The sequence below is a fragment of the Streptococcus hyointestinalis genome, assembly GCF_011039275.1.
Taxonomy (GTDB): domain Bacteria; phylum Bacillota; class Bacilli; order Lactobacillales; family Streptococcaceae; genus Streptococcus; species Streptococcus hyointestinalis_A.
Genome location: NZ_JAAKGB010000001.1, coordinates 919,312 through 1,149,997, shown reverse-complemented (window position 1 = coordinate 1,149,997; position 230,686 = coordinate 919,312). Strand labels below are relative to the sequence as shown.

Sequence of the window (230,686 nt, the reverse complement as noted above, 5' to 3'; positions counted from 1 at the left end):
TAACTGCAGTTGGATATATTACACTTTTAGAACCAATGATTAGTTATTTTAAAATAAACCAGAGTGCAGTTAATATAGATATTCAAACAAGTATAACAAAAAGTACACTTCCTATACCACCACTATTAGAGGATAAAAATCCAGATCCTAATATTGCGGATTTTACTTTAGAACCTCAAGAAGGAGAAACTTCATTTTTACCAAATACCAAGACACGAACTATGGGTTACAACGGAAGCTTCTTAGGCCCTGTCATCAGAGTAAGTAAAGGTGAGCAAGTAAATGTGCACGTAAATAACAAGCTAAAAGAAGCAACTACAGTTCACTGGCATGGACTAGAGGTAGAAGGAGAAAAGGATGGGGGCCCTCATCAAGGAATTGAACCAGGAACAACTTGGGAGCCTAGTTTTACAGTAAATCAACAGGCTGCAACATTGTGGTATCATCCGCACTTTGGAGGAAATACTGCTACCCAAGTTTATAAAGGTTTAGCAGGACTATTCTATGTGGATGATGAAGTATCAAAAAGCTTAAATATTCCTAAGGAATATGGAGTAAATGATATACCTTTAGTAATTCAAGATAGAAGCTTTGGCAAGGACGGCAGTTTTATTTATAATACAAATATGATGGATGGAGCAACAGGGGATACTATCATAGTTAACGGAGCTATTAAACCTAATTTAGAGGTTAATAGAGTCAAGATGAGATTTAGAATAGTTAATGGTGCTAATGCAAGTAACTTTAATTTGAAGTTAGATAATAGAGATGGATTCTATCAAATAGCATCTGATGGTGGATTTTTAGAAAAACCGGTTAGCCAGAGAAATATTATGTTATCACCTGGGGAAAGAGCAGAGATAATAGTGGACTTTTCAAAGTATGAAAAGGGAACGCAGCTATCACTTATGAGTAATAAGGAAGCCATTATGACCTTTAATGTTAAAGGCGATGGGAAAGATGATACTGAAGTACCTAGCACTTTAACGAATATAGAAAGAATGTCAGAAGCACAGGCTACTAAGATAAGAAGCTTTGAGCTTCAAGGTATGGGTCAAATGGTATCAATAAACGGTAAAAAGTTTGATATGAATAGAATTGATGAAACAGTGAAGCTTGGAGATACAGAGATTTGGGAAATTACAAACCCAGGATCTATGATGCATGAAATGGGGCACCCATTCCATATTCATGGCACACAGGTTCAAATTCTATCAAGAAACGGTAATGCGCCTTCTCCAGAGGAGAGCGGATGGAAAGATACTGTATATATTGAGCCTAACGAAAAAGTAAGACTTATAGTTAAGTTTAATAAGAAGGGTACTTATATGTACCACTGTCACATTCTTGAACATGAAGAAGCAGGTATGATGGGACAAATTAAAGTAGAATAATAAATAATATTGAAGATCATGTCTTAAGCTTCGATGATATAGATCGACTAGAAAAATATTAGAGATAAAAAAATCTTTCGCAGTAGAAGAAGTGGATTGCAATTGTCCAGTAAGACAATGCGAGTATCATTTACATCATCATTAAGAATAAGGAGGAATTTAAAATGAATAATGACAACAGATATTCGTCCCATAATCTTCATGATTATGACGACATGGATAAGTTAAAACACGAGCATGGAATCACAGATGAACATGGATACCATAAGGATCAACATCAAGTACATCATGCTGGGCATGATCACTGCGGGCACAGTGGACATGATCACAGCGGGCACAGTGGGCATGATCACCATCATCACGGAAGCTTTAAGGAACTTTTCTTAAAGTCATTGCCACTAGGAATCATTATTATGCTCTTATCCCCTATACATGGATTTAAACTACCATTCCAGTTTACTTTTCCATATTATGATATTGTAGTAGCTATTTTATCTACTATATTAATTATTTATGGTGGACGTCCATTCTATCAAGGTGCAGTTGACGAATTTAAACAAAAAAAATCTGGAATGATGGCACTCGTTTCTTTAGGTATAAGTGTTTCATATTTATACAGTATTTATGCTGTGATCATTACCTACGTAACGGGTGAACACGTGATGGACTTTTTCTTTGAATTTGCTTCATTACTATTAATCATGCTATTAGGTCACTGGATTGAGATGAAAGCTATTGGAGAAGCAGGAGACGCACAAGCAGCATTGGCTAAGTTAGTGCCGAAAGATGCTCACGTTGTATTAGAAGACGATTCAATTGAAACACGACCAGTTGCTGACTTAAAGGTAGGTGATTTAATTCGTGTTCAAGCCGGAGAAAATGTGCCAGCAGACGGGATTATCGAGCGTGGCGAATCACGTTTAAATGAAGCTCTTCTAACTGGGGAGTCAAAAGCAGTAAAAAAAGGCCCTGGCGATGAAGTAATCGGAGGCTCAACAAATGGAGAAGGGGTACTTTATATTAAAGTGAATGAGACAGGTGATCAATCCTTCATCTCTCAAGTTCAGAATTTAATCAGCCAAGCTCAAAGTCAGCCTTCCAGAGCAGAAAGTATTGCTCAAAAGGTTGCAGGGTGGCTCTTCTATATTGCTGTTATTGTCGCGCTAATTGCTTTTGTAGTGTGGATGGTTATAGAAGATGTACCAACGGCAGTTATATTTACTATTACTACATTAGTTATTGCTTGTCCGCACGCATTGGGTCTGGCTATTCCATTGGTAACCGCCCGTAGCACAAGCTTAGGAGCTAGCCGTGGCTTACTAGTAAAAGACCGCCAAGCCTTAGAAATAGCTCAAGATGCAGATGTGATGATTTTAGATAAAACGGGTACTTTAACAACTGGTGAATTTAAAGTATTAGATGTAAAACTTCTTAATGACAAATATACAAAAGAGGAAATCATTGCCTTATTGGCAGGTATTGAAGGAGGATCTAGCCACCCAATTGCTCAATCAATTATAAGTTTCGCCGAGCAGCAAAATATACGTCCAGCATCTTTTGATTCGATTGATGTGATTTCCGGTGCTGGAGTAGAGGGTAAAGCAGGTGGGCACCGTTACCAATTAATCAGTCAAAAAGCCTATGGACGTAATCTTGATATGGATATTCCAAAAGGAGCAACTCTTAGTGTCTTAGTAGAAAACGATGATGCTATTGGTGCTGTAGCTTTAGGGGACGAATTAAAACCAACGAGTAGAGAGTTAGTTAAAGCTCTTAAAAAGAACAATATTCAACCAATTATGGCAACAGGTGATAATGAAAAAGCGGCTCAAGGCGTGGCAGTAGATTTAGGGATTGAATATAGATCAAATCAATCTCCACAAGACAAATATGAGTTAGTTAAAACACTTAAAGATGAAGGAAAGAAAGTTATCATGGTAGGTGATGGTGTAAATGATGCTCCTTCTCTTGCCTTAGCAGATGTTGGTATAGCTATAGGTGCTGGAACTCAAGTTGCATTGGATTCAGCTGATGTCATATTGACTCAATCCGATCCAGGAGATATTGAATCATTCATTGAATTAGCACACAAAACAACTCGTAAAATGAAACAAAACCTATTTTGGGGAGCTGGTTATAACTTTATAGCTATCCCTCTAGCTGCAGGAATTTTGGCTCCTATTGGTATCACATTAAGCCCTGCATTAGGAGCAATCCTAATGTCCGTGTCAACAGTCATCGTCGCCATTAATGCTATGTTATTAAGTTTAGATCCAAAAAATAACGGTTAACAGATCGAATGATTGAAACTCCTTAAAGTATCAAGATACAATAGTTTTACAGGAGAAAAAGAGATGTAAGTACTGGCTCTTTGTAAAATCGTGTTGGTAGAAGTAGACGATTTTTCTACCAACACGATTTTTAATTTATTATAGAACGGATTTCTTTTAGAATCCTAAAATTATTAATTGGTGGATTTTAAGTTGACATCTACAAAGGTTAATGTTAGAATACATTCAAAAATATATTTGAATGAGGTGTTTTATGATTCAAAATGTTGTTACTTCAATAATACTGTATTCTGGGACAGCCGTAGACTTACTTATTATCCTAATGTTATTTTTTGCCAAAAGAAAAAGCAAAAAAGACATCATTAACATCTATTTAGGGCAATTTCTAGGCTCTGTTAGTCTAATATTGCTAAGTTTGCTTTTTGCATTTGTCTTAGATTATATTCCTAGTAAAGAGATTTTAGGTTTGCTCGGTTTGATTCCAATTCTCCTAGGCCTCAAAGTTTTGCTTTTAGGAGATTCTGATGGAGAAGCTATTGCCAAAGAAGGTTTGCGCAAAGATAATAAAAACCTGGTTTTTCTAGTCGCTATGATTACTTTTGCAAGTTGTGGTGCTGACAATATTGGTGTCTTTGTCCCATATTTTACTACCTTAAATTTAGCGAATTTGATAGTGGCTTTACTTACCTTTCTAGTCATGATTTATCTCTTGGTTTTTTCTGCCCAAAAATTGGCACAAATTCCTTCTGTTGGAGAAACTTTGGAAAAATATAGCAAATGGTTTATTGCCGTTGTTTATTTAGGATTGGGGATATATATCCTGATTGAAAACAACAGTTTTGACATGTTATGGACTGTATTAGGCTAGGAGAAAATATTATGAAAAAAGATAGTATCTGCCAAGTGAATGTTATAAATCAACAAAATGTTACAACCGCAACGAACTACCTTGAAAAGGAAAAAGTCCAAAAATCACTTCGCATTTTATCAAAATTTACCGATAATAAACAGATAAATATCCTCTTTTATCTCCTTGCTGTTGAAGAACTCTGTGTCTGCGATATAGCCTGTTTACTAAATCTCAGTATGGCATCAGCCTCCCACCATCTTCGTAAACTAGCCAATCAAAACATCTTGGACACTAGAAGAGAGGGGAAAATTATATATTATTTTATAAAAGATGAGGAAATCAGAGATTTTTTTAATCAACTAGGATAACAACTATCCATTCAAGCTATAAGGATTTTCTAAAACATTTTGAAGATGTTGATGTATTTGCGAATCTCTCTTATCAGATATTGAAGGGGAGCTATCCCTACCCAGTTAATGAGGTTGCAGCAGATATGCTAAGGTATGTAGCCTATGACGTTAATAGGTTCCATGAACGGGATAAAATTGAGGAACTATTAGCTACAGGGGTAGAACCACTTATTGAGGAGATTTTAGATAGATAGTCAATATTAGGGCTACTGTTCCGTTCCACAGTATTATTCTAAAATCATTTTCACTCCCTTTCGTCTATTAGTATAGAAGAAAGCTCTCAGCACATGTGGAAGTAGTGGGGTTGTTAGTGAGAGCCTAGAAAACCTTGAACGAAATTTTTTTGATTGTTGAGTGGAGGGGTATCAGAGAGACTGCCTCAGTTAAAGCAATTAGTCGTAGTGATGTTAAAGAGTTTGATAAAAACTTTGAAAATGTTTCTTTAGCTATTTAATATAATTTTATATATTTATGACGAGTATGATTACTGGGTAGAAGTTATCCGATATGAACAGGATAATTAAGTATTTGCTGGAGGTTAGATGATTATGTTTAAACTGTATCCTTTTATTCAAGAGATGATTAATTGTGAAACCACTATACAGAAAATGGAAGTTTTCGATAGGTGGAAACTAGATAAGTGTAGAGTTTTTCTATTTGATGAAGAAAAGTCAAATTTTAGCAATATAGGGAAATCAATAAGTTATGGAAAGTTTAATTTGGTTGGTCTAGGAGATTATCAAAAAATTTGGGTTATTGATGAAAATACCTTGAATAATAGGGACAATGTGTTACCTGTTGCTAAAATTGTTAACTATGATCTGAATATGTTTACTTATATAAACGATTTGTATAGGGGAAGGAATGTTCCAGATAGGGAAAATCTGATTAAATTTTTACATGAAATAAAGACAACACGTTTAGCGAATAATATTTCTACCGCATTAATGGAAAGATACACTACTCCGATAGATTCGAAGTTGTTAGCTAAAATGATTGAAAGTTATGTTTATTTTGATAGTATTGATTTTGAAGAATTTCAATCAAATTCAAGTCAGACTTTAGAGCCAGATAAATATATTTGGATGACAGAAATATGGGATAATGCAGAAACTTACCTAAACAATAACAAAGTGATACAACAGTATGAGGTAGTATGTTGCTATGTATTGAAAGCATTTATTTTAAAAAATACAAAAAATCTTTCAACTGAAGAAAAGATAGTTAGGTTTAAACGTTATTGTTTGGAGGATTTATGTGTATTTTTAGAATTAGAGATGTCTTTACTGATATTATTTTTGAAAAATGACAGTTCAGTTCAAAAAATATTTAAAAAGTTGCAGGTTGGAGCTAAGCGTTTAGAAGATAAAATACAAAATACAGTATGGGATATTTTTCATATAAGACTATTAGAGCAAAGTTTTTTGTCTGATTGTATAGAACATAAAGAAGCTGTGTATCTCCATTATTTTGCAACTGCAGATTCTGGATTGGCGGATGTACTACGAGCTAATCCGATTAAAATGCTAGTTTATTATGATAAAAATTATATACCTGTACGTCGATACAGTGAATTAGATTTCTTCACTCAGGATGAATTAGATTTTTATAATACTAAATCAAAAATCAGAAATCGTGAGAAAGTAGTTAAGAGTAAGAATTTTAGTTCTATAAAGGCGACGTTGATCATTGAACTAAAAACTTTACTCGCCAAATAGTTTCGTCCACAGCATTATTCTAATATTACTTTTCCTTCCTTTCGTCTATTAGTATAGAAGGAAGTTTTCAGCGTATGTGGAAGATGGTCAGTTTACTAGTCAAAGAAAAAGGTACAAGGTTAGTTAATAGTTGAAAAAACTCATGTTAGAGCATTTTTTGATAAATTTCTGCTTAGCCAAGGTCATACAATCATAATTCCTAAGCGTCATATTCAAATTGTTTTTGAATTAACAAATCTTGAAATAGAGGAAATAGCTATATCTATCACAGAAATTAGAAAAATGTTAGATGAATTATATGCCCCAGATGGGTATAACATCGGAACAAACTGTGGCGAGGCGGCCGATCAAACTATTAATCGCTGTCATATCCATATCACTTCTAGATTTAAAGGCGATGTTACAGATCCAGTTGGAGGGGGTAGAGGCGTAATACCTGATAAGAGAAGTTATTTATCTTTCAAAGGGAGTGGCGAGACTGTGTTAAATGGTTCAAAGTTTTAAATGAGCAATCGACGGAGGTCAGATGATGGAAGTATGGACAGAAGGTTATCTTTCGAAGTTTAAGTTTATCATAAACTGTGGCGGTGAGAACTTTGGCTATTTGACCTGTAACTTATTGACTTCTGAGCTATCCTATCAGGAGTTCGGAGTCACTGGAGTTATTGTTTTTGAGCATAGTCAGCCGCTTTCTAAAAAGGAAGTATTCAAGTTATTACCTTACATTCGTTTAAGTGATTTTGAAAACTATAGTCATAGATTAAACGCTTTTTTTGATAGTAAAGTAATAGGTTTTAGAAATGCTATTTCGATAACGTTTAAGGGATATACCCATAATAATGCTCATCCACTATTGGTTTATGAAATGAACAAAGTTTATGAAGATTGGTTTAAAAGACCAGTTGATAAACTGTATAACTACATTAGCGACATCTATTTTTCTGATTTTAAAGATGAACGATGCTTTCTAGCTGGTGGGTTGATGGCTAATGTTTCAGAGTATCCAACTAACTCTTAATTTGGCTTTATCATCCTCGTAGCATTGGATTTCTCGATAGTTTAGCTAGCCGAAAAGAGTAAAAATATTAATAAAGATGAAAGCACAGTACTATGTGCTTTCGTTTTTTTTATGGAAAATGTATCATTCAAACATACCGTTTGGGACGGAAAAGCTACCATTTAGGAAATAATGGCAGCTTGAGCTGTTTTTTGTGATATAGTATAAATATATTTAGCTAATCTTACAATGTTGTAAGGTTAAAGGTTTGGTTTGTAAGGGTAGAGGACCGCTTTTTGACGTAAAATAAATGTATCAAGACGAGTAATAGGAGAATGAAAGTGTAGGTATGTGTAAGGGGTTTGAAGTGCATAAACGCTATTTTGACACTATTTGATTACAAAAAAGGAGTAACCAGAAACATTTCGTAAAAAATGAAATAAATTTGTAACTTTTTAAACCATTTTGAAATATCTATGGTATAATAAAGATGTTCGAACAAAGAAAAAGATACAAGGAGTAACTCATGAAAAAAACACTCAAAATCGTTACAGGTCTGATAATAGCCCTGTTGGTTCTCTTGCTTGCCTTTGTGCTTTTAAAAGGCTGTGGCAGCAATAAAGTCGATAAAAGCGGCTTTTACACGAAAGCGTCGCAGACGAGCAAGACGTCAACAAGTAGCACGAAAAAGAGCAAGAGCTCTTCCAAGAAATCAAGTAGCTCTTCTAGTGCTTCGCAAGCAGACTCAAGCACTGAAGCCGCAAGTAGTGTAGCTAGCTCAGCCTCTAGTGCGACAACTACAGCGCCAGCTCAAACACCAACGCAACCAAGTCAAAATGCCAACGCCACTCAAGATAGCACAACAACTTCTGAGTCTGAGGTCCCAGGAGGAGGTTATGCAATAGTCACTTCAGGTACTTTGGAGTTGTTAAAAGACACACCTGTCTATGCTTCACCTGATAAGAGTAGCGGTGTTGCCTATGTTCAGCCTCAAGCAGATATCGAGTGGGACAAGTACATGTACGAAAATGGTGAATGGTGGTACAGTTTCGTTCAAAGAAATCGTGACCAAGAAGTCCGCTTTTACATTGCTTACTCAGATGTCGGTTATTAATGAGAGGAGAGAGATTCTTTAGAATCTCTTTTTTTTTGTTAACATAATCAATAGTTGTATAATAATACCGTTAAAACATCTGTATCTGTGATATAATGACAGTGAGGTAAGTAAGGAGTTACTATACTATGAACAAGAACACCTATTCTATCAGTAATTTATACAAGATAATACAGCTATCATATCGTCATTCGAAAGTGCTATTTATTTTGTCACTTTTTATAGCACTCATCAATGGTATTCTACCGTCTCTTGAGATTCTTATTATGGCTGGACTCATTGATAGCGTGATGCAGTACATTTCGCACACAATGACTTTAAACCATGTCCTAATTGATTTCTTTCTACTCGCATGTACACTAGTTTTAAAGCGCTTACTTCCGTCTGTACAAGATTATGTAAAATGGTCTTTTGAAAATAAAGCGAGAACACATTATAAATTGCCTTTAGTCAAGACTATTTCTCAACTACCACTGAAGTATTTTGAAAATGAGACAAGTCAAAGTTTGTTTTATAGACTGTTGAAGGATGCAGAGAGTCAGGTCACGAATCAGTATTTCAATGTGTTACAGCTTTTCCAGCTTATTCTTCAGGTTGGCGGGGTGCTTCTCATTATTTTAAGACAAGCTTGGTGGGCGGCTTTATTGATCTTGGTGTTAGCTCTTGTATTATTTAAGCTCTCTATTATCAGTGGGCAGGCAAATTATCAAGCAAAAAAAGACACTGCTACAGAGGAGAGAAAGAGCACTTACTTTGAGGATGTGAATTTAAGTCGGGAGTTTGTTTTTGAAAGAAAGATTTTTGGGTATACAGACGAAATTATTTCTAAATTCTTCAAGAGTTATGAAACTGTCAGACGACAACGCAATAAGGTGCAGCTAGACTGGTTTTTTAAAATGAAAATCAGCGGAGTCCTTGTCTTAATCTTATCTGCTTTAATATCTGGCATATTAGCTTTTCCAGTTCTGGATGGAAAAATGAGCATTGGATTATACATCTCACTGGTCAATGCGATTTCTGGCTTGGTTCAAGTTATTTCTTGGCAATTGACAGCAACAATGGACCAATTAGCGCAAGATTTAGAATATATGAAAGAACTTCACACAGTAGAATCTCTAACAAAATGCCAAGAACAAAAAGCAATACCAGCAGTAACCATCCCGCCTTTTGAGAGCTTAGCATTTAAGCAGGTTACTTTTAGATATCCTGATACAGAGACTGATATTCTCAACAATTTAACGTTTACCATCAAAAAAGGAATGCACTATTCATTTGTCGGTAAAAACGGCTCAGGAAAGACCACTATCACAAAATTGTTGACTGGTTTGTATGATGATTACGAGGGAGAGATTTTATATAATGGTATCTCCTATCGACAATTCTCACCGGAACAAAGACAAGCTATCTTCTCTGTTGTGTTTCAAGATTTTGCACGTTACCCAACATCTGTAGAAAATAATGTGTATTTTGGCAAAGCCTATGATAATAATCATTTTCAAGAAATTCTGTCTTTACTGAAACTAAACGATTTTGTAGATTCTTTGCCTCAAGGGTTAAAGACTGAAGTGTCAAAATTGAATGAAGATGGGGTTGATTTATCTGGAGGACAATGGCAAAAATTAGCTATAGCTCGTTCGATAGCATTGAACAGACAAGTGCAGATTTTAGATGAGCCGACCTCTGCCTTGGATCCCTTGATAGAAAATGAGATGTATGAACAGTTTGACAAGCTTAACAAAGGGCATACAACAATCTTTATCAGCCATCGTTTGGGCTCAACTAAGCTGGCTGATATTATCTATGTTATCGATGGTGGAAGGGTGATTGAGGCTGGTAGTCATGATGAGTTGATGGCACTTGATGGTCTATATCATAGAATGTTTACCGAGCAGAGAGGGTGGTACAAATAAATGAAAGTTAGCAATATAAAAAGGATAATAAAGACTTATCGACTGGTCTTGTCTCAAGAGAAGTTACTGTGGTTGACTTACTTCATTTTAGAGGTTTTTCATAGCGCTTCCTTTGTTTTTGTAGTCTTAATGACACAACACTTATTTGATGCTTTAGCGAAGTCTATTCGTGGAGGAGAGCCGACAACTGTTTTTGTATGTGTTTTAGCTGTTTTTGGAAGCGGTTTAATAAGTCAGCTTTTAAATGGTGTTACAAATTACTTGATTCCTTATATTTCAGATAAAGTTGCAGGTAAGCTATCAATAGCCATTCAGCAAAAAGTGAGCCAGTTAGAAGCGATTGACTACGAGTATTCTGAGCGTTTAGATGCTATCCAAAAAGCTAGAGATAGCATTCAAAGTGCCTGTGAGTTGACCCAAGCAACGCTGTCTGTTGTTGGCTTTTACGTTCCTTATTTTATCTTCATGTCCCTTTATTTGTATGCTAATCAATCCAATTTAATTTTAAGTGTCTTGTTCGTTTTTGTACCTGTACTCATTGGGCAATTTGTCAAAGCTAAGTTTTCATATGAGTTAGAAGACGAGATAGCTTTAATGAAACGACGGTCTTTGGCGTATGAAAAGACGTTGACCAATACTCGCTATGTCAAAGAAACGAAAATTATGGGCGCTTGGCACTTTTTCTACAAGCAACTTCGAGATAGTTTAGTTGCTATCAATGCAACGACTTCTCAAAACAATAAAAAGCGCTTTATTCTCTCCTTGTTATTAAGCCTTGTCAGCTTGATAGGATACATCGTTTTACTCATAATGCTGTTTGTTTCCTTAATCAAAAAGGATATTTCTATTGGTGCTTTTGGGGCTATTTTCTCATCTATTGAGGTTATGTTTATCATCATGGATGAAATGGTCACCTACACGTTTGGGAGAATCAGTGAGCATTCAGGTTTAATCATCCATCTAGACCGTTTATTTGATTTAGCTGAACCTACTGATTGTGCAATTGTTAAGGATCAAAATAGTGATGATAGTATTGTTTTAAAAAATGTTAGCTTTCAATACCCACAGTCTTCTAAGGAGGCTTTAAAAGATATCACTATTACCATTAAAAAAGGCGAATGTGTAGCACTAGTAGGAGCTAATGGCTCAGGGAAGTCAACGTTAGTCAAGCTCATTATGGGACTTTATCAACCGACAAAAGGAAGCGTATCCATCAACGGTTATGATACCAAAGAAACAGCACCAGATATGATTTTTGAGCACTTTTCGGTTGTTTTCCAGGAGTTTAATCGCTATAAAATGACATTAAGAGAAAATATTGAACTATCTGATAAAAACAAGCACGGATCTTTTGAGCAAGCTCTTGATAAAGCGAACTTTGTAAAACCAAGTGCATTATCAGATGACACTATTCTTTCTCGTGAGTTTGGTGGGATTGATTTATCCGGAGGGCAATGGCAAAAGGTGGCTATCGCTAGATCTTACTATAGAGATAGGGAGATTGTGGTTTTAGATGAGCCAACATCCGCTATTGATCCTATCGAAGAAGCTAACCTCTATCGTCAGTTTTTCGCTCTCTCTCGTGATAAAACTTCTATTATCGTGACACACAGGTTAGGTTCTGCCACATTAGCAGATAAGATTATCTTGCTAGAAAATGGGCAAGTCATTGCTCAAGGAACACATAATGAGCTCTTAAAACATACTACCTATCATCATATGTGGCAATCACAGGCGAAATGGTATGTGCGTGGGGATTAGGAGTGATAAGTTAAAAGTGAAGTTTTTGTACGAGAAACTTCACTTTTTTCATCTCCCCCTTAAACAACTCATTTTAAGCGTTCACTAGTGAGTGTTAAAGTCCGTATCGCCAAAATAATAAACTAAATATACATAAAACATCATTATAATACACCATTAAAAATGGTGTATTTTTTTTGTATAAAAAAGATAAAACTGTTGAAATGTACTTGTTTAAAATATCCTCTTTTTAAAGAATGCTATGCTATTTTAAGACAAAAATATGGTAAAAGCACAAAAATATAGAATATTAGAAAACGCCTAAAAATGCGTAAAATAAAGGGTTTGTATTGACATTGTACACTTAAAAGGAGTAGAATAAAGCGTAATATCTTTTAATAAAAAGGAGTTTCCATGACTCGTTCTAGTCGGAGTCGTCGCAATAGACGAGAGAATAAAAACTCTAATTATACATTATTGATTATCAATTATGTGCTGTTTGCAATCTACTTAATTTTATATTTATACGACATTTACACCATGTACAGCTACAATTTCTTGGCCTTTCGCTATGTCAACGTCTTGTTGACGGTTGTCTTGTTAGCGGTTTTGGTGGTGAGTTTGATCTTGTTGCTCTTAAGGCGCGCGCCAAAGACGACGACCACACTTCTAGCACTGTTTTCAGTAGTCACCTGTGCGATTCTGTTTGCTTTTCGCTCTGCCATTAACCTCGGAGAGAGCCTAAACAAGTCCACTTTTTACTCGGAAGTGGAGATGAGTGTGGTGGTGCCAAAGGACAGCTCTATCACCTCCATTGACCAAGTGACGACGGTTGACGCACCAACCTCTAGTGATTCAGAAAACATCACAGCGCTTCTCGATAAGGTCAAGTCAGACAAGGGTGTCAGCCTCAAGACGACAGAAGTGGACTCTTATCAAAAAGCTTATACCAACCTTATGGATGGTAGCTCTCAAGCCATGGTCTTAAACAGCGCCTACTCGAGTCTCCTCGAGCTGCAGAACAAGGACTTTAGCTCTAATCTTAAAACCCTCTACACATACAAGATTAAAAAAGCGACTAAGTCTACCACAACGTCTGCCAATAAAGACAGCTTTAACATCTACGTGTCAGGGATTGATACCTACGGTTCTATCAGCACCGTGTCTCGCTCGGATGTCAATATCATCATGACGGTCAATCTCAAGACCCACAAGATTTTACTGACGACGACGCCACGAGACAGCTATGTGCAAATCCCAGACGGCGGTAACAACCAGTACGACAAGCTGACCCACGCTGATATCTACGGCGTTGACACCTCTCGTAAGACTTTGGAAAATCTCTACGGCATTACCATTGACTACTATGTCCGCCTCAATTTCACCTCCTTCCTGAAGTTGATTGACGCTATTGGTGGCATTACGGTCTACAACGACCAAGCCTTTACCTCTTACACCAATAAAAACTACAGTTTTGAAGTGGGCAATGTCACTCTGGACTCTGCTGGAGCACTCGCCTTTGTTCGTGAGCGCTATTCGCTAGAAAATGGGGACAATGACCGTGGTAAGAACCAAGAAAAAGTCATCTCCGCCATTGTCAATAAGTTAGTCTCTCTCAACTCACTAACCAAGCTATCAACCATTGTCTCTAACTTACAAGACTCTATCCAGACCAATATGCCACTGTCTGACATCATGGAAATCGCCAACTCCCAGTTGTCCTCAAATGACAAGTTCACCGTGACTTCACAAGCTGTGACAGGAACAGGCTCAACAGGGGAATTGCCCTCTTATGCCATGCCATCAGCCAGTCTCTACATGATGCAACTCAACCAAGACAGCATTGATAAAGCCAAGGCAGCCATCAATGCCACACTAAATGCCAACTAAAGGAACGGGTATGATTGATATTCATTCACACATTGTTTTTGATGTTGATGATGGTCCAAAGACCCTAGAGGAGAGCTTAGCCCTTATTGGAGTGAGCTACCAACAAGGGGTGCGCACCATCATCTCGACCTCACATCGGCGCAAGGGCATGTTTGAAACGCCTGAGCGCACCATTCATGAGCACTTCCGAGTGGTCAAGGAAGCGGCAGAAGAGCGCTATGAAGACCTCACCATTCTCTATGGCGGTGAGCTCTTTTACACCGAGGACTTGCGCCAAAAGTTGGAAAAAGGAAAAGTGCCCACACTAAACGGTACTCGCTATGCGCTGATTGAGTTTAGTATGCTCACACCATGGCGAGACATCCACTCAGCCCTCACCAAGGTCTTGATGTTAGGCATCACCCCGGTGGTCGCCCACATTGAGCGCTACAATGCTCTTGAGTACAAGGCGGATCGGGTGCGGGAGTTGATTGACATGGGCTGTTACACTCAAATCAACAGTAACCATGTGCTCAAACCTAAGCTCTTTGGTGATAGCGAGAAGCTCTTTAAGAAGCGTGCTCGCTATTTTCTAAAGGAAGACTTAGTCCACTGCGTTGCCAGTGACATGCACAATCTGGATAAGCGCCCGCCTTACATGCAAGCAGCTTATGAAACTATCTTTAAAGATTATGGGCGCCATAAGGCGCATGCCTTATTCAAGGGCAACCTTGAGAAAATCATTAGTAACCAAGTATTATAGGAGACCGTATGAACGCGAAGGAAACTTCAACCATTGAAATTGATGTTATTGTCTTGCTTAAGAGCTTGTGGCAGAAAAAGTTCTTGATTCTTTTTGTGTCCTTGCTTGTCGCTGCACTCGCCTTTTTAGGCTCAACTTTCCTCTTACAAAAGGAATATACTTCAACGACACGGATTTATGTGGTCAATCGTACCGATAACAACATCACCAATCAAGACCTGCAAGCTGGTAGCTACTTGGTCAATGACTACAAGGAAATCATCACCTCAGCGGATGTCATGAACCAAGTCATTGACAAGGAAAACTTGTCCTTGACACCAAGCGAATTGTCTAAGAAAGTAGCGGTCACTATCCCAACGGATACCCGTGTCATTTCCATCTCTGTGGAAGATAGCAACGCCAAAGAAGCCGCTCGTCTAGCCAATGCCGTTCGTGAAGCGGCGACGACAAAGATTAAGGAAGTAACTAAGGTGGAGGATGTGACGACGCTTGAAGTCGCTAAGGTCTCAAATACCCCATCCTCACCAAACACCAAGCGCAATACGCTTCTTGGCTTTTTAGTCGGTGCTTTCCTCTCTATGGCAGCTGTCATCCTAGCAGAAGTGCTCGATGACCGTGTCAAGTCAGCCGAAGATGTGGAAAACAGACTGGAGCTCACCCTCCTAGGCACTGTCCCTGATATGAGTAAACTATAAGGAGATACGATTGATGACACGTTTGATGATTGCTTCTAAAAAGCAAAGCTTATACGAGAAAGCCGAGGAGTATTACAACTCTATCCGTACCAATATCCAGTTTAGCGGTAGCGATATTAAGAGTATCGTGTTGACCTCTGTGCAACCCAACGAAGGCAAGACCACAACAGCAGTCAATCTTGCCATTTCCATGGCTAAGGTGGGCTTTAAGACCCTTTTGATTGATGCGGATACCAGAAACTCTGTGCTGTCAGGAACTTTCCGAGCAGAGGGCAGTGTGGTGGGTTTGACCAGCTATCTGTCTGGCAATGCCGAGTTGGCAGAAGCCATCTGTGAGACCGATATCCCAAACCTCATGGTCATCCCAGCAGGGCAGGTGCCACCAAATCCTACTCACCTCTTACAAAATACCAATTTTACCCACATGATGGAGATGACCAAGCAGTTGTTTGATTATGTGATTATCGATGCGCCACCGATTGGCTTGGTCGTGGATGCGGCTATTATCGCCAAGAGCTGTGATGGTGCCATTATCGTGACCGAGTCTGGCGCCATTAAACGCCGCTTTGTCCTCAAAGCCAAGGAGCAGCTCGAACACAGCGGCACCCAGTTTTTAGGGGTCATTCTCAACAAAGCTGCAAATAGTGTGGGCAGTTATGGTGGTTATGGTAACTATGGGGAGTATGGACAGAAAGAGAAGAAAACTCAGAAGAAATCTCGTAGGAAAAAGTAGTTTTAGGAAGGAAATGCGATGCACAGTGAAACCTCTATCAAAAAGAGCCTTTACCTTATCGTAGATAGTTTAGCAATTGTTTTCACTTTTTTGATACTATCTCGTTTCTTTAGCTATCCTTTCTTGCGCAATCCTAAATTTCTATTTGCCGTCGTTTTTTGTAGCGCCTTATATGCCGTATGGTTTGATCACTACTCGGATGTTTTATCAAGAACTTACAGAGAAGAAATAAAGCCAGTCATTGTTTTTTCGGTAGAGCTACTTGTTATTAGTATTCTTATTATCTATGCCGGTCGTTTTTTAGGAAATTTTGAAATTTTAAATTTAGGTGGACGGTATTTACTGAGTCAACTGATCTGGTCAACAGCTTTACTCCTTTTAGGACGTTATTTGGTTAAAGGCTTGACGAAAGAGCTTTTCATTGAAACGTCAAATGTTATCCTATTAACCAACTTTACGAATGAAGCAGAATTAGTGACCCAGCTTCACCAAAATGGCTATCGTGTCTTAGCTTACTTTAGTCACCAAAATCCAGTGTCGACTTTTCTTGAAGTGCCTGTCTTACACGATTTTGAGCAGATACGTTATCTCTTATCGCACAATGAGGTGCAGGAAGTTTTTGTCACCAGTGACGCTTTTAGTGATTTCAACCGTGAACGTGATTACTTCAATGCTCTCGTTATACCTGTGAGTCTCGCCTTTGATGAGAATGTAGAAGGTAATCTTTCTGCCTTGACTTTTCATAAAGTCGGAACGATTGCAGCACTCACCTCCTCGCTCAATCATATCCACTACCGTAGTCTCTTGTTTAAGCGCTTGTGTGATATTGTTTTTAGCCTGATTGGGCTGGTGCTTACAGGGCTTGTCGCTATCATCATCTATCCTATTGTACAAATGCAGTCTAAGGGTCCGCTTATCTTTAAGCAAAAGCGGGTGGGCAAGAATGGCAAGGTCTTTGAAATCTATAAGTTTCGCAGCATGTACTTGGACGCTGAGGAACGCAAAAAAGAGCTGATGGCGCAAAATGAGCTGACCTCTGATTTGATGTTCAAGATGGACAATGACCCTCGTATCTTTCCCTTTGGGCAGAAAATGCGCAACTGGTCTCTGGATGAGCTGCCGCAGTTTATCAATGTTTTAAAGGGCGACATGTCACTTATCGGCACACGTCCGCCAACCTTGAATGAATACGAAAAGTATGAGTTACATCACTTTAAGCGCTTAGCCATGAAACCAGGTATCACAGGCATGTGGCAGGTCAGTGGGCGCAGTAACATCACGGACTTTGAAGAAGTCGTTGCCCTTGATTTGTCCTACATCAAAAATTGGTCGGTCTGGCTCGACATCAAAATTTTTCTCAAAACCATCAAAGTCGTTTTAGTGAAAGAAGGGAGTAAGTAAATGCCTCAATCGGTTTATATTGTAGGTTCTAAAGGCATACCTGCTAAGTATGGAGGTTTTGAAACCTTTGTGGAAAAGTTGACGGAACACCAAAAAGACACAGCTATCCACTACTATGTGGCTTGCATGCGTGAAAACTCAGCTAAGTCTAATATCACAGCAGATGTCTTTGAGCATAACGGTGCGACTTGTTTCAACGTTGATGTGCCTAAGATTGGTCCAGCAAGAGCCATTGCCTATGATATTAAAGCCTTGAATCGTGCCATTGATATGGCAATTGAGAATCAGGATGAGGCGCCGATTTTTTACGTGCTTGCTTGTCGGATTGGTCCTTTTATCAAAGGCATTAAGAAAAGAATCAAAGCTATTAACGGCACCCTCTTGGTCAATCCAGACGGTCACGAGTGGTTGCGTGACAAGTGGTCAGCGCCTGTGCGTCGCTACTGGAAAATTTCTGAGCAGCTGATGGTTAAGCACGCTGACCTTTTGGTCTGTGATAGTAAGAACATCGAAAAGTACATCCAGACTGACTACAAGAAGTATCGTCCACAGACGACCTATATTGCTTACGGCACGGACTTATCTAAATCCTCTTTGACACAAGAGTCTGACAAGGTGCGTCAGTGGTTCACCGACAAAGAGGTCACTGAAGGCAACTATTATCTTGTCGTTGGGCGTTTTGTACCAGAGAATAACTACGAAGCCATGCTCAAGGGCTTTATGGCGTCAAACTCTCAGAAGGATTTTGTCTTGATTACCAATGTCGAGCACAATGCTTTTTATGACAAGCTGCGTAGAGAAACAGGCTTTGACAAGGACCCACGTGTCAAGTTTGTGGGGACGGTCTACGACCAAGACTTGCTCAAGTACATTCGTGAGCAGGCTTTTGCTTATTTTCATGGGCATGAGGTGGGAGGCACTAACCCCTCACTTTTAGAAGCGCTAGCGTCTACGCCTTTAAACTTACTTTTGGATGTTGGTTTTAACCGTGAGGTGGGTGAAGAGGGCGCCCTCTATTGGGCAAAAGATAAACTCACACAAACCATAGAGCAGGCAGAAGAGCTGTCAGAAGAAACGCTAGCAACGATGAAAGATAAAGCTTATCAACGTGTAGCAGACGCCTACAATTGGGGCACGATCGTTGCGGCCTATGAAGATTTGTTTTTAGAAGGGTAAATCATGACAAAGATTGCAATTATGATGGCAACCTACAATGGGGAAAATTATATCAAAGAGCAGCTCGACTCGATACTTTCGCAGACCAATCGTGACTGGACCTTGTTTATCCACGATGATAAGTCTAGCGATCAAACGCCTGGGATATTAGCCGAGTATGCCGAGAAATACCCTGAAATTGAAGTCATCACAGACAGCAGTGTGGTGGGTGGCAGTTCAGAGAAAAACTTTTCAGCCATTCACAAGTGGGTCAGCACTCACTATGATTTTGATTATTTCATGTTTGCGGATCAGGATGATTTTTGGTATGACACCAAGGTTGAGGACAGTCTCAGAACGCTGATGTCAGCTCCAAATTACCACACCAACCCTGTCCTTGTGCATACGGATTTAGAGATTGTGGATCACAATCTCAGTCAGCTAGGGGAGTCCTTTTTTGATTACCGTGCCTTAGACGCTTCGGTCACAGACCTAGCCCACTTACTGGTGCAGAATAACGTCACAGGCTGTACCATGTTTTGGAACAAAGCCCTGAATGAAAAGCTCAACCTCGATAGTGACGCTGTCGCTATGCACGACTGGTGGATAACGCTCGTTGCAGCTAGTTTCGGCGACATCATCGCTCTAGATAAGCCTACTATAAAATACCGCCAACATGGCAATAACGTTGTCGGAGCGACTAAGGTCAACACACTTGGCTTTATTGTCAAGCGCTTGCTGGGCAATGCCCACGTCAAGCAGACCCTAACCCTGTCCTTTAAACAAGCAGAAGCCTTTTACAAGGTTTATGTCAACCAGCTAGACACCAAGTCCAAGGCGATTTTAGAGCGCTTTATCGCTATTCCGCAGAAAAATAAGCTGTCCAGAATGTACCAAGTCACCAAGTACGGCTATCTCAAGCAAGGCAAGGTGCAGGTCATTGGTGAGCTGCTCTTTATATAGGAGGTCAGTGTGAAGATTAATATTATACTCCCTTTTAAGCGAATGACCGGTGGCATTCGGGTGGTTTATATTTACGCCAATTACCTCGTTGAGCAGGGGCACGACGTTGTCTGTTATGTGCCGATGATTAGCTATAAGGGAAAGGGACAGTCTGCGCTGTATCGTCTCAAGGCGTCTTTAGGCAATACCATTAAAAAAGAGCAGTGGTTTGACCAGAAGTTTTCGCTGAAGTTAGTTCCTTATATCAATGACAAGTTTATACGAAAGGCGGATGTCACCATTGCGACGGCTTGGCAAACAGCCTATGATGTCGCTCGTTTTTCAGCTCAAAAGGGACGAAAATTCTATTTTATCCAAGATTACGAGATTTTTAACGGGGATAAAGAACAGGTGGAAGCGTCCTATGACTTACCCCTGCATTTGATTACGGTCACCAATGGTCTAAAAGAAACACTGGCACAGTTTACCTCAAAGCCCATTGATGTGGTCTACAATGGGCTATCTGATGAGGAGTATATCATAGGCGACAAGCCACAAGAAAAGTCACCAAGTCTTGTGATGATGTACCATGAGAGCGAGCACAAACGCACTCAAGACGGCTTAGCCATTATCAAGCGCTTGAAAGCGAAGTATCCCAATCTAGAGGTCAATATCTTTGGGCGTCGGATTCCAGAAAAATTACCAGAAGCTTATCGTGTTGCGGTCAATCCAGAGCGTTCGGTGATTTTAGACATGTATCGCCAGTCCGATATCTATCTGTTTACCAGTGATATTGAGTCTTGGGGGCTGCCTATTGTCGAGGCAATGGCTAATAAATGTGCCGTCATCGGCAGAAATCGAGGCGCTCTATCTGAGCTGGGAAATCCCAACAACGCTGTTATCGTTGAGAGCTTAGAGGACATCGAAGGGGCAGTGGTTTCTCTGATAGAGGAGCCAGAAAGACTCCAAAACCTCCAAGAAGCAGCCTACCAGACTGTAAAATCACTACACTGGAGGCACTCTTGCCAACAGTTTGAGGGGCTTTTACGAGAAGATTAAAAGAAGTGGAGAGATGCTTTGTTATTCAAAAAGCTGATGACCAATATCATGCTACCGTTTTGGCTCCTTTTAATGGCAGTGTTGTACTTGGGGCAAAATATCAATGCGCTGATTATAGCAACTTTTGTGCTAGCACTAATATATTTCTCGATTTCTCAGCGAAAAGTCATACTGTCTAAGGATGATATTCCCATACTATTGTTTATCTTTTATTATCTGACCATTACTTTATTGAATGGTCAAAATATCATGGGGATTGTCATCCGCTTTATCTGTCTTCCTGTCATTGTGGCTGTTTTGACGCCCAAAGAAAGGCAAGCTAGGATAAATCTTCTCAAGCAGTTTCGCAATTTTATTGGTCTGACGGCGATATATGGTGTTATTGAGTATCTGATTCACTTTAACTACATGGTTTACTTTGTCAAAATCGACGCCGTTGAGTGGATGATCACCATGAATAACGCCTTATTTTACTATACCAGCTCTATCTTTTTGCATTATACCTATTTTTCGTATGTGCTTCTTTTAGGGTTTATTTTGGAGTTGGTGTTGCCTTATAGGCGTAAATGGCTTAGTCTTTTGTATCGTTTTTTGCTGATAATCGCTATATTCTTATGCCAGTCTCGTATTGTCTGGATTGCCCTTCTTTTTGTACTGCTTATCAATTGGCTGGTTTACACACCCAAGGTAAGAATAGAACAGGGAAAACTTATCAAAGGGATGATTGTTTTTGTCTGTTTGCTTGTCTTTTCTGTGGTGTTTAACGTCTTTCAATTTCTCTTGAACTATATCACCCAGCGCTTCACGTCTCTATTTTCCTATGGTTTATCTGACGGATCGCTTGGTCAGCGCTTTGGAACTTTGCAGAATTGGGGGCAATATTTTGATGTCAGCAGTGTGAGGGCTATCTTTGGTTCTGGGTTTGGGGGCATTTCAGATTACTTGAGGACCTATTCTTACTTTTCTGGCTACAGCACAGCGGACTCCACCATTACCATAGTGCTGGTTGAAGCTGGGATAGTAGGGCTGGTCTTGCTTGTTCTTTCACTGATTGGCCTTTTAGTGCAGGTGATAAGGGCTAGGAGTCCGTTTTCTCGCTTAGTGCTACTGTTAGTCATTGGCAGTTTATGGACCAGCTTAACCATCGATTTTACTGCCAATTATGTTGTATTATATCTGTTTTACGTTGTCCTTATAGTGTCTTTGATGCTGATAAGAGGCGATGAGAGATGATATTTGGATAGGTTTAGAGGTATTATGAAACACAATATTATGTATTTTTCCTCGGTTTCCGATTTGTCTTCGGGAGCGAGTCATTCATTGGTCAAGTTAGTCTCCTTGGTGCAAAAAGCAGGTCACAATGTCCTCGTTATTTTGACAGAACATGGTCCTATAGAGGAGAAGCTACGAGAAGAAAACATTTCCTATCATGTCGTTAAACAATGCAGCTGGAATGTCTGGATGAAAAATATAGCAGACAAAAAGGACCTGGAGTATCGACTCAAATACCCGCTCCGAAAAGCAGTCAATAGACTGGCTGTCCAAAAAATCGCACAGCTCGCTCGAGAGTATCAGATTGATATCATTCATATGAACACCTTGACGTCCTTTGTGGGGGCTGAGGTTGCCAAAAAAGAAAACATCAAGCTGGTCTGGCACATGCGTGAATTTATGGAAGAGGACTTGGGAATAGAGTTTTGTTATCCCGATAAAGCAGTAGCTCTTGTCAATCAAGCTGACGCTACCATTGCCATTTCCAAGGCAATTGATGACAAGTTTTCCTCTGCTTTTGCTGTTAATCACCACGAGGTTATCTATAATGGCGTCTCTATTGAGGATTACTTTATCGATAAGACGCCGTTCACAGCTGAGCCCATTCAGCTGTTGTCATCGGGGCGTATCATGCCAGGCAAGGGGCAGAAGGATTTGCTTTTAGCCCTTGCTTCCTTGCCAGAAAAGGTTCGCAACAGATTTGCCTGTGACATGATTGGCACCGTTGAAAGTCAAGAGTATTTTGATGAGCTTATGTCCATCAAAGACAAGTATCATCTCGACAACGTCCATTTTCATGGCTTTCAAAAAGATACGAAAGCTTTTTTTGAAAAGGCAGATGTCCTTTGTGTCTGCTCTAAAAAAGAAGCCTTTGGACGCATTACTGTTGAGGGCATGCTCTCAGGTAGTCTAGTGATTGGAACTAACTCTGGCGGCACAAAAGAAATTATCGATGATGGCAAGACTGGCTATCTCTACACTCCGGGAAATGCAGACGAGCTGAGTGCCATTTTGCTAGCCGTCGTTGAAAATCTAGAGCAAGCGCAGACAATTGCTAAAGCAGGGCAGAAAAAGGCAGGGCAGACTTTTTCAGATACCGCAAATGCCAATGCTGTCCTGTCCCTTTATGAGCGTTTGTAGAGGATGGAGGCGAAAGTGAAAAAAAACTATCTCTATTTATTTAAAAACATCGGCTTACTGACACTCAGTAACTTTGGCTCTAAAATCCTCGTCTTTTTGCTGGTACCGCTCTACACGAGTGTGCTCACTACAGCAGACTATGGGACTTATGACTTATTTTACACCTCGATTGCTCTGTTGATCCCGATTTTGACCTTGAATGTGTCAGAGGGAGTGCTGCGATTTGCGCTGGATAAGGATCAGGACGAGAGCATTATCTATTCTATTGGCTTGAAGGTGACAGGTATTGGCTTTTTAGTCTTAGTAGCAGCTTGTCTGCTGAATGCTATTTTCAACGTCTATCCTTTATTAAATGAATATGCTTTCTATTTTATCTTGCTCTATCTCACCACAGCGCTCTACCAGCTATTGACTTCTTTTATTAGAGGAATTGACAAGGTCGCTGTTTTGTCAGTGGCGTCTGTTTTAAACACAGTAGCCATTCTTGTGTTTAATATTTTATTTTTAGTCGTCATCAAAGGAAGCTTGATTGGCTATTTTTGGGCAAATATCTTGGGAACTTTGCTGCCGAGTGTCTACCTTATCTATAAGATTCATCGCTATCAGATTCGACCGACCAGACGGCAAAATAAAGGCTTAGAGCGAGAGATTATCGCTTATAGCCATCCGCTGATTTTAAATTCCTTAGGTTGGTGGCTCAACAATGCCGCAGACCGCTACATCGTCATTGCTTTTTGTGGCGTGGCAGCCAACGGTGTCTACTCTGTCGGCTACAAGATTCCCTCTATTTTAAATATTTTCGCCAATATCTTTAATCAAGCGTGGGTGCTGTCTTCTGTCAAATCGTTTGATAAAAAAGAGGACACTGTCTTTTTTGAAAAAATCTACAGCAACTACAACATGATGCTTGTGGTCTTGTGTTCTATTTTAATTGCCATCAGCAAACTGCTTGCGACCTTTTTGTATGCCAATGCTTTTTATGAAGCTTGGATTTACGTGCCCTTTTTACTGATTGCTAATGTCTTTGGAGCGATTTCAGGATTTGCGGGCGGTATTTTCTCAGCGGCTAAAGACTCTAAAATCTACAGCGTATCCACCTTGATCGGAGCAGGCGCTAATATCGTGTTTAATCTGATTTTGGTCTACTCTATCGGTGTTATCGGGGCGGCTATCTCTACCATGGTGTCTTACTTTATTGTTTGGGTGATTCGCTTGTACACGATGAAAAAGTACATCTCCTTTGAGATTGCACTCTGGCGTGACTGCCTGGCTTATCTCATCTTAGTCGTCCAATCTGTCGCTCTCATGGTGATAGGAAGAGACAGTATCATGTATCTCTCACAATGCGTGGCAATCGTCTTATTGATTCTCCTCTTTAGAAGGGAATTAACCGACCTCAAAACATCTCTTTTTGCCATGTTTCACCGAAAATCTTCGACTTAATTATACAAGGAGGCAACAATGAAAATCGCAATTGCAGGTACAGGCTATGTTGGCTTATCCCTAGCCACGTTATTATCGCAAAGTCACGAGGTGACTGCCGTTGACATCATCCCAGAAAAGGTAGAGATGATTAACCAGCGTCTCTCACCCATTCAAGATGACAAGATTGAGGAGTATTTTGCGACTAGAGAACTCCATTTGACAGCGACGCTGGATGCGCAGGCTGCTTATCGTGAGGCGGATTTTGTCGTCATTGCAGCGCCAACCAACTACGATAGCCAGAAAAATTTCTTTGACACGTCAGCGGTTGAAGCGGTTATTGAGCAAGTGCTCGCTGTAAATAGCACAGCCATCATGGTCATCAAGTCCACCATCCCTGTTGGCTATACCAGCTACGTCCGTGACAAATACCAGACCAACCGTATCCTCTTTAGCCCAGAGTTCCTCAGAGAATCCAAAGCTCTTGAGGACAATCTGCACCCATCCCGTATCATTGTAGGGACAGACTTAGCAGACCCAGCGCTAACGCAACAAGCGCATGCTTTTGCGGAGCTTCTAAAAGCAGAATCTCTTGACCCAGACACGCCAACACTCATCATGGGCTTTACAGAGGCAGAAGCGGTCAAGCTCTTTGCCAATACTTATCTGGCTCTGCGTGTGTCCTACTTTAATGAGCTGGACACCTATGCAGAAAGCAGAGGGCTTGATACTAAGCAGATTATCGAGGGTGTGGGCTTAGACCCTCGGATTGGTAGCCACTACAATAACCCAAGTTTTGGCTATGGCGGCTATTGCCTGCCGAAGGACACCAAGCAGCTCCTTGCCAATTACTCTGACGTGCCACAGAACATGATGACAGCCATCGTTGAGAGCAACCGCACACGTAAAGATTTCATCGCTGAGCGAGTCTTAGCCTTGGCAGGTTTTGATGAGAAGCAGGCCGAAGACATCGTCGTTGGGGTTTATCGCTTGACCATGAAAAGCAATAGTGACAATTTCCGCCAAAGCTCCATTCAAGGCGTCATGAAGCGCATCAAGGCTAAGGGCGTTAAGGTCATCATCTTTGAGCCGAGCTTGGAAAAAGGCACACGCTTCTTTGGCAGCGAAGTGGTCAATGACTTAGAAACCTTCAAACAGCGTAGCCAAGCCATTATCGCCAACCGATATGACAGCAGTCTAGACGACGTCAAAGACAAGGTTTACACCCGTGATATTTTTAGAAGAGATTAAAAAACTCATACTTAGTATGAGTTTTTTGTCTAGCGTCGTTTTAAAACAGGGACAATCGCCACTGTCAAAATGACGGAAATGATAAGTTCAACCAGAGAGTTGGCAGAGAGGATAACCGCAAGGACATTTTTAAAGTCATTGCCATAAAAACTGCCAAAGAAAATGTAAATCCCAAGTAGGACAAAGATAGTATTGGTCGCAGAACCCACAGCTCCAGCTAGTGCCAAGCCAAATTTACCATGAATCCACTTGGCGATATAGTAAGGAAAGATACCGATGAGTATCCGAGGTAAAAAGGCGATGATAAGCGAAGCCAAGTTTCCATTTTCTACAAAAGGTGAAAAGAGATAGCTCGACGGCATGAGAACTGTAGTATTGACAATCAAGCTAAGAAGCCCCATAAGCCCACCCAAGGTCGCTCCAATGCGAGGACCATAGATGATGGAGGCGATAATAACAGGAATGTGGACGATGGTCGGTCTGATGGGTACTGGCCAGAGGTTAAAGACCAAGCTCGAGAGGAAATGAATAACGAGCATAATGGCAAAAAAGATAGCGATAATAGCAACGTCTGATGATTTTTTTCTTTTCATAAAAACTCCTAAAGTGTGTGTAGTGTGTCCTTGACAGTTTGGATGATGACGTCCAGATTAGCCAGTGCGCCACGTCCAACATCTCCGCAAGCAAGTAGACTCTCACGAGGTTCAATCTCTTGAAAGCCAACTTGTTTGAGGAGAGAGAGATTGGCTTGGGTGATAGGGTTGTCATACATGTTGGTATTCATAGCAGGCGCCATGAGTTTTGGGGTGCCTTTGGGAAGCGCAAGGGCTGTGCTGGTTACGATATTGTCTGCAAAGCCGTGTGCTAGATGAGCGAGGGTATTTGCTGAAGCTGGCGCTAGTAAAAAGAGGTCGCAGGTCTTAGCCAGCTCGATGTGGTTAATCGCCTTGGGGTCACTCTCTTCCATGACGTCCAGATGAACGGTATTTTTCGAGAGGATTTGTAGCGTTAGGGGTGTGATAAACTGACTAGCAGCCTGTGTCATGAGGACATGCACATCGTAGCCAGCTTTTGTCAGTTGATTGGCGAGGTCAGCTGACTTATAGGCGGAGATACTGCCTGAAACAGCTAAAAGAATTTTTTGTTTAGTCATGAGTCACCACTTTCTGATAAATAAGCTGCGCAATCTCCTCCTTGCTGTTTGCTTCAAAGGCATTATCCTCAGTGAGGAGATAAGCATGATGGCCTTTAGAGTCAATCTCAGCGAGGTCATTGGCTAGGATGTAGTCTGCTTGGTTACGCTTGAGACTGGTTCTAGCAACTGAAAACAGCTCATCTTTTGGTGCATCGACCAACAACTTAAAGCCAACAAGGAGAATGTCTGGATTCCAAAGCTTGATATGCGAGATCAGTTTGGGCGTTTTCTTGAGAAACAGCACCTGATAGTCGCTGCTTGAAGCGATTTTAGCTTCTGTGTTTTCTTGATTCAAGAAAAGAGCAAGGTCGCTAGAATTGCGAGCGGTTTCAAAATCTGTCATATAAATAGGGCTGTAGTCAGAAACTGCCATACTATGAATGATGACATCATGCGTCTTGACCAGCGGCTCAAGTGTCTCTTTGAGACTAGCGACATCAGAAACAAGATAAATAGTAAGATTTTCATGATCTGACGGCTTGATTGCCTGCGCTGTTGTGACCAAGGTAACACGGTGTCCTTGGTCTAAGAAGGTCTTAGCCATGATACTACCAAGTCTACCTGTAGCGTGATTGGTAATACCACGCACACGGTCAATTTTTTCGGTTGTTCCGCCAGAAGTAATTAAAACGTTCATAGTCCTATTGTAGCGAAAAAAAAGATATTCGTAAAGGTTAAAATCATTTGGTCACAAAAAGGAAGAGAAGTTACGCCAAATAACGAACATTAAAATAATAAGTGTTAAAAACGTGCGTTTTTTAGAGATGTTTGCTATAATACTATTATAACGTAAAAGAGGGGTGCCAAATGAAATCTGATATCGAAATTGCACAAAGTGTGACTTTAAAGCCGATCACTGAAGTGGTTGAGCAAGTAGGGATTGGCTTTGATGATTTGGAGCTTTACGGCAAGTACAAAGCCAAATTATCATTTGACAAAATCGAAGAAGTTAAGAACAACAAACCAGGTAAGCTTATCCTTGTGACCGCTATCAACCCAACACCAGCAGGCGAAGGAAAGTCTACCATGTCCATCGGACTTGCTGACGCTCTCAATAAAATCGGCAAAAAAACCATGATTGCTCTACGTGAACCGTCTCTTGGTCCTGTTATGGGGATTAAAGGCGGAGCAGCAGGAGGAGGTTACGCTCAAGTCCTTCCTATGGAAGACATCAACCTCCACTTTACAGGGGACATGCACGCCATCACAACGGCAAACAATGCTCTGTCAGCCTTGATTGACAACCATCTCCACCAAGGCAATGAGCTAGGCATTGATCAGCGTCGTATCATCTGGAAACGTGTGGTTGACCTCAACGACCGTGCGCTTCGTCATGTGACCGTTGGTCTTGGTAGCCCTGTCAATGGTATCCCACGTGAGGATGGTTTTGATATTACGGTAGCGTCTGAAATCATGGCAATCTTATGCTTGGCAACTGACCTTGAGGACTTGAAAGAGCGCTTAGCCAACATTGTCATCGGCTATCGCTATGACCGCACACCTGTCTATGTCAAGGATTTGCAAGTAGAAGGCGCTTTGACACTTATCTTAAAAGACGCTATCAAGCCAAACCTTGTCCAAACCATCTATGGTACACCTGCCCTTGTTCACGGTGGTCCATTTGCCAATATCGCTCACGGCTGTAACTCTGTTCTTGCGACAACAACAGCTCTTCGTTTAGCGGACTACACCGTTACAGAGGCAGGATTTGGAGCTGACCTTGGTGCTGAGAAGTTCTTGGATATCAAGACTCCAAATCTACCAACAACACCAGATGCGATTGTCGTTGTGGCAACGCTTCGTGCCCTCAAAATGCACGGTGGTGTGGCTAAGGCAGACCTCACTCAAGAAAATGTCCAAGCTGTCAAAGACGGTTTTGCCAATCTTGAACGCCATGTGCAAAACATGCGCAAATATGGCATTCCAGTAGTTGTAGCTATCAATGAATTTGTTACAGATACAGCCGATGAAATCAATGCTTTGAAAGAACTCTGCCGCTCAATTGATGTCCCTGTAGAGCTTGCTAGCGTCTGGGCTGATGGTGCAGATGGCGGCGTTGACCTTGCCAAAACACTTATCAAGACCATCGAAGAAAATCCAGCGAACTACACACGTCTCTACGACGATAGCGATGATTTGGAAACTAAAATCACTAAAATCGTTACAGAAATCTACGGCGGAAAAGCAGTGACCTTTGGTCCAAAAGCCAAAACACAACTCAAACAATTCGCCCAGTTTGGTTGGGATAAATTGCCGGTTTGTATGGCAAAAACACAGTACAGCTTCTCTGACAATCCAAGTCAGCTTGGAGCACCAACAGACTTTGACATCACCATACGTGAGTTTGTGCCAAAAACAGGTGCTGGATTCATCGTTGCTTTGACAGGAGATGTCATGACCATGCCTGGTCTACCTAAAAAACCAGCTGCGCTCAATATGGATGTCGCTCCTGACGGCACAGCTATCGGACTTTTCTAATGTATGAGAAAGTCAAGCCTAGCTTGGCTTTTTCAGTTATCATGACTTTCTCTCTTTCTGTAAATTTTTGGTCAATTTTACTCACAAGGTTAGCTATTTATGCTATAATGGAACAAATGTCATTTTTATGGAAAGGTAGGATAAAGCAATCGCAACCCAAAGTCAATCCCAATCAAAACCCGTTTACCTGCTGAAAAAAGGACAGCGTGGACTAAAACGGATGTTGTTTAGTCGATCGATACTGATTATTTTGCTCCTGTTATTACAGATTATTTTTTTAGCAGAAGCTTATATTTGGCTAGACCAGTACCGCACATGGTTCTTTGTCATTGAACGTCTCTTGTCACTTGTCGCCATTTTTTACCTTATCAATGGGGAGATGGACGCCCTATCACGAGTGACATGGCTCATTTTGATTATGATAGCGCCGCTTTTAGGGTCGGCTCTCCTTCTCTATACACGCCTTGACCTTGGTTATCGAGGACTCCAGAGGCGAATTGATGTTGTGACTGAGGAGTCGGCACAGTTTTTACAGACAAAGCCTGAGATTTTAGCTGCTCTAAAGAGCAATGCTTCGACCACTTACCATTTGGTGCGTTATTTTGAAAAATGCCGTGGCGATTTTCCAGCCTATCAAAATACGCAGGTCACTTATTTCCCGTTGGGAGAAAACTTCTTTGAGGACTTTAAAAAAGAGCTCTTAAAAGCTGAAAAATACATTTTCCTAGAGTTTTTCATCATTGATGAGGGACTGATGTGGGGGGAGATTTTAAATATCCTTGAGCAAAAGGTTGCTGAGGGTGTTGAGGTGCGTGTCATGTATGACGGCTTGATCGAGATTACCAAGCTCTCAACCGACTACGCTAAGAGACTAGAGGCAGTAGGCATTAAAGCCAAGGCTTTCTCACCAGTAACACCTTTTTTATCCACTTACTATAACTACCGTGATCACCGCAAAATTGCTGTTATTGATGGTGAAGTTGCCTATACGGGTGGTGTCAATCTTGCAGACGAATATATCAATGTTATTGACCGCTTTGGACACTGGAAAGACACAGCTATCAAGCTAAAAGGGGATGCGGTGGATAGTTTCCTTGTTATCTTTTTACAGCTATGGTCTACTACCGAGCGTGAGTTGATTGTTGAGCCTTATCTGGTTGAGCATGAGACTTTGCCTGACACTAGTGGTTATGTCATTCCTTATGCGGACTCACCACTTGACCGAGACAAGGTCGGCGAAAATGTCTATATCGATATTTTGAACCATGCCAGACAATATGTCTACATCATGACACCTTACCTTATCCTTGATAGCGAGCTTGAGCATGCTATTCGCTTTGCGGCTGAGCGGGGTGTAGATGTCCGTATCATCATGCCGGGTATCCCAGATAAGCCCATGGCTTACAACTTAGCAAAGACTTACTACCGTCAGCTCATGAACTCTGGGGTCAAAATTTATCAGTACACACCAGGATTTGTCCATGCCAAGGTCTTTGTCAGTGACCATACCAAGGCTGTGGTGGGAACGATTAACCTTGATTATCGCAGTCTCTACCATCACTTTGAGTGTGCGACTTATCTCTACAAAGTGGACGCCATCAAGGACATCTATGCGGACTTCCTTGCTACCCAAGAAAAGTCTGAATTGGTGACTGTCGAGATGTTGAAAAAGCGTCCCTTGCACCAGAAAATCGCTGGTTCTCTTGTCAAGACTATCGCTCCACTTTTATAGTAGCCAAGAAGGCAAAAATCTGCTATACTAGTTTTATGCGATGAGTCGATAAGTGGCATTGCCACTTTCGTTTAGGGAGGTCATTAACGCAGGAGCGGACTTTGGTTAGTTGTGTGAACCTGCTAACCACACTTGAAAAAGTGCCCTTGTGCCGAGAAGTTTTCTCGGCTTTTTTTGTTAGCAATTTCACCATTTTCAGTCTTTTCAAGCGCTCTAAAAAGTAGTATAATGGTGTTATTATAATTTTAGAAAATTTTGAACGTGAAAAGGATTTTGGAGGTACGTTTTATGGCTTATACCGTTGCAGTTGTAGGTGCTACTGGTGCTGTTGGGACACAGATGATTAAGCAGCTAGAGGATTCTACACTTCCTATCGAAAAACTTCGTTTACTCTCATCAAGTCGCTCTGCAGGAAAGACTTTACAATTTAAGGGACAAGACATCGTTGTCGAAGAAACGACAGAAGAGTCATTTGCGGGTGTTGACATTGCCCTCTTTTCTGCTGGCGGCTCAACCTCTGCCAAATATGCACCTTATGCTGTCAAAGCAGGTGCTGTCGTTGTAGACAACACGTCTTATTTCCGCCAAAATCCAGATGTGCCACTGGTTGTTCCTGAGGTCAATGCGCATGCGCTAGACGCTCACAATGGTATCATTGCCTGCCCTAACTGCTCAACTATCCAAATGATGGTCGCTCTTGAGCCAGTGCGCCAAAAATGGGGACTTGAGCGTATCATCGTATCCACTTACCAAGCCGTCTCTGGTGCGGGAGCTCGTGCTATCGAGGAAACCAAGCGTGAACTGAAAGAAGTTGTCGTTGATGGTGTTGACCCTAAAGACTTGAAAGCAGATATCCTGCCAGCAGGTGGCGACAAAAAACACTATCCAATTGCCTTTAACGCTCTTGCTCAGATTGACGTCTTTACAGACAATGACTACACCTACGAAGAGATGAAAATGACCAATGAAACCAAGAAAATCATGGAAGATGATGAGATCAAGGTTTCAGCGACATGTGTGCGTATTCCAGTCTTGTCAGCACACTCTGAGTCTGTCTACATCGAGACAAAAGAGGTCGCACCAATTGATGAGATCAAAAAAGCTATCGCAAACTTCCCAGGTGCTGTGCTAGAAGACGACCCATCACAGCAAATTTACCCACAAGCAGTCAACGCAGTCGGTAAACGTGAGACCTTTGTCGGACGTATCCGAAAAGACTTGGATGCACCAAAGGGTATTCACATGTGGGTAGTTTCTGATAACTTGCTTAAAGGTGCTGCTTGGAACTCTGTCCAAATTGCAGAGACTCTTCACGAGCGCAACCTTGTTCGCCCAACAAAAGACCTTAAATTTCCATTGAAATAACGTTGTGTCAAAAGGTATTTGGAACAATAGAAAAGAGAAGCCTATGTCAATTATGGATTTAAAAGATGTGAAGTTGATTACAGCCTTGGTAACGCCGTTTAACGAAGACGGCTCCATCAATTTTGATGCGCTTCCAAAGTTGATTGAACACTTGCTAGACCACCACACAGAAGCTCTGCTATTAGCTGGAACGACAGCGGAAAGCCCAACGCTCACGCACGATGAGGAGCTAGAGCTTTTTGCTGCGGTGCAAAAGATTGTGGCTGGGCGAGTGCCTTTGATTGCTGGTGTCGGCACAAACGACACGCGTGACTCGGTGGATTTTGCAAAGGAAGTGGCAGAGTTTGGTGGCTTTGCTGCGGGGCTTGCTATCGTTCCTTACTATAATAAACCAACGCAAGAAGGGCTTTATCATCACTTCAAGGCAATTGCAGATGCGAGCAGTCTTCCGATTATCATCTACAATATCCCAGGACGTGTGGTTGTCGAGCTAGCGCCAGACACCATGCTCCGACTCGCCGAACACCCAAATATCATCGGTGTTAAAGAATGCACGACCTTGGACAATATGGCTTATTTGATTGAAAACAGACCAGATGACTTCTTGGTTTATACCGGTGAGGATGGCGAAGCTTTTCATGCTATGAATCTGGGAGCTGATGGTGTTATCAGCGTTGCTTCGCATACCAATGGTGATGAGATGTATGAGATGCTTCAAGCCATCGAGGCTGGCGATATTAAAAAAGCTGCTAAGATTCAGCGTCAGTTCTTGCCAAAAGTCAACGCTCTCTTTTCTGTGGCGAGTCCTGCACCAGTCAAGGCTGTGCTCAATTACCTTGGCTTTGATGTAGGACCACTCCGCCTTCCTTTGGTATCGTGTACAGAAGAGGAAGCGGACAAGATTATCCGAGTTGTTTTAGGAAAGACCAAGCGCCCTCACTATGTGACAGGTGTCCTTCGTCCAGACTACTAAGCGCTTGTACTCAAGTTTTCACGCTTTTTCAGTCCTAAAACTTGACAAATGATGAAAACATTTGCATAATAAAGTTATAGATAAAAAGCAGGATTGGAGGATAGTCTATGCAAGTAACAAAACGTAATGGTCAAGTCGTCGACTTTGATGCAGACAAGATTTATCAAGCCATACTAAAAGCTGCACAGACTGTTTATGCGCTAGATGATAAGCTACGCAAGGACTTAGCGCAAGTGACTAAAAAGGTTGTCATTGATTTGCAAGAAGCGCAAGTGGAGCGCCCGACTATTAGCATGGTGCAGTCTTTGGTTGAGAATCGCTTGCTAGATGCAGGCTACATCACCATAGCAGAGCATTACATCGCTTATCGTTTGCAACGTGATTTGGAGCGCAGTGGCTATTCAGACCATTTAGCTGTTCATTTGCATTTTGAAAAGTTGAAATAAGCACTTGTCTGTTTTGGAGATTGTGTTAGTATTGATAAAAAAACAAGGCGCTAAAAGTAAACAGAGGCTAGGACTGGTTCCTCGCCTCGTTTTTTACGGAAATAATGATAATGAGGAAATTATGAGTATTTTAGAAGTGAAAAATCTAAGTCACGGTTTTGGCGACCGTGCTATTTTTGAGAATGTCTCTTTTCGCCTTTTAAAAGGTGAGCATATCGGACTCGTCGGGGCAAATGGTGAGGGAAAATCAACTTTCATGTCCATTGTCACAGGGCAATTGCAGCCTGATGAGGGAAAAGTCGAGTGGTCTAAGTATGTGACAGCAGGCTATCTTGACCAGCACACAGTGCTTAACGCTGGGCAGACCATCCGTGATGTCTTGCGGGCAGCTTTTGATGACCTCTTTAAGACTGAAGAGCGTATCAACGACATTTACATGGCGATGGCTGAAGAGGGCGCTGATGTCGATAGTCTCATGGAAGAGGTCGGCGAGCTGCAAGACCGCTTAGAAAGCCGTGATTTTTATACTTTGGATGCTAAGATTGATGAGGTGGCTCGTGCGCTTGGCGTTATGGACTTTGGTATGGATACAGATGTCACAGAGCTTTCTGGTGGACAGCGAACCAAGGTTTTACTGGCTAAGCTTTTGCTTGAAAAGCCAGACATCCTCTTGCTGGATGAGCCAACCAACTATCTGGATGCGGAGCACATCGAGTGGTTGAAGCGCTACCTGCAAGATTATGAAAATGCCTTTGTGCTTATCTCGCACGACATTCCTTTCTTGAATGATGTTATCAATATCGTCTATCACGTTGAAAATCTTGACTTGGTGCGCTATACGGGGGATTACCATCAGTTTGAGGACGTTTATGCGATGAAAAAAGCACAGCTCGAGGCAGCTTATGAGCGTCAGCAAAAGGAAATCGCAGATCTGCAGGACTTTGTCAATCGCAATAAAGCTAGAGTAGCCACTCGCAATATGGCAATGTCGCGTCAGAAGAAGTTGGACAAGATGGAAAAAATCGAGCTGAAAGTTGAAAAGCCTAAGCCAAGTTTTTCTTTCAAAGAAGCGAGAACACCAAGCCGATTTATCTTTCAGACGCAGGGCTTGCAGATTGGCTACGACCGTCCGCTGACCGCTCCGCTTGATTTGACTTTTGAGCGCAATCAAAAGATTGCCATTGTCGGAGCAAACGGGATTGGTAAGACGACGCTTCTAAAGAGTCTGCTTGGCATTATCCCGCCACTTGCTGGGCAAGTTGAGCGTGGGGACTACTTGGAGCTAGGATATTTTGAGCAGGAAGTGGCTCACGCTAATCGTCAAACACCGCTAGAAGCGGTTTGGGACGCCTTTCCAGCGATGAATCAAGCAGAAGTGCGTGCAGCACTAGCTAGATGTGGACTGACCAGCAAGCACATCGAAAGCCAAATTCAAGTGCTCTCTGGTGGTGAGCAAGCCAAGGTGCGCTTTTGCCTTTTGATGAATCGTGAAAATAATGTCCTCGTCCTAGATGAGCCGACCAATCACCTCGATGTGGACGCCAAGGACGAGTTGAAACGAGCACTGCAAGCTTACAAAGGCTCTATTCTCATGGTTTGCCACGAGCCTGACTTTTACCAAGGCTGGGTGGATGACGTCTGGGATTTTAACGATCTAGCTTAGAAGAGGTGTGTCATGCGTTTTGTTTTTGATTTAGATGGGACGATTTGCTTTGATGGCTTTACCATTGACACTTCTATCAAAGAAGCGCTAGGGCAGGCGCCTGACTTTGGGCATGAGCTTCTCTTTGCTTCGGCACGTTCTTATCGGGACTGCATTGACGTTTTAGGGGAGTCGCTGAGTCAGAACATGGTCATTGGGCTTAACGGCGGTGTGGTCTATGACAAGGGCAAGCTCTTTACCTATCACCGTCTGGACAAGTCCGTTTTTCAGACGACTGTTGACTTTTGCAACCATTATCACATTCCCTATTTTGTGGATGATGACTTTAACTATGCCAGTCATAAGGCGTACAAGATGCCTTTTATCAAGAGTGTTGACCCTTTGTCCCTAGCGACTGCACTGGACATTACGCAGCTTCATCATCCCATCAAAATGGTGCTCTACATGGGTGAGCATGAGGAGTTGTTACCGCTCCTTACGGATGAATTGAAAAAGGCAGGGCTCGCCAATATCAGCTATCATGAAAATGAAAAATGCCTCTATCTCAATCCAGATGGTATCACCAAAGCCAGTACTCTCTCGCAAATCATCGGCAATCAATTTGTCGCCTTTGGCAATGATAAAAACGATATCGACATGTTTAAGCTTGCTCGGTACAGCGTGCAAATCGGTACCTATCATTTGCTCAAAGACTACGCAGACGAGCAAGTCGAGGACACCGCAACCATCCCAGAGAAAATCCTCACGCTCTTTGAGACTTATCAAAACTTCTAGGCAAAATAATCGTCAAAAGCCAGCAAAAGGGCTATAATGAGAGTATCTACTAGGAAGAAGGTACTTTTATGACGACATTTTTAGGAAAACCAGTTACCTTAGCAGGTCAAGCGGTTGCTGTTGGCAGCACAGCGCCAGACTTTACCCTTACAACGACTGACCTCACAAAGAAATCTCTCTCAGACTTTGCTGATAAAGTCAAGGTTATCAGTATCATCCCATCTATTGATACGGGTATTTGCTCAACGCAAACACGCACTTTTAACCAGACCTTGTCTGACTTAGATGATACAGTCGTGATTACAGTGTCTAAAGACCTACCTTTTGCACAAGCCCGTTGGTGCGGTGCACAGGGGCTTGAAAATGCTGTGATGTTGTCTGATTATGTCGACTCTTCATTTGGCAAGGCTTATGGCGTATTGATGGAGGAGTGGCAGCTGTTGGCACGTGCCGTTCTTGTTCTTGATAAGGATAACAAAGTGGTCTATACAGAGTATCTTGACAATGTCAACTCTGAGCCAAACTATGACAAAGCCATTGAAGCCGTTAAGGCGCTTCATTGAGATAGAAAAATCCATTCCGACTGGAATGGATTTTTTAATACAAGCGAAGTGCTTGGAGGATGATGTGCGTGACCTCTTTTGGGCTTTCCTTACCACCATTTGCCACCCAGTGCGAGATGATACTCTCAATGATAGCTAAATGCACCTCCATAGCATAATCGGCAGGAATGTGATAATGCTCGGTGATGGGCTCTCTATCATAGTTGTTTATCTGCAAGAGATAGTGGTGCGAGAAATCCTTGATGGTCTGCGGGAAATTGACATAGCTGGACTTTGAGACGGCATAGATAAAGTCGAAGTGCTCTTTGAGATACTCTAACCCTTGCTCAAGGACCTGTCTCGTCTCTAGCTCATTGTCAAAATTACACTTGAGTAGGGCAAACATATCGTCTAAAATATCACATTTGAACTGCTCCATCATGTCGTATTTATCGGTAAAATGCAGATAAAAAGTGCCACGATTGATACCTGCCGTCTGGGTGAGGTCAGAGACGGTGATGTCCTCAAAGCGCTTCTCAAGGAGCAGGCGAGCCAGAGCGTCCTTGAGATAAGTTTTGGTTTCAGTGTGTCGTTTTGCAGCCATAAGTCCCTTTTTTAAATCAACACTTTGTTGATTTTTGTTCTTGTTCTGTTCACTTTTTCATTATATAATAATGTTAAACTTAAATCAACACAGTGTTAAAATTAGAGAGAAGGAGTTCTAATGGCTTATATCGAAATGAAACATTCCTACAAGCGTTATCAGGTGGGAGAATCGGAGATTGTCGCCAATAACGACATCAATTTTGCGATTGAAAAGGGAGAGCTTGTGATTATTCTTGGCTCGTCTGGGGCTGGAAAGTCAACGGTGCTAAACATTCTAGGTGGTATGGACACCAACGACGAAGGACAGGTCATCATTGACGGTAAGGACATTTCTGGCTATTCTGCAAAAGAGCTGACCACCTACAGACGCAATGACGTCGGCTTTGTTTTTCAGTTTTACAATCTGGTGCCCAACTTGACCGCCAAAGAAAACGTGGAGTTGGCTTCTGAGATTGTAGCGGATGCTAGAGATGCTGCAGAGACACTAGCCGATGTCGGCTTGGAAAAGCGTATCAATAATTTCCCAGCGCAGCTATCTGGTGGTGAGCAGCAGCGGGTGTCTATCGCAAGGGCTGTCGCTAAAAATCCAAAGCTTCTCCTCTGTGATGAGCCGACAGGAGCGCTTGACTATCAGACAGGAAAGCAGGTGCTGAAAATCTTGCAAAACATGTCTCGCAAAGAGGGTGCGACTGTTATTATCGTCACGCACAATTCAGCTCTTGCTCCGATTGCAGACCGTGTCATTCACATGCACGACGCTCGTGTGAGCAGCATTGAGCTCAACAGTCATCCGCAGGATATTGACACCTTAGAATATTAGGAGAGCTTATGAAACAGACTTATTGGAAAGATATTAGACGTGCTTTTGGCAAGTCTAAGGGACGTTTTTTGTCCATTATGTTACTGATGATGTTAGGTTCTTTTGCTCTTGTCGGGCTAAAGGTGACAGGACCAGACATGCAGTCCACAGCGAGCAGCTATCTCAAAAAGCACAACACCATGGACCTAGCGGTCATGTCAGACTATGGTTTATCGAGCGATGATCAAAAAGAGCTGAGCAGTATCAAAGGTGCCACCGTCGAGTATGGTTACTTGACGGATGTGACCATCAAAGGCACAGATGACGCTGTGCGGGTCTTTTCAAAGACCAAGGACATCTCGACCTTTGAGCTGGTGTCAGGGCGTTTTGCCAAGACATCAAGCGAGATTGTCTTCTCGGCACCGCTAAAAGGCACTTACAAAATTGGAGATACCATTACCTTTTCACAAGGGCAAACAAAGTCGCTGAAAAAGAGCACTTTCACAGTCGTTGGTTTTGCCAATTCTTCTGAGATTCTCTCAACGACCAGTCTTGGCTCCTCAACTGCTGGAGATGGCTTGCTATCAAGTTATGCCATTGTAGCACCGTCAGCATTTTCTAGCGACGTTTATACCATTGCCCGCATACGCTACAAGGATTTAAAGGCACTCAATCCTTTTACTGACACTTACAGCAAAAAATTAGCCAAACACCAAAAAGCACTAGATAAGCTGTTAGCAGACAATGGTGAGAAGCGTCTGTCTAGCCTAAAATCAAGCGCCCAAAGCCAAATTGATGCCAGTCAGAAACAGCTAGACGCAGCAAAAGCACAAGTTGCTCAGCAGGAAGCACTTCTATCAAGCTTGCCAGAAGAACAAGCAGCTGCGCTTCAAACACAACTCACCCAAGCAAAAGCCACCATCACTAGCAATGAAAAAGCACTAGCTAGCGCTAAAGCGGATATGCAGGCACTCACCAAGCCTAGCTACACCAGCTATACCCGCTCGACGCTACCTGGTGGTGAAGGCTATGAAACCTACGGCTCTAGTACAGACAGTATCAGCAGTATCGGCAATCTCTTTCCTGTTGTGCTCTATCTGGTGGCTGCGCTTGTGACCTTTACGACCATGACCCGCTTTGTCGATGAAGAGCGGACCAACTCAGGGATTTTAAAGGCGCTTGGTTATGACAATAAAGCCGTGATATTAAAATTTGTCATCTATGGTTTTGTGGCGTCCATGATTGGAACGCTGATTGGGATTGTCGCTGGGCATTATCTTCTGTCTCGTATCATCGCTGAAATCATCACTAGCAGTATGACCATAGGCAGTACCCATTATGCTTTTTACTGGTCTTATACGCTCCTTGCTGTTTTCCTTGGGCTCATCAGTGCGGTTCTGCCTGCCTATCTCATTGCTAGGCGTGAGCTTAGCGAAAAGCCCTCTCAGCTCTTACTTCCAAAACCTCCTGTTAAGGGGGCTAAAGTGTGGCTGGAGCACCTGCCATTTATCTGGAACCGCCTCAGCTTTACGCATAAGGTGACCGTGCGCAATATCTTCCGTTATAAAACACGGATGTTGATGACCGTTTTTGGAGTTGCAGGTTCAGTCTCCCTCCTCTTTGCAGGGCTTGGTATCCAGTCCTCTCTAGGGAAGGTCGTGGACAATCAATTCAAAACCTTGATGCCTTATGACATGATGGTTGTTACAAACGGTCAAACCTCAGCGTCTCTAGATAAATTTCTAGACTCTAAAGACGTCTCTAAGGAAAAAGGTATCACCTACACGAGCTTGACTGAGACCATCTCGGGCGTCACAGACAAGCAAACCGTCTCTGTCATGGCGACAAGTAGCAAAGACTTTGGCTCATTTGTCAATCTTAAAGACGCCAAAACGAAAAAAGCGTTGCACTTGTCAGACAAAGGCGCTATCATCTCAGAGAAACTTGCTAAACTCTATAAGGTAAAAGCAGGAGACAGCATTAGCATAAGGGATGATAGCGGCAAAAAAAGAAAGGTCAAGATAGCAGCTATCGCCGAGATGAATGTCGGACATTATCTCTTTATGACAGATAGCTACTATCAAAAGCTGTTTGGCGAAAAAGCAAGCACAAACGCCTACTTTATCAAGCTTAAAAATGCTTCGTCAAGCAACATCGCTGACCAAGCCACAAAACTCTTAAAAGAGGATAATGTCACAGCCGTTCTGCAAAATACTTCCTTGATTAAGACCGTGCAGTCTGTTGTCAAGTTCTTAAACGGCGCTATGACCATCCTTGTGATTGTCTCTGTCATGCTGGCTGTTGTTATCCTCTACAATCTGACTAACATCAACGTTGCCGAGCGCATTCGTGAACTTTCAACGATTAAGGTACTTGGTTTTTACAATAATGAAGTGACCATGTACATTTACCGTGAGACCATCAGCCTTTCTCTTATCGGTATCCTGCTTGGTCTTGTGGCAGGAAAAATCCTCCATCAAGTCATCATGGGCATGATTGGCTCAAGTAGTATCCTGTTTGGAACAGAAGTTGGACTCAGCATTTATGCAACGCCTATTATCACGATTATCCTTATCCTTCTTATTTTAGGCTTTATGGTTAATAGACGCTTGCGTCGTGTGGATATGCTAGAAGCGTTGAAATCCGTGGATTAGTCCCCTTTACAATCGTCTCAAATTGCGGTAAAATGAAAATCACTTAGCAAAAAGGAGACATAAATTAGGATGAACAAAGAACGCCTTGTAGCTTTTACAGATGCTGTTTTAGCCATTATCATGACCATCTTGGTCTTAGAGCTTGAAAAGCCAGAGCACATTTCTTGGCAAGGATTTTGGGACTTGCGGATGAATTTTCTTGCCTACACCATTTCCTTTTTCTGGCTAGGCACTATGTGGGTTAATATGCACCACTCTTGGGATGGTGTCAAGCGAATCAACAATAAGCTGGTTTGGATTTCCATACTCTTATTGTTCTTTGCCTCTTTCTTTCCTTATGTGACGAGTATCGTCGCTTCTGACTTTTACAATCCTGTTGGACAAGCGGTCTATGGTATCGTTGTTCTGCTAGTGACTTTCACAAACGTCTGGATGTATGACGAGCTGGCTAAAGTACCTATCCACCACGATAAGGATCAAAAAGTCATCGTCAGTCATAATGACAAGGTTATGGCGTTAGATATTATTATCAAAGTGATTGGCTTATTGCTGACCTTAACTTTATTACCATCTGCTATGATGTGGTCTGTTTTCATCACAGCGCTGGTTCTCATTATTCCAAGATCCATTAAAGACTAGATAGACTCTAGTCTTTTTTGTCGAAAGAGATGACCAAATCTTAAAATAATGTTATAATACTAAAAGAGTTATTGAGGAGGAGTTATTTGAGATGCCAAAGGATTATTCTCTTTTGTCTGAGCTTGCCGATATTTTTAAGGGAAAAGCAGTGCCAGCCAAGGCTGAACCGGGCGAAGTGGCTATTATCAATTTGGTTGATATGACCCCGCTAGGCATTGCCTATGAAGCTCTGCGGACTTTTGCAGCAGATACAAAGACGCTCTCGCACTATTTACTAGAAGCAGGGGATGTCCTTGTCGCTTCAAAGGGAACACAGCACAAGGTAGCCGTTTTTGAGGGGCAGGAGTTTCCTGTTGTTGCTAGTGCCAACATCACTGTTTTGCGCCCCAAAGAAGGGACTAACGGTTACTATCTAAAGTTCTTTCTGGACTCCGAAGAGGGCAGACGTCAGCTAAAAGCAGCAGACCACGGACGTGCTGTGATGAATATCAATACCAAAGAATTATCTAGTATTAAAATACCAAATACCCAACCTGTCAAGCAAAGCTATATGGCGCAACGCTATGTGCAGGGGTTAGCAGACTATAAGCGTAAACTAGCCCGTGCCAATCAAGAGTGGGAGAAAATCCAAGCAGATATTGAGCGCCAGCTCTTTTTATAGAGGGTGCTTGCCCTGTTTAGAGACTTATGGTAGAATAAAGCATATTTTGACAGTAATTATAAAGTATAGATTAGTGTTTAGAAAGTAGGTTGTTATGGACTTAGAAAAGGCAGAGCAGGCAGTTTATCAACTTCTTGAAGCCTTGGGGGAAAATCCAGAGCGTGAGGGGCTAAAAGAGACCCCGGCTCGTGTGGTTCGCATGTACCAAGAAATGTGGCAGGGCTTGCATAAAGACCCAAAAGATGAGTTTACAGCTGTTTTCAATGAAGGCAATGGTGAGGCGGTCATCGTGCGTGATATTCCCTTTTACTCCATGTGTGAGCACCACTTGGTGCCTTTCTACGGAAAAGCCCATATCGCTTACCTGCCAAACACAGATGGACAAGTGACTGGTCTTAGCAAGTTAGCCCGCTGTGTCGAGACGGCAAGCAAGCGTCCGCAGGTGCAGGAGAGATTGACTGCAGAGATTGCAGATGGTATTGAGCAGGCGCTAAAGCCACAAGGGGTGTATGTCTTTGTGGAAGCTGAGCATATGTGCATGACCATGCGCGGTATTAAAAAGCCAGGTAGCAAAACCATAACAACCGCTAGCCGAGGGTGTTACCAAAAAGACGCCCTCTTGCGTCAAGAATTATTGACCTTATTGAAATTAGGGTAGGGAAAAGCAAGCGAGGTCATCTCGCTTCTTTTTCTACATCAAAAAGGAGAAGCCTATGAACACGATTAAATGCCCACATTGTGGCACCGTTTTTACTATCAATGAATCCGAATACAGCCAGCTTTTAGCACAGGTGCGTAGCGATGCTTTTGAAAAGGAAGTGCATGAGCGCCTAGAGCGTGAGACAGCCCTTTTAGAAGAAAAAGCCAAAAATCAATTGCAAGAAAAACTCAGTCAAAAAGATAAGGCGATTGAGGAGCTTGAGCATAATCTTACCCTGCTAGCAGAGCAGCAAGAGCTGAAACTCACTCAAGCTGTATCTGAAAAAGACCAAGAAATCAAGGACTTGAGCTTTAAGATCAGTCAGTTTGACGCTGAAAAGACGCTACTTATCAAAGATAATGAGCGTAGCTTAGCTGAACAGTTGGCAAAAAAAGATATTCAGCTAAAGGAAATGCAAGCTCAGCTTGACAAATGGCAACTAGAGCAAGAAAATAAACTGCAAAGCTCTGTTAGTGCTATCGAGAAAGAGCGAGATGCACTGCAAAATCAGCTCCAACTCCAAGAAAAAGAACAGGCGCTGTCGCTCTCTGAGGTCAAAAACCAGTACGAAGCTCAGTTAAAAGCCGCCAATGAACAAGTCGAGTTCTATAAAAACTTCAAAGCTCAGCAATCCACCAAGGCTATCGGAGAGAGCCTAGAGATTTATGCGGAAACGGAGTTTAACAAGGTGCGCCAGATTGCCTTTCCAAATGCTTACTTTGAAAAAGACAATCAAGTGTCCAGCCGTGGCTCAAAAGGAGACTTCATCTATCGGGAAACAGATGACAATGGTATTGAAATACTATCCATCATGTTTGAGATGAAAAACGAAGCGGATAACACGCAGAAAAAGCATAAAAACGAGGATTTCTTCAAGGAGCTAGATAAGGACCGCCGTGAAAAAAATTGTGAGTATGCGGTGCTTGTGACCATGCTTGAGGCGGACAATGACTACTACAATACAGGGATTGTCGATGTCAGTCACAAGTATGACAAGATGTATGTGGTTCGTCCGCAGTTTTTCATTCAGCTTATCGGCATCTTGAGAAATGCCGCCCTAAACGCCCTACAATACAAGCAAGAACTAGCTTTGATGCGTGAGCAAAATATTGACATCACCCACTTTGAGGAAGATTTGGATGTTTTCAAGACTGCTTTTGCCAAGAATTACAATTCGGCAAGTAAAAATTTCCAAAAAGCTATTGATGAGATTGACAAAGCCATCAAGCGCATGGAAGCGGTCAAGGCAGCACTGACGACCTCTGAAAACCAACTGCGTCTCGCTAATAACAAGCTCGAAGACGTTTCCGTGAAAAAACTGACCCGCAAAAACCCAACCATGCGAGCTAAATTTGAAGAACTAAAGGATAAGTGAGAAAGCAATGATAAGACCAGCTAGACTGTCAGATTGCACACAGTTAGTGCCTTTGTATGCGGATTTGGGCTATCCTATGGAGGCTGCAGAGATTCGAGAGATTTTGCGAAACTTGCTGGCTCAGCCTGACTACGCCTTTTTAGTCATGGAAGAGGAGAATCAACTTTTAGGATTTATCGTGCATACAAAACTGTACTTTGTCGAGCGTAGAGGCAGTTATCATCGTATCTTGGCGCTGGTTGTTGCAAAAGAGCATAGACACAAGGGAGTTGCCACGGATTTAGTGAATGCTGTCAAAGAAAGCGCTCAAAGAGATGGCAGTAAGGCGCTAGCCTTAAACAGCGGTATCAGTGAACAAAGAACTGGCGCCCACGCTTTTTATGAGCAATACGGCTTTGAAAAAGGCACTTTTGGCTTTGCTTATCCACTTGATTGAGTAAAAATAGCTTCTGCTATGGATGATTGGCTAAAATTTCGCTATAATAAAGGCAGTAAAAAGTGAGGTATCATCATGAACACTATAGATTTATCAAAACCCGTCGCACAAACAATAAAGGAACACCCTGAGGTCAAGGACATCTTGGTGGATTTGGGCTTCAAACCTCTAGCCAACCCAGCCATGCTCAATACCGTTGGCAAGGTCACCAGTTTAAAAGCAGGCTCAAAACTAGCTAAAATCCCACTCGAGACCATCATCAAAACGCTTGAGTTTAACGGCTATGAAGTGATTGGAGGCGAATAATGACTGATAATCGTATTACAATACTAAGAGACATTCTACTGGATTTACATCACGGTGCCAGCCCAGAATCTGTCCAAGAAGCTTTTGACCAGCACTTTACAGGTGTATCGGCTATGGAGATTTCCATGATGGAGCATGAGCTGATGACGTCTGATACAGGGGTTACTTTTGAGGATGTCATGAAGCTCTGCAATGTCCATGCCAACCTCTTTAAGGGGGCTGTTCAAGGTGTGGAGGTCGCTGATACGGACAATCCTGGACACCCTGTCTATGTTTTCAAAGAGGAAAACCTGGCTCTTCGTGCGGCTTTGCTTCGCATTCGTCGTATTTTGGACAATTATGCCAAGCCAGAAAATGCTGACTTTCGTAGTGATTTGCTCAAAGGACTCAAGCACCAGTTTGACTTGCTAGGGCAGTTTGACCTGCATTACACGAGAAAAGAAAAACTTTTTTTCCCAGTCATGGAGCGCTATGGGCATGATGCACCGCCTAAGGTCATGTGGGGCGTGGATGACGACATTCGTTCGCTCTTTAAAACAGCACAGCAAAAGGTAGGCAGCCTGCCAGACATTTCTATCGAGGAAGTTTCATCAGCTTTTGAAGCCTTTGCTAAAGAGTTTGAGGAGATGATTTTCAAGGAAGAGTCTATTCTTTTGATGATTTTGCTGGAGACCTTTACGCAGGATGATTGGCTTCAAATCGCCAAAGAAAGCGATGCTTACGGCTACGCTATCATCAAGCCAACCGAAAAATGGGTGCCCCATCGTGAAACTTTTGTGGAGGAGGAAACTGTTGAGAAGACAGGCGACTCTCATCAGCAAGACAGCAATGTCAGAACTATTGACACGCCTGAAGGGCAGTTCACCATCACCTACACACCAAAGCAAAGGGAAAGCCCGATCTCAAGAGATAGTCAGCAGCCTATGGGCAATGGCTACCTGTCCTTAGAGCAGGCAAACTTGATTTTAAATCACTTGCCGCTAGAGATTACCTTTGTCAATAAAGACGACATTTTTCAATATTACAATGACAGCATTCCAGCTCAAGAGATGATTTTTAAGCGCACGCCGAGCCAGATTGGGCGTCATGTAGAGCTTTGCCATCCGCCAAAGGTTTTAGACAAGGTCAAGAAAGTCTTTGCGCTATTGCGTAGCGGTGAGCGTGATAAGGTCGAGATGTGGTTTAAGTCTGAGCGCTCTGGAAAGTTTGTCTATGTCACCTACGCTGCGGTCAGAGATGAAGCAGGTGACTTTCGAGGTGTTCTAGAGTATGTCCAAGACATCAAGCCTTTTCGTGATATTGATAGCGACTTCAATCGTGATCTATAAGGCTTAGATAAGATTTATCTATCAGCGTGATATAGAATATATATTAGTCAGCACCTCTTTTCTGTGTTATGATGATTAGCATAACAAAAGAAAAGAGGTTTTAGTATGTCAGAGTTTATTATCCATACCAAGGAGTCCGCTCCAGAAGAAGTTAAAGAAGTTTTAGAGACCGTTGAGCGTGATAACGGTGGCTATATCCCAAATCTCATCGGTTTACTTGCCAATGCGCCAACAGCGCTTGAAACTTATCGTACGGTGGGAGCGATTAACCGCCGAAATAGCCTAACACCAACAGAGCGTGAGGTGGTTCAGATTACTGCTGCGGTGACTAATGGCTGTGCTTTCTGTGTGGCAGGGCACACAGCATTTTCCATCAAGCAAATCCAAATGTCTGATGACCTGCTAGAAGCACTTAGAAACCGCACGCCAATCGATGACGATCCTAAGCTTGATACCTTGGCGAAATTTACCATCGCTGTTATCAATACCAAGGGGCGTGTCGGTGACGAAGCGTTAGCTGATTTTCTGGAAGTTGGTTACACGCATGAAAATGCGCTTGACGTTATCTTGGGCGTCAGTCTAGCGACCCTATGTAACTACGCTAACAATCTAGCAAATACCCCAATCAACCCAGAGTTGCAACCTTACGCACTCGACTAGGATAATAGACAAAGGAGATTATGATATGGCTTATTTATCAGAAGAGTTTACCCAGTGGTTAGAAGCAAACGCAGCAACTATCGACCAAGAGTCTGGCGGTCCAGCAGATGAGTTGTTAGAGAAAATAGCAGCAGAAGGTGTTTTTGGTCTAGGTGTCGATGAGGCTTTAGGCGGACGAGGCGGAGATGCCAAGGATGTGATTGGTTTCTTGTCAGAGCTAGCAGGCTACTCGCTAACAGCTTCCTTTATTTCTTGGGGGCAGCGCACTTTTATTGAAAATATCCTAAGCAGCAGCAACCCTTATGCTAGAGAGACTTGGCTAGAGGATTTGTTGACTGGAAAGCTGACGGCAGGCACTGCTCTGTCAAATGCCACCAAGTTTTTATCAGACATCGAGGACTTGAATGTCACCGTTATCGAGGAAGACGGACAGTATTACCTCAAGGGGCGTCTGCCTTGGGTGACCAATCTGCGTTCGGACAATTTCATCGCTGTCTTTGCCACTAAGTTTGAAGATGACAGGAAAAAGCCTTTGATTGTCACGGTGCCATCAACAGCACAGAACCTTTCTCGTTCAGAAGATTTAGAGTTTATTGCCCTTCAAGGGTCAAACACGGCTGCGCTGACTTTTGACAAGGTGCCTCTTGATGAGCGCTGGATTTTATCCGATGATGCGCAAGCTTTTCTAGCAGAAACACGCCCAGAGTTTCTAGGCTATCAGTTTGGCTTGGCATTTGGTTTAGCGGAGCGCTCACTCAGCGAGGTTGAGAAAACCTTGAGTCGCAATCGTAGCATTTTAAGTACCAGCTACCAAGAAACACTAGATAGTTTAAACAGCATTAAAGAGCGTGTCTTTGATGGTTTGGAAAATCGCAAGCAATTTTTAGACAATCCACGTGCTCTCTTTCAATTACGTATTGACATCGTAGATGTTGTAGCAGCCAGCTTGCTTTTAGAATTGCAGGCAAGCGGTGGACGTGGTTATTTTAAACACTCAACCTCTAGCTTTAGTCGACGTTGGAATGAAGGTGCCTTTCTTCCTGTTGTCTCACCAAGTGCCTTTCAACTGCGTTTGATTTTAGAAGAAGAGGCAGTGTAATATAAAAAATCCTTAGCTCAGCTAAGGATTTTTGTGTTACTGGATATTCAATTTTGTTTGAATAATGTAGTTTGTTAAGAAATAAGCGATGATAGCTACGATGATGTCATACCCCATACCAAAGAGGAGGTAGTGATTATTGACAACTCCGCCACTATTGAGGAATAAGTCCGTAGAATCTAGGTGCACCCATGCTTCAAGGATACTATTGATGAGAGAGATGAGTGCATAGGCGATGATTGCCATGACAATACGGTGATTTTGGAAGAGTTGTCCAATTGCCATCGCTAAGTAGTAAAAGATAATCGAAGTCACAAAGGAAACAAAGAAATAGCAAATCGTTAAAATACCAGTTGAGGTAGCTGCTACTTTGCCAATAGATGGTAAAATGGCTAGAAGATTACCAACGCCAGCGATAGGCGTAAACACACATAAAAGTGCGATGACAATCACAATGAAGCTGATAAACTCAATAATCATAGCAGAAAACCATTTGCTAAGGATAATCTGATGACTAGAGACGGGAAGTGTCAGTGTGAGATAACCTTCACGTCCAAAGATATTGGTATAAAAACGTCTGATGATAATTACAAGTGTCCCGATAACAGATGCCGCAATCAAGAAACCAAAGCTGAGAATCAAGACTCCACCGATGATACCACTAACAGTGGAAGAATCATTGGCAAAAGAGATTTCCCCACTGCTTGAGATGCTACCTGCTGACTGTCCTAGCAAAATCCCAATGATAAGTGCGACAGCAATAAGCGCCAAGTTAATGGCAAGGTACCATTTTCCAATGGACTTAAATTCATATTTGACTAATTTTCCAAACATACTTGCCTCCTAAGCCTTAAAGGTATCACGAAAGATACGGTCAATAGACTTGCCATACTCTTCACGCAAATCATCTGCATTGCCATTTAAGACGATGTGACCATTTTTCAAAAAGACAACCTCATCTAGTATCGGCTCAACATCTGCAATGAGGTGCGTTGAGATGATAACAGACGCATCTTCAGAGTAGTTATTGATGATAGTCTGTAGGATGTAGTCACGTGTCGCAGGATCGACCCCACCGATCGGCTCGTCTAGAACGTACAGTCTAGCGTTGCGACTCATCACAACGATGAGCTGTACTTTTTCCTTATTACCTTTAGAGAGGTTTCTTAGGCGATCGTTCAAATCTAGGTCAAGATCTTTGCATAGATGTTCTGCACGTTCTTGATCAAAATCATCATAGAAAGCCTTGAAGTAGGCAAAGATATCTCTGATCTTCATGTTGTCGTCTAGATAAGTGGTATCAGGCAGGTAAGAGACAATCTTTTTTGTTGCAACAGATGGCTTATAGCCATCAACAACCAACTCACCGCTGGTTGGCTTTAGTAGCCCATTGATGAGCTTGATAAGCGTTGTCTTACCGCTACCATTTGGTCCTAGCAGACCAATGATTTTCCCGCTTGGTAGGTTTAGCGTAACATCCTCTAAAGCAGTGTGTTTCCCATATTTTTTAGTGATGCGATGCACTTGTAAAATATCCGTCATCTCATTATTCTCCTTTGATGTAATCATCCAAAATTGGGACAATGTCGTTTTGTTCAAAACCAATGCTGGTCATTTTTTTGACGAACTGAGCCAACTCTGTCTCTGCAACTTCCTTACGCACTTTTGCAATCAATGCTTCATCCTCAGTCACAAAACGCCCCGATGTTCTTTTTGAGTAGACCATCCCCTCACGCTCTAACTCGGTAAAAGCTCGTTGCATGGTGTTAGGATTGACACCAGCTTCTTGGGCATAATCACGGACAGTCGGTAATTTTTCGCCTGTCTTGATTTCTTGACTAATAATTTTAAGCTTGATATGTTGAGCAATTTGTGCATAGATCGGTAACTTTTCATCAAAAGTCCAGGCCATACAAGGACACTCCTTTCGAGATGTTTTAATATTAGCTAAAAAGCTTTGCAAACTATGTTACATTTTTATAATACAATAGCCTAACCAAAAAGTCAAGACTTGGCCTTTATTAACGAGGTGTTACACCTAGTTAGTGTTTCCCCTTAATACAAATTTTTAGTATAATAGTAAGAAAAAAGAAGCACTAGTTTTGGAGGCAGTCATGTTTGCGCAGCTAAATACAAAAACCGTTTATTCCTTTATGGACAGTTTGGTTGACATTGACCATTATATTTCACAAGCAAAAGAGCTTGGCTACCAAACGATTGGTATCATGGATAACAACATGTACGCTGCCTATCATTTTGCTCAAAAGGCACAAAAAGCAGGTTTAAAGCCTGTGATTGGTGCTGAGTTCCAGCTTGCTTTGGATGAGAAAGACGTACCTATCCAGCTGATAGCACGCAGTAGCACAGGCTATCGTCATCTGATGAAGCTAGCGACAAAGGCGATGACAACAGGTTTAGAGCATAAAGACTTGATTGATTACCAAGAAGACTTGGCTGTGGTTGTGCCTTACCAAGAAGACTTAGAGTGGTTAGATTTAGGGCTTGCCTTTTTTTGGGGCGTATCTCCAAAGTCTCCTATAAAAGACTACGATAGACCGACTCTTGCTATGTTAAGTGTCCGCTACTTTGATAGTAGCGATATTGAGAGTTTGCAGGTGCTTCGTGCTATCAGAGACAATGTCACCCTAAGAGAAGTCCCTACCATTAGGCAGGAGGAGTCTTTTTTGCCTCATCATGTTGTTGAGGACATGTTTCAGCAGTTGCACCCACAGGCGCTAACGAATCTCGAAAAGCTTGTGGAGCCTATCAGCTATAGCTTTGATAGTCAATTAAAATTACCAAGATTTAACCGTCAAATGCCTGCTCATGAGGAGTTGCGCAAGCGAACAGAGGATGGACTCAAGCAGAAAAATCTTTGGACAGAAGCCTATCAAGAAAGGCTTGAGCATGAGTTGGCGATTATTCATCGTATGGGCTTTGATGATTATTTTTTAATTGTCTGGGATTTGTTGCGCTTTGGGCGCAGTCGTGGCTATTATATGGGAATGGGGCGTGGCTCTGCGGCAGGTAGTCTAGTCGCTTACGCCCTTGATATTACAGGCATTGACCCTGTGCGCAATAAACTGCTTTTTGAGCGTTTTTTAAATGAAGAGCGTTTCAGCATGCCTGATATTGATATTGATTTGCCAGATATTTACCGTAGCGAGTTTCTTCATTATGTCCGTGACCGCTATGGAAGTACGCATACAGCGCAGATTGTTACCTTCTCGACATTTGGTGCCAAGCAGGCTATACGTGACGTGTTTAAGCGCTTTGGCACACCAGAGTACGAACTGACGAACATCACCCGAAAAATAGGTTTTCGAGATACTTTGACTACAGTCTATGAGAGAAATCTTGCCTTTCGTCAGCTGATGAACAGCCGCCCAGAATACCAACGGGCTTTTGCGATTGCAAAGCGTATAGAGGGCAATCCTCGCCAGACCTCCATTCACGCAGCTGGTGTGGTGATGAGCGATGATGAACTGACTGACCATATTCCGCTCAAGAGCGGTGAGGATATGATGATTACGCAGTACGACGCTGGTGCTGTTGAGGCAAATGGTCTGCTCAAGATGGACTTTTTGGGACTGCGTAACCTCACCTTTGTCCAAAAAATGAAAGAAAAAGTCTTAGCGGACTACGGCGTTGCCATTGATATTGCTAGCATTGACTTGGAGGACAAGGAGACATTAGCCCTATTTGCTAGCGGTCGGACAAAAGGTATCTTCCAGTTTGAGCAGGCAGGCGCCATCAATCTTTTAAAACGTGTCAAGCCTACCTGCTTTGAGGATGTCGTTGCCACGACCAGTCTGAACCGCCCAGGCGCTAGTGATTATATTGATAATTTCATCAATCGGCGCTTTGGACGGGAAAAAGTGGACCTGCTTGACCCTGCTATTGCTTCTATCCTAGAGCCGACCTATGGCATTATGCTCTATCAAGAGCAGGTCATGCAAATTGCTCAGGTCTATGCTGGCTTTACTTTGGGAAAAGCCGATTTATTGCGCAGGGCGATGTCCAAGAAAAAAGCCGATGAGATGCAGGAGATGAGTGCTGATTTCATCAAAGGGGCGTTAGCTTTGGGGCATGAGCGTGACATGGCAGAACAGATTTTTGAGCGTATGGCTAAGTTTGCTGGCTACGGTTTTAACCGCAGTCATGCCTATGCTTACTGTGCACTGGCTTTTCAGATTGCTTACTTTAAAGCCCACTATCCCGATGTTTTTTACGATATTATGCTCAACTACTCAAGTGCTGACTACATTACAGACGCTCTTGAAGCTGGCTACCAACTGGCAAAATTATCGCTAAACACGATTCCTTATAAGGATAAGGTTAAGGACAAGAAGATTCACTTAGGACTGAATAACATCAAGGGTTTTCCAAGAGAACTTGCCTATTGGATTATTGAAAATCGTCCTTTTGAGAGTATCGAGGACTTCCTCACTCGTCTGCCAGTTCATTTTCGTAAAAAGGATATTATCGAACCTTTAGTAGCTATTGGTTTATTTGACAGTTTTGAGCCCAATCGCAGAAAAGTTCAGGATAATTTAGACAATCTCTTTGTTTTTGTCAATGAGCTGGGCAGTCTCTTTGCTGAGTCTTCTTATAACTGGCAAGAAGCTGAAGATTATAGCGCTGCTGAAAAATATAAACTTGAGCAAGACATCTTAGGAATAGGCGTCAGCCCACATCCGCTAAAGGTCTTAGCCAAGCAGGCTACACGTCCTTATACTAGTCTATCCAGTCTGGAGATATCATCAAGAGCAACGATTCTCATCCAAATTGAGCGTATCAAGATTATCCGCACCAAGTCAACAGGGCAACAAATGGCATTTTTAAGCGTGACAGACACCAATAAAAAGTTGGATGTCACTATTTTCCCTGAAGTTTACGCTAAGTATAAAGCAAGCTTACACGAGGGAGGTTACTATTATCTCACTGGCAAAATCAACGAACGGGACAATCACTTACAAATGGTGTTAGAAACAGTAGAAGAAGTGACCAGTGAGCGCTTGTGGCTTTTACTGGAAAATCACGAGCATGACCAAGCCATTTCGGAGATTCTCAAAAAATACCCAGGCAATATTCCAGTCATTCTTCACTATCAAGATAGTAAAGAAACGCTCCAAAGCCAACATCACATGGTAGAAAAAAGTGCTTTTTTAGAAGAAGAACTGCATAAATTTGTGCTGAAAACGGTTTTTCGATAAAAAAACGACATAAACTTCCCCATTTTGTGTCGCATGTGCTATAATAGTAACGTTAAAATATTTAAAGGAGTATCAAGCAAAATGAAACGTATTGCTGTATTAACCAGTGGTGGCGACGCCCCTGGGATGAACGCTGCCATTCGTGCAGTTGTTCGTAAAGCAATTTCTGAGGGAATGGAAGTTTATGGTATCAACCGAGGTTACGCTGGTATGGTTGATGGCGACATCTTTCCTTTAGATGCTCGCAGTGTGTCAAACACGCTTTCACACGGCGGAACTTTCTTGCGTTCAGCACGTTATCCAGAGTTTGCTCAATTAGAAGGGCAATTGGCTGGTATCGAGCAGTTGAAAAAACATGGCATTGAAGGTGTCGTTGTTATCGGTGGAGATGGTTCTTACCATGGAGCTATGCGCTTGACTGAGCATGGATTCCCAGCAGTAGGTCTTCCAGGAACTATTGATAACGATATCGTAGGTACAGACTACACTATCGGTTTTGACACAGCTGTTCAAACTGCTACAGAAGCCTTGGATAAAATCCGTGACACTTCTGCAAGTCACCACCGTACTTTTGTTGTTGAGGTTATGGGACGTAATGCAGGAGATATCGCTTTGTGGTCTGGTATCGCTGCTGGTGCTGACCAAATCATCATCCCAGAAGAAGAATTTGACATTAACACTGTTGTTGCTAATGTGCGTGATGGCTATGAAAACAAAGGCAAATCACATCACCTCATTGTTCTTGCTGAAGGGGTTATGAGTGGTGAAGAGTTCGCCGCTAAAATGAAAGAAGCTGGCGATACAAGCGACCTTCGTGTGACAAACCTTGGTCACATCCTTCGTGGTGGAACACCTACAGCTCGTGACCGTGTGTTAGCATCTTGGATGGGTGCGCATGCAGTCGAATTGCTTAAAGAAGGACGTGGTGGGGTAGCCGTTGGTATCCACAACGAAGAGTTGGTTGAGAGTCCTATTTTAGGAACTAAAGAAGAAGGTGCCTTGTTTAGTCTTACAGACGATGGCAAAATCAAAGTTAATACTCCGCACAAAGCACGTCTTGACTTTGCGGCACTTAACCGTGATTTAGCACACTAAATCATCACTATTCTTAATACGTTATTAAAATAACACAAATAGAGGGAGTTCATATTTATCATGAATAAACGTGTAAAAATTGTTGCAACACTTGGTCCTGCGGTAGAACTTCGCGGCGGTAAAAAATTTGGTGAAGATGGTTACTGGGGTGAAAAACTTGATGTTGAAGCTTCAGCACAAAACATTGCTAAATTGATCGAAGCTGGAGCAAACACTTTCCGTTTCAACTTCTCACATGGTGACCACGCTGAGCAAGGTGAACGTATGGCTACTGTACGTCGTGCCGAAGAAATCGCTGGACAACGTGTTGGTTACTTGCTTGACACTAAAGGTCCTGAAATGCGTACAGAGTTGTTCGAAGGCGACGCTAAAGAATACTCTTACAAAACAGGTGACAAACTTCGTGTTGCGACAAAACAAGGTATCAAATCAACTAAAGACCTTATTGCATTGAACGTTGCTGGTGGTCTTGATATCTTTGATGATGTAGCAGAAGGTCAAACTATCCTTATCGACGATGGTAAACTTGGTCTTACAGTTCTTGCAAAAGACGCTGCTACTCGTGAATTTGAAGTAGAAGTACAAAACGACGGTATCATCGCTAAACAAAAAGGTGTTAACATCCCTAACACTAAAATCCCATTCCCAGCACTTGCTGACCGTGATAACGCAGATATCCGCTTTGGTTTGGAGCAAGGTATCAACTTCATCGCGATTTCATTCGTTCGTACTGCAAAAGACGTTAACGAAGTACGTGCTATCTGTGAAGAAACTGGAAATGGTCACGTTAAACTCTTTGCTAAAATCGAAAACCAACAAGGTATTGATAACCTTGATGAAATCATCGAAGCAGCTGATGGTATCATGATCGCTCGTGGTGACATGGGTATCGAAGTACCATTTGAAATGGTTCCAGTTTACCAAAAAATCATCATTGACAAAGTAAACGCTGCTGGTAAAGTTGTTATCACAGCAACAAACATGCTTGAAACAATGACTGACAAACCACGTGCAACTCGTTCAGAAGTATCTGACGTCTTCAACGCTGTTATCGACGGTACTGACGCTACAATGCTTTCAGGTGAGTCTGCAAACGGTAAATACCCACTTGAGTCAGTAACTACAATGGCAACTATCGATAAGAACGCTCAAACACTTCTTAACGAATACGGTCGTCTTGACTCAACTAAATTCAGCCGTACAACTAAGACTGAAGTTGTGGCTTCAGCTGTAAAAGATGCTACTAACTCAATGGACATCAAATTGGTTGTTGCACTTACAGAATCAGGTAACACAGCTCGCTTGATTTCTAAATACCGTCCAGATACAGATATCTTGGCTGTTACATTTGATGAATTGACACAACGTTCATTGATGCTTAACTGGGGTGTTATTCCAGTTGTGACTGACAAACCAGCTTCAACTGACGATATGTTCGAAGTTGCTGAACGTGTTGCTCTTCAATCTGGATTGGTACAATCCGGCGATAACATCGTTATCGTTGCTGGTGTTCCAGTTGGTTCAGGTGGTACTAACACAATGCGTATCCGCACTGTTAAATAATAACAATGAAAGGCTAGAGTTTTCTAGTCTTTTATTTTTGTAAAAATAGCTTATAAAAAGTGAAAATATACTTGAAAATTGAATTGTGTTTTTAACTTGACTTCTCTTTTTTTATTTTTTATTTCATGGTATAATAGATAAAAAGTAGGGAGTGTCATGGTTAAAAGAGATTTTATTCGTAATATTATACTAGTCATCATAGCTATTTTAGCGATATTTTTGCTACATCGTTTCGTCTTTTCAACCTTTAAAGTACACGATGATGCAGCAAATACCTATCTATCTTCTGGTGATATTGTACTGGTCAACAAAAATAAAGAGCCACAGTATAAGGATTTTGTTGTTTATGAGGAAAAGGGTATTTACTATATTAGTCGTGTGATTGGAACGCCTGGGGAGCAAGTTACAGTCATGGACGATATCCTCTATGTCAATAACCTTCACCAAGAAGAGCCTTATATCGAGCGTATAAAAGCCAAGTTCCAATCGACTAATGATAGTCAGGTAGCGTTTACATCGGATTTATCTGTCAGCAGCTTGACAGATAGCAAGTATGAGACCATTCCAAAAGGAAAATATCTCGTGCTAAATGATAACCGTCAAAACACTAATGACAGTCGTCGATTTGGCTTGATTTCAAAGAGCCAAATTAGAGGTGTGATTAGCTTCAAACTCTATCCATTTAGCGAGTTTGGTTTTGTTAAAACAGAGTAGAGATTAGATTTTCTAATCTCTTTTTTTGTCCAAATGAGACTATACCAATTTTTAAGTTGACAAGGATAGAAAAACGTTATATACTTATTTTACCGTCAAATAAGACGTTGAAATTGAACTATACCAATTTCAAAATAATAAGAAGGAGAGATGAGGAACTCCTCATCAATGAGAATTATGTGTGGTATTGTTGGTGTTGTTGGAAATTCCAACGCAACAGATATTTTACTTCAAGGACTTGAAAAATTAGAATACCGTGGTTATGACTCAGCTGGTATTTTTGTTGCGGATAAGGACAAGGCGCAGCTTGTGAAGTCTGTCGGATGTATCGCTGAGTTGGAAGCAAAAGTGGTCGGAAAAGTATCAGGAACGGCTGGAATCGGGCATACACGCTGGGCAACTCATGGTAAACCAAGTGAGGACAATGCACATCCGCATACCTCAAAGACAGGACGCTTTGTTTTGGTGCACAACGGTGTGATTGAAAACTATCTCTACATCAAAGAGACTTATTTGGTTGGTCATGACTTGAAAGGGCAAACAGATACTGAAATTGCGGTTCACCTTATCGGTAAATTTGTCGAAGAAGATGATCTATCTGTTTTGGAAGCCTTCAAAAAAGCTTTGCACATTATCGAAGGTTCTTACGCCTTTGCACTTATGGATGCTACTGACAGCGAGGTTATCTACGTCGCTAAAAACAAATCACCACTTCTTATCGGACTAGGTGATGGCTACAACATGGTCTGCTCTGATGCTATGGCGATGATTCGTGAAACAAGTGAATTCATGGAAATCCATGACAAAGAGCTTGTTGTTGTTACCAAGGATACAGTAACTGTTCAAGATTATGATGGCAACGTCATTGAACGTGACAGTTACCAAGCTGAGCTTGACTTGTCTGATATTGGTAAAGGTACCTATCCATTTTACATGCTAAAAGAAATCGATGAGCAACCAACTGTTATGCGTAAACTCATCTCAACTTATGCTGATGAAAATGGCAATGTTACTGTAGATGATGCGATTATCAAGGCAGTGCAAGAGGCTGATCGTCTCTATATCATCGCAGCCGGGACATCTTATCACGCTGGTTTTGCGGCAAAGAATTTCTTAGAAGCTCTTACAGATACGCCAGTTGAGCTGGGTATCGCCTCTGAATGGGGATACTACACACCGATTTTGAGTAAGAAACCGCTCTTTATCTTTATCAGCCAGTCGGGTGAGACAGCTGATAGCCGTCAAGTTTTGGTTAAGGCAAACCAAATGGGAATTCCTAGCTTGACCGTTACAAACGTCCCAGGCTCTACCCTTTCTCGTGAAGCAACGCACACCATGTTACTTCACGCTGGTCCTGAAATTGCCGTTGCTTCTACAAAAGCCTACACAGCTCAAGTAGCTACACTTGCCTTTTTAGCAAAAGCAGTGGGTGAAGCCAATAACAGCCCAGTTGCTAAGTCCTTTGACTTGGTACATGAGCTTTCTATCGTTGCACAAGCTATCGAAGCGACGCTATCGGAGAAGGACCTTATCGCTGACAAGGTTGAAAAACTGTTGGCGACAACACGCAACGCTTTCTACATTGGACGTGGTTCAGATTACTATGTGACCATGGAAGCTGCATTGAAATTAAAAGAAATTTCTTACATCCAATGCGAAGGCTTTGCGGCAGGTGAGCTTAAGCACGGTACCATTTCATTGATTGAGGACGGAACACCCGGCATTGCTTTATTATCGTCTAATGAAGCTGTAGCAGCGCATACACGTGGTAATATCCAAGAAGTTGTCGCTCGTGGAGCTAACGCTTTGACTATTGTTGAAGAAGGTTTGGAACGTGAGGGTGATGATATCATCGTCAACAAGGTACATCCGTTCTTGAGTGCTATTTCAATGGTTATTCCAACGCAATTGATTGCTTACTATGCGTCCTTGCAGCGTGGGCTTGATGTTGATAAACCACGTAACCTCGCTAAAGCTGTAACAGTTGAATAAAAGGCTCACACCTATTGCAAATAGCGCCAACTTTAGGTACAATAGATTGTATACTCTCAAAAATTGACACTATTTAATACATAAGGAGAAACTATGTCTTTACCGAATTGTCCAAAATGCAACTCTGAATATGTCTACGAAGATGGCGTCCTTTTGGTTTGCCCAGAGTGTGCCTATGAGTGGAATCCAGAAGAAGTAGTCGAAGAAGAAGGACTTGTTGTTTTAGATAGCAACGGTACACGCCTAGCAGATGGGGATACTGTGACGGTCATCAAAGATTTGAAAGTCAAGGGTGCACCAAAAGACATCAAGCAAGGCACTCGTGTAAAAAACATTCGTTTGGTTGAGGGTGACCACAACATCGACTGTAAAGTGGACGGATTTGGGGCGATGAAACTCAAATCAGAATTCGTCAAAAAATTATCATAAAAAAGCTGGTCTTGGACCAGTTTTTTTATTGTCTTATCAAATAGTCTTAAGATTTTTTAAAATAAACATACACAAATACCTAAATTTTTGGTACAATAGATACAATTATTGTAATTTAAAGGAAGGGTTATGTCTTATATTTCACAGGTTTTACCTAGTCTTTTAGATGGTGCTAGTGTCTCTCTGCAAGTTTTTTTCATCGTACTTATATTGTCTATCCCTCTAGGTGCGATACTTGCCTTTTTGATGCAAATTCCGTTTCGATTATTGCGCTATTTGCTGACGGTCTATATTTGGATTATGCGGGGAACGCCGCTGCTTTTGCAGTTGATTTTTATTTACTATGTGTTGCCAAGTGTAGGGATTAGCATTGACCGTATGCCAGCAGCCATTATTGCCTTTACGCTCAATTATGCGGCTTATTTTGCAGAAATTTTCCGTGGAGGGATTGCTTCTATCCCTAGAGGACAATACGAAGCAGCTAAGGTGCTAAAGTTTACGCCTGTACAAACCGTTCGCTACATCATCTTACCGCAAGTGATTAAGATTGTATTGCCTAGCGTATTCAACGAAGTCATCACCTTGGTGAAAGACACCTCACTTGTTTACGTGATTGGGGTTGGTGACCTTCTTTTGGCAAGTCGAACAGCGGCTAACCGTGACGCCAGCCTTGCGCCTATGTTTATCGCAGGAGCCATCTATTTGATTATGATTGGGATTGTTACCCTTATCTCAAAACAAGTCGAAAAGAAATATGATTATTACAAATAAGGAGGCTAAATGTTAGAATTAAAAAATATCTCCAAGCGTTTTGGACAAAAAGTGATTTTTACAGACTTTAGCCTACAAGTTGAGGATGGAAAGATTTTATCATTGGTTGGTCCATCAGGTGGTGGTAAAACGACCTTACTGCGCATGTTGGCAGGTCTAGAGACAGTAGATTCTGGCGAGGTGATCTATAACGGTCAGACCATTCCTGTTGGAGAATTGGAAAAATTAAACTTGCTTGGTTTTGTTTTCCAAGATTTTCAGCTCTTTCCACATCTCTCTGTCATGGACAATCTCATTCTATCTCCAGTGAAAACTGCTGGTATGCGTAAAGAAGACGCCATTCAAAAAGCGACCGGACTGCTTGAACGCTTAGGGCTTGGTGAGCATGCCACTGCCTATCCTTATTCACTGTCTGGTGGGCAAAAGCAGCGTGTTGCGCTTGCTCGTGCTATGATGATTGACCCGCAGATTATCGGCTACGATGAGCCAACCAGTGCCCTCGACCCTGAGTTGCGTCAGGAAGTAGAGCATTTGATTTTGCAAAACCGTGAGGCTGGAATGACGCAGATTGTTGTGACCCACGACTTGCAATTTGCTGAGAATATTTCTGATGTTATGATAAAAATTAACCCTAAATAGGGAAGTGGAGGTTTGTGATGACGCTAAAAAAATGGATAGTGGGTGCAGTAGTCGCCCTTGGTTTGGTGTCGCTAACAGCTTGTTCATCAAGTAGTAACACCAAAAAAGATAACTGGGACACTTACCAATCAAAAAAAACGATTACCATTGGTTTTGACAATACTTTTGTTCCTATGGGATATGAGAACGAAAAAGGGAAAAATGTTGGTTTTGACATTGACCTAGCCAATGCTGTTTTCAAACAATATGGTATCACTGTTAAATGGCAACCCATCAACTGGGATCTTAAGGAAACAGAGCTGACCAATGGGAAAATTGACATGATTTGGAATGGTTACTCTGTCACAGATGAGCGCCTTAAAAAAGTGAGCTTTACCATTCCTTACATGAAAAACGACCAAGTACTGGTCACTAAAAAATCGTCAGGCACTACAAGTTTTGAAGGCATGAAGGGCAAAACACTTGGTGCGCAAGCAGGCTCATCTGGTTATGCAGCCTTTAATGACCAGCCTAAAGTGCTTAAAAATCTTGTCAAAGGCAATGATGCCACACAGTACGAGACCTTTACTCAAGCACTTATTGACCTAAAAAACGACCGTATTGATGGGCTCTTGATTGACCGTGTTTATGCCAATTACTACCTCAAACAAGAAGGTGAGTTGGACAATTACAATATCATCACAGGGTCATTTGAGAGTGAGGACTTTGCAGCAGGTGCACGTAAGGCAGACAAGACTTTAATCAAGAAAGTCAATGCAGCCCTACGTAAGCTTTACCAATCAGGTGATTTCCAAAAGATTTCTAATAAATGGTTCGGTGAAGACGTCGCAACCAGTGAAGTTAAGAATTAAAAAAGCGAGTGTACACTCGCTTTTTTGTGTGATGTGATTTTTTAGAGTAAAACAAATAACCACCCATTTAACGGGTGGTTATCATTACTGTTTAGGGGTAATTTGGTGAAAGATTAAGAACCATTTTTCATGACGCCGCCAAAGGCTGGTGTGATGGGCGCCGTCTAGAGCGTAAGTGATGAGCTTTGTTTTTTGGCTGATAGATTGGATGGTGAAATCTGTGAAGTTGCAAGGATGAAAGACCTCTCTTTCAAAAAACTCATCTCTCGTGTAATAGTCCCCTTTTTCATCGATCATGATAAAATCTTTTGCGATGTACTCTTCATAACCTGGGATTTTGGAGAGGATGATTTTTTCATTGCGAAAGAGCTTGCGTGTCACATTGCCAAAGACCTCATCCTCGGGGATAGCAGCAGGCTCGACATGGATGTCAATATCGTAAATGGCAAAGCGCTGGCTGAGCATGGTTTCGACTTGTTCGGTAATGGCATGACTTTCGTAAACGGAAAGGTCAGGATTCATCTCAAGGACGATGTCAAGATAGATATTGCTACCGTAGTTTCGACCACGTTGTGACTTGACAGCAGAAATTTTAGGAATTTCAAGGATGGCTTCTTCGTAGGCTTTGAGTTGCTTATCGTCAAATCCATCCGACAGACTAAAGGCGCTTTCGATAAAAATATCGTAGGCGGTCTTTAAGATAAAGCAGGTGATGACAATGGCAGCCAAGCGGTCAATGATTGTCAGATGTAAGGACGCTGCTGTGATAGCTAGAGAAGTCCCTAGAGAGGTCACTGCGTCTGAGAGATTATCCTTTGAGGCAGCGACGAGTGCACTTGATTTGACCTTGTGAGACAGGTGTCTATTGTAGGCGTAGACGCCGAGCATGACAACGGCAGATAGGACACCGACCCAAGCCCCAAGGGGATCCACTTGAGTCTCTGTATGGTGGATAATCTTTTGCAAGGTTTGAAAGAGTAGCTGAAAACCTACGACAAACATGATAAAGGATGTGATAAGGCTGGCTAAATCTTCAAATTTCCAGTGCCCAAAGCGATGGTCATTATCAGCAGGCTGGCTGGCGAGATAGAGTCCAACAAGCAGAGCAACATTGCCTAAAATATCCGACAGGTTGTTAAAGCCGTCCGCTACCAGCGACTCTGCATTCATGGTATAGCCAGCGACGAGTTTTGCGATGGTCAAGGTCAGATAAGCAATGATACTGACGATGGGGCCACGCATAGCGATTTTTAAGTTTTTAACAGGATTTGTTGCCATAAAACCTCCTAAGCATTATGTTATTATACCATAAAGAGCCCTTGTTCGTTAAGTCGTTTAAGAAGATATTGGCACTAAAAAACAAAGTCGACTGACTTTGTTTTATTGTTTATCAAAATATTTTTTCGTTTCTCTGAAGATAACAGGTGATAGGGCGAGGAGTGCGATAAGGTTAGGCAGAGCCATGAGACCATTGACGATATCTGCGATAATCCAGATGAGGTCAAGCTTGAGAAATCCTCCAGCAGCGACCATAAGGATGAAAATAGAGCGGTAGAGCCAGATACCTTTTGTCCCAAAGAGAAACTCAAAACAGCGCTCTCCGTAGTAGCTCCAGCCAAGGATAGTCGTAAAGGCAAAGAGCACAAGACAGAGCGTCAATGCGATACTTCCAACGCTACCAAATACAGTTGAAAAGGCAGCTTGTGTCAGCGGAGCGCCTTCTAAACCTTTGACTGTCCATTGACCTGTGACGATGATAGAGAGTCCTGTCAGAGTACAGATGATAAGGGTATCGATGAAGGTTCCTGTCATCGAGATGAGTCCTTGCTCAACAGGTTCATTAGTCTTAGCAGCGGCAGCAGCGATTGGTGCAGAGCCGAGACCTGATTCATTTGAAAAGACGCCACGTGCGATCCCTTTTTGGATGGCTTCTTTGACAGCAGCGCCAGCAAATCCACCAACAGCAGCTGTCCCTGTGAAAGCACCTTTGAAAACTTGTGAGAGGGCAGGGATGATATTGTCATAATGCGCAAAAATAACCGTTAGTGTCGCAAGGATGTAGAGGATAGCCATGAAAGGCACGACGCTCTCTGACACTTTAGAGATAGACTGGATACCACCAAAGATGATAACAGCAACGATAATGGCAATGATAATGCTGACAAGCTCAGGTGAGAAGCCAAAGCTGTTTTGCAAGGACGATGTGATGGAGTTGACCTGAGAGAAAGTCCCGATACCTAAAAAGGCAACCAAGATACCAGCGATGGCAAAGAAGATAGCCAGCGGTTTCCATTTTTTCCCCATACCGTTGACGATGTAGTACATCGGACCACCAGAGATATTCCCATTGTCATCCTGCGTGCGGTATTTAATAGCAAGAAGCCCTTCGGCGTATTTTGTCGCCATACCAAAGAAAGCAGCGACCCACATCCAAAAGAGTGCGCCAGGTCCACCAGTCTTGATAGCCGTTGCGACACCTACGATATTTCCCGTTCCGATAGTAGCAGCAAGAGCTGTTGCCAAAGCCGCAAAACTGGAAATATCACCCTCACCGGCACTTTTAGTGAAAATCAGCTTAAAAGCCTTTGGCAGACGGATAATCTGCAGAAAACCAAGACGAGTGGAGAGATAAATCCCTGTCCCGACCAACAAAATCAAAAGCGGCGGTCCCCAGACGAAGTTATCCAAAGCGTTAAAAAAATCAAGCACAGTTTTAAGTCCTTTCAACTTTTTCTTGTCTCAAAGAGACAAAGAGGATGACGCAAAAAAAGAGAAGCTCCAACGGAACTTCTGCACCACAAAAGATAAGCCAAAAAAGCCTTACTGGCATGTACTTATCTTCTGTCCTTTTGCCTGAGAGATTGAGCATATGCTTTGCCCCTTCGGCGCCTGTCTCTAATGGACAAGTCTCTCCAGAAGCCCGTCGATCAATCAGTCCTGTCTAGCGACACCTGAGAGTGTGATTCCTTCGGCGAAAGCAGAGCTTTCTTCTCCTGATTGACGTCATTCGGTTTATGTTATGTAATTGCTTATAAGTTTAAAGGAAAAGTGGACAATTGTCAATAACCTTTTTGAAAAAATTTAAGTTTCAAATAAGACTAGCTTTTAGAGTATCTTTGTGGTAGAATAATAAGGACGTAGGTTTTTAAACTCATCCAGAGAGGTGAGAAAGACGGAATATCTTTGGGAGCCTATGAGATTTTTGAGGGCTTTTTTTGTGCCCGGAAGGAGTTTTACATGACTGCAATGTCTCAATCTAAAGAACCGGAGTTGCTTGATTCAGAGTTAAAGACGGTCGATTTGCTGCTAGATGTTGACCAAAAGCCTGCCCCGCTAAAAGGGCTTTTGCTTAGTTTCCAGCACGTTTTTGCCATGTTTGGAGCGACTATCCTCGTTCCTCTAACACTTGGTATGCCTGTATCGGTGGCGCTCTTTGCCTCTGGCGTCGGAACACTCATCTATCAAGTGGCGACGAATTTTAAAGTGCCAGTTTACTTGGGCTCATCTTTTGCTTATATCACGGCAATGTCGCTTGCTATTAAGCAAATGGATGGCAATATCTCAGCTGCACAGACTGGGATCTTGTTTGTTGGATTGATTTATGTCGTGATTGCCGCTTTGGTGAAGCTGATTGGAACCAAGTGGATTGATACCTTGTTGCCACCGATTGTCATTGGTCCTATGATTATTGTTATCGGGCTTGGGCTTGCCAATTCGGCAGTGACCAATGCTGGTTTTGTGTCCGGTGGTAACTGGAAAAACATGCTGGTTGCCAGTGTCACCTTTTTGATTGCTGCCTTTATCAACACAAAAGGTAAAGGGTTTGTCAAAATCATTCCTTTCCTCTTTGCTATTATCGGAGGCTACGTGGTGGCTTTGTGCCTTGGTATGGTAGACCTGTCTCCAGTCGCTAAGGCAGCGTGGTTTGAATTGCCAGGCTTTATCTTGCCGTTTAAAACAGGAGTCTTTAAGCACTACGACCTCTACTTTGGACCTGAGATGTTTGCGATTTTGCCGATTTCAATCGTGACAGTGGCTGAGCACATCGGAGACCACACCGTGCTTAGTCAGATTTGCGGACGTCAGTTCTTGAAGGACCCAGGACTCAATCGTACTTTGATTGGTGATGGGGTTGCGACAACTGTTTCTGCCTTTCTCGGTGGACCTGCCAACACCACTTACGGTGAAAATACCGGGGTTATCGGGATGACACGCATTGCCTCTGTCTCTGTTATTCGTAACGCTGCCTTGATTGCGATCGCCTTTTCTTTCCTTGGTAAGTTTACAGCGCTTATCTCAACCATTCCAAGTGCTGTTTTGGGTGGTATGTCTATCTTGCTTTATGGCGTTATCGCAAGCAACGGGCTTAAGGTGTTGATTGAAAATCGTGTGGACTTTGGTCACATCAGAAATCTCATCATCGCAAGCTCTATGCTTGTGCTTGGACTTGGTGGTGCTGTGCTTGATTTGCATGCTTTGACACTATCTGGAACAGCGCTCAGTGCGATTGTCGGTGTCATTTTGAATTTGATTTTACCAAAAGAAAGTCAAGACTAAACCAAAAGACCTTCGGGTCTTTTTTTGATAACGCAAGCAATTTTCACAAAAAAATGGTATAATTTTAAGGTTAGATATAAAGTAGAATGGAAGTTACAGATGAATCCTTTACTGAATGGAATGAACGATAAACAAGCAGAAGCTGTGCAAGCAACAGAAGGACCACTGCTCATCATGGCAGGTGCTGGCTCTGGGAAAACACGTGTGCTGACCCACCGCATTGCTTATCTGATTGATGAGAAAATGGTCAATCCTTGGAATATCCTTGCTATTACCTTTACCAACAAGGCGGCTAGAGAAATGCGTGAGCGGGCGATGAAGCTCAATCCTGCTACGCAAGACACGCTGATTGCGACTTTCCACTCCATGTGTGTGCGCATTTTGCGCCGTGACGCTGACCACATCGGCTACAATCGCAATTTTACCATCGTTGACCCAGGTGAGCAAAGAACGCTGATGAAGCGTATTTTGAAAAATCTCAACATTGACTCGAAAAAGTGGAATGAGCGTGCCATTCTAGGAACCATTTCAAATGCTAAAAATGATTTGCTGGATGAGGTGGCTTATGAGAGGCAGGCTGGTGATATTTACACGCAGACTGTTGCCCGCTGTTACAAGGCTTATCAAGCAGAGCTTCGTCAGTCAGAGTCTATGGATTTTGATGACCTTATCATGCTGACACTCAAACTCTTTGATAATAATCCTGATGTGCTGGCTTACTACCAACAACGCTACCAGTACATCCATGTGGATGAGTATCAAGATACTAACCACGCTCAGTACCAGTTGGTGAAATTATTGGCGTCTCGCTTTAAAAATATATGTGTCGTTGGGGACGCAGACCAGTCTATTTACGGCTGGCGTGGAGCGGATATGCAAAATATCCTTGACTTTGAAAAAGATTATCCAGAAGCCAAGGTGGTGCTCCTTGAGGAGAACTACCGCTCAACCAAAACCATCCTACAGGCGGCTAATGACGTCATCAAAAACAATAAAAAGCGCCGTCCCAAAAAACTCTGGACACAAAATGCAGATGGGGAGCAAATCGTCTACTACCGTGCTGGTAATGAGCAAGAAGAGGCTGTCTTTGTCGCTTCAACCATTGACAATATCGTCCGTGAGACAGGCAAAAACTTTAAAGATTTTGCAGTGCTTTATCGTACCAATGCTCAGTCTCGTACCATTGAAGAAGCGCTTTTGAAATCGAATATCCCTTACACGATGGTCGGTGGCACCAAATTCTACAGCCGTAAGGAAATCCGTGATGTCATTGCTTACCTCAACGTCATCGCCAACCCAGCGGACAACATTTCCTTTGAGCGTATCGTCAATGAACCAAAGCGTGGCGTGGGACCTGGTACCGTTGAGAAATTACGTGATTTTGCAAGCAGCAACGGTCAATCGCTCCTTGCGGCAGCAGGCGATATGCTGCTCCCAATCCGTGGCAAAGCAGCAGCTGCACTAAACGAGCTATCTGCAACGCTCTTTCAATTGCGAAATCAACTGGATGATATGACACTGACTGAGCTTGTCGAGGCTGTCTTAGACAGGACAGGCTACCTGCAAGCCCTCCAAATGCAAAATACGCTAGAGAGTCAGTCACGCATTGAAAATATCGAGGAGTTTCTCTCTGTCACCAAATCATCAGACGAAGCAAATGCTGAAAATAGCTATGAGACAGGCCTAGAGCGTTTGGGGCGCTTCTTGAATGACTTGGCTCTGATTGCGGATACAGACGATGGTGAGCGTGAGACAGCAGAAGTCACGCTTATGACTCTGCACGCTGCCAAGGGGCTTGAATTTCCAGTTGTTTTTCTCATCGGGATGGAAGAGGGTGTCTTTCCACTGTCACGAGCTAGTGAGGATCCTGATGAGCTGGAAGAAGAGCGTCGCCTTGCCTATGTGGGGATCACACGAGCTGAGGAGTTGCTTTTCCTAACCAATGCCAGCTCAAGAACCCTGTACGGGCGTAGCTCACACAACCGCCCAACCCGCTTTATTCGTGAGATTGATGAGAAGCTCTTGCAATTCCAAGGATACGCTCGTCCTGTCGAGTCGTCGTTTGGTGTGCGTTATTCTGGTGAGAAAACGAGTCAATTTGGACAAGGGATGAGTCTGCAACAAGCCTTACAAGCAAGAAAAGCCAGCAACCGGCCTCAACCAACGGCTTCTGCCTTACCATTTGGGTGCAATGCTAGCGCTAGCCATTCTAGTGTGGACTGGAAAGGCGGAGACACCGTTCATCACCGCAAATGGGGTGATGGTGTCGTCCTAGAAGTCTCTGGTAGCGGTCAAACGCAAGAACTCAAAATTAATTTCCCAGACATCGGGCTCAAAAAAGTGCTCGCCAGTGTCGCTCCTATCGAGAAAAAATAAGGTTAAAAATAGAGGTATAGTTTAAAACTATACCTTTTTGCTTTGAATAAGGATTAGTCAAGATTGGTCTAAAGGAGTACAATAGAGACAACATTGACAAAAGGAGAAGTGACATGACAAAAGAAAAAGAACTTCATTTTGAAACCTTACAATTACACGCTGGACAGAGCGTTGATGAATCGAGCAAATCACGTGCAGTGCCTATTTATCAAACGACATCTTACGTCTTTGATAGCGCACAGGACGCTGAGGATATCTTTGCCTTGAGAAAGCCAGCTAACATCTATACACGTATTACCAATCCGACTGTTGCTGTTTTTGAGGACAGAATGGCAGCGCTGGAAAAGGGTGTTGGTGCTCTTGCGACGTCTTCAGGTATGGCAGCTATTACCAACACCATCCTAGCCTTAGCGCATGCTGGAGACCATGTGGTCGCAGCAACAACGCTGTATGGCGGTACCTTTAATTTGCTAAAAGAGACCTTGCCACGATACGGAATCACAGCGACTTTTGTAGACGTTGACGACCTAGTGGCTATTGAAGAAGCTATCAAGGATAATACCAAGCTCGTCTATATCGAGACGCTCGGCAATCCTCTCATCAACATTCCAGACATTGAAAAAATCGCAGCTATCGCCCATAAACACAGCATTCCGCTTGTTGCGGACAATACCTTTGCCACACCTTATCTCATCAATGTCTTTTCATACGGTGTTGATATTGTCGTGCACTCAGCTACCAAGTTTATCGGTGGTCATGGCACGACAATCGGTGGTGTCATTGTCGATAGTGGACAGTTTGACTGGGAAGCTAGCGGTAAATTCCCTCAATTTGTCGACGAAGATCCGTCCTATCACAACCTCAGCTACACTCGTGACATCGGAAAAGCTGCCTTTATCACGGCTGTGAGAACCCAATTGCTCCGTGATATGGGCGCAGCCCTCTCACCATTTAACGCTTTCTTGCTGTTGCAGGGGCTAGAAACCCTCTCGCTACGCTTAGAGCGCCATATCGAAAACACGCAAAAAATCGTGGCTTTCCTAGAAAATCATGACAAGGTAGAGAGTGTCAACTACCCGAGTCTGCCGTCCAGCCCTTACTATGACTTGGCGCAAAAGTATTTTCCAAAAGGCGTAGGCTCTATCTTTACTTTCCATGTCAAAGGCGGAGCGGACGAGGCGAGACGAGTCATTGACCACTTGAGTCTCTTTTCAAATCTAGCTAACGTCGCAGACGCCAAGTCACTCGTCGTACACCCAGCAACAACCACGCACGGGCAATTGTCGCCAAGCGATCTTGCAGCCTGTGGCATTGCGGACAATCAAATCCGACTCTCTATCGGACTTGAAAACGCTGCAGACTTGATTGCCGACTTAGAAGAAGCTTTAGATAGCATTTAGGAGGTTTTATGGTTACACTAAGAGAAGCTTTTGAGCGTTTTAAAGAAGCAAGAGTGGTGGATCTTACCCACCAAATCAATGAAAACAGTCCGCATTTTCCAGCACTGCCTGCTCTTGAGAAAAAGGACATTTTCACCTTAAAAGACGGTTTTCACGTGCAACAGTTCAGCGTCGTTGGGCAATACGGCACGCACATTGACGCTCCCATTCACTTTGTCGCTGGTGGCAAGTGGCTGGATGAGCTGCCACTTGAGAATCTCTTTTTGCCACTTTACGTCATTGATTTGTCTGAAGAAGTCGCACAAAATCCTAATTACGAATTGGGCGTGGCTGACATCTTAGCTTTTGAAGAAAAGCATGGTCAAATTGAGCCTGGTGCCTTTGTTGCTTTTCGCAGTGATTGGTCCAAGCGTTGGCCAAGCCAAGACGCTTTTAGAAACCTAAATGCCAAAGGCGAGCAGGAAACACCTGGCTGGAGTTTTGAAGCTTTAGAATTTCTCATCAAAGAAAGACAAGTCGCAGCCCTTGGGCACGAGACGCTAGACACTGACAGCGGTCAGACAGCAGCCAAAAATAATGGCGTTCTCCGTAATGAATATTATCTGCTTGAGCAGGGGATTTATCAGATAGAGGTCTTGGCTCATCTGGATAAGCTGCCAGCGACAGGTAGTTTCATTCATATCAGTTATCCGCATTTTGAAAAAGCGACAGGCTCACCCGCTCGTGTGCTCGCTTATGTGGACTAGACAGCAAAAACCGTAGGATTCTCCTATGGTTTTGTTATTTATTTTTCGTAGAGAAAACAAGAAAACCACCAGTGTAGCTGGTGGCTGATAAAGATGTAGGATTATTGTCTGCTGTTAAAGAGTCTTAGAGCACGTTGGAGATAGCTGGTATCAGCTTTCATGTCTTGGCTGGCTTCTTTAAAAATGCCGAGCTCGTCTGTGATGATACCATTTGCAGGACCGATGAGCATTTTATCCATCAAGGTTTCATCGTTAATCGTCCAGACGTAGACGTCTTTTTTCTGCTGTTCAGCGGTGAGGGCAAAGAGGGTGTTGTATGAGAACTCCTCGACAGCGTAAAAATCAACAGCATAGTTTGGTAGAGGTCCCATGTGGATTGGGATGACGTAGCCTGTACTTATCTCGGGAGCTAGTTTTTCGACTTTCTGGATAACATCCAAATCAAGCGACATGACCTTGTTGTCTTTTGTGGCATTTTGCTCTTTGAGGACCTTTAAAAAGCGCTCTACATAGTCTTTTGGCTCATGTCCGTATGGCTTGAGCTCGATAAGGATGGGCTGTTTGATAGCCTTGGCAGCAGCTAGAAATTCCTCGAGACTAGCGATATGGCTGGTAAACTTGCCTTGGTGAAGGGTCAGCTTTTGTAGTTCTTTTAAGGTCATGTTAGAGACGGTATTGTCAACGCCAGCTAGTCGTTTGAGGTTATTGTCATGGATAACGACAAAACGTTTGTCCTTTGTCATAACCACATCCATCTCAGAATAAGCAGCGCCAGCTTTTTTTGCTGCCTGCATGGCTTCGATAGAGTTTTCAACGCCAGCCTTGACATTTCCCCTGTGAGCAATCACAATCTCGTCAGGATTTTTCTTGACAAGATAAATGTCAAGGGCATTAGAAGCGACCCATAGCACTCCAAAGAAAAGGATAAAGCTAACAAGTGCGAAGCGTCCTTTTGTGGACATTTTAGCGTGCGTGCGAGTTTGCAGCTCTTTAGGCAAGTCTAGCTGACGAGTGGCTTCTATGATGAAGAAGAACTTGGTTGACAGTAAGAAAAGCGTGTAGAGAAAGGCGATGAGTGAGTAGAAGAGCGTCGCCAAGGGCAGATTATCATTTTTACTATCGAGATTGGCAAAAATGATAGTGATTCCAATAACTAAAATGATGGTAATCACAAAACTCAAGGTCGTAAGGAGCACAAGTCTTGCTGTTCGCTTCAAGAGTTTTTTGAAGGTTGACTCTCTCCAGCTGATTTGAAATGCCTTTAAAGGCGAGCTGTCTGTTAGCCCAAGGATTGGCAAGAAAGTGATGAGACGTATGTTGAGATAAGCGATAACGACCATCAAGCCACCGTAAAGGAGACTACCTGTCTGCGTTTTCGCTAGCTCCTCTCCGATAAAGTCTGGAATTTTCAAGTGGCTAAGCAGTAGCGAGTTAAAGCCGAGATTGCCTAGCGGTATCATGAGACACAGATAGAAAAAGACGATGATAAATTGCCAACTCAACAACTGCTTGACTTTTTGTGGGAATTTTTTGAGCAGGATTTTCAGCGAGTCACGGTGCCACTGGTCGGTGACTGCTAAGGTCAAGACAGCAAATTCACCGATTAAAAAGAAGGCGACAAGAACCAAAAAGAGAACCAAAAAGAAGAGGGCAATCGGGTCTTTGATAACAGTGAGAATGGTCTCTTTTGACAGCCCTGTCACCCCTGCAAAGATGAGAATACGGTTGAAGATAAACTGTAAAATCCCTTTAACGATAAAAGAATAGATGGTATAGAGAAAAAGACTGGCGATTAAAAACCGGCTTAGCGCAGGAAAGGAAGCGCTTAACTTGGATAATTTTGCTTTCATAGCACTATTTTAACACACAATAGCCTAACTTGCTAGGTCAATCATAATAAAAAAGACTGGATGTCCAGTCTTTTGCAGTCTTTATGCGTCTATAATCGTTGCGTAGTGATAGTGGGATTTGCTAAGCGCTAAGGAAGTGAAACTTTTCAGTTGGTAAATCGGATTGACCACCAAAGGATCTTGTTTGAGTAGCTTTGCGTTTTGTGATGTTGTCTTAACCATAGTAAAGTCCTCCTTTGTCAATCAAATCTTGTCATTATTTTAGACAAAGAGGCTTAACAAGAGCTGAAAAAAGCCTTAAGGAAAGCTTATAGACAGACTAGGAAGGGTTGATTAGGGACTGGCTGTCCTTTTCTTGCTTAAATTGCTTACGGTATTGGCTAGGGGTTAGTTGGTGATAGCGCTTGAATTGCCGATTGAAGTTGGATAAATTATTAAAACCGACAGATGTGGCGATGTCGATGACAGCCTTATCGGTATTGATCAGCTCTTCGCAGGCTTTGCTGAGGCGCACTTGGATGATAAACTCTGTGCAGGACGTGCCTGTATGTTGCTTAAAAAGCGTCATGAAATGGGTCTTGCTGTAGCCCATAAAGTCTGCTAAATAGTCAATAGTCAGCGGTTTATCGTAGTTGCGGTTGATATGGTCAATGACTCGTCTAATCTGGTCATTTTTGCGATAAGCGTCATCTGATAGCTTACGAATGACGTAGCGATGGTAATACAGCAGATAAGTGAGTTCATTGAGATAAGCCTTTAACAACAGCTCAAAGTGACGATCTTCAGCCTCTATGAGACGAAAAATGCGAAAAAGGCAGTCCTTAATATCCTCATAGCCCGCATCCTGTGGCTTAATGACAGGCACAAACTTAAAAGTGCTCGCTTGAAGGGGCTGCAGGTACCTAAGACTGACTTGGTCAATAATCGAGTAGCCAATCATATCAAGGTGAAACTGAAAGGTATCTGTGATGTGACGTTCATTGTGAATAGGATGGATAGAGTGCATGCCGTTAGGGCGAATGAGGATAATGTCACCCGCCTCGCTATTGAAAAAATCATAGTCGATGTGATACCTAGCTGTCCCTTCTCTGACGTAGTTAATCTCTAGCTCTGGATGCCAATGAAACAAGGTATCTGGGCGTCCATTTTCAACGGTCGTTTGATAGTATCGGTAGGGAAGTAAGTGATTATTCCCTTTATGATTGCTATGGCCGGTAATAGTCATAAAAATCATCTCTTTTCAAAATCATATGATAGTATCATTTTATCATAAAATTGCCAAACTGTCAGCTTTTGAGGGTTAAAAAGAAAAGCTCGTAAAAAGGAGCTTTTCTTGCTATCATTCTTTTACGGTGTGACGTTTTCCTCTAGCGATTGCTTCTTGTTCAGTCATTGAGACGACACGGCCAAAGTTGGTATTGCGAGGCATGTTGCTAGGAGAGTACCAGTAGACATCAGCTGTTCCGTCACGAGCGACATATACTGTCCTTGCAGTAGCCTGTGCTTGTTGTGCAGTAGCTTCTTGCTGCTGGCTAGCAGCGGCGGCTTCTTGTTGTGCTGCCTGCTGTTGCGCCGCTTGTTCAGCGGCTTTTTTAGCTTCTTCCTCTTTTTGTGTGATGGCGGTTTGAACAGCGGTGACTCTAGCCTGCAGGCTCTCTTTGACTTGCTTATCAGTGACTTTATCAACCGCTGCTTGAGCAGAGGTGATATTTTCCTTGGTTTGATTGGCTTCGAGGTTTTTGACGGATGACTCGGCTTCGGTTTGCAGTGCTTTTTCCTTTTCCTCTTTAGCCTTTTCACTTTCTTGGTTAGCTAATTGTTTTTGGAGTTTCTTTTTATCTTTTTTAAGGCTATCCAGTTGCTTTTCTAGCTTCTTTTCGTCTTTTTCAAGACTAGCTATTTTCTTTTCGTAGGACGAGGTGGTTTTTTGTTGCGTGCGTTTAAACTGCTGTTGTGTCTGTTTAAGCTCTTTTTGTAGCTGTTTGATGTCAGAGTTTTTAGAGTTCGCAAATCCTAGAGAAACAATAGTCGTTGCGATAAGCACCCACATCAAAATGTTGCTTTTAGCAGGATTATTTCCTATCCAGCTGGTAAAAGAGGTGTTCTTTTGGTTAATGTTTTTAAAGAGTTTTTTCATACCATTTTCCTTTTGCTCCTAAGTGCCATAGCACAGCGTTAAGCGTTTTCATCTATTTCTATTGTAAAATGAATCGTGCGATAATGCAAGCCCTTATTTTTTCTTTTTGACAAGAAAAAAGCCAGTAAAACTGGCTTACTCAAAGATGTAGTTGTAGAGTTGAACGACTTGGGCAAAGGCGTAATTGTCTAGTGTTGTGATTTTTTGGACGTTGCGAGATTGGTAGTCAAAAGTGTGGAGCTGAAAGGGATTGACAAAGCCGTCTATTTTATCTGAGATGACTTGAACGAGGAGTCCCTTGTCTCTCAAGCGCTCTTGTCCGTGCGTAATGGGGCAGACGGCAATCATGCCGGTTTGCTTGTTGTAATTGTCACTTGAGACGACAACAGCAGGGCGACGTTTCTTGATTTCCTTGGCACGAGAGGGGTCAAAATCAATCCAGACGATGTCTTGTTTTTTAGGAATGTAATTACCATTCATCGTTTAACAATTGAACTCCTTCAAAGTCATCGTCCATGCGTAAATCAGTGACCCCATCAAATGGATTAGAGATTTTAGGGACGAGCATGATGACGTTGTTGCGCCCTTTAGACACCACAAACTCTGTCCCCTCCTCGACATGTAAACGCTTAGGAATCGTGACCGCTAGAGAATTACCAACCTTACGTGTTTTAACTGTGTTCATAAGGCACCTCCTTTGTATACACTAGTATATACTTTTTAGGCTGAAAAATCAAGTCTTTGCTCTTTGTCACTAGCTACTCATCTATGGTATAATAGGACAAGTGGCTATTTTAGCACTTATTATAGAGCAATAGAAAGATTTGAGCCAGTTTATCTGGCAAAGAGGTAGAGTTTCATGTCTCAATCTGTATCTAAAGATTATATCAATGTTATCGGTGCAGGGCTTGCAGGCTCTGAAGCCGCTTATCAGATCGCAAAGCGTGGCATTCCAGTGCGTCTCTATGAAATGCGTGGGGTCAAGTCCACACCGCAGCACAAGACAGACAAGTTTGCCGAATTGGTCTGCTCCAACTCTCTGCGTGGGGATAGCCTGACCAACGCTGTCGGACTCCTCAAAGAAGAAATGAGAAGACTGGACTCTGTCATCATGAAAGCAGCAGAAAGCACTCGTGTGCCAGCAGGTGGAGCGCTTGCGGTTGACCGTGAGGGCTTTTCACAGACGGTGACAGATGAGGTGACCAATCACCCGCTCATCACCGTCATGCGGGAGGAAATCACCGAGATTCCAACAGACGCCATCACTGTCATTGCGACGGGACCTTTGACCAGCGACACTTTGGCGGAGAAGATTCACGCCCTAAACGGTGGCGACGGCTTTTATTTCTACGACGCCGCAGCACCTATCGTGGATGTCAATACCATCGACATGGACAAGGTCTATCTCAAGTCCCGCTATGACAAGGGCGAGGCTGCTTATCTGAATGCCCCTATGACCAAGGAAGAGTTCATGAACTTTCATGACGCTCTGGTCAATGCCGAAGAAACACCGCTCAACAGCTTTGAAAAGGAAAAATACTTCGAGGGCTGTATGCCAATCGAGGTCATGGCAAAGCGTGGTATCAAGACCATGCTCTACGGTCCTATGAAGCCTGTGGGGCTAGAGTATCCAGACGACTACAAAGGCAAGCGTGACGGCGACTTTAAGACACCTTATGCCGTGGTTCAGCTCCGTCAGGACAATGCAGCAGGTTCTCTTTACAATATCGTGGGCTTCCAGACCCACCTCAAATGGGGTGAGCAAAAGCGTGTCTTTCAGATGATACCAGGGCTTGAGAAGGCTGAGTTTGTCCGCTATGGCGTCATGCACCGCAATTCCTACATGGACTCGCCAAATCTCCTCAAGCAGACCTTCCAGTCCAAACAGCAGGACAATCTTTTCTTTGCAGGACAGATGACAGGCGTTGAGGGCTATGGCGAGTCTGCCGCCAGCGGTTTGGTCGCTGGTATCAACGCAGCACGTCTCTTCAAAGGTGAGAGCGAGCTGATCTTCCCAGAAACGACAGCTATCGGCAGCCTCCCGCACTATATCACTCACGCTGACAGCAAGCACTTCCAGCCTATGAATGTCAACTTCGGCATTATCAAAGAGCTAGATGGTCCACGTATCCGTGACAAAAAAGCCAGATATGAAAAAATCGCTGAGCGTGCTTTGACTGACTTAGAGACTTATTTGTCCTATTAAAATCATACTAAACTTACAAAATTGTAAGTTTTGAGCGTCCAAGTGTAAGGTTTGGGCGCCTTTTTTTGCGGTAAAATGGTATCAGAAAGTCAAGGAGGAAAACCCATGATGAAAAGGACCATCGGTTATGGAAGAGGTGTTTTATTTCTTCTTTTGGCTGCGGTGTTTCTACTAACTGCTTGTCAAACAAAGGAGAAGCAGCAGGTATCACTTGATATCAACAGCCAAACGCTAAAAATAAAAGGAGTATCCTACAACATCTCTAACAAAGAAGTCTCAGAAGATGCCATTCAAAAGCTGGCGTATCGCTTTAAAGCCTATCTCGTCCTAGATAGTGACAACAAACTTCGCCAAGCCAAGTCTATACGAGCTTTGATGGATTATGCTAAAGAGCAGCTAGATGATAAAAAAACCACGTCTAGTACGCCACTACTTTTTATCGGAAATGTCTATCAGACGGCAGACGGACTTGCTGTTTCGATAACAGACAGCTACTATAAGCTTGAAAAGACAAGCACAAAGAGTAGCGACAAACGCGACCTGACAGCACTGATCAAGCAGGGCGACAGTGAGTCTAGAGATGGCCAGCTCTCATCAACCGACGCTCGCAAGCTCACAATAGGCAACCAAGCCTACCACATTTCTGATATACTAGTGAGTGAGGGCAATCTCGGCTCTTATGTCTCAACCTTATCAGAGAGTGTAACTTTTGAGACCAAGACTGGCAAGATTCTGGATAAGAGTGACCTTACCAAGTCGACCGACGCTAGCGCTGCTGATAGGACGAGCTGGGAGTATGGCGACATCTACCATACCAAGGAAAACGCTGACGACTTAGTCGTTGCTATCAACAATGACTATCATTTACTACAAAAGGAAAATTAAAGGAGTTACTATGTTTTTAGAAATCAATCACTTAGAGAAAGTTTACCACACTCGCTTTTCAAAGGAGCAAACCCGTGCGCTTCAAGACGTCGACTTCAAAGTCGAGGACGGCGAGTTCATCGCTATCATGGGGGAGTCCGGCTCTGGTAAGACCACACTGCTCAATATCCTAGCCACACTGGAAAAGCCAACCAAAGGCTCTGTCATCCTAGGCGGACAAGACATCACAAAGATTAAGGAAAACAAACTAGCAAGCTTTCGTCTGCACAATCTCGGCTTTGTCTTTCAAGACTTCAACCTTTTAGACACCCTGTCTATCAGAGATAATATTTTCTTGCCTTTGGTGCTTGAGCGCAAGAGCTACAAGGAAATGGCACAGCGTTTAGATGAGCTTGCACCGCAGTTGCGTATCGAGGACTTGCTAGACAAGCGTCCGTTTGAGCTATCTGGTGGGCAAAAGCAGAGGGTGGCGATTGCTCGTAGTTTGATGACAAAACCACAGTTGCTACTAGCAGATGAGCCGACAGCAGCTCTTGATTATCGCAACTCTGAAGACCTCCTAGAGCTTTTTGAGGACATCAATCTGGACGGGCAAACCATTTTGATGGTTACCCACTCAGCCAACGCCGCAAGCCATGCTCGACGTGTCCTTTTCATCAAGGACGGACGTATCTTCCACCAAGTCTATCGTGGCAATAAATCCACCAAAGAGTTCGGCAAGGACATCTCGCTTGCCATGTCTGCTCTTTTAGGAGGTGAGTAGCATGTTTTACTTCAAAATGGCTTGGAATAACCTCAAAAACAGCCTATCAAGCTATGTTCCCTTTATGCTCGCCAGCTTTTTCCTCTACTCGGTGACCTGCTCGACCTTTCTCATCCTGCTGAGTCCCGTCGGAAAATCAATGGGAACAGGGGCGACATCTGTCGGTCTAGGTGCTATTGTGCTTAGTATCTTCTCGCTGGTCATGGAGCGCTATAGCTACCGAGTCCTTCTCAAACAGCGTAGCCGTGAGTTTGGTTTGTACAATATCCTAGGGATGAACAAGCGTCAAGTAGGCGTAGTGGCTACCTTTGAGCTGATGATTATCTTTGTGATACTCGTTATCTTTGGGACGATTTTCAGCGGTATTTTTGCCAAATTCATCTACGTCATTTTTGTCAATTTGACAGGCTACACCAAGCTCAATCTCACGCTAAGCGTGTTCCCGTTTATCCTAAACGCTGTGATGTTCGCAGGTATCTTCTTTATCCTGTGGCTCAGCGCCTTAGCGCATATCAGACTGGCTTCACCACTCAGCCTCTTTCACAACCAAGAGCAAGGAGAAAAAGAACCACGAGGCAATGTCTTTCTGGCTGCGCTCAGTGTCATCGCTATCGGCTATGCCTACTATATGGCGGTCACTTCGGCTAAATTGACTTCCCTTGAGGTCGTTTACAAGTTCTTCTTTGCTGTGCTCCTTGTCATTGCTGGGACTTACCTTTTCTACATCAGCTTTATGACCTGGTATTTAAAGCGTCGTCGGAAAAATAAGAACTATTATTACAAGCCAGAGCACTTTGTCTCTACGTCGCAGATGATTTTCCGCATGAAGCAAAATGCCACGGGGCTAGCTAGTATTACCCTACTAGCAGTTATGGCGCTAGTCACTATCGGCACAACCGTCTCCCTCTACAGCAATACGCAAAATTTGGTTGGCTCTCTCTTTCTCAAGAACGCACATATCAACTACGATGTACTAAGAGATGGCAGCATTACACAAGCTGAAGAGAACTTCAAAAAAGACGTCCTTGATAAGCTTGGTCGCTCAAGTAAAGATGTCATTGCTTATCGGACAGGTATGGTTTCACTCAACTACAAGGATACAAAAGATGTCACTGTCAACGACAATAACATTTCTGCAGTCTCTCCAGTAACAGGCTTTGTCTATCTCATCTCACAAGACGATTTCAAACGCATTGGAAATAGTATCAAAACACTAAAAAGTGATGAAGTTCTCTTTTTAACCCAAAAAGGCAACAGTGCTGTCCATTCCTTTGACCTTTTTGGCAAGAAGTACAAGGTAACCAATCTCAAAAGTGCTATTTTCCCGGACTTGCAAAATACGATAAACAGTGCTGTTCTGGTTTTGCCAAGCAAGGCTGATTGCGAGGAGATTTTCAAACATTATCGCGCTTATACCGATAAAGGCATGGGCATCTCAGAAGCCTATGGCGCCCACCTCGACTTATCAAAAGCAGAAATAGCTAAAATCGTAAATGGTCAAGTTGCAACAGGACAAGGTACAGTCGGAGATGGTGAATTGGTTGGTATCCTTCAGACCAAAGCAGACACCTTATCTGAGATGTACAATTTCTTTGGCGGTCTCCTCTTTACAGGCTTCCTTCTTGGAATTAGCTTCCTTCTCGGTGTAGCGCTTATCGTCTACTACAAGCAGTACTCTGAAGGGCACGAGGACAAGAAGTCCTATCGTATCCTGCAAGAAGTTGGGATGACACAGGGGCAAAGCAAGAAAACCATCAACGCACAGATTGTTCTCTTCTTCTTTATGCCGATTGGTATTGCAACACTACACTACCTTGTTGCCATTCCGATGTTGAGACAAATGCTCCTAGCCTTTGGAGTGACCGATGCTAAGCTGGTCTACATCGTAAGTAGCATTACCATCGCCATTATCGCAGCGCTCTACTTTGTCATCTATCGTCTCACCAGCAGAACCTACTACAAGATTATCGAGCGCTAAGAATAAAAGTTGGGACAAGGCTTCCCAACTTTTATTTGTTTTATAGACTGGTGTAGAAAACACATTTCTATGAATGGGTGATTTTTGTTTCATTCTCTTTTTGTGAAAGCCAGACACTTATGATAAAATAGAGAAAAAGGAGGGCTTATGACGGATAGGCGGATTTTTATTATCGAGGATGACCAGACCATTGTACATCTCTTGAAAAACAGTTTGCAGACGACTTATACGGTGGGAAGTGTTCAGAATTTTCGTGACGTGAAGCGAGAGACCGAGGCCTTTCAGCCAGACTTGATTTTGATGGATATTACCCTTCCTTATTACAACGGTTTTTACTGGACGACAGAAATTCGGAAAAGTTTATCTGTGCCGATTATTTTTATCTCATCAAGTAGCGATGAGATGGATATGGTGATGGCGCTCAATATGGGCGGAGATGATTTTATCTCAAAACCTTTTTCACTGACTGTCTTGGAGGCTAAGATTGCAGCGTTTTTACGCCGTGCTCGCCAAACGGCAACGTCAGAACACCATTTGGATGGCTATCAGCTCAATCAAGATGGTATCTTTACTAGCCCAACTCACCAGCAGGTGACACTCACGCCAAACGAGTACAAAATACTGCGCTTTCTCTTTGAGCATGTCAATCAAGTCGTGACCAAGGAGGAGTTGCTGGAGAGTCTCTGGGAGGACGAGAGCTTTATCGACCAAAATACGCTCAATGTCAACATGACACGCCTGCGTAAAAAGCTGACGCCACTTGACTTTAATCGCATTCATACCGTGAGAGGAGTTGGCTATTTGCTCAAATGATCAAACCATTTTTAAAAGAAAACGCCGTCTGGTATGCGACTTATCTCAGCGTGGTGTTCTTATTTTTCCTCAACTTTTGGCTTTATCATTTGCCACTAGTCTATTTTGCGAACGCTCTAGCGCTTAACCTTGTCGTTCTCGTCGTTGTCAGCTTGTGGCGCTATTTGCTCTTTCGTAAAAAAATGCTGGCGCTTGCGCATTTTGTCTATGATAGTGAGCTTGAGGACTTTACCAGCCCAAGCGACCTTGCTTACCGCACAGCTATCGCAAAACTGCGTCACGTTGCTAATCGTAAAGAGCTTGACGCCATCAGTCAAAAGCATAACCTAGAGAGTCTCATCAAGATGTGGGCGCACCAGATGAAAGTTCCCTTATCCGCCATCTCTCTCATGGCACAGACCAACCAGCTTACCCCAGAAGAAACTAAACGGCAAGTCCTGCGCCTAGAAAACTATCTGGATACACTGCTCAACTATGTCAAGTTCAACCAACATCAGGATGACTTTCGCTTTGAGAAGGTTTCAGCCAGAAAAGTAGTAGCAGAAGTGGTCAAAAAATACCGCACAGCCTGTCTAGCTAAGAACTTATCCGTTACCATCACAGGCGATACCACCTTCAAAACTGATAGAAAATGGCTGAGCTTTGCCCTTTCACAAATCTTTGACAATGCTGTCAAATACTCGCACAACAACGCTCAGATAAGAATCACAGGCACAGAAACACAAGTGACTATCAGCGATGATGGTATTGGCATACTAGAAGAGGATTTGCCTCGTTTGTTTGACGAAGGGTTCACAGGCTTCAACGGTCATGAACATCAAAAGGCGACTGGCTTAGGGCTTTATATGACCAAGCAAGTGCTTGATAAACTTGACTTTTCCATCAAGGTGACGAGTAGGATTGCTAAAGGTACTGATGTCACTATTTCCTCCAAACAAAGACCCTAACTTCAAGAATTTTCTTGAAGTTTTTTTCATTTGCCTATTGACAAAAGCTTAAAACTTGCTAAAATTAAACTTAACCAGTTAATTAATCGGTTAATCAAAAGGAGGACTAATGAAATCAAAATGGTATTTTCTTGTTCTAGTAAGTTTGCTACTGTGTTTGGCGGGATGTCATGCCAACACAAGCGCTACTAAAGGAACAAGGCAACTCAAGATTGTCACAAGCTTTTATCCCATCTATGCGCTGACAAAGACTATCTCTGGTGACTTAAACGATGTCAAAATGATACAGGCCAGTCAAGGCATTCACGACTTTGAACCGTCAACGGCTGATGTGGAGGCTATTTATCGTGCCGATGTCTTTATTTATCACTCTCACACTTTAGAGTCATGGGCAGGAAGTTTAGACCCGAGCTTGCAAGGTTCAAAGGTTAAGGTCATCGAAGCTGCTAAAGGGCTCAAACTTAGTAGAGGCCAGGGCTTAGAGGATGTGCCTGTGACCGACAATATCGACCCAGCAAGGCTCTACGACCCTCATAGCTGGAACGACCCTATCTTGCTTGCTGATGAAGCACAAAATATCGCAAAGCAGCTGAAAAAACTGGATCCTAAAAATGCCAAGACCTACCAAAAAAATGCAGACGACTTCAGCAAGTCTGCCAAGGACTTGACCGCAAAATACCAGAAGATTTTTGCCAAGGCAAAGTCTAAATATTTTGTCACCCAGCACACGGCTTTTTACTATCTGGCAAAACGCTTTGGTCTCAAGCAGTTGGGCATATCAAGTGTGACCAACCAAGAACCTAGCGCAAGACAACTGGCAGAAATAGAAGAATTTGTCAAAACCTACAAGGTCAAAACAATCTTTGTCGAAAATGCTATTTCGACAAAGGCAGCTAAAACCATTGCCCATAGCACTGGAGCTAGTATTCAAGTACTAAGTCCGCTTGAGGCTGATCCGCAAAATAATCTTAGTCTGCTTGAAAACATCGAGCAAAACCTCAAAGGACTGAGTCAACATTTATAAAAAAGGAGTTCTCATGAAGAAAAAATACATTGTCCCTACTATCACGACACTTTCTGTCGTTGCTATTGGTGTCTGTGCCTACCAGCTTGGGCGCTATCAAGCACAAGAAAGTCACGTCGAAAACAATCGCATTTCCTATGTCAATAGCGGCAAAGCAAAGAAACATAAAATCGTATCTGACACCAAGGGTAAGACACCTGATGAGGTCAGCAAGGAAGAAGGCATTTCTGCAGAGCAGATTGTCATCAAAATCACTGATGACGGCTATGTGACCTCGCACGGCGACCATTATCACTACTACAATGGTAAGGTGCCCTATGACGCTATTATCAGCGAGGAGTTGATTATGAACGATCCGTCTTATGTCTTTAAGCAGGAAGATGTGGTCAATGAAGTGAGAGACGGCTATATTATCAAGGTGAATGGTAAATACTACCTCTATCTCAAAGAAGGTAGCAAGCGAGTCAATGTCCGCACCAAGGCGCAAATCGAAGAGCAGCAAGAAGAAGCAAAAGCAGAAGTGGCTGGTAAAGGGCACCACAAACACGGCAGTAAATCGACACAACAAGTGAGCAAAGCTGTTAAGCAAGCTAGAGCGCAAGGGCGCTATACGACCGATGACGGTTACGTCTTTAGTCCGACAGACGTCATTGATGACTTGGGAGACGCTTTCCTAGTGCCACATGGCAATCATTTCCACTATATTCCAAAGTCAGACCTGTCTGCTAGCGAGTTGTCTGCTGCTCAAGCTTACTGGAATGGGCTTTCTGGACGGGCTAAGCAAACGCACCAAGCACAAACTATTTTTAGAAAAACAGATAGTACGTCAAAAGCAACGCCGCAATTGCCATCCTCAACGACACACTTTGCACCAACTATTCCGCAGAATCACGCTTGGCATACAAGCCAAACTACGCAGACGACACATCATTCGCAAACAAGTGCACCGTCTACAACCCACACAAGTACCCAAGCGCAGAGTCAAAAAGAGCAGCCACAAACCAACAACTCAACGTCTCTAACTGCTCTCCTCAATCAACTCTACGCTCAGCCATTGACATCCCGTCACGTTGAAGCGGATGGTCGCGTCTACGATCCGCAAAAGGTTATCCGCTTTACCGCAACAGGGGCGGTCATTCCGCACGGCGACCACTATCACTTTATCCCTTACAGCCAAATGTCAGACCTAGAAGCGCAAATCACACGCCTTCTCGCCTCTGGAGCAAAAGTAGATAGCAAGACAAGCGACAATCAGACGCAAAACACCAAGTCTGAAAGCCAAACCAACAACTCTACAAATACCGGCAAAGCAACAAGCACTCTCATCCCAGCTAACAGCAAAAAGTCTGCTCAAGGTAGCGACGGCAAGCCTTACACAACCTCTGATGGCTATACCTTTAGCATTGACTCTGTGACGGATGTGGTTGACCAAGCCATAATCGCTAAGCACGGTGACCACCTGCACTATATCCGCTGGGAAGATTTAGAAGACAGCGAGTTGGATGCTATTCGTGAAAAATTTAAAGACCAAAAGACGACCAAGACAGCCCTTTATCCGGCTAATATCGAGGCTATCAAACCTGAGTTGAAGATGCCTTTGAAGGACTTGCCATCTGACCTTTACTATGTCATCGCAGCCACTCCGCAAGGCTTTGTACAGCCGCACTATGACCATTACCATGTTATTTCTTATGATTGGTTGGATAAGGATGTGATTGCTACTATCAAGTATATGCTGGCGCACCCAGAGTTGAAGCCAACGCCTACACGTGAAGTTCTTCGTAAGCAAGCTGAGATTTACAAGATGGACTTTAAGACCTTGGAAGACAAGATTAACGACATTTCTGAGCGCTACGATGTCAGCCCAGCTCATATGACCTTCCTCAAGGACAAACGCCAAGTGCGTCTGACGGATAAAAATGGTAAAGAGCAAACAGTTGATATTGAGACAGGAGCACTGCTCAGCTATTTACAAGACGACACTAGCGCTCTTTCTGGCAAGAGCAGTCAAGACATGACCAATATCCTAGACCGTTTTGCTAAGGACTACGGCATGAGCGCTGATACGCTCAATGAAAAACTCACCAATATCGCCCTTGAATACAAGGTTTCCTACGCTAGCATGAGCCTGCATGCGGACGGTCACGTCACTTTCCAAGCAAACGGCAAGGACGTCAGTCTCGACCTTAAAGCAAACACGGAAAATACCACACCAAAAACAGCAGACACACAAACAGACAAAATCACGCAGTTAGCACAACAATGCGGCTACAGCCGTGATGTCATGTCAACTAAGATTGATCAGCTCACAAGCAAATACCAAGTCACCCTTGACGCTATTCACTTTGAAGCTAATAAACAAGCCACTATCACACAAACCAACGGCAATAAGGTGACGGTTAATCTTGATACCCTAGCAGAAATTACGACGACTAAACCTGCTGACACTAAGACAAGCACGCAAGCAAGCACAGATAGCTCTTCTAGCAGCAAAGTCGATTTCCCAATGGCAAAACAAAAACCATTTGGAGAGACAGACGATAGCGACACAGACAGTAGCAGTCAAACAACAAGCAGCAGTGAAGCAGAAGCGACAAGCGAAGAATAGTTTACATAACTAAAAATATGTAATAGAACACAACTACCAAAAAAGACTTCTAAGTTTTATCTTAGAAGGCTTTTTACAGTTTATCAAGAGCATTTTTCTGCTCGTCGTTGACGATGTGGGTGTAGAGGTCAGTGACCTGCGTCGAAGCATGCCCAAGCTGATGACTGACTAGGACTTGTGATTTGGTGCTGTCATAGAGCCTTGGCGCTAGAGTGTGTCTGAGCTTGTGCGGTGTGACCCGAACCTTGAAACCTTGCGAATATTTGGCAACCAGTTTTTCGATAGAAGAAGCGTCGATACGATTGGGCTTGCCACGGTATTCTGATAAAAAGAGGGCGGTATCCGTCTTTTCAGCCTTGTAACGTGCCTTGCGAATAGCGAGATATTGCTCCAAATAAGGCTTTGCAAAGCTAGCAACGTTAACAGCGTCCCTTTTTCCCCCTTTTCGGGTGACCTCAATGACCATCATATTGAGATTGAGGTCTTTGACATCGAGATTAACTGCTTCAGACAGACGAATGCCAGACGCCAAAAGCAGTGCGATAATGGCTAAATCACGTTCTTTATTTTTGCTGAAGAAGGAGAGAGCACGTTTTGATAATTTGGTCGCATAATCCTGCTCAATATAGTCTAAAAACGCCTGCGTCTCATCGCCCAAAAAGAGCTTTTGCTTGATATTTTCAGCCCGAGCCGCCAAGGTTTCTTTCTTTTTCTTGGTGGACACTTTCTTCATGACATTACGGTAAAAATAGGGCTCACCCTCATCATTTTCCACCTCCTCGGTCAAGTACTTAAAAAGGCTCGAGAGTGCGGATAATGTCCTGTTTATCGTTGTTTGAGAGACACCTTGTTTAGTCGTGTTGCTGTTCAGCAAGGGACGCTCACGCAGATACAAAATGAAAGCCTCCATGTCTTTTTTGGAAAGATGTTCCAGAGTTTCAAGCTCAATATCAGCAATTTTTTGACAACGTGCAATGTCTGAGTCAATCAACCATGCAAAAAAACGACGATATTCCTTGAGGTATTCGTAAAGCGTCGTAAAACTATAAGGAACGGTCAATTTAGACTGATAATAATCCAGCACGTACCAAGGCATAACCGCCTTGAGCTCGTCAATTTTTTCTAGTAATAATTCACGTCGCATAATATGTCCTCTAAAAATCATGATGTTTGTCTTTAAGAGAAGTATACCACACCCCTATCTTATTTTCAAGAAAATTACAGTTTTTCGGAAAGATGAAAAGTAAAAAAACTAAAGAAGCCCCAAAATACTAGACCTCCCTAGTTTGATAACCTTTTTCTAAAAAAGATTATTTACGTTTTTTCTTAGCCTTCTTCATCTTCTTAGCCATGCGTTTCATGGCTTGTTTGGTTGCAAACGCGCCGACTTTACCTTTAAGTCCGCCACCAAACATTTGGCTCATGTCCATGTTGCCACCAAGCGCTGACATGTCTGGCATGCCTTGCCCCATCATGCCATCTAAGGCTGACATATCCATGTTATTTGGCATGTTTTTAGGGAGATTGTTTGGATTGATACCCATTTGTTTCATCATCTTATCCATATCACCAGACATGACCCCTTGCATCATCTGCTTAGCTTGGTTAAAATCTTTGATAAATTTATTGACCTCAACAAAGCTATTTCCAGAACCTGCTGCGATACGACGGCGACGGCTTGGGTTTAAAAGGTCAGGATTTTCACGTTCTTCAGGCGTCATAGAGGACACAATCGCACGTTTTCTGGCAATATCGCGCTCATCCACCTTGACGTTTTTCAGTGCAGGATTGTTTGCCATGCCAGGAATCATCTTGAGCAAAGCTTCCATAGGTCCCATATTTTGCACTTGGTCGAGCTGTTCGATGAAATCATTGAAATCAAAGGTGTTTTCACGCATTTTTTCAGCCAATTCCAATGATTTTTGTTCATCGTATTCAGCGGAAGCCTTTTCAATGAGGGTCAACAAGTCCCCCATGCCAAGGATACGACTAGACATGCGGTCAGGGTGGAAAGTCTCAATATCTGTGATTTTTTCACCAGTCCCTGTAAATTTAATCGGCTTACCAGTAATTTCACGGACAGATAGAGCCGCACCACCACGGGTATCCCCGTCAATCTTGGTGAGGACAACCCCTGTAATATCTAGTTGCTTGTTAAATTCATCGGCGACATTTGCTGCCTCTTGACCAATCATACTGTCAATGACCAGCAAAATCTCATTTGGCTGAGCTAGAGCCTTGACATCACGCAGTTCCTGCATGAGTTTTTCATCGATTTGCAGACGACCAGCCGTATCGATGATGACATAGTCATTACGATTTTCACGAGCCTTCTCTAGACCTTGACGGACAATCTCGACAGCAGGCTGCTCTGTTCCCATGTCAAAGACAGGCACGTTGATTTGCTGACCAAGTGTTTTCAATTGGTCAATGGCTGCTGGACGGTAAATATCCGCAGCAATCATAAGTGGACGTGCTTTTTCTTCTTTGATGAGCTTGTTGGCTAATTTACCTGCAAAGGTGGTTTTACCAGCACCTTGCAGACCTACCATCATGATAATGGTTGGAATTTTAGGTGATTTTTCAAGCTCAGCTGTCTCAGAACCAAGGATTTCCGTCAATTCTTCATTGACGATTTTGACGATTTGTTGGGTCGGATCAAGTGTGTCAATGATTTCGTGACCAACCGCACGTTCACGAACACGCTTGATAAAGGTTTTTACAACAGGTAGGGCAACGTCGGCTTCAAGAAGGGCGAGACGGATTTCTTTGGTGACTTCTTGGACTTCTTTTTCCGATAGTTTCTTTTTGCCACGGATATTTTTAAAGACGCCTTGTAAGCGCTCGGTTAAACTTTCAAATGCCATGATGTTCTCCTCTAATCTCTATTATCAATACTGCTTAGTAGCTGGATTTGCTCTTGTAGATAGCTGTCTTTGGGATATTTCTCTAAAATCTCGTCAAATATCTGACTGCGCACGATATAATCCGAATACATGTGCAGTTTCATCTCATAAGTTTCTAAAATCTTCTCGGTGCGTTTGATATTGTCATAAACAGCCTGACGGCTCACATCAAACTCCTCAGCAATCTCAGCCAAACTATAATCATCCGCATAGTAAAGCTCGATGTAGTTCATCTGTTTGTCGGTCAATAGCGCTGCGTAAAACTCAAAAAGCGCATTCATACGATTGGTTTTTTCAATTTCCATAGCCTCTATTATACCAAAAAATGCTGGGCTTTTATAGTTTTTTTACAAACATAGTTTACATAATTTTATAATTGTAAACTAACCTTGGTTTTCCAAATAAAACTCAAAGCGCTCACCGACATATTGGCTGTGCACATACTCAAAAGGCGTGCCATCCTTAAAGTAAGAGACCTGCACCAGGGTCAAGAGAGCGCTGCCTCGCTTGGTCTGCAAAATCTCTGCGATACGCTCTGAAGCATTGCGAGCTGATATGGTCTGGCTGCTTTTGCCGATCTCATAGCCATGACTGGTCAGCGCTTTGAAAAATTGCTCGGTGATGTCCTTGCGTGCGATATGTTTAATCAACTCTTCAGGGATGGAAGCAACCTCATAAACCAAGGGTACACCGTCGGCATAGCGCACCCGCTCCATTTGGATGACATAGGCAGACTCATCTGTCAACTGCAGTTTCTCACGTTCAGTCTTGTCCGCTAGTTTTCGCTTGTAAGATAGCAGTCTGCTGGAGGGTGTTTTTCCCTGTCCTTTGATAATATCAGAAAAGCTGGTCGTGCCAGACATTTTTTCCTGCACCCGCTTGCTAGCGACAAAAGTGCCACTTCCCACACGGCGCTCCAAGATACCCTCGTCCACCAAGAGTGAGATGGCTTGACGTAGCGTCATCCGGCTGACAGTAAATCTATCCGCCAAATCCCGCTCACTTGGCAGACGCTCACCGATTTTCCAGTTTTCCTCCTCAATCTCCTTTTTGATAACATCATGTATCCTAATATAAGCTGGTACCATATCTGCTCCTTTATGTCTTGCTTAGTTTTCCTCTATTTTACCATTTTTTTAGGCAGAAAAAAATACGATTGACTACTGCTATTTCTGGCAAAATATGCTAAAATGAAGATAAACTGTTAGGCTTCTAACGTAAAAGAAAGGAAACACATGATTGATAATGCGAAACAATTGAATGATGTGCAAAAAATCATCGTTCTGGACTACGGTAGCCAGTACAATCAGCTGAGCGCTCGCCGTATTCGTGAGTTTGGAGTATTCTCAGAACTAAAGAGCCACAAGATTTCTGCTCAAGAAGGCAAAGACATCAACCCAATTGGGATTGTCCTATCTGGAGGACCAAACTCTGTTTATGCGGACAATGCCTTTGGGATTGACCAAGAGATTTTTGAGCTTGGGATTCCGATTCTTGGGATTTGCTACGGCATGCAGCTATTGACCAGCAAATTAGGCGGAAAAGTTGTCCCTGCCTCTGAAGCGGGTAATAGTGAGTACGGTCAGTCTACTTTGCGTGTCAAAACGGACTCTAAGCTCTTCAAGGGAACGCCTAAAGAGCAAACCGTTTTGATGAGCCACGGAGACGCTGTTACAGAGATTCCTGAGTCATTCCACCTCGTTGGGGACTCTGTTGATTGCCCGTATGCTGCCATCGAAGATAGCGAAAAGCGTATCTACGGTATTCAGTTCCACCCAGAAGTGCGTCATTCAGAGTTTGGTAATGATATCTTGCATAACTTTGCCTTTGACATCTGTGGGGCAAAAGGTGACTGGTCAATGGAGAACTTCATTGATATGCAAAGCGCTGCTATTCGCCAAAAAGTAGGTGACCGTAAGGGCCTTCTAGGCTTGTCTGGTGGGGTTGACTCATCTGTTGTTGGTGTACTCTTGCAGCGTGCTATCGGTGACCAATTGACCTGTATCTTTGTTGACCACGGGCTCCTTCGTAAGGGCGAAGGCGACCAAGTCATGAACATGCTTGGTGGAAAATTTGGACTAAACATCATCCGTGTGGACGCTTCAAAACGTTTCCTAGATTTGCTAGCTGGTGTTGATGACCCAGAAAAGAAACGTAAAATTATCGGAAATGAGTTTGTCTATGTCTTTGACGACGAGGCAAGCAAGCTAAAAGGCGTTGATTTCCTAGCACAAGGAACGCTCTACACTGACGTTATCGAGTCTGGGACAGAAACAGCGCAAACCATCAAGTCTCACCACAACGTTGGCGGACTGCCAGAGGACATGCAATTTGAGCTTATTGAGCCGCTTAATACCCTCTTTAAAGACGAAGTACGTGCTCTAGGAACAGCGCTTGGCATGCCTGATGAGGGCGTTTGGCGTCAGCCATTCCCAGGGCCAGGACTTGCTATCCGTGTCATGGGTGACATCACTCCTGAAAAGCTCGAGACTGTCCGTGAGTCAGACGCTATCTTGCGTGAAGAAATCGCAAAAGCTGGGCTTGAACGTGACATTTGGCAATATTTCACTGTCAATACTGGCGTGCGTTCTGTCGGTGTTATGGGAGATGGGCGTACTTATGATTACACCATCGCCGTTCGTGCCATCACTTCTATCGACGGTATGACCGCTGACTTTGCTCGTATCCCTTGGGACGTTCTTCAAAAGATTTCCGTTCGTATCGTCAATGAAGTTGACCACGTCAACCGCGGCGTCTACGACATCACCAGCAAACCACCAGCAACCGTTGAGTGGGAATAGACTACCAACTTAATTTGAAGTGAAATGATTGATTTAACGGCGTTTTCAGCAGTTATAAAAAGCATAAAACCACTTAAAATTGTTTGATTCCCCACCAAACACCCCACCAAAAATTGTATGCGGTTGGGGTGTTTTTTGCTTTATCGCAGAATATTCGTGAAATATAAAGTAATTATAATCTTTGAGATAGGGATTGCGCATCAGGCTGAGGAGGTTGTTCTGAACGAAATTATCTATTGGTAATGGACAAAGATAACAGCATAGAGAAACAACGCAATGAAGACACCTCGTTTGGGCGGGGTGTCTTCATTGCGTTGTTTTCTATTTCTGCTATAATAAACATGACATATAGTTGTCGTGTTTTGCGTGATATAATTATTTTGATGAAAGCGAATTGATAGATATGAAGATAGACCGACTAATTGGAATATTATCCGTGTTATTGCAAAAAGGCTCTGTGACTGCACCGTATCTCGCAGAAAGATTTGAAGTGTCACGTAGGACCATCAATAGGGACATTGAAGATTTATGCAAAGCGGGGATTCCGATTGGTACAAGGCAGGGCTCAGGCGGCGGGATTTCCATAATGGATGGGTATGCTATCAGCCGTACACTGCTCTCCACGTCAGAAATGCAAGACATATTGGCGGGGCTGCGAAGCCTTGATAGCGTAAACGGAACAAACCAGTACAAACTTTTGATGGAAAAACTGTCCGCAGGTTCTTCTGATTTCATGGTCGGAAATCAAACTATTTTAATTGACCTTTCATCATGGCATAAGGATACCCTCCAACAAAAAATTGAAAGCATCAGAGGCGCAATAGATAACAGCCGAAAAATTGCGTTTATCTATTATTCTGCAAATGGTGAATCCCACAGAGTAGTTGAGCCATATTACTTGATTTTCCACTGGTCAAGCTGGTATGTGTGGGGCTGGTGTGATGTGCGTAAGGATTTCAGATTATTTAAGCTAAACCGTATGGAGAACCTCAGGGTCAGCGAGGATGGGTTTGTAAAAAAACAGGTTCCATTGCCAGAACTTGACAATGAAAAAATCTTTCCGGGAGGAATATCTATAAAAGCTGTATTTCAGCCCGAGTGCAAATGGAGACTGATAGAGGAATTCGGCACTGGCTGCTATAAAGAACAGGAAGATGGTAAACTGCTATTTTGCTGGGATTTTACAGACAGGGAAAATCTGATTACCTGGTTGCTGACATTTCAAGACAAGGGCGTTCTGTTGGAGCCTGAGGAATTGCGTGGAGAATTGATAGATGCCTTGCAAAGAATATTAAATCAATATAAGGAGAATTAACAAATGGCATTTGACTACAAAAAGGAATACAAAGAATTTTATATGCCGAAAAACAAGCCGTCTATTGTTACGATTCCAAGCATGAATTATATAGCTATTCGTGGAAAAGGCGATCCGAACAGCGAGGATGGTGAGTACAAAACATCTATCGGTCTTTTGTATGGAATTGCCTATACAATAAAGATGAGCTATAAGGGCGAACACAAGATTGATGGCTTTTTCGAGTTTGTTGTACCTCCACTTGAGGGCTTTTGGTGGCAGGACAGCCTAAGCGACATCGACTATGCTCATAAGGAGAATTTTCAATTTATCTCCGTTATCCGCCTTCCCGACTTTGTGACTAAGGCAGATTTTGATTGGGCGGTTGAAGAAGCAACGAAAAAGAAAAAGCAGGACTTTTCAAAAGTTGAGTTTTTCACTTATGACGAGGGAGAATGCGTGCAATGCATGCATCTTGGTTCTTATGATGATGAGCCTAAAACTGTTGCTGCTATGCACGAATACGCGGGTCAGAACGGTTATATGGTTGATATTACAGATACTCGTTATCACCATGAGATTTACCTTTCTGACCCACGTAAGGTAGCACCCGAAAAATTAAAAACAGTTGTAAGACACCCGGTAAAAAGAATTTGAGAAATTTCAGTTGGTTGGGCTGAGACAATATCAAAATGATACGGTTTTGCATGGAAATATCCCATTCTACATCAGGGAAACGAGTCCAAGAATTGAGTGGGAATAATACATAAGGGTAATTTAGTCTAAAAGTTCTTGATTTAACATCATTTTGCCTATTATGAATAGTGTTGAATTGAGATAAAACACTTTGGATTGTCTCCAAAGTGTCTCTAAAAAGAGATAGCTTAATCAAAAGAAGCTGTCTCTTTTTTGTTTTAAGTTGCTATTTAGCCCCAAAATGGTATAATAAAAATAGAAAAAAAGGTTAAGCGACAACTTAACCCTTTGTAGAACCGTTTAAAAGACGGTGGCTCATAATTACTATTAAAGAATAGCCGTTACTCCCCAAAGGATTGACGGCTATTTCTTTTTGTTATCGTCTTTGAAGATTTTATAGCACAAACCAATCACAGCTACGGTAAAACTACCAAAACTCAAAATGGTCTGCACAACTTCAAACGCTGTCAAAAGTGCTCCTCCTTCCTGTCAGATTTTGATGAATTGCACATAGGCGTCACCTCTCTTTCAGAAAACAAGAGCCACCGTCTTCACTTTTCTACAGTAAGGATTATATCATTTCATTCCTAGAAATAGCAAAAAACTCTTCTTACATTAAGTGAGAAGAGTTTTGTTTGTAATATTTAGATTTCATTCCATCAGCAAAAGTAATCAAGCTAATGTCCATCCGCCAATCATGAACGTCATAACGAATAAACATACTGTTGTTGTAAAATGATTTTTCATATATAATACCTTCTTATGTTACTTCACAACCTCTTCCTTATAGTCACACTTTTCGTTTGAGCAGATGACTTGTTTGCCACCGCCACGGACTTTTTTCTCGACGAGGAAGGCGCCGGATTTTGGACAGTCACGTCCGACAGGTTTGTCCCAAGAGGTGAACTCGCACTCTGGGTAGCGATCACAGCCATAGAAGATACGATTGCGCTTGGTTTTGCGCTCGATGACCTGTCCTTTGTGACATAGCGGACAAGTCACGCCGATTTCTTTGGTGATGGCTTTGGTGTTGTGGCATTCTGGGAAGTTGCTACATGCGTAGAATTTACCGTAGCGTCCTAGCTTAATAACCATAGGTGAGCCACAGACATCACAGTCAAATCCCGCAGGCTCATCCTTGATTTGGATTTGCTCCATCTCACTTTCTGCTTTTTCAAGTTCTTTTTCAAAGGGTTTGTAAAAGCGGTCAATGACCTTTTGCCACTGCTCCTTGCCAAGCTCGACCTCATCCAGCTTAGGCTCCATCTCCGCCGTAAATGCCACATCAACAATGTCTGGGAAGAACTCGACAATCAAACTATTAACAATCTCACCGAGCTCTGTCGGCTCAAAGCGCTTCGCAGACAAGGTGACATAATAGCGCTTTTGGATGGGCTCAAGAGTCGGTGCATAGGTGGACGGACGACCCACACCATTTTCCTCCAGCGTCTTAATCAGCGGCGCTTCTGAGTATCTAGCTGGTGGCTGGGTGAAATGCTGCTCTGGCTGTGTGGTGACTTTCTTGACAGTGTCTCCCTCTTTCATGTCAGGAAGCATTTTGTTTTTGTCAGAGTCGTTGTAAACAGCAAGATAGCCATCAAACTTGACCTGACTGCCGTTGGCTGTGAAGATAACGCCGTTTTGAGACAAGGTCACTTTCATGGTGTCAAAGACAGCAGCTGCCATTTGACTAGCGACAAAGCGGTTCCAAATCAAGGTGTAGAGTTTGAGCTGGTCTTTGTCTAGATACTTAGCAATAGACTCAGGTGTCTGCTGGACATTTGATGGGCGGATAGCTTCGTGCGCATCTTGGGCGCTAGCGCGATTTTTCACACGACTACCATGCTTAGAGTATTTCTCCCCAAAGCGCTCTGTGATAAAGTTTGCAGCGTCATTTTGCGCTACAGGACTGATACGAGTCGAGTCGGTACGCATATAGGTGATAAGACCTTGTGTGCCGCTCTTGCCGAGGCTAATGCCCTCATAGAGCTGCTGGGCGACCATCATGGTTTTTCGGGTTCTAAAGTTGATTTTATTGGCCGCATCCTGCTGGAGCGATGAGGTGGTATAAGGCAGCGGTGCGTTTCTACGACGCTCCTTTTTCTCCACTTTATCGACGTTGAAATCATCACCTTTGATACGAGCGAGGACTTCTTTGACATCATTGTTGGTCTGAAGCTTGTGCTTTTTGCCGTCTAAACCGTAGAAGCTAGCGTTAAACTTGCGTGTGCCTTTTTTAAAGGCGCCGTCAATCGTCCAATACTCCTCTGGCTTAAAGGCTTTAATCTCGTTTTCACGGTCAATAATGAGCTTGAGTGCGACGGATTGCACACGTCCAGCAGAGAGTCCTTTTTTGACCTTTTTCCATAGGATAGGCGAGATAGAATAGCCCACAATACGGTCCAGCACACGTCTTGCCTGCTGGGCATCCACCAAGTTCATGTCAATCTCACGTGGCTCGACAAAGGCATTTTTGACAGCGTCTTTTGTAATCTCGTTAAAGACCACACGGTTTTTTGCCTTAGGGTCAAGGTCTAGGATGTGTGCCAAATGCCATGAAAGCGCTTCTCCTTCACGGTCCGGGTCACTTGCGAGAAAGACATTTTTCGCTTTTTTGGCTTCCTTTTTCAAGTCGTTAATCAAGGGACCCTTACCACGGATGTTGATATACTGCGGTTCATAGTTATTGTCAAAGTCAATAGACATGCTAGACTTTTTCAAGTCACGGATATGCCCAACAGAGGCGACCACTCGGTAGTTGCGCCCGAGGTACTTTTCAATCGTCTTTGCCTTTGCAGGAGACTCAACGATGACCAGATTTTTTTTCGTTGTTGTTTTCTTCTTACGTTTCGTTGTTGTCTTTGTTTTTGTCGTTTTCGTTTTGGTTGCTGTTGCCATACAGATTACACTTTCTCATTTGTTTAAACTGTATGTATCATATCCCACTTTTTCTAAGCTGTCAATAAAAAACTTTTTCTTATAGGAAAAACACTAAGCAAATGGATACTCTAAAAGCACGTCAGAGCCTGATGTAATGCACTTTGCACCCTCTTGGATAAGGTGATGACAACCATCAGAGACACCATCTAAGATATTACCAGGAATGGCAAAAACGTCCCGCCCCTCTTCTAACGCTCGCTCACAGGTGATGAGACTGCCTGAGCGAATGCGGGCTTCACAGACGATCAGCCCTTGGCAGAGTCCAGCGATGATACGGTTGCGCTCTGGAAAATGGTACTTGAGCGGTTGACTACCTGCTTCATACTCTGACAGGACAAGGTGGTTTTTCCCGAGATAATCTTGGAGTTTTTGGTTTTCCCTTGGATAGTAGACGTCTAAGCCACAGCCGATAATAGCAATGGTCGCTCCGCCATTTTTGATACTCGCCATGTGAGCGCTGGTGTCAATCCCACGTGCCAAACCGCTGACAATGACAAAGCGATTATTGAGTTCTTGGATGATTTTCTGCACAGACTTGACACCGATTGGACTTGCCTTTCGAGCGCCAACCACAGCGATTTTAGGCTTTTCGAGCAAGTCCAGATTGCCCTGATAAAAGAGCAAAACGGGTGGGTTATAGATTTCTTTTAAGGCTAAGGGATATTCCTTGTCCAAAATAGAGATGGACGGAAAGCGACTAAACTGCTCACGCAATGTTTTGCTGTCAAGCGATCGGGATTTTTCGATGAAAGCCACAGGATTTTTACACTTTGAGACAACCGCCATATCTCGCAGGCTCAGCGACTTGCCGACCCGCTCTTGATAATCAAGGATGTTGATGATATTGAGATTGGTCAGTCCCGCTTTTTTCAGTTTAAACAGTTCAAAATTATTCATGTGATTACCTCCACCTGTTTATTCGTATTTTGGTGTGAAAGTGAAAAAGTGCAAGCTATTAGCTCACACTTTTGGTAAATCCAACTGTTTGATGATACGGGCAGGATTTCCTGCTAGGACGACATTGGCGCCGAAGGATTTGGTGACGACACTGCCAGCGCCGACAACGACGTTATCGCCTAGCGTCACACCAGGAAGAATAGTCACGCCACTTGCCAGCCAGACGTTGTCTCCGATAGTGATAGGCTTGCCGTATTCTAATCCTGCAATGCGTTCCTTGGCGTCCAGTGGGTGAAGCGGAGTGAGTAATTGGCAGTTAGGTCCAATCATAGCGTTATCGCCAATCCTAATCTCACAGACATCCAAGAATGTCTGGTTAAAATTGGCATAAAAATTCTCTCCGACATGGATGTTATTGCCATAATCGCAGACAAAGCCAGGCTCCATAAAGATGTGCTCGCCAGTTGTGCCAAACCAATCCTTTAGCATGCTTGAGCGCTTCTTCTCGTCCTGCTCGGCGTTAAATGCCATGAGTTTTCTTCTTGCTTCGAGGCGTTGATTTTTGAGTTCTTTGTCGCTAGCGTCATAGAGTTTTCCTGCTAGCATTTTGTTACGTTCGGTTTGTGTCATAAGATTCTCCTTTAGTGGCTTACTAGCCTTTCGATGATGAAAAGGCTGATATAGAGGATAGTGTAGAGGCTGATAAGGATGATGTGGCGCTTCTTAGTCATCACCATATAGCCGATAAACTCTCGAATAAAAGCGTTTAGGCTGAAATAAAACTTGGTTTTAGCGCCGTAGCCGATACATTTGATACCTTGACCTTTGGCTAATAGCAGAGCTCGAAAGACATGGTAATAATTGGTCACAAGAGCAAAGCTGCTATTTTCTCGCATCAGTTCATGGGAAAAAGCGATATTTTCATAGGGATTTCTAGAGCGGTTTTCTAGGATGATGGATTCTTGAGGGACACCTTGGCTCATAGCATAGTTTGCCATGGCTTGCGCTTCAGAGACGACCTCATCTGCACCTTGCCCGCCTGAGACGATGAGCTGACTATTAGGATGTTTTTTTAAAAGAGCAATCCCCTTGTTTAGACGACTGGCAAGAAGCGGTGTGACTTCTTCTCCCATCAAACCGGCACCCAGCACCACGATGTAGTCGAGCTTGCGTTTACCAAGATTGATGGCATTTAGAAAACTTGCCAAGGTATAGAGTGCGATGATGAGAAAGAGATAGGTCAGTATCCCACCGATGTAGACATAGAGGATGTAAAAGAGCGTCGGTGTTCTAAAGCTTGCGATAACGACAGGCAGGATAAAGAGATAAGTCAAAATACCAAGCCCTAAGCCAAATGATAGAAAGTTGGTCAGCTTGGTGCCCTCACGCTGAAGAAGGCGACTGCCATTGTAGAGACAAACCACGATAAAAATCAACGGTCCCACAGAGAGAAGGACAAAGGCTACAAGAAAGAGAAAACCGATAATCATGTACAGTATCGGGTAATCTTGGAAGGAAAAGGACGACCAGACAAGAGCCAACAGCCCAAATAAGAGTCCGATAAAAGCCACACCTATCCAGAGATTGCGCCGTTCTATGCGGTAGCTGATTAAAAAGATAAGCAGCGTGATAGCAAAGATAATCACATGTTCTCCTCTCTCAGCATGGATTTGATAGGCTCAAAGGTTTTGCGATGAATGGGCGTGATACCTTGCTGTTTTAAGCCTATCAAGTGCTGTTTGGTGCCGTAGCCAGCATTGTGAGCAAAGTCGTAGCCTGGATAGCGCTCGTCAAAGTCAGTCATCATCTTGTCCCGTGTTACCTTGGCAACAACAGACGCTGCTGCAATGGACATAGAATTGGCGTCTCCTTTGATGATAGAGGTTTGCTCTAGTCCGTTATCTAAGGTCATAGCATCAATCAAGAGATGATCAGGCACTAGCTCCAGCTGCTCAATTGCCTCCTGCATCGCCAGTTTCGTCGCCTCGTAGATATTGACCCTATCAATGACAGTATTGTCCTTGATACCAATACCGATAGCAAGAGCCTTGTCACAGATGGCTTGGTAAATGGCTTGGTGCTTATGCTTTGGGATTTTTTTGGAGTCATTGAGCTCAGCTATCTTGCAATTCTCGGGCAATACCACTGCTGCTGCAACAACGGGCCCCGCAAGCGGCCCCCTTCCTACCTCGTCAATGCCTGCTATCAAGGATTTGCCCTCTTTATAGAGAGCTTTTTCGTAGCGCAACATCTGCTCTAGGCGCTCTTCCTCCAAGAGCATTTTTTGAATGGCTTTTTGCCGTTGCTTGATAGCGGTCTGCACACCTGCTCGGCTATCTTCCAGATACTCTCTCCACCTAGGGTCATCAAGACTCGTGATAGCAAGCAACTGCTCCTTTATCTCCTTAATGGTCGCCATCTGTATCTCCTAGCGTGTCAAGAGTGTAGCGTCCTAGCTTGCCGTCACGCACTTCCTTGACAAAAAGCGCATAAAAGCGGTCGTAATCCTCACGAAAACCAAGTTTCTGGGTAAGTTCCATAATCATCTCAGGCGCAGGCTCAGAGAGGTCAATCCCCTTAAAACGCTCCACAAGCCTTTCTGGATAATGCTGCTTGAAATAATCTAGCCCAAAAATCGTCACCTCATCCATAGGCAGCAAATTATCCTTGATGGCGCCTGTCAGTGCCAGCTTGAGCCCTACCATTTGATCCTCAAACTTGGGCCAAAGAATCCCAGGTGTGTCCAAGATTTCTAAGTCTTTGTTGGACTTGAGCCACTGCTGTCCCTTGGTAACGCCTGGTTTATTGCCGACAACAGCAATTTTCTTGCCCGCTAGGCGGTTCATGAGAGTGGATTTTCCAGCATTTGGAATGCCGATAATCATAGTGCGCAGCGTTTCTTTTTGAATGCCACGCTCTCTGAGCTTTTCAATCTTTTCGCTCATGAGCTGCTTCGCCGCCTCGGTCACCTTTTTGACAGTGGACTGTTCCTTAGCATTGAGAGCAAGCGTTTTAATGCCCTGCTTTTCAAAATGCTGCTGCCACTCTTTGGTCAACTGGGGATCAGCAAGGGCGGCTTTATTTAAAATCAAAAGCTTAGGCTTGTCACCTACAATCTTTGTCAGCATGGGATTTTGACTGGATAAAGGCAACCTCGCATCCACCAAAATCGTCACAAAATCTACAAACTTAATATTTTCCTGCACCTGCCTACGAGCCTTGGACATGTGCCCTGGAAACCATTGAATAGTCGCCATATTTTCTAAATCCTTTCATATCAAGGGGGTTCAGCCCTTATTTTTAAATTCTTTACTTTTTGCCAAAATACTCATTGTCTCTATTGCATTATATCATATTTTCATCTAAAAAAAGTGCCTTAGTAGCGAAATAAAAGAGCGAGAAGCGGTTTTCTCACTCTTTTTTTTAATCTCATTGTATGGTGACGCTGGTGCCTTCTGGGATGTTTTGGTAAAACCATTTGGCGTCTGTTCTTGACATGCGCACACAGCCGTGCGAGCTTGGGGTGCCGAGTTTTGCAGCTTCTTCGGGGATTTCATTGCCATACTGGTCGGTAGGGACACTGTGAAAGAGGTAAATGCCGTGATCTTTGAAAGAAACCCAGTAATAAGCGCCCTCGCCAGACGAGGCGTTATAGAAAAAATCACCACGCTCTGCTTCAATGACAAAGTTGCCCGTTGGTGTCGGACTATCAGCTGCGCCAGTCGATACAGTCGTTGTAAAAATCGGCTGATTATCCGATAAAATGCTCATCTGCTGCTTTTTGAGAGACACGTGGACAGATAAGTTTTGGTACTGAGATAAGTCGGGATAGTGCTTGCTTGGCTCAGTAGAAGTGCTAGAGCTTGCTGTACTGCTAGTGCTGGTGGCACTTTTCTTGTGACTGCTTTTGACTGTAACTGCTTGACTCATCGTTTGCTTCGTCGAGCTATGATACACGACGTAAATAAGTACTCCTGCAAACAGGAAACAAAACAAAGCTATAAGAGAATTGGGTAGTTTCTTTCTCATCGTATGAACATACTCCTTTACACAAGTCCGTTGACATGGCTATTATACCATATATTTGTAGCCGAGAGGGCAAATAGTAAAAAGAGCTTACTGCTTTTTCACTGCTACTATCTGCGTCACCCTGTACTGGTCACTAGTCGCTTCGACACTTAGCTGAGGATACTTGTCCTTGAAGCGTTTAATCGTCACTAGACCAATACCGTGCTCTCCAGATTTCTTGCTGGTATAGCCATTACCGCTGAGGTAGGCTATGGGTGTCCTCTCCTCCTTGGTACTATTGCTAATGACAATAGTATAGTCATCTTTGTCCTCATGAATATTCAGCATTATCTGAGGGTGCTCTGCCCTGAGAGCTGCTTCAACGGCATTGTCTATCAATATTGAAATGAGCCTGATAACATCAAGTAAAGCCATGTTGTCAGGCTTATCTACTTTATCGGGGATATCAAGCTGAACGTCTATGCCTCGTTTCTTAGCGTCAAAGATTTTTGTGGCAATTAAACTTTTCAGAGCGTCATCTGTGATGTAAGCCAACCCTTCAAAGTCATACTTAGAGGACTCTAGTATGTCACTAGATTCTTTTAACACACTTTGATAGACCTTTTTGATAATGTCCATATCATTGTGGATGATTCCTTCATTTATGGTCGTTAGAACGTTGGCATAATCGTGACGAAATGCTCTGATGTCCGCATAGAGTTCCTCGATTTGCTTGGTGTAAGTCACCAGAGTGTCCAATTCAGACAAACGAACCTTGACCAATTCCTCCTCAAGGTGTTTTTTGTAGGCAGAATTCAGATAAAGCAGAGATCCGATAAAGACAATAAAGTAAACAATCGTAAGTAGCTGACGAATGAGAAGCGTATCTACATGACCGTAATATTCAGCTCCAGAAAAGAACTCCATAGCAATAAAATAAACGAGCATCCCAATATCAATAGCAAATAGTCTTATACGCAAAGTCTGAGTACTGACTAGATCAACTAAAACATTGAAGTCAAATCGTAATCGATAAGTCGATACAAAATAAATTAGGTACACAAATAACTCTGTGATAAAAGGAACTAAGCCATTTTCAACAAATAATCTAGAATCAGTAGCATGGAATATTGGGAAAATATAGAAAAAAACAAATCTTCTTAGTAGCCCCTCAATGACCCAAGGATAAAGACCATAAAATAAATGCAAAGCCGTTGGTTTTGACTTATCTTTTATGTAAGAAAAAAGAATCAGTACAGCAAATTCTAAAAAGATAAAGTAAAATCCTAGCACATCTGTCAAAATGAAAGCACTCACGATAACAAGATACTCATACCATTTAAGTGAGATATTGCTAACTTGATGATAGACTAACAGTATGAAAGGAAAGATAAAGAGAATTTGTATCCAGTAGTTAAATAACACGCAACTCTCCTCCCTCTATCAACTGGGTAAGAGGTTTGATGTTACGTCGTGAGATAGGGCAACTTAGCCCATCCCTAAAATAGATTAGTTTTTCACGTCGATTGATTAGAGTGACGTTTTTAGGGTTGATGAGAAAGGAGCGATGACATTTAAAGAAGCGTGGCTCGCTTTTTAGCACCTCTGACAAGGGCGCACGAAACTCAATACGAGAATGAAGCGAATAAAGAATCAGCTTATGAGAGTGCCGAGGGTCGGTCTCAACAAAGAAAATCTCATCAAACTTCAAAAAGATATCTGAACCTTCACTATTTCTAAAGAGAAAGGTTTCTTTCTCAACGTCTTGCTTATCCAACTCTGAAACATAGTCTAGGCAACTAGCGACACGGTCGTTATACTCCTCCTCAGACTCGTCCTTGATGATAAAGTCCATTGCCCGAACCATCGACTTATAGGTATAGGGCATATACTCTGAGTGTGTCGAGACAAAAACGATAAGAGAGAAAGGCGAGGTCTTATAGATAACCTTGGCGACCTCTAGCCCTAGTCGCTTAACACCTTTAATCTCCAAATCTAGGAAGAAAAGTGCTTTTTCATCATTTTTCTCAAAGGATGTCAAAAGCTCCTGACCATCGTCAAATACCTCACACTGATAATCTCCCCACTGCTGGTTGACAGCATAGCGGTTAATCGCTTCTTTGAGACGATTTTGTTGGATGACATCATCTTCTAAAATATAAATTGGATACATAAAATCTCCTTTTCATCCTTTTTCGTGCTTTTCTCGATAGCTTTCTCGTAGGGTAAAATACCATTTAAAGAGGCTGATAACTAGTATATACGTACAGCCTACAAAGAGGCAAATCAATGCCAACAGATAGTAAGTCAAAAAACTAAGCACAATCATGGCAGTAAGCGTCACTGCTGTTATGTCTCCCATCTTTCTATCGTCAGCTAAGGACGTGATGACTAGAAACAGCTTGTCTAGTCTTTCTGACTTGAGATTAAAAAAATAGCTTAAAATCGTGTCTATCATAGCACACCTCATTTTCCTATTCCTAGTAAGGATAAAGCAAGCATTTGCAGTGTCTGGAGCACTCCCTGCCACTTGTGTGGCGCTCCTGCTAACTGGTAGCCAAAGGCAATGACACTTTGGGGTGCTTGGTACTGGTGCGTCATGAGATAGTATGCGAGACGCTCACTTAACTCTGCTTGCGCCATCACTAGGTCGCTCTTTTTCTGTGTTGCTGCTAGGTTTTGCCGTCCTGTAAAAAGAAGCTGATAAAGCTCGGAGTCAGCTTCTACACTGACCTCTAACAACAGCTTATCTAAATCGTGTACTACCTTTTCTTTTTCCATCATCTCACTTCTCCTACTCCTCGATAACGTGCTTTTCCATAAAAAAGACAGGTGTCAAGATAGCTACTACAATCAAGAAAGGATAGCTGTAGCGGTTTAAAAAGACGAGCGACATGGCTACAATCCATAGAACCTTGAGTAGCGTTTTGATGTTTCTTTTTGTGATGACTTGGTAGAGCATATAAAGTAGCGCCGCTAGGACGAAAATAGTTGTTATAATCATCATTATCATGCGTCACTCTCCTTTTTCATATCTCCATTTTGCTTGCTGTAAAAGAATAAAGAATAAACGACGACAAATATGAGAAACCCTCCGATATGAAATACAAAATACGCGAAAGACACAACAATCACAAACCAAGCGTATCGGTTTGACTGTCTTTTTCGTATCATGTCATAAATCATAAACAGCATATTGGCAGTCAAAACAGTCGCTAATATAGGATTCATAAGCAATCTCCTTTATCTATGAGCTTGTAATCTTTGTGAAAGGTCTTAGCTGATATGACTCTGTGATTGGTGACATCGAGGTAATCTCCTGGATAGCCTAGGACATACATGCCATAACCTGCAAAGCCTCCGCCTGCTGTTCCTGTGGCTCCTATCTTGAGATTTGTCGTGGCAGATGGGCGTAGCCCTGCCATTAGGATACGGACATGCTCATCCATCCAGCAGATAAGATGTTGCTGAAAGGCTTTCTTCACCCAGTCGGGCTGAGGTGTGGTTCTCCCAATCTCCCAAAGCTCCGCCACTTTTCCTTTGTAAATGGCTTTCATCGTCTTTCCTTGATGTGTGCTTTTATAGCCACATGCCTATACTTGCTAGACCGATACCTAGCCCTTTGTCTTTGAACTCATGGCTGGTTATCAGTTTGTAAAGCGGTTTCACGTCATTTGATAGCTCTTGCTTAATGGCTAATGGGCGAAGCGTTTCTTCTAAATCGGCTACCACACGAGGTAGATAAGCGTTTGGTTTGGTCAATTCTGTCTTTGCCTGCTGTAGGATTACCTTTTCTTTTTCAGACAAGCTTGAAGACAAGCAAGTGTCGATAAGGTTCAGTAATTGTTCTTCTTTCTTTTGGTTAGCGCTCATGTTCATTCTCCTTTTTCATTAGTGCATTTGTAAACACCTATAGTATAGCACAAGACAAGGTGAATGGATATACTATTTCCTAAAAGGTAGCAAATACGTCCTAAAAGGTCACAAAACTAAAAACGACCTCTTGAAAAGAGGTCATAGGATGTTAGCCTTGGCTTTTTTTGATGATATAACAGCCCCAAAGGAGCCCAGCTGTCAGCAAAAAGCAAATCACTGCGCAGATAAAAGCGATGACTTGCTGATAGGTTTGAGAGGCGAGCAAAGCACGTGCGACACAAGCGCTACCTAAAAGCGCTAGGGCAACGCGATAGCTCACCTGCGTCAGCATGAGGTTGGGCGTTGTTTGCTCTTGCTCTTTCTCCTGCTTAATCTCCCGTGCAAAGTACCAGTTGCAAAAAGCTGCGCTTACCGCCAGAAGAACAACGAGCGCCTGCACAGCAAGCGTGCTACCAGCTAAGCCTCCGCACAACAGCAGGACAAATAAAGCAAGAACAGGCAACTGCCCTGTCACAAAGCGCAACAATCTCAAAGTGTGTAGTCGTTTCATTGTCACCACCTCCAAAAACGCTTTCATTGAGACGACTCATTAGAAAAACATAAAAATAAGATTAACGATGTAGAGAACAGTTGTGATTGAGTACGTTTGCCGAAGTTTTTCTTTATCTTTTGTAAACATTTTCAAACCTAGCATAAGGACGAGATAAAGTACTGTCATTAAAATGATTTTTAGTATTAGCTTGTTCATGAGTTACTCCTAAATATTTTTTCCTCTCAAGTTACCTATAGTATAGCATAAAAGCGATTACATGTGTAGGTCTTGTCCTGAATGGTAGCAAAAGCGTCCTGAAAAGTCAAAAAACTTGCCATTGCTGACAAGTTTTTGTTTTTAGTGCTTGCGAGATTTACCAAAGCCTAGGAGACTTGTAGCAAGAGCAAGCAAGCTAGCACCTAGGAGGGTGAGGATGCTGCTAGACTTGCTGCCTGTATTTGGTAGGCTGGCTTTCTGTGCTTGTGCATTGCTGGTTGTCATCTGCTTGTTTTCTAGGGCGACTGTCTCTTTATCTTCTGCTTGTTGGACTTGCGCTGAGTTGCTTGGCGCAAGTAGGGTATGGCTTGGCTTGCTAGTTAGCGTGGCTAGATTGCTAGAAGCTTCATTGTTGTCCTTTTCCTCAGTGCTGTCTGATTTTTCCTTTGGTACTTTTAGGATGATAGCGGTTAAGCCATCAATAGTGAGACTGTCCTCGCCAAAGGTGATACCTTGAGGCTGTGCGATAGGACTTGTACCTGCTGTCCTGCTATCCGCAAGGACTTGAGCGTCAAGCAAGTGACGATAAGCCTGTGGCAGGTGTATGGTGCGTTGGTTTTGGTCGGCATTGACAAAGACTGCGTAGATGGCGCCGTTTGAAGCGATACTTTGGTAGCCAATGAGCAGGTCATCCGCCGCCACATCACCAAGCGCTGGGTCTGTAATCAAGCTGACATCACGCTCAACCTCTGCCTTGCTGGCTTTGGTGAAAGCGTCCGTTGAGCGACGAAGAGCAATCAAGCCCTTGGTGTAAGCCTGCGTTGTGGTATTTATCGGGTGCGTGGTTGAGTCTGGCGCACTCTCCCAGTCAAAGTGATTCACTGCGTCAGATGAATCGTAGGAGTCGTGGATAAAGTAAGGATAGTCCTTGACCGCATCGATGAGCGTAGCTTTGTTTGGCACCTTGTCATCGGCTACTTTTGTGATGTAGTTTGGATTGAGCAGTTGCTTTGTCCGTCCGTACTCTTGACCAGCGTGGATGAAAGGTGTCCCCTGTGAGGTCAGGATGAGGGCATTTCCAAGACGAATGCGCTGATGAATCTCTGCTTCTGCTACTTTAGGGTCTTTATTGATAGACTTAGCGATAACATCGTGAAGAGTGAGATTGTCATGGGCTGCGATGTACTGGATGACATCCCCTGGGTCATCTGCTGTAAAGTTGTTTGGCTGTGCTTTTATGGTGCTAAAGAGCTCTTTGATGGATTTCTTACCACCTGTGATAAAGGCTGGTGTGCCTTCGTTTGGATAGCCAGACTTGAGGGTGTTTCTGATGTCATCTGAAAAGACAGCGACCGTATCAGTAGCACTCATCCAGTCTTGGTCGGCAGCTTGAACCTTTTTCCCCTCATCGCCTTGATACGTGCGCCAGCCTTCTCCTAGCATGAGGATATTTGGATTGATGGCTTTTGATTCTGTAAAGGCTTGCTCAATGACGGCTGCGTCATGGTCTCCCATCATGTCAAAGCGGAAGCCATCCACCTTGAACTCGCTAGTCAGATATTTGATAGAGTCCAGCAGGAGACGACGGCTCATGTAGTGGGTTGTCCCCAGACGCCCACCACCAAAGCTCTCACGAGCAGTTCCGTCCGCATTCATAAAGTGATAGTAGTTTGGCTCAATGTCCTCAAAAAGATAAGTCTTTGCCGTGTGATTGTAGACAACGTCTAAAATAACGCCCATACCACGTTTGTGGATTTCATTGACCAAGTTCTTAAACTCGCTGATACGAAGTTCTGGGTCATTTGGATTTTCAGAATACATGCCAGACAGTGAGAAATAGTGCTGTGGGTCATAGCCCCAGTTGTAGTTATTGTCAGCTGATGTGTGGTTTTCTGAGCGGGTTTTATCCAGTTCATTGACAAAGAAATAACTCAAAACAGGGAGCAGCTGGATGTGAGTGACGCCCAGCTCTTTGAGATAATCCAGCTTTTCAATAAAGGCTGAAAATGTCCCAAAGCTATGATTGAGCGTGCCGTCAAGCGCAGGGTCTGACGTGAAATCACGCACGTGTGTCTCGTAGATAACTGCCTGCTCACGCCGAGTGAAATGGTCAATGTGGGCAAAGTCGAGGTCGCTAGGTCCTAGCTTGTCTGGATTGACAAAGGCAGCTTTAGCGGTTTTGATGGTGTCGTTAGCCCTGCTACTATCCCAAGCAGCAAGTGACTTAGCATAAGGGTCTAGCACCAGCACCTTTTCATTGTTACGTGTGATTTCGTAGAGGTAATAATAGCCTGTGTAGTTAGCAATTCCAAGCGGCGTTTTTCCATCTAGCTGAGCTGTCCAGACGCCTTTAGCGCCCTTAGTCAGAGCAGCTTCTCCGACAAGCTTACTCTGGTCGTTTTTATCATAGACGAGAACCTTGACCTGCTCGGCACTTGGCGCCCAAAGGGCTAGTCTGACTTGTGAGCCATCCTCGCTAAGTCTTGCCCCCAGCTCGCCATCATAAGCATAGAGTTTGTCCTTTAATTCCCACGAATTGCGCACTTGCTGGCTAGAGTCGTTGTAAGTAAGCGTGTAGCTGGTCTTATCAGGATGAAAAGCGCCCTTGATGAGTAAAATTGGACTGTCCTTTGTGAACGTGATGTCTGTGATTGTAACTTCTTTGCCGTCTTTATCCGTCAAATGAAGCGCTTTCAAAATGTCGTCTTTAGTCATGCCATCAAGCGTTGTGAAGGTCGCTTGAATGCTATCAAGGTCTGACTGCTCGGCACCTGTCAAGCGCACTTGGTCAATGTAATAAGGATTGTTATAAACTTTTGGGTCTGTATCACGCACAAAAATCTGTGTGTGATTGGCAAGGTCTTTAAAGACATAGTCATTTGGCTGAATCTTGACATCATCACCACTCTTACTCTTATCAAGAATTAAAAAGCCCAGCTCCTTTGCATTCTCGCTAAGAGGGATGTCGATGTAGACGCCGTAAGCCCCTTTTTTGATAAAGTCTTGTCCGTTTGGCCAATCTGTAGACGGTGTTTTCACGTCCTTAAAGAGCCAAGCCGCTAAGTTATCGTAATTGCCCGTTGAACTATAGGAATTAAGACGAATGCTGCCTTTTTCAAGTGGCTGATAGGTGTGAATGTGATAGCTATCATCAGCCCAAACTTCATTCATCTCAGGCGTTAAAAGCGAGATGTGCTGGTCACCTGTGAGGTTGTCACCAGCTTTATTGTTAATCAGATAAGACACTTGCTTTTTCTGATTTTGTGACAGTTTAAAATCAATATAGTAGCCATAGTCATCTTTCTTGGCTTGTGCGAGAGGCATGGCGCCATCAGGCCAATTGGCAGATGGGCTGTCCACGTCATCCCAAAGCCAGAGTCCGAGACTCTCTAGCGATTGCTGACTTGGTAAGCTCTTAAAGTGAAGTCTGAAATAGCCCTCCTCGATTTTGGGTGTTTCTACAGGCGTTTCTTGAACGGGAGTCGCTGTTTCTATCGTGTTTGTTTGACTGACTACTTCTTGATTGACTTCTTCTGTGGTTTCTGTAGCTTCTTTATCTTCTGTTTTCGTCTCTACAGTGGAGTTAGAAGGAACAGTCTGTGTAGATACTTCTTCTGTCGTAGACGGCGTGGTTGTCTGATCAAGGCTAGCTTGTGGCGTCTCTGTTTCAGTCATCTCTGTGCCAACGGTTGCATTGTCCGTTGTCTTTTCTGAAACGGTTTCTGTGCCTTGCGTTTCTGGCGTTGTGCTTGATTGAGAGCTCGCTAGAGTCTCGTTAGCTTGGTTTTTTGAAGCAGTCTCACTGGTCGTAAGCTCAGTGGTTTGGTCTTGATTTGCTTCTTCTGCCAAGACTTGCGGGCTGTAGAGCAAGATACTAGCACCTGTCGCGACAGATACCACTCCGATAGTCAGCTTTTTAATAGCATAGCGCTGACATTTGTCTGTCGGTTGACGTTTCATTTCAAAATCCTCCAAAATAGATTAGAAAAACAATTTCTGTTTTTATTCTAGCACTTGGTGCAAGCGTTTGCAACATGTAAATGATTTTCTTGTTTTCAGAGAGATTTTTCAAAACTGCCTACTATCCTAGTTTAAGATTATACGCTTGAAAGCTTAAAAAGACAATATCATTAGTTTACAGTGTTAAAAAAACTGTGGAAAATCTCATTTATTTTTTATTTTTACGTTGACTTTGCCTCTTTTTAGGGCTATGATGGAGTCAGAAAGGAAGGAAAGAACTATGAAAAAACATCTTATATTACTTGGATTAGGCTTAGGTGTAAGCCTTGGTATCGCGTGTATTGCACACAAAGCAGGCTTCTTTGAAAATGACAAACAAGCCTACGATGAATTCGATTCTACATTACAAGACGACTAAGCCTTGTGGAGGATAGCCTTATGCAAAAGAAAAAAGCAATCATGATAGGGGCAGGGATTGCCAATATGGCGGCAGCTGTGTACCTTATCCAGGAAGGTGGTTGGAATGGTGATCAGATTACCTTTTACTCCTTGGACGACCACGGTTCAAATGATGGCTCCACTACTGAAGCTGCTAAGGATGATTATTGGAATAAAAATCACCCTATGGAAAATCAAAAAGGCTATATTGCACGTGGTGGACGCATGCTTAACTACCGCACTTACGTCGATTTGATGGATTTGCTTGACCGTATTCCATCGGCTACTGAGCAAGGAATGACTGCTGCACAAGACACACGTGAATTTGACGCAGCGCACCCAACTTATGACAAAGCAAGATTGTTAGAAGGTGGCAAGGGCATTGTCAACGGTAGTCATTTAGGGCTCAACAACACTAGCCGTAAGCTTCTCACTAAGCTCATCATGATGCCCGACTCAAGAGAGGAAGAACTTGACAATGTTACCATTGCTGAGTACTTCAAGGACGACCCTGAGTTTTTTGAAACCAATTTTTGGTTCATGTGGGAGACAACCTTTGCCTTTCGCACACAAAGCTCAGCGCAAGAATTGCGTCGCGACATGCACCAAATGATTTATGAGTTCACGCAAATCGAGCACTTGGTCGGTGTCAATCGCACACGCTACAATCAATTTGAAAGTATCATGTTGCCTTTGATTAATTATCTGACTGAGCAAGGTTGCAAGATCGTCCTTAACCGTCTGGTGACAGACTGGGAATTTAAAGAAACACCTATGCAAGATGAGATTACAGTAACAGGTCTGCGTATGCTAAACACTGATACTAATCAAGAAGAGTTTGTCGAAGTCGATGAAGATACAGCAGTTATCTTTACCAATGGCTCTATCACAGACTCTGCTAGTCTCGGTGACTTTGATACACCTGCTCCTGAAAATCCTGACTATGGTGCTGCTTCTAGTCTCTGGAAAAAAGCAACCCAACGTTTCTACAACTTGGGAAATCCAGACAAATTCTTTGCGGATCGTGATGCCAGTGAATGGGTTAGCTTCACACTAACCACAAAAGACCATCTTCTCCTCGAAGAAATCACTCGTATCACCACACAAGAACCCGGAAATGCGCTTAATTCGTTCATTTCAACAGTTCCTGTGACTCCGCTCCATCAAAAGGACGTCACCATGTCTATCGTGGTGCACCACCAACCACACTTCACCACTCAAAAACCAAATGAAACCGTGCTTTGGGGATACTTCCTCGATCCACGCAGAAAAGGTGAATTTGTGGACAAACCTTACATCGAAATGACTGGTCGTGAAATGGTCAAAGAGTTGATTGGACAATTAGCCAAAGTCGATCCTGGTCCTATCAATATCGAAACCAAAGAAAAAGCCATTATGAAGAGTGTGGTCAACTGTATCCCAGTTTACATGCCTTATGCTTCTGCACTCTTTAATAACCGTGCTAAGAGCGACCGTCCAAAGGTTATTCCAAAACATTCTACCAACCTTGCCTTTACCGGTGAGTTTGTCGAACAACCTTATCAAATGATTTTCACTGAACAAAGTGCTGTACGCTCTGGTGAGATTGCAGCTTTCCACTTTGCAGGTGTGCCAATGTCACGACTGGTGCCTACACCTCGTTATGACAAGGACATCAAGACCCTGCTTAAAGCAGCTAAGAAAATGTTTGATTAAACAAAAATCACAGTGCTTTTGGTGCTGTGATTTTTTTGTGTTTCTTAGCATACCGTTTTGAGCTGATTTATGCTAAACTGAGAGTGGGACAAAAAGCGGTCATTTCGTAGAAATGCGATTTTGTAGTCCAACCTCCGCACGGTTGAGTAGGGCTTTAAAAGTTGATTTATCAACGTATTAGAGCCCACTCAACTACTGCGTCTCCTACATCAATCTATAAAAAATGAGAAGCTGGGAACTTTCATTCTAGCTTCATGAGGTGACTTATGAAAAAGCTAGTAAAATGGCTGCTTGTCTTACTGTCTGTTGTTGTCTTGATTATCGGGAGCTATGTGGCTTATGTGCTTGTGGATTATCATCGTATCCCAGATAAGCAGACGCTCACAGTCACACAAAAAGCGACCAAAGAGAAACTTTCGACCAATCACAACTACCGTATCGCAACGTATAATATCGGCTTTGGCGCTTATCTGCCTGATTTTTCTTTTTTCATGGACGACGGTAAGTCCTCTTGGGCAAAGAGTAAAAAGAGTGTCCAGTACGCTGTTAGTTCTGCTGGCAAGACCGTCAAAAAAGAAAAGGTCGACTTTGCTCTTTTTCAAGAGGTGGATCTAAACGGCACACGCTCCTATCATGTCAATGAGGAGAACTTGCTGACTAAGCAATTAGCAAACTACAGCCATACCTTTGCCATCAACTACCACTCTAGCTTTCTTTTTTACCCACTGACACAGCCACATGGCAAGAACACATCTGGGCTTGCAACCTATAGCCGCGATCCTATCACAAGTGCTCTGCGGCGCTCTCTGCCTATCGCAACTAGCTTTTCCAAATATCTAGACCTCGATCGTGCCTACGCGATCCACCACATCCCTGTCACTAACGGCAAAGACCTCGTGCTCTTTAACGTCCATCTGTCAGCTTATGGCAATAGCGATAGCATTCGTAAAGCGCAGCTTGCTATGCTGAAAGCAGACATGGAAAAAGAGCTGGCTAAGGGCAATTACATCCTTGTCGGTGGCGACTTTAACCACAATCTAAAGGCAAAAGAAGGCGAGAAAAGCCCCGTCACTTGGGCATATCCCTTCCCACGCTCAAGTCTAGGGGACGACTTTACACTCGCTATGGACAGTCTCAGCCAAGCAGAGCTTAAAAGTCTCGCAAATAGCGCTAGAAACACTGACACCGCCTACGTCAAGGGCAAGACCTACACGGTCATGCTAGATGGCTTTATCATCTCAAGCAACATCAAGGTCAACCACTTGACCACCAAAGAAACCGGCTTTGCTTACTCCGACCACGAGCCTGTTCTCATGGATTTTCAATTATTAGACTAAAGAAAAAACCGCAGTTGCGGTTTTTTCTTTAGTCTAAGTGGCTTGCGCCATCTGCATGCTGTAGTACATGCCTTTTTGATCCATGAGGTCTTGGTGATTGCCATACTCGACGATGTCACCGTCCACCATGACTAGGATAATGTCGGCGGTCTCAATGGTCGACAGGCGGTGTGCAATGATAAAGCTTGTCCGCCCTTGCATAAGCTTTTCAAAGGCTGCTTGAATGAGCGCTTCTGTCCTAGTATCAATCGAAGACGTCGCCTCATCCAAAATCAAAATCTTCGGTAACTTGATAAAAATCCTTGCGATGGTCAATAGCTGGCGTTGCCCTTGCGACAGTGACGCACCAGCGTCTGCCAGATAGGTATCGTAGCCTTGTGGCAACTGTCTGATGAAAAAGTCTGCATTAGCAGCTTTTGCAGCGGCGATGACCTCGTCTCGACTAGCGTCTGGCTTGCCATAGGCGATATTATCATGGATGGTAGCTGTTTTGAGCCATGTTTCTTGCAAGACCATCCCAATCTGGCTACGCAAATCTTCGACGTCGTAGTCAGAAATGGACACACCGTCTAGCTTGATGCTGCCCTTATCCACTTCGTAAAAGCGCATGAGCAGATTGATGAGGGTGGATTTGCCAGCGCCGGTAGGTCCGACAACAGCGACTTTTGAGGCGGCAGGAATATCCAGATTGACATCTTTGATTAAGGGCTTGGTCTTGTCATAGCCAAACTGGACATGCTCAAAACTCATCTGTCCGTAGAGGGTCTGGCTATCAAGCAAACGCTTGACAGGCAAGTGATTCTCCTCCTCGTCTAGAACGAGATAGAGCCTTTCGGCACAGGCAATAGCGCTCTGCATTTCAGAGAGAACTGCCGAGATGGCGTTAAAGGGCTTGGTGTACTGGTTGACATAGTTTAAAAAGGTGGTCAACTGCCCCACGCTAAAGGCGCCAGCCATGATACGAAGCGCTCCCACACCAGCTAGAAGCGCATAGATGAGACTATTGATAAAGCGTGTCGTTGGATTGACCGTCGAGGAGTAAAAAAGCGCACTCTTGGAGTAGTTAGCATAGTTTTCATTGAGCTCAGAAAAAGCCTCAATGCTTTTGTCTTGGGCATTGTAGGTTTGCAGTAGCGTCTCTTGGGTAATCATCTCCTCGATGTACTGCGTCACCTGCCCACGAGACTGGGTCTGCTTTTGATAGAGCGTGTAGCTTTTACTAGCAATAAAGCGAGCCGCAAAGAGCGACAGCGGCGTGAGCAGCAAAACCATTGCCAACATCAAAAGGTCAATATCCGCCATGCTAAAAATCGTCACAAGGATAGTCAAAACACCGATGAAAAACTGATTAAAGACCATCAGAAGTCCATTTGCCAGCTGCTCGGTGTCGGTCGTAACACGACTAACTAAGTCCCCAACGGACTTTTTATCCAGATAAGCAAGTGGCAGATGGTCCAGCTTTTCCATGACACGCTGGCGTAGACTTGCGATGTAGCGATAAGTCAGGCGGTTGTAGATGATGGGATTGAGCCACTGAACGATGGTATTGAGTCCAACGACGACTGCCATACGATAGAGGATAGGAAGTATGTTGTGGAGGGCGTTGGGTCTTATGACCACATCGACCGCATTTCCGATAAGAACTGGCAGATAGACCGTCAAGCCTACCTGCACACAGGTCAAAAGCGTTGCTATCAGCACCCATTTGCGCTCAGAAAGGATGTCAAGAGAAAGCCGTTTTAGAGTTGATTGCTGATGTCTAGCGCGCATCTTGGTCTCCTTTCTGATGTTGTGAAAAGTGGATAGCTTGATAGAGGTCATTGGTCGCAAGCAATGCCTCGTGACTGGCAAAACCTGCCTGACGTCCCTTATCCAGCACCAAAACCTTATCAGCAGTCCTTAGACTATTTGTCCGCTGGGAAATCATAATCAAAGTCGTCTCAAGCTCATTAGGAATCGCCTTTAGAAGCTTGGACTCTGTCAGATAGTCAAGCGCTGATGTCGAGTCGTCTAAGACCAGAAAAGGCGACGCCTTAACGATGGCACGTGCGATGGTCAAACGCTGGCGCTGTCCACCAGAGAAATTGCGCCCAAAAGCGGTGACCTCAGCATCCAGTTGCCCCTCTTTTTGAGCGACAAAGTCGCGTGCCTGCGCAATATCAAGCGCTCGCCAAAGCTGTTCATCACTGACCTCTTCTGAAATTCCAAGAAGAAGATTAGAGCGGATAGTGCCTTGAAAGAGCTCAGCCTTTTGCGGGACAACATGTACCAAATCTCGCCATTCTCGGATAGTCTTTGGCGATTGCTTGTCTGTAAAAATCTGCAAGTCACCTTTTTGCGGACGGTACAGGCGAGCCAGCAACTGCACAAGCGTTGACTTACCAGCACCTGTCCCTCCGATGACGCCTAAAAAGGCGCCTTTTTGCAGAGAAAAGTCAAGTCCACTCAAAGACGGCTCAGCTGCTAAAGGATAAGTGAACTGAAGATTAGTCACTTTGAGCGCTGTTTGGTCTGTGACCTTTTCTTGCTTTAAGGGAGCGTCGAGTGCTTCTTAAGGTTTTGCAAAGACTTGACTAATTCGTCCAGCACTGATAAAGCTTTGATTGAGCGAAGTGACCAGCATGGTCATCTTGAGCAATTCTGTCAAAATCTGCAGGAGATAATTGATAAGCGCAACCAAAAGCCCTTGCGAGAGACGATTATCTGCAATCAAGTGATTGCCCTGCCAAATGACCAAAACCAAAGTGGCGTTGACCACAAAGTAGGTCATAGGCGTCACTAAACTCGACCAATAACCCGCCCGTATCTGCAGGTGCGTGTAGTGGCTGTTGAGTGCTTTAAACTCCGCTTCCTCACGCTTCATCTGCCCAAAGGCTCTGATAACCCGCATGCCCTGCATCTGCTCACGTGTCTTTGTCACGATACTGTCTGTCGCGAGGCGAATCTTGGCATACAAGGGATTGAGCAGGCGTGACATAGTAAAGACAACCACAAAGAGGATGACCACCATGCCTAAGAAATACAGCGTCATTTGCCTACTAATGGTAAATGCCATGAGAATCGCCCCAAAAACGATAAGCGGCGCCCGCAAAAAGAGCCGCAAGAACTGATTGATACCCGTCTGTATCTGATAAGTGTCACTGGTCAAGCGTGTCACTAGACTAGACGTGGTCAACTCATCTCTGTCTTCCTTACTCAAGCGCATGACCTTGGCGTAAAGGTCGGCTGTTAACTGCTTGGTGTAGCCCACAGCTGCTTTTGATGAAAAATACTGCGCACTGATGGACACGATGACACCAACTACCGCCAGCAAAAAGAGCAAGCCCATGAGCATATACAGCTGCGACTTGTCCTTGTGCGGGATAGCTATGTCCACAATTTTTGCAATAATCAAGGGCACCATCAATTCAAACGATGCCTCTAACAATTTGAAAAGGGGTCCAAAGATGGTCTCTTTTAGATACCCCTTAAAATAATAACCTAGTTCTTTCATGCCTGTCTTTCTAATTCCAACTCACCAATTGAACAACTGCATCAACCACAGGTTAAAATGCACTTCCCTAGCATAGTAGATATTGCCACCATTCTTATAAAGGCGGCCACCAGAAATCAAAGCCAGAGGATGGTGGTAAAAGTAAGTCTCACCCGTCGTGTTACCAAGACTGGGTGCCACAACATCTCGTGAATAGGTCTTAGCCAGCTCAATAGTGTGCTTCTTGCCATGCTGTGCCACATAATCAATGTAGCCTGTCCCAAAATTATAAGCCTGCACAGCACTCCAAGCGTCTGTCCCTTTTTCATTTGCCAAGACAAGATGGTCCGTCAAGAGCTTGACGCCTTGTTTGATACTGGTTTCAGAGTCTGTGATAGAATTGGCTTGCCCGTCAACACTCTCGCTAGACTGCATAACATCAAGCTCCGCTCCCTTAGTCTCTGTATAGATAATAGCTAATATCAAGTCAATATTGGTATTGGTGCCGTTTTCAGCTAAACTGGTCGCTACCATGCTTCTGTAGGCTTCAACTTTTTTGACGCTCTCATGCACCAGATAAGCACGATAAGCCACGAAAGCCACAAGTAAAAGGATAACGAGACGTCTCAACCATTTAAACATACTATTTACTTCTTATATCTTCGATATTTTTGATGAGAATAGAGTAGGTGCCGTTGGCATTTTGGATAAACTCAACGGACTCCGCATCCTCATAGACATTATTGGGCACAATGAGCTCAATACCATTGGACAGGGACAACTTTTGATTTTCCAGCTTTTTCGCCTGCCGTGAGTAGTCAATATCTGAGACAGGAATACTCTCTGGAATGTCCTCTTTTAGCTCATCGACAAAGGTCAAGCGAGCCGTCAGATGGTCCTCAAAGAGTTGATTGGCAAGCTTTTCAGGTGAGAGTTCTTGCTCTTCTTATAAGTGTGTATACAGAGCAGACTTCATCTTACTTTGAAAATTAAAGTCGTCTTGATTGAAATTTTCAGCGATTTTCTGCGCTGTTTTTTCCACCTGCTGGATAGCTTTTTTGACAGACTGTCTAGGTTCTACTTGTAGCAGATTTTCTGAAAAATAATGCGTAAAACTGCCATTATGCTTCATCCGCTTCTCGATGAGATAATAGTCTCTGGTCACACGATTGACAACCAGCGCCTCATCAGGCGTTTGCGCCGCTGAGGGCAGGTTGTTTTGGGTGGTCTTGATAGGTGTGTCGCGATCCATGTCGATATGGGCTAAGTGCTCACGCAAAGCTACTCGCAAGAAAGCAAAATGCTCAACGCCGTCCTTATCAAACTGGATGAAAATCAAATCATTAGTCTTTTGATCCTCTGAGCTGACAAACTCCTCACGCCACAGCTCTGCAATCTTTTTTGAAGACGCCATCAAATCATCATTGAGATAGCCAAAGAAAACGTTGTCCTCCTCAAAACGCCCACGCTTAGCGTCTTCGGTAAACACTTTAGCTAATTTTTTACGGAAATACTCATCTAGCTTGGGTGTGATACTGATAGGCTTGTCTGAAAAGTAGAGATCTGTGTCGTTTGGCGAGAACTGATGGATGATGATTTGCTTGATGTAGATGTCTATCATTGCCCAAGTCCTTCGTAAAGTGGAAAGGCGTCTGTCAACTCGGCAACCTCGCTACGCACCTCATCAAGCACCGCTTCATTGTCATGATTTTCAAGGGCTTTGACCATGAGGTTGGCAATTTGGCGTGCTTCAGCAACGCCCATACCACGGCTTGTAAGCGCAGGTGAGCCGATACGAATACCTGACGTCTTGAACGGTGACAAGGTCTCAAATGGAATAGAATTTTTATTGAGCGTGATGTTGACATCTTCTAGGATATTCTGTGCGACTTTACCATTTTCAACGACCTTGGTCACATCCACTAAAAAGACGTGATTGTCTGTACCGCCAGAGATGACACGGAAATTGTCATGCTGGTTAAAGACCTCAGCCATAGCAGCAGCATTATCCAAAACAGCTTGACCGTAGTCTTTGAAGGACGGATCGAGCGCCTCTTTAAAGGCAACAGCTTTTGCAGCAACGACATGCTCAAGCGGTCCACCTTGAAGTCCTGGAAAGACAGCAGAGTTGATTTTTTTAGCAAGGGCTTCATCATTTGTCAAAATCAAGCCACCACGAGGCCCACGGAGGGTTTTATGGGTCGTTGTTGTTGTGATGTGAGCGTAAGGTACAGGGCTTGGGTGAGGTCCTGACGCAACTAAACCTGCAAGATGCGCCATATCCACCATGAGGTAAGCGCCAACGCGATCAGAGATTTCACGGAATTTAGCAAAGTCAATAATGCGTGAGTAAGCTGACGCTCCAGCAACGATGAGTTTTGGCTTCACTTCCTTGGCAAGAGCGAGGATAGCATCGTAATCAAGGCGTTCGGTGTCCTTGTCGACATTGTAAGGGACAAAGTGATAGGTTTGCCCAGAGAAGCTGACAGGTGCACCGTGTGTCAAGTGTCCACCAGCTGCCAAGTCCATTCCCAGCACAGTATCACCTGGTTTGATGAGCGCCATGTAGGCTGCGGCATTGGCTTGACTTCCAGAGTGGGCTTGAACATTGACAAACTCTGCGCCAAACAACTCTTTAGCACGCTCGATAGCGAGGTTTTCAATCACGTCAACACAGTCTGTCCCACCGTAGTAGCGTTTACATGGGTAACCTTCAGCGTACTTATTGGTCAAGACAGTGCCTTGTGCTGCCATAACTGCTTTTGAGACAACATTTTCAGAAGCGATAAGCTCGATGTTGTTTTGCTGGCGACGCTCCTCAGCCGCTACTGCTTCCCATACCTCTGGGTCAAATGCACGATAGTTTTCTTTGTCAAAAATCATTTTCATACCTCCATGGTTTCATCAACAGAACAAAGTGTTCTTAATCAAAAGTGAGTTCAGGAACAGCCGCTAGCAACTGTTCTTTGGTAATCATACCTTGCCGTAAAATCCTTGCTTTCTTTTGCGAGATATCTAGAATGGTCGAGTCTTTACCAGTGATTGCTGATTCGTCCTCATAGCCTAAGACTTGATGGTCAAACTCCGCCATGAGGTCCTCAAAGACCGTACCACTTTTCTTGCCAGAAATGTTGGCAGATGGACCTATTAAGGGACCTTCTTTTTGGATAAGTTCAAGCGTTTTTGGATGACTAGGGACTCTAAAACCAACTGTATCATAGCCCGAGTTTATCCAGGCTGGCACTCTTTCATTGGCTTGCAAGATAAGCGTTAAAGGCCCCGGCAAAAAAGCATCATAGAGCTTTTTGAGAAAGGTCGGTTGCTTGTCTGAATAAGCCACAATTTCATCAAAAGAGCTGACATTTAGGTTCATCGCCTTGTCCCGTGGGCGTTTTTTGAGCTGATAGACATAGTCTACAGCCTCTTCATCCAGCGCCTTGGCAAAAAGACCATAGACCGTCTCTGTCGGCAGAACAACCGCTCGCTTTTCTTCTAGCTCAATCCTCAATTGAGATATCATCTATTGCCACCATCCTATCCTTGCCAAACATATCTTGAATCACACGCACCCTTGCCTTTGGCAAGTGCTTTCGCACCATCTCTGCAAGACCCTTCCCCTGCTTATAGCCAATCTCAAAATAGAGCTTGCCCTTAGCTGCGAGGTAGCTACTTGCTTGTTAGATGATTTGCCGGTAAATGGCGTAGCCATCTTCTTGTGCAAAGAGAGCACTATGCGGCTCTGAAGTGAGAACATTGACCCCCACCTCATCCTTGTCGCTCTCAGCGATATAGGGTGGATTTGACACGATAATATCAAATGTCCCTTGAATAGCGCTAAAAACGTCTGAGTGGACAAAGTTCACATCAAGCGCCAAATCCTTGGCATTTTGCTGTGCTACACCAAGAGCAGCCTGCGAGAGGTCGCTGGCTGTGACCTGCCAGTTTGGGCGCTCTTTTTTCAGTGCCAAAGCAATGGCTCCGCTACCTGTACCAATGTCCAAGACCTTACAAGCTGTGTCTGGATTTTCAGCCAGTATCAGCTCAACCAGCTCCTCAGTCTCAGGTCGGGGAATGAGAACACGCTCATCCACACGAAGCGTCATATCACAAAAGGACGCATAACCCAAGATATACTGAGCAGGCTTGTGGCTAGCCAGCTGACTATAGATAGCCTCAAGAAGAGTAAGGTCACTCTCAGAAATGGCTTGATTTTGCGCTAAGAGATAGTCAAGCATTGTCCAGCCTTTTTGCTCCTTAAAGACAAAGGCTAGCGCTTCATTCTCCTCGCCGATAGCCGCTAGTTTTTGTTGATAGTCCTCAAAAGCTTGTGCATAATTCATCATTGATTGAGTTTTTCTAATTTTTGCGTTTGATCGTAAAGAACAAGCGCATCGATGACCTCATCGAGCTTACCAGACAAGATACTGTCCAGTTTTTGCAGTGTCAAGCCAATGCGGTGATCCGTCACACGGTTTTGCGGGAAATTGTAAGTACGGATACGTTCCGAGCGGTCGCCCGTACCGACTGTCGACTTACGTTCAGCGTCTTGCTCGTCTTGAGCGATTTGAGCAAAGTGATCTGCCACACGTGCACGGATAATCTTCATCGCCTTGTCACGGTTTTTCTGCTGCGTACGTTCTTCCTGCATTTCCACCTTGATATTGGTTGGCAAGTGAACGATACGCACGGCTGTCGCCACCTTATTGACGTTTTGTCCACCAGCACCAGAAGCGTGGTAGATGTCAATACGAAGGTCTTTTGGATCAATGTCGTACTCGACTTCTTAGATTTCAGGCATGACAAGAACAGTCGCTGTAGAGGTGTGGACACGCCCTTGACTCTCGGTCACAGGCACACGCTGCACACGGTGCGCACCGCTCTCATACTTGAGTTTCGAGTAGACCGATTGTCCTGAAACCATAGCGACCACTTCTTTGATACCGCCGACACCGTTGACAGATGTCTCCATGACCTCAAAGCGCCAGCCTTGACTTTCAGCGTATTTTTGGTACATGTTGAGAAGATCTCCTGCAAAAAGGGCTGCTTCATCCCCACCTGCTGCGCCACGGATTTCAAGGATGATGTTCTTGTCGTCATTTGGATCTTTTGGCAATAGCAAAATCTTGAGTTTTTCTTCGTACTCTTCTTTTGCAGCCTTGGCTTCTTTGAGCTCTTCTTTTGCCATTTCTTCTAGTTCGCGATCACCAGAGGCGTCCTTAATCATCTCCTCGGCGTCTGTGATGTTTTGCAGAACCTTTTTGTAGTCACGGTAAACCGCAACGGTTTCACGAGTGCTTGCTTCTTATTTTGACAAAGCCATAAAACGCTTGGTATCTGAGACGACCTCAGGGTCACTGAGCAATTCGCCAAGCTCCTCATAGCGATCTTCAACGGCTTGCAGTTGATCGTAGATATTCATTGGTTTTGTAGTCTCCTTAGCTGTTAGTTGTGTTGAGCGGCTGGTCTAAGTCAGGGTGAAAATAATGCCTGCGACAGACAGGGATATAGGTCTCATTGCCACCGATTTGGATTTGCTCGCCGTGGTAAACAGGCTTGCCATTTTCCGTACGCAAGACCATGGTTGCCTTTTTGGAGCAAAACTGACAGATGGTTTTAATCTCTTCAATCTTGTCTGCCAAAAGCAAGAGGTATTTTGACCCTTCAAAAAGCTCATTTTGAAAATCATTTTTAAGCCCAAATGCCATGACAGGAATGTCATACTCGTCCACCAAGCGTGCCAAGTCATAGACATTTTGCTTGCTCAAAAACTGACATTCGTCAATCAAAACACAATAGGGCTTTTTAGGTAATCTTGTCACTAAGCCGATAAGGTCAGTCTCATTTGAGATGGGAATCGCCTCACGGCGCATGCCGATACGACTCGAGACAATCCCAACGCCGTCCCGTGTATCAAGAGCACTCGTCATGATAACGACAGGCTTTCCCTGCTCCTCATAGTTGTGCGCTACTTTGAAAATTTCAAGGGTCTTACCAGAATTCATGGTACCATACTTATAGTAGAGTTGTGCCAAAACGCTCATTCTCACCTTCTAATATGATCTCGTCTATTATATCAAAAAAGACGCTGTCGTGCTACTCTATACAGATAAAAACCTCTCAACAAGAGTTGAGAGGCTCGGCTTATTTTGACTCTTTGCCGTTAAAGAGTAGGTTTAGTGTAATAGAACACAGCGTTGCGATGACAATACCGTTTGTCAAGAACATTTGGGCATTGGTTGGTAGGCTATTAAAGAGGTTTGTGCCGTTAAAGCCAACGCCTGCAGCGATCGAAACGGCTGCGATGATGAGATTGTGCTCGTTGTTTTTGAAATCAACACTGTTGAGGATTTGAATTCCTTGGACAGAGACCATCCCAAACATGACCAGCATACCGCCACCAAGTACTGGACTTGGAATCATCTGCGCTAATGCTCCGAATTTTGGCAACAATCCTAAGATAACGAGGAATAGCGCTGTGTAGCAGATTGGGCGGCGTGTGCGGATACCAGAGAGTTGCACCAAGCCGACATTTTGTGAGAAACCTGTGTATGGGAAGGTATTGAAAATACTGCCAAGTAAAACGGCAAATCCTTCGGCACGGTAGCCGTTTCTCAGACGCTTGCTATCCAGCGTCTCTCCTGTGATGTCAGCAAGAGCGAGGTAAACACCCGTTGACTCGACCAAGGACACCACTGCAATGATACACATCATGACAATAGATGACAGCTCAAACTTTGGCATACCGAAGTAAAACGGTGTTGGTACATGGACGATAGGCGCTTCTGCTACCGCTGAAAAATCAACTAGTCCCATAAAGGCAGCCACCACAGTCCCCACAATCAAACCAATTAAAATCGAAATGGACTTGATAAAACCAGTGGTAAACTTATGCAGCAGCAAAATAATAGCAATCGTTAGAAGAGAGAGAACCAAGCTCGTAGCACTTGGTGACTTGGCATTGTCTCCCATATTGCCAACAGCGACTGAGATAAGCGTGAGACCAATAGTTGTGATGACAGAGCCTGTCACAATCGGCGGGAAAAATTGAGCGATTTTTGAAAAGACACCAGCGATAGCGATGACAAAGATACCAGACGCTATAAGAGCACCAAACATGGTTCCACTACCGTGCTTAGCTCCGATGATAGATAGAGGCGCTACCGACTGAAAGGCAACCCCTAAAACGACTGGTAGCCCCACGCCAAAGTGCTTACGCAACTGCACCTGGAGGAATGTCGCGATCCCGCACATGAAAATATCCGTCGAGATGAGATAAGTCAACTGCTCAGACGAGTAGTTGAGCGCTGAGGCAATCATGATAGGCACTAGAATAGAGCCAGAGTACATGGCAAGCAAATGTTGAAGCCCTAAAATAGCAGCTTGGGAATGTTTTTGTTCGTTGAGTTCCATCTTACGCATCTGCCTCCATGAAGGTGATTTGACCGTTTTCAAGCGACTGCAAACGGGCTAGCGAAGTCACTCGAACGCCCTCTTTTTCTAAGAACTGACGTCCATCTTGGAAGGATTTCTCAATGACAATGCCGACACCCGCTACCTTGGCGCCAGCCTGCTCGATGATACTAATCAAGCCTTTAGCTGCCTGACCATTTGCCAAAATATCATCCACAATCAAGACCACATCATCTTCACTTAAAAATTTGCTGGCAATAGAGACTTGGCTAGTGGTTTGCTTAGTAAATGAATAAACATCAGCGCTTAAAATGCCCTCCGTCATGGTGATGTTTTTGGCTTTTTTGGCAAAAATCATCGGTACCTGCATAGTCTCTGCAGTATAGAGCGCTGGGGCAATCCCTGAAGCTTCAATAGTGACAATCTTTGTGATACCAGCGTCTTTGTAAGCTTCTGAAAAGACTTTCCCGATTTCTTTCATCAAGCCAGTATCCACTTGGTGGGTCAAAAAGCTGTCCACTTTGAAAACAGTGTCACTTAAAACGCTACCGTCTTTGACAATACGGTCTTCTAATAATTTCATTTTTCCTCCAAAAAAGTAAAAAAGGCTAAGGAATCCTTAACCTCATTGTGCATTCTACCAGTAGACTAAGCTACCTCATTGTTAGGCATTTACGGTGCCTTGTAGAAACGTTGAGCCCATTCATAACATAAATAAGGTTTTTATAGGGTCACTAACTTATGACCTTCTCATTGTATCATTTCAACACTTATATTGCAAGAGGACAAAAAAGTGTTATTGATAGCGCTTCATGATAGCACACAGTTTCTCTAGATAAGCCTCACGCAAAAAAGCAGGCTCCATCACCGTCACATGCTCGCCAAAAGTGACGAGATAAGGTACCAAATAGTCTAGCTCTTCACGATTAAAACGCCCAACAATGTAGCTTTTATCGCTTTCTTCTTGGAGCTTCATATCACGATAAGCTCCCTTTAGAAAATGCTCTTTACATGCAGCGTCTACCCCACATTTAAACGGCGTGTCCAGATAATCTTGATAAAAAGCGGTAAAAGACTGAGCGAGCACCTTGCGACTTTGTCGTTTTTCTTGATTGTCTGCTTTCTTACAGGCTAGGAGACAGTCCACACGATAGGTCCTCCACCTCGCCTCATCCACCACATAGGCTTCAAAAAACCAGATACCACTGCGGTAAAAGACCGTGTAGATTTGGATGACTTGTTGCAAACGCTCCTTTTGCTGGTAATCAATCCATAACAGTTGCTCATTTATCGTCGCTTCCAGTAATTGTCTCAAAAATGTACTGGATGAAATCACTGGGATGTCGTAAAATTCTAGGACATCTAAAATCTTGAAAACATAGTCCTTCTGCCTTTTGGACAAAGAAGCCAGCAGTTTTTCAAAAATCTGCGGATAGCTTTTATCAAACGGTGTCACAGACAGTCTCCTCAAGGACTGGAGAGCGTAAAAAATCATAGTCAAATCATCCTGTGTAAAATAAACAGGTGCCAGCAGACTCTTTTGCACCAGATGATAGCCACCGTTTTTGCCAATTTCGGTGTAAAAAGCCAAGCCCATCTCCTCTAATGCCATCATGTCTCGCAGAGCCGTTCGCTTTGAAATCTGAAACTCCACCATAAGGTCTTTGAGCTGGAAAAAGGGGCGTTCTGATAGGAATATAAGTTCTTGGTTGAGGCGTTCTGATTTTTTCATCTTTTTTCCTTATTGGTGTCATACTTTGACAACTTTTTATGTTATGATTAGTATATCAAAAGAAAAAGGAGAACACAAAATGAAAACCTTACTTATCAATGCCCACCCAGATTTTAACAATAAAACGAGCTATAGTGCCTACTTGCAAGAAAAATTTCTCGATAAGTACGCTGAGCAATTTTCAGAGGAAGACCTGACTATTTTAAATCTCTATGAGGAAACGATTCCACGTATCGAGCAGGATGAGTTGCTCGGCATTTGGCAAAAACAAGCGGATAATCTTCCTTTGACAGACAAAGAAGCCAGCCTAGCCCAGCAATCACAATCCCTGTTAGAGCAATTTAAAGCACACCACCGTATCGTCATTATCTCTCCTCTGCATAATTTCAACGTGACCTCACGCATGAAAGACTATATCGACAACATTTTGATTGCTAGAGAGACCTTTAAGTACACCGAAAATGGCTCTGTTGGGCTTATGAGTGATGATTATCAAGTGCTGTTGCTGCTTGCTAGTGGCTCTGTCTACACCAATCAAGACCGCTACACCTCTCTTGATTTTGCTCCCAACTATATCCGTGGCATTTTTCAAGAAATCATGGGCTTTGACGCCTTTCACCTTGTGAGAGCGCAAGGCACTTCTGTTCGCTCTAGGGAGGAAGTTCTAGCTGAGGCGGATGCTGACTTGGAAAAAGACTTTCCTGCCTTTTATTAAGAAAACAAAGCTGGGAATTGCCCAGCTTGTTTTTAAATGGAGTCGCCATTCCAAATGGAATTTTTGACGATAACGTAGTCGACATGGCGTAGACTCTCAAGGTCTCGTCCTCCAGCGTAGGAGATGGAGCTTTGAAGGTCTTGCTGCATTTCCGTCAGGGTATCAGAGAGAGGTCCTTTGACTGGTAGCAGGATTTTCTTGCCCTCGACATTTTTATGTTCACCATTTTGATACTCAGATGCTGAACCGTAGTATTCCTTGTACTGCTCGCCATCCACTTCGACCAACTTTCCAGGGCTTTCTAGGTGCCCTGCAAAAAGTGAGCCAATCATGACCATGGTCGCTCCAAAGCGGATAGACTTGGCAAGATCACCGTGTGTGCGGATACCACCGTCAGCGATGATCGGCTTTCTAGCAGCCTTGGCACACCAACGTAGAGCCGCCAGCTGCCAACCACCGGTACCAAAGCCAGTCTTAACCTTGGTGATACAGACTTTCCCCGGTCCAATGCCTAGTTTTGTAGCATCAGCGCCAGCATTTTCCAAATCACGCACCGCCTGCGGTGTGCCGACATTACCAGCGATGACAAAAGTATCAGGCAACTCTTTTTTGATATGCTTTATCATCTCAATCACGCTGTCTGCATGCCCATGCGCAAGATCAATAGTGATAAACTCGGGCACATCGTCCTTGAGCGAGCTAACAAAGTCATACTCGTAGTCCTTGACACCGACGGAGATGGAGGCGATAAGTCCCTTGTCGTGCATGCGCTTGATAAAAGGTTTACGTGCCTCCTCGTCAAAGCGGTGCATGATGTAAAAGTAGCCCTCTTTTGCCAAATCCTCCGCAATCGCTTCATCGATGAGGGTCTGCATATTGGCAGGAACGATGGGCATTTTGAAGCGGTAGTTGCCAAGTGTGACACTGGTGTCCGCTTCAGAGCGGCTCTTGATGATACACTTATTTGGCACTAACTGGATATCTTCGTAATCAAAAACAGGGATGTCATTTAACATATGATACTCCTAAATTCATAAAATTACATTCCTATGTGACAAATCACATCGCTAGGTAATTTCTTACCATTCCGTTATCAATTGTAGACTATTCTTTGTCTTTTGTCAACAAATAGAGATTATATCGTGTGAAATATTCAGAAAACACGAACATTATTTTTCGCTACTGCTTCTACTAGATTTATGATACAATAAATCTGAGCAGTTATCTGTATCCTAGAGAAAGTTGGTTCTACCATGCCATTTGTAAAAATTGATTTATTTGAAGGGCGCACACAAGAGCAAAAAAATAAGTTGGCTCGTGAAGTGACTGAGGTTGTCTCACGCATTGCTAAAGCGCCAAAAGAAGCTATCCATGTCTTTATCAACGACATGCCAGAAGGCACTTACTACCCACATGGTGAGATGAAAAAGAAAAACTAAGCTGCTTGATTAAAGCAGTTTTTCTTTTGACCTGAAAACAGCTGTAACAGTCTTAGAAAAATTCAGAAAAGGCTTGCATTTTTGAAAAGATAGCGCTATCATATAGTATATAAGGAGGTGTTTTCGTGTATGCTAACCACCGTCTCAAAATGATGGGAACGGTCATTGATATTGCTATTTGCTCTCATCAAGCAGATAAGCAGATAGATGAGGTGGTCGAGCAGCTGACTGTCCTGAAAAATCGCTTTAGCGCTAATGACGATGACTCTGAACTCATGGCTATCAATCACAGCGCAGGGAATGCAAGTGTCTCAGTGACCCCTGATTTGTATCACTTGATTGCCATTGGCAAGGAGCATAGTCTAGCGAGCCCCAGCAATCTCAATATCGCACTGGGTCCTGTCGTGCAGACCTGGCGGATTGGCTTTAGCGACGCTAGAGTCCCTAGCGAGGATGAGATTACTCAGGCGCTAGCGCTGACTGACCCTAGAGACATCATCCTAGATGAGAAAGAGCACAGCGTTTTTCTCGCCAAAAAAGGCATGAAAATTGACCTCGGTGCTCTTGCCAAAGGCTATATAGCCGACACTATCATGGCTACTCTTGCTAAACAAAACATCAGCTCTGCTATGATTAACCTCGGTGGCAATGTGCTAGTCTACGGCAGCAATCCCAAGCGCCCAAGCGGTGAGTGGTTCATCGGTATCCAAGCGCCTAATCAAAAAAGAGGGGTGCACCTAGGTGTCCTCCCTATTACCTCGGGGTCTGTGGTGACTTCTGGTATCTACGAGCGACATTTTAGCGTAAATGGCAAGGACTACCACCACATCTTTGACAAAAGGACAGGCTATCCTATCGAGAGTCCTCTCTCAAGTCTCACCATTGTATCTGCTTTGTCGTTTGATTGTGAGATTTGGACGACGAGACTTTTTGGACTAGCGCTTGATGAGGTGCTCCTAACCATCGAACAAACACCCCACATTGAGGGTATCTTAGTGACCAAAGAGGGGCGTGCTATTGTCTCAAGTGGTATTGAGAAGCGCTTCATCCCTTATCACTTTTAGGATTATAGAATTGAGGAAATGATATGAAACTTATCGGAATTGTCGGAACAAACTCGGCTAAGTCAACCAACCGCCAACTCTTAGAATACATGCAAAATCACTTTGCAGATAAGGCTGAGATTGAGCTGGTTGAGATTAAGGACTTGCCTGTTTTTAACAAACCTGCTGATAAACAAGTCCCTGACATCGTACTTGAAATTGCAGGAAAAATCGAGCAAGCAGACGGTGTCATCATCGGCACACCCGAGTATGACCACTCCATTCCTGCCGTTTTGATGAATGCCCTCGCTTGGCTGTCTTACGGTATCTACCCACTGCTCAATAAACCAGTCATGATTACTGGAGCGTCCTTTGGAACACTTGGCTCATCTCGTGCCCAGCTGCAGCTGCGCCAGATTCTCAACGCTCCTGAACTCAAGGCAAATGTTCTGCCAGAGGAGTTCTTGCTCTCTCATTCTCTGCAAGCTTTTGATAAGGACGGTAACCTTCAAGACTTGGAAACCGTGCAAAAATTGGACGCCATCTTTGATGACTTCCGCCTCTTTGTCAAAATCGCAGGAAAACTCTCCAATGCGCAAGCGCTTTTGCGCCAAGAAGCTGAAAACTTTGATTGGGAAACATTATAAAAAAGGAGAAGATCATGAAATTTGTAGGTATCGTTGGGTCAAATGCAGAGCAGTCATACAACCGCATGCTCTTAGAGTTTATTCGCAAACAGTTCAAGCACAAATTTGAGCTTGAAGTTTTGGAAATCGCTGATGTTCCTATGTTTAACCAAGACCAAAACTGGAAGGACAGCTTTCAGTTGCGCCTATTGAACAATAAAATTACTCGTGCAGACGGTGTCATCATTGCTACACCTGAGCACAACCAAACCATCACCGCTGCGCTCAAGAGCGTCCTTGAGTGGCTGTCTTACGAGACCCATCCTTTTGAAAATAAACCCGTTATGATTGTGGGAGCTTCTTATTATGACCAAGGAACGTCTCGTGCACAAGTCCACCTGCGCAAAATCCTTGACGCTCCTGGTGTCAACGCCTATACCATTCCTGGCAATGAATTTCTCCTTGGAAAAGCCAAAGAAGCCTTTGACAATGACGGCAATATTATTAGCGAAGGCACGGTCGCTTTTCTTGAAACTTGCCTAGATAACTTTGTCAAGTATGTCGAGGTGGTCTCTAAACTGCAAAAGCCAAAACCGATTGCTCCAGAGGACTTGGACTGTAACCATCCGATTGCAACCACTGTGACGGAGGTTGACCCTGAAGACCCAGAGTGGGTGGAAAAGGTGGCAGAACTAACTGGCGCTGTCTCTGGTGACACTTATGTCAAACTGGATCATGGTATCCTCACGGTTGACCAGATTAACATGTTCCTCAACTCAATGCCCTTTGAATTGACCTATGCCGATGATAACAACCAGTTCTTATACTACAATAACGCTCATCAAGACCCAGAAACCATGTTAGCCAAGCGTGTGCCATCTCAATCAGGTAGCCGCCTCTCAACCGTTCACAATAGCCTGCCTGCTAACCGCATGAAAAATGTCGAGTGGGTTATCGGAACCCTGCGTAATGGTAATCAAGAATACGTGCGCACCATTGTCCCTGGCTCACCAGCTGGTGTCATCAATACGCACAATTACCAAGCCATGTACTATCCAGACGGCTCTTACGCTGGTATCAACGAAATTGTCTTTAATTTCCAACCGTGGCTAGACTGGTACTTAGAAACGACAGGACAACGCTTGGTCGGTGGCTCAGGTCCATTTGCCCCTACTGCTGCAACAAGTGACGCTACTTCTGGTGCCTCAGATAGCGGACACAGCGCAAGCGACACACAAGCAGACGCAACATCTGGCGCCTCATCACACTAAGAAAAAGGTAACACAATGTGTTAACTTTTTTAATCGTCTAATAATCCTAATTGCTCAAAAGCCTTGTAAAGCCCATCATGCTCAACATCGTCTGTAATCACATCTGCCATGGCTAGAATCTCAGGACCACCATTTCCCATAGCCACTCCTACAGCGCAAGAGTCCAGCATAGGAATGTCGACCTTGGCGTCGCCAAAGGCAATAGTGTCTTTCTGGCTAGCGCCAAGGTGGTCAAGGATACGGCGAATTGCTTGAGCTTTGTCAATGTCCTTGACGCCCAAGTCACCAAAGAGTGCGCTCTCACCTCGTCCACCCCAAGTACCTGCCTTGAGATTTGGAAATGCTGCTTTAGAGTCCAGAGGGTCTTGATAAGAGGAGAGGACAAAGCTGACCTTGTTGAGGTCGTCTCGGTAAAGCTCGCCTCCATAGACGAGACCGTGCATGACGTCATCGGTCTTAAGAGGTACCACTTCTTCTGCACTCTTGCCCTTACCTAGCATGTACTCTCTCAGCGCTGGCTGTGCTTTTTCTTTAAAGTTTTCACTAGCAAATAGCCCGTTATTACTCTCTAGATAAAAAGCCAAATCACGCTCTTTGAGCCAGTCAACGATGGCTCTCGCTTCATCTTTTGGGATGACCTGATGGTAGAGGACATCATCCTTGTACTCGATGTAAGAGCCGTTGCCGCCAATCATACCGTCAATGCCCATCTCCCAGAGGTCTGTTTGCATTTCAGCCTTGCTGCGCCCTGTACAGACAAAGACCAAGTGCCCTTTTTGTCTTGCCTCTTTTACGGCAGTAATAGCTGACGCTGGCAGTTGATTATGATAATCCACCAGCGTGCCATCCACATCTAAAAAAATCACCTTGCGCTCCATAGCGTACCTCCTTGTCTTGTTCTTATTCTATTGTAACAGGTCGTGCCATAAAAGATAGTGCTATCCTGCGCTAAACTGATACTATCCTAGCAACAAACAGCTTTCTTGCTTAATAGCCTAAAAATCGCTATCATAGCACTATGAAAGCAAAAAACATTTTAGCGCTGGCAAAAAGCACAGCAGAGCGTATTTACTTTGAAAAGCTGATAGATGCCTTTTCTGAACTTTTTACCATCAGTATTGCAGACAACTATCAAGACAAGCATGTCTATGATGGACTATTCTGCTTTGAAAGACAAGAGCTTGATATACCACAACTGCTTTTTAGCTTTGAAGAAAAGAAAGACTGCGTGCTTGCTGAGCCGCACCATTTTTCTGAAACTCAAAAAACCATCGCCCTCACCCAGCAATTGACTTCCTTTTATCATCACATGGAGACACATTTTCTTGATTATTTGCCTTATCGAGTGGCTTTTTACGACGCTTCTGGTGCGGTTGCTTATGACAATCACAAACCCAGCAATCCTTTTGAGCTGGCAGACAACGCCACAGCGCTTGATGGCTGGCTTAAAGACCAGCTAGACAGCACAGAAAAAGGGCAGCTGCACCTGCCCTTAGCTCAATCTGCCTTTTCTGCCATTCTCATGGACTCTTACTACAAGGTCATAAGTCCTAATGAAGACAAGGGTTACGTGGAAATCGTCCAAGACATCAAGCCACTACTTGAAGCTTATCTAGCAGATTCTGCGCAAGCCTTGGTTGGCTGGTCAGATGTGACCTCTGGCGCATCCATAGCGTCAGACGACTTAGACCTGTAAGGACGCTCCTCCTCGATAGCATAACCACCCGCATCCTCAATCAAAATCGGGACATGCTCGATAGAGACATCGGTAAACTGCAGTGAAAACCACTTGATAGGACTGGCTGTATAGTGCTTGATAGCAGCTTTTAGCTGGAGAATGAAGCTGGCACCCGCTGACAGACTGCTGGTGTCCTCCACACGCTCATCTAAAACGACAAAGCGAAAATCACCAACCTCACGTCCCTCATCAATCGTGTACTTCTGCTTTTGCTTAGGCAGTCTGTGGCTTGCCATCAGCTCCTGCACAATCGTGCGTAGGTATTTGGGCACTGCTTGGCGCACCCTAAAGCCGAGATTAAGCTCGACCTTGACGATAAAGTCCGTTCCCATCATGTCCACCTTGTAGTTGGAAGTGTAAGGCTCGTCTGTGACATTGACCTTGACAAACCAATAAACGCAAGCACGTTTGGGGTGCTTGTCTAAGATAGAATAGAGAATGGAGCGGTCAATCTTATCGCCCTCAAGTCTGTTGGTCAGATAGACAATGTTGGTTTGATAAAGTGGGTACTGGCTGTCGTTTTTAAGCTCACAGAGCTGCTCTTTATAGTCATTGAGGTCTAGAAGTTTGACATGTCTAGAGAGGATTTTAGCGCCGAGATACCAGACTAACATCAAGCTCAAAATGGCTAAGGTCAGAACGATAACGACATAACCACCCTCTAAAAACTTGACCGCAGACGCCGCAAAAAAGACAAACTCAATGGCAGCAAATACTGCCATACCACACCTTGCAAAAAGCGGACGCACACCATTTTGCATGAGATAATAGGTCAGTAAAACCGTCGTCATCAGCATGGTGATGGTAATAGCAAGCCCATAAGCCGCCTCCATATTTGAGGAAGATTTGAAAAAGAGTACGGCACAGCTGGTCAAGGTGAATAATATCCAGTTGATAGCTGGAATATAAGATTGCCCACGACTGTCCCCTGGATAAGTCGTTTTAAAGAGCGGAAAGAGCTTTAGCCCCATGGCTTCAGAAACCAAGGTGAATGAACCCGAAATCAGCGCCTGCGACGCAATGATAGCAGCTAGTGTCGCAAGCAGAACGAGAACAATCCGAAATTGCTCGGGGATACTAGCAAAAAATGGGTTGAGTGCTATGTCTTCCCCCTTGTGGCTCAAAAGCCAAGCGCCTTGACCGCAATAGGAGAGAATGATAGCAATCTTGACAAAAGGCCAAGACACGTAGATATTGCCACGTCCGACATGCCCCATATCCGAGTAAAGCGCCTCCGCCCCTGTCGTCGCTAGGAAAATAGACCCTAGTATGAAAATACCACGAGGATTTTCAGGGCTCATCAAAAAATGAAGAGCATAGTAGGGGTTAATGGCTTTAAAAACAGCCAGATAAGAAAAACTGTTCAACAGCCCACTCAGTCCCAAAACAAAGAACCAAGTCATCATGACTGGACCAAAAACCCGTCCAATAAAGCGTGTCCCAAAGCGCTGAATGCTAAAAAGAAGCAACAAAATGCACAACGTTGTCAACACCACATGCCACTGGTCGCTATAAAAATGACTAAAGAAAGGCACCGCCCGCAAGCCCTCGATAGCCGTTGTCACCGTAACAGCTGGCGTCATGGCACCGTCTGACAAGAGAGTCGCACCGCCTATCATGGCTGGAATAATCAGCCACGGGCTCATCTTGCGCACCAAGGTGTAAAGCGAGAAAATCCCACCTTCGTGATGATTATCCGCCCTTAGCGCAATCAAAACATACTTGATGGTCGTCACCAAAGTCAAGGTCCAAATAATCAAGGAAATGGACCCTAGGATAAAATCCTCGCTGATGTGACTAGCGCCCCCTTGATTGGTCACCAAGGACTGCATGGTGTAGAGTGGGCTTGTCCCAATGTCACCGTAGACAATCCCTAGAGCCACCAAAAAACCCGAGCGTGTCGCTTTATCAAATGCTGATACTTGTGTTTGTCCCATTTTTCATGTTTAGCCTCCGTTTTTTATGACCCAACCATTATAGCACAGACGCTCAAAAAGAAAAGCCCTAATAGAGGGCTTGCTATTTTAAATATTCCAATTATTACAAAAGACAGCTAGATAACTAGGCATTTTAGCTGTCACTATCCCTTTTCTCTTCTCATCATAACAAAAATGTTACGAGAGTGACATGGTTTTGTAATCGAATGTTTCCGTTATTTTTCAGAAACTGTTTTTTTACAGGTCACGAGAAACTGGCTGCGCTCCAAAGGGTTGCGAGGTGGGCATGATTTCGATACGGTTGATATTGACATGCTCAGGCTGGCTGGCTATCCAAGAGACAGTCTCTGCGATGTCTTTTGGTTGAATGGCGTGCGCTCCCTCGTAGAGCTTTTCAGCACGCTCATCATCACCCTTAAAGCGGACATTGGAAAACTCTGTCCCCTCACAAAGCCCAGGCTCGATATTAGACACACGGATACGTGTCCCAGCAAGGTCAGCTCGCAGATTGAGCGAGAACTGCTTGACAAAAGCCTTGGTGCTGCCGTAGACATTAGCACCAGGGTAAGGCACGGTGCCCGCTGTTGAGCCAAGATTGACAATCAAACCGTGATTGCGCTCGACCATATCAGGCAGGAGCTTTCTTGTCACGTAGGCTAAGCCAATCACATTGGTCTCAATCATGGTTAGCCAATCCTCAAAATCCGCTTCGTAAGCTTTATCAAGCCCCAGCGCCAAGCCAGCATTATTGACCAAAAGGGAAATGGGCTCAAAAGACGTTGGCAAAGACGCTAACGCTCTATCAACAGAGCTTCTATCGGTCACATCCATCTCCAGCGGGTAAAAATCCTCACCGAGTCTTTTTGCCAGTTCTTGCAATTTATCAAAGCGCCTTGCGGCACCGATGACCTTGTAGCCATCCGCTATTAAGCGCTCAACAATAGCAATGCCAAAGCCTGCCGAAGCGCCTGTCACTAAAGCAATATCTGTCATGTTTTACCTCATTTCTAAAAAGAAAGAGCGAGTTTATTTCCTCGCTTCTTTTATCTCCATCAGTGTCTATCAAGCGCTTGCGCTGCTGTGATAATAGACAGTTTGTAAATGTCCTCAGCACTAGAGCCTCGTGACAAATCATTCACAGGTGCGTTGAGTCCTTGAAGGACAGGTCCAATCGCCTCAAACATCCCTAGGCGCTGTGCAATTTTGTAGCCGATATTACCAGACTGCAAATCTGGGAAAACAAAGACATTAGCTTGTCCAGCAACAGGGCTGTCTGGCGCCTTGATGGCTGCTGTTTCTGCGACAAAGGCAGCGTCAAACTGCAACTCACCGTCAATGGCAACATCAGGTGCCATTTCCTTAGCCAATCTAACCGCTTCTTGCACCTTGTCAACTTGCGGTGCTTTAGCACTTCCTTTGGGTGAAAAGCTCAAGAGAGCCACCTTAGGGTCAATGCCAAAAATAGCTGCTGTTTCCGCAGTATTGACCGCAATTTCAGCCAATTCTTGAGCATTTGGGTCGATGTTAATCGCACAGTCCGCAAAGAGAAAACGCTGCTCAGTGGACTCACGGTTCATCAAGAACACACCAGATGTCCTTGAAATCCCTGGTTTGGTCTTGATGATTTGAAGCGCTGGGCGCACGGTGTCCGCTGTCGAGTGAATGGCTCCTGAAACCATCCCATCAGCCAAGCCCATCTTGACTAACATGACCCCAAAATAATTGACATCACGCAAAAGACGAGCCGCATCCTCTAGGGTTGCTTTGCCTTTTCGGATTTCAACAAAGGCTTCTTTCATATTCTCAAAGTCAGCGTAGTCATTGGGATTGATAATGGTATAGTCTTGGTCTACAAAGCCCAGACGAGCTAGTGAGTCGTGCACCTCGTCATATTCACCGAGGATAACTGGGTCAATCAAGCCTTCAAACTTGAGGCGAGCTGCAGCTCGCAAGACACGGTCGTCATTTCCCTCTGGAAAGACAATCTTGACATAGTTACTAGCTACTTTTTCACGTAAAGTTCCAAATAAAGAGCGCATAGTCAACTCCTTCTATTATTTTCTTTCAGTTCTATGATAACGCTATCAAAATCATCTGTCAAGCCAATTTCATGACAGCGCTGCTTTTTTGTGAAAGGGTCTGTAAATCTAAGAGAGTGACAATGCAAAGCTTGGCGAGTGATACCCAGAGCCATCCTCCCACCGTACAAATCATCGCCCAAAAGAGGAAAACCAATATGAGAAAAATGCACACGTATCTGATGAGTGCGCCCTGTGTGTAGCAACACATCCACCAAAGCCACATCACCAAATCGCTCCACCACTTGGTAGCTAGTATGCGCATACTTTCCAGACTTGTGGACACGTCTCGTGATGATACTATCGACATCCCTTGCAATCGGTGCGATAATCTCACCAGAATCTGGCAAGTCTCCCTCACCAGAAACCAAGGCATAGTAGCGCTTTTCAATGGACTTTGTCTGCAACTGCTTATCTAGTCTCGCATGGGCGTAGCCGTGCTTGGCAAAGAGCATAAGCCCACTGGTATCCTTATCCAGCCGCGTCACGAGATGCACCTGCTGGTTTGGGTAGCCCTTTTCTTGATAATAGTGCTTGATGAAATTCGCCATGGTGTTGGTGTGGTTCTTACTTGGGATACTTGCCACACCGTAGGGTTTATTGAGGACGAGAAAGTGGTCGTCTTCTGCGACGATATTCAGCTCTTTTTGGACTGGGATAAGCGTCTCATGAGGGGCTTCATCAGGGATGTCAATGGCTACTTTATCGCCGACATCAAGGAGATAAATGGCATTTTGCTCCACACCGTTGACCCAGATATTGCCACCCTTGAACTTAACCTTAGCCAACAAGCCTTTTGAAATATCGTGGCTTTTGAGAAGCGTTTTGACCTTGACTTGTCTGTCTGCTACAAACTCAAATCTCATGAATCGCACTCTCCGATAAAGGCATCCATGACACGCTCCCAAAAGCTGGTGTGACTTGGTGTTGCCACAAAGTGAATTTTCTTGCTATCAATGCTGTACTCAATCTTTTTGACATTGCGGTACTGCATGGGTTTATTGTCAATGGAAATAGTATAGAGCCCCAAGCGCTTTGGCACCACCTCAATAGCATCCTTTTTAGGGATGATGAGCGACGAGCCAATGGTGCGATAAACACGGTTGTTAAGACTTGAGATTTCAGTCAATTGCAGCGCTTCAATGGTTGGGTGTAAAATGGCTCCGCCCAGTGATTTGTTGTAGGCGGTGCTGCCTGTCGGCGTTGAGACAGACAGACCATCGCCACGAAAACGCTCAAACTTGACCTTGTTGATGACGACATCAGCCACCATAGTTTTTTCGATACGTTTAATGGTTGACTCATTGAGTGCACGCCCTTTGATAACACGCCCATCTGCTAGGGTAATCTTAACCTTAACGATAGGATAAGAAATGCTCTCTCCCTTATCCTGTCTGAGATTTTCAATCAGCTTATCCACCTCAAAGTCACGAGAGTCCGTGTAAAAACCCAAGTGCCCCGTGTGAATGCCAACAAAACGCACATGGTCTAGAGCCTTCTCGTACATATGAAAAGCAGACAGCAACATGCCGTCACCACCAATACTAATCACCACATCTGGATCTCTTTTGGTCAGGTAAAAATCATCAGCGTCCTTAAAAATCGCAAAGAGCTTGCCTGCAATGCGCTTACTCTGGTACTTGCCGTTACTAATAATCGCCACACGAGTGGGCTTTTTCTTATCGGTATAATTCATCTGTGTCATCGCTATTTCCTAAACCATCACTTAACTTTCTATTTTCAGGGTCAAATAAAAGCTGCGCTTCACGAATATCCTCACGGATTTTACGCATTTCCTCATCCAGCTCAAAAGCAATCTTAGCCGTCACTTCCAAACGTTTTTTGATTTCTTCAGGAAAATCACCTTGGTATTTGTAGTTGAGCGAGTGCTCAATAGTCGCCCAAAAATTCATGGCTAAGGTCCTAATCTGTATCTCAGCTAAAATCTTCTTTTGCCCATGAATGGTATCAACAGGGTACTCTACAATCACGTGATAAGAGCGGTAGCCGCTAGCTTTCATATGATGGATATAATCACGCTCCTGTACAATAGTCATGTCCTGACGTTTGCGTAAAAGCTCCAGCACATCATCAACGTCATCAACAAACTGCACCATAATACGAAGCCCAGCAATATCCTGCAAATCCGTCGCTAAATTTTCAAAACGAATATCACGCAAGACCATCTTTTCCTTAATACTCTCAATAGACTTGACACGTCCTGTCACAAACTCGATGGGCGAGTGTTTATTTTGCTTACGAAATTGCTTGCGAATACTTCTCAGCTTGATTTTCAACTCACCAACTGTCTGGATATAAGGGTCCAAAAAGGGTTCCCAGTCCATGCCCATACACTCTCTCCTCTAAGCCCATGACAAAACCTTGTCAAATGAGCCAATTTCTTATAAAATAAACTTAACGTTTATTATACCATAAAATTTCCAAAGGACGTGAACTATGAACCATCTTGAGATAGAATTTAAAACGATGCTGACAAAAGACGAGTTTAATCGTCTCAAGGCGCAATTTTCACACGTAGCACCTGTCACACAAACCAACTACTACTTTGATACTGAAAACTTCGATATGAAAGCCCACCGCATGTCACTGCGTATCCGCACCATCTCAAACGCAGCCGAGCTGACCCTAAAAATCCCAAAGGACGTCGGCAACTGGGAATACAATATCGCTCTGCCTATTGATGAAGCTAAAGAGATGATTAAAACAGGACAATTGCCTGAAAATGACATCACAAAGCGTATCAAAGACCAAGGGGTTGACCCAAGTGCGCTAGCAGTTTTTGGCTATCTCACAACCACTAGACGAGAATGCCAAACGGCGATTGGGCTCATGGCTTTAGATGACAATCAGTACGCTGGCATTCGTGATTATGAGCTTGAGCTAGAAGTGCTTGACGCTAAAAAAGGTAAGGATGATTTTGACAACTTCTTAGCCGAGCAAAGTATCAATTTCAAATACGCTAAAAGCAAGGTTGCCAGATTCAGTGCCACACTGAGAAACCAAAAGACAGATAAAAACAGCTAGAATTAGCTGTTTTTATCTGTCTTTTCTCGCTCTTAGCGCTGATAAAATGGATATGGTATCAATAACCTCCTGTAAGATAGCACCTAATAAAGCTGGGATAACACCAGTACTTGCTATCAACATCAATAAGAAACAAATACCAAGACCAATCCATACAGACTGTTTTGCAACAAGGAGCGTATCTTTTGAGATACCAACCAAGTCAGCCACTTTACTGAGGTCATCTTGGAGGATGACAACGTCCGCATTTTCACTAGCAGTTGTCGCACCGTGCGCTCCCATGGCAATGCCGACATCAGCTGCGACAAGCGCTGGAGCGTCATTGACCCCATCTCCTACCATGACTGTTGGGTGTTGGTCGCTTGGGGCGTCCTGCAGACGTTTGATTTTATCTTGGGGCAGACATTCTGCCTGCACTTGTGTGATACCAACTTCCTTGGCGACTTTTTCAGCGACAGCTTTTTTATCCCCTGTCAGCATAAGCACATTTTGAATGCCATAATTTTTAAGACGCTCTATGGTTTCCTTAGACTCTGGGCGAATGGTATCCTTAAAGCCGATGTACCCTAGATAGTGGTCGTCTTTTGAGACATAGATAGCAGTCTCATGCGCCTGCAAGTCACTAGACAAGTCAGCCATCAAGCTCGCCTTTCCTGCTCGGACGAGGTGCCCATCAATCTGACTTTCCACTCCCATGGCCGTTAGTTCCTTGCTAGAGGTCAGTGGCAACAAGTCTATGCCTTCTTGTTTAGCGTAATCAACCAAAGAACGAGCCAAAATGTGTGTAGATTCTTGCTCGCTACTAGCTGCAATCTGCAAGAGTTCTTCTTTTGAGACACCAGTATTTGGGACAATTTTATCCACCATGAGCTGACCATTGGTGATTGTGCCTGTCTTGTCAAAGGCGATTAATTTTGCTTTTTCGAGCATTTCAAAGCTGGTTGCTGACTTGATGACAATACCAGAGCGGCTTGAGCGACTCATCCCTGCCACAAAGGCAATGGGCGCTGCTAAAATCAAGGGACAAGGTGAAGCAACTACCAAGACCTGCGCAAAACGCATGACGTCACCACTGATGTACCAAGCAAGCCCACCAATGACAAAGGCAGCAACGGTAAATGGCACTGCATAGCGGTCTGCCAGACGCACAAAGCGGGCAGGCTTTTGCTCTGGTTCCTTGATGAGATTGACCAAGACTTGATACTGACTGTCCTTAGCCAGACGACTTGCTTTTATCCTGATGGCATTGTCGCCATTTATCGAACCAGACAGCACTTCGTCGTTAATCGTTTTATCTACTAGGAGTGACTCGCCTGTCAGAGAGGATTCATTGACGCTGGTCTCTCCTTGCACCACCACACCGTCAATAGGGATGACCTCGTTTGGGTTTACTAAAATAATATCGCCAATCGCTACGTCATCAACAGGGACATCAACCCAGTCTTCTCCTTTTTTCAGGTGCGCTTCTTGAGGTGAATTGTCCAAAAGCTCTCGCAGTTCTCGACCAGCCTGACGGCTTGCGTACTCTTCCAAGCTCTCACCGCCTGTCAGCATGATTAAAATCATCAGACTCGCCCAGTAGTCACCGACTAAAAGCGTCGTCACAATAGCAACAATAGCTAAGAGGTCAACACCATACTGACCATGACGAAGCGTCTTAATCATATCAACCAACATGACAAATGCCATACACCAACCAGCAATAGCAACCAAAAGGTAAGCGATGTGAGGCTGGTCAAAGCCAAACTCCATAACAAGCGCAAAGACACCAATCAGTGCTGTGATGATAAATTTTCTAAATCGCATTTTAATTCCTCGTTTATGTTTTCTTATTTAGAATGGTACCAAATAAGAAAACATAAAGCAAGTAATTTGACGCTAGAGGGTGAATTTTCTCCTCTTTTTTGATAAAATGAAAGTATTACTTTTATAAGGTTTATAATTAAAGGAGGTTCCAAGAAATGGTCGAACAATATGCCGACAAACCTATCAAGTTATTTTCACTCACTTCCAACCTTCCAATTGCTGAGAAGATTTCTGAAGTCTCAGGAATCCCGCTTGGAAAGGGTTCTTGCCGTCAGTTCTCAGATGGCGAGATTATGATTAACATTGAGGAAACCGTTCGTGGGGATGATATTTACATCATCCAGTCGACTAGTTTTCCAGTCAATGACAATCTTTGGGAATTATTGATTATGATTGATGCGTGTAAGCGTGCTAGTGCCAACTCTGTCAATGTTGTCATCCCATACTTTGGCTATGCTAGACAGGATCGTATCGCTGCGTCTCGTGAGCCAATCACAGCAAAACTTGTTGCTAATATGCTAGTCAAAGCTGGTGTTGACCGCTTATTGACACTTGATCTGCACGCTGTTCAAGTACAAGGATTTTTCGACATCCCAGTTGATAATCTCTTTACTGTACCGCTTTTTGCTGAACACTACTCACGTCTTGGCTTTACTGGTGAGGATGTTGTCGTTGTTAGCCCTAAAAACTCAGGTATCAAGCGTGCCCGCAGTCTCGCTGAAGTTTTAGACGCACCGATTGCTATCATTGACTACGCTCAAGACGACGCTTCTCGTGAAGAGGGCTACATCATCGGTGAGGTCGAAGGTAAAAAAGCTATCATCATTGACGACATCTTAAATACTGGAAAAACATTTGCTGAAGCAGCGAAAATTTTAGAGCGTGGTGGCGCTACTGACATCTACGCTGTTGCTAGCCATGGTCTCTTTGCCGGCGGTGCTGCTGATGTCTTGGAAGCTTCTCCAATCAAAGACATCGTCGTTACAGACTCTGTTCTGACAAAAGAGCGTGTCCCAGAAAATGTGACCTACCTCTCTGCGGCTGACCTCATTGCAAAAGCAATCGTGCGCATCCACGAGCGCCGTCCGCTCAGCCCATTGTTTGCATACCAAAAAGACTGATTTAGGTCTTTAAGAAAGGATTTGACCACTATCACACACACACCAATCTACTTAGACAATGCTGCTACTACTGCTATGACACCCTCAGTCATTGAAGCGATGACTGAGTTGATGACGACAGACTTTGGCAACCCCTCTAGTATCCACAGTTTTGGACGACAGGCAAACCAAAGGCTACGCACTTATCGTCAAACCTTGGCGCAGACGCTTGATGTCCCAAGCCATGAAATCATCTTTACCTCTGGAGCTACAGAAAGTAATAACCACGCCATTAAAGGCTATGCTCTTGCTAACCAGGAGAAGGGAAAACACCTCATCACAACAGAGATTGAGCACCACTCTGTCCTACATACTATGGCGTATCTGGAGGAGCGCTTTGGATTTGAAGTGACCTATCTCAAGCCACAAAACGGTCAGATTACAGCTGATATGCTCAAAGAAGCGCTACGAGATGACACTATCCTAGTCAGTGTCATGTACGCTAACAATGAAACAGGGGACTTGCTTCCTATCGCTGAAATGGCAGAGGTGCTTCAAGACCATCAAGCTGTTTTTCACGTGGACGCTGTGCAGGCTTTTGGTAAGCTAGCGCTAAGACCGCATGAGTTGGGGATTGATTTTCTTTCTGCTTCTGCGCATAAATTTCATGGACCAAAAGGTGTCGGTATTTTATTTGCTAAGGCACATCACATGGATAGCCTTCTTCACGGTGGTGAGCAAGAGGAAAAGCGCCGAGCTAGCACTGAAAATATGGTAGGCATTGCCGGTATGGCACAGGCAACGGCTGACGCTATGCTTCATTTGGATGAAAACTACCGCAAGGTAGAACAACTCAAAGAAACTTTCCTAGCAGATCTAGACGGTGTGGACTACTACATCAACGGTAGCGACACAAGAATGCCGCATGTCTTAAATATTGGGTTCCCCAGTCAATCAAACAGTGTGCTCTTGACACTGCTTGATTTGAAAGGCTTTGCTGTCTCCACTGGCTCTGCTTGTACAGCTGGGACGGTTGAGCCTAGTCATGTCCTAACCAGCTATTATGGTAGCAACTCTAAGCGTTTGGCGGAGTCTATTCGTATAAGCTTTTCAGACCTCAACACCCTAGAGGAGGTCACACTTCTTGCCCAAGCTTTAAAAGAAATCATAGGGAGATAACCATGGCTTTTGAAACTGAAATTCATCTGGCTGATTGCCCGTTTATCTACACTATCAGCCCAAACATCAAAAAATATACACTACGTGATACGACCTTTGTGCAAAATAAAGTCGGCAATTTTGAATTAACACGACTGCTTGAGGAAGTGCCCAATTCTGGTGACGGCTTTCCTCTTAAAATCACGATTAACAAAGATTTAACAGCTTTTAAACTTGTCATTACAGACAAGTCGGGGCTTCGCTTGGTCAATATTTTCAAAAATAAAGACCTCAAAATTTTGCAAGACAAGTTCTACTTTTTAATGGATAGCCTGGTAGAGCGTGATGTCTTTACCAAAAGAGAGGCTTAATAACACGAAAAAATCTTATGCCAACATAAGATTTTTTTAGATAAAAGGCTCCATTTGTTGCTATTTTCACAAACTTTTTGATACAATAAAAGAGATGACACTTATCAACTATAGTAAATTCCTTACATCTAGGAGGTGTTGTTTCATGACTATTGATAAGTCTATTCCTAAGGCAACGGCAAAACGCCTGCCACTTTATTACAGGATTTTTAAACGGTTTAACACCAACAATTTTGAAAAAGCCAGCTCAAAACAGATTGCAGACGCTATTGGGATCGACTCAGCGACGGTGCGTCGTGACTTTTCCTATTTTGGTGAGCTGGGGCGTCGTGGATTTGGCTATGATGTGAAAAAACTCATGAATTTTTTTGCCGATATTCTAAACGACCACTCAACGACCAATGTTATGCTGGTGGGGTGTGGTAATATCGGACGAGCGCTTCTACACTACCGCTTTCATGACCGCAATAAAATGCAAATCACGCTCGCTTTTGACCGTGATGATAATAGCCTAGTCGGCACTAAAACCGAAGATGGCATTCCTATCTATGGGATTTCAACCATAAAAGAGCACTTAAAAGACCAGTAGATCGAAACAGCGATTTTGACCGTTCCTAGCTTGCAGGCTCAGGAAGTTGCTGATATTCTCGTTGACGCTGGTATCAAAGGCATTTTGAGCTTTTCACCTGTTCACCTCAATGTGCCAAAAGATGTGATTGTCCAGTATGTAGATTTGACGAGTGAGTTGCAGACCTTACTGTACTTTATGAGTCAAGCCCATGATCAGACAAGCTAGCAAAAACAACTTAGAGAAAGGAGAGAACATGGTAAAACCAATTATTGGGATTATGGGAAACCAACGCATTAAAAAAGACATCAACCTCCCGTGGTCATATGCCCCAACGGGCTTTGTCAAGGGGGTACAACGAGCTGGAGGGCTACCACTTATCCTGCCAATCAGTAGCGAAGAAGACGCTAAAACCTACGTCTCTATGGTGGACAAGGTCTTGTTGATTGGTGGGCAAAATGTCGAGCCTAAATTTTATCAAGAAGAACGTCACGCTAGTGAAAACGATTTCTTTCTTGAACGTGATGTCTTTGAGCTAGCTGTCATCAAGGAAGCTATCAAGCAGAAAAAGCCCATATTTGGTGTTTGCCGTGGACTGCAGCTGATGAATGTGGCACTTGGTGGTACGCTGAACCAAGACATCAAGGGGCATTGGCAAAGTGAAGAAGGCAATGTCAGAACGCACCCTGTCGTCATCAAAAACGATTGCATTCTCTCAAAAATCTACGGTGCACATGCACAGATCAACTCTTTTCACCGTCAAAGTATCAAAACAATGGCAGAGTCTCTAAAACCTATCGCCTTTGACCCCGATACAGGGATTGTTGAGGCGGCGGTTTCGGTGGATAAAACCATCACCTTTTTAGGCGTTCAATGGCACCCAGAATTGCTCATTGATGATAGTGCCAAGGATATGGCGCTCTTTGACTACTTTGTCAATGAACTCTAATCGCAAAGCACCTCTCCTTCTTCTCGAAAACTGTAATACTCTTTTTGTCCGACAATGATATGATCCAAGCAGACAATGCCAATCATCTGGCAGGCTGCTTGGATTTTTTCAGTGAACTTTTTATCATTTTGACTTGGTGTGGCACTGCCTGAGGGATGATTGTGCACGATGATGAGACTCGTTGCCATATTTTTACAGGCATAATAGAGAATCTCACGAGGTTCAGCGACCGAACGTCGCACCGTTCCGATGAAAATCGTCTTTTGCTCGATGATACGATTTTGCGTGTCCAAATAGAGAGCAATCAAGTGCTCTTGCTTGCTATCAGAGAGCTCTAGCATCATACGGCGTGCCAACTGCTGGCTGCTTAAAATCTGGTCTGCACGCTTATACTCAGAATCTTGGATACGCCTTGCCAGCTCAATCATGGCTTTTAGCTCGAGAGACTTGACCTTGCCGATTCCTTTGATTTGCTGCAATTCTTGTAAAGACAAGTGTTTAAAATCAGCTAGAGAGGTCATCTGGTTGATGATTTGCATTGAAATGTCAAGGACAGGCATTTCCTTGGTACCAGTTCTTAAAAGGATTGCTAATAACTCGTGATTGCTTAATTTGTCAGCTCCTAGAGCCTGCAGGCGTTCTCTTGGGCGTAATTGCTCAGCTTGATTCTGGATTTCATACATATTAAAAATACCTCCACTCATCCTATCCGTAAAAGGACAGGTAAGTGAAGGTATTTCTTATTCGTCAATAATTTCAGATGGTATCTTTTGGTCAGGGTTGTCTAAATCCACTGACTGGCGCTTTGCCACTTGGTCTTTGATGATTTGATAGATACTAGCTGCAATAGGAACAGCCATAAGCATTCCCAGAAAACCATAGAGGCTTCCACCGATGGTAATAGCCACCAAGACCCACATTCCAGGAAGTCCAATCGAGCCACCAACGACACGAGGGTAGATGAGATTACCCTCAAACTGCTGCAGGATAATCATAAAGATAACAAAGGCAACCGCCTGAGGGACAGACTGGGTAACGATAAGGAAAAAGCCAATCGTCACACCTATGTATGCCCCAATCACAGGGATAAGGGCTGTAAAAGCGACCAAAACGCCAATCGTGCTAGCATAAGGAAAACTTAGTATCATCATACCAATAGCAGTCAAGGTCCCTAAAATCATGGCTTCTAGCGTTTGACCCACGATGAAACCGTGAAAACGTTTGTGCAAAATCCCAATGACATAGTGCATTTTTTTGGCATACTTACCTGCAAAGGTATCAATCAAGAGATTAAACTGACGTCCAAGTTTTTCCTTGTTGCCCAGAACGTAAAAAGAAAAAATCACGCTCATAAAGACATTGATAAAGGTCTGTGCGATAGAGGTCACAGAGGTCATGAGTGACATCAAGGCTGTCAGCACTTGTTTTAAAATCTGTTGCCCAAAGTTTGTGACTTGTGAGACAATTTCCTTGTCTGAGCCGACATAGTTAATCACTCTTGCAATATGCGGATTTTGATTGATTTCTTTGATGAGCTTTGTGATGATGGAGGGATCGATATTCATCAGCGAGCTGATACTTGCGATAAGGTCTGGCAGGATAATCGAAAAGAGCCAGATAATGACAACCACAAAGGTCGTATAGGCAAAAATCATCGACAGCGGACGCTTGAGCCCTTTCATAAAGGCAACGTTCTTAAACAGCCAGTCATAGCCTATCTCGTAAAGAGACATGACGATATTGACCACATAAGCCACTGCTGCTCCAATTAAGAATGGCTGCGCTGCTTTAAAAACAGTGCTTACAATAGAGGCTGCTGCATCCCAATAATTTAAAACAGCCAAAAAGAGTATAAACAAAGCAAGTAAATAGTAAACTTGTTTTTTTCCAAAACGCATAATTTTTTCAATACCTCAATTATAATGTTGTAGACAAATGTCTCACATGGTGATAATAGTGCTTATACAAAGCAGCATAGCGCCCTCTGTAGCTGTCCTTCCACGGCTTATCACGACCACAAAAATGCAAAAAAACAGTGTGCTCAATCACCCAGTTTAAGTCCCATTCCCCAAAACTCCTAGCATAGTAGAGTGTGTTGTAGCGTGCGTCATAGTTGTAGATACTATCTGGGACAAGCTCCACCAAGTGCCCATACAGCGCATTTAAAATATCCTGATCAGGCAGCAACAAGAGCGCTCCTTTTTTCTGGATATAATCTAAAATGGCAGAGCGTTTGACCGTTTTTCGGATTTCAGTGAGATTCATCAGCAAAACGCCAGTGTTGTAATAGCAGTCTGTCTCAAAATTTTGCAAGCGCAGCTTATTGACAAGCTCTGGGATGTTGCTATCTGCGGTATGGCTACTAGCAGCGTAGCATTTGCCGGACAAATCCATCTCGTAAAATGGCACAATGTCGTTAAGACACAAGATATCAGCATCCACATACAGGATACGCTCTAGATCTGCTGGCAAAAACTCGTGTGCGAGCAGACGGTAGTAAATCGTCTCTGGATAGCGGTCTGTCGTTGGCGCATCCTTAAAAGCATCATCTCCCATGACAACAGGGTGATAAGACACACCCAACTGCTCACAAAAAAGGGCAATCGTCTCATTTTGCGCTAGGGGTTGCTTTTGCATGACATAGACATCAAACGACGCCTTAGAACTATTGGTCACAATGGAATACAACGTCACCATAAACTGCTCAACGTAGTGGTCATCAATAGCAAATAACAAATGAATCGAAGAGTTCACAGGCTCAATCCTCTCTAAAAGTACATCTGTTACAATTATACACGATTTTACACAAAAATGCCCCCTTTATCAGCAAATAGGCAAAGAAATCTGTAGTTTTAGAAAAAGACGCAACTAAGTCATTATAAAAAGGCAAACAATACTTAGATTTGTTTACCTTTACTTTAAGTATCTTTGATACTAATGCTTATTTTTAAATCTCTCCAGCTGCTGACCGAGGTAAGACAGACTTAGTTTGACCTGACGTTCCTGAGTCTGACGGTCGACAGCAATGAGACCAAAGGTCATGGAGTAGCCCTTTTGCCACTCAAAGTTATCCAACAAAGACCAGTAAAGATAGCCTAAAATCGGAAGACCGTCCTCTCTACACCGAGCGAGTCCAGTCAAAGCTTGATCGATGAAGGAAATGCGCTGTTCATCATCTGCTGTTGCTATCCCATTTTCTGTCACCAAAAGGGGAATTGAGAGTTGACTTGCGACACGACGTAGGACATGCTCTAGTGCTTGGGGATAGACCTCGTAGCCCATCTGAGTCAAGGGAAGGTCTCCTGATGGTGACATAGTGCCCTGACTATTCACGACCTTACGAGTATAGTTTTGCACACCTAGAAAATCGTCCTCTTCTAGAACAGGCAGGTAGTGGGAAAATTCCTTGTCCCAAGCCTGCTCAGCAAGTGTTTCACCACCTAGTGAGGCTTGAAAATCATGCAGAGAGAGGGTCAAGCCTACTTGCATGTCAGGTCTCAAGGACTTGATAGCTCTTCTAGCCTTGATATGAGCCTGCATGATGATAGTATCTCCCTTCTCTGTCCTTGGCGAGAGGAAAAAAGCCGGTGTCTCTGCTCCAAAAGCAGCCTGGTAGTCCTTTCGCAGCAAGAGCATTTGTTCAGAAAAACGGGAGACCGTGTTGATCCCTACTTGGACACTGCTCGCTGTTCCTTTCAGTCGCTCCGCAATCATGTCTGCCAGTTGTAGGCCCATATTGGCCTCATTGATAGTGCAGATGTAGCTCAGCTGGTCACCCAGTTCAGTCACAATCAGGCTAGCATAGGCCGCAAACCAATCTGCTACCGCTGGATTTTCCCAACCGCCCTGCTCAATCACCCATTTGGGAGAGGAAAAATGGTGAAGGGTCACGATCGGCGTCAGACCTAGCTCATGACAGTAGGTTAATTTTTCACGGTAATGCGCCAACTCGCCCTGATCAATCTGCCCCTGAGCCGGCTCGAGCCTCGCCCACTCGATGGTAAAGCGATAAGCATTAAGCCCAGCCTGCTTGAGGAGCTTCAAGTCCTCTTTGTAGAGATGATAATGGTCAAGCGCCTGTCCTGACGGTTCCGCAAAGGTCGTGTGGGGCAGGTGCTCCGCCGCCCAAGTGTCGCTACGGTCATTATTTCCCTCTACCTGATGAGCAGAAGTTGCCGCTCCTAGTAAAAATTTGGTCATGTATGAGCCTCCTCTAAGCTCTTGCCATTGCTAGCAATCACAGCCTGATACCAGGCAAACGACTTCTTTTTCAGACGTTTTTGGCTACCTTGACCGTAATCGTCCTGATCCACATAGACCAGACCGTAGCGTTTAGACATCTCGCTCGTGCTGGCACTGATCAGGTCAATCCACCCCCATAAGGTATAGCCCAGTACAGGAACCCTTTCATCCAAGGCCTTGCCAAGCTCTCTCAAATGAGCTGATAGGTAGGCGATCCGATAGGTGTCCTCAATCTCTCCATCAGCACTCACGGTGTCACGCGCACCCAGACCATTTTCAAGGACAAAAAGCGGAATTCCGTAGCGATCATAGAGCTTATGAAGGGTCACTCGCAAGCCAACCGGATCAATCTGCCAGCCCCATTCACTGGTTTTTAGATAAGGATTTTTCTTGGTGTAACCTAGATTGCCTGCAGTTTTTTCAGTTGTCTTATCTGTGCCAGATAAGCCTGACATATAATAGCTAAAGCCTAAAAAATCAACGCATCCCTCTTTCAAAATGGCTACGTCTTCTGGAGCTAGGACAGGAGTTAAGCCTGTCTCAGCCCAAGTCTGCAAGAGGTAGTTGGGATAGCTCCCCTTGACCATGACATCCGCATAAGCGAAGTTCTTTTGGTCATTCTGGATAGTCAAAAGACTATCCTCTGGTGCACAAGTCTCTGGGTAGGACTCAAAGCGTGCAATCATGCCGCCGATCTTGGCATCTGGAATGATCCGATGACAAGCCGCAACAGCTAGGCTACTTGCCAGCAATTGATGGTGGGCTGCTTGGTGCTTAGCCGCCTCCAAATCAGCCACCTGATCGGCCAGCATACCGCCGCTAATAAAGGGCGTCAGGGAAATGATATTGAACTCGTTAAAGGTCACCCAGTATTTAACCTTGTCCTTGTAACGTTCAAAGAGCAGGCTGGCATAGCGAACAAAATCATCTACCGTTTTACGAGACAGCCAGCCATTTTGCTTGAGCGTCAAAGCCAGCGGAAAGTCATAATGAGAAAGAGTAATCAAAGGAGCAATACCGTAGCTAAGACAAGTATCAATCACTTGGTCATAAAAGGCCAAGCCTGCCTCGTTGGGGATGGGATCATCTCCATTCGGAAAGATCCGACTCCAAGAGATGGACATACGATAGACAGTAAAGCCCAATTCTGCCATCAGGGCGATGTCTTCCTCATAATGGTGGTAAAAATCAATGCCTATTCGTTTGGGATAAAAGCCTGTTTGATCTTCCATAGCCGCTTTCACCTCAGCTCGTGTCATAGCCTTGAGCATGGATTGGCGTGGGTCTGTGATCTTTTCATGATAGGGGAAAACATCTGCTGTACTCATGCCGCGACCGTCTCGGTCAAAGGCACCTTCAATCTGGCTGGCAGAAGTCGCTCCGCCCCATAGAAATGTATCTGGAAATGGCATTTTTCTCCTCCTTCTACTGAGTCTAAGCTGCCTCACGAGCAGCTTCTAGTTTGAGTTCGTCCTTGTCCAAACTCTTCAAAAATGGATAATAGATGGCGATAGACAAGGCTGCAAAGACTAACTGAAAGAGTGCTACTCGCCAGCCACCTTGCAAGAACCCTTGCACAGCAATAGGCATGCCAGATGGCAGACCGACCCCAATCAAACGTGGCAAGACCCCAATAACCGTTAGAAAATATGCTGTTATTAGAGAAATAATCGGTGCAAAAACATGCGGAATCAAGAGTTTCAAGTTCATAATGATAGGTGTTCCGAAAATCAGAGGCTCGGTAATCCCAAAGATACTCGGTACAACCGCCAATTTTCCTAAGGTCTTGTAACGCTGGCTGTGCGCCAAAAGCATAGCAATAGCCAGCCCTAAGCCCCAACCAGAAAAAGAGTAAGTCGTATAGAAAGCAAGACCTGTAATATTTGGTAGCTGACTAACTCCTTCATTAAAAGCCGTCAGATTAGCTAAATCAGCAGGACGCCAAGCAATCGCCGCTAGAGGAATAACTACCATAGGACCGTGGATACCAAGAACCCAAAGGATTTGAGCAATAAAGGTCATCAGCAAGATAGCCCAGATGTTAGAGCCCACGCTTTGTAAAGGCAGCTGCAAAAGAGAATAAATGGTTTGATGAAAAGAACCAAAAGGCGTCAAACTGAATAAATAAGACAAAACTGCAAAACCACTAACAATAATCAAGCCTGGGATAATACTAGCAAAACTAGATGAAATCACAGGGGGCACTGAATCTGGCAACTTGATGGTCCAACCTCTTTCCTTGATAAAGACAAAAGCCATCCCAACTACAAAACCAACTATCATAGCACTAAAGAGTCCTTGTGCTCCCAGACAGTTTGTTGGCAAAAAATGACTGGTCATTCCGTAGCTATTGGTCTCTGTCTTGAAAGGCGTAATGGCTAAAAATGAAGCTATAGCCACCAGCCCTGCCATGGCACCGCTCTGTTTTTTCTGAATAGCATAGTGATACGCCATCCCAAATACGGTATAGAGTGCAAAAAAGTTGATAGTCACCAAAATAATGGTATCTAAAATCGCTTTAATTCCGATCGTAGCTAAAAAGTCCTGAAATCCCCCGATCTGAATACTGAGCAAAATAGTTGCAAAAGATCCTGCCATAATCGCTGGCATAGATACCATCAGCCCTGCTGTGATTGTCTTGACAAAAGTACTATTTTGCACCTTGCTTGCCCAAGGATCAATCTTTTGTTTCCATACTTCAAACTTATTCATGCTATTTTGCCTCCTCAATGAGTGCTAGTCCATCTTTTAAAATTTTTTCTCCATTTAACATGCCATAGTCCATCAGATCGATGACAGCAATTGGAAAACCTGCGTCACGATAGCGTTCTTGTAAAGGTGCTAACAAATGACCAATCTGTGGTCCTAGGAGGAGCAAATCAACTGTCTCTCCCTGTTCCTCAAAAGCAGTCTCTGATTGTGCTGCAATATCAGCTTTCAAACCTAGCTGGTCTGCTGCTTCCCTCATTTTTTGTACTACCATAGAAGTTGACATGCCCATGGCACAAATCAAGCGAATTTTAATCATTTTTTATTCCTCCTTGTTTTACAATGTCAATCAGTTCTACCGCCAAATCACGCACCGTCATTGCGTTCATCAGATGATCCTGTGCGTGCACCATCAACAGACTCACCTTACTACTCTCTTCCTCTAGGATTTCTTGCTGAATCAAATCCGTCTGTATCCGATGAGCTTGAAGCAGTGCTTGGTTACACTCAGCTATGAGGGTATCCGCCTGTTCAAAATCATGACTTTTTGCACTGCGAATCGCCTGAATAGCTTTACTTCTAGCATCGCCACCATGAACAATCAGTGCCATGATTGCTTGTTCTTGTTGCTTGTCTTTTTTCATTTTGTAAGCGCCTCCTTTACACTCTTTATTGTAGGATAAGACTCAAAAAGTCTCCAACCAAAAAAATACCGTAATCAAAACGGTAGTCTTGAAAACGGTATCTTTTATGATTTAATTTGAGATTAAAGTGATAAAATTTGAAAACGTAGGCTGACGCTTGAGAGCTGTAATCTTGTCTTTATTAAAGAGAAAGCTACTCGTCTTACGGTAAAATAATTCTAAATCAGGTTGATTACCTTTTTTTAAATGGACCAGAATGACCAAGCTAACTTTATAATCATGCCAAAGAATCGGCTTATCCAATAAACCCACTTCTACAAAATTGCGTTCAAAAAGTGGCTGCTCAGGATGGGGTGTTGCAGCTAAACCCGAAATATCAGTAGCTACACGCTCTTCCCGACGCAAAACAGATTGATAAAAATCCGATTTTTCACTATCTGTCAAATCCAGTTTATCAATTAACATTTTGATAGCTGTTTCTTTATCCTTAACAGTCAAATGTGGAAAGAAATAATCTTCTTGGTAAAAAGCAGTTAACGCAGCTTGGTTGTTATTAAAAAACAATTGTTTGTATTTTGCTAGCTCTTCGTCTGTCATAACCAGAGGCGTCTCAATAACCTCGACAGGCACCTGTTCGGTCAAGGGAACAGGTGAAAAAATGACATCAATTTGTTGAACGTCAAACGGAAAATCCGCTAAATTCTCAGTCGTCGTTTCGTAAATATGGTTTAGTTGAGTTCCAAAATAATGTTCAAACTGCATGCGATAAAATTGACGGCTTGAACTAGCCTGTGGGCTAATGAGCAGGATATTTTTACTTATTGTTTGACCATAGTCCACTGCTGATGAAAAAATCATAGCAAGAAAGCCTATTTCATCATCTGGAATTTGTTTTTCAAAGTAAGCTTCCAGCACCTCGGCTGCCGTTTTGGCTATCATATAAGAAAACGAATAGTTCTGCTTCAGTTGATAAACCATCGGGTGCTGACTATAAATATCATATTTGATACGAAGCGTCATGGCAAAGAGGTGAAGAAAAAGTTGTTTTTGAAGAGTAGCATTATGAGATAAATCTAGCGAGAATTCTTGCCTAATCTTGTCAAAAATACGTTCAATTTGCAAATTGAGACCATCTACGATAATGGGATGTAAGTGCGCATGTTCTAAGGCATAAGAGGATAACTTTGTCATCAAACTTATCGCTAAAATGCGACCATCAGCCTCCGTTAAAAGTGACTCAAATTGACCATTGATTCGCTGAACTATCACTTGTCCTAACTGAGCAAACTCTGGAGTTAAAACAAAGTCAATAGCCTTCCTGTCTAAGGTCACCTGTTTTTCTTTTTTACACCTCAAAAGAGCGATTTCTAATTACTGTAAAATAGGTAGCAGACTGCTATGAGACATATTTAGTTGTGCCTGAGCTAGTTGTTCTGACACGATTTTTTCTAAATTTTCTCTTTCACTCTGACTGAGTTGATCAGGAAGTAAAGTTGATAGCGTTTGCCAGCTAGTCTGCAAACAAACACGTTTCTTATACTCAGATCCAGCCACTATCAGACCTCGACTCGGTAAACGCTCTAAACTTAACTGAAAATGAGATAAATAAATGTCAACAGCCTTTAAATCTTCAGTTAAGGTGTTTAAGGAAACATAAACCAAATCCATCAACGTTTCCTTAGTGGTAACGTCCAATATAATAAGATACTGGATAATTTTAGCAACTCGTTCTTGAGCAGAGTAGTGAGCAGTTTCGTTACACTCTCTCCCTGACTGCGTTAAAAATGTTTGATAAGCCGCACTAAAAGATGAAGACCTTTGCCTTGTTTAGAAATAATCTGAGTCCCCAAAGGTTCTAAATCATCATTAAGTTCAGCTACATATTTGCGCACAGTTTTTTCGCTCTTCCCAACCAACTGTGCAATGACTTTTGTAGGAATAAAACGCTCTCCTAATAATTGAAGAATCGTTAATTTTACCTTATTCATATGAACCTCCAATAATAACTCTATTGTTATTTTACCACATTCTGTAGCAGCTCTAAAATGTCGGGACAAAAGTAATCTGTTTTGAATGGAACTGAATTAAACTTTGAATAATGTTGTGTACTCCCACTTCAATCCATTTTTGTCAATATTTGATTATCAAAGTCAATGGTGCTCTCTTCTGGATGCTTCTCAAAGAGAAGGTAGGCGTTTATCATCAAGAGGGGGATGAGGACGGTATAGAGCGCATACTCGCCGATGATTTGCGTAAGCAGTGCTGCTGCAAAGGCGCCTAGGCAAAAGGTCAAGAGGACCCAAGCAATGTGTAAGCCTTTTGAGATGGCTTTGCGGTCCTTTTGGAGAAAGCCTGTTGTGAGCTGCTGGGAGATACGCTTGATGTTTCCAATCATCATGATATTGGCGTAAGCCTGCCCCCGCACACGCTTAAAGGTATCTAGCTGCATGGCTGCACAAAAGGACAGACCTGAGATGGTCGCATTGTGCCCTACAAATGGCGAATAAACAGCTACAATAGCAACACCAATCGTTATCAAGCAACTACTGACAAAGTGCCAATGGTAGCCTTTTTGCCGAACCAAGGGCTCTAAAAAGACATTAACCGACTGCCCCAGAGCAAAAAAGAGCACCGGCACAAGATAAGTCAGCGATAAAAAGACATGCCCATCTGCCAAATGCACCATCATGTTGATGAGATTTCCCGTCTGGAGACCTGCAAAGCGCTGATTTTGCGTGGTGAAGGTGTAAGCGTCTAAAAAGCCACTGACAAAGGTTAAGAGCGCCGCAAACCGCAGACGCTCAAAGATACGAAATGTTTGTTTTTCCAAGAAATCTGACTCCTCTAAAAAATCACTACCTTTTTATTGTACCGATTATCTAGTAAAATTTCAAGACCTGTTTTATTTGGTTAGTGTGACCACAAGGACGATAAAAACGAGAAGCGCTAAAGCAAAGCAGAGCCACATAACTCCAGCCAACTGTGCTGAAAAGGACAGCAGAGCTCCTGTCAGCATAAAGGTCAAAAAGAGCAGAGCTAGTACAAAGCGATTAGCGACATTTTTTAGGGTCTTGATACGATTAGAGTAATCATAGAAATCATGATTGACGAGGATACGTCCATTTAGGATTTGCTCTAGGAGCTGATTGAGGCGTCTTGGGACATTTTTGCCGTTTTTAAGCAGGTAAAAGAGCTCAATCAGCAGCGTTTCTTTATTAAGCGACTGCTTGAGCATGTCTGGACCCATATTTTGCAAAAAGTAGTTTTTAGCAAGGGTCATAAGATCCACATCTGGCGCCAAGGTCTGAAAAATCCCCTCGACCTGCAGCGCAGCTTTTTCCAAAATGGTAATCTGAGCCGACGCTTTCAAGCGATTGCGGACAAAAATGGACACCAAATCCTCCAGCAAATCCGTAATAGACAGCTTGCCCAGGTCGAGATTGCCATACTTTGCCAACATCCGCTCGATGTCATGGCTGAGCTCTACTTTGTTGAGGGAGGTGTCAAAGTCCGTCATAGCCAGCACAGCCCGTGTCATGCCGTCCACATCTTGCGCTGTAAAACCATAGAGAATATCGTTTAGCGCCGAGCGCATGCCCTCCTCAAGCTGCCCCATAATCCCAAAGTCAATAAAGTAAATCTTGTTGTTACTGATGATGAGATTGCCAGGGTGCGGGTCGCCATGAAAATAACCATCCTTAAAGACCTGCTTGATAAAACTCAGCATGAGCTTACGCCCAATATCCTCCAAATCATAGCCAGCAAGCAAAAGCTGGTCATAGTGATTGATAGGAATGCCCTCGATATACTCCTCGACAATCAAGCGCTCCGTCGTGTAGCTATTATAAACCTTAGGCACGCCAACACAGCGAACCGAACGATTAGTCTCTTTAAAGCGTATCATAGCTTGCGCTTCGTGACGAAAATCAATCTCATACAAGAGCGACGCTTTTAGTTGCAAGAGCACTTCGGTCAAGTCCACCATAGGAATGAAATGCTTTGGAATACGGCGTGACAGCTTGATGAGGAGATTGAGATCCTCTTGGACGATTTCTGCTAAGTGTGGGCGCTGGATTTTGAGGACAACCTGCTGACCAGATTTTAAAGTAGCAAGATGTGTCTGGGCAACGGAACCGCTCGCCAAAGGCTCGCTCTTAATCTCCTCAAAAACGTCCGCTATGGGCTGAGTAAGCTCTGCTTGAATAGCAGACATGACCACATCTGTCTCTAGCGGCAGGACATTATTTTGCAGTTTGCTAAGTTCAGTGATGTAGGCTTCTGGCAAAAGGTCATCACGTGTAGAGAGGATTTGCCCAATCTTGACAAAGCTAGGTCCCAGCTGTTCAAAGGCAAGACGCAGTTTTTGCGGAGCTTCTTTATCCTCATCTGCTTTTCGTCTGTCCTTTAAGCTGGTTAGCCCGACAGAGGAGAAGGCTCCGACAATTTCTCTAAGGCGCTTGGTTGACATAGGCGCTCTTAGTCTTTAGTGTCGTCTTTTGAGAGAAGACGGTCTAACTTCGCTTCAAGGCGTGCGAGGTCTTCTTTTGTGGCGTATTGGTAAGGCTCTGCCTTTGCCTTGACCTCGTCGATGACAGCCTGCGCTTCCACTTCACCTTTACGCTTTAACTCTTGTTGCAGTTCTTTGCCCTCGTCCATGCTGATACGCCCTTTGTCGACCAGTTCTTTGACAAAAGCATCCGCTTTTTCAAGTGTCATTGAGGTTAAGCCAATACCAGCTAACAATACTTTTTTGAGTTCTTCCATACTATTGCCTCTTTTCTAATGTTTCTTTTACTCTTATTGTAACACTTTTCTAACGAATAGCAAGATTTTTGAGATTGCCAAAAACAGCTAGTAAGACTAGCTGTTTTCTCAGTCATAAAGCTTAACTTCTTGATGGATAGGGTCAATAGAGCGCTTCAAATGAAATTGTCCTTCTTCAAAAATAAGCTCTTGAATGGCACAATTGCTAAAAAATGGGCGATCAGCCGTTGAAAAATCACGAAAGGTTTGCAAAAAGCGAAAGCAAGCGCCACCGTGACTGACCGCAAGAGCCGTCTCATTTTCTGCCAAGTCTGTCATGACGTCCGTCAAGGTCGCAAGCATACGACAGCTAACCTCATCCGCACTCTCACCACTATAAGCAACAAACTCTGTGCTGTAGGGAACCTTGGGATTGAGCCGCTCACTCTCTCCCTCGAACAAACCAAAATTCCACTCCTTGAGTCCCTTCAATCGCTGATAGTCTTGTGACGTCACGATTTCTAGCGTGTCACAAGCCCGCTCTTGCGTTGAAGCTTAGGCTTTGTCAAAGCAAATGCCTTCCCTTTCAAAAAAGTCACGTGCTCGCTTTGCTTCGCTCTTTCCTGCTTCTGTCAAAGGGGAATCACACCAGCCTTGAATCTTGCCAAGAGAGTTGAAGAGCGTCTGACCGTGTCGCATAAGATAAAGTGTTTTCATGCTTATGCCTCATACAGAGCTTCGCCATTGCTTGCGATGACTTTCTTGTACCAATCAAAGGATTTTTTCTTGTAGCGTGCTAGGCTACCTGTGCCGTCATCATTGCGGTCAACATAGATAAAGCCGTAGCGCTTGCTGAGTTCTGCTGTTGACGCAGACACAAGGTCAATTGGTCCCCAAGTGGTGTAACCTAGAAGTTCGACGCCGTCTTTAAGCGCTTCATTAACCTGCACCAGATGTTTTTGCAGGTAATCAATACGGTAGTCATCCTCAACCGTTGGACCGTTCGGTCCTTCGACCAAGACGTCCTTAGCACCCAAGCCATTTTCAACGATAAAGAGCGGCAATTGATAGCGGTCATAAAAAGCATTTAGGACAAGACGCAGACCAATCGAGTCAATCTGCCAGCCCCACTCAGAGCTTTCTAGATAAGGATTGCTGATACCGCCCATGATATTGCCACGACCTGTGCTGTAGTCCTCTGGATTGTGCGCTTGCGCCACGCTCATGTAGTAAGAAAAGGAGATAAAGTCAACAGTGTTCTTCAAAAGCTCCTCATCCTCTGGCGCAAAGTCAATGGTAATGCCATTTTCCTTAAAGTAGCGCTTGATGTAGTTTGGATACTTGCCCCGCACGTGGATGTCTGAGAAGAGATAATTTTGATTTTCAAAATCACGCACTGCTAGCTGGTCAAGTGGATTTGCCGTCATGGCATAAGCTGGCATAGCAAGCACCATACAGCCAATCTTAAAGTCAGGATTGATACTGTGCCCAATCTTGGTAGCGAGTGCTGATGCGACCAGCTCATGGTGCACTGCTTGGTAGAGGTCTTGCTTGCTGAGTTTCTCTGGATCTGTCACGATACCACCTGACATGAAAGGTGCATGCAATACAGAGTTGATTTCATTGAACGTCAGCCAGTACTTAACCTTGTCCTTATAGCGAGTGAAAACAGTACGCACATAGCGCTCATAAAAGCCAATCAAGTCACGATTTGCCCAGCCGTTGTAAGCACGTGCTAGGTGCAGTGGCGTTTCGTAGTGAGACAGTGTCACGAGTGGCTCGATACCATATTTTGCCAACTCATCAAAGACCTTATCATAAAAGGCTAGCCCTGCTTCATTAGGCTGTTCATCGTCTCCGTTTGGGAAAATGCGTGACCAGGCAATCGACATGCGAAAGACCTTGAAGCCCATTTCTGCAAAGAGAGCGATGTCCTCCTTGTAACGGTGGTAAAAGTCAATACCCTCTAGTTTGAGATTATCTGGCGTTGGCTGGTCTGTGATGACTGGGCTAGAACTTCCTGGCATGGCAACGCCTCCTTTTGGCGTCACATCCTGCACGCTTAGCCCTTTGCCGTCACTGTTATAAGCCCCTTCAAATTGATTGGCAGCTGTTGCACCACCCCATAAAAAATCTTTTGGAAATGCTGATTGTGTCATGATTGTCTCCCTCTTGTTTTAGTATTTAAATACTTTTAGTCTAAATCTCTTCCGTTAGACGCAATGACTTTCTTGTACCAATAGAATGAATCTTTCGGTGTACGTTTAAGGCTACCCTGTCCCTTGTCATCCACATCAACGTAGATAAAACCGTAGCGCTTTCTGATTTCACCAGTCCCAGCGGATACAAGGTCAATACAACCCCAAGTCGTGTAACCACGCAAGTCTACACCGTTTTCAATGGCTGCTGCCATAGCTTCAATATGCGGACGATAATAGTCAATGCGGTACTGGTCGTGAATGCTGCCGTCTTCCTCAACCGTGTCAAAAGCTCCTAAGCCATTTTCAACAACCATCAGCGGAAGCTCATAGCGGTCGTACATTTTTTCAAGATAGTATTGTAATCCTATCGGATCTAGCCCCCAGCCCCAGTCTGAATAGGTCAGATAAGGATTCTTAGCACCTGTTGAGAAATTACCTGACACCTGCTCTACACCTGTATGCGTTGTGACATTATTTGACATGTAGTAAGAAAAGGTGTACATATCAACAGTGCCTTCAGCTAAGTCTTTCTCATCCTGCTCAGTGATGTCTAGGCGCACATCGTGCTCTTTCCACAAACGCTTAGCAAAGGTTGGGTACTTGCCCTTGACCTGCACATCCCCACAGTAGTAAATGCCCTGCTCCCACTTGTGGCGATCTGCTAGAACGTCATGAGGGTCACAGGTCGCTGGGTAAAAGGTAATCCCACAAATCATATTACCGATTTGGAAGTTCGGATTAATCTCATGCCCAAGCTTAACAGCTCTTGCGCTAGCGACAAACTGATAATGTAGCTGCTGATAGCCTTCTTGGAAAGCCTTGTCATCTCCTTGTCCGCCAAACATATCCAAAAACATGACGGTGTTGTTGATTTCATTGAAGGTCAACCAATAGGTCACCAAGTCCTTATATTCCTTAAAAATCGTCTCAGCATAGTGCACATAAAAATCAATCAGCTTGCGATTGTTCCAACCACCATAGTGCTCTTCTAAGTAGAGCGGCGTGTCAAAGTGCCAGATAGACACCAAAGGCTCAATGCCATGCTTGTGACATTCTTCAAAGACACGACGGTAAAAGTCTAGCCCTTTTTGATTAGGCTCTTTCTCATCCCCATTTGGGAAAATGCGTGACCAAGAGATGGAGAGACGAAAGACTTTAAAACCCATCTCAGCTAAAAGAGCTATATCTTCCTTATAGTGATGGTAAAAGTCCACACCGAGGTGATTTGGATAGTATTCATCCTCCAAAACCGCATAGTGTGCACCCTCTGGGATGACACCGTTATGCCCCATGGCTGGTGCTTTTCCAGGATTGCCATCTTTGTCAATATAGGTCACATAGCGTGGACTGTCAACGCTACCGCCTGTTGTGACATCGGTCTTTGCCATGCCACGTCCGTCCTCGTTCCATGCGCCTTCGGCTTGATTGGCAGCAATTGCTCCGCCCCATAAAAAGTTTTTTGGAAATTGTCTTGTCATAATGTTTACCGCTTTCATTTTGTTGTCTTTATTATAGCGGTTTCAAACCTTACGGGCTTACACTATGATTAGAAAAACTGATACTATTCTACGATAAGCAAAAAAGCCAGTTCGATAAACTGACTTTTATTTGCTAAACAGATCCTGTTATCATGGCATAAAGGAAGAACAAGGCAAAGCCAAAGAGATAGATAAGCCCCACGATGGAGAGGACATTCAGCCATTTAGCGATACGGTGCTCTTTGTTATTCACCAAAATGTAGTTGAGGTAAGCAAAAAATGGTGTTGTGAGGAAAGAAGCAATCATGGCAAAGCGTAGCATAATAGCGACATTTCCTGAGAAGAAAAAGACAATGACAAGAGCTATCGCTGAAGTGAGCGTCATCCAGATGTTGAGATTTTTTTGCTTGGCTTCTTTTTCGCCTAGAAGCAAACGCAAGGTCTCGTTATTAGCTCGTGAATAGCAGTCGATAACCGTGATGACCGTACCAAAGATACATAAGAAAGCGATAAAGGCAATCAAGAGACGAGACCAATTGCCAAGGGCTTTAGCGTACATGCCAATAAACTGCTGGATGTAAGCAGCACTCGCCCCCTGCACCTTCTCACCAGATCCAAACTGGATGAGCGCTCCAAGCGCTAGGAAAATAAAGGCAAGAATAGCTGTGCCGATATAACCAACGTTAAAGTCAAACAAGCCGTCGTTATAAGACACCTTGACACTCTTTTGCTTTTCAACACTCCACATGGAGTTAATAGCTGAAATCTCGATAGGCGCAGGCATCCAGCCCATTAAAGAAACGATAAAAGGCAGAGCAGACAGTTGCCAAGGGCTAGGAGCGACAAAGTTTGGAGCATACTCTCTGTGTTGGAAAAGAGCGATGATAACCGCTAAACTTGTCGCCAGAGTCAAAGCTGTCATGACCCACTTAGACAGTCCGTCTATAAAGCGATAACCACCAATGAGCAACATCGCCCAAGTCACCACGATAATCATGGTCGTCAACTGCGAAATAGACAAGCCAAAACCATTTGGAAAGATATTATAGAGAATAGCTGCCGCTAGGATACTAACCGCTGCAGTATTGACCAGAGCAGAGAAGATATTCATCACAAAAAAGAGAACCAGATAGCCCTTTCCCTTTTCGCTGTAGCCCTCTATCAAGCTTTTTCCTGTCGTCAGCGTGTACTGCGTCCCAAATCGAAAGAAAGGATACTTAAACAAATTGATAAGTAAGATGATAATAGCCAACTGCCAGCCGTAAATAGCACCAGCTTGCGTTGAGGAGACGATGTGTGAGCCACCGACTGCTGCGGACGCCATGAGAATACCAGGTCCCATTGCCCGAAGACGGCTTTTCCACTTTGATTGACTATCTGTACTGTCCATAAATAAACCTCTTTTCCAAATTATCGTCAGATAATTCTGAATTTAATAGAATTGTATCAACTTATAGAATACTTGTCAATGCTTTCTGAAAATTGTATGTGGTAGAATTTTTTAGAATACACATCTCTGTATTCGGAAGGAGAACTTGTTACCGAGTTGTAATCAAAAAGACTGAACATTTTTTCTTGCTCAGTCTTGACAGTTTTGTCATTATCCCTTATCATTAAAGGTGACTGAGTAAGAAGGGCTGTTTCTTACTCGGTGGTGATACGGTGTAGGAGCTGTATCACCTTTTTTTATTCGTTTAAGTTGGTTTTATTATAACACACCAAAACACACGAATCAAGTGTTTTTTGTAGAAAAACAGCACAAAAAGACCTTATCTGAAAAGGCTTTCGTTATATAACTTTATATCTATCTTTTTATCTATAAATTAAGATTTCTTCCATATCTAAGTCGACCCACAGAACGAACTTCATGACTCTTTTCAATCTTATTCTGTTGTTGCTTAATCTTACCTGCGCTAAAGGCATCAAGGTCTACATATTGCTGATAATCCTCACGCCAAGAACCAAAGAAAAGCTCTTTGAGCTGTCCTTCATAGGCAAGAATGATCATTTTACTCATGGTTTCTGCACCTAATAATGTCCAGTACATGCCACGCTTTTTCATACGATAGGTGATTTTGCGATGTTGCGACTCCATCACGCCAATTCCTGCATGTGAAAAACCTCTGAGTTCTGCTGGTTTAGTGTAATGGAAGTTATTTAAGAGTTTCTGTTTGAACTGCTTGAAGCTCTCTTCTTCCTCTTCTGTTAAAATCAGTGATTCTGTCGTATCAAATACCGTGCGTAATTTGCCTTTATCATGCTGCTGAATCGCCTGAAAAGCCTTATCTAAGAGCTCTTCTGAATATGGTTTAAAGAAGTCTTTTAACCTCTTGTTAACATGATACTCATCCCAAAAGTGCTCATGGCGTTTTACTTTGAGAGCTTTAGCTATCTCCTTAAAGATATAGGGTGTGTAACCATGACCACCGTCTGAATTGGTAATAAGCATGGTATTATCGTCAATCTCAAAGTGATTGTAGAGATAGTCCAACACTTGCTCACGCGTCAGACGATTATCGAGAGAAACAAATTCTTTTTTCTCCTGCAGCTCAAAACGATTGCTCCCAATTTTTTGACTCCCCGTATGAATAACAAAATGGGATAAGTCAACATTGTGATTATCCAGTTCCTCCCCTCTCGCTTTAACCATCACGCCGTCTCCTTCAATGTAAATCACATCAACGTGCTTTTTCTCTATCTTGTGCTCCTCTTCGAAAAAACGATAGGCTTCTCGTTCTTCTAGTAAATCACGACAGAGTTTAACCGCTTTTACCACTGTAGGCTTTGTAATCACAATATGATAAACCATCTGAATCGTTTTAACGACTTTATCATAAGGCATCAGCGTTGATAACAAAGCAATTTGATACATAAATTCCCAAGAAAAACGGACATTTTTCTTTAGTCCCAACTTATCATCAACTGGCACCACCCATTTATCACCTTTTTTCCATCGCCGTCGCCTGAAAGTAAACTCCCCAAAAGTAAAGGCTACTGTCCGTTCCATAGAGTGAACACAAGTATAGCCTCTGGCTTTCATCACTGGAATCATCTGCTCGTCATATTTTGCCACAAACTCATGGAAATTCTCTGCATTTTGAGCCAATAGTTGCTCTTTCAACTCGTACTCATCCAAAATAGACATTCTCTTCCCCTTCCATATGAACTCACGTCATATTTTATAAAAGTTGAGCAGTCTTTTTCAAATTTCTTTTTATTTGGACATCAAAAAAGGTATTATCTCTAAAGATAACACCTTTTAGTTTACTATTTTCCTTGCTTCTTTCGCTCAGTATTAGTCTGCCTGTTTTCCACCAAGGCAAAAACAAACGGTAAGGAAACAAGTCCCCAAAAGCCCCAGACAATCATATCTGCGATAAAGGAAAAACCGCCAGTAAAATGAACACCTATTGCAACGAGTAAGATAGGGAGCACAAGAGCTGGTGCAAACCTCAGTCCCAACAAACCTATCACGAGTAAAAAGGACATCATTAAACCGATGGACTGATAAAAAACATACAGCGCTACTGCTGCAATCAGCCACCAAAATGTCTGAACGAGCTTTTTGATGGAAACAAAAATAATCATGGCTGTACTCCTTTAATATATGGAACCAATTTATCCGTCAAATATATACGATTTGGCTGATGACTTCCCATCTGAACTTCTTCTATTAAGCCGTATTGTTGTAACTTTTTCTTTAATGAAATAATGGTTCCTTTACTCTGATTAAGCAGTTCACATAAATCTTTGATTTTAAAGTGAACATACGTATTTCCATTGTCATCTTGACCTTTTTGGATAAAATCTGAAGGTTCTCTCAATCGATCTAACAAAAAAGAATAGACTAAGATTGCTTTATAATTGAGTTCCTTAAAGTCATCATTTTCAAAAAGAACTCTAGGAATATAGATTTGTTCGGAATCTGAAACAGACAGTGCAGGGTCTAAATCAGACAGTTTTGATAAGTACTTCATTTCACTCTCCTTTACTGTTATCTAGCTTCTAAGTTTGCGCTGCATCTTCTCCCATTCCTTGATAATCAAGTTCTCTAGGTAATCTGATGCGGATTTAGCTTTATGATAGTCCACTAAAGCCTCTAACTTATCATAGCGCACATCACGGTGGAGTGAGAAGGGGAAACGCCCTTTTTTATGGTAACTATCTGGAGATTTTTGGGCAGCTTCTTTCTTACGTCTCACCTGCGCCTGTCGTTTAGGTGGTTCTTTCTCAAAATGTTCTTTTACCTGGGCAAAGCGATTATCAGCCATTAAGCAGCCCCTCCTTCTAATACGGTCAAAATGTTGTTGTACACATACTCTATATTACCATAAAATTTCTGATGGTCTAGTTTTTGCTTCTCTGTCATGTTTTCTCTTTGTTCAAAAACACTTTGATTGATAACAAGACTTTTAGCCATCAACTCCTTCTTCTGAACAGAACCAAGGTACGCTTCGTCCTCCTGGATAACATCCAAAAACTGCTTGCAAGTATCTGTGACGTTGTTTCCGTAATATTCCATCTTATTGCCGATAATATAAGCTTCTGCAGTGACATAACTTTTCTTCGTAATTACTTCAATAGCTTCACGCTTAATCGCTTCGACAAACTGTTTAAGAGCTAACCAGGCACGAAAGCCATTCGTTGACGCATCTGTCACCCCAAGGACAATATCAGAAACAGCAATAAAATTAGCGGTTACTAGACTTTTATCATTGTGGGTATCAATCAAGATAATATCAAACTGTTTGTCTAACTCCTCGTAATGTTCGCTAAACCACATAAAGAGCTGAAGATATTTATTGTTTCGGCTGGCAAGATCTAATTGCTCATCCGTCAAACGTTCATCGCCACGGATTAAACTGAGGTTATCAGTGATATGGCAAATCTCATACTCACCAGTCGTAAAAATATCATAGATGGTTTTCCTACTAGTGATATCAAAAGCATGGGTTAAATTACATTCTCTGGCACCATCAATCAATAATACTCGCTTGTTTTTAACCCGTGATAGCCAATCCCCTGCGTTAAAAGTATGGGTACTTTTTCCACCACCACCCTTATCAATGTTTGTTGTTTGAATCTTCATAAAACAGATCCTTCTCCGCGCAATAGTTAGATATGAAGTTGTATAACTTTTTTGTATCTTTATTGTAACTGATACAAGACATTTTGTCAATAAAAAATACACAAATTGTTGTGTAACTTATTGTGTATTTCTTTTTTCTTATGGACTAGCCAAACGTGCTACCGATATTGCCACCAACACAGTTTTTCAGCTGAATTTGATTAACGGTAGTGTTGAAATTACCGACAAAATAACAATTATCCTCTCCTGCCTTTGTTAAGACAATCAGAAACTGAACAACATCCTCATTATCTGACTTCATCACCTCTAACTGAGAGGGCTGATAGCTGTACTGGTTCACAAGAAATGCCATTGCCAACGTTTGAATCATGCTCGACTGGCTCATGGATAAGTGGTTATCCAAGGTTCCTTTAACCTCTGTTAAGTGACCAGCTTGACGAATGGCTGTCATTGCTTCATCAAAGGATTGGGCGACTTGTTGCTTCTGCTCCTCACCACTTTCTGTATAGGGATGCTCTAGCTTCAGTTTAGCAGTCCGATAGTTCTTCTCATCAGTCGTCTCTGGCTCAGCTTGAGACGAGCTTGACTTTGAGGAACTGGTTTGTGGCGTCTGAGTCTTTTGTGGTTTATGGCTATCAACAATATTTCTATAAATAAGTACCCCTGAAAAGAGGAGGAGCAATCCGACTACAATCACATAAATCATATTTTCTTTTATCCATTCTTTCATTTTATCGTCCTTCTTTAGCTACCAAGCTTAGGCTCTTTACCATCTGGATACGCAAATGTCGTGACTTCTGCCTTTTGTTGCGCTGGTGTCCAGATACGATAATTCCATGTATTAGGTCTATGGAAATAATTAGCTCCAGATAGCGGTGTATTCTGTTCGACAATCAAGATAGAACCATCTTCAAAGACATGACAGACGATGCCTGTGTGACCATAACCGCCACCTCCGTTCTGTGTCGAGAAGATAGCACCCTTTTTAGGGGTTGTTTTGACGCTATTGCCAAATATACTTGCCCAAGCGGCTGCCTGGGCTTTACCGTCACCAACGACTGAACATGAGTGCCCCCAGAGGTGATTCCCTAAACTAATGGTTAAGTCAACACATTGACCTGTGTTTTCAACCCAGCCACTACCACCATAAACCAGTCCATTTTTAGAGGGGTCTATAATGTATTGCTTCAGACTGTCTGGTAAATCCTCAGGCTTATATCCCCAAGCTGTCGCATCGGCTGGAACCATTCCTGTCCCATCTGTTGCACCACCTGAAGAAGAATCGCTACAATTCTTGATATCGTTGCTGGTAAAGGTATCTGAGGTAGCATTTTCTCCAGATGAAGCTGAGCTTGCCGTGTAAGGTTTCTCACCGTGGGCGCTAATCGCTTCTTTATCTAGCCACTCATACTTTTTCCCAAGCGTGTTATACATATTGATCAGCTTGGTTTTATAGCTGCCATCCGTTGCCCAACCACCATCTGCAATCGCAGATAGGGTAGCGACACCGTCTGTATTGTTAATTGCTTTAGTATAGAGCGTTTGGTGAGCCATAAATTCAGCCTTACCGACAATCCCAGCATCATAACTAGAGAACCAGGTATAAGCTCCTCCAGTCCCATCACCAACGCTAGCACCAGGTTTTGTGCCCGACAAATCAACACTATCTTCACCATAAGTCGCAAGCGTGACAGGGAAGTTACTCTTACTAGACGTTTTAACCCCTCCCATATTGTGCGCCTGCCAAAATGAGGTACCGTTAGGATTGGAGAAGTTAAAACCATTTTCAATCAGCGTCTGTGTGATTGAAGCAGACGGTAGAAAGCCTCCTGCTTTCCAGGAGAGAATATAGGCGTCCTTATGTTCTTTGACAAAGGAATCAATAGAGCCATCACCTGAAGAGACCGAACCTTCTGTCGACGTCGATGTAGTGACGTTTGTCGAGCAGTTGCTCTGTGAACCATTAACAGCCCCCAAAACACCTGCTAGAATAGTGAATCCTACACTAATCACAAACATTAAAAGAACAAGCGGTGTGATGACCTTGAGAAAAACAACTTTCTTCACCATGCACCTCTTTCTACCAGAGACCAAGAATGGTTTTGATAATGCCGTAAATCACTAAGAAGATAATAAAGCCTATTCCTAGTTTTTTTAAGCCCTTTAAAAACTCTTGATCACGTGCTTTTTGAGCTGCTAGTCGTTCAGGGTCTGATTCCCCTTCCGAAGCAAAATAATCACGTTGCTCTTTCATCCTCAATTTACGAACAGCAACATATTCATCCAATGCCTGCTTATGTCTTGCAATTATTCCAAGTTTTTGTGGATTCTTTTTTGACATATCCCTCTCCCTTCTACTGGATACCACCATATCGCTGTATTTCTGGGGCTAAAAGTTGTTGGTTGAAGACAAGGTTACCAACCCCTGCAATATTCATAAACAGCTGTCCTTTCGTTAACCGTGGCAGCGTCTCAAGCTCGGATTGATTCATAGAACCTGCTAGCGCATTAGCAAGCAATGGAATACTGGTCTCATCTGTCTGAGCAAAAACACGGTACTGCATCAAACCGAAAATCCGTTGAACGGCTGTGACGTATGGGTCTTTATGACTACCTGCACCTGATTCAAAGAGAATCCCACGAAGGGAATTAACCGATAGAACAACACCTGAGAAGTTCTCACCCATCGAGTCAATCATATCCGCTAGCAACTCGACACTGCTTTCATACTTAGGGTTAATTAAGGTCTGCGCTTCACTGATGTTCACAATATAGTGTTCCATGTCCATCTCCGTGAGACTGGAGTCAGCCTTCAGTAATTGCTTGCAGCGCTTCCCGTTGTTGACAATATCAGCTGAGACCAAAGAGAGTACCGAAAAGATTTGAGCATTCAATAAATGTGGCGTCCCTTTTAGACCTGAGAAGTCGAAAGTAACCACTTGCTCAGAAGAAATATCTTGAAACTCTGTTGTTCCCTCAAACATTTCAGCATTGGTTGTTAGCAGTTCATTGAAGGTATTATGGATACGATTGACGGACTTAATCTCAATCTCATCAGGTTTACTTTTTGCCATTAAACTGCGCTTGTAATCATCCGCAAAGAGAATAAAGTCTGAAAGGATAGGGTATTCCTCATTGACCAACTCCGTAGCTTTTAGCTTCTCTGGATTCAGTTTAGGATTACGTGCCCACAAACCTTCTTCGATGTAAAACTCATTGAGCATCTTACCGAAAGGCGTTAAATCGTCTCCTGTCACTTCGCTATTGAGTAGCTTAAAGATACTTTTCAGCTTTTGAATATGGAGATTGTAGGACTTCTTCTTATCAATTTCTGTTCCATCTTCATTGGTAACGGTTGGAAAGACTTGGAAGATATTGATACGATTAGCTTCCCCTGAGAGATCTAAAATCAGTCCGTACTGTTCCTTAGTTTGTTCTCGGAACGTTCCGTTAGCATCAAAGTTACGGATATAGTTTCCTTTAGCATAAAGCCCATCGGTATGCTTCAAGAGAAAGCTTCGTTGCCCCATTTTGGGGTTTCCTGAGATAATCATAAAGGAACGTGTTCGCCGTTCATCTCGTTCTAGAAAGTTAAAATTAACAGATCCTTTAGTCGGTGTCCAGCCCATGTAAACACCTCGTTGATCCTCTAACTTAGTGTGATTAAAGAAATAACCACCTGCTAAATCATGTGCTCTAATGGGCACTCCACGTCTGTGGTTTGGTAAGTCAACCTGGTATTCTGCTGGGATAAAAGGCGCATGGTATTCAAAATCCAGTTCTCCTGAGAGAATCGTTGACTTAAAGTTTGATGTTTTATCCTTGATGTCATCCACTTTCTTAAACAGCGCTTCTTTCGTCGATGCAGAGGAATAGTTGCGAACATACATCTTGAGCATAGCGATATTTTTCTTTCGGATGTCTCTATCCAGCTGAGTCAGGTCTTGAATTTCATCTAATTCCTGTTGGTTGGCAACAATTTTACTATTGCCTGTAATCCGAGTAGATTTTTCCTCAATCGCATCTTTAATATCATTCTTCAGCTCTTTGTTGTTGGCATGATGGTACGACAAGAACGAACGTGTTCCTGGAATCAACATAAGCTCCGATAACCAAAAACGATCCATGTCTTCGGAAGGATACTCATAGAAATGAAGTGCTGTATGATAACCGTCGCCACTCATCCAGCAGCGGTCATCCTTTTTAAAATCAATATTGCCTTGAGGTTGAATACGACTGAGAAAAGCAAGGTCATAACCTTGCGCTTTTAACTGCCGTTGTCTTCGTTTTGATAATTCTGGCATGTGTTTCTCCTTATACTTTTTCGTTCATGTTGTTAAACTGCTTAATGATTTGTTCTTTCTTGAGTTTAGTAATCTCTTGAGGGACAAAGTCATTATTGCCATAACTCTTTGCTTTACGAACCAATTCGTCTAACTCTGTAGTCGTTGGTGCAAAGAGCCAGAGAATAAACTCCGTGTTGTAAATTTCTTGCTGGATACTTTCTTCCACCTGAATCTCTTGCATTAACAATTGTTCACGATCAAGCAACTGCAAATAGCGACGAGAATCCGATAACAGTTTTGCCTTCTCTTGACGAACCAAACTCAAGTGGTGACGAAGATCAGCAATCTGTGTGTCTGTATTCGTTGGCAAAGTTGTTGTCTCAATTTGAACATTCGTGTTAAAGTGCGTTATCCACGTTTCAAAATTATCAAGGGTTCGCCTAATTTCATTGTAAGAGAGTGAACCTAAATCTTTTCCTGGAATCTCCATCAGCTGAAGATAACCATAATCCACTAACTTAATGTAGCCTTGACGATTATCAATGATGGCTTTCACATCCAGTAGTTCTATGCAAGAATGAAGGTCAAAATAGGCTTGACTCTCTTTCTTCTTTTCCTTTTTTCGCCCCAACGGTCGTTTTTCAATGGACTGTGGCTGCGTTTGTTTAATCGCCATTAACGTTTAACCCCTCTCTGATAATTTAAGCTGATATAGCGTTTGCGTCGTCTCCTAAAAAAGAGGAACATGCTCTGCCAGTTTTTCTTCCCACCATTAGTTGGTAAAACGAGATACAGGCACATGAGCGGTGTCAACAGAATAAAAGCAAGCATCTGTGCCCACTGACTTGTTGGAAAAAGTCTAGTTCCTACCGAGACGGCTACGACTGCTGAACATCCTACAAAGACAATATCAGCCATAAAAAGACCAATAATTTTTACTTTGGCATAGATGTCACGAGGGACACCATATTTTTCATCATCCATCTATCATCCTCTTCCTTTCTGCTTGATAATTCTATGATAAGCGATAATCACGTTCTGTGCTGTAAGGGGACAAGTTAGTTCTTACTCATCTCAAAAAGTTCTTTTGATATATAAAAAGTTATGTATCTTTATAGATAAAAAAAGAGGTCTCAATCATGAGACTTCTTATTTGACTACTCTTAATATCGGACCTTTTGGTATTGGTCGCTTATCATCACTAATTGAAATATCTAAGGATTTTTCTAACTCATCTTTGGGTAAAGATAAATAGGATATTAACTCATTTTTTTGTAGAATATCATTGTTAACAATTAAATCAAACACTTTGCGATACAGGCTTGGTTTTTCAAGAACTAAATCACCATCCAAAGGTTCATGTTTTTTCCACTTATTGTGAGCAATTTTTTTGAACAAATATAACTTTTGATCAGCGTTAATCAGCTCTAACTGGTAAGTCCTCATAATCATAGCTTGAATAGAGACTTTCCAATGTTTTTTTAGTTCAATGTAAAACTCAAGATTTGTAGATAATAATGATTTTAAGAAACCATTTTCAGGTAACAGTAAACACGATGCAAAGTAGTTTGCTTGTTTTTCAATAATATTTTTTAATTCTTGTGATGTATATTCGTGAATACTTTCAATATCTCCATGAAGTAAAATATGACCGATTTCATGTGCAACATTAAATCGTCTTCTTACTGCTGACTCAGCATTATCTGTTAACATGATGAACGGTCTGTCTTCAATCCATTCTGAAACTGCATCTAACTTATCATCTGACATGTTAGACTCAACAACAATAATACCATTGACCTCAGCGCTTTCAATCAGATTAGAAACCGGTAAATCTTTACCCAGACCCCATAGTTCTCTTAACTCTTGTGCTTTATTCTCTATATCCTTGTTTGTAATCTCACGAATATTTTTCATCAGAACATCAGGCAGAGTTAATTTAGGAAAATTCACATATTGGGATAAAAAGTCATAGATTTCTTTTTGAAATTCTAGCCTTACAGCTTGCATATCTCTTGCTCTTTTAGTAGCTGCAGACTGACTACGAAAAAAGGTAGCCCCTTCATAAAACCTTTTTGGTTCGGAGGTGAAATAATTATATGGAAAATCTAATTCAGCAACAATAGCCATTAATTTATTAGCTCCAGGCTGTGTTTTTCCTAACTCATAATTAGAAATCATTTGTCTAGATATTCCAGTGCGCTCTGCTAATTCTTTTTTAGTTAACCCTCTGGCTACTCTGGCTTTTGTTAGTTTAGAGGGATTAAATGCTCTTTGTTCCATCTGTTCCTCTCTTAAGAAGCTCTTCTGATAGCTCTGTCAAAGTCAAATCTAATTTTTTTTGAGTTGCTTGTTCTTGTTCCTTCGAGGTAATGATACGCTGGGCATTAAAAATATCCACTTTCTCAATCCACTTTTCTGTATCAACATTGGGCAAGCCTAACTGAATATAATGGAGATGATGATTTATTCCACCATAAGTCAATAGCATAAATGGAGGAGTTGTGGCATCATAACGCTCATTGATATCTTCCTGAGTAGTAAATAAATCAAATTGTTTATTTTTGATACTAGCAACACTTCTATGTAAAGCCTTTTTGGGCATTGCTTTAATATTTCTAGTCTTAGCTGGAGAAATAATCGCTCCCTTAGTTTCAATCATAGTGTAAGTGTAACCATTATTGCGATTATTCTTAGCAGATATCATTTGAACATCTGCTCTCATTGCCGAATCTTCTAAAACTAGGCGTAGTGCCACATCCACTAACGCTTGTCTAATGTGTCCATAAGTTTTATGCATTTCTGGATTTTTTAAAACAGGAGTTGCATCAATAAGTTCCCACAAAAAACGATAGGCTTCTTTTATACTGTAAGCTAACTCGCCTGATAAACGTGGATCACACTCTGTTTCCAAATGCGTTCTTAAAATCCCCATAATAACTCCTAACTATTAACTAGATACATACTATGTTAACAGTTTACCTTTTTTTATAAAAAATGTCAACACCAAAACACACTTAGACACACAGAAAGAAGCCTCAATCATGAGACTTCTTAACCATAGCAAAGAAAGTTTCTTCTGACACAATGATAATTGCTTGTCCTTGTGCCATGCGAGAGAGTGCTGCTTCATACTTTTTAGAACGCCTGTCAGGTTCAAAGAGATCGAGTTGTTTGTGTCCCGCCACAAGAATATCTGTTTGACTAGAGACATAGTTCTGAACTATCGATCCTTCTTCCTCCAAAAATTCCGTAGCCTCTTGCCTTGTCATAGGACGCAGACTACCTGTAATCACAACAACTTTACCTGTTACATCAATCATAGCCATTACTCATCACTTTCTTCAATCTCTGCCCCTTTGATGTGAGATTGTCCCTGCATCCGTTGACTAGCCTGTTTCATTTGTTGATTCATCTGGTTCATTTGATGCATGGATTGTTGAAAATGACGTTTAGGTGAAGAACTTTCTCTTGACTTTTTAGGAGCACTAGGACTAACATTTGGAAGAGGGGCTTGTCCCTTTGATTGCGCTGCTACTCCTTTTGGAGAAGCTGGTCTTGGGTCGCTAACACCACCACTTGATTGTCGAGGAGCTTCCTGACTAACATTTGACATTGGACTATCTCCCATAGGTTGAGATGGAGCTTCTGCTGAAAGTGTTGGTTCACTGATACCGCCAAAATCTTCTCCAGAGGAATCATTTGGTGATATCGTTGGGTCTGTAATACCGCCACCACTCGGTCCACTATCCATACCATAATCATCTTGGAAGAGAGGTTCTCCACCATAATTACCTGATGGATTTAGGGTATAGTCAGCATCGGTTTTCCACGTCGAATTAAAGCCAGGTTGATCAGGTATCGCATCATTTTTAAGCCCGTTGTAAACCGCATCGTGCCCAGCTTGTTCCTTTTGGCTGATGTGATCACTGACTCCCCCAGCAAAGTCTTTGACTTTACCAACGGCTTCTCGTCCTGCGAGGTCGGCTGCACTGTACATATTGCTTAGTCCTCCTTTGGCAGTATTTGCTAAACCTTGGTCTTTCACAGAGTTAAAAGCTCCTCGAATACCGCCGCCCGTTGTTGCGAGACTATTCCCAAGAATTTTACTTCCTGAAGCAACCACACCAGGCGTTTTCTTAGCCACATTTAAGCCTAAACCACCCATAGACAGTGCACCACTACCAACAGCGCCTGCGCCAGTCGCAAAGGCTTGTCCTGCCATCATAGCGCCAATCAATTGTTGAGCAGTATCACTATGCCCCGTTGAGACACCAAGCCAACGCTCAATCATAGAAACACCTTGTATGGCTGCGAGGAAGACACCAATATAGACAAGAGAAGCCGCCAAACATTGTTCCCACATACTCAATCCATCAAAGAATCCACCTGATAATTTAGTAATTGTAGAAACAGATAAGGTTGGTAAATCACGACAAATCTCAAGGGTCACACGCATGATAACCACTTCAAAGAAGATACCCGCAAAAGCACCACATATCGTCCGTAATAGTTCTTTGTACTTCTTGGAATTGGACAAAGAACTGTAGCCTTGAAGCGGTGAAATCAGGGCCTCAATGATAATATCAAAGACAGACTTAACCAGCTTAACAGACATAGCAAGTAACAAGACAATCAAGATGATGTACTGCATGAACATGCCTATCCAATTGACCTTATAACGTGAGTAAACCGGCTCAAAGGAATTTAATTCTCCCATGATACGATGTTCCTTAATTGATTCCACGCCATCTTGATTAGTGTTTAATTTGTGCAAGAAAAGCCCTTTTATTCCTTTAACACCAAATTTCTTTTCATATTCACCTTGCATTGTATCAAGAAGACCTGAATTAGAAGCTCCATAGGTCGCTCCGAAATCAACCCGTGTCGCAAAATCAGACGTATCCCGTTTGTCTGTACTATCTGTGATATTATTAACAGGTGTCGAGCCTTTTTTGGGTGGCTTAATGTAGCAGTAATCATCCAGTGGAAACAGTTCCGTCGAAAAATCATTATCAATCAACACTTTAAGATCCACGACATTATTCTTCAGCGGTTGAACAGCTAAAGACGAATACTGTTTACTACCATCTGGTGCTTCACTGGACACCCTTTGAACGTTCATAGCATCTTGAGCAACTACTGATGAAATAGAGGTCAAAGCTAGAGGCAAAACCGACGTTACCATCGTGACAAGCAAGAAGTTTGTAATAACTCCCTTATACTTGACAGGTTTGGTAAAGACACCAGTAATAGCTGAAACCACTAAAATCAAACTAAACAATATTGTTCCTATGATTTGAAACCAATAAAAGAATTGCCCAATAACCGTGTGGGTATCCCCTAAGTAGCCAAAGAGCCCAAAAAGCTTGAACATGTTATTAAAAACGTGTTCAAGACTAGATGTGATGGAATATAGCGCTTTGGCAATACCACCTGGAATATAAGACAAAAAGGAGAGAAAAGCTGGAGTAGGGTCTAGATAGTTGCTCCAATACTTGTAAAAGGAAGCCATCTTCTCCGCATTTTCCCCTGTGATGTTTCCGTTGGTCTTACCGTTAATATCTAGAAAACCTTTTTCTAAGGCATTGACCAAATCGGAATAAGTATCATATCTCACAATAAAGGTACCTACTTTCTATTAAGATACCTTCATCATAAGGGATAATGAAAATCTGTGCAGTAAGGGGACAAAGTTCAGAAAAAGCATCAAAAAAGCCTCAAAATTGAGACTTTTTCAACTATTTAGCTTTACCTGAAAAATCATAGTAACTACCATCAGCTGCATAATCTTGAAACAACTCAATAATGCGAATTGTTTTTCCTCCATCCGATAAAGCAATTTGATAACCACCCTCGGAATCTTTTATTGTCGGATTCTTTTTGTTACTTGTTATGATTGTAAAATTATCAGTTCCTTTTAGTTGAGGTTCCAGATTAGTGATGACCCCCTTAGTCTTAGACGGAATATCATCTTCGGAGATTACTGAAAAATATATCTTTTCACCATTAGAATTGGTAATGCTATTATCTTTTTTATTAAAGGTAAGTGTATCACCACATCCTATAAACATCAGTCCGTCATATCCTGAAACCTTAGAATATCCCGTATAGCTATCTTTTAATTCATTTTTAATAATACTTTCTGGTGTCTTTTGCCCACACGCTGCTAATAGGATAAGCGCTAACCCAATCGTCAAAAGACCACATACTTTCTTCAATGTCATAACACAACCTACTCTCTAATTTTTGTTTTCCTTTATCTTTATCGGCTTTAGTATAGCAGAAATAGCAGGGATAATCAATTGTTATTCCTATTTTTGAGTAACTTATTAAATAACATCATCCACAAATAACCCTGTCTCATCATCTTCCTCATCAAAAACATCCGCAATCACTGCAGTTGTTAGTTCCTCTGGAGAAGTGAACTGCGCTTGAGCAAGAGATTTTATTTCTTGTCGTCTTGTAGCCAGTTTCGGTTCTTCTCCATTTGTTCCTATACGATCTGTTAAGTCCCTACGCCAAGCAATAATCTTGTCAAAGGTACTCTGTGCGCCTACGGCAATAGCTTGCAGCTCAAGCTCTCTGTGGGCACTATCTACTGGAATATCAGCTAAAGTCATGCTATGATCAAACTCATCTTGAAGAAACATATAGCGATAGGGAAAACTTGTTTTCTCATGTAAGAAGATAGGGTCTGTTGTCACCTTACGCCCTGCATTATCACGGCCCTTAACCCCACGTAGAATGACCGCTTATCCTTCTTGAAGTTTGGCTAACTGTGTTGGTGTTAAGAGCTCTTGCTTAGGGTTCTCAATAGCAACATTCGGATTAGCCTCATCTAGGATATTGCTGGAGCGTCTGCGACGTGTAATCGTACGAGACCCCAGAGCTTTACTGAAGGCTGTATTTGTCGCATCTGACGTCGATTTCACATAAATTTGGATCGAACAGTTGTCTCTGATGGTCTTAGCTGTATTCTCTCCGTATTTATCCGTAAGCTGTTCCAAGTTTTGAATCCAGAGATAGTACAAGATATTTTGACCAAGACCAATGGAAATCTTTGTATCCATGTGAGGAATAGCTGGAATATTAGTGAACTCATCGAGGATATGGAGAATCCTATTGACACACTTCCGACCATTTGAGAGGGCTAATTCATAGTTTGCGTTAAATAACTGATCCAGAAAGAGAGAAACAAGACTATTGTATTCGGTTCTATTGGGAGGAGTTACCAGATAAATGACTTTAGGATTATCAGAATAGACTAAATCAATATCAGACTCTTGAAGCAAGTTACCTTCTGGTTTATTTAGAATGGATACCTTGATATGGTCTAGGACAGGCTTTCTCGTGTACTCATCAAGCTTGATGATCTTACCACGTTTCTGATAAACTTTTTCAGCTGAGAATTGGAAGGTTTTGTTACGAATAGTTGAATCACCATTGTTTTCGTGATTAAAGTCAATCGTTACTAAGAATTGATCAGGCAACTTAGGTTCAATAACGTAGGTAAGATAGCCTTCTCCATCAATCAAAGCGGTTGCACCTTTCACGTGAGTCACTTGTCTTGTCGTTTTTCCCCATGCTGCTTGACTGGTAATGGTAATCTTAGCGGTCTTGTGAGCGTACTCATTTCGCATCGCTACAGTTGAGCTAGAGTGGAACTTGATGGATAAGCGACGTGGAAAACCAACAGACTCTAAATCAATAGAGTTTTTAGAAGTCAGTTTAGCAATATTGTCTTGTAAGAAGAGGTTAATCCATGACATCATGCTAGAGAAGACATTCCCTTTTGTTTCTTCAGAGGCAAAATCAGATGACCTAAAGTTAAGGTCTGCCATATCTCTGAACTTAGAGAACTGTTTTTGGTTAATCTTACGCAGATTATCAAAGTAAACGGTAATTTTGGACTTCTTCTTCACTTGTTGGTTCTTATCAGGATTTTCAACAATTTCCCCAAAATCATTGACAAAGACCTCTTCTGACCCTAAATCTGTCAAGAATTTAGCAATGTTACGAACCGTTACGGTGTCCCAAGCATCTTCCTCTCCATTCTTAAACGTTTCGTTAGCTCGATCAATCAAAGCCATTGCAATCGCATTGAACAGCGAAATAGAGGTATCTTCCCAATATTTAGCATTCCCATCGCCTATCCATGGCTTTGTTTTACGATAGATAGCTTCTGCGACTGCATTGACACGGGTTTGTGTCTTTTCGTAGTAGCCTTTTTGAGCAGCATCTATAGACAGTGCTAATGGATTGTAAGACATGGACCAGTCCATATTTTGAAAAGAGAGGACATTCACATCATAGCCACGACGGCGCATGGTCTTATAAGAAGACTGATAATGCTCTCCTTTAGGGTCTGCAATAATTAGAGAGGGTTGAATCTCTGCACGACCGTTAATATCAATAGTCGTCGTAATATGCCCTTCACCTTTACCAGAGCGAGTCATCCCAACACCAAGCATATTCGTTGTGCTATCATCAATGAAATAGTCTCCTGAAGCCTTAGCATAGATCCCTAAAATTCTTTCTGCATTTGTCATATAGCGGCTAAAAGCACGATTTTGCCAAATCATTTGAGATCCAAGGGTTAAGCCTGTGAGGTTTTTCCTTGTTTCATGGAGGACTGGCACACATCCTTCTCCTGGATAGGTTTCGGTTTTATTTGGGATTTTCTTATATTGCTGGTGAATTTCTTTAACAGTCGCAAAGCGGTCATCCCCTTCTTCATTATGGTTGTAGTCACGATATTGCTCGAAATTGACCCAAGCAGAACGCCAAGCAATAATTAACCCAATGATAAAAATAGGTATCGCTAAAATAGGCGCTAGGACAAATACCTTGATATTAAACAAGTTATGAAGCAACAAACTATCGACATTGAAGTTTACCACCTGACTGTTATCACTTAACGTTACAACTGAGAAATAAATAAAGCGAATGGCAGCTCGTAAAGCAGTCACCAAGTAGTTTGTTAGGATAAAAGCAATCAAGCTAAATACTAGTCCCATATAAACAAAACTGCGATAATTTTTGAAGTAAAGCAAAGGCTTCATTTCTTTGTCAAAACGTTTTCTGTCTTGCTTGACAAAAGGAAGCTGATAAATGAGACGAAAGAGAAGATTCCCAAAGATAAGCAGCAACAAAGAAGGAATAACAACCACTAAGCGTTTAATGAAATGCCACGTCTTCTCACCTACTGCCTTGCTCTTTGATCTCCAATCAATATCTTTGCGATGTTTCCAAGAATACAGAAAAGTATCTTTTTTAGCCTTGATATTTTCCCAAACACTGTCCCTATTAGTGATGAGCTGCTTTATCTTCTGGAAAAGTGTCAACAAAGGCTATTTGAAAAACTTGAACCCCTGATAACAAAGATACAGAACGAAACTCATCAAAAGAAATGTATTGAAAATACTCACTTTAGACAGTTGAATGAGAGTGTAATAAATCGCTTCTAGCCAACTAAACATAGCGCTCACCCCTGCTTTCTTCTAGAAAACGCCTTATCTTCTCTCCATAGAAATTCGAAAAGAGAAAAATTTTAAATTGTAGCTGAGGTGAAGCGAGTTTGTACCGTTCCCAATAAGAACTGATACCTTGCTCAATTCCCAGATGAACAGTATATAAATGACAGTTGCGTCCTTGCTTCAAATAGTTTTCTATCTGAAGCGAATCCGCCATCAACTCGTCTGAATGTTGATCCACTTGTTGTTTAACCATAAGCACTCCTTTCTTTATTGATCAAATATGGATACATCTCCAGTATAAAAGATAATGACAATTCTTGCGTTAAGGGGACAGAGTGTTATAGTGTGTAAAAAGTTATATGCTTTTATTACCAGTTATTTAAAAATCATTGATAAGCAGCCCTATAGGATTGCCTTCTCATCAGCCATTATGATATACTAATAGGCACTTATGCTATAACTAAAACCAGCACATGAACTATCATGTGCTGGTTTTTTTGAATATCTTAATTCTTAATTGACAATAAACCTAAATCATATTTCCAAGATAAAACCCTTTTGACTGAAGCATTGATACGCTTCTCGGTCAGTTCACCTGAAGAGACTTTAGCTAACAGATAGGGAATCTGTGTTGAATAAGAAGACCCCAAGATAAGATCGTTACCAGCTGTAATCGCCTGATAAGCAGCCTCATTTTGGCTCACAAAATCCGCTAGTCCATCCATATCCAAATCATCTGTCATAATAACTCCTTTGAAATGAAGTTCTTTTCTCAGAATTTGGTGTACTTTTGGGGATATTGAAGCAGGAACTGTATCAATCTGAGTTAAAATGTTATGGGCGACAAGGACACTATCTGCACCTGCTTGTATTCCCGCTTTAAAGGGAAGAAAGTCGTTTTGCCGTAATGTTTCTAAGGAGCGATTATCTGAAATAATTGAGGTATGACTATCTCCGTTATTGCCGTAACCAGGAAAATGCTTCAGAGTTGAGCCTATCTGCTCCTCTTTTAGAGTTTTGACAACCCGTTTTACATAGTTAGCAGTTGTTTTAGCATCTTGACCAACGGTGCGATCATAAATAAATGCGGATGAATCAGTTGCTACATCTGCTACTGGAAAGAGACCAGCGTTGATACCAACTGACTTTAAGGTTTGAGATTTGCTTTTAGTATCACTGACAATAGCCTTGATGCCTCCTGTTTGGTACAAGCTCATCGGTGACTGAAATGGTGTTTGTAAAATACTACTAATCCGAGTCACTGTTCCACCTTCTTCATCAGAGCCAATCAAAAGAGGGATCTTAGCAGCTGATTGATAACTAGCTATTAGCGACTTAACACTTGATAAGTTTTGTCCCTCAAAGTCTTTTCCAAAGAGTATATAGCCACCTAAATGATAGGTTTTAATATCTTCTGTTTGGTTAGTATAGGGTACTCTTGCCCAAAATAATTGACCTATTTTCTCTTTTAAAGTCATCTTGCGTAAGAGAGTATCTATCATTTTTTCTTTTTGACTGCGCTGAGTAACAGTTGTTTTTATCTCTTTGAGTTGCTTTTCTGATGCTACTTTATTATAGTGGTCTGCCAAAACAAGACCAACCATTACTGATAGAAAGAACAGATAAACAACTATAGGCTTCAGTTTTCTTCTCATAACATTATTTATTATATCATTTTTGTAAACATAATCAGCCCCTTTTCCAAAAATAAAGCATGCAAATGATTGCATGCTCTATATTTAACTAAAAGGGTTCGTCTGCATCCATAGGCTCTGGATAATTTTGTTGAGCTTGTGTGGATGGCTGAGGTGCTGCTTGTTTTTGTTTTCGTTTAAGAGCGGCTTCTTTGGTTTCTAGGAAAGTGATGCCACCATGCAGAGCCGGAGCAATATATTGATATGTGCGTTGTTTCCATGAATCATCCGTATAATAACGCTGGATAATCTCTCCTTTAATCAGAATTGGAGAGCCTTTAGACAAACTCTGTGCCATCAGTTCTGCCTGCTTACCGTACACATGAATATGGAAAAAGCTAGGGCTAGATTTTCCTTTATCATCTAGTAAACTAGAATCACAAACAAAATCAAATTTAAAACTCACATGTCCATTACTGGTTCTACCTACAGCATTCTTTGAAATATTAGACACACGACCATAAGCGATAAACTCTTGCATAGTATTGTCCTCCTTTTTAAAATAGATTAGTTTTTCAATAAACCAAAACCCTCAAAAGAGGGTTCGGTGAATTAAAATTTGGTAATTTTGTTTTTTACGACGAATACCAATTAAGCCTGCTCCGCTGAGGAAAATACCTGCTAAGGTGATTAGGAAAGTTCCTTTTTCTCCAGTCGTTGGAAGTGCTGCTTGTTTAGCAACTGGTGCTTGTGGTTTGGCTGGTGTTGGAGTATCTGGAGTCGGTGTTTTCGGTTTTTCAGGCGTATGGGTAATTACTTTAGCTTCCATTTCCTGACCGTTAACAGTGTTATAGAAGGTGTTTGTCACATCACCTGCTGCAATACGTTCAACTTCAAGATAGAAGTCAGCGTCAAATGTTCCTTCAATACCTAAAGAATTTAAGAACTCTTTATCAATACTGTAAGCCCATTTGCCTTTTGAAGCATCCCAGGTCACTTTGACAATCTTATTGATAAACTCATCGTTGGTGTCTTGGTCAAATTCAAAAGTAAAGGCATATTTTGAGCCAGCTTTGATGGTATCACCTGCTTTAACAACTGTACCATCTTCTAAAGTTACATCGTAAGCTAATTTCAAGTCTTCTTTAGCTGTATATTCTGTTCCTTTGATGATACCTTTCCAGTTACCGGTATAGCGATCGTGTACAGTGTCTAATTGGTCTACACCATCATATTGCCATAAAGTATCGTGCTTCACTGGAACAGTCACGCCATCTAAAAGATAGCGGATATAGTCACCAACTTCCACTGTTTGATTGTCTAGAACAACGCTATCATCTGTCTTGTCCAATGCGTGCTTTTCAGGTTGGATGTCTGGACGTTCAACAACGACCTCCTTAGACTGATAGCTATTACCAAAATCAATCTGGAAGAAGTCATTGATAACTGGTACGCCCGAGTCTACTAGGAGACGTGCTGGCAAATCAATCGTGATATTCTTAGCTTGCTTGACATAGTTTGTGTAGAATGAGCTTGGGTCTTTAGCTACCCAGAGATAGAACTCACCGACTGGAGATAAACCAGATGTATCCAGAATGGCTTGAATAGCCTCTGTACGTGCTTCATCTGATAGGACATGGTACATATCAAAGAGTTCCTTAACATCTGTACCGTCGGTTGCTGTCAGCTTGATATTGTCTTTAGCAACGCTAAAGGCGCCATCTTGCACATCGTCCAGAATGGCAAAACCTTTAGCAAGCGCTGCACGAGAAGCAGCCATCTTGGTATAAGGGCTGTAATCTGTTGCCAAATGGAAGTTGACATTACGGTCAAAAACACTAGCCCCATCAATATCTTTTCCACTGTTATCTGTAATAGTCTTAACAGGTGTTGGTGGCTCTGGTGTACGGTTATCAACCGTATTTGAAAAGACCTCATAGACATTTTTACCTGCTGATACTTTGTAAGTATTGTCATAGTAGGCATTATCGTACTCACCAACCCATGTGATAACAGGAGCTTCTAGCTTCTTCCCTTGATAAGTCGCACTAAATGTATAAGTGTTTGTCTTTTTGTCGTAAGCAACTGTCCAACCTTTAGTCTCTGCATCTTTAGCAGTTACGTCTTGGTTAGGGATAACACCTGCTTCAAGAGGGTCAGTAATGGTAATAGGGTCACCAACCTTGATATTAGCGTAGATGTTATCATGGGTCAACACATAACGATGCTCATCGTTTTTAGCAATGGTCTGACCGTTAACCGACTGATTCTCCATATCAGTCACAGCTTTAGAGACCGTTGGCTTGTAGTTGAGCTTGTAGTCATGATAAGCGACACTAAGTTGTTGGTTCTTGGTATTGGCTAGTTTCACCAATTCAAGTGTCGGTTTTTCAGGATTAGTTGCTTTGACAAGTTCAACTAAAACAGGCTCAGTCGGCACAGGAGTCACACTAGTTTTTGGTAGGGTTGCACTAGCAGGCACTTGAACAACTGGCGAAACAACCTTAGTGTTAATGGCAAACCAATAGGTTTGACCACATGAATCAGCTGGTCCATCCCATTGGGCAAACTCCATCTGGAATTGAGAACCGTTGGTAAAGTAACCAATGATAGCACCCTTGTACTGATAAGGGGAAGTTGTTGTATCCCATTCTACACCTACATCTTGTGGGCTGTTATAGCAGTTAGCATATCCCATATTGTCATCATGGACGCTAACAGTAGAGACGTTAATTTCAATCATTTTACCATTGGTTGCACGTGCACCTTCACGTCCAATAGCATTGTTATTTAGAGAAGAGAAAGTGATCGCTACTGGTGTTTTATCTGACGCCGTAAAAGCAACTTCTTGACCATCTACGGTGTAGTAATAAGTATCCGTAATGGCAAAGTTCATGTAGTCAGAATAGCTATCTGTACCGTTGTTACGAGATACAACGAAACCTTCAGTTGGATCGTTGAGGACATAGACATCATCCAATCCTGTTGCACCGTTGTTTAAAAGTTGGAAGCTACGGTGTATACGAGTGATGTCACGTTTAACCCCATCAGCTGTTGTCACCGTGATACCAGAAAGATTAGTGTAATCCAGTTCCGTTGTCCAGACTGCTCCAAAGTTAGCATATTTAAGGACACTTGTCGAGTCTAGGATACGTCCATAGCCTGAAGCTCCACGGGACGACGCAATGTAGGGGGTTGTGGTAGCTTCTGCACCTTGGGCTGAAGAGGTCACAGTTGCATTTGGATTAGCATTTGAGAAATCCAAAGCTTGTAGTACAACCTGTTTTGTGTAGCCTTCTTTTGTTGTATTAGCTTGTAACTCATCATAAGTCTTTTGCCATTCTGCTTGTTTTTGCTTAGCAGTGTCGTAAGCTTGTTGGTTTTGTGTCGCAATAGCTTGCGCTTCTTCCGCTGAAGAGACGGTTTTGGTGATAGTGGTTAGGTTTACACCAAGTTGTGTCAACTCATCCGCTTTTTGACTAGCATCATTGTTGGTCTTATCACTTTCAGCCTTGGTTGCGTTGTAAGCTTCTTGCTTAGCGTTATTTTACTTGATTTTAGCCTGTGCTTCAGCAATCTTTTGATTGTTTGATGCTGTCAAACGATTCACTTCATCTACTGTATGCACGACTTGACTAGAAGTTGTGACGGTAGCCCCAGATTTCTTCAATTCTGTGCTAGCTGCTTCAATAGCGTCGTTTAGCGTTTTAGAGTTAGCCACTGTAGCGTCATAGACTTTCTTGGTAGCAACATAAGTCTCTACGGCTTTTTTGTTGCTATCAAGCGTGCTGTCGGCTACTTTTTTCTCTTCAGTGTTAGCTTTAGCGGTACCGTCAGTAGCGGTCGCTGTGTTAGTTGTGACTGAAACAGTTGTGTTCGCCTCATACGTCTTTTGTGCATCCGCAACATAGTCATTGTTAGCTGTGATTGCTGCTTGAGCACTTTCATAAGCGGTGTTGTTTTGAGCTTGTTGAGCTGTTGTCGCTTTGATGGCTTCTACTTGCTTGTCTTGGTCAGCCTTGATAGCTTCTTTAGCAGTGTCTAGTTCAGCGCTTGTGGTTGGTGCACCTTGCTCTTGCGTAGCGTCTTGAGAGACTGCTACACCAGTGTCTTGAGCTTCTTTCACCGCAGACTCAACGGCGCTGTTATCAACTGCCACAGTTTCAGTACCAGTTGACGTATTGGCTTGTTTAGCGTAAGCATCATTATCATTGGTACTAGTCGGCTGTGTTGCGACTGCAGGTGCTCCTTGTGTTGAAGCGACAAGCTCTGTAGCAGACGCCGTATCTGTAGGCGTTGTGACTTCATCAGCGCTAGCGTGCCCTGCAAAGACAAGTGTTCCTAAAACAATCCCACAAACTAATCCATACGTTTTTGATTTACGAAAGAAACCGTGACCTTTTGTTGTTTTTGTTTGAAAATTCATGAATACGTTCTCCTAAATTATTTTATTTTTGTTTTGAATGTTGACTAGTTCTTTTCTGCTTTTCGAGACCACATTTTTTGAGCCAAGAAAGCAGCTGCTACAAGCAGTCCTGCTCCCAAAATAGAGAGTAAGCTACGTGCTTTGTCTCCTGTTTCTGGAAGAGTTGTTTTTGTTCCGTCAGCTTTAGTCACGGTGATTGTTTTATCACTGTTAGTTGTTGCCCCAACAGTTTCTGGAGTAACTGTTGAGCCATCTGTGAGAACCAGTTGACCGTCCTTTGTGCTCACGATAGTAGCGCCAGTATTAGTCACTACTGGAGCTTGTGCTGTCACGTTTTGGACGACTTGACCAGTCACCGTTGAGGTCGTTCCCACATGAGAAGCACCCGCCTTAGTAGCTGTGTCGGCTGAGATACTTGGGTTATTTGTTGGCACTGTTTTGTCAGGGGTCACTTGTGCTGTACCGCCATCCGTGGTTGGAACAGTAGTACTACCTGTGTTAGGATCAACATTTTCTCCTGCATTATCCTTACCTTGATTGTCTGGGGCTGGTTGGGGATCAACCTGTTCACCTGCGTTATCTTTTCCTTGGCTTTCAGAGCCTGGGACGGTGACATTCTCACCAGCATTATCTTTGCCTTGATCTGTAGACGGTGTGGTTGGATCTACTGGAACCGTTGGAGTCGTTGTTGAGCCACTGTCGCTAGGTGTTGTTGCTGGTGTTTCTGTAGAGGGCGTTGTAACGTCTGTTGATGCTTCTGTTCCTGTTGATGGTACCACCACTTCTGTAGAGGGTGACGTTGGGTCTACTGGTGTTACCTCATCAGCTAGAGCAACGCCAGTAGAAGATAGAAGAAGAGTTGATGTTGCAAGAGTTGCAAGTAATTGTTTTTTTGTCATGATGTGTCCTTTCTTTTATTTGATGTAGTTGGAGGCTTTAGGCTCTGTGGTTACTACATAACCATATTTGGAGCTCTTAGAAGCCTTAACAGCAAAACTTAAGCGAATATTGGAGGCTGTATCGCCTTCTTTAACGGAAAGCACATAGCTCACGTTATATTGCTTCGTTTTGGAATCATAGGTCAGTTTTTCAAGGATAACTGATTGTAAAGTACCTTCTTTAGGAACGGTGTACTTGGCATCTCCATCTGAGAGAAAATCAACCAAATTCTCTTTTTTACCAGAATAATAATTCGGTAAAAAGTAGCGACTGAAAACATCTATTTGATGTTCTGCCTTCATCACCATTTGGGTATTTTTCTCTTCTTGATAGAGATAGGTTAGTTGTTCGGACTGCTTAGACAACTGAGTTGCTGTGCTAATAGTCCCAATAACGCCACCTAAAGCGATAACACTGGTCATTCCTAACAGGAGATACACTTTCTTCAAAGACGTTTGGGAAATAGGTGCTTTGGGTGCAACCGCTGCAGTAGTATTATTATCTGCAGTTGTTTTTTGTGGGAGGGGAGTATTTATTACGGGAATAGCCTCACCTTCTTCTGGAAAAAGAGGGAGAGCGGATTCTGGGATATTTAAACTATTCTTATAGGCTGGGTAAATCTGATTGACAAAATACTCACGCTTTTCTTGGTAAGTATAATATTGAAAATCAGAGCCTGTCATAATAGCTTGAATGAGAGGCAATAACAGATTGTGATACGTTCTATCAATGACAAAGGGACTGGCAAAGACTTCTCCTTCTGAGACAGCCTCTTTTCCTTCGAGATGACAGATGGCAACTTGTTTCAGTTGAAGTTGACCGTAAGCATCTCGTAAGGTTTGAAAAAGGTGCTCCGCCTGAAAGAAAGTCAAGTACGGTAAAGATTCCTCAATTGAATGTGGAAAAGTATCCAAATACTGCTGATCAATCCCCTCGATAATACCGAGAAGCTCACTATCATCATCTGGAGATTTGCCATCTTCCCAAGTGATTTCAAGAAATAAATCATCTGTTATCACGCATTTATTACTCTTTTTAAATTAAAAGGGTTAAATGCCATGATAGCCACCTTAACCTTTCACGAAGTTAAAGCCCCATTCGACAATGCTTGGGCCAGCAGAAACGGCAATAATGGCTACTGCAATGGCCACCCAGTGCTTTTTGATAGCAGCTTTGATTTCACGTCCACCAAAACCGTAAATCAGACCTGTTACAACGACGGCAAATCCTAAAGTGACAATTCCAATACCTTGAACTTTAGAAATACCTTGTTGCGATAACGCTTCTGTTTTCGCAAACGGATCGTCTGCATAGACGGAGTTTGTCAGGATACCTGATAGAAAAAGGGACAAGCTAAGCAAGTAACCTTTACTTTTGGCTCTTACTTTACTTACATAATGTGTCAATGTGTTCATAGAAACCTCCTTATTTTTTATTGACATTATTAGTGTAAGGGATAATGAAAATCTGTGCAGTAAGGGGACAAGTCACAGGAAAAACTTTTTTCAACTGAAAAGGGCATCTATTTCTCCCTCGATTTTCAGCTGAACTTGCCTTAAATCTTTGCGGTGTTGGCTGTCTGGAACGTCTCCCTCAACCCACAAATGAACATGATATGTCTGTTTACTCTTGTCTAAAGCTAAGCTTTTGGCAGAGATAGGTGCTAACACTTTTCGCTTAATTAAACGCTCCAAGGGACGTGCCCCATTTTTTACATCTGTTCCAACATCCGATAGATACTGGATTAGACTAGAATCGTAAGAAAGGGTTAAATTTTGGCGCTTCATTCTCTCTGCAATTTCAGATAAGTTTTTCTCTGCAATGGTCTCAATAACATCTCGCTCTAAGAGATTGAAGATAATTTTATTTTCAATCCGATTAAGGAACTCTGGACGAAATTCATTTTGAAGTTCACTATCCATTGATTTTTCAAATTGTTGGCGTTCTCGGTCAGTTAAGCTATGAAAATTGCCTTTTAGCTCCCATTTGTTAATGATTTTTTTAGCCCCAATATTCGTGGTCATGATCACAATAGTATTTTTAAAACTGATTAAACGCCCTGAACTATCCGTTAAGCGTCCATCATCTAACACCTGCAGAAAGAGATCCATAACCTCGTTATGCGCTTTTTCAATTTCATCTAGCAATAAAACACTGTAAGGCTTCTGTTTAACCCCTTCTGTTAATTGCCCTTTTGTTCGTGTCGCACGGTCACCAATCAGTTTTGTCACATCTTCTTTTTGCTTGTATTCTGACATATCAAAACGAATCATGGCATCTTCAGCGTCAAAAAGAGCTTCTGCGACAGCCTTTGACAGCTCTGTCTTACCAACACCAGTCGGTCCGAGAAAGAGAAAAGATGAGATAGGCTTATTTTCATCTTGTAAGCCTGCCTGAGCAAGCGTCACTGCATCTACAACCGCTTCAATCGCTTCTTCTTGCCCTTTAACACGCTTCATCAGTTTGTCTTTGAAGCCCTCTAAACGCTCTTGCTCCCCCTTTAAAATTGTGGTCACTGGAATACCAGTACGGTCTTTCAAGACTTGGGCAATATCTTCCTCTGTGACAGTTCTTTTTTCATCAGCTGAAGCAATGGTTGCAGCCTCATCAATTAAATCAAACGCCTTGTCTGGAAGAAAACGGTCAGTAATGTAGCGAACAGATAGACGAACCGCCTGAGCAACGGCTTCTGAACTAATCAGAACATTATGAAAGTCCTCATAAATACCTTTTGCTTGCTCTATAATCGTTATAGCTTGTGGAATTGTCGGTTCTTCTACCATGATAGGCTGCATACGACGTTCTAACGCCCTATCTGTTTCAATATAATCGTGAAACTCATCTAAAGTAGTGGCTCCAATCAGTTGAATATCACCACGAGCTAATACAGGCTTGATGACATTTCCTGCGTCAAGCGCTTGACCGTTTTCACTACCAGCGCCAACAACGGTATGAAACTCGTCTACAAAGAGGAGATTTTGACCACGAGTAGCGACCATCTCCTCAATGATTTTCTTGAACGTAGCAATAAAACCACCATCTTCTTCACTCATCAAGCTGGAAAGCTCCAAAGAGCGAACCGTTAAACCTTTTAAGGCGTCAGGAACTTCTTCTCGTAGAATGGCAAGTGTTAGTCCTTCGACAATAGCTGTCTTTCCAACACCTGCTTCACCTACTAATATTGGGTTATTTTTGGTTCGGATGAGAAGGGAGATAATCACTGCCTGAACTTCCTTATCACGTCCATAAACCTGGTAGTCATCTGCTTTTTTAGCAACTTTAGACGTTAGATTATCTGTGTACTTATCAAGAAATGGGGCTTTAAGCTCATCTAGCACGTTAATCACTCCTTTCTTTTGCCGTTTCAATTTGAGTGGCTAGTTTCTCTTTAATCGCATCCACAAATTCTCGGGGGTTAATCTCTCCATCTCCAATTTGAGAGAGGAACAGTTCCCAGACGCCTGTCGTTTCAGGGCTAGCAAACTCATTATCATAGAGATAATGAATCAAGAGATAAGCTTTATTTGTTGGAAAAAGCTGTCCTGTTTTTTTATCTTTAGTGATATAGCCTCGGTCTTGAATCGTTTTAAGCATTGCAGCTCTGGTAGCTTGTGTCCCTAGACCATATTTAGGTAAGAGGACACTGATAAATTGACTTTCTGTTATTCGCTTAGGTGGTTTTGTCACCCCTTCAATAATAAGTGTCTTTGTTTCCAGTTGATCACCTACACGATAGTCAGGAAGCTCAACATTTCCCTTTAACTTTTGTTGGCTGAAACCTGCCCAGACTAAATCAATCATGTGTCGCCCTCTTGCCTTAAAAATCAATCCTTGATTTTCTATCGCAACTGTTGTCGTATTGTAGCGACAATCAGCCGCAAACATTAAGAGGGTTCGACGGACAACCGCTTCATAAATAAGACGTTCATCTGGTTTTAGAGTCACTAAATTAGGAATATTTTCTGTCGGAATAAGAGCGTAGTGACTTGTTTTAGCTACTTTTTCAGGATCTACATAATTTTCCCTTGGTTCTAAATAAACAGGCTCAAATGCGCAATTCACAACATCTTGGTAACTCTTTAGATAAGTTTTAAGATAACCAAATTCTTCCTCCGTAATAAATCGAGTGTCAGTTCTAGGATAAGATAAGTATTTTTTGAGATGGAGACTCTCTACTATACTTTCTGTCTTAGCAGGAGAAAATCCCCATTGTTTAGAAGCTAAGCCTTGAAGGTCAGACAAGTTGAATAAGGCAGGAGCTGCTTCTTGATGTTCCTTAATTTCAACTGAAGAAACGGTAGAAAGTGGCTCTAGTTGTCGTGAAGTCGCTAAAATCATATCACTGTCTAAATACTTATCCTTATGAGAAAATGTCGTCTCTGTCGCTTTATCTTCTAACTGCAATTTCCAGTATGTTTGAGGTCTGAAATTCTGGATAGCGAGGTCATTCTCACAAATCAAGCGCACCCCAGGCGTTTGAACACGACCTACTGATAAACTATTGCCTTTTCCCTTCGCCAGTCGCCCCTTCTTTTGAAGCTCTAGGGTGACCAGTGGAGATAAGTTCATCCCAACAAGCCAGTCTGACTGTGCACGTGCCTCTGCCTCCAAATAATAGTTGTAGGTCTCTATTGGTTCTCTCAAGTTTTGAAAAGCTTTTTGAAGAGCATGTGTCGTCATAGAATTAACCCATAGACGCTTATACACTTTGTCTTTTCCTTCTGGAATATGAGATAGAATGGAGTAGGCAATACGCTCCCCTTCTCTGTCTGAGTCTGTACCGATAATAACTTGAGAGGCTGCCACCACCTCTTGATAAATCTGTTTAAAGGTTTCTTTAGAGGTTTTGTCTTGTTTTAGAGTCTGTTTAAATGAGACATCAACTAGAGGTAGTTTTTCTAAATCCCAATTATCTTTTGGTAAACCATACTCAAATAAATGACCATCCGCAGCAATCACATGAACTTCATCTGGAAAGTAAGGTGTTTGCTTCACAATATGTACCTTTCCCTTTTTACTAGCTGAACCTAGACAATCTGCGTAAGCGACAGCTTGTGTTTCTTTTTCAGCTAGAATAACTGTTACCATATAATCTTTCTCCTTTCATTAGTTAACTTTAGTCTAAGAGATATTGACAATTCTTGCTGTAAGGGGACAAGCTAGCACTGATGAAGCAGCAAACGTAGAAAAGCTCTTCTAATAAAAGTGGAATTTACGAGGTCGTATCAGTAGAGCCATTAGTAGATGTCATTTCTGAAATCAGTAGCTACCAGGTCTAGTATTTTATATTAAAAATTGTTATATAACTTTTTGTACTATTTTGTGTACAATTAAAAGCACTCTCACACAAGAGTGCCTTTAATCTTAACGACTTATCCCCTTGTTAGGGGTTCTAGGAAAATTTTGCGCATGCCCTCTACTTTTGCCTTGATACGGCTTGGTATGGCTTTCCACTTGCTTTAACATTTTGGAAACAGTCTTATGTACACGTCCCAAAGAGTTAGCGAGTTGCTTATCGTCTAGCGCTTTTAGATTATCTGTCCAAGCTGCCATGTACTTGATCGCTTTTTCAGAAGTATCTAGACCAAAGTGTTTTGATAGTAAATGACTTGTCATTTCCGCTTCAAACTCCCTTTGCCCTCTAGGCAATTCTTTGTATTGCTCTACCATTTTTGGGTTATGAAGTGTCGCATGCGCTAACTAATGAATAGTAGTCGCAATTTTTTCTCCAGGCGGGTTGTGTGGATTGATAAGAATAAGCTGTTCTTCTGGATAAAAGGCACCTTTTCTATTGTCGAGAACATGGGCTTTATCTTTCATTATAGTCACACCAATACTGTCAGCATAATCACAAAGTCCCTCTAACACTTCTTTTGTCTTAACCTTATCCATATTAAAGTTATAATGACGGTTTGGCATTGCTTTAGGGTAGCTTTCTGGTTTTAGAGTGGTTTGTGATAGTTCAAAGACCTTATACGTTGTATATCGTGGTTGACCTGTTTTGAAATCTCTTTCCTGAAATTGGCGAACAGGCAATTTGCCTTCTTTTACCCACTGCTTTTCTTGCGGCGTTGCCTCTGAAAGCTTTTTAAATTTAGGATTGCCTTTATCATTTTTGAGTTGATTACCATTTTCGTCCAGTACGGGAATCATTTTAACCAATACTGGTCTAAAGAGGGTAATCTTTGACTTTTCTCCTGTTTTGACAGAAAGGTTTTGATGAACAACTTCTTTGGTTTCACCTGTTCGCTTGTTGGTATAGATTGCCTTTGTCGAAATGACATCCTCTGGCTTAATGTCTAGAACTTCTCCCATAGCCTGCCATTGATTATAAGTAGCAACAGCATTAGCACCACGCCATGGTTCTTGGATAAGAGCTACATTTCTTGGCGAAAGCCTTAGAAACTTACTCATAAAGTCCATGTACGCCTTCAAGTCTTCAGGTGATTGTGTGTACTCACGGATTTTTTGAAAAGCTCGTTCACTAATCTCATAAGCTGACGCTGTGTTATAGTCAAAAGGTTCAGCTGATACTGTAGTTTCTTGAGGCTTTCCTTGCCCTGTGCTGTTAGCTAAAAAAGCATCCACTTCTTCCTGCTTATACAATTCTTTAGGCAATTTATTAGCCTTGATGGCTTCAACAAGCTTCTCTAGCTCTTCTTCAATCTGAAAACCATTGCCCCAATCGCTGCCGTAAGCTAGATAGCCTAGGTTTTCTTCTCCTCTGAGTAGTGCTATAGTCCAAGGCGCTGTCGTCTCAGATAAATTATCAACCTTTTCTGGACTATAAACCGTTAGCTCTATCTGATACCCTTGACCAAACTCCTCACGATTAGTATAAATAACAGAACCATCAGCTTGAGGAGTTCCAACCAAATCACCTTCCATCGATAAGGATTCTTGAACGCGAGGAGCAGCTACTTCTAATTGCTTTTTAGCATCCTCTGCCATAATCTCCTCTACTCGTTGGGCTAGCCCCATTTTGATGTCCTGTTTAGGCGAAGTGAAGGTTTCCCTTGGACGGCTATCTTCTTGAGGTATTTCTTGTGAATTTAAAAGATGTTCATTAGCTTCAGCAGCAATTTCTTGATTTAGCTCTTGATTTTCCAGATGAGAAAGGACACTGTCATCTATCGCAGCTAAATCTTGATAGCCTGATAACCTACGATAGCCTAACCCCATAAGTTGAGAAACAGGTCTTGTTTCATCACCAATAGCGTAGTGGACATTATCTTTGATGAGCTGTCCGCCAGGAGCATAAATGTCAAACTCTGTTTTAGTGTAAGGCAGCTGATTCTCTTGCCTACGTTGATAATGGGCTTGATTAGCTTCATAAAGTCCTGTGACAAATGTTTTGTAATCAATCAGTTGTTCTGTATGGAAAGGCAGTTCAACGCCATTATCCCAATTCTCAGCAAACTGTAAGCGAACATGATAGTCATTTTTATAGATCATGTCCTCTTGCCACTCTTTATAGAAGGCAGAATCTTTGACTAAGAGACGGTTTTTATCTGCATAGTCAACCATTTGTTCTAAGCCCCATTGATTTTCTTCTGATACCTCAAGGTATTTCTGCCAAGCAGCTAAGACTTCTTCTGGAACACGTGCTAAATCATCTGGAATACCAACGTTGTAGACAGCATCCAAAACTTTTGTGAAATCTTCAGCTGAAACCTCTAATTCTACATTTGAGTCCATTACAGATGGTTCTGACTCCTTGACTTGTTTTTCAGGCAATGACTGAGTCCACTGTGTTTCGTTACTGCGTTGACTATTTAGAAATTCTACCATCTCTGCACCATTATCCCTGATATAGTTAGCATTGATACGATGAACTCTAATATCACCATCTTTTTCAATTAAAACACCCAAAATCGTTTTTTCTTGAGATAGTGTGTCCATTTGGATATTTAAATCTAATCCTGGTTTTAGTAGGGAAGCGGGGAACATCTCATCTTGACTATCTGTCTGAAAGGCAAGGACGATACTCTTATCCTCAGACCGAATTGCTGACTCAGCATCTAGACGACCAAATTTTTCGATAGAAGATAAGTCATCAAACACAAATGAATCCGTTTCTAGAACTTCTGATAGCATCGGTAATATTTGAATTTTATCTAAGTAACCTGGACCGACCGTAACATTTTGAAAACTGGTATGCCCTGAAGAAATTTCATCAATAAACGTTTCTGATACAGAATCTAATTTCTCACTGTATACTGGTGCAATACCAGTTAAGTGCATCCAAGGACGTTTTTCAAATTTAACTTGTAAAGCTTGTTGCTTTAATCCATCTTTATAGAAATAGGTAACAGTTGTATCCGCTAGCTCATTTAAATACCAAGTAGCAGATTTTTGAATATCCTCTGCGTACGCACTTATATTTCGAACATCTTTATTTTTAGGATAATGATAGCCTTTACGCAACCTAAAATTTGACTTTATATCCTTATCAATGTTAAAATATAAGGGAACATTGGTAGGAAAATCAGGTTGAGCAGCTGGCTCAACGGGCTGCGGTGCTGTCCCTGGAGAGTTCTCTCCTAAAAAACTGGAACTGCGATTGAATAATTCGCCCCCAGTGTTAGTCTCTTGATTATTGTCAAGGGACTTTTCTTGTGTCTGATTAACATCAGGCGCTTTTTCTTTAGCTTCACTTTCTTCTACTAGCTGTTCAACGTCAGGCTTTTGTTCTGAAACGTCTACTTTCACAACTGTACCAGATATCTCCTTGGAAGGATCACTCTTATTCCAAGTCCTGTCGTCTATAATAATTCTTGATACTGTCGTAAAACCGTCAAAATCAGACTCTTGTTCAGCTGTCTTTGAGGACATTAGCTCTTCTGATAAATTATCAAATGATGTTAATGTTTCTTCCTTTGGCGGTGGTTCTTTTGACTTCTTCATTTCTTTGAGGTAATCATTCCAGTCCGTTTTAACTTGCCCTGGTTGTAAATCGGGTAACGCCTCGTTCACTACAGCTCCTTTTTCCCTCAGAGAACTGATAAAGTTTTGACCACCTTCGTCATTATCTACCGCAAGAGTGATCCAGTCTGAGTGTTTTCCATCTACGAAAAAGTTTTTATCAATCGCTATCTGTAACCCTTCAGCGAGTTGATCATAGTTCCAGTTTAATGGACGCCCAGATAGTTCTGACTGGAGTTGGGCTAAGTGTCGTCCGATAACACCTTCTTTTAGACCATCCATTGATACCAAGCGGACATCCTGCAAACTATCTTTATGCAACTCATAATAAGACATCAAATCAATAGCACTTTCCGCAAAGATGAGGCGGTTAGGTTGCCCAATATCCACATGCAAACCTGTGAGACCATCTGAGTTTGGCATGATTTTTTTAGCATAACCACGTTCGGTCCACTTCTCCCTGTTTTCTTCAATCCCCTGTAGAGTCGCACCGAGAATCTCACCTGAGAGATCAAATGATTTAAAGACAATGACAGGTTCAATACTGCCCTTTACTTTAGCATTTGCCTGAGCAAGTACCCCTTTCTCCAGAAAGAAGTCAATGGTTTCAGCGGAAAGTCCACGTTGATTTTGTAGATAATCTCTAGCAGCTTCAAAAGGCTGCTCATAGGGTGCAAGGTAATAAGAGAAAGGTTCTGGTACTCTTTCCATAACTGTACGTTCCTTAAAACGACCATCGTTTAAGAAATTTATCGCTTGGTTGAAATCAACTTCTTTCATCACTTCAACTAAAGAAATCACATCGCCACCTTGATGCCTAGAAAACCAATTCCAAACATTTTTATCTGGTGTAATAACTAAACTATCATGCTCTTTCCAACGATAATCTCTGCCTTCTCGAAATAACTCCATGTTGAGTTCATTAGCCACATCTAAAATATCACGAGAACGAGCATATTCAACCCGCTCACGTCGACTTTTGCCTCGTGACTGCCACGGTTGTGTGTATTCATCTGCCATAAAAAAACTCCTTTCATTCACTAAAAGCACTCATATTGAGACGTATAAGACTCTGTTTCAGGAACAATAAAGACTTCTTTAGGCAGTGAGACCAGCTCTCCCACTGAAAAGCGTTCAAATGGTTCTTGGTCTTGGTAGGTCAATACCAACTCCAAATCACCATTCTTGCCTTGCCCAACAAAAAGCACTTGTTTTTGCGTCTCATCAATGGACTTGACTAACCAATCGGCTTCAAAGTCAAATGCTTCTTCAGAAACACTTGGAAAATGTAACATATCACTTGCACCTCCTTTTTTACAGTTACTTTTAAGTGTAAGAGATAATGGAATTTCTTGCGTTAAGGGGACAAATGAGAGGGATTTTTAGCAAAAAAAGTCATTGATTACCCAATGACTTCTAACGTTGGTTTTGTCGACGTTCTTCTTGCTCCTCACGTTCATCGCTACGTGCCCGTTCCAGCAACGCCTTTTGATTAGCCCGTTGAGAACGATTAAGAGAGCTAGCTAATTGATTCATAAACTGCGTTGGCAATTTTACACTGCCTTTGGATTGTTGTAGATGTGCTTTCTTGACGATTTTTCGCTCTCGAAGTTGCTTCGACACCGCCTGAACAATCTGCCCCTGATTATCTTCAGTAGGCTGCAGCTTGGCATACAAGCGTTTTAACTCCACAAAACCTTTAGCATTCTCCATTTTCATGTCTTTGATAACCGCTTCATCTGATAATTGATTTAGCTGCTGGTTGCGATTATGAATTTGATATTTCAACTGAAAAATAGAGACATGCGTTTGTAACTCTTCTAGATAGCCTTGTTTGCTTGTTGGTGCGCCTTTTAGGAGCGTTAAGATACTCTCATCCTGCAATTGATGTACAAGACTCATTTCCGCCCGCAATAGTCTGATAGGAAGCTGTATCGCAACAGCTGGTGCTTTGTCTATTGGAAGGGCAACACTGTCCTCAAATGGACGTTTAAGACGTTGTTTTAGACGCCTATCCGCTTCTGACAACTTGTAGTTTGGTGTTAGTTGCAATGTGATAGACTTCAATTCTTGAGCCAAAGATTCCTTCTTAAAGTCTACAAAAGGCTGATCAGAAGCCAGAGGGCGCACTTGCTCTAAAAGCTTCTGACGAACCTGGATTGTCTTTTGAGCTGTTGCTAGCATGCTTAACTTTAAAGCGTAGCGATAAGTTCCTAACTCACGCCGCTCTTTTTCAGTTAGCTCTGGTTTTGCCTTAGCAGCATCCACCAACTCTTTTAGCTCACTAGAGGATAACAGTGATAAATCTTTTAGTGTCAGTGTTTTCAGCTGAATGTTTTCAGTCATTTGGCTAATATCGTATACAGTATTTGACACAAAGGTGGGCTGACCTATACCTGTACCGTGCTTATCATATTTTTCATAAACTGGTGTGATAATTTCAAGTGGTTTCACTCCAGGCTTGGTCTCATAGCCTAATTTTTTCCAAGACTCTAGACTTTTAACGACTTGTGCTTTAGGTAGCTGTTCTAAAATCTTCCTCTGGTTCAAACTTGAAAACTTGTCCAAATTTTTTTCCAGACGAACGTCTTGTAACTGAGGTGCAGCTTCTCTAAAAGAGCGTAAGACATTATTAGCGAGTCGTTCTCTTAAATCCATAACACGACGTGCCAGGTGATGTTCCAAATCATATCCCTTCGATGTCGCTAATGTCCGAATGACCTCACCATCCATCTTGCGAATTTTTTCGTAGGTGTGATTTTTTTCAGCCGAATAGACGCCTTGATAAGTTTCGAGAAAGTCTCTTGTTTCTTGCAAAAACTCTTGATAAGCAACCTGTCCTTCATTTTTTAAATAGGAGTCCAAGTATCTATCTAGAAAGAACTTACTAACCGCAAAGTCTCTCGCATTGGAACCATAACGCCACCTTTTATTGAGTGGTAGGTGATTGTAAGCCTGCTCCAAAAAATTTTTTTCAGCAGAAGATACCACCTTGTTGTTCTGATAAACGGAAGCGATCAAATTTGTTTTGAGATTAGCAAGTATCTGTTCTTTTCTAATTAGGTTTGATCGTGTCTCTTCTTTCAAGAGCCCATGATAAATCCCACTTTTAAAACGGTTAATGGTTTTCTGTGAGAAGTTTCCTTTGTACTCAATACGCATTCTAGGCTGGTAAAAGATTTTTTCTCTGTTAGATTGAATCTCGGAAAGTCCGAAATGAATATGGATATTATCAGTATTGAGATGGATGTTACCCCACCAAAAAGCAGAATCCGAAAGTTTCTCTTTTTGGATAAGGGTTGGCATCATATCACGCATAACTGCCTTAATTGCTTTTTGGTCAACGCGACCAGTTGCTGTATCGTATAACCCTTGCTCAGCCAAAAAATCATTATCAAATGAAATAACACCTTGCCAGAGAAGAGAACCATTTTGATAAGCCGTTTCTAGCTTATTTTTGAGTTCTTCCAAGCGGCGTTTTTGAAGATAATCAGCCTCTTGTGTAAAGACTGCTGTCAATTCTTCAGATTGTTTTTCTGTCGCATAGGAACGGTTCATGTAGTCAAGGTACTCTCGAAAGTTCAACTGCGTCTCAGGAACAGCTTCTTGAATTTGGGTCATGGCATCTTCAGTCAACCCTTCAATCATTTGGCGATTGGTTTCTAGGGATAGTTCTTCGTCCATTTTAACAGCTTCGCTACGATTGGTGTAGTTAACATATTGGCTATTAGCTTCAGTGTATTGAAGCATAAACGTGATGTTGGGACGCGTCATCTACTCCTCCTCTCGTAATGCAGCATACTCTTTTAATAAGGGCTGTAATTCTTCTCCTTCAACTTTTAAGTTCTGAAACCAAGGACCAGATGGAGAGACATGTAACTCTTTTTTATCTTCAATAAACTGCATAGGGATTAACAAAATATAGGGATTAGTCAATTCTAAACCACTTTCACGTTCAAGAAAGGCAACAATAAAATCTTGATTGCCATTTGTTCTAAATTGCCAGTGATGAGAATTTCCATTTTTCTTTTTATGCAAGGAGCTGTACTTAACAGCAATCGTTAACCCCTCAAACCAAAAATCATAGACAGGGTTATTTTTCTTAAAATACCTATTGGCATCCGTTGCCTCTGGAACATATTTTTGAAAAAGTTCTTCTGCCAGTCCTCCTAATTTAGACGTCCTAGAACCATACTGAATTTTATCTTGGATCTTCAAGCAGCCACTCTTAATCAATTTTAAATGAGCAACATGCGTTGGTAGTCCTGATTGTTTCACTGCTTCATAAAAATCACCAGTCTCTAAATAGAGATCAACAATATCAGCCATTTTGCTTATCCTCAATGTGAATGTTTTAGCGTTTGACCACGACTCACATCCTCCTTGATAAGGTCTTCAATACGAGCCATAAGTTCGGGCTGTGTCGGATCAAAACGAGAGTGAATAGATTCTAAAACCTATCATTCTACTATTTCATTTTGATGGTCTCAATTGGATTTGAAAACTCAAATGTTCCGTCCTTGATAGCTGCCTCTTTTTTCTTTAAAGCTTCAATTTTAACTTGAACTTTTTCGATATTTTGAGTAGCTGTTGCGATAGATCGATTCTTCGTTTCAATGTTGCTCTCAAGCGTTGCAATATCTTTTTGATTGGACTCTAAATCATCACCTGAGAGATATTCTGCCTCTTTGTTAAGCCCCACCTTACGAGACTCATCATCTTCAATAGAGGCCTTCAACTGCTTGATAGACTTATTCAATTTTTTGATTTGACCTTCTTGGAAAGTTCTCTCTTCGGATATTTCTGACAAGGCAAACTCTTCACGAGAAACACTCTTGATGTGCTTTTCTTTTAGCTTGCTATTTTGAGTTGTCACATAAAATGGAACAAGGTTATCATTAGCGTTATCTGTTGTTTTAGAAGTCTTCTCCTGCTCATCTGAGGAACTAGAAACAGCAACATCGATGGAGCTAGTCACAACTGTTTTATTCCTAATATCAATGGCATAAGCTCCGAAATTTTTAGGTACGTTTCGGATAATGACTGAGATTTTATTATCAACAATTGGTACAATTTCCATCGTCGTATCTGCCGTTTTATTCTGCGCATATAGGTTCCATTTTAAGCGCTTAGTATCTATACCACGGTCAACTGGGGGCGTCGCATCTTGCGTCTCAAATGGAAGGACAATAACCCCAGTTTTTGGAGAATACATCTGACGCGTCAGTACGATTTCACCTGTGCCGTTCTCAAATATTTGTTTAGTTTTGAGTTGCTCATCGCTATAAGTTTGGCGTTGTGGGGAGTAAATAGCGCCTAATAATAAACTCAGCCAAGCAACAAACAACGTCATAAAAATGACTAACTTTCGTTTAATCACATTTTCCTGAAACCATTTATTGATGGCTACAAAGGGTCTAGCAATGGAGCTAGATTTTGTCTTTTCAATCCAGTTTTTAATAGTATCAATCATCTTCACCTCCAACGCTTTTTTCTACAAAGCGATAATTCTAAAATCTAATAACTCTTGGTAAGTAAATTCAATAATTTTGTACGCACTAACATCTGATTGTAGTGGATCTTCTGTTTGCTTTTTAGCTTCCTCATAGGATGAAAACTACACCTATCAAGCTGGATAGAACAATTGAAACCTTTGCCATGAAAATATCTCGACTATAGCCTATTTCACGATCTTCTTTAGGATTTCCTGTTATACTAGGAACCCAATATTTCCCATTGAAATATTTATCTCTTTGCTCTCTGATTTTCTTCAATCTCAGAAAAGATATCCTACTTATTCCAAATAGAACTACTATTTCAAATACTTGGTACATAAACTTCTCCTATTTTTTACTTTGACCTTTCAAAATTGTTCTCCTAACAGCTCCTCTGGTAATAATTTCACTTCACCAGCGTGACTGCAGCCTTGTAAGTACGCTATCGGATCAAAAGTGTTAATGTTAATACCTGGATTAACCATTCTATCTTTGAGAATACCCATTCTTAACTCTTGTTCCTCGACTACTTCAGCTGGTACTTGCACAACCAAGGCAAACTCCTCTGAAGATTGTGCTTGTTCCCTGAAACGTGCGTCAAGACCCGCTAAAAAACCGTATAGATATGATTTTTTATAATCTTTTCTCTTTATCTCAATTGAAGGAGGAGTAAGGCGCTTTAGACGATATTTCAGATATAAGATAGCTCCCTCATACACTTTTGTGCAGAGTTCAGCATCTTCATAATACCCAAAGAAAATGATTCGTGTAATTCCTTCTTTATGTAGTCTCGTTCTGTATGTCTGACATCTAAAGTTACTTCCTAGAATTGATGCTAGGTGTTCTTGCCACCAAGGCAAACGTCTACCTTGAGTTCCAATTATTTCTCCAATATCAGTCCTGCATTTAGAACTACGCTCTATATCACTAATGGATAACTGATGCTTTACCATCAGTTTTTGAGCCATTAAAAGAGCTGTCTGACCCTCTTCATCACTTGGGCTATCATAAGCTAATTCTAATAGGTTTTGTATTTTAGATATAATCTTACTATCCATATCATTTCTACTCCTGATTTAGTTAATTTTCATACTTTGAGGAAGAAACGAACCTGGGGAACAATAACCATTTTGTAAATCCTTCTTCAGATAGAACTCAGTATTTACTGTCATGACATAGTCACTCCTTTTCCAGTTGCGACGAAGTCGAGTATTAAAAAGAGCAACTTTAGACTCAATCTCTCTGAATCTAAATCCTAATTCCAAATAGGTTGTGATAATTTCATGAACATGTTCCCTAGCCTCCTTATTTCTAAGTCTTTTGTGAATACGCTGTTCTTGATCTTCTAGTTTTAATAACTTCTGATACTGAATATACAATACCCTCATTTCTTCAATTTTCTTCTGCCAGTTGAGGTTATAAGGTTGACCAGAGTATTTATTCTTCAACATACTAACGGGTTCTTGAAACTTCATCTGAACAGAATCAAATTTCCCCAAATCCTCGAAGGGATCAATAAAACCTAACGGATCACGGTTAACTAACTGTTGATATAAACTTTCTCTATCCATAACTTTACCTTTTGTTTTTATGATGTATTATCGTTATCAAGAAAATCAAATAATGTCTGTTGAATACAACGACAAGGTGTCAAGGTCATTTTTCCCTTGTAAGAAGGTAGGCCATCTTCATCTATCATCTCTTCTTCAGCATCGTGGTCAATAACTTCATAAATTTCTAACGTATCTATGTCCATGACAAGTTCTAAGCCTTCCATGAGGAAATTCCTCTCTTTATAGAATTTTAAGCAAACAAAAAAGAGAACAGATTTCTCTGTTCTCCTTCACTAATACTAGATTATTTGTTATTCTAAAAACTCTTACCACTTACTGAAAATTTTTTGAAACAAAAAAACAGCGAAAACTTGTCTAGCTGTCTATATTTTATGAAAATAAATTGGTAAAGAAGTTCACGATTTGTTGCCACAAGTTAGCAAAGAAGCCTTTTCCAGACGCGATAGCGCTGTTGGCGTCAAAGTTGAGATTGATACCGCTAAAGGTTGACTTAGACTTTGAAACAATGCTGTTTTTAAGAGAAGTCAGAGTTGACTTGAAGTTACTGTTTTTGATGACAGAACTTTTTGACAAATTAACAGCAAAGTTGACGATGACCGTGATTTGGTTGCTGGTCATAGAGTCCTTGAGTCCGTAGTTGGACAGTGTGTCCTCGACAATCTTTCGGATGTCAGACGCAGATAGGTTAGAACCACCATCTGCTACAGCAGACTTGATGTCTGTCATGGCAACGTTCAGTTTATCTGCGTCGTAGCTTTCTTTATTTTGGTTTTCAGCGTTAATATCAGAGAGAGCATTGAGCTCTTCTTGCGCTAGCTCTTTACTTTCGGTAGAGACGCTGGCTCCATTTTGCTCGAGCGAGTAGTAAATCCCTGCAAGCGCACTCTCTCCCGTTACTTGGATAGGGGAGGCAACCGTGATTTCAGCATGCTCAATCCCCAGTGTAACAGCGGCGTTGCGGTACATGTCCTCAGTGACCTTGGTGATATTTTCTGGCGTCACGATAGAAACACTCAAACCTTTAGACGAGCCTAGCTTTTTGATTTTCACGGATGAATAGAGCTGCAAACTGCTGTCATCTGCCACATCCATAATCGAAGCGTAGGCACTTGTCGTTAACGTCTTGACACTTGTGTCTTTTGACGAATCATAGCCTAAAAGAGAAAGCGTCTCGCTACGCTGGCTGTCTGAGAGTGAGTAGCCCAGCACATAGTCTGGCTGCACATAAGACGCATCGAGGACCTCTTGCACGCTACTAGTCGCTGCTTGAGCTTTGGTCGCAAAAGAAAATGCCATCAGGGCTAAGCCAACACCCATAATCAGTTTTTTCAAACGCATATAATATCCTCGTTTTTCTTTTTTTCCTAACTTTTTTCCAAAATCTTATGATTTATTATAACATCTTTTGCTTAAAGTAGTGCTAGAAAACAGTTTTCTCTCATTCGTGCAGTTCTAAGGGCAAACCGTCTGGGTCAAAGAAAAAAGTCATCTTCTCACCGGTAAACGTATCTCTACGAATAGGCTCCACAAAAATCCCTAAAGCCTCCAATTCTTTTTTGCGGGTCTCGAGGTCATCGACATAAAAGGCTAAATGGCGCAGCCCGCAAGCTTCAGGGTAGCTAAGCCGTTTCGGCGGCTCGGTGTAGCTCTTCTCTGTTCTCTTTTGCCCAAAAATCTCTAACTCAACACTCCCACAACTCAAGTCTAGCTTGTAGTCTCCTCTGTCTGGGCGGTGATTTTCACGAATAATCTCAAAACCCAGCTTGTCCACGTAAAAGGCACGTGAAGCCTCATAATCCGAAACGATAATCGCCACATGAGGAACAGCATTCCACTGCATATTAGTCTCCTTTCTCATAGAGAAAATCAGAAACCGAAGTTTCTGATTTACGTTGTCATTTGATTGTAAGATTTGCTAAAGGCGTCTAGGATTTCTTGACTAGCCTTGCTGTAGTCAACTGTAGCAGTCAGCTCACCATGTACAATAGTACGCTCGGTAGCTTCTGCGTCGGTACAAGTCACCAAGGTCACTTGACTCTTGCCAGACTCGTCATCAATCACCTCGACATGATCAGGTGTTACCACCGTCACATCTGTAATGACGTATGTGTAGACCTTTTCCTTGTCTGTCAGGTAGATTTTCATGCCCTTTTTAGCTCTATCAAGAGGGGAAAAGAGCATGTCCGTTGAGCCTGTCATGCCAAAGACATGGTGACTGGCTAGAGCATAGTTGTTCTCTCCACCCATGACTTGATTTTCCTTCATGGTACCAGCTCCGTAGGAAAGCTCAGTGTTGCCGACACCTTTAAATATCGGCAGATTGAGTCCCACAGCAGGAATAGCGATACCACCGATAACAGGCAGCGGCTGCGCATCCATCTGCGCTTTTAGGATAGACTCCGCACTGATAGACTGCACCGAGTCAAAATCATAGGTCGTCTTTGCCTTCTTATTTTTTTCAATCGTTTTCTTGCTGACTTTGGTAATCTGGTATTTGTTGGTATTCATCCCAATCAGATAATTTCTAATCGGTTTATTAAAAACCAAGACCAAGCCGACAAGCAATAGAACGACAAAGAGTACCGTTCGTAAGACACTAAAGAGTTTTTTTCCTTTTTTCGTTTTCTGCTTTGCCATAAATTGTCTCTAATTATTCCTCATTCTCCTGCTGCACATACTCTTCACTAGCGACCAAGGCAAAAGTGACAATCTTAGACTCATCTGCTAAGCGCATCAATTTGACACCTTGAGCACTACGTCCCGTCTCAGAAATAGCAGCAACGCTAGTGCGGATAACCACGCCCGTGTCGGTAATGACCATCAAATCCTCATCGCCAGTCACCGTGGCGAGACCTGCTAGGCTACCGTTTCGCTCAGTGATATTAGCTGTCTTGATACCTTTACCACCACGGTTTTTAGTTGGGTAGGCACTTGCTGGCGTTCGCTTACCGAAACCTTTTTCAGTCACGACAAGAACATCTTGATTATCTTTAATGGTTGAAACGCCGATAACGCTATCGTCTTCTCTTAGAGTAATCCCTTTGACACCTGCTGCGCTACGTCCCATCACTCGGATACCATCTTCATTGAAGCGTACAGAGTAAGCTTGACGAGTTCCGATGATGATGTCCTCACTACCAGTAGTTGCCACAACGCTCATCAGCTCATCTCCTTCTTTAAGAGTCAGAGCCTTGAGACCATTTTGACGGATGTTATGAAACTCTGAGACACGTGAGCGTTTGACAAGCCCATGTCGTGTCGTAAAGAAGAAATACGACTCCTCGCTCGTGTCACTATCAAGGTTAATCATAGTCTGAACCGTCTCACCCTCATCTAGGCGCAAGAGATTGACAATCGGGAGCCCTTTGGCTGTGCGACCGTATTCCGGAATTTCATAGGCTTTCAGGCGGTAAACACGCCCAAGATTGGTGAAAAAGAGCAGCGGATTGCGGGTGTTTGTAGACACCAAATCCTTAACAAAATCGTCTTCGTTGACACCAGTTCCTTGAACGCCACGACCACCACGCTTTTGCGCACGAAACTCATCCTGCGCTAGACGCTTGATGTAGCCTTTATTAGACAAGGTAATTAGCACATCCTCTTCCTCGAGGAGATCTTCATCTTCAAGGGTCAAGACCTCACCCACCATGAGCTCTGTGCAACGTTCATCAGCGTATTTACGCTTAATCTCGTCCATCTCGTCCTTGATAATCGTGATAACACGCTCTGGTTTTGCCAAAATATCCGCCAAATCCGCAATCAGAGCTAGTAAATCATTGTACTCAGACTGAATCTTGTCACGTTCCAATCCTGTCAAACGACGCAGACGCATGTCTAGGATAGCTTGACTTTGACGCTCAGACAGGTCAAAACGACGCATCAGCTCTGCTTGGGCAATGCTGTCTGTCTCACTAGAGCGGATAATGTTAATCACTTCATCCAGGTGATCAAGCGCAATCAGCAAACCCTCTAAGATATGAGCACGAGCCTCCGCACGAGCCTTATCAAACTCCGTACGACGTACAATCACTTCTTTTTGGTGCTCGATGTAGTTGTCGATAATCTGACGAAGCGTCAAGATTTTAGGGACACCCTTTTCAATCGCTAACATATGAAAACTAAAGTTTGTCTGAAGCTGTGTTTGTTTAAAGAGATTGTTGAGGATGACATTGGCAGAAGCGTCACGCTTAATCTCAATCACAAAGCGAACACCCTCACGGCTGGACTCATCACGCACCGCTGTGATCCCCTCTATTCGTTTCTCCTGCACCAAACGCACAATATGCTCATGTACCTTGGTTTTATTGACCCCATAAGGGAACTCTGTCACAACGATACGCTCTCTACCTGTTCGAGTGGTTTCAATCTCAGTACGTGAGCGCAGAACGATTGAACCTTTTCCTGTATCATAAGCCTTATAAATGCCAGAACGCCCCATCACAAGAGCACCTGTTGGAAAGTCTGGACCTGGCAGCACTTCCATAAGGTCACGCGTTGTCGCTTCTGGATTGTCCATAACCAGCTTCACCGCATCAATAGACTCCCCTAAATTGTGCGGTGGAATGTTAGTCGCCATCCCGACAGCGATACCAGTCGCACCATTGACCAAAAGGTTTGGAAAACGAGCTGGCAATACCAAGGGTTCACGCTCACTGCCATCATAGTTGTCTTGGAAATCAACCGTGTTTTTGTTGATGTCACGCAACATTTCAAGCGCAATCTTACTCATACGAGCCTCGGTATAACGCTGAGCAGCGGCACCATCGCAATCCATAGAACCAAAGTTTCCGTGCCCATCAACGAGCATATGGCGATATGACCACCACTGCGCAATACGCACCATAGCGTCATAGATAGAGGAGTCACCATGCGGGTGGTATTTACCCATGACGTCCCCTGTGATACGAGCGGACTTCTTATGTGGCTTGTCAGGTGTTACCCCAAGTTCGTTCATCCCGTAGAGGATACGACGATGTACGGGCTTTAGACCATCTCTCACATCTGGAAGCGCCCGTGCGACAATAACACTAATGGCATAGTCAATGAAACTCGTTTTCATTTCACTTGTTAAATGGACATTTACTAAATTTTTATCTTTCATGAACAGTTGTCCTTCATTTTATTACTATATATTATACCATATTTTCTACTAATTTTCCCTTATTTTTATCGACCTATTCCGAACATTCAAACGACTGTGGCAGGTCATCAGCTATACTTTTCTGAAAGCTATTTGTGAAATTTTTACCATTTTCCAATTTTTTCACCGTTTCCTCGTGACAGAACGGTATGAAAATGCTAAAATAAGGATGTACGGGAATTTTCCCCATAATAAATTTAAGGAGATGTTTAGATAATGACTGCAACTAAACAACACAAAAAAGTCATCCTTGTTGGTGATGGTGCCGTAGGTTCATCTTACGCATTTGCACTGGTTAACCAAGGAATCGCACAAGAAGTGGGTATCGTTGAAATCCCAGCATTGTTTGATAAAGCTGTTGGTGATGCTGAAGACCTTTCACACGCCCTTGCTTTCACTTCACCTAAAAAAATCTACGCTGCAACTTACGCTGACTGTGCAGACGCAGACCTTGTAGTTATCACTGCTGGTGCTCCTCAAAAACCAGGTGAAACTCGTCTTGACCTTGTTGGTAAAAACCTTGCTAGCAACAAATCAATCGTTACTGAAATCGTTAAATCTGGTTTCAACGGTATCTTCCTTGTTGCTGCAAACCCAGTTGACATCTTGACTTACTCAACTTGGAAATTCTCAGGTTTCCCTAAAGAACGTGTTATCGGTGCAGGTACTTCACTTGACTCAGCTCGTTTCCGTCAAGCACTTGCTGAAAAACTTGGTGTAGACGCTCGTTCTGTCCACGCTTACATCATGGGTGAACACGGTGACTCTGAGTTCGCGGTTTGGTCACACGCTAACGTTGCGGGTGTTAACCTTGAAAGCTACCTTCAAGACGTTCAAAACTTCAACGCTGAAGAACTTGTTGAACTCTTTGTTGGTGTTCGTGACGCTGCTTACTCAATCAGCAACAAAAAAGGTGCTACTTTCTACGGTATCGCTGTAGCCCTTGCTCGTATCACTAAAGCTATCCTTGATGATGAAAAAGCTGTTCTTCCAGTTTCTGTATTCCAAGATGGTCAATACGAAGGTGTAACTGACTGCTACATCGGTCAACCAGCTATCGTTGGCGCACACGGTATCGTACGTCCAGTTAACATCCCACCTAACGATAAAGAATTGCAACAAATGCAATCATCTGCTAAAGAATTGAAAGCTATCATCGACGAAGCATGGGAAAACCCAGAATTCCAAGCAGCTTCTAAAAACTAATCTCTAGTTTCTAGATACAAAAACAGCTGAAAATATCAGCTGTTTTTTGTCTACTTCTATTTTACGGAGTTTTTTATGAAAATAGTTATTATTGGTTATTCTGGCGCTGGAAAATCAACACTAGCAAAGAAGCTCGCCGACTTCTACAAATTACCACTTCTACACTTAGACAAGCTACGTTTTTCGAATGGCTGGCAAGCTCGTAAAAAAGAGAATATAAGCGCTGATATACAAGCTTTTTTAGACAGACATGACAGTTGGGTCATTGAGGGAAATCTATCCTCATGTCTCTTTAAAAAAAGACTAAATGCTGCCGATAAGATTATTATCTTACAACTACCACGTCTCATCTGTCTCAAGCGTGCTTACAAACGCTATAGGCAACACCGTGGACAAACACGTGATAGAATGGCAGAGGGATGTCCTGAGCGTTTTGATCTTGACTTTATCAAATGGATTTTAATAGATGGCAGGCGCACTCAAATACAAAAACAATTTCAGTCTGTTTTGGAAAACTATTCTGACAAAACCTTTCATTTGACTAGTCAAAAGGATATTGATACTTTCTTACAGGACATGAAAAAATGAGTCGATTTTCGACTCATTTTTGTGTTATTCTGCTGATAGGGCAGCCATTGTAATGTAGTTGTAAGGTTGGTTGAAATGCGGCAAGAAGAAGAGATCTGTCAATGCCAATTTGTCGATGGTTACCTTTTCTTGGATAGCCAGTGAGAAGAGATGGATTGCTAATGCAATATCATCGTAAGACGCCATTTGACAACCTAAAATCACACGGCTATCTTTATCATAAACAATCTTAATGGTTACTTCGTAGTTATCGTGCTTGATAAAGCCTGGTTTTTGCAGGTCTGTAAAGGTTGTTTCAACGGCATTGTGTCCTGCTGGTTTGGCTTTTTCAAGGGTCAAACCTGTTGATACCATGTGGAGTCCGTAAATGGAGATACCGTTTGATCCTTGAACACCAATACCTTCAAGCTCATGACCGCAAGCGTTGTGAGCAGCAACAATACCTGTACGTACAGCATTTGACGCAAGGGCGATGTAGTTGATGTCGTCTAATGAGTTATCATAAACTGTCGCACAGTCACCGATAGCATAAACATCTTTCATGCTGGTTTCTTGTTTTTTATTGACAACCCATGAACCGTTACGGAAAGTTTCAAGGCGACCTTTACCAAGTTCTGTATTTGGTCGGAAGCCGACTGCCATAACGACCATGTCAACATCAAAGGTTTCTTTATCTGTCACAAGACGCTCAACCTTGCCATCACCTTCGACTGCTGGAACAGCTTGACCGTAAGCGAGACGAATGCCGTGGTCTTCCAAGTTCTTACTCATCATATCTGTAAGGTCACGGTCGTAGTAGCCGACCATGCAGGTTTCTGCAATATCAACTAAAGTCACTTCTTTTCCGATACGTTGGAAAGCTTCTGCCAATTCCACAACAATGTAGCCAGCCCCAACGACAGCCACACGGTCAATACCTGGCTTAGACAATTTTTCAATGACTTCTGCTGAGTTTTGGTAGAGTTTTACAAATGGAAGGTTTTCAAGCGTCGCTTTGAACTCACGAGACCCTTCTTCGATTTCCACTCCCTTAATCGGTGGGATAACAGGTTGTGAGCCTGTCGCCAAAATCAATTTATCATAAGACGCGATGTGTTCTTGACCATCAACGAGCGCTTTGACTTCTTTTTTATCAAAATCAATATCTAAGACAGGAGACTCCATGTAAACCTTCGCTCCCATACTTTCTAGCTGCTCCTTATCAGAGTAGAACAAACCTTCTGGTCCGTCAATTTGCTCACCAACCCAAAGAGCCATCCCGCATCCTAGGAAAGAAATGTTTGAGTTTTGGTCAAAAGTCACCACTTCATTTTCATCTCCGTAGTTGCTAAGCATGGTTTTTATAGCGGCTGTGCCGGCGTGGTTTGTTCCAACAACAACGATTTTACTCATAATTAAATTCCTCTTTTCTATATCTTACAATAGCATTATATCATATTTGTAAACCGCTTACAATTGTTTTGCATATCTTTTTAGAATTGCTCTAAAAAAACTTCTCTCATACGAGAGAAGCTCTTTATTTTGATTTGATATAGTTGACACCGTCTGCCTTTGGTGCCACTGATTTTCCTAGGAAAGCAGCTAGCACAATGATGGTCAAAACATACGGCGGGATTTGCAAGTAAACCGCTGGAATATCTTTCAAGAAAGCGAGATTGCCACCGATAACCGCTAGACTTTGTGATAAACCAAAGAAGAGACTAGCCAACATAGCGCCGATTGGATTCCATTTCCCAAAAATCATAGCGGCAAGAGCGATGAAACCTGGACCGGTAATTGTTGTCACAGAAAAGTTTCCTGAGATAGACTGTGCATAGATAGCACCGCCCATACCGCAAAGAAAACCGGAAATGAGAACACCCATATAACGCATAAAGTAAACGTTAATACCAAGTGTATCAGCCGCTTGCGGGTGTTCACCTACTGAGCGCAAACGCAAACCAAAGCGTGTCTTGTAAAGGACAAACCAAGCCAGGAAAGTAAAGGCAATCGCTACATAACCAATAGCGCTGGTACCCGCAAAGAAAATATCACCAACAATCGGGATTTTAGCAAGCACTGGGAAGTCAAACTTCCCAAACGATTGTGTGATGCTATCTGTCTGTCCTTTGTTGTAGATAACACGGCAGAGGAAAACAGCAAGGGCAGGCGCAAAAAGGTTGAGCACAGTACCACTGACAATATGGTCAGCACGGAAATTTACTGTCGCAGCTGCATGGATGATGGAGAACAAAAGTCCAACGACACCTCCGACCAAGACACCTAGCCAAGGGGTTGCTTTACCAAACGTATCCGCAAATGCGAGGTTGAAAACAACTCCAGAAAAAGCTCCCATAACCATGATACCTTCTAAGCCGACGTTGACAACACCACTACGTTCTGAGAAGGTACCACCAATACTGGTCAAAATCAAAGGCGTTGCATAGATTAAAGTCGTTGAGACTAAAAGTGCTAATGTTGTAATCGACATTATTTACCACCTTTCATTTGTTTTTTAGGCTTGATATAGCGCTCAATGATATAATGTGCACCAACAAAGAAAATAATCAAAGCTGTCACGATACTAATCAATTCTTTTGGAATACCCGCAATCGTCATTCCTGATGACCCTACACTGAGGAATGAGAAAAGAAAGGCTGAAAAGAGAATACCGATTGGATTATTTTGAGCAAGTAGGGCTACTGCCATACCGTCAAAACCGATGGATACCGAGCTTGCCTGCACAAAGACATTTTCAAAGGTTCCAAGACCGTAGACAACACCACCAAGACCAGCAAAAGCACCTGAGATAATCATTGATAGAATAATGGTGCGTTTAGCTGACATCCCTGCGTATTCACTGGCATTTGGGTTTAGTCCAACTGAGCGAATTGCAAAACCAAGGGTTGTTTTATTGAGCAAGAACCAAATGATGATGATACCGATAATAGCAATGAAAATACCGATATTCATCCGTGAGTGATTGGTCAGCGTGTCTAGCCAAGCTGTCTGATAGGAAACATTTTCAGAGACCTTGATACTAGAGTCTGCATTACGCATGATATCTTTAGAAAAGAGACCACGAATAATGGCATTTCCTGAATAAAGAACGATATAGTTCATCATGATGGTTACGATAACCTCGCTGGTACCGAGATAAGCTCGTAAAATCCCAGGAATAGCACCGATAATACCACCAGCAATCATCCCGATAAGAACGGTTGAGATGATACTCAATGGACGACTCATGTCAGGGTTTGAGAGACCAAACCAACCTGCAGCAATCCAACCTGCATAGGCTTGTCCTGGTAGCCCAACGTTAAAGAAACCTGCTCGGCTTGCTACCGCAAAACCAAGTGCCACCAAAATCAGTGGACCCATGTTTGTAAAAATTTCACCGATATCTTTGGCACTACCAAAAGCTTTGTTAAAGAGCTCTTCATAACCCCAAATAGGGTCATAACCAAAGATAAACATAATAACAGCGCCAAGAACGATTCCCAGTAATACTGAAATCAGAGGAACCGCAATTTGTTGAGTTCGCTTAGACATTACTCGCCTCCTTTTCCAATATTGCCACCAGCCATCAAAATACCTAACTCTTGCTGGTTGGTTTCAGTAGGAGTCACGATACCTTGAATGCTACCATCATGGATAACGGCAATGCGATCTGAGAGGTTGAGAATCTCATCCAACTCAAAGCTGACCACTAACACCGCTTTTCCTTTATCTCGTTCTTCAATTAGACGTTTATGGATATACTCAATCGCTCCAACGTCCAAACCACGAGTTGGCTGACTAACAATGAAAAGGTCTGGGTCACGATCAATCTCACGTGCGATAATCGCTTTTTGCGGATTTCCTCCAGAAAAGCCCTTTGCCGGCACCAATTCATTGGCTCCACGGACGTCAAACTCCTTCATCAGCTTACGAGCATGTTCATTGATATTATGAAAATTAAGGATACCGTTTTTACTCATTGGCTCCTTGTAGTAGGTCTGTAGCGCCATATTTTCAGACAATGTCATCTCAAGCACGAGACCATCACGGTGACGGTCTTCAGGGACATGTCCAACACTTAGCTCTGTAATTTTACGAGTCGTTAGATGTGTCACATCTTGCCCTTTGATGGTAATACTTCCTGACTTGACCTTTCTGAGTCCTGTAATAGCCTGTACCAGCTCGCTCTGCCCATTACCATCAATCCCTGCGATACCAACAATCTCACCACCACGAACATCAAGATTGAGCTGTTTTACTGCAGGAACACCACGGTTTTCATTGACCACGAGGTCTTTAATAGACAAGATAACATCTTTTGGTTTTGCAGGCTCTTTTTCTGTCGTAAAGGAAACAGAATGCCCCACCATCATCTCTGCCAAATCAGCAGAAGTTGCACCTGCCACCTCAACCGTCTCAATACTCTTACCACGACGAATAACCGTTACACGGTCGGCTACCGCACGAATCTCATCAAGCTTATGCGTGATGAGGATGATAGACTTACCTTCTTTGACAAGATTTTTCATGATATCCATCAGCTCTGCGATTTCTGATGGCGTCAAAACAGCTGTCGGCTCATCAAAGATAAGAATATCCGCACCACGGTAGAGCGTTTTTAAGATTTCCACACGCTGTTGCATCCCAACAGAAATATCTGATACCCTAGCACTAGGGTCAACTGTCAAACCGTACTTTTCAGACAGTTCTTCAATATCTTTTGTTGCCTGCTTTAAATCAAGCACCCCATTTTTGACGGTCTCTGTTCCTAGGAGGATATTTTCAGAAACAGTGAAAGCTTCCACCAACATGAAGTGCTGGTGCACCATCCCGATACCGAGCTGAGAGGACTTTGACGGCGAGTCAATGGTAACACTCTCACCATTGACCACAATCTCACCACTGGTTGGTTGCAACAAGCCAGCCAGCATATTCATCAGAGTTGATTTTCCTGAACCGTTTTCCCCTAATAGTGCATGGATTTCACCCTTTTGAATAGACAAGTTGATATGGTCATTTGCGACGAAATCACCAAATTGTTTGGTAATTTCTTTCATTTCAATGACATGCTTAGACATATCTTCTCCCTTTCAAGAAATAACAATTATAGTTCAGTAAAACACACCTACAGGCGTGCTTTACTGAGATATAATCCTATATCTCAGCTTTGAAAAAAAGCGGACCTCTTAGACCGCTTTTCTTCTAAGATTGATTATTTTTCAGGGACTTTGATATCACCGTCAATAATTGTTTGTTTTGCTTCTTTGATAGATGTGTTGGTATCAGCAGTTGTGTTTGTAAGTGCAATATCTACACCACCTGCTTTAAGACCATAGCGAGTAGTTTTTCCGCCAGGGAATTGACCATCAAGCGTATCGTTAGAAATCAATTGAAGCGATTTACCAACTTCTTTGATAGTAGAAGCAAGAACGAAGTTTGATGTTTGTCCATCTTTAGATGTGTAATTACCGTCTTCTTTTTGGTCACGGTCAACACCGATTACCCAAACTTTATCGGCTTCATTACGGCTTTCGTTGATAGATTTAGCTTCGCTAAAGACACCAGTTCCAGAACCACCTGCTGCATGGTAAATAACGTCAGCACCGTCTGCATATTGTGCAGCAGCGATTGTTTTACCTTTAGCGGCGTCACTAAATGAACCAACGTAGTTAACTTTGACTTTGATTGTGTCAGCAACTGATTTGACACCAGCTTTGAAACCAGCTTCAAAACGGTCAATAACAGTGCTTTCTTGTCCTCCTACAAAGCCAACTGTTTTTGTCTTAGTGGTTTTAGCAGCTGCAATACCTGCAAGATAAGCGGCTTCATTATCAGCAAAAAGAACGCTCGCTACATTGTCTTTATCTTTGACTTCGTCAGCGATAATAACAAAGTTTGTGTCGGTATTGTTATCAGCAGCATCTTCAATAGCATCGTGAAGCGCAAATCCGATACCAAAAATCAATTGGTAACCACCTGAGACAGCAGTATCAAGGTTGTTGGTGTATTCTGATTCATTTGTTGATTGGAAGTAATCATACCCTTGTCCCTTTTTAAGGTTGTGCTTTTTACCCCACGCTTGCAAACCTTCCCAAGCAGACTGGTTGAATGATTTATCATCAATACCACCAACATCAGTAACCATAGCGACTTTCAAGCTATCACTTGATGAGCTGCTTGATTTTGAGCTACGACTACCACACGCAGTTAAACCAAGAGCAGCAACTGCCGCTAAACCTAGACCGATAACCTTCTTGTTCATCAAAATGAACCCTCCTAAAAAAACTAAAATACTTTAAGTCTTACGACTTTAAACCCTAACAGATTTACGTTAAATCTGTAAACGAATATGGAAGTAATTGCCCGACCGTCATCTCGACCGTCGTTACACCATCTTCTGCAATCAAGATGACCCTAGCAGATGGTTCAAAAAATTCAGCCATGACTTGGCGACAAGCGCCACATGGTGAAATTGGCTCTGCTGAATGCCCATAAACAGCAATTTCAGACAATCTAACATGTCCCTCAGAAACAGCTTTAAAAATAGCTGTTCGCTCGCCGCAATTTGTCAAACCAAAGCTGGCATTTGCGATATTACACCCCGTGAAAATAGCACCGCTTTCTGTTTTGACAGCAGCTCCTATTGGAAAATGTGAATAAGGAACATAGGCTTCCTCGCTAGCCTTAATAGCTAGCGCAATCAACTCCTTGCTACTAGTATCCGCCATTAGCGGTATCTCCAGAAACAATCGCAAAACCTGCAGAGGTTCAAATACGTGTTGCCCCTGCGGCGATAAAGGCTTCTGCGTCTGCCAAACTGCGAGCACCGCCCGCTGCCTTGACACCGATATTAGGTCCTACGGTTTGACGCATCAATGCTACATCCTCTACTGTCGCCCCATGAAGAGAAAAGCCTGTTGACGTCTTGACGTAGTCAGCGCCCGCTGCTACAGATAACTGACATGCCTTAACCTTTTCATCATCAGTTAACAAGCAAGCTTCAATGATGACCCTAACGAGCTTGTCACCACTTGCTTCAACAACGGCACGAATGTCGTCTTCAACCTCATCGTATTGTTTTGATTTGAGCTTTCCGATGTTGATGACCATATCCACCTCATCAGCACCGTTTGCAATCGCATCTTGTGTCTCAAAAGCTTTTGTTTGACTAGTTGTTGCCCCTAGAGGAAAACCAATTACCGTGCAGACCTTCACATCACTGTCTTTTAGTTGTTCCTTAGCGTAAGCCACCCAAGTTGGATTGACACAGACACTCGCAAAATGATAGGTTTTTGCCTCGTCTGTTAATTGTTTGATTTGTTCCTGCGTGCTCTCTGGTTTTAAGAGCGTATGATCAATGTAGGTATTGATAGAAGTCATAATGTCTCCAATTTTATAAATATATTAGCTTATGATGAGATAATTGCGATAATTTCTTGTGGAACAGATTTCTCTCTATTTATTTTAACATTTTTTTTGAATTCTGTAACCTCTTTTTCGTCTAATATTTTATCTGAGTAGATAGTTGCTAGGCAATCGCCTGTTCTAACGCTGTCTCCGACCTTTTTATGAAAGACAATTCCTGTTTCATAATTGAGTTGATCTGTCTGGACAGAGCGCCCAGCACCAAGTCTCATAGCAAAAAGACCAAATGCCAAGGCTGATAACGCCTCAATATAGCCATCTTCTTCTGCGATAATGTCAGTGGTGTATTTGGCACGAGAAGGTCGATACAAGTCATCTAAGTCCCCACCCTGTGCTAATACCATCTCATGAAACCTATTGAGCGCAGCGCCATTGACAAGGTGGTCGTAAATCACCTCATCACTTGCCTCAACTCCTGCCAAATCCAGCATTATCTTAGCTAAATCACAGATAAACTGCGTGACTTCAGAGCGTCCTTTTCCTTGCATAATATCAAGTGCTTCTGAGACCTCAAGACGATTGCCAATAGCGCAGCCAAGAGGCTGAGACATGTCTGTGATAACCGCCACAGTTTGACGTCCCACTTCATTACCTAAAGCCACCATTGTTTTAGCCAGTTCTCGAGCTTCTTCGACCGTTTTCATGAAAGCACCATCACCAACAGTAACATCTAGCAAAATCTTATCTGAACCTGCGGCGATTTTCTTACTCAGGACAGAGCTTGCAATCAAAGGAATGATGTCTACAGTAGATGTCACATCTCGAAGCGCATAAAGCAGTTTATCTGCCTTGACCAGCTTATCAGATTGCCCAATGACAGAGAGGTTAATAGCCTTGACTGGGTTGATGAACTCTTCTTCTGTGCGCTCAATTTGAAAGCCCTTGATAGACTCAAGCTTATCTAGTGTCCCACCAGTATGCCCAAGACCACGACCACTCATCTTGGCACCAGGGACATCAAAGCTAGCAACGAGCGGAGCAAGGATAAGTGTCACCTTGTCTCCAACACCACCTGTCGAGTGCTTATCCGTTTTGATACCGGGGATGGACGACAAATCAATCTCAGCGCCAGATTTTACCATACACATGGTCAAATCCCTAACTTCACGCATAGACATGCCTTTAAAGTAGACAGCCATAGCAAAGGCGGACATTTGATAAGCAGGTACACTGCCATCGACATAACCTGAAATAAGCCACTCAATCTCTGAAGTAGATAGCTCACCACCGTCACGTTTTTTCTGGATTAAATCAACAGCTCTCATCTTTCACACTCCTTAAAATGTAATAGCCTTTATCTTTTTTGACAATCTCACAATTTCCAAATATGTCTTCCATTTTAGCTTTGGCACTCGGTGCTCCCTGCTTTTTCTGAATGACAATGGTCAAGTCACCGCCATCATCTAGATAATGGATACTCTCCTCAATGACTGTATGAACCACTTTTTTACCTGCTCTGAGTGGAGGATTACTGATGATATGCTGGAAAGTGCCTGTGACAGTGTCGTAGAGATTAGACTGAAAAATCTGCGCTCTTACCCCATTTTTCTCAGCATTTTTTGGCGCTAGAGAAACAGCACGCTGATTGATGTCAATCATGGTAACATCCAACCCCTGTGCCTTGGCGAGCGCTATGCCTAGTGGACCATAACCACAACCCACATCCAAAAGACGCTCTCCTTTTTGAAAATCAAGCGTGTTCAGCAACACTTGACTCCCATAATCCACCATTTTCTTGGAAAACACACCAGAGTCTGTCAGTAAACGTAGAGTCTGCCCCAAAAGCTCAACTGTAATCTCAGGAATGTCATGAGCCACATCCGGGTGTTCTTCATAATACATGTTAGCCATCGCTACTCCTTTATACTGAATGGCTGTTTAAGCCATTTGTTTCTAATCAAATGGTATCATAACTTGAAATGGTTTTCAATTTCCCACCAAGATGATATAATAAAAAAGATTAGGAGAAGTACTATGACTGACGAATTTATCAATTTTGAACAGCTGTCACGCTCTGAGTGGCAAGAACTCCATCAACAAAGCAATCCTTTATGAACCGAAAAAGAGCTTGAAGCCATCAAAAGTCTGAATGACCGTATCGACACAACTGATGTGCAGGAAGTTTACCTTCCGCTCATTAGCTTGATTGAGATTTACAAGCGGACAAGAGACAACTTGGCATTTTCAAAAAGTATCTCTCTCAAGAAAGAGGAGGTCAAGCGTCCCTTTATCATTGGTATATCGGGGTCCGTCGCCGTTGGCAAGTCTACAACAAGCCGTCTTTTGCAATTACTGCTCGATAGAACTTTCCCAAATAATCGTGTGGAGTTAGTCACAACAGACGGCTTTTTGTACCCTAATGCTGTTTTAGAGAGAAAGGAAATCCTCAATCGTAAAGGCTTTCCAGAGTCCTATGATATGGAGCGACTGCTTAATTTCCTTGATGCTATCAAAAATACCAAAGAAGCACAGGCGCCCATCTACTCTCATGAAATCTATGACATCGTGCCAAATCAAATGCAGACTATCTCTGAACCCGATTCTCTCATCATTGAGGGGATAAACGTCTTTCAAAATCAGCAAAATAATCGTCTCTATATCAGTGATTACTTTGATTTTTCGATCTATATCGATGCGGATAGTCGTCAGATTGAAGCTTGGTATTTGGAGCGCTTTGAGAGCCTTTTAGAGCTGGCTAAAAAAGATAAGACAAACTACTACCATCGCTTTACCAGCATGCCAAAAGACGACGTTTTAGTTATGGCTCGTGATATTTGGAAAACCATCAATCTTGTTAATCTTGAAAATTATATCGAGCCGACACGAAATCGTGCCGAGGTGATTTTACACAAGGCAAATAACCACAAAATCGATAAAATTTTCCTCAAAAAATGATAAGGGCTTGTCAAATACGAATTATTGCGATATAATGGGATAGTTAAATCAATATGGAGGTAAAGACATTGGCAAACATCAAATCAGCTATTAAACGTGCTGAACTTAACGTTAAACAAAACGCAAAGAACTCAGCTCAAAAATCAGCTATGCGTTCTGCAATCAAAGCTTTTGAAGCGAACCCAAGTGAAGAACTTTTCCGTGCTGCTTCTTCTAGCATTGACAAAGCAAAATCAAAAGGTTTGATTCATAAAAACAAAGCAAGCCGTGATAAAGCTCGTCTTGCAGCAAAATTAGCAAACTAATTTTTGAAAGCTGGTCTACCAGCTTTTTTAGTACCCTAAAAAGGAACATCCTAGAAGATGTTCCTTTTGTTTATCTATTGATTGGCAACTTCACTTCAAAGATGGTACCTTGCGGGGTATTGTCTCTGACAGTGATAGAGCCCTTTAGAGATCTAACGATTTGCGGCGCTAGGGATAACCCTAAACCAAAACCACCTTGCTGACGTGTTCTCGCCTTATCCACACGATAAAAGCGGTCAAATATCTTCTTTTTATCGGCATCGCTAATGCCATAACCATTATCTGAAACAGACAGTATCAAAGTACGATCATTGGTCTTGACGGTAAAATCAATCACCCCATCATCTCCCGTATACTTCATGGCAGTGTCAAAGAGAATGGTCATAACTTGTTTTAACAGCGTGCGGTCACTTCTAAAGGGACGAGCCACAAGATTTTCAGAGTTGAATTGCTTGCCACTTTCTTCAGCGATAAGGATATAATTTTCGAAAATAGTCTCAATCTCCTCTGGTGTAATCTGCGTCAACTCAGGCTTGATACCATCATCTCGTCTCGCTAGATTTAATAAATTGGTCGTCAGAAGACGCATATTGCGGACTTCTTCTAAACTTGAGGCGAGATTTTCAAAATTATCCAAAATCGTCTCGTTGGGTTTTCGTAATAACACCTCTAAGCGATTCTGCAAAACGGACAGAGGCGTCCTCAGTTCATGGCTGGCATTTTCAACAAAGCTCTTCTGCTTTTCGTAGCTTTCAATGATCGGCTTTCTTGTCCACATGGCAAGATAGATACTCGCTCCAATAGAGACAATCCAGAAAATCACCATGAGCGTGATGATGATACGTTCATAGCGCTCGTTGGCTGCGACGAGCTGCGCGACATTGACAGCGATGGTCATGTATCTGACATTAGGATAGTTATTATCATACACCTTGACGGTAATGTAGTGATAATGCTCATTTTCCTGACCAAAAAGACTAGGCACCGTCGCTGAAATAATCGTTCCACGCTTTCTAACGTCAACGTCTAAATTCTGAAGTTTTGAAAAGCTAGTATTTTCCGTCAGACGATTTCCCTTTTTATCAAAAAGGATAAGGTCGATGTTGGGAGAAACTTTGGCGATAGAAACTTTAGGCTCATAAGTGGTGTCAGTGTCACCATCGCTGCTATCGGTTTCTGTCACTGTAATCGTCCTCGCCATAGCAAGGGCGACATACTGGTCTGCGTTCTTGGCGATAGCTGTTAAGCTGCTATCTGGCGAAGCATAGAGACCTGTTCGCATGACTTGCAAAAGCAGGGTTGTCATAATGATGAAAATCCCTGAAAAAACAGTGAAAAAATGGAAAAAATGTTCAAATCCTGCAGAAGATAAGACTCTCTTGACATGATGGCTCTTCAGCATTTTTTAGAATGTACCCCACACTACGCAATGTCTGTAAATTATCGACAAATGGTGTTCCTTTTAGTTTTTTTCGGATTTTTGAGACGTAAACCTCAACTACAGAGATCGTCGTGTCACTGTCAAATCCCCAAATGCGGTCAAAAATCTGTGATTTAGGGAGAATAACGTTCTGATTCTGTAGGAAATAAACCAGTAAGTCAAACTCTTTTCCTAGCAATTCAACCGTCTTATCACCGACAGTTGTCGGGTTGGTCGAAGTGTCTACAGTCACATCTCCATACACCAAATGATGGTTGGTTAGCTTGCCAGAGCGTTTCAAAAGGGCTTGGATACGCATTTTTAATTCTTCAAGATAGAAAGGCTTCGTCAGATAATCATCAGCTCCTAACTCAAAGCCATGCCCTTTATCATCTAGCCCTTCCTTAGCAGTCATAATCAAAACGGGAGTTGTATTGCCCTTTTCACGAAGCTCTTTCAACACTTGAAAACCATTTTCTTCTGGTAACATCAAATCCAGCAAGATAAGGTCATAAATACCGCTTTCCGCCTCGTACAAACCTTCCTCACCGTCAAATACCTGCATAACATCGGCAAAGTCATCCAAGAAATCAAACACAGAGTTGGATAGACTTAGGTCATCTTCAATCAATAAAATCTTAATCATAGCTGTCCCCTTCTAAGAGTATGTAACGACAAGCGTCTTTACAATCAATCTATTTGACCATAAAATACCACAGAAAACTTAATATCATCTAAATTATAGCAAAAACCCACGACTTTGTCGCAGGTTTTTTCACTAGGCAATAGTTGTTTTGATGGCTGCAATAACAGCTTCCTTATCCGACTGAATCAGAGAAATACGTGCTGAGATTTCCTTGATTCCCATAGAAATCATGCGGTTAATCGCCATATCACCCAACTGTGGTTCAAAGAAAGCTTTGAACTCTTCTAGACGTTTAGGTGTGTTAAATTTATTGGCAGGATAGATGACAAACTTATCAAAGCTCATATCGCCACCAAGTGCTGCCTTAATCCAATCCCAGTTTTCTTGCGCCCATTGCCAAGCTGCTTCTTGTGTGAAATCATTGGATAAGAATGACAGGTACCAACTCATAGCCAAATCTTGTGGTTTCACAATCGTCTTATCTTTCCATGTGCGGAGAAAAAGGTTGAGATGTTCTGTATTTGTCGTTCTTGATAAAGCCTGTGCCAACTGACGTTGGAAAGAACCGTCTGTCGCTGACGCATATAAGCTAAGGTAATGGTCCACCAAGTCTTTTGTCTCAGCTGTCTGCATTTGATTGATCAGTACCAAAGAACGTACAGCCGCTGGAATATCAACCAAATGGCTTTCATATTCCGCAAAAATCTGACTAGCCTTTGTAGTAGATGTGCTGTCACCTGCAAAAATCATATGGGCAAGCGTTAGCTGACGCACCATTTCGTCCTCATCGCTCTCACCCGCATGTTTTTCAAAGCCAAGGCGCTCATAGTTTTCTCTGCTAATCAATGCGACAAGCTCTTTAAAGGCTACTTCTTCATCTGAGTTTTCTGTCACAAAAAGCTTCAATCCATCAATAACTTGCTTAATAGCAGCTGTCACCAAGTAAGACGTTTCATGCTTGAGACTCGCGATTAAAGGTACTAGACTCGCATAAGAGATACGTCCACTTTCAGCCAAGAGACGACGTTCTTGGATGATTTGGAGTTTAGAGATATTGTCCAAACCTTGCAGCTCTGCTAGGAGACTATCTAACAACTCGCCTGTATACTCTGTGACGTAGTGCGCTGTGTTTCCTGTATTGAGACGAAGGGCACCATCGTTTTGCGGAGAAAGTGCGCTGTAGTTTGGAATGGAGATACTCTCTTCTGTGAGAATATCAGGCAAGCCTTGCCAATTGCGGTTTAGCGGGATTTGCCATAGACGGTTCTTGTCATCTTCTTCACCGATGAAGAACTGCTTTTGTGCAATCGTCAAGACATCATCTTCGACACTAACCGTCACAACAGGATAGCCTGGCTGCTCTAGCCAAGAGTCCATAAAGGCTGCGACATCTTTGCCAGAAGCTTGTGACAAAGCGTCCCACAACTGATGTCCTACAGTATTGCCATATTGGTGCTTTTCAAAGTAAGCTTTCAATCCCTTAGCAAAAGCCTCATCACCTAACCAGCGGCGAAGCATGTGCAGAAGGCGACTTCCTTTGGCGTAGACAATGGCAGGGTCAAATAAAGTGTTAATCTCGTCAGGAGGGTTGACCTCGACATGGACAGACTGCACTCCAGCGGTCGCATCACGTTTAAGTGCTAGAGGCACACCGCTTGTTTGGAAGTCTTCAAAAATATTCCAGCTTGGCTCAATAGCGTCAATAGCAACATATTCCATCATATGGGCAAAGGATTCATTGAGCCAGAGGTCATCCCACCACTTCATAGTGACTAAGTTACCAAACCATTGGTGAGCAACTTCGTGAGCAACAACCAGTGCGACTTGCTGGCGACTAGACACGGTTGAATTGTCATCTACCAAAAGGTAAACTTCACGATAAGTCACCAAGCCCCAGTTTTCCATAGCCCCAGCTGAAAAGTCTGGAATTGCCACATGAAGCGACTGAGGAATAGGATAGTGAACACCAAAATAGTCTTCGTAAAACTCAATCACACGCTTTGCAATATCAAGTGAGAAAGTGAGCTCCTGTACTTGGTGAGCACGTGTCGCATAAGAACCAACCAAAGTGCCGTTCTTAGTCTTGGTTGTTATACCGTGTAAAGAGCCAAAAGCAAACGCTAGGAGGTAAGACGACATGCGAGGTGTCGTCTCAAAGGTCCAAAGACCCGTTTCTTTTCTGCGCTCGACGTCGACCTCAGGCATGTTGGAAAGAGCCAAATCGCCCTCTTCTTCGTCGAATTTCAAACTCAAATCAAAAGTTGCTTTTGCTTCTGGCTCGTCAACACATGGAAATGCCTCTCTAGCAAAATGACTCTCAAATTGAGTTGAGATAATTTCCTTAGTTACACCATCAAGTGTATAATAAGACGGATAAATCCCTGTCATATTGTCTGTAATCTTACCAGAAAACTCGATGACCAGTGTCATGCTTCCTGTCTCTGGCAACGCAATATGAACAGCTTCATTAGCATCGTCCATTTCAAAAGACAACTCTTGATTGTCCAATAAAATCGAATGAATAGCTAATGCTTCTTGATGAAGCGAGATTTTATTATCCAGAGCTTCACCATTTATCGCAACATTACCTGTAAAAACCTTGTCTTTTCGACTAATATCCAAAAAGAGATTGTAATTTTCTGGAACAAAAGTGTTTACAAAATGCTCAACTTGCATGATTTTCCTCACTAATTTCGCAATATGTTAAAATTATAAGTCAAGATAGCTCATAAGCTATCTCATATCGTAAAAATGCAACTCTCAAGACCGTATTATAGCACAAAACAAAGAAGAATGCTAGAGCTAGTTATCTCTGAGGAATGATTAGCTAGAAATTAAAAAATCTACCTCGTTTTAAGAGGTAGATAAGGGCTTTAGACGCCTTACATTTCAACGATTTTTCCTGTCTCAAGGTAGACAATCCACTCACAGATATTGCGAGCATCGTCACCAATGCGCTCCAAGAACATGATGACTTGGAAGTATGCTTTACCAGCAAAGACAGCGTCTGGTTGTTTCTTGATTTCTTCGATAGCGAGATTTTGAATATCACGGAAATAATCGTCAATCTTTTCATCTGAAGCGGCAATTTCATAGGCACGATTGCTGTCGAGATTGATATAAGCTTCAAACGCTTCTTCAAGCATATGCTTGACGGCTTTTCCCATCTCACTAATTTGCTTTTCAACAACCTCGATACGCGCTTCACCTTTCAGGCGAATAGTAGCTTTTGCGATAGACGCTGCATGGTCTCCCATACGCTCCACATCACTAGACGCTTTTAAAACGGTGATAACTGTGCGTAAATCTTGTGAAACAGGCTGTTGTAGGGCGATGATTTCAAGAGATTTCTTTTCTAGTTTTGATTCAAACTCATTGACCACTTCATCGTCTTCGATGACTTCTCTTGCCAAGTCACGATCGTGTGTGACAAAGGAACGGACAGCTTTGTTGAGTTGTCCAACGACCTCAGTTCCCATTGCGTAGAACTGGTTGTATATTTCTTCTAATTCTTCTTCGAATTTTGAACGTAACATCATACTTTTATTTTCCTTTTATTTTTATTAACCAAACTTACCAGAGATGTATGCTGCGGTTTCTTTATGTTTTGGATTGAGGAATAGTTCTTTGGTATTGCCATACTCGATGAGATTTCCATCTAAAAAGAAACCTGTGCGATCAGAAATGCGAGAGGCTTGTGACATGGATCGTGTAACGATTAACATCGTGTATTGATCCTTTAGGTCGTAAAGGGTTTCTTCGATTTTTCCTGCTGAAATCGGATCAAGCGCTGACGTTGGCTCATCAAGAAGGATAATTTTAGGACTTGTAGCCAAAACTCTTGCGATACATACCCGTTGTTGCTGACCGCCTGAGAGACCAACAGCAGAATCATGCAGACGATCTTTCACCTCATCCCCGATAGAAGCGCCACGCAGGGAAGTCTCTACTGCTTGATCAAGGATTTCCTTGTCTGTGATTCCCTTTAATCGTAATCCGTAAACGACATTTTCATAGATAGTCAGTGGGAAAGGATTAGGTTGTTGAAAGACCATGCCGATTTCCTTACGCAAAGCAACCGTATCCATTTTGGGACTATAGACATTATGTCCATTGTAATCAACAGCACCTGTCAGAGTAACTTCTGGATTGAGGTCGTGCATGCGGTTAATAGCACGCAGCAAGGTTGATTTTCCAGAACCAGATGGTCCGATAAGCGCCGTAATTTCATTCGGATAAAAGTCGATAGACACACTGTTTAGCGCTTTTTTCTTAGTGAAATAAACTGATAGATCATGTACTTCTAAAATTGTCTTTTTTATCAGGAATGCTCCTATCCAAAGTGTCCTGAAACGTAGTCGCTAGTAGATTGTAACTTCGCATTTTGGAAGAGATGGTTGGTCTTATCATACTCAATCAAATCTCCAAGATAGAAAAATGCGGTGTCGTCACTAGCACGTGCTGCTTGTTGCAGATGGTGCGTCACGATGATAATAGAATAGTCTTTCTTCAACTCCAACATCGTCTCTTCAAGTTGCAGGGTTGCAATCGGATCAAGCGCTGACGCTGGCTCATCCATCAGCAAAATATCTGGTTTTACCGCAATGGCACGAGCAATACAAAGACGCTGTTGCTGACCTCCCGAGAGAGTAAAAGCTGACTTGTGAAGGTCGTCTGTGACCTGATCCCCCAGTGCTGCTTGCTTGAGCGAAGTCTCAACAATCTCATCCAGAAATTGCTTGTCCTTCACACCAGCACGCTCATAAGCAAAAGTGATATTTCTGTAAATAGACTTTGCAAAGGGATTTGGACGTTGAAAGATCATGCCGATAGGCTTACGCATTTCATAGACATTGATATTTGCAGCATTGACATCAATCCCTTCATAGAGAATCTCACCTGTCACACGGGCAATATCAATGGTATCATTCATACGATTAAGGCTTCTAAGATAAGTGGATTTACCACATCCAGATGGACCGATAAGGGCAGTGATTTTATTTTTTTCAAACTGCATATCAATCCCTTTAATCGCCTCTTTATTGCCATAATAAACATGAAGATCTTTGGTTTGAAGGGTGATTTTAGCTTCAGGGATAGTGATAATATGGCGCTCATTCCAATTATAATCTGCCATAAAAACTCCTTTAAAAACTTTCTAACTCTACGCAGACGTTAACTTGCTGTGTAGTTTCTTTCCGATAGTACGTGCTGACAAGTTGAAAATCAAGATAACAACCAAAAGAACGGCAGCACTTCCTGCAGAGACTTGTGTCGCATCTGGAATTGTTCCTTCGCTATTGACTTTCCAAATGTGTACAGACAAGGTTTCTGCTTGACGGAAGATTGAGATTGGACTAGTAACACTTAGTGGGTTCCAGTTGGACCCGTCAAGAGCTGGTGCAGACTGACCAGCAGTGTAGATAAGTGCAGCTGCTTCACCAAAGATACGCCCAGAAGCAAGCACAATACCAGTAACAATACTTGGCAGCGCTTCTGGAATAACTACATGAAGAACGGTCTCCCAACGTGAGATACAAAGTGCGAGTCCCGCTTCACGCTGTGTGTGGTGAACATTACGCAAGCTATCCTCAACACTACGTGTCATCTGTGGCAGGTTGAAAACCGTTAAGGATAGCGCACCAGAAATGATAGAAAAACCATATTCAAACTGCACAACAAAAATCAAATAACCAAACAAACCAACAACAACAGATGGCAGTGATGATAGTATCGCAATACAAGTACGAATAAAATTGGTCATGCGTCCCTTTTTAGCATACTCTGAGAGATAAACACCCGCTCCTAATGACAAGGGAATAGAGATAATCAAAGTAACCACCAAGAGGAAGAAAGAGTTGTACAACTGGATACCAATCCCTCCACCTGCTTGATAAGAGGAAGATTTACCCGTCAAAAAGTGCCAAGACACATGCGGTAGACCACGTACTAAAATATAAACGAGCAAAGATGCCAAAATAAGAACGATAATACCTGCAATCGTATAAAGCGTTGCCGTAGCTACTTTATCCCATTTTTTAGCGTTCATAGTTTTTCTTTCCCTCCCTAGTAATCAATTTTATCACTGTATTAAAGGCAAGACTCATCACCAAGAGAAAAAGTGCCAATGACCAGAGGACCTTATTTTGGACTGTTCCCATAACGGTGTTTCCGATTCCCATTGTAAGAACGGAGGTCAGTGTCGCTGCAGGTGTTGTTAGAGAGGTAGGAATAACTGCAGAGTTTCCGACAACCATCTGAATAGATAGCGCTTCACCAAAGGCACGAGCCATCCCAAAGACAATAGATGTAAAGATACCAGGACGTGCTGCATTAAGGATAACACGCCAAATAGTTTGCCAGCGTGTCGCTCCCATAGCTAGACTCGCTTCCTTATAATGACGTGGAACAGCTTTTAGGCTATCTACTGTCATAAAGGTAACGGTCGGCAAAATCATAACAAAGAGGACCAACACCCCTGATAAGATACCAAACCCAGTACCTCCAAAAATAGAGCGGACAAAAGGTACGATAACTTGTAGTCCGATAAAACCATAAACAACAGATGGGATACCAACCAACAGCTCAACAGCGGGCTGCAAAATCTTAGCACCATATTTTGGAGAGATTTCTGTCATAAAGACAGCTGCACCAAGGGCAAATGGTGTCGCTACAATAGCAGAAAGAATGGTGACAATAAATGACCCCAAAATCATCGGAGCAGCACCAAATGATTTGCGGTTTGGCTCCCATGTCCCACTAAATAGAAATTCAAAAATATTGACCTTATCAACAAAGAAAGTTGACAAGCCTTTTTGTGCGATAAAAACCAAAATCATCGCAACGATAAAGACGATAAGTCCTAGGCAAAGAAAAGTGATGGTTTTCCCCAACTTTTCCAAGCGTGAATTTTTTGAAGGCGTGGTTAATGGTTTGACCAGTTCTTTATTTTCCATGTTCTCTTTCCAATCTGAAAATCATTTAGCTGTGACATTGCCATCAGCATCTTTAGTGACTTTCATATCGTTTATAGAGATATATCCCATA

206 protein-coding genes, 14 pseudogenes and 2 riboswitches (2 of these 222 running past the window's edge) are annotated in these 230,686 nt (G+C 42.7%); of the genes and pseudogenes, 86 read left to right on the top strand and 134 right to left on the bottom strand.

Annotated elements, in window-relative coordinates; all coding sequences use genetic code 11:
• From G5B60_RS05495 to G5B60_RS05385, 23 genes and pseudogenes are all read left to right on the top strand, one after another.
• A protein-coding gene (locus tag G5B60_RS05495; RefSeq protein ID WP_164683060.1) for a multicopper oxidase family protein crosses the window boundary here: on the top strand, positions 1-1,394 show its 3' portion. It extends 49 nt beyond the left edge of the window; 1,394 of the gene's 1,443 nt are visible here — the last part of the coding sequence; the start codon falls outside the window, past its left edge; its stop codon occupies positions 1,392-1,394.
• An 8-nt stretch (positions 1,395-1,402) separates the two neighbouring features.
• Positions 1,403-1,539: pseudogene (locus G5B60_RS05490) on the top strand (CopY/TcrY family copper transport repressor); the annotation flags it as partial.
• A gap of 19 nt (positions 1,540-1,558) precedes the next feature.
• Positions 1,559-3,685, top strand: a complete 2,127-nt coding sequence (locus G5B60_RS05485; RefSeq protein ID WP_164683059.1) for a heavy metal translocating P-type ATPase — start codon at positions 1,559-1,561, stop codon at positions 3,683-3,685.
• Positions 3,686-3,938: 253 nt separating this feature from the next.
• Entirely contained in the window at positions 3,939-4,553 is a 615-nt protein-coding gene (locus tag G5B60_RS05480) for a CadD family cadmium resistance transporter (protein WP_164683058.1), read from the top strand.
• A gap of 11 nt (positions 4,554-4,564) precedes the next feature.
• Positions 4,565-4,903, top strand: coding sequence for a Cd(II)/Zn(II)-sensing metalloregulatory transcriptional regulator CadX (gene cadX, locus G5B60_RS05475; protein WP_105108485.1), 339 nt, complete (start codon positions 4,565-4,567; stop codon positions 4,901-4,903).
• Positions 4,904-5,487: 584 nt separating this feature from the next.
• Entirely contained in the window at positions 5,488-6,663 is a 1,176-nt protein-coding gene (locus G5B60_RS05470) for a hypothetical protein (protein WP_241154508.1), read from the top strand.
• Positions 6,664-6,789: 126 nt separating this feature from the next.
• Positions 6,790-7,167 carry an HIT family protein gene (locus G5B60_RS05465; RefSeq protein ID WP_164684204.1) on the top strand — a complete coding sequence of 126 codons (378 nt, stop codon included), beginning with the start codon at positions 6,790-6,792 and terminating at the stop codon, positions 7,165-7,167.
• A 22-nt stretch (positions 7,168-7,189) separates the two neighbouring features.
• Complete coding sequence (locus G5B60_RS05460) at positions 7,190-7,681, top strand: hypothetical protein (protein ID WP_164683057.1); 492 nt, start codon at positions 7,190-7,192, stop codon at positions 7,679-7,681.
• 505 nt (positions 7,682-8,186) lie between these two features.
• The gene (locus G5B60_RS05455; protein ID WP_164683056.1) at positions 8,187-8,774 is read left to right on the top strand and encodes a hypothetical protein; all 588 of its coding nucleotides are present in this window, start codon (positions 8,187-8,189) and stop codon (positions 8,772-8,774) included.
• A gap of 128 nt (positions 8,775-8,902) precedes the next feature.
• Entirely contained in the window at positions 8,903-10,684 is a 1,782-nt protein-coding gene (locus tag G5B60_RS05450) for an ABC transporter ATP-binding protein (protein WP_346773326.1), read from the top strand.
• 129 nt (positions 10,685-10,813) lie between these two features.
• On the top strand, positions 10,814-12,445 hold the full coding sequence (locus G5B60_RS05445) for an ABC transporter ATP-binding protein (RefSeq protein WP_164683054.1): 1,632 nt from the start codon (positions 10,814-10,816) through the stop codon (positions 12,443-12,445).
• 393 nt (positions 12,446-12,838) lie between these two features.
• Complete coding sequence (locus tag G5B60_RS05440) at positions 12,839-14,314, top strand: LCP family protein (protein WP_164683053.1); 1,476 nt, start codon at positions 12,839-12,841, stop codon at positions 14,312-14,314.
• Between the two features lie 10 nt (positions 14,315-14,324).
• Complete coding sequence (gene cps4B / locus G5B60_RS05435; protein ID WP_164683052.1) at positions 14,325-15,056, top strand: capsular polysaccharide biosynthesis protein Cps4B; 732 nt, start codon at positions 14,325-14,327, stop codon at positions 15,054-15,056.
• An 8-nt stretch (positions 15,057-15,064) separates the two neighbouring features.
• Positions 15,065-15,751, top strand: coding sequence for a Wzz/FepE/Etk N-terminal domain-containing protein (locus tag G5B60_RS05430; RefSeq protein WP_164683051.1), 687 nt, complete (start codon positions 15,065-15,067; stop codon positions 15,749-15,751).
• A gap of 13 nt (positions 15,752-15,764) precedes the next feature.
• On the top strand, positions 15,765-16,484 hold the full coding sequence (locus G5B60_RS05425) for a tyrosine-protein kinase (protein WP_164683050.1): 720 nt from the start codon (positions 15,765-15,767) through the stop codon (positions 16,482-16,484).
• 18 nt (positions 16,485-16,502) lie between these two features.
• Positions 16,503-17,885: a sugar transferase gene (locus tag G5B60_RS05420; protein WP_164683049.1), complete on the top strand. Its 1,383-nt coding sequence runs from the start codon at positions 16,503-16,505 to the stop codon at positions 17,883-17,885.
• Entirely contained in the window at positions 17,886-19,061 is a 1,176-nt protein-coding gene (cps2T, locus tag G5B60_RS05415) for a beta 1-4 rhamnosyltransferase Cps2T (RefSeq protein ID WP_164683048.1), read from the top strand.
• A 3-nt stretch (positions 19,062-19,064) separates the two neighbouring features.
• Positions 19,065-20,003 carry a glycosyltransferase family 2 protein gene (locus G5B60_RS05410; protein WP_164683047.1) on the top strand — a complete coding sequence of 313 codons (939 nt, stop codon included), beginning with the start codon at positions 19,065-19,067 and terminating at the stop codon, positions 20,001-20,003.
• A gap of 9 nt (positions 20,004-20,012) precedes the next feature.
• Complete coding sequence (locus tag G5B60_RS05405; RefSeq protein ID WP_164683046.1) at positions 20,013-21,041, top strand: glycosyltransferase family 4 protein; 1,029 nt, start codon at positions 20,013-20,015, stop codon at positions 21,039-21,041.
• 18 nt (positions 21,042-21,059) lie between these two features.
• Complete coding sequence (locus tag G5B60_RS05400; protein WP_241154507.1) at positions 21,060-22,274, top strand: O-antigen ligase family protein; 1,215 nt, start codon at positions 21,060-21,062, stop codon at positions 22,272-22,274.
• 24 nt (positions 22,275-22,298) lie between these two features.
• Positions 22,299-23,453, top strand: coding sequence for a glycosyltransferase family 4 protein (locus G5B60_RS05395; protein ID WP_164683045.1), 1,155 nt, complete (start codon positions 22,299-22,301; stop codon positions 23,451-23,453).
• Positions 23,454-23,468: 15 nt separating this feature from the next.
• Positions 23,469-24,896, top strand: coding sequence for an oligosaccharide flippase family protein (locus G5B60_RS05390; RefSeq protein ID WP_164683044.1), 1,428 nt, complete (start codon positions 23,469-23,471; stop codon positions 24,894-24,896).
• Between the two features lie 18 nt (positions 24,897-24,914).
• Positions 24,915-26,126, top strand: coding sequence for a nucleotide sugar dehydrogenase (locus G5B60_RS05385; protein WP_164683043.1), 1,212 nt, complete (start codon positions 24,915-24,917; stop codon positions 26,124-26,126).
• A 29-nt stretch (positions 26,127-26,155) separates the two neighbouring features.
• On the opposite strand, the gene G5B60_RS05380 is transcribed toward G5B60_RS05385, so the two are convergent.
• Genes G5B60_RS05380 through G5B60_RS05370 form a run of 3 tightly spaced genes read right to left on the bottom strand, consistent with a single transcriptional unit; the run spans position 26,156 to position 27,958 of the window.
• Positions 26,156-26,719, bottom strand: a complete 564-nt coding sequence (locus G5B60_RS05380; RefSeq protein WP_164683042.1) for an ECF transporter S component — start codon at positions 26,717-26,719, stop codon at positions 26,156-26,158.
• A gap of 8 nt (positions 26,720-26,727) precedes the next feature.
• Positions 26,728-27,279, bottom strand: a complete 552-nt coding sequence (gene coaC / locus G5B60_RS05375; RefSeq protein ID WP_164683041.1) for a phosphopantothenoylcysteine decarboxylase — start codon at positions 27,277-27,279, stop codon at positions 26,728-26,730.
• Complete coding sequence (locus G5B60_RS05370; RefSeq protein ID WP_164683040.1) at positions 27,272-27,958, bottom strand: phosphopantothenate--cysteine ligase; 687 nt, start codon at positions 27,956-27,958, stop codon at positions 27,272-27,274. Before G5B60_RS05370 ends, coaC begins: the two co-directional genes overlap by 8 nt.
• Before the next feature lie 170 nt (positions 27,959-28,128).
• Here G5B60_RS05370 and G5B60_RS05365 point away from each other — a divergent pair, with 170 nt between their 5' ends.
• The 8 genes from G5B60_RS05365 (at position 28,129) to tpx (ending at position 37,315) form a co-directional block, all read left to right on the top strand.
• Entirely contained in the window at positions 28,129-29,799 is a 1,671-nt protein-coding gene (locus G5B60_RS05365; RefSeq protein ID WP_115269544.1) for a formate--tetrahydrofolate ligase, read from the top strand.
• A 148-nt stretch (positions 29,800-29,947) separates the two neighbouring features.
• A complete protein-coding gene (gene cls / locus G5B60_RS05360) occupies positions 29,948-31,531 on the top strand; it encodes a cardiolipin synthase (RefSeq protein WP_241154553.1) in 1,584 nt (527 codons plus the stop codon).
• Positions 31,532-31,819: 288 nt separating this feature from the next.
• Positions 31,820-32,896: an aspartate-semialdehyde dehydrogenase gene (locus tag G5B60_RS05355; protein WP_164683038.1), complete on the top strand. Its 1,077-nt coding sequence runs from the start codon at positions 31,820-31,822 to the stop codon at positions 32,894-32,896.
• 43 nt (positions 32,897-32,939) lie between these two features.
• Positions 32,940-33,869, top strand: a complete 930-nt coding sequence (dapA, locus tag G5B60_RS05350; protein WP_164683037.1) for a 4-hydroxy-tetrahydrodipicolinate synthase — start codon at positions 32,940-32,942, stop codon at positions 33,867-33,869.
• A 107-nt stretch (positions 33,870-33,976) separates the two neighbouring features.
• The gene (locus G5B60_RS05345) at positions 33,977-34,315 is read left to right on the top strand and encodes an ATP cone domain-containing protein (protein ID WP_164683036.1); all 339 of its coding nucleotides are present in this window, start codon (positions 33,977-33,979) and stop codon (positions 34,313-34,315) included.
• A 121-nt stretch (positions 34,316-34,436) separates the two neighbouring features.
• Positions 34,437-35,978 (top strand): ABC-F family ATP-binding cassette domain-containing protein, encoded by a 1,542-nt coding sequence (locus tag G5B60_RS05340; protein ID WP_164683035.1) that lies wholly within the window; start codon positions 34,437-34,439, stop codon positions 35,976-35,978.
• A 12-nt stretch (positions 35,979-35,990) separates the two neighbouring features.
• On the top strand, positions 35,991-36,752 hold the full coding sequence (locus tag G5B60_RS05335) for an HAD hydrolase family protein (RefSeq protein ID WP_164683034.1): 762 nt from the start codon (positions 35,991-35,993) through the stop codon (positions 36,750-36,752).
• 68 nt (positions 36,753-36,820) lie between these two features.
• A complete protein-coding gene (gene tpx / locus G5B60_RS05330) occupies positions 36,821-37,315 on the top strand; it encodes a thiol peroxidase (RefSeq protein ID WP_164683033.1) in 495 nt (164 codons plus the stop codon).
• Positions 37,316-37,349: 34 nt separating this feature from the next.
• Here tpx and G5B60_RS05325 read toward each other — a convergent pair whose 3' ends face one another.
• A complete protein-coding gene (locus G5B60_RS05325; RefSeq protein WP_164683032.1) occupies positions 37,350-37,898 on the bottom strand; it encodes a TetR/AcrR family transcriptional regulator in 549 nt (182 codons plus the stop codon).
• Between the two features lie 120 nt (positions 37,899-38,018).
• On the opposite strand from G5B60_RS05325, the gene G5B60_RS05320 reads away from it, so the two are divergent.
• From G5B60_RS05320 to G5B60_RS05270, 12 genes and pseudogenes are all read left to right on the top strand, one after another.
• A complete protein-coding gene (locus G5B60_RS05320; RefSeq protein WP_164683031.1) occupies positions 38,019-38,720 on the top strand; it encodes an ABC transporter ATP-binding protein in 702 nt (233 codons plus the stop codon).
• Positions 38,721-38,728: 8 nt separating this feature from the next.
• Positions 38,729-41,353 carry an ABC transporter permease gene (locus tag G5B60_RS05315; protein WP_164683030.1) on the top strand — a complete coding sequence of 875 codons (2,625 nt, stop codon included), beginning with the start codon at positions 38,729-38,731 and terminating at the stop codon, positions 41,351-41,353.
• Between the two features lie 69 nt (positions 41,354-41,422).
• The gene (locus tag G5B60_RS05310) at positions 41,423-41,992 is read left to right on the top strand and encodes a TMEM175 family protein (RefSeq protein WP_164683029.1); all 570 of its coding nucleotides are present in this window, start codon (positions 41,423-41,425) and stop codon (positions 41,990-41,992) included.
• Between the two features lie 91 nt (positions 41,993-42,083).
• The gene (locus tag G5B60_RS05305) at positions 42,084-42,653 is read left to right on the top strand and encodes a restriction endonuclease subunit S (protein ID WP_164683028.1); all 570 of its coding nucleotides are present in this window, start codon (positions 42,084-42,086) and stop codon (positions 42,651-42,653) included.
• A gap of 94 nt (positions 42,654-42,747) precedes the next feature.
• The gene (gene folE, locus G5B60_RS05300; protein ID WP_164683027.1) at positions 42,748-43,311 is read left to right on the top strand and encodes a GTP cyclohydrolase I FolE; all 564 of its coding nucleotides are present in this window, start codon (positions 42,748-42,750) and stop codon (positions 43,309-43,311) included.
• A gap of 55 nt (positions 43,312-43,366) precedes the next feature.
• Positions 43,367-43,537 (top strand): annotated as a pseudogene (locus tag G5B60_RS11780) (MJ0042-type zinc finger domain-containing protein); the annotation flags it as partial.
• Between the two features lie 90 nt (positions 43,538-43,627).
• A pseudogene (locus G5B60_RS05295) lies at positions 43,628-44,728 on the top strand (DUF2130 domain-containing protein); the annotation flags it as partial.
• Positions 44,729-44,735: 7 nt separating this feature from the next.
• On the top strand, positions 44,736-45,164 hold the full coding sequence (locus G5B60_RS05290; protein ID WP_164683025.1) for a GNAT family N-acetyltransferase: 429 nt from the start codon (positions 44,736-44,738) through the stop codon (positions 45,162-45,164).
• Between the two features lie 72 nt (positions 45,165-45,236).
• Positions 45,237-45,470: a DUF1858 domain-containing protein gene (locus G5B60_RS05285; protein WP_164684200.1), complete on the top strand. Its 234-nt coding sequence runs from the start codon at positions 45,237-45,239 to the stop codon at positions 45,468-45,470.
• Entirely contained in the window at positions 45,470-46,798 is a 1,329-nt protein-coding gene (locus tag G5B60_RS05280) for a DUF438 domain-containing protein (RefSeq protein WP_164683024.1), read from the top strand. Before G5B60_RS05285 ends, G5B60_RS05280 begins: the two co-directional genes overlap by 1 nt.
• A 105-nt stretch (positions 46,799-46,903) precedes the next feature.
• Positions 46,904-47,458: a carboxymuconolactone decarboxylase family protein gene (locus G5B60_RS05275; RefSeq protein WP_164683023.1), complete on the top strand. Its 555-nt coding sequence runs from the start codon at positions 46,904-46,906 to the stop codon at positions 47,456-47,458.
• Between the two features lie 25 nt (positions 47,459-47,483).
• Positions 47,484-48,557, top strand: a complete 1,074-nt coding sequence (locus G5B60_RS05270; protein WP_164683022.1) for an acyl-CoA dehydrogenase family protein — start codon at positions 47,484-47,486, stop codon at positions 48,555-48,557.
• A 36-nt stretch (positions 48,558-48,593) separates the two neighbouring features.
• On the opposite strand, the gene G5B60_RS05265 is transcribed toward G5B60_RS05270, so the two are convergent.
• From G5B60_RS05265 to G5B60_RS05255, 3 genes are read right to left on the bottom strand one after another with little or no spacing between them, the layout of a single operon-like run.
• The gene (locus tag G5B60_RS05265) at positions 48,594-49,391 is read right to left on the bottom strand and encodes an ABC transporter permease (RefSeq protein WP_164683021.1); all 798 of its coding nucleotides are present in this window, start codon (positions 49,389-49,391) and stop codon (positions 48,594-48,596) included.
• A gap of 9 nt (positions 49,392-49,400) precedes the next feature.
• Positions 49,401-50,099, bottom strand: coding sequence for an ABC transporter ATP-binding protein (locus tag G5B60_RS05260; RefSeq protein WP_164683020.1), 699 nt, complete (start codon positions 50,097-50,099; stop codon positions 49,401-49,403).
• Positions 50,100-50,103: 4 nt separating this feature from the next.
• On the bottom strand, positions 50,104-50,469 hold the full coding sequence (locus tag G5B60_RS05255) for a GntR family transcriptional regulator (RefSeq protein ID WP_164683019.1): 366 nt from the start codon (positions 50,467-50,469) through the stop codon (positions 50,104-50,106).
• 202 nt (positions 50,470-50,671) lie between these two features.
• On the opposite strand from G5B60_RS05255, the gene G5B60_RS05250 reads away from it, so the two are divergent.
• The 9 genes from G5B60_RS05250 (at position 50,672) to G5B60_RS05210 (ending at position 61,827) form a co-directional block, all read left to right on the top strand.
• Positions 50,672-53,773, top strand: coding sequence for a DNA polymerase III subunit alpha (locus tag G5B60_RS05250; protein ID WP_164683018.1), 3,102 nt, complete (start codon positions 50,672-50,674; stop codon positions 53,771-53,773).
• An 81-nt stretch (positions 53,774-53,854) separates the two neighbouring features.
• The gene (gene pfkA / locus G5B60_RS05245; protein ID WP_115269590.1) at positions 53,855-54,868 is read left to right on the top strand and encodes a 6-phosphofructokinase; all 1,014 of its coding nucleotides are present in this window, start codon (positions 53,855-53,857) and stop codon (positions 54,866-54,868) included.
• A gap of 60 nt (positions 54,869-54,928) precedes the next feature.
• The gene (gene pyk, locus G5B60_RS05240) at positions 54,929-56,431 is read left to right on the top strand and encodes a pyruvate kinase (protein WP_115269592.1); all 1,503 of its coding nucleotides are present in this window, start codon (positions 54,929-54,931) and stop codon (positions 56,429-56,431) included.
• Positions 56,432-56,587: 156 nt separating this feature from the next.
• A complete protein-coding gene (lepB, locus tag G5B60_RS05235) occupies positions 56,588-57,145 on the top strand; it encodes a signal peptidase I (protein ID WP_164683017.1) in 558 nt (185 codons plus the stop codon).
• A 177-nt stretch (positions 57,146-57,322) separates the two neighbouring features.
• Complete coding sequence (gene glmS, locus G5B60_RS05230; RefSeq protein ID WP_164684197.1) at positions 57,323-59,137, top strand: glutamine--fructose-6-phosphate transaminase (isomerizing); 1,815 nt, start codon at positions 57,323-57,325, stop codon at positions 59,135-59,137.
• Positions 59,138-59,230: 93 nt separating this feature from the next.
• Positions 59,231-59,566, top strand: a complete 336-nt coding sequence (locus tag G5B60_RS05225; RefSeq protein WP_164683016.1) for a zinc ribbon domain-containing protein YjdM — start codon at positions 59,231-59,233, stop codon at positions 59,564-59,566.
• A gap of 129 nt (positions 59,567-59,695) precedes the next feature.
• Positions 59,696-60,337, top strand: coding sequence for an amino acid ABC transporter permease (locus G5B60_RS05220; RefSeq protein WP_115269600.1), 642 nt, complete (start codon positions 59,696-59,698; stop codon positions 60,335-60,337).
• A 9-nt stretch (positions 60,338-60,346) separates the two neighbouring features.
• Positions 60,347-60,976, top strand: coding sequence for an amino acid ABC transporter ATP-binding protein (locus G5B60_RS05215; RefSeq protein WP_164683015.1), 630 nt, complete (start codon positions 60,347-60,349; stop codon positions 60,974-60,976).
• 17 nt (positions 60,977-60,993) lie between these two features.
• Complete coding sequence (locus G5B60_RS05210) at positions 60,994-61,827, top strand: amino acid ABC transporter substrate-binding protein (protein ID WP_164683014.1); 834 nt, start codon at positions 60,994-60,996, stop codon at positions 61,825-61,827.
• Between the two features lie 84 nt (positions 61,828-61,911).
• Here G5B60_RS05210 and G5B60_RS05205 read toward each other — a convergent pair whose 3' ends face one another.
• Both G5B60_RS05205 and G5B60_RS05200 read right to left on the bottom strand, forming a co-directional pair.
• Positions 61,912-63,105: a cation diffusion facilitator family transporter gene (locus G5B60_RS05205; RefSeq protein ID WP_164683013.1), complete on the bottom strand. Its 1,194-nt coding sequence runs from the start codon at positions 63,103-63,105 to the stop codon at positions 61,912-61,914.
• A 102-nt stretch (positions 63,106-63,207) separates the two neighbouring features.
• Complete coding sequence (locus G5B60_RS05200; protein WP_164683012.1) at positions 63,208-64,536, bottom strand: alanine/glycine:cation symporter family protein; 1,329 nt, start codon at positions 64,534-64,536, stop codon at positions 63,208-63,210.
• Between the two features lie 122 nt (positions 64,537-64,658).
• Positions 64,659-64,753: riboswitch (glycine riboswitch) on the bottom strand.
• Between the two features lie 311 nt (positions 64,754-65,064).
• Here G5B60_RS05200 and G5B60_RS05195 point away from each other — a divergent pair.
• The 4 genes from G5B60_RS05195 to G5B60_RS05180 all read left to right on the top strand — a co-directional run bounded on the left by G5B60_RS05195 (position 65,065) and on the right by G5B60_RS05180 (position 70,906).
• The gene (locus G5B60_RS05195; protein ID WP_164683011.1) at positions 65,065-66,384 is read left to right on the top strand and encodes a uracil-xanthine permease family protein; all 1,320 of its coding nucleotides are present in this window, start codon (positions 65,065-65,067) and stop codon (positions 66,382-66,384) included.
• A gap of 99 nt (positions 66,385-66,483) precedes the next feature.
• Complete coding sequence (gene pcrA, locus G5B60_RS05190) at positions 66,484-68,760, top strand: DNA helicase PcrA (RefSeq protein ID WP_164683010.1); 2,277 nt, start codon at positions 66,484-66,486, stop codon at positions 68,758-68,760.
• A 113-nt stretch (positions 68,761-68,873) separates the two neighbouring features.
• The gene (locus tag G5B60_RS05185; RefSeq protein ID WP_164683009.1) at positions 68,874-70,160 is read left to right on the top strand and encodes an O-acetylhomoserine aminocarboxypropyltransferase/cysteine synthase family protein; all 1,287 of its coding nucleotides are present in this window, start codon (positions 68,874-68,876) and stop codon (positions 70,158-70,160) included.
• 8 nt (positions 70,161-70,168) lie between these two features.
• Positions 70,169-70,906 (top strand): cyclase family protein, encoded by a 738-nt coding sequence (locus tag G5B60_RS05180; RefSeq protein ID WP_164683008.1) that lies wholly within the window; start codon positions 70,169-70,171, stop codon positions 70,904-70,906.
• A gap of 101 nt (positions 70,907-71,007) precedes the next feature.
• On the opposite strand, the gene G5B60_RS05175 is transcribed toward G5B60_RS05180, so the two are convergent.
• From G5B60_RS05175 to mazE, 6 genes are all read right to left on the bottom strand, one after another.
• Positions 71,008-72,756: a glycerophosphodiester phosphodiesterase gene (locus G5B60_RS05175; RefSeq protein WP_164683007.1), complete on the bottom strand. Its 1,749-nt coding sequence runs from the start codon at positions 72,754-72,756 to the stop codon at positions 71,008-71,010.
• A gap of 81 nt (positions 72,757-72,837) precedes the next feature.
• A complete protein-coding gene (locus G5B60_RS05170; protein ID WP_164683006.1) occupies positions 72,838-72,978 on the bottom strand; it encodes a hypothetical protein in 141 nt (46 codons plus the stop codon).
• 97 nt (positions 72,979-73,075) lie between these two features.
• Entirely contained in the window at positions 73,076-73,981 is a 906-nt protein-coding gene (locus G5B60_RS05165; protein ID WP_241154506.1) for an AraC family transcriptional regulator, read from the bottom strand.
• 114 nt (positions 73,982-74,095) lie between these two features.
• Positions 74,096-74,893, bottom strand: coding sequence for a hypothetical protein (locus G5B60_RS05160; RefSeq protein WP_164683004.1), 798 nt, complete (start codon positions 74,891-74,893; stop codon positions 74,096-74,098).
• 135 nt (positions 74,894-75,028) lie between these two features.
• Complete coding sequence (locus tag G5B60_RS05155; protein ID WP_164683003.1) at positions 75,029-75,373, bottom strand: type II toxin-antitoxin system PemK/MazF family toxin; 345 nt, start codon at positions 75,371-75,373, stop codon at positions 75,029-75,031.
• Positions 75,363-75,578 (bottom strand): type II toxin-antitoxin system PemI/MazE family antitoxin, encoded by a 216-nt coding sequence (mazE, locus tag G5B60_RS05150; protein WP_164683002.1) that lies wholly within the window; start codon positions 75,576-75,578, stop codon positions 75,363-75,365. The genes G5B60_RS05155 and mazE overlap by 11 nt, the downstream gene beginning before the upstream one ends.
• Positions 75,579-75,752: 174 nt before the next feature.
• Between mazE and trmFO the strand changes: the two genes are divergently transcribed.
• The 8 genes from trmFO to G5B60_RS11620 all read left to right on the top strand — a co-directional run bounded on the left by trmFO (position 75,753) and on the right by G5B60_RS11620 (position 86,117).
• On the top strand, positions 75,753-77,099 hold the full coding sequence (trmFO, locus tag G5B60_RS05145) for a methylenetetrahydrofolate--tRNA-(uracil(54)-C(5))-methyltransferase (FADH(2)-oxidizing) TrmFO (RefSeq protein WP_164683001.1): 1,347 nt from the start codon (positions 75,753-75,755) through the stop codon (positions 77,097-77,099).
• 105 nt (positions 77,100-77,204) lie between these two features.
• Positions 77,205-77,984 (top strand): NisI/SpaI family lantibiotic immunity lipoprotein, encoded by a 780-nt coding sequence (locus G5B60_RS05140; protein ID WP_164683000.1) that lies wholly within the window; start codon positions 77,205-77,207, stop codon positions 77,982-77,984.
• Positions 77,985-77,994: 10 nt separating this feature from the next.
• Positions 77,995-78,747 carry an ABC transporter ATP-binding protein gene (locus G5B60_RS05135; RefSeq protein ID WP_115269638.1) on the top strand — a complete coding sequence of 251 codons (753 nt, stop codon included), beginning with the start codon at positions 77,995-77,997 and terminating at the stop codon, positions 78,745-78,747.
• A gap of 1 nt (position 78,748) precedes the next feature.
• Positions 78,749-80,725: an ABC transporter permease gene (locus tag G5B60_RS05130; protein ID WP_164682999.1), complete on the top strand. Its 1,977-nt coding sequence runs from the start codon at positions 78,749-78,751 to the stop codon at positions 80,723-80,725.
• Positions 80,726-80,872: 147 nt separating this feature from the next.
• Positions 80,873-81,538, top strand: a complete 666-nt coding sequence (locus tag G5B60_RS05125) for a response regulator transcription factor (RefSeq protein ID WP_164682998.1) — start codon at positions 80,873-80,875, stop codon at positions 81,536-81,538.
• Entirely contained in the window at positions 81,535-82,485 is a 951-nt protein-coding gene (locus G5B60_RS05120) for a sensor histidine kinase (RefSeq protein WP_164682997.1), read from the top strand. Before G5B60_RS05125 ends, G5B60_RS05120 begins: the two co-directional genes overlap by 4 nt.
• Before the next feature lie 109 nt (positions 82,486-82,594).
• Positions 82,595-83,509, top strand: coding sequence for a metal ABC transporter solute-binding protein, Zn/Mn family (locus G5B60_RS05115; protein ID WP_164682996.1), 915 nt, complete (start codon positions 82,595-82,597; stop codon positions 83,507-83,509).
• Between the two features lie 13 nt (positions 83,510-83,522).
• Positions 83,523-86,117: a pneumococcal-type histidine triad protein gene (locus tag G5B60_RS11620; protein WP_164682995.1), complete on the top strand. Its 2,595-nt coding sequence runs from the start codon at positions 83,523-83,525 to the stop codon at positions 86,115-86,117.
• Positions 86,118-86,190: 73 nt separating this feature from the next.
• On the opposite strand, the gene xerS is transcribed toward G5B60_RS11620, so the two are convergent.
• From xerS to G5B60_RS05090, 4 genes are all read right to left on the bottom strand, one after another.
• Entirely contained in the window at positions 86,191-87,261 is a 1,071-nt protein-coding gene (gene xerS / locus G5B60_RS05105; protein WP_164682994.1) for a tyrosine recombinase XerS, read from the bottom strand.
• A 166-nt stretch (positions 87,262-87,427) separates the two neighbouring features.
• Complete coding sequence (ffh, locus tag G5B60_RS05100; RefSeq protein WP_164682993.1) at positions 87,428-88,984, bottom strand: signal recognition particle protein; 1,557 nt, start codon at positions 88,982-88,984, stop codon at positions 87,428-87,430.
• An 11-nt stretch (positions 88,985-88,995) separates the two neighbouring features.
• Positions 88,996-89,328: a putative DNA-binding protein gene (locus G5B60_RS05095; RefSeq protein WP_164682992.1), complete on the bottom strand. Its 333-nt coding sequence runs from the start codon at positions 89,326-89,328 to the stop codon at positions 88,996-88,998.
• A 78-nt stretch (positions 89,329-89,406) separates the two neighbouring features.
• Positions 89,407-90,111, bottom strand: coding sequence for a GntR family transcriptional regulator (locus G5B60_RS05090; protein ID WP_164682991.1), 705 nt, complete (start codon positions 90,109-90,111; stop codon positions 89,407-89,409).
• 147 nt (positions 90,112-90,258) lie between these two features.
• Here G5B60_RS05090 and guaA point away from each other — a divergent pair, with 147 nt between their 5' ends.
• From guaA to G5B60_RS05075, 3 genes are all read left to right on the top strand, one after another.
• Positions 90,259-91,824, top strand: coding sequence for a glutamine-hydrolyzing GMP synthase (guaA, locus tag G5B60_RS05085; RefSeq protein ID WP_164682990.1), 1,566 nt, complete (start codon positions 90,259-90,261; stop codon positions 91,822-91,824).
• A 403-nt stretch (positions 91,825-92,227) separates the two neighbouring features.
• On the top strand, positions 92,228-93,139 hold the full coding sequence (locus G5B60_RS05080; protein WP_164684195.1) for a helix-turn-helix transcriptional regulator: 912 nt from the start codon (positions 92,228-92,230) through the stop codon (positions 93,137-93,139).
• A 3-nt stretch (positions 93,140-93,142) separates the two neighbouring features.
• The gene (locus tag G5B60_RS05075; protein ID WP_164682989.1) at positions 93,143-93,775 is read left to right on the top strand and encodes a GyrI-like domain-containing protein; all 633 of its coding nucleotides are present in this window, start codon (positions 93,143-93,145) and stop codon (positions 93,773-93,775) included.
• Between the two features lie 402 nt (positions 93,776-94,177).
• Here the strand turns inward: G5B60_RS05075 and G5B60_RS05070 are convergent.
• The 18 genes and pseudogenes from G5B60_RS05070 to G5B60_RS04985 form a co-directional block, all read right to left on the bottom strand.
• Positions 94,178-94,300 (bottom strand): annotated as a pseudogene (locus G5B60_RS05070) (putative holin-like toxin); the annotation flags it as partial.
• Between the two features lie 279 nt (positions 94,301-94,579).
• Positions 94,580-96,712, bottom strand: coding sequence for a type I DNA topoisomerase (topA, locus tag G5B60_RS05065; RefSeq protein ID WP_164682987.1), 2,133 nt, complete (start codon positions 96,710-96,712; stop codon positions 94,580-94,582).
• Positions 96,713-96,805: 93 nt separating this feature from the next.
• The gene (gene dprA / locus G5B60_RS05060; protein WP_164682986.1) at positions 96,806-97,651 is read right to left on the bottom strand and encodes a DNA-processing protein DprA; all 846 of its coding nucleotides are present in this window, start codon (positions 97,649-97,651) and stop codon (positions 96,806-96,808) included.
• Between the two features lie 63 nt (positions 97,652-97,714).
• On the bottom strand, positions 97,715-98,281 hold the full coding sequence (locus G5B60_RS05055; protein ID WP_164682985.1) for a sugar O-acetyltransferase: 567 nt from the start codon (positions 98,279-98,281) through the stop codon (positions 97,715-97,717).
• An 11-nt stretch (positions 98,282-98,292) separates the two neighbouring features.
• Positions 98,293-99,297 carry a YdcF family protein gene (locus tag G5B60_RS05050; protein WP_164682984.1) on the bottom strand — a complete coding sequence of 335 codons (1,005 nt, stop codon included), beginning with the start codon at positions 99,295-99,297 and terminating at the stop codon, positions 98,293-98,295.
• Positions 99,294-100,070 carry a ribonuclease HII gene (locus G5B60_RS05045; protein WP_164682983.1) on the bottom strand — a complete coding sequence of 259 codons (777 nt, stop codon included), beginning with the start codon at positions 100,068-100,070 and terminating at the stop codon, positions 99,294-99,296. Before G5B60_RS05045 ends, G5B60_RS05050 begins: the two co-directional genes overlap by 4 nt.
• Entirely contained in the window at positions 100,057-100,908 is an 852-nt protein-coding gene (gene ylqF, locus G5B60_RS05040) for a ribosome biogenesis GTPase YlqF (RefSeq protein WP_164682982.1), read from the bottom strand. Before ylqF ends, G5B60_RS05045 begins: the two co-directional genes overlap by 14 nt.
• A 172-nt stretch (positions 100,909-101,080) precedes the next feature.
• The gene (locus G5B60_RS05035) at positions 101,081-101,680 is read right to left on the bottom strand and encodes a L,D-transpeptidase (protein ID WP_164682981.1); all 600 of its coding nucleotides are present in this window, start codon (positions 101,678-101,680) and stop codon (positions 101,081-101,083) included.
• 87 nt (positions 101,681-101,767) lie between these two features.
• Positions 101,768-103,084 carry a sensor histidine kinase gene (locus tag G5B60_RS05030; RefSeq protein WP_164682980.1) on the bottom strand — a complete coding sequence of 439 codons (1,317 nt, stop codon included), beginning with the start codon at positions 103,082-103,084 and terminating at the stop codon, positions 101,768-101,770.
• A complete protein-coding gene (locus G5B60_RS05025) occupies positions 103,074-103,832 on the bottom strand; it encodes a LytR/AlgR family response regulator transcription factor (protein ID WP_164682979.1) in 759 nt (252 codons plus the stop codon). The genes G5B60_RS05030 and G5B60_RS05025 overlap by 11 nt, the downstream gene beginning before the upstream one ends.
• Positions 103,833-103,844: 12 nt before the next feature.
• Positions 103,845-104,117, bottom strand: coding sequence for a hypothetical protein (locus G5B60_RS05020; protein WP_164682978.1), 273 nt, complete (start codon positions 104,115-104,117; stop codon positions 103,845-103,847).
• Between the two features lie 8 nt (positions 104,118-104,125).
• Positions 104,126-104,443 (bottom strand): bacteriocin immunity protein, encoded by a 318-nt coding sequence (locus G5B60_RS05015; RefSeq protein ID WP_164682977.1) that lies wholly within the window; start codon positions 104,441-104,443, stop codon positions 104,126-104,128.
• Between the two features lie 10 nt (positions 104,444-104,453).
• Positions 104,454-104,672, bottom strand: coding sequence for a hypothetical protein (locus G5B60_RS05010; RefSeq protein ID WP_164682976.1), 219 nt, complete (start codon positions 104,670-104,672; stop codon positions 104,454-104,456).
• Positions 104,669-104,890, bottom strand: a complete 222-nt coding sequence (locus G5B60_RS05005; protein WP_164682975.1) for a hypothetical protein — start codon at positions 104,888-104,890, stop codon at positions 104,669-104,671. Before G5B60_RS05005 ends, G5B60_RS05010 begins: the two co-directional genes overlap by 4 nt.
• Positions 104,887-105,216 (bottom strand): role in replication, encoded by a 330-nt coding sequence (locus tag G5B60_RS05000; protein ID WP_164682974.1) that lies wholly within the window; start codon positions 105,214-105,216, stop codon positions 104,887-104,889. The genes G5B60_RS05005 and G5B60_RS05000 overlap by 4 nt, the downstream gene beginning before the upstream one ends.
• Before the next feature lie 22 nt (positions 105,217-105,238).
• On the bottom strand, positions 105,239-105,532 hold the full coding sequence (locus tag G5B60_RS04995; protein ID WP_164682973.1) for a bacteriocin immunity protein: 294 nt from the start codon (positions 105,530-105,532) through the stop codon (positions 105,239-105,241).
• Between the two features lie 151 nt (positions 105,533-105,683).
• Positions 105,684-106,085, bottom strand: a complete 402-nt coding sequence (locus tag G5B60_RS04990; protein ID WP_164682972.1) for a hypothetical protein — start codon at positions 106,083-106,085, stop codon at positions 105,684-105,686.
• Between the two features lie 339 nt (positions 106,086-106,424).
• Entirely contained in the window at positions 106,425-110,243 is a 3,819-nt protein-coding gene (locus tag G5B60_RS04985; protein ID WP_164682971.1) for a pullulanase, read from the bottom strand.
• Between the two features lie 280 nt (positions 110,244-110,523).
• Here G5B60_RS04985 and G5B60_RS04980 point away from each other — a divergent pair, with 280 nt between their 5' ends.
• From G5B60_RS04980 to G5B60_RS04970, 3 genes are all read left to right on the top strand, one after another.
• Positions 110,524-110,661, top strand: a complete 138-nt coding sequence (locus G5B60_RS04980) for a methanol dehydrogenase (RefSeq protein ID WP_115269743.1) — start codon at positions 110,524-110,526, stop codon at positions 110,659-110,661.
• 20 nt (positions 110,662-110,681) lie between these two features.
• A complete protein-coding gene (locus G5B60_RS04975) occupies positions 110,682-112,376 on the top strand; it encodes an oleate hydratase (protein ID WP_164682970.1) in 1,695 nt (564 codons plus the stop codon).
• Positions 112,377-112,642: 266 nt separating this feature from the next.
• Positions 112,643-113,713: an endonuclease/exonuclease/phosphatase family protein gene (locus tag G5B60_RS04970; protein ID WP_164682969.1), complete on the top strand. Its 1,071-nt coding sequence runs from the start codon at positions 112,643-112,645 to the stop codon at positions 113,711-113,713.
• A 33-nt stretch (positions 113,714-113,746) separates the two neighbouring features.
• Here G5B60_RS04970 and G5B60_RS04965 read toward each other — a convergent pair whose 3' ends face one another.
• The 12 genes and pseudogenes from G5B60_RS04965 to G5B60_RS04910 all read right to left on the bottom strand — a co-directional run bounded on the left by G5B60_RS04965 (position 113,747) and on the right by G5B60_RS04910 (position 126,327).
• Positions 113,747-115,483 (bottom strand): ABC transporter ATP-binding protein, encoded by a 1,737-nt coding sequence (locus tag G5B60_RS04965; RefSeq protein WP_164682968.1) that lies wholly within the window; start codon positions 115,481-115,483, stop codon positions 113,747-113,749.
• Positions 115,473-117,206: pseudogene (locus tag G5B60_RS04960) on the bottom strand (ABC transporter ATP-binding protein). Before G5B60_RS04960 ends, G5B60_RS04965 begins: the two are co-directional and overlap by 11 nt.
• Positions 117,207-117,227: 21 nt before the next feature.
• Positions 117,228-117,827, bottom strand: a complete 600-nt coding sequence (locus tag G5B60_RS04955) for a lysozyme family protein (RefSeq protein ID WP_164682967.1) — start codon at positions 117,825-117,827, stop codon at positions 117,228-117,230.
• A 1-nt stretch (position 117,828) separates the two neighbouring features.
• Positions 117,829-118,806, bottom strand: a pseudogene (locus G5B60_RS04950) (nucleoid-associated protein).
• Positions 118,803-120,068 carry a serine hydroxymethyltransferase gene (gene glyA, locus G5B60_RS04945; protein ID WP_164682966.1) on the bottom strand — a complete coding sequence of 422 codons (1,266 nt, stop codon included), beginning with the start codon at positions 120,066-120,068 and terminating at the stop codon, positions 118,803-118,805. Before glyA ends, G5B60_RS04950 begins: the two are co-directional and overlap by 4 nt.
• A 40-nt stretch (positions 120,069-120,108) precedes the next feature.
• Positions 120,109-120,705, bottom strand: a complete 597-nt coding sequence (locus G5B60_RS04940; RefSeq protein ID WP_164682965.1) for an L-threonylcarbamoyladenylate synthase — start codon at positions 120,703-120,705, stop codon at positions 120,109-120,111.
• Positions 120,683-121,525 (bottom strand): annotated as a pseudogene (gene prmC, locus G5B60_RS04935) (peptide chain release factor N(5)-glutamine methyltransferase). The gene G5B60_RS04940 and the pseudogene prmC overlap by 23 nt, the downstream one beginning before the upstream one ends.
• A pseudogene (prfA, locus tag G5B60_RS04930) lies at positions 121,525-122,604 on the bottom strand (peptide chain release factor 1). Before prfA ends, prmC begins: the two co-directional pseudogenes overlap by 1 nt.
• Positions 122,605-122,620: 16 nt before the next feature.
• Entirely contained in the window at positions 122,621-123,217 is a 597-nt protein-coding gene (locus tag G5B60_RS04925; RefSeq protein WP_164684193.1) for a thymidine kinase, read from the bottom strand.
• Between the two features lie 109 nt (positions 123,218-123,326).
• Positions 123,327-124,595, bottom strand: coding sequence for a nucleobase:cation symporter-2 family protein (locus G5B60_RS04920; protein ID WP_164684191.1), 1,269 nt, complete (start codon positions 124,593-124,595; stop codon positions 123,327-123,329).
• Between the two features lies 1 nt (position 124,596).
• On the bottom strand, positions 124,597-125,178 hold the full coding sequence (locus G5B60_RS04915; RefSeq protein WP_164682964.1) for a xanthine phosphoribosyltransferase: 582 nt from the start codon (positions 125,176-125,178) through the stop codon (positions 124,597-124,599).
• A 58-nt stretch (positions 125,179-125,236) separates the two neighbouring features.
• A riboswitch (purine riboswitch) is annotated at positions 125,237-125,333 on the bottom strand.
• A gap of 58 nt (positions 125,334-125,391) precedes the next feature.
• Complete coding sequence (locus G5B60_RS04910; RefSeq protein WP_164682963.1) at positions 125,392-126,327, bottom strand: helix-turn-helix transcriptional regulator; 936 nt, start codon at positions 126,325-126,327, stop codon at positions 125,392-125,394.
• Between the two features lie 79 nt (positions 126,328-126,406).
• Here G5B60_RS04910 and G5B60_RS04905 point away from each other — a divergent pair, with 79 nt between their 5' ends.
• Positions 126,407-127,042, top strand: a complete 636-nt coding sequence (locus G5B60_RS04905; protein ID WP_164682962.1) for an FMN-dependent NADH-azoreductase — start codon at positions 126,407-126,409, stop codon at positions 127,040-127,042.
• Between the two features lie 32 nt (positions 127,043-127,074).
• Here the strand turns inward: G5B60_RS04905 and guaC are convergent, their stop codons facing one another.
• Positions 127,075-128,058 (bottom strand): GMP reductase, encoded by a 984-nt coding sequence (guaC, locus tag G5B60_RS04900; protein ID WP_164682961.1) that lies wholly within the window; start codon positions 128,056-128,058, stop codon positions 127,075-127,077.
• A 237-nt stretch (positions 128,059-128,295) separates the two neighbouring features.
• Here guaC and G5B60_RS04895 point away from each other — a divergent pair, with 237 nt between their 5' ends.
• The 4 genes from G5B60_RS04895 (at position 128,296) to G5B60_RS04880 (ending at position 131,421) form a co-directional block, all read left to right on the top strand.
• Positions 128,296-128,481 carry a 4-oxalocrotonate tautomerase gene (locus G5B60_RS04895; protein ID WP_164682960.1) on the top strand — a complete coding sequence of 62 codons (186 nt, stop codon included), beginning with the start codon at positions 128,296-128,298 and terminating at the stop codon, positions 128,479-128,481.
• Between the two features lie 125 nt (positions 128,482-128,606).
• A complete protein-coding gene (locus G5B60_RS04890) occupies positions 128,607-129,545 on the top strand; it encodes an FAD:protein FMN transferase (RefSeq protein ID WP_206225086.1) in 939 nt (312 codons plus the stop codon).
• Between the two features lie 23 nt (positions 129,546-129,568).
• On the top strand, positions 129,569-130,171 hold the full coding sequence (locus G5B60_RS04885; RefSeq protein WP_164682959.1) for an NADPH-dependent FMN reductase: 603 nt from the start codon (positions 129,569-129,571) through the stop codon (positions 130,169-130,171).
• Between the two features lie 14 nt (positions 130,172-130,185).
• Complete coding sequence (locus G5B60_RS04880) at positions 130,186-131,421, top strand: NAD(P)H-dependent oxidoreductase (RefSeq protein ID WP_164682958.1); 1,236 nt, start codon at positions 130,186-130,188, stop codon at positions 131,419-131,421.
• A gap of 29 nt (positions 131,422-131,450) precedes the next feature.
• On the opposite strand, the gene G5B60_RS04875 is transcribed toward G5B60_RS04880, so the two are convergent.
• Positions 131,451-132,299 (bottom strand): Cof-type HAD-IIB family hydrolase, encoded by an 849-nt coding sequence (locus G5B60_RS04875; protein WP_164682957.1) that lies wholly within the window; start codon positions 132,297-132,299, stop codon positions 131,451-131,453.
• Positions 132,300-132,439: 140 nt separating this feature from the next.
• Here G5B60_RS04875 and G5B60_RS04870 point away from each other — a divergent pair, with 140 nt between their 5' ends.
• A complete protein-coding gene (locus tag G5B60_RS04870) occupies positions 132,440-133,117 on the top strand; it encodes a hypothetical protein (RefSeq protein ID WP_164682956.1) in 678 nt (225 codons plus the stop codon).
• Here the strand turns inward: G5B60_RS04870 and G5B60_RS04865 are convergent.
• The 6 genes from G5B60_RS04865 to G5B60_RS04840 all read right to left on the bottom strand — a co-directional run bounded on the left by G5B60_RS04865 (position 133,030) and on the right by G5B60_RS04840 (position 139,525).
• The gene (locus G5B60_RS04865) at positions 133,030-135,096 is read right to left on the bottom strand and encodes a KUP/HAK/KT family potassium transporter (RefSeq protein ID WP_164682955.1); all 2,067 of its coding nucleotides are present in this window, start codon (positions 135,094-135,096) and stop codon (positions 133,030-133,032) included. The two genes, G5B60_RS04870 and G5B60_RS04865, sit on opposite strands and share 88 nt — an antisense overlap.
• 237 nt (positions 135,097-135,333) lie before the next feature.
• A complete protein-coding gene (locus G5B60_RS04860; RefSeq protein WP_164682954.1) occupies positions 135,334-136,089 on the bottom strand; it encodes an SDR family oxidoreductase in 756 nt (251 codons plus the stop codon).
• Positions 136,090-136,148: 59 nt separating this feature from the next.
• Positions 136,149-137,135: a phosphate acetyltransferase gene (pta, locus tag G5B60_RS04855; protein WP_206225085.1), complete on the bottom strand. Its 987-nt coding sequence runs from the start codon at positions 137,133-137,135 to the stop codon at positions 136,149-136,151.
• Between the two features lie 2 nt (positions 137,136-137,137).
• Positions 137,138-138,040, bottom strand: coding sequence for an RluA family pseudouridine synthase (locus G5B60_RS04850; protein WP_164682952.1), 903 nt, complete (start codon positions 138,038-138,040; stop codon positions 137,138-137,140).
• On the bottom strand, positions 138,037-138,879 hold the full coding sequence (locus G5B60_RS04845; protein WP_164682951.1) for an NAD kinase: 843 nt from the start codon (positions 138,877-138,879) through the stop codon (positions 138,037-138,039). Before G5B60_RS04845 ends, G5B60_RS04850 begins: the two co-directional genes overlap by 4 nt.
• Positions 138,854-139,525, bottom strand: a complete 672-nt coding sequence (locus tag G5B60_RS04840; protein ID WP_164682950.1) for a GTP pyrophosphokinase — start codon at positions 139,523-139,525, stop codon at positions 138,854-138,856. The genes G5B60_RS04845 and G5B60_RS04840 overlap by 26 nt, the downstream gene beginning before the upstream one ends.
• Before the next feature lie 106 nt (positions 139,526-139,631).
• Here G5B60_RS04840 and G5B60_RS04835 point away from each other — a divergent pair, with 106 nt between their 5' ends.
• Positions 139,632-140,219: a CYTH domain-containing protein gene (locus G5B60_RS04835; protein ID WP_164682949.1), complete on the top strand. Its 588-nt coding sequence runs from the start codon at positions 139,632-139,634 to the stop codon at positions 140,217-140,219.
• Between the two features lie 12 nt (positions 140,220-140,231).
• Here the strand turns inward: G5B60_RS04835 and G5B60_RS04830 are convergent, their stop codons facing one another.
• On the bottom strand, positions 140,232-142,025 hold the full coding sequence (locus tag G5B60_RS04830) for a heavy metal translocating P-type ATPase (RefSeq protein ID WP_164682948.1): 1,794 nt from the start codon (positions 142,023-142,025) through the stop codon (positions 140,232-140,234).
• Between the two features lie 155 nt (positions 142,026-142,180).
• Between G5B60_RS04830 and G5B60_RS04825 the strand changes: the two genes are divergently transcribed.
• The 5 genes and pseudogenes from G5B60_RS04825 (at position 142,181) to G5B60_RS04805 (ending at position 146,171) form a co-directional block, all read left to right on the top strand.
• Complete coding sequence (locus tag G5B60_RS04825; protein WP_164682947.1) at positions 142,181-143,146, top strand: ribose-phosphate diphosphokinase; 966 nt, start codon at positions 142,181-142,183, stop codon at positions 143,144-143,146.
• 30 nt (positions 143,147-143,176) lie between these two features.
• Positions 143,177-144,304 carry a cysteine desulfurase family protein gene (locus G5B60_RS04820; RefSeq protein WP_277423804.1) on the top strand — a complete coding sequence of 376 codons (1,128 nt, stop codon included), beginning with the start codon at positions 143,177-143,179 and terminating at the stop codon, positions 144,302-144,304.
• A 2-nt stretch (positions 144,305-144,306) separates the two neighbouring features.
• Entirely contained in the window at positions 144,307-144,654 is a 348-nt protein-coding gene (locus G5B60_RS04815) for a DUF1831 domain-containing protein (RefSeq protein WP_115269800.1), read from the top strand.
• 145 nt (positions 144,655-144,799) lie between these two features.
• A pseudogene (locus G5B60_RS04810) lies at positions 144,800-145,450 on the top strand (redox-sensing transcriptional repressor Rex).
• A 28-nt stretch (positions 145,451-145,478) separates the two neighbouring features.
• Positions 145,479-146,171 carry a gamma-glutamyl-gamma-aminobutyrate hydrolase family protein gene (locus G5B60_RS04805; RefSeq protein WP_164682946.1) on the top strand — a complete coding sequence of 231 codons (693 nt, stop codon included), beginning with the start codon at positions 145,479-145,481 and terminating at the stop codon, positions 146,169-146,171.
• On the opposite strand, the gene radC is transcribed toward G5B60_RS04805, so the two are convergent.
• The 58 genes and pseudogenes from radC to gyrA form a co-directional block, all read right to left on the bottom strand.
• Positions 146,168-146,854, bottom strand: a complete 687-nt coding sequence (radC, locus tag G5B60_RS04800) for a RadC family protein (protein WP_164682945.1) — start codon at positions 146,852-146,854, stop codon at positions 146,168-146,170. The genes G5B60_RS04805 and radC overlap by 4 nt on opposite strands.
• A gap of 57 nt (positions 146,855-146,911) precedes the next feature.
• Entirely contained in the window at positions 146,912-148,069 is a 1,158-nt protein-coding gene (locus tag G5B60_RS04795) for an AI-2E family transporter (protein ID WP_164682944.1), read from the bottom strand.
• A gap of 19 nt (positions 148,070-148,088) precedes the next feature.
• Positions 148,089-148,925: a glycosyltransferase family 8 protein gene (locus G5B60_RS04790; RefSeq protein WP_164682943.1), complete on the bottom strand. Its 837-nt coding sequence runs from the start codon at positions 148,923-148,925 to the stop codon at positions 148,089-148,091.
• Between the two features lie 180 nt (positions 148,926-149,105).
• Entirely contained in the window at positions 149,106-150,371 is a 1,266-nt protein-coding gene (locus G5B60_RS04785; RefSeq protein WP_164682942.1) for a glycoside hydrolase family 1 protein, read from the bottom strand.
• On the bottom strand, positions 150,368-151,825 hold the full coding sequence (locus G5B60_RS04780; RefSeq protein ID WP_164682941.1) for a glycoside hydrolase family 1 protein: 1,458 nt from the start codon (positions 151,823-151,825) through the stop codon (positions 150,368-150,370). The genes G5B60_RS04785 and G5B60_RS04780 overlap by 4 nt, the downstream gene beginning before the upstream one ends.
• Before the next feature lie 22 nt (positions 151,826-151,847).
• Positions 151,848-153,125 (bottom strand): PTS sugar transporter subunit IIC, encoded by a 1,278-nt coding sequence (locus G5B60_RS04775; protein ID WP_164682940.1) that lies wholly within the window; start codon positions 153,123-153,125, stop codon positions 151,848-151,850.
• 1 nt (position 153,126) lies between these two features.
• Entirely contained in the window at positions 153,127-153,441 is a 315-nt protein-coding gene (locus tag G5B60_RS04770) for a PTS sugar transporter subunit IIB (RefSeq protein ID WP_164682939.1), read from the bottom strand.
• A complete protein-coding gene (locus G5B60_RS04765; RefSeq protein WP_164682938.1) occupies positions 153,434-153,766 on the bottom strand; it encodes a PTS lactose/cellobiose transporter subunit IIA in 333 nt (110 codons plus the stop codon). The genes G5B60_RS04770 and G5B60_RS04765 overlap by 8 nt, the downstream gene beginning before the upstream one ends.
• A 111-nt stretch (positions 153,767-153,877) precedes the next feature.
• Positions 153,878-155,098, bottom strand: a complete 1,221-nt coding sequence (locus G5B60_RS04760; protein WP_164682937.1) for a BglG family transcription antiterminator — start codon at positions 155,096-155,098, stop codon at positions 153,878-153,880.
• Between the two features lie 39 nt (positions 155,099-155,137).
• Positions 155,138-155,488 (bottom strand): annotated as a pseudogene (locus G5B60_RS04755) (helix-turn-helix domain-containing protein); the annotation flags it as partial.
• 56 nt (positions 155,489-155,544) lie between these two features.
• Positions 155,545-155,754, bottom strand: a complete 210-nt coding sequence (locus G5B60_RS04750) for an HTH domain-containing protein (RefSeq protein WP_164682936.1) — start codon at positions 155,752-155,754, stop codon at positions 155,545-155,547.
• Positions 155,755-155,882: 128 nt separating this feature from the next.
• Complete coding sequence (locus G5B60_RS04745; protein WP_164682935.1) at positions 155,883-156,596, bottom strand: YoaK family protein; 714 nt, start codon at positions 156,594-156,596, stop codon at positions 155,883-155,885.
• Positions 156,597-156,668: 72 nt separating this feature from the next.
• A complete protein-coding gene (locus G5B60_RS04740; protein WP_164682934.1) occupies positions 156,669-158,234 on the bottom strand; it encodes an ABC1 kinase family protein in 1,566 nt (521 codons plus the stop codon).
• Positions 158,235-158,242: 8 nt separating this feature from the next.
• Positions 158,243-158,530: a phasin family protein gene (locus tag G5B60_RS04735; RefSeq protein ID WP_164682933.1), complete on the bottom strand. Its 288-nt coding sequence runs from the start codon at positions 158,528-158,530 to the stop codon at positions 158,243-158,245.
• A 108-nt stretch (positions 158,531-158,638) separates the two neighbouring features.
• A pseudogene (locus tag G5B60_RS04730) lies at positions 158,639-159,226 on the bottom strand (histidine phosphatase family protein).
• Positions 159,227-159,228: 2 nt separating this feature from the next.
• On the bottom strand, positions 159,229-160,668 hold the full coding sequence (locus tag G5B60_RS04725) for a glycoside hydrolase family 1 protein (protein WP_164682932.1): 1,440 nt from the start codon (positions 160,666-160,668) through the stop codon (positions 159,229-159,231).
• A 35-nt stretch (positions 160,669-160,703) separates the two neighbouring features.
• The gene (locus tag G5B60_RS04720) at positions 160,704-162,188 is read right to left on the bottom strand and encodes a glycoside hydrolase family 1 protein (RefSeq protein ID WP_164682931.1); all 1,485 of its coding nucleotides are present in this window, start codon (positions 162,186-162,188) and stop codon (positions 160,704-160,706) included.
• A gap of 133 nt (positions 162,189-162,321) precedes the next feature.
• The gene (locus tag G5B60_RS04715) at positions 162,322-163,578 is read right to left on the bottom strand and encodes an NRAMP family divalent metal transporter (protein ID WP_164682930.1); all 1,257 of its coding nucleotides are present in this window, start codon (positions 163,576-163,578) and stop codon (positions 162,322-162,324) included.
• Between the two features lie 426 nt (positions 163,579-164,004).
• A complete protein-coding gene (locus G5B60_RS04710; protein WP_164682929.1) occupies positions 164,005-165,333 on the bottom strand; it encodes an ISLre2 family transposase in 1,329 nt (442 codons plus the stop codon).
• A 122-nt stretch (positions 165,334-165,455) separates the two neighbouring features.
• A complete protein-coding gene (locus G5B60_RS04705) occupies positions 165,456-165,776 on the bottom strand; it encodes a hypothetical protein (protein WP_164682928.1) in 321 nt (106 codons plus the stop codon).
• Complete coding sequence (locus G5B60_RS04700) at positions 165,773-166,165, bottom strand: replication initiator protein A (protein ID WP_164682927.1); 393 nt, start codon at positions 166,163-166,165, stop codon at positions 165,773-165,775. The genes G5B60_RS04705 and G5B60_RS04700 overlap by 4 nt, the downstream gene beginning before the upstream one ends.
• A 21-nt stretch (positions 166,166-166,186) precedes the next feature.
• Positions 166,187-166,459, bottom strand: coding sequence for a hypothetical protein (locus G5B60_RS04695; RefSeq protein WP_164682926.1), 273 nt, complete (start codon positions 166,457-166,459; stop codon positions 166,187-166,189).
• Positions 166,459-167,277, bottom strand: coding sequence for a ParA family protein (locus tag G5B60_RS04690; protein ID WP_164682925.1), 819 nt, complete (start codon positions 167,275-167,277; stop codon positions 166,459-166,461). Before G5B60_RS04690 ends, G5B60_RS04695 begins: the two co-directional genes overlap by 1 nt.
• A gap of 145 nt (positions 167,278-167,422) precedes the next feature.
• Positions 167,423-168,007: a hypothetical protein gene (locus G5B60_RS04685; RefSeq protein ID WP_164682924.1), complete on the bottom strand. Its 585-nt coding sequence runs from the start codon at positions 168,005-168,007 to the stop codon at positions 167,423-167,425.
• Between the two features lie 14 nt (positions 168,008-168,021).
• Entirely contained in the window at positions 168,022-169,344 is a 1,323-nt protein-coding gene (locus G5B60_RS04680; protein WP_164682923.1) for a CHAP domain-containing protein, read from the bottom strand.
• Between the two features lie 13 nt (positions 169,345-169,357).
• A complete protein-coding gene (locus tag G5B60_RS04675) occupies positions 169,358-169,618 on the bottom strand; it encodes a hypothetical protein (protein WP_164682922.1) in 261 nt (86 codons plus the stop codon).
• Positions 169,619-169,631: 13 nt separating this feature from the next.
• Entirely contained in the window at positions 169,632-171,581 is a 1,950-nt protein-coding gene (locus tag G5B60_RS04670) for a virulence factor (protein WP_164682921.1), read from the bottom strand.
• A 10-nt stretch (positions 171,582-171,591) separates the two neighbouring features.
• Entirely contained in the window at positions 171,592-172,239 is a 648-nt protein-coding gene (locus G5B60_RS04665) for a hypothetical protein (protein WP_164682920.1), read from the bottom strand.
• Positions 172,239-172,547 carry a DUF5592 family protein gene (locus tag G5B60_RS04660; RefSeq protein ID WP_164682919.1) on the bottom strand — a complete coding sequence of 103 codons (309 nt, stop codon included), beginning with the start codon at positions 172,545-172,547 and terminating at the stop codon, positions 172,239-172,241. The genes G5B60_RS04665 and G5B60_RS04660 overlap by 1 nt, the downstream gene beginning before the upstream one ends.
• A gap of 165 nt (positions 172,548-172,712) precedes the next feature.
• Positions 172,713-173,846, bottom strand: coding sequence for a helix-turn-helix domain-containing protein (locus tag G5B60_RS04655; protein ID WP_164682918.1), 1,134 nt, complete (start codon positions 173,844-173,846; stop codon positions 172,713-172,715).
• Positions 173,827-174,498, bottom strand: a complete 672-nt coding sequence (locus G5B60_RS04650) for a hypothetical protein (protein ID WP_164682917.1) — start codon at positions 174,496-174,498, stop codon at positions 173,827-173,829. Before G5B60_RS04650 ends, G5B60_RS04655 begins: the two co-directional genes overlap by 20 nt.
• A 103-nt stretch (positions 174,499-174,601) precedes the next feature.
• Positions 174,602-174,886 (bottom strand): BRCT domain-containing protein, encoded by a 285-nt coding sequence (locus tag G5B60_RS04645; protein ID WP_164682916.1) that lies wholly within the window; start codon positions 174,884-174,886, stop codon positions 174,602-174,604.
• A 5-nt stretch (positions 174,887-174,891) separates the two neighbouring features.
• Positions 174,892-177,183, bottom strand: coding sequence for a pLS20_p028 family conjugation system transmembrane protein (locus G5B60_RS04640; protein ID WP_164682915.1), 2,292 nt, complete (start codon positions 177,181-177,183; stop codon positions 174,892-174,894).
• Between the two features lie 121 nt (positions 177,184-177,304).
• Positions 177,305-177,790, bottom strand: coding sequence for a hypothetical protein (locus G5B60_RS04635; protein WP_164682914.1), 486 nt, complete (start codon positions 177,788-177,790; stop codon positions 177,305-177,307).
• Positions 177,791-177,895: 105 nt separating this feature from the next.
• A pseudogene (locus G5B60_RS04630) lies at positions 177,896-181,045 on the bottom strand (VirD4-like conjugal transfer protein, CD1115 family).
• Entirely contained in the window at positions 181,038-181,295 is a 258-nt protein-coding gene (locus G5B60_RS04625) for a hypothetical protein (RefSeq protein ID WP_164682913.1), read from the bottom strand. Before G5B60_RS04625 ends, G5B60_RS04630 begins: the two are co-directional and overlap by 8 nt.
• A 253-nt stretch (positions 181,296-181,548) precedes the next feature.
• Positions 181,549-182,697, bottom strand: a complete 1,149-nt coding sequence (locus tag G5B60_RS04620) for a glycoside hydrolase family 3 protein (RefSeq protein WP_164684185.1) — start codon at positions 182,695-182,697, stop codon at positions 181,549-181,551.
• Between the two features lie 88 nt (positions 182,698-182,785).
• The gene (locus tag G5B60_RS04615) at positions 182,786-183,217 is read right to left on the bottom strand and encodes a single-stranded DNA-binding protein (protein WP_164682912.1); all 432 of its coding nucleotides are present in this window, start codon (positions 183,215-183,217) and stop codon (positions 182,786-182,788) included.
• Positions 183,218-183,268: 51 nt separating this feature from the next.
• Positions 183,269-187,102 (bottom strand): annotated as a pseudogene (locus tag G5B60_RS04610) (SspB-related isopeptide-forming adhesin).
• 44 nt (positions 187,103-187,146) lie between these two features.
• Positions 187,147-188,001 carry an LPXTG cell wall anchor domain-containing protein gene (locus G5B60_RS04605; RefSeq protein WP_164682911.1) on the bottom strand — a complete coding sequence of 285 codons (855 nt, stop codon included), beginning with the start codon at positions 187,999-188,001 and terminating at the stop codon, positions 187,147-187,149.
• A gap of 15 nt (positions 188,002-188,016) precedes the next feature.
• Positions 188,017-189,060 carry a hypothetical protein gene (locus G5B60_RS04600; RefSeq protein WP_164682910.1) on the bottom strand — a complete coding sequence of 348 codons (1,044 nt, stop codon included), beginning with the start codon at positions 189,058-189,060 and terminating at the stop codon, positions 188,017-188,019.
• Between the two features lie 51 nt (positions 189,061-189,111).
• Positions 189,112-189,456 (bottom strand): TrbC/VirB2 family protein, encoded by a 345-nt coding sequence (locus G5B60_RS04595; RefSeq protein ID WP_164682909.1) that lies wholly within the window; start codon positions 189,454-189,456, stop codon positions 189,112-189,114.
• 90 nt (positions 189,457-189,546) lie between these two features.
• The gene (locus G5B60_RS04590) at positions 189,547-191,379 is read right to left on the bottom strand and encodes an AAA family ATPase (protein WP_164682908.1); all 1,833 of its coding nucleotides are present in this window, start codon (positions 191,377-191,379) and stop codon (positions 189,547-189,549) included.
• Position 191,380: 1 nt separating this feature from the next.
• Positions 191,381-193,129, bottom strand: coding sequence for a type IA DNA topoisomerase (locus G5B60_RS04585; RefSeq protein WP_164682907.1), 1,749 nt, complete (start codon positions 193,127-193,129; stop codon positions 191,381-191,383).
• 276 nt (positions 193,130-193,405) lie between these two features.
• Positions 193,406-193,657, bottom strand: a complete 252-nt coding sequence (locus tag G5B60_RS11445; RefSeq protein WP_241154504.1) for a hypothetical protein — start codon at positions 193,655-193,657, stop codon at positions 193,406-193,408.
• Positions 193,658-193,741: 84 nt separating this feature from the next.
• Positions 193,742-197,986, bottom strand: coding sequence for a PBECR4 domain-containing protein (locus G5B60_RS04580; RefSeq protein WP_241154503.1), 4,245 nt, complete (start codon positions 197,984-197,986; stop codon positions 193,742-193,744).
• A gap of 20 nt (positions 197,987-198,006) precedes the next feature.
• The gene (locus G5B60_RS04575) at positions 198,007-198,261 is read right to left on the bottom strand and encodes a hypothetical protein (protein WP_164682906.1); all 255 of its coding nucleotides are present in this window, start codon (positions 198,259-198,261) and stop codon (positions 198,007-198,009) included.
• 121 nt (positions 198,262-198,382) lie between these two features.
• Positions 198,383-200,740 carry a MobP2 family relaxase gene (gene mobP2 / locus G5B60_RS04570; protein WP_164682905.1) on the bottom strand — a complete coding sequence of 786 codons (2,358 nt, stop codon included), beginning with the start codon at positions 200,738-200,740 and terminating at the stop codon, positions 198,383-198,385.
• The gene (locus G5B60_RS04565) at positions 200,741-201,295 is read right to left on the bottom strand and encodes a hypothetical protein (protein ID WP_164682904.1); all 555 of its coding nucleotides are present in this window, start codon (positions 201,293-201,295) and stop codon (positions 200,741-200,743) included.
• A 139-nt stretch (positions 201,296-201,434) separates the two neighbouring features.
• Positions 201,435-202,439, bottom strand: a complete 1,005-nt coding sequence (locus G5B60_RS04560; RefSeq protein WP_164682903.1) for a hypothetical protein — start codon at positions 202,437-202,439, stop codon at positions 201,435-201,437.
• A gap of 130 nt (positions 202,440-202,569) precedes the next feature.
• Complete coding sequence (locus G5B60_RS04555) at positions 202,570-202,800, bottom strand: hypothetical protein (RefSeq protein WP_164682902.1); 231 nt, start codon at positions 202,798-202,800, stop codon at positions 202,570-202,572.
• A 29-nt stretch (positions 202,801-202,829) separates the two neighbouring features.
• Positions 202,830-203,519 (bottom strand): DUF2786 domain-containing protein, encoded by a 690-nt coding sequence (locus G5B60_RS04550; protein ID WP_164682900.1) that lies wholly within the window; start codon positions 203,517-203,519, stop codon positions 202,830-202,832.
• Positions 203,520-203,537: 18 nt separating this feature from the next.
• Entirely contained in the window at positions 203,538-204,032 is a 495-nt protein-coding gene (locus G5B60_RS04545) for a modification methylase Sau96I (RefSeq protein ID WP_164682898.1), read from the bottom strand.
• A gap of 17 nt (positions 204,033-204,049) precedes the next feature.
• Positions 204,050-204,238: a hypothetical protein gene (locus G5B60_RS04540; protein WP_164682896.1), complete on the bottom strand. Its 189-nt coding sequence runs from the start codon at positions 204,236-204,238 to the stop codon at positions 204,050-204,052.
• A 166-nt stretch (positions 204,239-204,404) separates the two neighbouring features.
• Entirely contained in the window at positions 204,405-205,373 is a 969-nt protein-coding gene (locus G5B60_RS04535) for a DUF1002 domain-containing protein (protein WP_164682894.1), read from the bottom strand.
• 100 nt (positions 205,374-205,473) lie between these two features.
• Positions 205,474-205,875 carry an SMU1112c/YaeR family gloxylase I-like metalloprotein gene (gene gloA2 / locus G5B60_RS04530; protein ID WP_164682892.1) on the bottom strand — a complete coding sequence of 134 codons (402 nt, stop codon included), beginning with the start codon at positions 205,873-205,875 and terminating at the stop codon, positions 205,474-205,476.
• 47 nt (positions 205,876-205,922) lie between these two features.
• On the bottom strand, positions 205,923-206,672 hold the full coding sequence (locus G5B60_RS04525; protein WP_164682890.1) for a class A sortase: 750 nt from the start codon (positions 206,670-206,672) through the stop codon (positions 205,923-205,925).
• Between the two features lie 13 nt (positions 206,673-206,685).
• Positions 206,686-209,136, bottom strand: coding sequence for a DNA gyrase subunit A (gene gyrA, locus G5B60_RS04520; protein WP_164682888.1), 2,451 nt, complete (start codon positions 209,134-209,136; stop codon positions 206,686-206,688).
• A gap of 255 nt (positions 209,137-209,391) precedes the next feature.
• On the opposite strand from gyrA, the gene G5B60_RS04515 reads away from it, so the two are divergent.
• Both G5B60_RS04515 and G5B60_RS04510 read left to right on the top strand, forming a co-directional pair.
• The gene (locus G5B60_RS04515) at positions 209,392-210,381 is read left to right on the top strand and encodes an L-lactate dehydrogenase (RefSeq protein ID WP_164682886.1); all 990 of its coding nucleotides are present in this window, start codon (positions 209,392-209,394) and stop codon (positions 210,379-210,381) included.
• Positions 210,382-210,456: 75 nt separating this feature from the next.
• Entirely contained in the window at positions 210,457-210,969 is a 513-nt protein-coding gene (locus G5B60_RS04510; RefSeq protein ID WP_164682884.1) for a DNA topology modulation protein, read from the top strand.
• A 24-nt stretch (positions 210,970-210,993) separates the two neighbouring features.
• Here G5B60_RS04510 and nox read toward each other — a convergent pair whose 3' ends face one another.
• The 9 genes from nox to G5B60_RS04465 all read right to left on the bottom strand — a co-directional run bounded on the left by nox (position 210,994) and on the right by G5B60_RS04465 (position 220,224).
• A complete protein-coding gene (gene nox / locus G5B60_RS04505; RefSeq protein WP_164682882.1) occupies positions 210,994-212,361 on the bottom strand; it encodes a H2O-forming NADH oxidase in 1,368 nt (455 codons plus the stop codon).
• Between the two features lie 124 nt (positions 212,362-212,485).
• Complete coding sequence (locus G5B60_RS04500) at positions 212,486-213,439, bottom strand: ABC transporter permease (RefSeq protein ID WP_164682880.1); 954 nt, start codon at positions 213,437-213,439, stop codon at positions 212,486-212,488.
• Positions 213,439-214,500, bottom strand: coding sequence for an ABC transporter permease (locus tag G5B60_RS04495; RefSeq protein ID WP_164682878.1), 1,062 nt, complete (start codon positions 214,498-214,500; stop codon positions 213,439-213,441). Before G5B60_RS04495 ends, G5B60_RS04500 begins: the two co-directional genes overlap by 1 nt.
• Positions 214,500-216,026 (bottom strand): ABC transporter ATP-binding protein, encoded by a 1,527-nt coding sequence (locus G5B60_RS04490; RefSeq protein ID WP_164682876.1) that lies wholly within the window; start codon positions 216,024-216,026, stop codon positions 214,500-214,502. The genes G5B60_RS04495 and G5B60_RS04490 overlap by 1 nt, the downstream gene beginning before the upstream one ends.
• A 134-nt stretch (positions 216,027-216,160) precedes the next feature.
• A complete protein-coding gene (locus G5B60_RS04485) occupies positions 216,161-217,210 on the bottom strand; it encodes a BMP family lipoprotein (protein ID WP_164684183.1) in 1,050 nt (349 codons plus the stop codon).
• Positions 217,211-217,274: 64 nt separating this feature from the next.
• Positions 217,275-217,676, bottom strand: coding sequence for a cytidine deaminase (locus G5B60_RS04480; protein WP_164682874.1), 402 nt, complete (start codon positions 217,674-217,676; stop codon positions 217,275-217,277).
• A 40-nt stretch (positions 217,677-217,716) separates the two neighbouring features.
• A complete protein-coding gene (gene deoC / locus G5B60_RS04475; RefSeq protein WP_164682872.1) occupies positions 217,717-218,328 on the bottom strand; it encodes a deoxyribose-phosphate aldolase in 612 nt (203 codons plus the stop codon).
• A 29-nt stretch (positions 218,329-218,357) separates the two neighbouring features.
• Complete coding sequence (locus tag G5B60_RS04470; protein ID WP_164682870.1) at positions 218,358-219,638, bottom strand: pyrimidine-nucleoside phosphorylase; 1,281 nt, start codon at positions 219,636-219,638, stop codon at positions 218,358-218,360.
• Positions 219,625-220,224, bottom strand: coding sequence for a class I SAM-dependent methyltransferase (locus tag G5B60_RS04465; RefSeq protein WP_164682868.1), 600 nt, complete (start codon positions 220,222-220,224; stop codon positions 219,625-219,627). The genes G5B60_RS04470 and G5B60_RS04465 overlap by 14 nt, the downstream gene beginning before the upstream one ends.
• Before the next feature lie 123 nt (positions 220,225-220,347).
• Here G5B60_RS04465 and coaA point away from each other — a divergent pair.
• Together coaA and rpsT are read left to right on the top strand one after the other, a co-directional pair.
• Positions 220,348-221,268 (top strand): annotated as a pseudogene (gene coaA / locus G5B60_RS04460) (type I pantothenate kinase).
• Between the two features lie 53 nt (positions 221,269-221,321).
• Positions 221,322-221,573 carry a 30S ribosomal protein S20 gene (gene rpsT, locus G5B60_RS04455; RefSeq protein ID WP_115269854.1) on the top strand — a complete coding sequence of 84 codons (252 nt, stop codon included), beginning with the start codon at positions 221,322-221,324 and terminating at the stop codon, positions 221,571-221,573.
• A gap of 70 nt (positions 221,574-221,643) precedes the next feature.
• Here rpsT and G5B60_RS04450 read toward each other — a convergent pair whose 3' ends face one another.
• The 9 genes from G5B60_RS04450 to G5B60_RS04410 all read right to left on the bottom strand — a co-directional run.
• Entirely contained in the window at positions 221,644-222,975 is a 1,332-nt protein-coding gene (locus tag G5B60_RS04450; protein ID WP_164682866.1) for a sensor histidine kinase, read from the bottom strand.
• Positions 222,926-223,639, bottom strand: a complete 714-nt coding sequence (locus tag G5B60_RS04445; RefSeq protein ID WP_164682864.1) for a response regulator transcription factor — start codon at positions 223,637-223,639, stop codon at positions 222,926-222,928. Before G5B60_RS04445 ends, G5B60_RS04450 begins: the two co-directional genes overlap by 50 nt.
• Positions 223,640-223,771: 132 nt before the next feature.
• Complete coding sequence (locus G5B60_RS04440; RefSeq protein ID WP_164684181.1) at positions 223,772-226,318, bottom strand: M1 family metallopeptidase; 2,547 nt, start codon at positions 226,316-226,318, stop codon at positions 223,772-223,774.
• A 203-nt stretch (positions 226,319-226,521) separates the two neighbouring features.
• A complete protein-coding gene (phoU, locus tag G5B60_RS04435) occupies positions 226,522-227,175 on the bottom strand; it encodes a phosphate signaling complex protein PhoU (protein WP_164684179.1) in 654 nt (217 codons plus the stop codon).
• 27 nt (positions 227,176-227,202) lie between these two features.
• Positions 227,203-227,961: a phosphate ABC transporter ATP-binding protein PstB gene (gene pstB / locus G5B60_RS04430; protein WP_164684176.1), complete on the bottom strand. Its 759-nt coding sequence runs from the start codon at positions 227,959-227,961 to the stop codon at positions 227,203-227,205.
• A gap of 11 nt (positions 227,962-227,972) precedes the next feature.
• A complete protein-coding gene (pstB, locus tag G5B60_RS04425) occupies positions 227,973-228,776 on the bottom strand; it encodes a phosphate ABC transporter ATP-binding protein PstB (RefSeq protein WP_164682850.1) in 804 nt (267 codons plus the stop codon).
• Positions 228,777-228,803: 27 nt separating this feature from the next.
• On the bottom strand, positions 228,804-229,688 hold the full coding sequence (pstA, locus tag G5B60_RS04420) for a phosphate ABC transporter permease PstA (RefSeq protein ID WP_164682848.1): 885 nt from the start codon (positions 229,686-229,688) through the stop codon (positions 228,804-228,806).
• Complete coding sequence (gene pstC, locus G5B60_RS04415; RefSeq protein WP_164682847.1) at positions 229,678-230,595, bottom strand: phosphate ABC transporter permease subunit PstC; 918 nt, start codon at positions 230,593-230,595, stop codon at positions 229,678-229,680. The genes pstA and pstC overlap by 11 nt, the downstream gene beginning before the upstream one ends.
• Before the next feature lie 21 nt (positions 230,596-230,616).
• Positions 230,617-230,686: the 3' portion of a phosphate ABC transporter substrate-binding protein PstS gene (locus G5B60_RS04410; protein WP_164682845.1), read on the bottom strand. The gene runs 797 nt beyond the window's last position; the window shows 70 of its 867 coding nt (coding positions 798-867); its start codon lies off the right edge, out of view; the stop codon is at positions 230,617-230,619.

Coding starts and splice junctions, on each gene's coding strand:
- G5B60_RS05420 (WP_164683049.1), top strand. CDS start 16,503: ATGCACAGTGAAACCTCTATCAAAAAGAGCCTTTACCTTATCGTAGAT.
- gyrA (WP_164682888.1), bottom strand. CDS start 209,136: ATGAAAGATAAAAATTTAGTAAATGTCCATTTAACAAGTGAAATGAAA.
- ffh (WP_164682993.1), bottom strand. CDS start 88,984: ATGGCATTTGAAAGTTTAACCGAGCGCTTACAAGGCGTCTTTAAAAAT.
- G5B60_RS04970 (WP_164682969.1), top strand. CDS start 112,643: ATGAAAAAGCTAGTAAAATGGCTGCTTGTCTTACTGTCTGTTGTTGTC.
- G5B60_RS04910 (WP_164682963.1), bottom strand. CDS start 126,327: ATGAAAAAATCAGAACGCCTCAACCAAGAACTTATATTCCTATCAGAA.
- G5B60_RS04645 (WP_164682916.1), bottom strand. CDS start 174,886: ATGATTGATGTAACAGGTAAAGTTGTTGTGATTACAGGTAGTCTGCGT.
- pstC (WP_164682847.1), bottom strand. CDS start 230,595: ATGGAAAATAAAGAACTGGTCAAACCATTAACCACGCCTTCAAAAAAT.
- G5B60_RS05450 (WP_346773326.1), top strand. CDS start 8,903: ATGAACAAGAACACCTATTCTATCAGTAATTTATACAAGATAATACAG.
- mobP2 (WP_164682905.1), bottom strand. CDS start 200,740: ATGACGCGTCCCAACATCACGTTTATGCTTCAATACACTGAAGCTAAT.
- G5B60_RS05280 (WP_164683024.1), top strand. CDS start 45,470: ATGACTGATAATCGTATTACAATACTAAGAGACATTCTACTGGATTTA.
- dprA (WP_164682986.1), bottom strand. CDS start 97,651: ATGAATAATTTTGAACTGTTTAAACTGAAAAAAGCGGGACTGACCAAT.
- G5B60_RS04620 (WP_164684185.1), bottom strand. CDS start 182,697: ATGAGAAGAAAACTGAAGCCTATAGTTGTTTATCTGTTCTTTCTATCA.
- dapA (WP_164683037.1), top strand. CDS start 32,940: ATGTCAATTATGGATTTAAAAGATGTGAAGTTGATTACAGCCTTGGTA.
- G5B60_RS05095 (WP_164682992.1), bottom strand. CDS start 89,328: ATGGAAATTGAAAAAACCAATCGTATGAATGCGCTTTTTGAGTTTTAC.
- G5B60_RS05275 (WP_164683023.1), top strand. CDS start 46,904: ATGTCAGAGTTTATTATCCATACCAAGGAGTCCGCTCCAGAAGAAGTT.
- G5B60_RS04700 (WP_164682927.1), bottom strand. CDS start 166,165: ATGAAGTACTTATCAAAACTGTCTGATTTAGACCCTGCACTGTCTGTT.
- glyA (WP_164682966.1), bottom strand. CDS start 120,068: ATGATTTTTGACAAAGAAAACTATCGTGCATTTGACCCAGAGGTATGG.
- G5B60_RS04830 (WP_164682948.1), bottom strand. CDS start 142,025: ATGCGATTTAGAAAATTTATCATCACAGCACTGATTGGTGTCTTTGCG.
- G5B60_RS05265 (WP_164683021.1), bottom strand. CDS start 49,391: ATGTTTGGAAAATTAGTCAAATATGAATTTAAGTCCATTGGAAAATGG.
- G5B60_RS05165 (WP_241154506.1), bottom strand. CDS start 73,981: ATGACTATTACCGGCCATAGCAATCATAAAGGGAATAATCACTTACTT.
- G5B60_RS04715 (WP_164682930.1), bottom strand. CDS start 163,578: ATGGACAGTACAGATAGTCAATCAAAGTGGAAAAGCCGTCTTCGGGCA.
- G5B60_RS04665 (WP_164682920.1), bottom strand. CDS start 172,239: ATGGCGATTAAACAAACGCAGCCACAGTCCATTGAAAAACGACCGTTG.
- G5B60_RS04575 (WP_164682906.1), bottom strand. CDS start 198,261: ATGTTACATTTTCCAAGTGTTTCTGAAGAAGCATTTGACTTTGAAGCC.
- pcrA (WP_164683010.1), top strand. CDS start 66,484: ATGAATCCTTTACTGAATGGAATGAACGATAAACAAGCAGAAGCTGTG.
- G5B60_RS04805 (WP_164682946.1), top strand. CDS start 145,479: ATGGTAAAACCAATTATTGGGATTATGGGAAACCAACGCATTAAAAAA.
- G5B60_RS04885 (WP_164682959.1), top strand. CDS start 129,569: ATGAAACTTATCGGAATTGTCGGAACAAACTCGGCTAAGTCAACCAAC.
- G5B60_RS05370 (WP_164683040.1), bottom strand. CDS start 27,958: ATGAACGTTTTAATTACTTCTGGCGGAACAACCGAAAAAATTGACCGT.
- G5B60_RS05035 (WP_164682981.1), bottom strand. CDS start 101,680: ATGAGAAAGAAACTACCCAATTCTCTTATAGCTTTGTTTTGTTTCCTG.
- cadX (WP_105108485.1), top strand. CDS start 4,565: ATGAAAAAAGATAGTATCTGCCAAGTGAATGTTATAAATCAACAAAAT.
- pstA (WP_164682848.1), bottom strand. CDS start 229,688: ATGAACGCTAAAAAATGGGATAAAGTAGCTACGGCAACGCTTTATACG.
- pstB (WP_164682850.1), bottom strand. CDS start 228,776: ATGGCAGATTATAATTGGAATGAGCGCCATATTATCACTATCCCTGAA.
- G5B60_RS05005 (WP_164682975.1), bottom strand. CDS start 104,890: ATGAATCCTATATTAGCGACTGTTTTGACTGCCAATATGCTGTTTATG.
- G5B60_RS04725 (WP_164682932.1), bottom strand. CDS start 160,668: ATGACACAATCAGCATTTCCAAAAGATTTTTTATGGGGTGGTGCAACA.
- mazE (WP_164683002.1), bottom strand. CDS start 75,578: ATGAACACAGTTAAAACACGTAAGGTTGGTAATTCTCTAGCGGTCACG.
- G5B60_RS04450 (WP_164682866.1), bottom strand. CDS start 222,975: ATGCTGAAGAGCCATCATGTCAAGAGAGTCTTATCTTCTGCAGGATTT.
- G5B60_RS04710 (WP_164682929.1), bottom strand. CDS start 165,333: ATGTCTATTTTGGATGAGTACGAGTTGAAAGAGCAACTATTGGCTCAA.
- G5B60_RS05485 (WP_164683059.1), top strand. CDS start 1,559: ATGAATAATGACAACAGATATTCGTCCCATAATCTTCATGATTATGAC.
- G5B60_RS05045 (WP_164682983.1), bottom strand. CDS start 100,070: ATGGCGACCATTAAGGAGATAAAGGAGCAGTTGCTTGCTATCACGAGT.
- G5B60_RS05185 (WP_164683009.1), top strand. CDS start 68,874: ATGACAAAAGAAAAAGAACTTCATTTTGAAACCTTACAATTACACGCT.
- G5B60_RS04690 (WP_164682925.1), bottom strand. CDS start 167,277: ATGAAGATTCAAACAACAAACATTGATAAGGGTGGTGGTGGAAAAAGT.
- G5B60_RS05305 (WP_164683028.1), top strand. CDS start 42,084: ATGCCAAAGGATTATTCTCTTTTGTCTGAGCTTGCCGATATTTTTAAG.
- G5B60_RS04860 (WP_164682954.1), bottom strand. CDS start 136,089: ATGACAGATATTGCTTTAGTGACAGGCGCTTCGGCAGGCTTTGGCATT.
- G5B60_RS05345 (WP_164683036.1), top strand. CDS start 33,977: ATGCAAGTAACAAAACGTAATGGTCAAGTCGTCGACTTTGATGCAGAC.
- G5B60_RS05425 (WP_164683050.1), top strand. CDS start 15,765: ATGACACGTTTGATGATTGCTTCTAAAAAGCAAAGCTTATACGAGAAA.
- G5B60_RS04565 (WP_164682904.1), bottom strand. CDS start 201,295: ATGGCTGATATTGTTGATCTCTATTTAGAGACTGGTGATTTTTATGAA.
- G5B60_RS05210 (WP_164683014.1), top strand. CDS start 60,994: ATGACGCTAAAAAAATGGATAGTGGGTGCAGTAGTCGCCCTTGGTTTG.
- lepB (WP_164683017.1), top strand. CDS start 56,588: ATGGTTAAAAGAGATTTTATTCGTAATATTATACTAGTCATCATAGCT.
- G5B60_RS05440 (WP_164683053.1), top strand. CDS start 12,839: ATGACTCGTTCTAGTCGGAGTCGTCGCAATAGACGAGAGAATAAAAAC.
- G5B60_RS04765 (WP_164682938.1), bottom strand. CDS start 153,766: ATGAAAAAAGACAAGCAACAAGAACAAGCAATCATGGCACTGATTGTT.
- G5B60_RS04965 (WP_164682968.1), bottom strand. CDS start 115,483: ATGCGCGCTAGACATCAGCAATCAACTCTAAAACGGCTTTCTCTTGAC.
- G5B60_RS05020 (WP_164682978.1), bottom strand. CDS start 104,117: ATGATAGACACGATTTTAAGCTATTTTTTTAATCTCAAGTCAGAAAGA.
- G5B60_RS04775 (WP_164682940.1), bottom strand. CDS start 153,125: ATGAATAAGTTTGAAGTATGGAAACAAAAGATTGATCCTTGGGCAAGC.
- G5B60_RS05135 (WP_115269638.1), top strand. CDS start 77,995: ATGTTTTTAGAAATCAATCACTTAGAGAAAGTTTACCACACTCGCTTT.
- G5B60_RS04470 (WP_164682870.1), bottom strand. CDS start 219,638: ATGAGAGCTGTTGATTTAATCCAGAAAAAACGTGACGGTGGTGAGCTA.
- G5B60_RS04785 (WP_164682942.1), bottom strand. CDS start 150,371: ATGACCAAATTTTTACTAGGAGCGGCAACTTCTGCTCATCAGGTAGAG.
- coaC (WP_164683041.1), bottom strand. CDS start 27,279: ATGACTAAACAAAAAATTCTTTTAGCTGTTTCAGGCAGTATCTCCGCC.
- cps4B (WP_164683052.1), top strand. CDS start 14,325: ATGATTGATATTCATTCACACATTGTTTTTGATGTTGATGATGGTCCA.
- G5B60_RS05470 (WP_241154508.1), top strand. CDS start 5,488: ATGATTATGTTTAAACTGTATCCTTTTATTCAAGAGATGATTAATTGT.
- G5B60_RS04750 (WP_164682936.1), bottom strand. CDS start 155,754: ATGAATAAGGTAAAATTAACGATTCTTCAATTATTAGGAGAGCGTTTT.
- G5B60_RS04875 (WP_164682957.1), bottom strand. CDS start 132,299: ATGGAGCGCAAGGTGATTTTTTTAGATGTGGATGGCACGCTGGTGGAT.
- G5B60_RS04655 (WP_164682918.1), bottom strand. CDS start 173,846: ATGGAACAAAGAGCATTTAATCCCTCTAAACTAACAAAAGCCAGAGTA.
- G5B60_RS04465 (WP_164682868.1), bottom strand. CDS start 220,224: ATGGCTAACATGTATTATGAAGAACACCCGGATGTGGCTCATGACATT.
- G5B60_RS05125 (WP_164682998.1), top strand. CDS start 80,873: ATGACGGATAGGCGGATTTTTATTATCGAGGATGACCAGACCATTGTA.
- G5B60_RS04915 (WP_164682964.1), bottom strand. CDS start 125,178: ATGAAATTATTAGAAGACCGTATTGTCAAAGACGGTAGCGTTTTAAGT.
- G5B60_RS05250 (WP_164683018.1), top strand. CDS start 50,672: ATGTTTGCGCAGCTAAATACAAAAACCGTTTATTCCTTTATGGACAGT.
- G5B60_RS04795 (WP_164682944.1), bottom strand. CDS start 148,069: ATGCGTTTTGGAAAAAAACAAGTTTACTATTTACTTGCTTTGTTTATA.
- G5B60_RS05000 (WP_164682974.1), bottom strand. CDS start 105,216: ATGAAAGCCATTTACAAAGGAAAAGTGGCGGAGCTTTGGGAGATTGGG.
- G5B60_RS04695 (WP_164682926.1), bottom strand. CDS start 166,459: ATGGCTGATAATCGCTTTGCCCAGGTAAAAGAACATTTTGAGAAAGAA.
- G5B60_RS05430 (WP_164683051.1), top strand. CDS start 15,065: ATGAACGCGAAGGAAACTTCAACCATTGAAATTGATGTTATTGTCTTG.
- G5B60_RS05395 (WP_164683045.1), top strand. CDS start 22,299: ATGAAACACAATATTATGTATTTTTCCTCGGTTTCCGATTTGTCTTCG.
- G5B60_RS05140 (WP_164683000.1), top strand. CDS start 77,205: ATGATGAAAAGGACCATCGGTTATGGAAGAGGTGTTTTATTTCTTCTT.
- G5B60_RS04515 (WP_164682886.1), top strand. CDS start 209,392: ATGACTGCAACTAAACAACACAAAAAAGTCATCCTTGTTGGTGATGGT.
- G5B60_RS05115 (WP_164682996.1), top strand. CDS start 82,595: ATGAAATCAAAATGGTATTTTCTTGTTCTAGTAAGTTTGCTACTGTGT.
- ylqF (WP_164682982.1), bottom strand. CDS start 100,908: ATGGCGACTATTCAATGGTTTCCAGGGCACATGTCCAAGGCTCGTAGG.
- G5B60_RS05385 (WP_164683043.1), top strand. CDS start 24,915: ATGAAAATCGCAATTGCAGGTACAGGCTATGTTGGCTTATCCCTAGCC.
- G5B60_RS04955 (WP_164682967.1), bottom strand. CDS start 117,827: ATGTTTAAATGGTTGAGACGTCTCGTTATCCTTTTACTTGTGGCTTTC.
- G5B60_RS04920 (WP_164684191.1), bottom strand. CDS start 124,595: ATGGAACTCAACGAACAAAAACATTCCCAAGCTGCTATTTTAGGGCTT.
- G5B60_RS04685 (WP_164682924.1), bottom strand. CDS start 168,007: ATGAAAGAATGGATAAAAGAAAATATGATTTATGTGATTGTAGTCGGA.
- G5B60_RS05355 (WP_164683038.1), top strand. CDS start 31,820: ATGGCTTATACCGTTGCAGTTGTAGGTGCTACTGGTGCTGTTGGGACA.
- G5B60_RS04850 (WP_164682952.1), bottom strand. CDS start 138,040: ATGAGATTTGAGTTTGTAGCAGACAGACAAGTCAAGGTCAAAACGCTT.
- G5B60_RS04995 (WP_164682973.1), bottom strand. CDS start 105,532: ATGAGCGCTAACCAAAAGAAAGAAGAACAATTACTGAACCTTATCGAC.
- G5B60_RS04650 (WP_164682917.1), bottom strand. CDS start 174,498: ATGGGGATTTTAAGAACGCATTTGGAAACAGAGTGTGATCCACGTTTA.
- G5B60_RS04540 (WP_164682896.1), bottom strand. CDS start 204,238: ATGGAAGGCTTAGAACTTGTCATGGACATAGATACGTTAGAAATTTAT.
- cps2T (WP_164683048.1), top strand. CDS start 17,886: ATGCCTCAATCGGTTTATATTGTAGGTTCTAAAGGCATACCTGCTAAG.
- guaC (WP_164682961.1), bottom strand. CDS start 128,058: ATGTTAAATGACATCCCTGTTTTTGATTACGAAGATATCCAGTTAGTG.
- G5B60_RS05215 (WP_164683015.1), top strand. CDS start 60,347: ATGTTAGAATTAAAAAATATCTCCAAGCGTTTTGGACAAAAAGTGATT.
- G5B60_RS05290 (WP_164683025.1), top strand. CDS start 44,736: ATGATAAGACCAGCTAGACTGTCAGATTGCACACAGTTAGTGCCTTTG.
- G5B60_RS05320 (WP_164683031.1), top strand. CDS start 38,019: ATGGCTTATATCGAAATGAAACATTCCTACAAGCGTTATCAGGTGGGA.
- G5B60_RS04675 (WP_164682922.1), bottom strand. CDS start 169,618: ATGTCAAAAAAGAATCCACAAAAACTTGGAATAATTGCAAGACATAAG.
- G5B60_RS04845 (WP_164682951.1), bottom strand. CDS start 138,879: ATGACACAGATGAATTATACCGATAAGAAAAAGCCCACTCGTGTGGCG.
- G5B60_RS05205 (WP_164683013.1), bottom strand. CDS start 63,105: ATGGCAACAAATCCTGTTAAAAACTTAAAAATCGCTATGCGTGGCCCC.
- folE (WP_164683027.1), top strand. CDS start 42,748: ATGGACTTAGAAAAGGCAGAGCAGGCAGTTTATCAACTTCTTGAAGCC.
- G5B60_RS04535 (WP_164682894.1), bottom strand. CDS start 205,373: ATGCGTTTGAAAAAACTGATTATGGGTGTTGGCTTAGCCCTGATGGCA.
- G5B60_RS04740 (WP_164682934.1), bottom strand. CDS start 158,234: ATGTCAACCAAGCGCCTTAGAGAAATTGTCGGAGCCTTCTCCTCTGTC.
- G5B60_RS04735 (WP_164682933.1), bottom strand. CDS start 158,530: ATGGAAGAACTCAAAAAAGTATTGTTAGCTGGTATTGGCTTAACCTCA.
- G5B60_RS04545 (WP_164682898.1), bottom strand. CDS start 204,032: ATGGATAGAGAAAGTTTATATCAACAGTTAGTTAACCGTGATCCGTTA.
- G5B60_RS04825 (WP_164682947.1), top strand. CDS start 142,181: ATGGTCGAACAATATGCCGACAAACCTATCAAGTTATTTTCACTCACT.
- G5B60_RS04580 (WP_241154503.1), bottom strand. CDS start 197,986: ATGGCAGATGAATACACACAACCGTGGCAGTCACGAGGCAAAAGTCGA.
- G5B60_RS04865 (WP_164682955.1), bottom strand. CDS start 135,096: ATGGGACAAACACAAGTATCAGCATTTGATAAAGCGACACGCTCGGGT.
- G5B60_RS05080 (WP_164684195.1), top strand. CDS start 92,228: ATGAAGATAGACCGACTAATTGGAATATTATCCGTGTTATTGCAAAAA.
- G5B60_RS05410 (WP_164683047.1), top strand. CDS start 19,065: ATGACAAAGATTGCAATTATGATGGCAACCTACAATGGGGAAAATTAT.
- guaA (WP_164682990.1), top strand. CDS start 90,259: ATGATTGATAATGCGAAACAATTGAATGATGTGCAAAAAATCATCGTT.
- G5B60_RS04840 (WP_164682950.1), bottom strand. CDS start 139,525: ATGGGCATGGACTGGGAACCCTTTTTGGACCCTTATATCCAGACAGTT.
- G5B60_RS04815 (WP_115269800.1), top strand. CDS start 144,307: ATGGCTTTTGAAACTGAAATTCATCTGGCTGATTGCCCGTTTATCTAC.
- G5B60_RS04980 (WP_115269743.1), top strand. CDS start 110,524: ATGAAAAAACATCTTATATTACTTGGATTAGGCTTAGGTGTAAGCCTT.
- G5B60_RS04905 (WP_164682962.1), top strand. CDS start 126,407: ATGAAAACCTTACTTATCAATGCCCACCCAGATTTTAACAATAAAACG.
- G5B60_RS04585 (WP_164682907.1), bottom strand. CDS start 193,129: ATGGTAACAGTTATTCTAGCTGAAAAAGAAACACAAGCTGTCGCTTAC.
- topA (WP_164682987.1), bottom strand. CDS start 96,712: ATGGCAACAGCAACCAAAACGAAAACGACAAAAACAAAGACAACAACG.
- G5B60_RS04975 (WP_164682970.1), top strand. CDS start 110,682: ATGCAAAAGAAAAAAGCAATCATGATAGGGGCAGGGATTGCCAATATG.
- G5B60_RS04720 (WP_164682931.1), bottom strand. CDS start 162,188: ATGACAAGACAATTTCCAAAAAACTTTTTATGGGGCGGAGCAATTGCT.
- pta (WP_206225085.1), bottom strand. CDS start 137,135: ATGCGCTCTTTATTTGGAACTTTACGTGAAAAAGTAGCTAGTAACTAT.
- G5B60_RS05195 (WP_164683011.1), top strand. CDS start 65,065: ATGACTGCAATGTCTCAATCTAAAGAACCGGAGTTGCTTGATTCAGAG.
- G5B60_RS04615 (WP_164682912.1), bottom strand. CDS start 183,217: ATGCAAGAGTTTATCGCTTATGGTCGTGTGTCTAATATTTCAAAGAAT.
- G5B60_RS04895 (WP_164682960.1), top strand. CDS start 128,296: ATGCCATTTGTAAAAATTGATTTATTTGAAGGGCGCACACAAGAGCAA.
- G5B60_RS05170 (WP_164683006.1), bottom strand. CDS start 72,978: ATGGTTAAGACAACATCACAAAACGCAAAGCTACTCAAACAAGATCCT.
- G5B60_RS04560 (WP_164682903.1), bottom strand. CDS start 202,439: ATGATTGATACTATTAAAAACTGGATTGAAAAGACAAAATCTAGCTCC.
- G5B60_RS05055 (WP_164682985.1), bottom strand. CDS start 98,281: ATGACACAAACCGAACGTAACAAAATGCTAGCAGGAAAACTCTATGAC.
- gloA2 (WP_164682892.1), bottom strand. CDS start 205,875: ATGCAGTGGAATGCTGTTCCTCATGTGGCGATTATCGTTTCGGATTAT.
- G5B60_RS04835 (WP_164682949.1), top strand. CDS start 139,632: ATGAACCATCTTGAGATAGAATTTAAAACGATGCTGACAAAAGACGAG.
- G5B60_RS11620 (WP_164682995.1), top strand. CDS start 83,523: ATGAAGAAAAAATACATTGTCCCTACTATCACGACACTTTCTGTCGTT.
- G5B60_RS04480 (WP_164682874.1), bottom strand. CDS start 217,676: ATGGCGGATACTAGTAGCAAGGAGTTGATTGCGCTAGCTATTAAGGCT.
- G5B60_RS04940 (WP_164682965.1), bottom strand. CDS start 120,705: ATGATATCTCAATTGAGGATTGAGCTAGAAGAAAAGCGAGCGGTTGTT.
- G5B60_RS05260 (WP_164683020.1), bottom strand. CDS start 50,099: ATGACGGATATTTTACAAGTGCATCGCATCACTAAAAAATATGGGAAA.
- G5B60_RS05130 (WP_164682999.1), top strand. CDS start 78,749: ATGTTTTACTTCAAAATGGCTTGGAATAACCTCAAAAACAGCCTATCA.
- G5B60_RS05175 (WP_164683007.1), bottom strand. CDS start 72,756: ATGAAAGCAAAATTATCCAAGTTAAGCGCTTCCTTTCCTGCGCTAAGC.
- pfkA (WP_115269590.1), top strand. CDS start 53,855: ATGAAACGTATTGCTGTATTAACCAGTGGTGGCGACGCCCCTGGGATG.
- G5B60_RS05340 (WP_164683035.1), top strand. CDS start 34,437: ATGAGTATTTTAGAAGTGAAAAATCTAAGTCACGGTTTTGGCGACCGT.
- G5B60_RS04555 (WP_164682902.1), bottom strand. CDS start 202,800: ATGTACCAAGTATTTGAAATAGTAGTTCTATTTGGAATAAGTAGGATA.
- G5B60_RS05160 (WP_164683004.1), bottom strand. CDS start 74,893: ATGAAAAAACTCTTTAAAAACATTAACCAAAAGAACACCTCTTTTACC.
- G5B60_RS05090 (WP_164682991.1), bottom strand. CDS start 90,111: ATGGTACCAGCTTATATTAGGATACATGATGTTATCAAAAAGGAGATT.
- G5B60_RS04870 (WP_164682956.1), top strand. CDS start 132,440: ATGAAAGCAAAAAACATTTTAGCGCTGGCAAAAAGCACAGCAGAGCGT.
- G5B60_RS04500 (WP_164682880.1), bottom strand. CDS start 213,439: ATGTCGATTACAACATTAGCACTTTTAGTCTCAACGACTTTAATCTAT.
- trmFO (WP_164683001.1), top strand. CDS start 75,753: ATGTCTCAATCTGTATCTAAAGATTATATCAATGTTATCGGTGCAGGG.
- phoU (WP_164684179.1), bottom strand. CDS start 227,175: ATGTTACGTTCAAAATTCGAAGAAGAATTAGAAGAAATATACAACCAG.
- G5B60_RS04705 (WP_164682928.1), bottom strand. CDS start 165,776: ATGATTATTTTTGTTTCCATCAAAAAGCTCGTTCAGACATTTTGGTGG.
- G5B60_RS05335 (WP_164683034.1), top strand. CDS start 35,991: ATGCGTTTTGTTTTTGATTTAGATGGGACGATTTGCTTTGATGGCTTT.
- deoC (WP_164682872.1), bottom strand. CDS start 218,328: ATGACTTCTATCAATACCTACATTGATCATACGCTCTTAAAACCAGAG.
- G5B60_RS04445 (WP_164682864.1), bottom strand. CDS start 223,639: ATGATTAAGATTTTATTGATTGAAGATGACCTAAGTCTATCCAACTCT.
- G5B60_RS04485 (WP_164684183.1), bottom strand. CDS start 217,210: ATGAACAAGAAGGTTATCGGTCTAGGTTTAGCGGCAGTTGCTGCTCTT.
- G5B60_RS04550 (WP_164682900.1), bottom strand. CDS start 203,519: ATGGATAGTAAGATTATATCTAAAATACAAAACCTATTAGAATTAGCT.
- G5B60_RS05025 (WP_164682979.1), bottom strand. CDS start 103,832: ATGTATCCAATTTATATTTTAGAAGATGATGTCATCCAACAAAATCGT.
- G5B60_RS05010 (WP_164682976.1), bottom strand. CDS start 104,672: ATGATAATGATGATTATAACAACTATTTTCGTCCTAGCGGCGCTACTT.
- xerS (WP_164682994.1), bottom strand. CDS start 87,261: ATGCGACGTGAATTATTACTAGAAAAAATTGACGAGCTCAAGGCGGTT.
- G5B60_RS05380 (WP_164683042.1), bottom strand. CDS start 26,719: ATGAAAAGAAAAAAATCATCAGACGTTGCTATTATCGCTATCTTTTTT.
- G5B60_RS04990 (WP_164682972.1), bottom strand. CDS start 106,085: ATGAAACGACTACACACTTTGAGATTGTTGCGCTTTGTGACAGGGCAG.
- G5B60_RS04525 (WP_164682890.1), bottom strand. CDS start 206,672: ATGGCAAAGCAGAAAACGAAAAAAGGAAAAAAACTCTTTAGTGTCTTA.
- radC (WP_164682945.1), bottom strand. CDS start 146,854: ATGTATGAAATCCAGAATCAAGCTGAGCAATTACGCCCAAGAGAACGC.
- G5B60_RS05075 (WP_164682989.1), top strand. CDS start 93,143: ATGGCATTTGACTACAAAAAGGAATACAAAGAATTTTATATGCCGAAA.
- G5B60_RS04985 (WP_164682971.1), bottom strand. CDS start 110,243: ATGAAACGTCAACCGACAGACAAATGTCAGCGCTATGCTATTAAAAAG.
- G5B60_RS05255 (WP_164683019.1), bottom strand. CDS start 50,469: ATGGCCTGGACTTTTGATGAAAAGTTACCGATCTATGCACAAATTGCT.
- G5B60_RS05455 (WP_164683056.1), top strand. CDS start 8,187: ATGAAAAAAACACTCAAAATCGTTACAGGTCTGATAATAGCCCTGTTG.
- G5B60_RS05180 (WP_164683008.1), top strand. CDS start 70,169: ATGGTTACACTAAGAGAAGCTTTTGAGCGTTTTAAAGAAGCAAGAGTG.
- G5B60_RS05460 (WP_164683057.1), top strand. CDS start 7,190: ATGATGGAAGTATGGACAGAAGGTTATCTTTCGAAGTTTAAGTTTATC.
- G5B60_RS05365 (WP_115269544.1), top strand. CDS start 28,129: ATGAAATCTGATATCGAAATTGCACAAAGTGTGACTTTAAAGCCGATC.
- G5B60_RS05270 (WP_164683022.1), top strand. CDS start 47,484: ATGGCTTATTTATCAGAAGAGTTTACCCAGTGGTTAGAAGCAAACGCA.
- G5B60_RS05325 (WP_164683032.1), bottom strand. CDS start 37,898: ATGGCTGCAAAACGACACACTGAAACCAAAACTTATCTCAAGGACGCT.
- G5B60_RS05220 (WP_115269600.1), top strand. CDS start 59,696: ATGTCTTATATTTCACAGGTTTTACCTAGTCTTTTAGATGGTGCTAGT.
- G5B60_RS04780 (WP_164682941.1), bottom strand. CDS start 151,825: ATGCCATTTCCAGATACATTTCTATGGGGCGGAGCGACTTCTGCCAGC.
- G5B60_RS05225 (WP_164683016.1), top strand. CDS start 59,231: ATGTCTTTACCGAATTGTCCAAAATGCAACTCTGAATATGTCTACGAA.
- G5B60_RS04880 (WP_164682958.1), top strand. CDS start 130,186: ATGAAATTTGTAGGTATCGTTGGGTCAAATGCAGAGCAGTCATACAAC.
- G5B60_RS04595 (WP_164682909.1), bottom strand. CDS start 189,456: ATGAACACATTGACACATTATGTAAGTAAAGTAAGAGCCAAAAGTAAA.
- G5B60_RS04490 (WP_164682876.1), bottom strand. CDS start 216,026: ATGTCTAAGCATGTCATTGAAATGAAAGAAATTACCAAACAATTTGGT.
- G5B60_RS04495 (WP_164682878.1), bottom strand. CDS start 214,500: ATGTCTAAGCGAACTCAACAAATTGCGGTTCCTCTGATTTCAGTATTA.
- G5B60_RS04670 (WP_164682921.1), bottom strand. CDS start 171,581: ATGCCAGAATTATCAAAACGAAGACAACGGCAGTTAAAAGCGCAAGGT.
- G5B60_RS04635 (WP_164682914.1), bottom strand. CDS start 177,790: ATGACATTGAAGAAAGTATGTGGTCTTTTGACGATTGGGTTAGCGCTT.
- G5B60_RS05480 (WP_164683058.1), top strand. CDS start 3,939: ATGATTCAAAATGTTGTTACTTCAATAATACTGTATTCTGGGACAGCC.
- G5B60_RS05445 (WP_164683054.1), top strand. CDS start 10,814: ATGACACAACACTTATTTGATGCTTTAGCGAAGTCTATTCGTGGAGGA.
- G5B60_RS04625 (WP_164682913.1), bottom strand. CDS start 181,295: ATGGTTAAACAACAAGTGGATCAACATTCAGACGAGTTGATGGCGGAT.
- G5B60_RS05155 (WP_164683003.1), bottom strand. CDS start 75,373: ATGAATGGTAATTACATTCCTAAAAAACAAGACATCGTCTGGATTGAT.
- tpx (WP_164683033.1), top strand. CDS start 36,821: ATGACGACATTTTTAGGAAAACCAGTTACCTTAGCAGGTCAAGCGGTT.
- G5B60_RS05015 (WP_164682977.1), bottom strand. CDS start 104,443: ATGATGGAAAAAGAAAAGGTAGTACACGATTTAGATAAGCTGTTGTTA.
- G5B60_RS04510 (WP_164682884.1), top strand. CDS start 210,457: ATGAAAATAGTTATTATTGGTTATTCTGGCGCTGGAAAATCAACACTA.
- pyk (WP_115269592.1), top strand. CDS start 54,929: ATGAATAAACGTGTAAAAATTGTTGCAACACTTGGTCCTGCGGTAGAA.
- G5B60_RS05310 (WP_164683029.1), top strand. CDS start 41,423: ATGAACAAAGAACGCCTTGTAGCTTTTACAGATGCTGTTTTAGCCATT.
- G5B60_RS04605 (WP_164682911.1), bottom strand. CDS start 188,001: ATGACAAAAAAACAATTACTTGCAACTCTTGCAACATCAACTCTTCTT.
- G5B60_RS05315 (WP_164683030.1), top strand. CDS start 38,729: ATGAAACAGACTTATTGGAAAGATATTAGACGTGCTTTTGGCAAGTCT.
- G5B60_RS05120 (WP_164682997.1), top strand. CDS start 81,535: ATGATCAAACCATTTTTAAAAGAAAACGCCGTCTGGTATGCGACTTAT.
- G5B60_RS11445 (WP_241154504.1), bottom strand. CDS start 193,657: ATGACAAGTCATTTACTATCAAAACACTTTGGTCTAGATACTTCTGAA.
- nox (WP_164682882.1), bottom strand. CDS start 212,361: ATGAGTAAAATCGTTGTTGTTGGAACAAACCACGCCGGCACAGCCGCT.
- glmS (WP_164684197.1), top strand. CDS start 57,323: ATGTGTGGTATTGTTGGTGTTGTTGGAAATTCCAACGCAACAGATATT.
- G5B60_RS04660 (WP_164682919.1), bottom strand. CDS start 172,547: ATGGATGATGAAAAATATGGTGTCCCTCGTGACATCTATGCCAAAGTA.
- G5B60_RS04770 (WP_164682939.1), bottom strand. CDS start 153,441: ATGATTAAAATTCGCTTGATTTGTGCCATGGGCATGTCAACTTCTATG.
- rpsT (WP_115269854.1), top strand. CDS start 221,322: ATGGAGGTAAAGACATTGGCAAACATCAAATCAGCTATTAAACGTGCT.